The sequence below is a fragment of the Hydrotalea sandarakina genome (assembly GCF_003254115.1).
In the GTDB taxonomy this organism is placed as follows: Bacteria; Bacteroidota; Bacteroidia; order Chitinophagales; family Chitinophagaceae; genus Hydrotalea; species Hydrotalea sandarakina.
This window is the reverse complement of the sequence record NZ_QKZV01000002.1, coordinates 57,672-288,357: the sequence shown is the minus strand read 5'-3', so window position 1 is coordinate 288,357 and position 230,686 is coordinate 57,672. Positions and strand designations below refer to the sequence as shown.

The following is a 230,686-nucleotide window of genomic DNA, read 5'->3' as shown; positions in this document are numbered from 1 at the left end:
AAAACCTGCATTTAAAATTGAGTTAGCAAGGTATCGGTAACGAATGTCATAAATTTCATTAAACGCAAATTTGTTATCGGTACCATTGCCAAAGTTTTGCGGACTAAATACTACATCAGGCTGCTGTAAACGTAATGCCGGATTATCGATGGGTAAATAAATAGCAAAGGGACGTGAATCGAATAAGCGATCTTTTACCTGAAAGAAATATCCTGCTTTAATAGTTTGCAATTGATTTTTTACACGATACGACTTGGTAATATTTCCCCCGGTTGTATATATATAATCATTTAAAAAACCATAGTAACGGCTACCGCTGCGTTGCGAAGTTTTTGAAGCACTAATTAATAATTCATAAGGTGATGTGGGTACCAAAGGATCTTCCTGATTGTATTGAATACGTCTTTGATCTGGAATATATTGATCAAGAATGGCAAAACTGGCAAACCAATCTAACTTAATTTGAAATGGTCGAATAAAATGCTCACCTGAAAGATTGGTATTATAATAAGTATTGGCCTTAAAGGCTAATTCTGTGGCACGTATATTATCACCGGTGGTTGAATTGGTTTCAAAATCTTTACCGGTTCGCTCCGTAGTGTAGTCTGATGTATTTACATTAAAAATATTTTTCCACGACAATTTATTGTAGTTACCTAACTGTAGGGTTAATGAACCCAAGGCACCCCATAAAACATCATTAGCATATTTGTTATTGGTATAATCGAAATTAATGCTGGCCTGGCTGTTTGAGAAAGAGTATATTCTGTTTTCAAAGAAAGTGCGGCGAGGCGATAAATTATAATTCAATGCAAATACACCACCCAACTTATTACGTACCCCCATTGTTGTATTAAAGCCTCCGGCTATTCTAAAATTTTTTGAAATCAGGGCTAAGTTGTTATTCTGTGCATTGGCCGACCATATATTCTCAAAACGTTTACCCCAATTGGTTTTTTCTTCAGGCGATAAATCGTTAAACACTGATTTGGTAGGAATACCGGCGGGCAAAGCTCTGGTACCGTCATCAAAACCTAAGAAATCTAATTTGCCGCCTTTATAATTGTAAAAGTCATGCCCAATGGTTTGCGTATTTATTCCAGTACCCACTTGCACTTCCATAAATTTTTTTAAGGGCACATCATTGGTTGTAATTTGTACAAGCCCCCCAGCCCATTCGCCGGAATATTCCGGTAAAAATGTTTTATTGATGATAATGTTATCAATAATGTTAGAAGGGAAAATATCGAAAGCAAATGTTTTTCTATCCGGCTCAGTTGTACTCAACAAAATTCCATTCAACATGGCTTGGTTATATCTATCGGCCAATCCTCGTACAACCAAATAACGACCATCAATTACTGAAAGGCCCGGAATACGCTTTAATACCTCACCGGTATTTCTATCGGGTGTTCGCTTAATGGCTTCAGCAGATAATACTTGTGCAACAACGGCAGTATTTTTTTGGTACTGAATAGCACTATTAATGGTTTCAACTTTTGCTTGTGTTCGTGCGGCAGACTTAACCGTAACATCGCCTAAATTGTTACCTGCATCTTCCATATGTATCGCCAATGGCTCACCGTTAGTTTCAGCCGTTACATCGGTTATTGTTTTTGTTTGGTAACCAACATAGCTTATTTGCAAAGTATATTTTTGGCCAACAATGGCTTTAAATGAAAAAAAACCATCTACATTGGATTTTATTACCTGTGTTGTATTTGCCCCGCTAATGGTAATGGTAGCACCTGCCAAAGGTTCATTTTTACTGCCATTTACTTTTCCTTGCACTGTAACCATTTGTGCATAAACAAGGGTATAACTTAAAAAACAGCTTAATAACAAAATAACTTTCTTCACAAACTTTAGCTTTGTTTGCGGCAAAAGTAAAAGGGTGTTTTACCATTTAAGCGAAACTTAAATTAAGCAATTATTAAGTTTTTTAAGCAGCAATTAAAATATTGAAACTCAATAATAACGGGCATTACAGAGATAAAAAGCAGAAAAATTAATAAAAAGTTAATACAGAAAATTTGCGCCAGTAGTTGTAAAAAATTATGCAGAGGGGAAGGGATTCGAACCCTCGATACGGTTTCCCGTATACACACTTTCCAGGCGTGCTCCTTCAACCACTCGGACACCCCTCTGTTTGTTTTGCTGCTGTTGTTGTTGCAGATGAACGGATTGCGACGCAACAGGTGTTAAATCGGCGTTACAGCAGCCGGTATCAAAAATAAAAAATTGGGCAGCAAAAATAGGGTTTACCTACTATATTGGGAATATTTTTTGTGCATTAGCTGTTGTAATAGCCGCCAACTCCTCTAAACTTACGCGTTTAACTACAGCTAAATGTTCGGCAATGTATTGCAAATAGGCAGTTTCATTGCGTTTTCCGCGATAAGGCACCGGCGTTAAATAAGGCGCATCGGTTTCCAATACCAGGTGTTGCAAAGGAATTTTCTCTAACACTGCCGGCAGGCCGGCGTTTTTATAAGTTAGTACTCCGCCAATTCCTAATTGAAAATTCATGTCAATAATTTGTACCGCACTTTCGTAACTGCCACTAAAACAATGAAAAATTCCTGTTAACCCTTTTTGTGCAAATGGTTTTACCCTGTTAATGGTTTCTTGCATGGCATTACGCGTATGAATTACTATAGGCAATTTATATTCTAACGCCCATTGCATTTGCGTATCAAAAGCTTCATATTGTTGCCGGGTAAAGGTTTTATCCCAATAAAAATCTAAACCAATTTCACCTACTGCTGCAAAGCTTCGTTGTTGTAAATATTGATGTACCAGTTGTAAAGCATCATTTACTTTTTCGTTCACGGAACAGGGATGCAAGCCCATCATAGCAAAACAATTTTGCGGATATTGTTTTTCTAATTGAAGCATTGCATCATAAGTGTCTGCATCAATGGCAGGCAAATACATTTTAGTAATGCCTGCAGCTAAAGCGCGCTGTATTACTGCATCGCGATCATTATTAAATTCTTCAACATACAAATGGGTGTGCGTATCAATGAATTGCATAAAATATTTTTTATTACCCTATTCACAATAAAAAAAACCAAGTATCGTTTAATAGGTTACAATTACAAAATTGTTAGAAAGTATAAAACAAATTCAACTTTGTTTTCATAGGGTACGGAATAAACAGGGCCGGAGTATTTACTCTGGCCATTTTTATGTAATAGCTTTAAATGCATAGCCTTGACGTTTAAAATGTTCTAACACTTTAGGCAATACATATTGCAAATGATTGAATGCTTTTACACTATCGTGAAAAACAACAATAGAGCCGGGCTGTGCAAAACCAACTACATGTGCCAAGCATTCAACAGAACTAATTGAGGTATCAAAATCACCACTCAATACATCCCACATTATTATTTTGAAAGGCTGCTGCATATTATTGGAAGCCGGAGTTTGCAATACCTTTGCCTGAAAACGGGTAATACGGCCATAAGGCGGCCTAAACAAAGTTGAATCAATGTATTTTTTTGCATGAAATATATCTTCAATATATTCCTGATTGGGTGTTTTCCATCCGTTCACATGTTGAAAACTATGGTTACCAACTGCATGCCCTTCATTTAAAATTCGTTCATAAATATTCCCTAATTGCGCTACATTTTTTCCCAAACAAAAAAAGGTTGCTTTTGCCTCATATTCCTTCAACACATCTAATACAAATGGCGTAGCTGTTTTTTCAGGACCATCATCAAATGTTAAAAAAAGTGTTTTTTCTTTAACCGGTATGCGCCAGGTTAATGTAGGATACAATGCCCTTAACCACCACGGTGTTTTAACGAAATACATACTACAAAGATATTTGTAATTGCAATAAAGCAGTTTGCCGTATTATATTTGCAGCATGGAAAATAAACCAGTTAGGGTGCGCTTTGCCCCTTCGCCTACAGGCGGATTGCATTTAGGTGGTGTACGCACCGTTTTATTCAATTATTTATTTGCCAAACAACATGGCGGCACCTTTATTGTGCGTATTGAGGATACCGACCAAACTCGTTTTGTTGAAGGTGCTGAACAGTATATTTTTGATTGTTTACAATGGTGTGGATTAACACCTGATGAGAGCCCTGTTAACGGTGGCCCATTTGCGCCATACCGCCAAAGTGAACGTAAAGCCATTTACAAACAATATGCATTGCAATTGATTGAAAAGGGCTATGCCTACTACGCTTTTGATACCCCGGAAGAACTGGAAGCCAAAAGAAAGCAATTCCCTAACTTTCAATATAACCACCAAACCCGCTATCAGTGCAGTAATTCACTCACCTTAGCGCCTGAGCAAGTATTAGAAAAATTAGCCAATAACACACCCTATGTTATACGCATTAAAATGCCCGAAAATGAAACCGTTACTTGCAACGACCTCATTAGGGGAAAAGTAGAGTTTAATACAGGCCTGAGTGATGATAAAGTGCTTTTAAAAGCAGATGGCATGCCTACTTATCATTTGGCCGTAGTGGTTGATGATTATTTAATGCAAATTACTCATGCTTTTAGAGGGGAAGAATGGTTACCCAGTGCACCTATTCATATTTTATTATGGCAATATTTATTTGGGTTAAATAACATGCCGCAATGGGCACACCTTCCCTTAATTTTAAAGCCCGATGGCAACGGCAAACTAAGCAAACGCGATGGGGAACGTTTGGGCTTTCCTGTATTTGCCATGGACTGGACCGACCCTGCTACGGGTAATACCACTAAAGGGTTTAAAGAACGTGGTTTTTTACCCGAAGCATTTGTGAATATGCTGGCTATGCTAGGTTGGAATGATGGCAGTGGTCAGGAAATATTTTCGATTGATGCTTTAATAGAAAAATTCTCTATTGAACGCATACACAAAGGCGGTGCCCGTTTTGATTATGAAAAAGCCAAATGGTTTAACCATAGCTGGATACAGCAATTGCCGGTACAACACTATGCAGCTGAAGTAAAAAAATATTTTAGTGCTGCAGGCATTACCATTACCCATAACGATTATTTATACCGTGTAATGGAATTGGTTAAAGAACGTTGCCATTTACTACCCGATTTTGTAGAACAAGCCGGTTTCTTTTTTCAACATCCTACTAACGTTGATACCAATGCCATTGCAGCTAAATGGAATGAAGCTAAACAACAGTTTTTTGCAGAGTTAATGCGCAACCTTGAATTAATGTCGATTTGGAATGCCGAAAGTTTAGAAAACGATTTTAAAGAAATGGCTGCAGCGCATCAATTAAAGCCCGGCGAACTTATGTTGCCGTTTAGAATTATGCTGGTGGGTGGAAAATTTGGTCCGCATGTTTTTGATATCGCTGCTTTAATTGGTAAGGAAGCAACTATACAGCGCATTAAACACACGTTACAATTATTGACAGCATAATTAGATCTGCACAATAAAATGTATTACCTTACTGCTATTCAATGAAGCGGTTAAATACTTTATTATTCCTTTTAGCCGGCGTGCAGTTTGTATTGCCTTTTCTTTTACAAAATGGCAGATACGAACCACACCGCGATGAATTCTTATACTTAGCCGAGTCACGCCATTTGGCCTGGGGCTATATGGAGGCCCCGCCATTACTTTCGCTGTTAGGATGGATAACCAACCATTTAGGTACTCAGTTATTTTGGATTAAAATGTGGCCGGCACTATTTGGTTGTGGCACTTTTTTACTTGCAGGTACCATTACCCTAAAATTAGGAGGAAAAGTATTGGCACTGCTTTTTACCTGGTTCCCATTTGTGTTTGGGGCCTATTTGCGTTTATTCTTTTTATTCCAGCCTAACTTTTTAGAAGTATTTTTTTATACAGCTATTGCCTTTTGTTGGTTTCAATGGGTATTAACACAAAACAGCAAATGGATATACGTTAGTGGCATTGCATTGGGTATTGGTTTGCTAAGCAAAGCTTCCGTTTCATTTTATGCTGTAGGATTATTGACAGGTTTATTATTAACCCCACAACGTAAAGTATTTACGCAAATCGCTATTTACATTGCAGCATTGATTGCCGTTGCTATTTTTCTACCGCATTTCATTTGGCAATACCGGCACCATTTCCCAGTATTACACCACATGGAACTTTTACAAAAAACACAGTTGGTACATATTGCTTATACCGATTTTATTAAAGGGCAGTTATTGTTGAATGTATCGTGCATCTACATTTGGTTAGTGGGTTTATATTGGTTACTTTTCTCGAAAATGGGAAAGCCATTTAGACTGTTTGGATGGGCTTACTTAACCGTTATTGTTCTTTTGCTGGTACTGCATGGCAAAGACTATTACGCACTGGGACTATATCCTATTTTATTTGCTTTTGGCGGTTTTCAAATTGAACAATTTACACAAATCCATGCGCGTTGGTTATTATATCCCGCATTTGTTTTTACTATTTTGATAGGTCTTTTGTTATGGCCATTGTTACTACCTGTTACATCGCCACAACAATTAGCAGCCTACTATTCCGCCACACATTTAAAGAAAAGCGGTTTATTAACTTGGGAAGATCAGCAACAACATAGTTTGCCGCAAGATTTTGCCGATATGATTGGCTGGAAATCAACCACCCAAGCACTGGCAAATTTTTATAACCATTTACCTGCTGATGAGCAACAACATACCATTATATTTTGCAGAAATTATGGATGGGCCGGCGCAGTTAATTTTTATGGGAAACAGTATCATTTACCGGAAGCGTATAGCGATGAGGCATCCTTTTTATTATGGCTGCCTCAACAAAATAATGCATCTGTAAACAACATTATTTTATTAGCCAAACACTTACCTGATGCGAATGATACTGCCTTCCATTTTTTTGAAAAATATTCAGTAATTGATTCACTTAATAATGCATTTGCCCGAGAGAATGGAACAAAAATTATATTTTTTCAAAAAGCCAACCCCGGATTTGGCTATTGGCTAAGCAGCAAAATCAACAGTTTGCAAGCCCCATTCAATTCACCTGCTGCAAAATAACCATGCTTTACTTACTTTTGTCGGCACCAATAAGGCAGTATGACCAATGCATTAAACAGGCCCATTAGGGTGTTAATTGCCAAAGTAGGTTTAGATGGGCACGACAGAGGAGCCAAAATAATTGCTACCGCCCTGCGCGATGCCGGAATGGAAGTGATTTATACCGGGTTGCGCCAAACACCCGAAATGGTGGTAAATGCCGCATTGCAAGAAGATGTGGATGCCATTGGTATCAGCATTTTAAGTGGTGCACACATGACTGTGTTTCCACATATACTTGCTTTAATGAAAGAAAAACAAATGGACGACGTTTTATTAACCGGTGGCGGCATTATTCCGGAAGAAGATATTGAAACATTGCAGCAAATGGGGGTTGGCAAATTATTTACACCGGGCACACCGGTTACTGAAATTGCTGATTATATTCAACAATGGACATTAGAACACAGAAAATTTTAAACTATGTATAGCACTATTTTAACTGAATTAAAGAACAACATATTTACCATTACCATTAACAGACCTGACAAGCTGAACGCATTAAACAAAGCAGTGTTTGAAGATTTAAACAAAGCTTTAGATGAAGTATATACAAATGAAGAAATTCTTTCGGCTGTAATTACCGGAGCAGGCAATAAAGCTTTTGTTGCAGGCGCTGATATAACTGAATTCAAAGGCCTTACCGTTGAGCAAGGAAAAGAACTGGCCAAAGCCGGACAAGATACTTTTTTTAGAATTGAAAACTGTCCTAAACCAATTATAGCTGCCGTCAATGGGTTTGCGTTAGGTGGTGGTTGCGAACTGGCTATGAGTTGCCATTTTAGGGTGGCAGCCAACAATGCTAAATTTGGACAACCCGAAGTAAACTTGGGCTTAATACCCGGCTATGGTGGTACACAACGCTTGGCACAATTAATTGGCAAAGGCCGTGCTATGGAATTATTAATTAGTGCCAACATGATTGATGCTGCTACTGCTTTACAATATGGCTTAGTAAATCATGTATTTGAACCCGAACAACTATTAGCCGAAACCTATAAAATCTTAGCCAATATTAACAGCAAAGCACCTTTGGCTATTGGCGCTTGTATTAGTGCATTAAATGCCGGTTATGATGAAGCCCGCGATGGCTATGCAGTAGAGATAGACGCTTTTGGCTTTTGCTTTGCTACTGATGATATGCAAGAAGGGACTCAAGCATTTATTGAAAAAAGAAAAGCTGTGTTTAGCGGTAAGTAAACCCACTATAACACAGCTTGTAATAATTTTTCGGGAAGTTGGTAAGCAGCAATTTGTTTTAAATAAGGCAAATTTTTTGCACCACTCACTACAACAGATAACTCTGTTGCTTTACAAGTTGGGAAAAACACCATGCGTTGATGCCCAACAGTTGTAATGGGTATTGTTTGCTGCACTTCACCATTAATACTAATGCTAATATTTACGCTGCTAATGGCCTGCCCCTTCGTTAGGTCTTCTTCCAGCACCACACAATTCATTGATACCGATTCTTTAAAAATGTAGTGATAGGCCGGATATCTTCTTTTCACATCTTTTCGGTTGGTATGGTTGGTTGTAACCATTGCGCCCCGTTGCAATAAATTTTTGGCAAAAGCCTCTTCACGTAATTGCTTAAATTGCATTAACGCCAATGAATCTTCACTATTAAAAAGGCCTTTACGGTTAGGTGGAACATTTAATAATAAATTGGCACCACGCCCTACACTTTTAGTGTAAATATTCCACAACTGCAAGGGTGTTTTTACCAAACTATCCTCGTTGCTATGGTAAAACCATCCGGGCCTAATACTTACATCGCATTCAGCAGGGATATAACAACAACCATTATAATTGCCCGTTTGCAAAGTATCGGCTGGTGGTGCACCAATGCCGGGGGAAAATGTAGCAGTATCTAACGTATTCCAGTTGGTTGTACCGGCTATCCCTTTTTCATTACCCACCCAACGTATATCAGGGCCAACATCACTGAAAATAAGTGTTTGGGGCGATAGCTTTCGAACGGTTTGTATAAACAAAGGCCAATCATAAATCTGCTTTTTGCCATTTGGGCCTTCGCCATTGGCACCATCCCACCACAGTTCGGTAATAGGCCCATAGTTGGTAAAAATTTCTTTCAACATATTCACAAATACAGCATTATAGCCAGGTGTGCCATATTGCGGATGATTCCTATCCCAAGGCGATAAATACACACCAAATGACAAACCATATTTTTTACAGGCTACTTCACAAGCTTTCAACACATCGCCTTTGCCGTTTAGCCATTTGCTTTGAGCTACCGTATGAGTACTGTATTTACTGGGCCATAAACAAAAACCATCATGGTGTTTAGCAGTTATAATCAATCCTTTTGCACCGGCCGCTTTTGCAATTCGTGCCCATTGTTCACAGTTCAAAGCAGAGGGATTAAAAACATTTTCGGGTTCATTACCTAATCCCCACTCTTTATCGGTAAAAGTATTCGGGCCAAAATGCACAAATAAATACAAATGCTGATTTTGCCAGGCCAATTGGGCTTGTGTGGGCTTGGGCAATACGGCTAATCCGTTAGCATCGGTTTGTGCCTTTCCCATCATTACCATCCATAAAAAGCATATGCCTAAAGTAATTCTATACAACATGGGCAGATAATTGGTATTATGTGCTCAATATTAGTCATTCTTTTCTTAACGAAACAAAAACCACAATTTTAATGGCAAACAAAACTTAGTCATAACTTTGCGGCCACATAGGCAAAAAATCTTTTTACATTAAAAATAAACCATATGGAATACAGAATTGAAAAAGATACCATGGGCGAGGTAAAAGTTCCGGCACATGTTTATTGGGGCGCACAAACAGAGAGAAGTGTAGAGAATTTTAAAATTGCCAGAGATATTAATCAAATGCCCAAACCCATTATTCAGGCATTTGCGTATTTAAAAAAAGCGGCAGCCTTAGCCAATTTTGAATTGGGAGTTTTACCCGAAGAAAAATGCAAAGCCATTACAACTGTATGTGATGAAATTTTAGCCGGCCAATTAGACGACCAATTCCCTTTGGTAGTTTGGCAAACCGGAAGCGGCACACAAAGCAATATGAATGTAAATGAAGTAATTGCCTATCGTGCTCACGTATTAAAAGGCGGAAAATTAACCGATAAAGAAAAGTTTTTACACCCCAATGATGATGTGAATAAATCACAATCCTCAAACGACACTTTTCCAACGGCCATGCATATTGCAGCTTATAAAATGTTAATAGAAACAACTATTCCCGGTATTACGCAACTACGAGATACCTTGGCCGAAAAAAGCAAAGCATTTATGCATGTGGTAAAAATTGGTCGTACCCACTTTATGGATGCTACCCCATTAACCTTAGGCCAGGAATTTAGCGGTTATGTTGCCCAATTAAACCATGGCTTAAAAGCTATACAAAACAGTTTAGCCCATTTAAGTGAATTAGCGCTGGGAGGCACTGCTGTTGGTACCGGTATTAATACGCCGAAAGGATATGATGTATTGGTGGCCAAAAAAATTGCTGAATTAACCGGATTACCTTTTGTTACTGCAGCCAATAAATTTGAAGCTTTAGCTGCACACGATGCTATTGTTGAAGCACATGGTGCACTTAAAACAGTAGCTGTGAGTTTAATGAAGATTGCCAACGATATTCGCATGTTATCATCAGGCCCACGGAGTGGCATTGGCGAAATACATATTCCGGATAATGAACCCGGTTCTTCTATTATGCCCGGTAAAGTAAACCCTACACAATGTGAAGCATTAACCATGATAGCCGCTCAGGTATTGGGTAATGATGTAGCCATTAACGTTGGTGGTGCTACCGGCCATTTTGAGTTGAATGTATTTAAGCCTATGATGATTTATAACTTTTTACACAGTGCCCGTTTAATTGGCGAAGGCTGTGTAAGCTTTAATGAAAAATGTGCAGTAGGCATTGAACCCATTGAAGCTAATATTAAGAAGCATGTTGACAATTCACTTATGTTGGTAACAGCTTTAAATACCAAAATTGGTTATTATAAAGCCGCTGAAATTGCGCAAAAAGCCCATAAAGAAGGTACTACATTAAAAGAAATGGCAGTTAAATTAGGGTATGTAACACCTGAACAATTTGACGAATGGGTGGTACCGGCCAACATGGTAGGTTTGTAATATTGAAGAAAAAGTTTCTGACAAATAACACAACGGGCATGGCATTATTCACACCCGTTGTGTTATGTTAACACTAATTTATCAAAGAAATTATTGGCAGTTAAAAAAATTAATGCGTATGATGAGAATAAAAAGTTAAACCCACAGATATATTAAAAATATTCAACTTAATTTATACATTTACAAATGTTTTTGGAAAGAGAATTTATCTTCAATTTTATTACTCTGTCCTTTTTTATTTTATTACAGTATTAGTATCATATACTGCAATTACATATTTTGGATTTGGAGTGCCTGATAAATCTGAGTAATAAAAGCCTTTATTTAATTTTCCATCACTTAAATTAAATCTAGATTCAATTCTGAAATCATGGGCATTAATATTTATACTGCTGAATGGAATGATAATTATCGAGTGTTTACTTGCTTCTATTTTATCAACTTTAAATGTTTTATCTTGAACGTTTAGAATCAAAGAATTTATTGTTTCATCGCTCTTATTTTCAATAATGATTTTAAAATCTTTCTTGTTGCAATAAATCAAGAGGCTAGAAAATAGCAATACGATAAAAAATATATGTTTCATTAATTATTGATTTGTCGGTGTAAGTTGAGTCGAGTTTGTAATTCCATGTGTTGCAGTTAATGGATTGTTTACTCCGTTAGCTCCCCAAAAATTCGGGTCTTGTGATGGAGAAAGAACAGGTTTTAAATATCTTAATTCTCCATTTGTAAGTTTAGTTAGTACATCATCACCATTTGCAGCTGAAAAGCCGGTAATAATACCTGTATTTTCGTTATAATACAATTTGTTATTACTACTGCATCCTTTACTTGTTAAATTAGTTGCATTGTCATAAAATGTTAAATACTTTCCCTGACTATCCTGACCAGTGCCATCTATAGTAATAAAGTGGTCAGTTTTGCCATCTGCATTTTTTGAACTTGGAGTTCCAGGTCTATTGTCTACTCCAACAATAACGGGCTTACTGTAGATGAAAAGAATTACAAATGCCGACTGATTGTTCGTCAGCCGGCATTTTAGCAATGCAATGTTGTAGGCAGTGCTTTGCGTTAATAGTAAAACACTCATAAGTTCTAATCTCTTGAAGTTTTATTTTTATTCTGTCTTCGAAAGAAGGAAACTGCAATCTGGTCTAATTCTTTACTGTTTCTATAACTTAAGCAAACATTTAGGGTGACTTTCCTATTTTCAATAGACCAATTTGCCTCGTTTCTTTTTGTAAAGGATTCTGCTAGGCTATCTACTAATTGTTGTAATTGAGGATCATAGTTTAATTGATCAATATTAGCACTCTGAGATGCGTCTAAGGAATCAAGCATTAAGCTAAATTTTTCTGGGTACAATTTTTTTAGACAATTAATAAAAACTTCATTTTTGAAATTAGTGTACCCTTTACCCTCGTGTAAAGTAATTGTGTTTTTATTCGGATTACCGCCTTGTGACTCCAAAGTATGGCTGCACGATAAAGCTGTGAAAGCCCACAATGCAATCGAAATAATTGTTTTCATATACATTTTATTGTAGTTTCCAAACATCTATGTAACGAATTGGGCCATCAAAATGGCAGCCGCCATTAGGATCGCATGTTGCATTTGGGAAAAGAATATCGGCGTGCCCGGTAGCCCAATTATAATTACTGGAAACCATTGAATAAATACCTTTGATACCTGTTAGCAGAGATGGAAGGTTTGCGCCTTTTGTACCTGCCTGACTTGCGTTGTAATGAACGCTATTTGCGTTGTAGTATTCGCCAATAGCAGTATTTGGATTTGCACACCCAAAAGTTTTTCGCATCCATCGATTTAGATTCTCTGCGCCTAAAAAATAATACTTTCCATCACTACCTTGATATGTTTGATTTGGTATATGTGGGATATTGACACCAGAATAATTTAAAGCTTTGGAAACTCTTGCAGCGCAAGTGTTTGCCGTACTATTAGGGCCAACTTTTGTTAGCACAGCGCCGCCTATTGAAGCATATAATTTTGCGGGAGAGTCATATAGAGGATCAGATCGTTTTGGATAGGCTGATTCAAAAGAACTCCATGCCGGGAGGTTTTGTGGCGGGAACGTATTATTCGGAACATCCCAAAAAGATAAATCAGAAGATTCGTCAAGGCCCTCGTCAGGTGATAAAAACTGATTGTAAAAGTCTTGGAAATTTACACTAGGGTTATTGCTTAAGTAATCTATTGCCCATCTAACAAAATCTTGCTCTTCAAGCGAATAGTTGGATTGGTTAAGGCGATTAGTAAGCGTACTAACTATGAAGAAATTATTTGGGTCGTTCCAAAAGTATGTTTGAGACGGTGACAACGTTGTCACGAAATTTTGTAGAGGTGTGGCTCCGCCCCCTCCACCGCCAAAGCCCGTCCACCACCAACTCCAATCGGGTTCATAAGGACCACTTCCTCCACTGATACCGCTAGGATTCCAGGGAAAATAAGGATAACCGGTGCCATAATCCCACCAATTACCATTCGTATTCCCGTTGCCACCAACACCATCTATAATGTTATCTCTGGGTGTTGCACAACTACAACTTCCACCACCTGTACAATCAATGATAATAGTTAAAGTTACAGAGTAACTTTCTGTAAAGTATACAGTATTCCCATCAAGGGTAACTTCGAATGAATATGAAATCGTAACTTCTATGCTCATTTCACAACCACCAGCCACCATTGTTCCTTTTGATGATTGTGTGCTTTTGGTGTTGGTTTGCTTTGACGCATTAAATACAACGGCCACATCCCTTATTTTTCCCTCTATCGGCGTTTTAACTTCTAATACCTTCTGATTATTAATTTCCTTTTCAAAATACCCAAACATTGCCTGCGTATTTAATAAGTTATTTTTAGCCTCTACCGTTTTAGGTTGAATTGCATTTAATGAATCCCGATTATACAACCGGTAAGTATATAAATTATCATTGTGTTTATAAGCCACTATGTACGACTGTATGGTATTAGCATTTTGCGCTTGCAATGGTATAAAAAATATACCCTGACTGCCTTCATTTGTACTACTTTGGCTATGTTTTGTGAGGCTGCCTGCTGCATTAACCCCATAAGTAGATAATTGATTACCTGAGTTAGAATGATTGCTGCTGTATATTACTTTGTCCCATCTCGGTATCCCATTTTTGGTTATAAAATCAGGTAAAAAATGAAACATACTGTCCTGCCTTCTAATATCGGCAGCCAATTTTTTTATGACAGTATCATTTGTTGTGTTGGTATTAAAAAACTGTTGTTGTAATTGCGCATAATTGGGGCTTTTAATATTGGGCAAACTGTCGTATTTGCGGCAACCAAACAAAAAACCAACCATACTAAAAAGAATATAAAAGCAAATAATTTTTACCGCATTTGTTTCGCGTATACTGCGGGGGGGGGGGGTGATAAATGATGATAATTTTTTCATAGTAAATTGATTTTAGTGATGATAAAAATAATTAAAAATATATTAAATTCAAATTTATTTTTACCTTTTTTTAATTAATTATTTCGCCATTTTTTACGGCTTCCCTAACAACTTCCACCCTTTTCCCATACATCTACCTATCAACAGCGTTGCGCAACGCTGTTGACTCGAAGCAGTCTCGAAGCAGGGTCAAAGCAACTAGCAATCAACCCCCATTCAGCAAAGGTTAGTTGGCACCCCGTTGAATAATTGCAGTCCTACTGCACCAAGGGTAATTCCTTCCAACGGGCGGTATAACGGGGGCTGCGCAGTTCCTGACGCATTTTCCAGTTGCGGCCGGTTCCACCGGCCGCAAAATGCAATACATCATTCCGCATGCTTCCATTAATATTATCCATTACTTCCATTAATTTACCGTTGGCATTACCGGATGGCGGCACAAATAAATTGCCGGGCGGCGCTTCAGCAGGTATAATACCACTTAACAGCACCCCTGCTTTCTTGTATATTTTGCCGGGTGCATACAGCTGCTCGGCTAATTGCAAAGCCGGCTTTATCAGCTCATTGGTATTAGCAGTGGCATTAGGCAATATTACTGAAGCACTTACCGAAGGACCATGCCTGAAATGCCCACCCGGTAACTGCTCGGCTTTATATACCATAAATACCGTAATAACCGATGCTACACTTTTTTGCCTACGCAACTTTTCGGCAGCACGGGCTATATAAGTTGCTACCGCCTCTTTTACCTGCTGCAATTCCGTAACGGGTACACCAAACATGCGGGTAGTGGCAATCATTTTTTTGGTAACCAATTCATCGCCCAGCCCAATAGCCGGTTCGCCATTTAGCTCTTTTAACAATCGGGCACCCACAACCCCGCCCAACTGTTTGCGTACCCAATTTTCGGGCATAAGACTTAACTGCAGTGCATCATAAATACCAAAGTTGTTCAACTTTTCGGCATAACGGCGGCCAATGCCCCAAATATCGCCTACCGGTGTTCGTGCTAATGCCTGCTGTATTACTTCAGGCGTATCTAACACATATACGCATTGCGTGGCTTGTTTATTTTTTTTAGCTATATGGTTGGCCATTTTACTCAGCACTTTAGTAGGGGCAATGCCCACCGATACTGAAATACCCGTCCACCGCTCTACCGTTTTGCGTATGTGCAAAGCCAATGCTTTATAGTCGGCAACCTTCCAACCCGACAAGGCTAAAAAAGCCTCATCAACCGAATACACTTCCGTGTTTTGTTCGCCCACCAAAAAGCGCAAAGTATCCATTACTCGCTTGCTCATGTCGCCATATAAATTGTAGTTAGAGGAAAACGTAGTTACGCCATATTGTTCAATAAACGGTTTGGCTTTAAAATAAGGACCGGCCATTTCAATCCCCAATCGCTTAGCCTCATCGGTTCGGCTAATAATACAACCGTCGTTATTGCTAAGCACCACTACCGGCCGGTTCCATAAATCGGGTCTAAACAAACGCTCACAACTACAATAAAAACTATTACAATCAACAATAGCATACCATATATCCTTATTTTTATCGGCATTGGCAGCCGTTGTTGCAGGCAGTGCCGTATTAACTTGTTGTGTATTCATACCACACTAAAAACAAACGAAATATTTGAATAAACGAATAACTGATGCCCATTGTCCGGAACGATGAAGTGATTGCGACGCAACCGGCGATGCTACAAGGTACTACAGCCGGTATTACACCTTACAACAAATGAAATTTACATAACGGTACCTCATTGCTGTAATTATTTTTACATTTTAACAATACCCATTCCGTTGCCATAAAAGAAGCATAAAACACCTGCTGTGCATAGTGGCTAACAGCTTTTCGGTACACATTAGGCGGCAATGCTGCAGCAAGGGGTATATGGGCACGTTGCATTGTTTGTAAATGCGGAAAACCATTGTCACTAATATAATTATCAATGGGTTGTAATGCCTGTATCCATTGCTGAAAACAAACAGGTTGTTGCACACGTACATATATGGTATGTTCGGGTACACTGCTGTAATTGTTTAATGTTACCGATAATGCATGTTGCATACCGGCAATGCGTTGCAAGTAACGCAACAAAGTATCTTCCATGGCTTCGTGGGCAGTAAAATGGGCTATGCACAACCTAGGCGCACCACACACATACCCATATTGTGCCGTAAAAAATGCCTGTTGTTGCCGCAGCATTTGCTGTACAAAATGGGGCAAGGCTACCACTAAACTGTATGAATAGGCTGTTTGTTGAAGCTTGTCTGCCCCCGTTGCTGTTAATGATACTGTGTGCATAAACATTTTTTTGATTGTCAACAAATTTAGCATAAAATTGCTAAATAATTTAGTAAACAGCAAAATATTTTTTTATGATAGATAATATTGCCTACACGCCTGCCTACCGTGGCAGTAAAGATTTTACCCAACACCACATTCCCACCGCCAATGCCAATGGTTTTGGTGCTGCCGCCGACGATTATATGGAACGGGGTATTGACCTGAATGAACAACTGATTATGAACAAGCCGGCTACCTTCTTCTTCCGTATGAACGGTGATGCCATGACGGAGGCCGGCATTCATAGCGGCGACGTGTTAATTGTTGACAGAAGTGTACCCATAGCATCGGGCAAAATTATTGTGGCGGCTATTAACGGTGAGCTATTGGTGCGGCGGTTGCAAACGCATTTTAATCGCGCTACCCTATTGGCCGAAAACAGCCGTTATGCCCCTATTGAAATTACCGAATTTAGCGAGCAGTACATATGGGGTGTAGTTACCTGCGTTATTCATATTTTAGAAAAGGGATTATTATCGGGCGGAACGATTAACAAACCCAATAGCAACAACAAAAAAGGCATTCATTATTAGTGTGTCACCGGCTTTTGTAGTGCTATGCGGCACCGCTTGCGTCGCACACTTGTACTGCAACAATACGGGGCAGCATTTACTGCTACTAACGAACAGGCATTTGTGTAAAAAAAGTATTACACATTTATTGTACACAACCACCAACACCATGAACAGCAATCCCAATCAACAACCCTTACCTGCCCAAAAAGAAGCAGCACTGCAATACCTGAAAGGCAGAGGGGCACAAATAAACACCCCCAATCATTTTTTACAAAACCATACCGAAAAATGGCATATTGAAGCCATAGATGATTGGGAAAACACCAACTGTCCTACACAATATATTTTTACCAAAGCAACAAGCATTGTAAACAAAGTAGATAGCCCCGATGTAGGCATGCTATACAGCATGAACCCATACCAAGGCTGCGAACATGGCTGCATTTACTGCTATGCCCGGAATGTACACGAATATTGGGGCTATAGCGCCGGCACCGATTTTGAAAGTAAAATATTGGTAAAACAAAATGCACCGGAATTGCTGCGCCATTTTTTAATGAAACCAAGCTGGCAATGCCAACCTATTGTATTAAGCGGCAATACCGACTGCTACCAACCTGCCGAACGAAAGTTTAAACTTACCCGGCAATTATTACAGGTGTGCCAAAGTTTTAATCAGCCGGTGGGCATTATTACTAAAAATGCAGCCGTATTACGCGATGCAGATATACTGCAAGCCATGGCGGCCAAAAACCTGGTAAGCGTATTGGTAAGCATTACCTCACTAAACGAACCCCTGCGCAGTGTAATGGAACCGCGCACTACCACCGCTACCCAACGCTTACGCATTATTGAAACTTTAAGCAAAATGGGGGTACGCACCGGAGTAATGTTAGGCCCTATGATTCCCGGCTTAAACGAACACGAAATGCAACCCATTATGGAAAAAGCTGCCGCTGCAGGCGCACGCTTTTCAGCCTATACCTTTATTCGGCTAAATGGCGCCATTGGCAGTTTGTTTAAAGACTGGCTGTTTAAAAATTTTCCCGACAGGGCTAATAAAGTGTGGCATTTAATTGAACAAGCCCATGGCGGGCAGGTAAACGATAGCCGCTGGGGGGTTAGAATGCGCGGCGAAGGCCCCATTGCGGCATTGGTACAACAACAATTTAAAACCTATAATCGCAAATACCAACTAAATGCCGAACATTGGCAATTAAATACGCAGCAATTTATGCGGCCGGGTACACAGGGTACACTTTTTTAATAAAAAACAAGTAGCACTAAAAAAACAGTTATTAATGAAACTGTGCATTATAAATTTTGGCATTATTTTTTATGCGTAAATACATGTAATCAAAATACTTGATAATTTTTTTTAACATCCAATAAAAAATTTCGTCACATAAACAGCGTTATTATTACAAACACTATCATTACATTAACATTTACCATTAATTTTACCGCATGAAGGCAATTTTTAAATATGGCATTGTTGCATTAACCATTGTATTTCTTTTTCAGGCATGTAGTAAAGAATATAGTTACGAAACCGGAAAGGGCTATAGCGGTGTTGCCATTGGCACTTTACAAGACAGTACCGGAAATTGCCAAAATGTATTTGTGAATGGTAATTATACAGTTGATAGTGTATTAAATGACAGTAATTATATTGTAGTAACTGTTAATATCATTTCCCCGGGCAAATATTACATTTATACTGATACGGCAAACGGTTTTTGGTTTGCCGATTCTTCCATTGTTTTATCAACCGGCACCCAAAACATTAAATTAAAAGGCTATGGCAAACCTATTTTACCGGTTGATGCCAACTTTGTTATTACTTTCGGCAGCTCGGCATGCCAGTTTACCATACCATACAACACAGCAGTAATTGGCAATTATTTTCCCACTACTGCAGGCAGTTATTGGACTTACAACGATAGTCAGTTAAATGACACTATTACTACCCGTGCTTTATCGGTACTCGCAAATGTTGCCAACACGGGACAAACCTATGCAGTATTTATAGATAGATTAGGCGATACTTCGTTATACAGAAGAAGTGGTAACACCTATTATACCTATGGCAGTCTTTATCCAGACCCGTCGGTAAAACCTGTGGAATATGCCTTTTTAAAAGCCGGTGTACCGGCAGGTACTAGTTGGGATTCTCCCATTGTTTCAGTAGTGGTATCCAATCAAAATGTAAAAGTAAAATACCATTTTACCCTTTTGGGCAGTGGCCTTACGGCTAGTTATAATGGCAACAATTTCACCAACGTTATTAAAGTTCAACTCGATATTCAGGCTTTGGTACCTCCCGCTATTAATTATGCTACGGCTCAAACATCGTATTTCTATTATGCAGAGGGAATTGGTTTAATTGCTATTGAAGTACCGGGTAGTACCACAGTAATGCCTTATAACTCTACCCTTACACAATGGCATGTTAATTAATAAACCGGACATTAATTCAACATTGTAAAGAATGGCAGCTACAATTGTAGTATGGCATATGCCTAAAATAAACATGTAAATCTGTTCCGTGAAACATGTATTAATATGGATGTTATTGAGTTTTGCAAGTTATGCTTGTCATAAAAGCAATACCGTTACTTCCGGTTGTGACATACTAAATACCTACGCCCAAAATGCACAAAAGGTAACTATTACAAAAGGGGTATGGGGTACTGTATCATTAATGGAAGGCAATTGCATGCCCATGGTACCGCCGGCCACCAATACCTGTAAGCATTGCCCTGTGCAGCGTACAATAAAAGTTTACCCTTATACGTTACAGCAAAATGCAACATTGGTACCCAATACCGCTAGTTTTTACGAAAGCTTCAATGTACCGGCGGTGGCAGAAATTACAGCAGATGCTAATGGCTTTTACGAAATTAATTTACCCGATGGGCAATATTCCTTAGCCATTGTTGAAAATGGAAAACTTTATGCTTCCGGATTGGATGAACAGGGTGGACTAAATCCGGTTACTATTAACGGCGGTGTACAAAAAGTAAACCTCATTATGACTTACAAAGCAGTTTTTTAAAAGGATATCAACTGCACCTTTATTGTAGGTAATTTGCGTGTTCACTGCTATACTTTATTGGTAAACCCACAATAATAATTGTGTATTAATCAATAGAATAATCCTGTTCCCATAATGAATGTTAGGAATTGCTACAATCTATGCCATATTTGAAAAGCCCAACAATTAAGAAACTTTAGCCTCCTTTGCAGCAGTTTCTTTTTCGGCTTCTGCATGTTTTTTCCCGAAAAATTTATTTTGAAATAACAGTAAGACAATTACGCCTACTGAAATAGAAGCATCAGCAATATTGAATACGGGCTCAAAAAATTCAAAACGTTCACCACCCCATACCGGAAACCATTTAGGATAATAAGTATCGATAATCGGGAAATAAAGCATATCAACCACCCTGCCATGTAAAAAGTTGGCATAGCCACTGCCAAAGGGTACCAGTTTAGCTACATTTTGAGCAAACACATCACTATTCTCAAATATTAACCCATAAAACATACTATCAATTAAATTACCCAATGCACCTGCATAAATTAGTGATGCACAAATAATAAAACCGGTGTGGTATTTTTTTCTGATAAAATCGCGCAATAAAAACGTACCCCAAATAACGGCTACCAATCTAAATAAGGTTAAAATAATTTTTCCGAAACCACCCCCAAACTTCCAACCCCAAGCCATTCCTTCATTTTCAACAAAATGTAGCCGAAACCAATTGCCAATTACATTGTGTTCTTCCCCGGCGTAATAGTGCAGCTTTATATAAAACTTTAGTGCCTGATCGGCCAGTATAATAGCAGCTATCAGAATAATAACGTGTTTCGCTTTCACTGAATGTTTTTTAAAGCGGCAAAGATATATGAATTGCTGCTGTGTTTACCAATACCTTAATTAGGCCAGGTATTTTCCTACAAATGGCAGCTTTTGCATTTCCTTTCGCTCAATTTTTAACAAAAACCCTATAAACAATAACAGCAATAGTGTGGCTAAAATATAACTAAAGGCATAATGTGTAATATAGGCTGTTATGGTATGGTGTATAAAAAATAACAAAAATGCTATAACCATATAAGCTATTAGTTTTTTCCAGGCATAAGGTATGCGGTAAACTTTTTGCCCCCATACATAACTAATTACCATCATACTGCCATAACAGGTAAACGTTGCCCATGCGCAGGCCATGAAACTAAAGTATGGAATAAATACATAATTAATGATAATGGTAATGGCGGCTCCGGCTAAAGTAACCCAGGCACCTGCCATGGTTTTATTGGTAATTTTATACCAAATGCTCAGATTATAATAAATACCCAAAAACATATTGGCAAATAATAAAATGGGTACAACTTTTAACCCCGACCAATACTTGGGACCAATAAAATGTTTCCATACCGGCAAATACAGGGCAACCACCAAAAACATAATAGAAATAATCATCACAAAAAACTTCATTACCCTTGCATATACTTTTTGTGGATTATTGCTTTCGGCTTGCTTAAAAAAGAAAGGCTCGGCACCCATTCTAAATGCCTGTATAAATAATGTAATTAAAATAGAAAGTTTGTAACAAGCATTGTAAATGCCTACTTGTTCTTCTCTAAATGTTTCAGTTCCGGGCAACCACCATCGCAACATTAAACGGTCAAAGGTTTCATTAATCATACCGCCCATGCCCGCAATAACCAAGGGTAAAGAATAAATCATCATTTGCTTCCACAAACGTGCATTAAACTTTAATTGTATTTTGGCTATTTCCTTCCACAACAATAATAAGGTTACCGCCGATTGCACCACATTCGCAAAAACTACATACACTATTGGATTGGTTTCAGTATTAAAAACCAATACTACCCAACTGCCTTTGGGCTGTTGCATTTGCTTGGGACAATACACAATGAAAAACCAGGTAATAAATATGTTTAATAAAATACCTGCAATTTTTACAAAAGCAAATTTCAATGGGCGTTCTTCTTGCCGCAACTTGGCAAAAGGAATGGTGGATAAAGCGTCTAAACTAATTACAATAATACTTAATCGGATAATTTCGGGAAAATTGGTTAAGCCGGTAAATGCTCCAAATGCGGACTGATTTAGCCACAAAATAATTGAAAAAACAATGGTAGAAAAAAAAAGCGATAAGGCTGCCGTATCGTATATAATATTTTTATTTTCTTCTTTGGATGAAAACCTGAAGTAAGCCGTTTCAAAACCATATGTAAACAATACATTCAATATGGGTATAGCAGCATAAATTAAGCCCATTTTACCATAGTCGCTGGTTTTTGCCAGGCCATAGGTAAGCAATGGAGTAAGCAAATAATTAATGAAACGGGCAGCAATGGAGCTGGCTCCATACCACATGGTTTGTCCGGCTAATTTCTTTATACTACTCAATCGTTGAATCTTTATAAGGCGCTAAAATAACAAATAGGTTACAGTTAGTGCTGTTATTGAGCAAATACTTTAACAGTTTCATTTAATGCACATGTTCGGCAGGTGGCTGATTATTGAAGTTAGGCGGCGCAAATCGTGGATTTTTTAAGAATGTAGTATCAGTTAACGTATATAAAAAAGCTGTTAATTGTCCTATTTCATAATTAGAAAGCGGAAGTTTGTTTTTCAGCAAACTGTCGGTAGTTGGCCCTACTACCATGTTTTTTCTGTAATGGTCAAATACATTAATCAGAAAAAAGAAACGACCATCGTGTCCGTAAGGTTCAGTAACGGCTACATTTCGCAAACTGGGCACTTTAAATTTTAACGAGTCCGACGGATTACCCGTTATTTTCATACGTCCTTCATCTTTTAACACAGCATCCATGGGCATACCGTTGTTTCGGTAACTGAAATCGGTAAAAAAGGGTTCGGCATGGCATGAGGCACATTTTTGTTTAAAAATGGCATAACCTAAACTTTCCGGTAAATTAAATTGTGCTTCGCCCCGCATTACTTTATCATACTTACTGTTACTGCTTACCAACATTACTTCAAACTGACTTAAAGCTTGCATAATACGTTGCGTTGTAATTTGCGGACTACCAAAAGCAGCTTTAAACATAGCTCTGTATTCCGCATCAGCACTTAATTTTTTAATAATATTTTCAACCGTCTCAGCCATTTCATTGGGTGCGGTAATGGGTGCTAAAGGCTGTGCATCTAAATGGTTAATGCCCCCATCCCACATAAAAGCTTTTTGCCAAGCTAAATTTTGTAAAGCAGGCGCATTGCGGGTAGTGAATGAATTATCATACCCATGACTTAAATTATGATCATAAGTAGCAAAAGCAGCAAATTGCTGGTGGCAACTGGCACAAGGAAAATTTCCATCTTTACTTAATCTGCCATCATAAAATAATTTTCTGCCTAATTCAAAGCCCTGCAAGGTTACCGGATTTTGTTTAAAATCATACACAGGTTGCGGCCAGCCGGGTGGCACTTTAAACACTAACGGTGTAGGCTTGCTGCCATTATTGGTAAAAGCAGTAGCTATTACTAAAAAAATAAGAATGCCTGCTATGGTAATTTGCCACTTCATATACTTAATACACAATATCGCCTTTATTGAACTTTTAATAGTTGAAACATATTGCTGTAATTATCTGCTATTTGCATAGCCAATTTACCCGGTGAATGACATAACGGATGGGCTTTTATGCTCAACGCATTAACACCATTAAACCAGCTTAATACATTTGCACCAATTGTAATGGTTGTCACTTTATGGGAACTGTTAATGGGTATATATATGGTTCTTGCGGCATTCTCATTATGCTTATAACCACCCACATGATAACTGAATGTTTGTTGTGGAAGCGGCGAAGCAGTTGAATTACCTTCTAACTTAGCGAAAATGTAACCGGTATTCCATGTCCAGAACATACCCAACATAGGATCTAAAGCACCCGTTTGAATACCGCTAACATTTTTTATACTATCAACCCCAATGGTAAAAGATACTGCACTAAGCATTTGTGGTTGAATAGGCAATGCAATGTTCCAGGTGGCAGTATCGCTTGCAGAAAATAAATAATAATTATTTTTTACCGGAATAGTTTTACCATGAACATCTTTTACCTGAATATGGCTTACATAAAATAAAAATTTTCGAACTGTTATTGGTTCACCGGCTTTTGTTTGATAAATACTGTCATCCAGCACCAACGAAGTATTTCCCGCAAGGGGAATAAATTTTAATTGCAGGTTTTGGGCAAATGAGCCAATTACCACCAACATACCCAACATCATCATATACAATTGTTTCATGGCAATTTCCTTTTAATCGTTATGGGTTTTCCAATTTTTATTCCGCAATTGTTTAATAGCCGAGCGGTTTTGTTTATCCATTTGTTTTTTCAGTTTAGAGGCAGCAGTAGGTTGGGTAGCTATGCGTGCTTTTTTAGGTTTTAATGCCGCATTTACCCATTCATTCATTTTAGCAATTACCAAAGCTTTATTGTCTAACTGCGTTCTTGCCACTTGCGATTTTACCAGTAAAAAACCATCTTTGGTAATTTTGTGCCGTAAATGTGTGTTAATTTGTTGCTTTTGTTCTTCACTCACCAAATTCGATTGCATAATGGGCCAACGCCCCTCAACCATGGTTTCCACTTTATTTACATGTTGCCCACCCTTGCCACCACTGCGGGCAGTTGAAAAAATAATTTCATCCTGAATATTTATCTTCATACTTCTGTAAAGTTAAACCATTCATTGCAACGCATATGCGAGTAGTTATACAAAGAGTAACAGAAGCATCAGTAAAAGTAAACGAACAAACAGTAGGTGCCATTCAACAAGGTTTATTGATTTTGGCCGGTATTGAAGCAGCCGATACTGATGAGGATATTGAGTGGTTAAGCCATAAAATTGTACAACTACGCATTTTTAATGATGCACAAGGACTTATGAATGTTAGCTTGAAAGAAATAGATGGCAACATTTTATTAATAAGTCAGTTTACCCTACATGCAGCAACCAAAAAAGGGAATCGCCCCTCATTCATTAAAGCAGCCAAACCGGAAATAGCTATTCCCATTTATGAAAAGCTAATTGCAAGTTTAGAAAATGCCTTAGGCAAAAAAATTGAAAAAGGCATTTTTGGTGCTGATATGAAAGTAGCTTTGCTAAATGATGGACCTGTTACCATTTTCATTGACTCGAAAAATAGAGAGTAGCAGTTGTTACCAATTGTTATGACAGCAAAAAACGATATTACCAATAAGGATGATTTATTAGCATTAATGGAAGCATTTTATGCTAAAGCATTAAAAGATGAATTAATACAACATTTCTTTAATGAAGTTGCGCATTTAAATTTACAAACACACTTACCCATCATTGTAAATTTTTGGGAATCAGTGTTGTTTGATACTGCAACCTATAAAGGTAATGCAATGGCTGTACATCAACACTTGCATCAACTTTCGCCTTTTAACCGGGCGCATTTTAATCGTTGGGTAAGTTTATTTCAACAAACAGTGGATGAATTGTTTGCCGGAGAAAATGCCGAAAAAATAAAACAACGTGCCCAATCTATTGCAACTATTATGGCATTAAAAACCATTTATAAAAACGCATAAATAAAAAATATATGACTATTGCGGAAGCACAACAACAGGTGGATGAATGGATTAAAACCATTGGTGTTCGCTATTTTAATGAATTAACCAATTTGGGAATTTTAATGGAAGAAGTGGGTGAGTTAAGTAGAATAATGGTGAGAAAATATGGCGAACAATCATTTAAAGCTGGCGAAAATGCCGATGCGTTGGCCGATGAAATGGCTGATGTGCTTTGGGTACTAATTTGCTTAGCCAATCAAACGGGTGTTAATCTTACAGAGGCATTGCAAAAAAATATGATTAAAAAAACCAATCGTGATGGCAATAGGCATCAATTAAACCAAAAGCTGCAATAAACAAACAATTGTTTGTATAAAAAATACAAAAGCAGCTGCATTAAACATTTTCAGACAAGTATATTTGCACATTATGAGTACGCAACAAGACAATAATTTTCAGGCCATTATAGCCCATGCCAAAGAGTATGGCTTTGTTTTTCCCAGTAGCGAAATTTATGATGGATTAAGTGCAGTATACGACTATGGTCCGTATGGCAGTGAATTGAAAAAAAATATTAAAGATTATTGGTGGAAGAGCATGACGCAACTGCATGAAAACATTGTAGGTATTGATGCCGCTATTTTCATGCACCCTACTACCTGGAAGGCTAGTGGACACGTGGATAATTTTAACGACCCAATGATTGATAATAAAGACAGCAAAAAGCGATATAGGGTTGACCATTTAATTGAAGCACATGCAGCCATTTTAGAAGATCAAGGCAAACAGCAAGAAGCAGATGCACTGTTACAGGAAATGGATGCTTTATTAGCGAAAGATGATTTTGCAGGATTAAAAAAATTAATAGAAGATCATAAAATTGTTTGCACTATCAGTGGTACTTGTAACTGGACCGACATTCGTCAGTTCAACTTAATGTTTGAAACACAATTGGGTTCTGTTACCGATGAAGCCAGTACCATTTACTTACGCCCCGAAACTGCACAAGGTATATTTGTAAACTTTTTGAATGTGCAAAAAACAGCCCGCATGAAAGTGCCATTCGGTATTGCACAAATTGGAAAAGCTTTTAGAAATGAAATTGTTGCCAGACAATTCATTTTTAGAATGCGTGAGTTTGAACAAATGGAAATGCAATTTTTTGTACGGCCCGGTACCGAAGGCGAATGGTATAAATATTGGAAACAAGTGCGCCTGCAATGGCATTTAAGTTTAGGATTACCGGCAGAGAAATATAGATATCATGATCATAGCAAATTAGCGCACTATGCAAAAGAGGCTTGTGATATAGAATTTGAATTTCCTTTTGGCTTTAAAGAAGTGGAAGGCATCCATTCGCGCAGTGATTTTGATTTAAGCCAGCATCAAACCTACAGCAAGAAAAAAATGCAATATTTTGATGCAGATATTGATCCTGCTACCAACAAACCTTATGGTAATTATGTACCTTATGTTATTGAAACATCTATTGGCTTAGATAGAATGGTATTACTTATACTTTCGCATGCTTATGAGGAAGAAACCATTCAAAAGGAAGACGGCACTACCGATAGCAGGGTAGTGATGCATATTCCCGAAAAAATTGCTCCGATTAAATTAGCAGTTTTACCCCTTACCAAAAAAGATGGTTTACCGGAAATAGCACGCGATTTAATGGATGAGTGCAAAAATTATTTCAGGTGTTTTTATGAAGAAAAAGATGCCATTGGTAAACGCTATCGTCGTCAAGATGCGATTGGAACACCATTCTGCGTTACCATTGACCATCAAACAAAAGAGGATAATACGGTTACCATTCGTTACCGTGACTCTATGAAACAAGAAAGAATTTTAATGAGTCAGGTAAAAGATGTAGTAATGAATGCAATAGCATAAACAACTCCAACTAAAAAGGCTGTAAACTTAAACTTTACAGCCTTTTTTATTAATTCAACACTTCAGGATTGTCGTTGTCTAACTGCCCCGGTTCAGCTTCAGGCTCGGGATCATGCTCACCGGCTCGTTCCACTTCATCGCCTGCATATTTTAAATCATCTTCCCTGTTTTCATTCCATTCTAAAATAAAGTTGTTTCTTCCTTCACCAACCATAATTTTCATAAACTTTTGTTGTACTAATTCCAATATGGAAAGAAACAGGAATATGGCGTGAATACGGTTTTCACATATTTCAAATATGTTTTCAAAAGTTACCGATTTTTCTTTTGCCATAAATTCCAACATATAATCGCGGCTACCTTCAATAGTATAATTATAACGGACTACCGTATGCGTAGGTCGTTTTTGTTTGTCTTGCATACGCTGCATTACCCTTTCAAATGTTTTCATTAATTTAAAAAGGGTAATGGTTTGTATTTCAGTTCCTTCACCGGCTTCTTCGGTAATTTTCGCCATTTCAGCTTGTAAGTTACCCCGCTTGGCTAATAACTGACGATTGGCTTCCATTTCAGCCAATTGAGCTGCAGCCTCTTTGAAACGCTTATATTCTAAAATTTTATCAACCAATTCCTGGCGTGGGTCAATTTCGTTACCTTGTGCATCAACCTCTTTACGTGGCAAAAGCAGTCGGGCTTTAATACGCATAAGCGTAGATACAAACAGAATAAATTCACTGCTCAACTCAATATTTAAGCGCTCCTGCGCATGTATGAAATCGAGAAAATCATTAATTATTTTGCTGATAGGTATATTATAAATATCTAGCTCATCGCGTTCAATGAAGAACAGCAATAAGTCGAATGGGCCTTCAAAATGCTCAAGTTTAATTTGGTAGGTTTCCTGATTCACATTTACAACTTTAATTATTGCAAATAAAGGAAAAGCAGTGGTATTTTCCCTACTATCTATCCTTTATTTATCCACCAAAAAACAACCGCCCGAAGGTATTCGGGCGGAAGGCATAACGCTTGATTATTTTTTTAATGCATCGCGAATTTCCATTAACAATTGCTCGGTAGGTGTTGGTCCGGGCGGAGGCGGTGGTGGCGGTGCTTCGGTTTTGCGTTTTAATCGGTTCATGGCTTTTACCAGTAAAAAAATAACAAAAGCCAGAATTAAGAAATTAATAACCGCAGTTACAAAGCTACCCCAAGCAAATACTGGTCCTAATTTTTTTGCTTCGGCAAGGGTTAAACCCATGGTTACTTTTGAAGAAAGAGGCAGGTACAAATTGGTAAAATCTGCTTTGAATAAAATGCCTACTACGGGCATTATTAAATCATTTACTACCGAATCAACAATTTTTCCAAAGGCAGCACCTATAATAACACCGACTGCCAGGTCCATTACGTTGCCTTTCGTGGCAAATTCGCGGAATTCTTTAAAAAATGACATATTTTATGCAAGGTTTGGTTGAATTAAAAATATGTGTATTTCACTATATCTTCAAATTATTTTTTTAGTCCGGGGTATTGCATCTTTAATCCGCTCAATAATTCATATAAATTTTTTGCAATAATATATTCTTTATACCAATGAGCATCTGAAGGGGTAATAATCCAAGGCACTTCATTACAATTATTTAAGCAATCTTCGTACACTTCCATATACTCGGGCCATAATTTAGATTCCTCAAAATCTTTTTCATTGTATTTCCATTGTTTTTGAGGGTCTTTTATGCGTTCATCCAATCGTTTTAATTGTTCTTTATGTGAAATATGCAAATAAAATTTTAAGATATGAGTGTGATTATGTTCAACCAACAAACGCTCAAAATCATTAATGGCATCCATTCTTTTAAAAGCTAATTTATTGTTGATGAGCTTGTGAACCCTGGTAACCAATACATCTTCATAATGGCTTCTATTAAATATATGTATCATGCCCCGAGCCGGCGTGTGCTGATGAATGCGCCACAAAAAATCATGTGAAAGTTCTAATGCGGTAGGCTCTTTAAAGGAAGTAACCTGTACACCCTGTGGATTCAGTTTTCCAAACACATGCCGTATGGCCCCATCTTTACCTGCTGCATCCATACCTTGTATTACAATTAATATGGCATACTTAGACTGTGCATAAAGTAAATTTTGCAACTCATCTAACTGTACTATTAATTTTTCTGTAGCAGCAATAATTTTATTTTTATCCGTTTTTTTAGGCGGAAGTGTACTTATATCGGCTAATCGAATTTTGGCCATGGTTAACGTTTTTTTTAAATATACCACTATTTTGCAACAAAAAATTAGGTTTGCAAAAATTTTAGAATGCGAAAGCCTTTTTTCAGTTGGTTTTTATTTATAATACTTTCTTTTATTTGGGGCAGTTCATTTATTTTAATGAAGGAAGGTTTGAAAGCATTAACACCTTATCAAGTTGCAACCCTACGCATTTTAAGTGCAGGTGTAATTTTAGCGCCATTTGGAATAAGTGCTTATAAAAAAATTCCAAAAACAAAGCACTGGCCTGTGTTGGTTTCCGGATTATTGGGAAGTTTTTTTCCGGCCTATTTATTTTGTTTGGCAGAAACAGAACTTAATAGTGCATTAGCCGGAATTTTAAATGCGCTTACACCACTTTTTACCATTGCAACAGGCATTATGTTTTTTCAACAAAAAACCAAAACGCAACAAACAGTTGGTGTTATTGTTGGCTTTGCCGGTCTTATATTGTTATTTTACCATAAAGGAGAATTCAGCTTTGCACATATAGGATATGCTGCCTATATTTTACTTGCCACTTTTTTGTATGGATTAAATGTGAACTATGTTCGCAAACACTTGCAGGGCATTGGTTCATTACATATTGCCAGTGTTGCTTTTGGGTTATTGGTAATACCCTGTTTAATAATATTAGCCTTTACAGGCTATTTTTCCCAAACATTTAGCACGGCTTTTATACATGCCAGTTTATTCAGCGCTTTATTGGGAATAATGGGAACGGCAGTGGCCACTATTTTGTTTTATGTTTTGTTGAAAGAATCGGGCGCATTGTTTGCATCGATGGTTACTTATGGTATTCCTTTTGTGGCAGTAGGTTGGGGATTATTGGCAGGTGAAGCATTTGGTTGGAATCAGTTAATCAGCTTATTAATTATTTTAAGTGGCGTTTATTTAACCAATAAATTCAAATAAAAAGGCAAATACGGTTTTGTATTTGCCTAGTAATTTTTTTAAAAATTGTTGACTAGTTAAACAGTCATTATTTCCTTTTCTTTTACGGACAAATGTTTTTCAACCAAGCTTATATACTTATCCGTAATTTCCTGAATGGCTTTTTCAGCGTCTTTGCTTGCATCTTCACTTAACCCATCTTTCTGCAATTTCTTAACTTGTTCAATACCATCTCTTCTAATATTTCTAATGGCAACTTTGGTTTGTTCGCCTTCAGCAGCTGCCTTTTTAACCATTTCTTTTCTACGTTCTTCGGTAAGCGGTGGCATAAATAAACGAATTTGATTGCCATCGTTTTGAGGTGTAATGCCAATATTGGCTTGCATAATAGCCTTTTCAATAGCAGCCAACATTTTCTTTTCCCAGGGCTGTATGCTAATAGTTCTTGCATCTAAAACACTAACATTGGCTACCTGTTGTATAGGTGTAGGTGCGCCATAGTAATCAACCATAATACCCTCAAGCATAGCCGGATTTGCTTTACCGGCTCTAACTTTCGTTAATTCAACTTCTAAATGAACAATGGCTTTTTTCATGCCACTTTCAACATCATCTATTATCAGGTTCAGTTCTTCAGTCATATTTTTAAAAAGGTTAAGTGGCGCAAATCTAATAAAGAATATAACATAATAAGAGTATGAACCTATAATTCATAGCCAAAATAGCAAGAACAAGTACCCATAAGATTATTTTTCTGCAACAGCAGCCACGGAAGTTGTATTATTTGTGTTAATAGTAACGTAAGTATTGGGCTCAGCCTCATTAATAAGCAGCTGTTTGTTTTTTTGTTGGCGAATTTTGTCTAAATGCAACAATAAGATGGCCGTAAAAAAAACAAAAATTTGTGCCATTATCACTTTTGTGGTGCCCATGGGCAAAGCAAAATAGCTGAGTATAATAAATAGAATGGCGGACACAGATAAACAGATGGTTATTTTTTTGTGAGAATAACCACGATCTAATAACAAGTGATGCAAATGATTCCTGTCTGCCGAAAAAGGAGAACGTTTATGAAATATACGAATGGCAAATACACGAAGTGTATCTAATAACGGCAATAAAAGAATGCCAAAACCCATGGCAGGTGCGGCAAAAACGGGCAGTATATGAGAACCTTCTGCCGTTTTTATAAAATGAATAACCAATATAGCATTGACTAATCCTAACAACATGGCCCCGGTATCGCCCATAAATATTTTAGCAGGCGATAAATTAAAACGTAAAAAAGCAACTAATGCACCTGACATGCATATTCCCATTAATGCGTATAACCAGTCATTGTTCAAATAAAAGAATATTGAAAAAATGGTGCATGTAATTAAACCAATAGATGCAGCTAAACCATCAACCCCATCAATTAAGTTAAATGAATTCATTACTACAATAATGGTGAACATGGTTAATGGGTAACTAAAAACAGGTGGTATAATACCAATATTTAAAAAGCCGTGCATATCATCAATCAGCAATTTGCTTTTGTACATTAAGATGATGGCTACAGCTAATTGACCTAAAAACTTTTTTAATGGCGTAATAACCAAAATATCATCTTTTACGCCAAAAAAGAATACAACGACAAAAGCAGCAATATAATAAGGGAAACTATGACCACGCGGGGCTACATCGCTCAGTAACAAAAAAGCAATTAAAAATCCTGCAAAAATACCTACCCCCCCCAATGACGGAATAGGCGAAGCGTGCACCTTTCTATCGTCGGGTACATCGTATAATTTTTTCATCTTTGCAATTTGTATAATCGCAGGGATTGCAAGTAGTGTAATAACAAACGCCAATATTCCCCCTATAAATATTTTCTCCATGTAGGATTTTTTTCGAATGAGTAATCAAGTTTGAGGGGTAGAATTACGAAGGCAATATAAACGTTTTTTTTAAATCTTTAACATTTATCGATAAAAAGCCTAAAAAAATCAATTTCTCATAACATTAGCGGCTGTAATGCTAATAGTATTTAAATATCAATTATCTTGCCAATTCAAAATTTTAGACTATGGAAGATGTAGCTACTTTAGAAAAAACAGCCTCACAAGTAAGAAGAGATATATTACGCATGGTTCATGCGGTACAAAGCGGGCACCCCGGAGGTTCTTTAGGATGTGCTGATTTTATGACTGCACTTTACTTCAACATTATGGATGTACGCATCCCTTTTAATATGGACGGTATTGGAGAAGATGTTTTCTTTTTATCGAATGGACACATATCACCTGTATTTTACAGCGTTTTAGCCCGTAAGGGTTATTTTGATTTAAAAGAATTAAATACATTCAGAAAAATCAATTCACGCCTGCAAGGGCACCCTACTACGCACGAACATTTACCGGGTGTAAGGGTTGCCAGTGGTTCATTGGGACAAGGAATGAGTGTAGCCATTGGTGCAGCACTTTCTAAAAAATTAAACGGTGACAAACATTTGGTATTTTCATTACATGGCGACGGTGAATTAGAAGAAGGCCAAAATTGGGAGGCAATTATGTTTGCAGCCCATCATAAAGTAGATAATTTAATTGCTACCGTTGATTATAATGGCCAACAAATTGATGGACCTACCAGTGTAGTAATGAATTTAGAAAGCTTAAAAGCTAAATTTGAAGCTTTTAACTGGCATGTATTAGAAATGAATGGTAATGATATGGATGAAGTAGTAGCAGTTTTGAATAAAGCCAAACAATTAACCGGCCAAGGGAAACCCATTTGTATTTTGATGAAAACAGTTATGGGTAAAGGGGTAAACTTTATGGAAGGACACCATGAATGGCACGGCATAGCACCTAGTGATGCACAATTAGCAGATGCTTTAAACCAATTGCCTGAAACATTGGGTGATTATTAATTTTAGGAATATATTTTTGGGTGAAGCCGGATTGAATGTCCGGCTTTTTTATTATTCGGAAATAGTTTAGCTTCTTAATGATAATTTTTCTTTTCCTGCTTTGAACGCCGGGAACCAGGCTGCCAGTAAAGCAATAACAAATACGGTTGCTATAACCAACACAAAATCGCCTAAAGCTAATTTAACCGGGTAATAATCAATGATAAATGTTCCGCCTCCCAAGCTAACCAAATGAAACTTTATTTGAATATAACAAATAATTAATGCCAATATCATTCCTGCCCCACCCCCAACAGCAGCCAATAAAAAACCTTCCGTTAAAAATATTTTTTGAATTAAGCCATCTGAAGCTCCCAATGCTTTTAAAACGGTAATGTCTTTTTGTTTTTCAAGTACCAACATAGTTAATGCACCAATCATGTTAAATGCTGCTATGATAAGAATGATGGATAAAATTCCATAAATAACCCACTTCTCCACCTCCATTACAGTGTACAAACTTTCATTTTGTTGATAACGTGTTTGTACCTTAAAACTGTTTCCCAGCAAATGCTGTAATTCAGTTTGAACTTGTTGCGTATTAGCATTTTTGGTTAACTTAATTTCAACGGCACTAAAAGTATTTGCATCCATATTCAACATATACTTTACAAAAGCCAAATTGGTAAATACATATTTGTTATCAAAATCTTCCTGAATCATAAAGGTACCGGCGGGCATTGCATTGTATGAGTATAACCCCTCTGCAGAAAGCATATTAGCAGATTGCCTGTTGGGCATGTACAAGGTTACCGGGTATAAACTTTTTTCTACATCTAAGCCCAAAGCATTTTCAATACCCGCACCTACTACTAACTGTGGCTTTTGTAAGGTACCTAAATTAAAACTGCCACGTATTAAATGTGTTTGTACCGGATTAACATGCGTAAAACTGCTATCAACGCCTTTTACAAATACAATAGATTGATTATCACCATTTACCAATAAAGCTTTTTCTTCAGCAGTTAAGCTATAAAATGCAACACCACCGGTATTTTGTATTTGCTGAATTTGTTTAGGTGTTAACACAAAGGTTTTACCCACTTGCGGTGTTATGCGTAAGTCGGCATAAAAATCGGCATATAAACCCTTTACTAAATCTTCAAAGCCATTAAATACACTTAATACAATAATTAATGCAGCTGTACCCACCATTATTGCAGATATACTAATCCAAGCAATAAGGGTAATGGCATTAGTAGATTTTTTTGAAGTAAAATAGCGCCGAGCAAATAAAAAATTCAAGTGTTACAATTTTCAAAGTTGGGCAATAGCAGTAGGCTATGAACCGGAATCAGGTTTTTTAGCAGCATTTATTTGTTTAAAAATTTCTTCCATTTTAAAAACATGATCTAAAGTATCATCTAAATAAAAATGCAATACAGGTATTCGCCTTAGCTGATGTTTTACCTTTTCGGCCAAATGCTTTTTAATTTCCCAAGCCCGGTCTTCAATACGTTTCATGGCAGCTGCGGGTTGGTCAATTTTAAATAAGCTAATATAAATCCTGGCTTCTAACAAATCGGGCGTAACCTTTACATTTGAAATAGAAACCATTCCCCCCTCAATCATATTTAGGCCTAAATGCATAAAAATATCGTTGAGTGTTTCTTGCAATACTGCTGCAACCTGTTTCTGACGTTTTCCTTCCTGCATAATCTTTAAGGTTTATTTGGAGGTAAATTTAGTTACTTTGCGGCTTTGTTATTGTAATTTATATATGAAGCGATTTTCCCGAATTTTATTTTACCTGAAATCACAGAAACAAAACATTGTTTTATATGTTATTTTTAACCTTCTATCCATTGTATTCTCGCTGGTTTCACTAGCCATGTTAGCCCCTTTTTTGCAACTGTTGTTTGGAAAAGAAAAATTAATTGACTTAAAACCCAATTTTTCTTTTAGTGCCAGTGGCATTTTAGAATATTTAAAATACATATTAAGCCAATTGATTAAGACGCACAGCGAAATGTATGCTCTGGCTTTTATTTGCCTGGTGGTAATTGTTTCAATTTTTTTAAAAAATCTGTTCATTTATTTATCATACCGCTCATTAACGCCCATGCGTAATTATGTAATGACGAAATTAAGAGCTGATTTATTTTCAAAAATTCTGATTTTACCCATTGGTTATTTTACAGAACAACGCAAGGGCGATATTATAAGCCGTATGAGCAACGATGCCAATGAAATTGAATGGAGCATTATTGGCACGTTAGAGGGTTTGGTAAAAGACCCTTTAAATATTATTATTATTTTAGTTACACTTATTTTTTTAAGCCCTGCATTATCATTGTTTTTATTGGTTTTGTTGCCTTTAACGGGGTTTATCATTGGCCGAGTAAGCCGAAGCTTAAAGAAACAGTCAACCCACTCACAGGAAATACAAGGCTCACTGATGAGCATTTTGGATGAAACACTGGGCGGTTTAAGAATTATTAAAGCATTTAATGCTGAGAAAATTATTGGCAACAAATTTTTTAGCACCAATAACAAATTAAATGAAATAAGAAATAAAATGAATTTTCGACGTGATTTAGCCTCACCCATGTCGGAATTTTTAGGTGTAATTGTATTGTGTTGCATTTTATGGTTTGGCGGCCGCCTTGTATTGGGCAGCAAAACCTTCTTACAACCCGACGCATTTATTACTTACATATTATTTTTTACACAAATTATTAATCCTGCAAAATCATTATCTACTGCATTCTATAATGCGCAGCGCGGAAGTTCTGCCATACAAAGAATTGAAGAAATTTTAAAAGCACCCGTAACCATAAGTGAACCGGATAATGCTGTTGTATTTAATGAGTTTAAACAAGCTATTGAATTTAAAAATGTTAGCTTTAGTTATGATGAATATTCAACCCTGCGGAATATTAATTTAACAATACGCAAAGGGAGTACCGTTGCCATAGTTGGAAGTAGCGGCGCAGGAAAAAGTACATTTGCTGACTTAATACCTCGCTTTTTAGATGTAAATGATGGCGAACTTTTAATTGATGGCATTAATATTAAAAATTACGATTTAACAAGTCTTCGAAATCATATTGGCATTGTAACGCAAGAGCCTATTTTATTCAATGATACCATTGCCAATAATATAGCTTTAGGAAGTGAAAACGCCACCCGAGAACAAATTATTCAGGCAGCTAAAATTGCCAACGCACATGATTTTATTTTACAAAAAGAAAATGGTTATGATACCAATGTGGGCGATAGAGGCAATAAACTGAGCGGTGGCGAAAAACAACGAATTACCATTGCTCGTGCTATTTTAAGAAACCCACCTATTCTTATTTTAGATGAGGCCACTTCTTCGCTTGATACTGAAAGTGAGCGTTTAGTGCAGGATGCCATTAACCACATGATGCAAAACAGAACCAGTATTGTTATTGCACACCGCTTATCGACCGTTAAACATGCGGATGAAATTATAGTGTTAGACAAGGGCGTAATTATAGAGCGGGGTACGCATCACCAACTAATTGATTTAGAAGGAACTTATAAAAGATTGGTAACCATGCAGGAAGTGCATTAAATGAGATAGTGTTTGGCATCACTGCAAAAAAATACCAATTTCAATCTTCTTTATAAGTAGCATAAAAATACAGGCTACCTTTTTCAAAGTAGCCTGTAAAAAAATATGCGAAGATTACGCTGTGTTATTCATTACTTCCACCAGTATCGGGACCTTTTACCAAACCCAATTTTGCTTCTAAACTAAGTGTAGCATGAGGTACTGCGCGTAAACGAGCTTTATCAATTAACTTACCGGTTACACGACAAATGCCATAGGTTTTGTTTTCAATCCGCATTAAAGCTTTTTCCAAATGGTCAATATAAGTAATTTGGCGACTAGCCATTTGGCTTAATTGTTCGCGTTCCATACTCATACCCCCATCTTCCATGGTCATGTAACGGCCTTCGCTTTCATCGCCACCCAGTTCATCTTTGCGAGTGATTAATCCTTGCAAATAAGCCAACTCGCGTTTAGCGCTGTCTAACTTTTTGTTAATGAGCTCTTTAAACTCATTTAAATCCGCATCAGAGTAACGAACTATTGACTCTGCGGGTTTAGGCGCTTCAACTCTTTTTTCCAATGGTGTATAACCCGGGTTATAGGGAATACTACTTTTGGTACTGGTTTTTGGAACTTTTACTTCCTTTATAGGTTCAGCTTGTTTTTTCTTTGGCATGGGAACTGTTGCAGTTTTTGCTGTCTGCACGTGTTTAACAGGTTCTGAATAATTGTTTTCTTGCTTGGATTTTGCAGTAGCTACCACTTCCTTTTTTGCCGATTGTGCTTTTTGAGGAACTGCTGCCTTTTTTTCCGGTGCAGTTGGCTTTTTAGCTGCAGCAACAGCTTTTTTAGCCGGTGCTGCTTTTTTAGCAACAGCAGCCTTTTTGGCAGGTGCAGAGGCCTTTTTAGCCGGTGCTGCTTTTTTAGCCGGTGCTGCTTTTTTTGTTACTACACTGGCTTTTTTGGCCGGAGCCGCCTTTTTTACCGCCTTTGCGGCAGGTTTTGCTGTTTTTTTAGGCGCAGTTTTTTTGGTAGCCATACTTTTTATCCTTTTTTGGTTACTGCCAGTTTTAGCATTTCACCATTAATTTCAACTGATACCCCATCTTGCAAATCGGATACCCATTGAATGGAATCTGCCAAAATTTCGCGGCAAATATAATCGTTAAATTGAATTATGGAAGGCTTTAATGAGGCATTTTCCATAATGTGTACGAATATACGGTCTGTTAATTCAAATTCATTGTCTTTTCTTAAATTTTGAATACGATTTACCAATTCACGGGCATTTCCTTCTTTTTCCAACTCGGGGGTAACCGTAATATCTAAGGCTACGGTGAGGGTTCCTTTAGAAGCTACACTCCAACCGGGTATATCCTCTGCCAAAATTTCAACTTCAGATAAAGAAACCGGCACCTCTTCCTCATCTATTTGTATGTTAATGGCGCCATTTTGCTCCAGTAAACTAATTTGATGTTGATTTAATTGACTAATTATTGCAGCAGCCTGTTTCATTTTGCTGCCCATTTTAGCACCTAGCGCTTTAAAATTAGGTTTTACCTTTTTCTTAATTATTCCTTCCGTATCCGTTAAAAACTCAATTTCCTTAACATTCACTTCCGCTTTGATTAAATCCGTCATTTTTGCCAACTGCGTTTGCATGTTTGCATTTAATACAGGGATCATTACTTTTTGCAATGGCTGCCTTACTTTAATGTTTACCTTTTTACGGATAGATAGCACCAATGAACTTACATCTTGCGCCAATTGCATTCTTTCCTCCAATAAGGCATCAATGCACGCTGAATTGGGTTTAGGAAAATTGGTATGATGTACAGACTGTACATTATATCTTTTGGTAACAGCATTCAGATTACAGAAAATTGCATCACTGAAGAAGGGTGATATAGGTGCCATTAACTGCACAATTGTTTCCAAACATTCATACAAAGTTTGGTAAGCGCTTATTTTATCTGTTTCATATTCTCCTTTCCAAAATCTTCTTCTGCACAAACGCACATACCAATTACTTAGCTGTTCATTTACAAAATCTTCAATAGCTCGACCGGCAATAGTGGGTTCAAAATCGTTAAACGCATCCGTAACCTTTTGAATAAGGGAATGCAAAGAAGATAAAATCCATCTGTCAATTTCAGGCCTATCAGCCACCGGAATATAAGCTTCCTGAAAAGCAAATCCATCTACATTGGCATATAGTACAAAGAACTGATAAGTATTATATAAGGTTCCAAAGAATTTACGCTGAACTTCTTTAATACCTTCCAAATCAAATTTCAAATTATCCCAAGGTGAGGCATTGGTAATTAAATACCAGCGGGTAGCGTCGGCACCAAATTGTTCAATGGTATCAAAAGGATTCACCACATTACCCAAGCGCTTACTCATTTTATTGCCATTCTTATCTAATACCAACCCATTGGATACTACGTTTTTATAAGCAACACTATCGAACAGCATTACCGCTAATGCATGTAAGGTATAAAACCATCCACGGGTTTGGTCAACTCCTTCGGCAATAAAATCGGCGGGAAAGGCACTGCCTTTATCAATAAAATCTTTGTTTTCGAAAGGATAATGCCATTGTGCATAGGGCATGGCACCACTATCAAACCAAACATCCACCAAATCGGGCACCCTTTTCATGGGCTTTCCCGAAGGGCTTACCAAAACAATTTCATCTACATAAGGCTTATGTAAATCTAAAATACCCTGGTGTAGGTAATGTTGGTTAATATTTCCACCTAAAACCTCATTGGCTTTTTTAATAGCGTTGTTTAATTCTTCAACAGAACCAATGCAAATTTCTTCGCTACCATCTTCAGTTCGCCAAATGGGCAAAGGGGTACCCCAATAGCGGCTGCGGCTTAAGTTCCAGTCAACCATATTTTCTAACCAGTTACCAAAACGACCTTCTCCTGTGCTTTTGGGTTTCCAGTTAATGGTTTTATTTAATTCAACCATTCTATCTTTTAATGCAGTGGTTTTAATAAACCAGGCATCTAAAGGATAATAAAGAATGGGTTTATCGGTGCGCCAACAGTGGGGATAGCTATGTTCATATTTTTCAACCTTAAAGGCTCGATTTTCTTTTTTCAGTTTAACACATATATCCACATTTACGTCTTGGTAATTGGGATCATCGGTATAATTTTTTACATAACGACCACTAAATTCGCCTAACCCATCTACAAATTTGCCCTGTTTGTCAACCAAGGTTAATATACCTATGCCATATTTCTTACCCACTTTAAAGTCGTCGGCGCCAAAAGCAGGGGCAATATGCACAATGCCGGTACCGTCATCGGTAGTAACAAAATCGCCCAGCATTACCCTAAATGGATTTCCACCGGATAAGGCAGGTTGATTGGCCTCATAAGGCATTAATTGTTCATAACGGCAATTCTCCAATTGGCTGCCTTTAAATTGCGCCAATTGCTGCCAGGGAATCATTTTATCGTTAGGCGTATAAGCGGCAAAATCGCCGTTTTCGGCTTCAGGTTTAAAATATTTGTGCACTAAATCTTTGGCCAATACCACGTTAATGGGCAAATGGGTATAGGGATTAAAGGTTTTAATAAGTACATAATCTACATTGGCTGCAACAGCCAAACCCAGGTTGGATGGTAATGTCCAAGGTGTGGTTGTCCATGCTAAAAAGAAAAACTCATCGCCATGTAAAAGTTGATGAATAAAAGCAGATTGTTCATCTTGTACGGCTCTAAACATGGCCACACAACTGGTATCTTTTACATCTTTATAAGTACCCGGCTGATTCAATTCATGTGAACTAAGGCCTGTACCAGCCGCCGGTGAATAGGGTTGAATGCTTACACTTTGGTATAGTAAGCCTTTTTTATACAATTGCGCCAATAACCACCAAAGGGTTTCTACGTACTTATTATCGAAAGTAATGTAGGGGTCGTTCAAATCAACCCAATAGCCCATTTTAGTGGTAATTTCATCCCATTTATCTTTATAGCGTAAAACCGCTTCACGGCATTTTTGGTTATAGTCTTCAATTGAAATTTTCTTACCAATATCCTCTTTAGTAATACCTAATTCTTTTTCTACACCCAATTCAACAGGAAGCCCATGCGTATCCCAGCCTCCTTTGCGTTTAACTTGAAAGCCCTGCATGGTTTTGTAACGACAAACCAAATCTTTTAATGTACGCGAAATAACATGGTGAATACCCGGCATTCCGTTTGCACTGGGTGGCCCCTCATAAAACACAAAGGGCTGTGCCCCTTCCCGTAAGGTTACGCTTTTTTCAAATGCTTGTTCCTGTTGCCAACGCAGCAAAATTTCTTTTTCAATAGAGGGTAAATGCAATGTCTGAAATTCGCGATAGGTATTGCTCATAAATTTGAAAACTAAGAATACGGTTTTAAAAGTTGCGAAGGTAAGGAATAAGCGCCTGAGTTAGGCCTTCCCTTTACATTCATTTGAATAGAAATGACATTCGCCAAACAACGTTATTTTGAGTAAACTTTTTCGCCGGAAATGAAAGTTTGCAACACTTTTGTTTGCAATACTTGCTGCCAGGGAATTTGCATTAAATCTTTGTCAAGCACTATAAAGTCGGCTTTTTTACCCGGTTCTAAACTTCCGGTTTCATTCTCTAAAAAACCGGCTTTAGCAGCCCAAATAGTCATTCCTCTTATAGCTTCTTGGCGCGTAAGTGCATTTTGTGGTTGAAAACCACCTGCAGGGAATCCGGTACTATCAACCCTAAATACCGCAGCTAAAAAGGTTTTAAACGGCGATATATCTTCCACCGGAAAATCGGTACCTAAAGGCAACCATCCGTTTTGTTCTAAAAGGGCTTTATTGGCATAAGCTGAATTTATTCGCTGTTTACCCAAACGGCTTTCCGCCCAATACATATCGCTGGTGGCATGTGTAGGCTGTACGGAAGGCACAATAGAGGCCTGACCAAACCATGCTATGTCATTAGGATTTACGATTTGTGCATGTTCAATACGCCAACGTTTATCGTTTTTACCCTGCAAATATTTATTATAGATTTTCAGCATTACGCGGTTGGCAGAATCGCCAATAGCATGGGTACACATTTGAAAATTAGTTTTGCTAAGTATAGCTGCCATTGAATCAAAATGTTGCTGACTGCTTAACAAAAAGCCATACCAACCTGGCTTATCGGAATAAGGTTGTAAAAGACAGGCACCGCGACTTCCTAAGGCTCCATCTGCATAAAATTTAAATCCATTTACGAATAAGCGATCCGTTTTGTAGGGGCCTTTGGGTAAAAAGTAATCATAATTTTCTTTTTTATCGCTAAGCATAACGTATAGCTGCATTTTGAGTACGCCGGCTTTTTGCAAACTATCAATTCGTAACACATCTTTATAGCTAAGTCCACAGTCGGTAACGGTAGTTAAGCCTTGTGCAAAACAGTTTTTTTGCGCAGCTTGCAGACGTGCAGAAAAATCTTGAGCAGATAGTGGTGGCATTACCGCTAAAACCGGCTTTTGAGCATTATCAATTAATACCCCGGTAAGTTTACCGTTAAACATTTCAAAACTTCCACCTTCAATTTTTTGGCCCGGTTTTAATTGGGCTAACTGCATTGCTTTTTCATTAATAATAGCCGCATGCCCATCAACCCTTGTTAAAAAAACAGGTGTATTTGGAAACAGTTGATTGAGTTTTTCTACTGAATTGGGAAATGCCTTTCCGGGCCATTTATTTTGGTCCCAACCCCTGCCTAAAATCCAAGGTTCATTGGGATGCAAGGCAGCAAAACTTTTTAAACGCTCCAATACTTCTTCAAAACTAGTGGTATTGCGTAAATCGGCAGTAAATAGTTCTTGGCCATAACCTACAAAATGTGCATGTGCATCAATGAAACCGGGAAAAATAGTATTGCCATTTTCATTCAACATTTCCTTTGCATTGTAATGTTGCAAAATGGAATCATTGGTTCCTATGGCCACAATTTTACCTTGTTGAATAGCCATGGCTTGGGCAGTATCAAATTGTGTATTTACCGTATAGATGTGGGCATTGTAAACAATGGTATCAACCTGCTTTTTAGACTGACAGGCCAAAAACAAACAGGTGGCAGGCAATATTTTAAACAAATGTCGCATAGCAATTAGTTGATTGAATGAACATTGAAGTTAAAAATTTATTGCAAGATGCTGACAGCTATTTTAACCAAATGCATGAAGGTTATGATTTTAATCATTTTACAGGCGATGACTGCATTTTAGCTTTGTGAAAATTTATTACTATGCAGGTAAATCAACATTTATTGGAAAAGTACAATGTACCTGTGCCCCGTTACACCAGCTACCCGACTATTCCATTTTGGAACGAAACCATTGAAGTAAAGCAATGGGAAAATTTGGTGCGTAACAAATTTTCAAATGAAACTAACGGTATTAGTTTATACATTCATTTACCCTTTTGCGAATCATTATGCACGTATTGCGGATGCAATAAAAAAATTACAACTAACCATCAGGTTGAAGGTGAATATTTAGCAGCGGTTTTAAAAGAATGGCAATTGTATTTAAACTTAATGGAAGAAAGACCTGTTTTACGTGAACTGCATTTAGGAGGCGGTACCCCAACATTTTTCTCACCGGAAAATTTGTATCGACTCATTCATTCCATATTACAAACAGTGAAGGTGCACCCCGATCACGAATTTGGATTTGAGGGACATCCCAACAACACAACATTTGAACATTTAAAAACCTTATTTGAATTAGGTTTTAGGCGTGTTAGTTATGGCATTCAAGATCACAACCCAAAAGTACAAGCTATTATTAACCGCATACAACCCATTGAAAATGTAAAGAAAGCTGTTGAAATGGCCCGCAGCATTGGTTACAACTCAGTAAACTTCGATTTAATTTATGGTTTACCGCTTCAAACTGTTGAAAGCATGCGTACAACCATTGAGCAAACAATAGCTTTACAACCCGACCGTATTGCATTTTACAGCTATGCACATGTTCCATGGACCAGTAAAGGCCAACGACTATTTGACGAACACGATTTACCAAATGCTGCTACTAAAATGCAACTGTATCAATTAGGGAAAGAAATGTTTAGTAAGGCGGGGTATATTGATATTGGAATGGACCACTTTGCTTTACCCACCGATTCATTATACCAGGCACAATTAAACAAAAAATTGCATAGAAACTTTATGGGCTACACCACCCAACAAACGCAATCTATGATTGGATTGGGTGTATCAGCCATTAGTGATATTGGGGATGCTTTTGCACAAAATGAAAAAACATTACACAATTACTATGAAGCAGTATGCAATAGTACTTTAGCCGTAAGTAAAGGCATTGTATTAACCAATGAAGACATGCACTTTAAAAAATACATTTTGGATATCAGTTGTAATGGCCAAACTATTTTAAATGAAAAAGATGAGGGTATTATCAGCAAATTTGTATTGCCGGAATTAGAAAAATTGGAATTAGACAATTTAATTGAACTAGATGAAAATGTTTTAACGGTAACGCCTTTAGGTAAACATTTTATTAGAAATATTTGTAGCGCTTTTGATATTCGTTTAGCCCGCAACCATATACACAATAATCAACAACATGCACAGTTCAGCAAAGCTATATAACTAAAAGGTTTTAGGCACTGAAGGATTGGTAATAATAACAAAGTCGGCTAAATTTTGGAATTGTTTCCAATCAGGATGTTCAAATTGCGCATCACTAAAACAGCTGATATTCATCATTTTCAGTTTGGGGGCCAAGGCCTGCAAACGTGCATAAGTACCTAATTTATCGTCACTATGAAAGCGGCCATTTACTTGAAAAATGGTGAATGATTTGTGCTTCTTCCAAAACCGATAAATGCTGTTTGCCATGGTTGCATCCCACAAATTTTGAGCATCAAACATATTTTGATTAAACTGTTCATGTCCACCCATAATCTTTTCGAATTTTTGTTGATAAGCTTGTTGAGCTTCCGTAAAAGGCAGAGGCGGCAAATAAGATTTTGAAAGTTTATCTAATTGCATTAATGATGCCACACCGTTTTGATGCACCATATTTACATACCTACGGGGTGCATTGGCTGCAATTACCGGCAAATGATACAGTTTTGCCGTTTCAATCATCGGTCTATAATCTGCATAATTATTCCAAGGTCGGGCACTGGCCAAAAATTGTTTTTCGCTAATGTAGCCGGCAACATATTCATTTAAAGGAGCTTGACAATCGGTTTCAAACATTTCTAATGAAAGCGCTACAGGCTTATTGCTTTGCACTAAAGCTTTCAGTAAAGTATCTTCTAAATAATGTGCTACTGCATCATTATGGTCTTCACCAAAAAAAACTACTTGCGCTTTTTGCAAATGACTTATTAACTCAGATAATTGAATGGTTTTATGTTGCGCAGCATCATATATCATGTAATGATTAGTCATATTACTTTGTGCCAATAACATTGTTTGAAATAGCAGACATAATGTGAATAATGCAATTAATTTTTTTAGCATAAAATTTAATTTTTACGCAATAGTTTATAAATTTTAATTGCAGTCAACAACACTATCAACAAGGCTATCAATGCAACAAAACCCCACAATAAACTAATGCTTTGTTTTACGGTTGCCAAAAAAACTATGGCAAACAAAAAAAGAGTGGCCACTTCATTCCAAATTCGCAATTGCTGCGAAGTGTATGCATAAATACCTTTTAATTCCTGATTAACAATTTTTTGTAATGAAAAATGATAAGCATACAATAAAACAACAAAAATTAATTTAATAAGCAGCCATCTTCCTTCGGGTAAAAAAATTACACTGTAATAGTTACTTGAAATTAATACACTAATGCCTAATATTAAGGTTATTATGGCAGATGGCCAGGTAATTCCATACCACAATCGGCGCATCATTATTTCAAATTGTTTGCGCAAAATAATACGTTCCATTTCAGGTTTTTCACCGGCTTCAGTGGCATATATAAATAACCTGGGCATATAAAAAAGACCGGCAAACCAGGTAACCACAAAAATAATATGAGCAGCTTTTAAGTATAAATACATGGAATTAAAGATACGTTTTAATGCAACAACATTTCAGTATCGCCTTGGTTAAATTGGTTAATCCATTTACTTATAACAGATACCCACATTGGGTGAACATTTAAGCAAGGAATAGTGGTGTAACTTTCACCACCCGCTTGTAAAAATGTTTCTTTGCCCCGCTCTGCAATTTCCTCTAATGTTTCTAAACAATCACTTACAAATGCAGGACATAATACCAGCAACTTTTTAATTCCCCTTTTAGGAAAAACTTCTAACTGTTTATCCGTAAAAGGCTGCAACCATCCTTTTCCCAGACGCGACTGAAAAGCAACGCTATATTTATTTTCAGGTATTTGCAAAGCCTTTGTTACCAATCGGGTAGTTTCAAAAACCTGATGCCGATAGCATGTTTTATGTGCTTCAGAAGGCACATTACAACAATTATCTACTTTCAGGCAATGGCATCCCGTTGTATCGCTTTTACGAATATGTCTTTCCGGAACACCATGATAGCTAAAAAGTATATGATCATAGTCTAATTGTAAATAGGGTTGAATGCTGGAAGCTAATGCCTGAATGTATTCGGGATGATTATAATAAGGTTGAATGGTTTGTAATTGAAATGTATAGCCATTTTTCCGATGTACTTCCTTCATATATTCTACCGCAGTTTCATAACTACTCATGGCGTAATGCGGGTATAAAGGAAATAAAAGTACCTCTTCAATATCGGGGCTTTGTTGCAATAAAGCCTGATATGCCGCTTCGGGTGTTGGATTCCCGTAACGCATGGCAATGGTTACCGGCACATGTACAGTTTGCTGAACAGCCTGTTGTAATTGATGGGTTAAAACAATGAGTGGTGAGCCTTCTTTAGTCCAAATAGTTTTATAAGCCTCAGCCGACTTGGGTGCACGAAAAGGAACTATAATTCCGTTAATTAATAAAAATCGAGATAAATAGGGCATATCAATCACCCTTTCATCCATTAAAAATTCTTTCAAATATTTCTTAACATCGCTTACTGAAGTTGAATCGGGCGAACCCAAATTCATTAATATAACACCTCTTTTTTTTGCTTCCATACTATTTTAATATTGGCAAATGTATTATTTCAAAAATTGTTTTCAACTATAGAACCCAATAACATTTAGGGCAATCAACAAAACATTTTTTATTTGGTTTGAAAAAACCTTAAAAAGGGGCAGTAAAACCTGAAATGAGGAAAGAAACAAGTAAAATGACAATTAAATGACAAAGACATGACTTAAGTCATACATTTCTGCCATCTATCCGAGATACTTTTGCGTAAGTATTTAGACCAATATTTAAGAACAACAGATGATGAATCTTTCCAACTTTTTTGCAATAGGCATTAACTACAAAAAAAATGATGCTTCCGTTAGAGGGCAGTTTGCCATTAGCACAGAACAATATGCCGCTATTTTGCAAAAAGCAGTTGATTACGCTATAAAAGAACTGGTAATTTTAAGCACTTGCAATCGTACAGAAATATACGGCATAGCTCAACAACCGGAAGACTTAATTCACTTGCTTTGTAGTGAAACCATTGGCAGTGAAGCCCTTTTTATGGAACGCTGCTACATCAAACAAGGTAAAGAAGCTATTCACCACATTTTTACAGTGAGCGCCGGGTTAGACTCTCAAATTTTAGGCGACTATGAAATTGTTGGCCAAATGAAACTGGCTGTAAAATTTGCCAAAGAAAAAGGCTTTGTAGGTTCATTTTTAGAAAGACTTTTCAATACGGTATTACAATCATCCAAAACCATTAAAAATCAAACGGCATTAAGTGGCGGAACTGTATCTGTTTCATTTGCTGCTATACAATATTTAAAAGAGCACCTTCAAGATATTCCCAATAAAAATATTTTGTTGATTGGTACAGGAAAAATTGGCAAAAACACTTGTAAAAATTTAATTGATTATTTAAATACTACCAATATTACCCTCATCAATCGTACCAATGAAAAAGCCATTGAGTTAGCAAATGAGTTAGGTATTGGTACTGCCAACTTTCATCACCTTCCTTCTTTAGTTGACAAAGCCGATGTTATTATTGTGGCTACTAATTCAGAAACACCCATTCTTTATAAAGAAAACTTTGAACACTCAGGCAAAAAAATTCTGATTGACTTATCTATTCCAAACAATATTGATCCTAATACTGCTCAGTTATCGCATATAGCATTAGTAAACGTTGATGATCTTGCTAAAATTAATGATGCAACTTTACAAATGCGCCAAGCTGAAGTGCCCAAAGCACTTGCCATAATTCAGGAATTTGAGGCAGAGTTTATGGAATGGTTAGATAGTAGAAAATTTGTACCGGTAATTAAAGCCGTAAAGAAGAAATTAGAGGACATGAACAACTGCGAAATGTTTCATGCAGTGTATGCAACAAAACAACATCAAACTTCTACGGATGAAGCAGTACAAAAAGCAGTAAAGAATATGGCAGTAAAATTGCGAACCCAGTATCAACCGGGCTGCAATTTTATAGAAGCCATCAATGATTTTATTACCATTAGCAGTAATTGATTTTATTTACATCATGGCAATTATTAAAATTGGAACCAGAGAAAGCCAATTAGCCGTATGGCAAGCTACACTGGTTCAAACATTATTGGCACAACACCAGGTTAAAAGTGAATTACATTATATTAAAAGCGATGGCGATATTGATTTAGTTACACCACTGTATGCACTTGGTGTACAGGGTGTTTTTACAAAAACTTTAGATGCAGCATTATTAAGTAAAAAAATTGACATTGCTGTTCATTCTATGAAAGATGTACCTACGCAATTAGCAAAAGGTATTGTACAAGCCGCCGTATTACCCCGTGCTTCTTTTAATGATATTCTCGTTTATAAAAATGATACAAATTTTTTAGAAAACACACAATCATCCGCAGTTATAGCTACCAGCAGCATACGCCGAAAAGCACAATGGCTGCACCGTTACCCAAACCATACTATTGAAAATTTAAGAGGTAATGTAAATACACGTTTACAAAAAGTGGCTAACAGTGAATGGCATGGCGCCATATTTGCGGCTGCAGGCTTGGAAAGAATTAATTTAAGGCCCGAAAAATCCATAGACTTAACCTGGATGCTACCTGCTCCGGCTCAAGGTGCAATTGTGGTTGTTTGCAGGGAAGAAGATATTGCTACCTACCAAATGATTCATGCAATTAATGATGCACCTACTGAACTTTGCACAAAAATTGAACGCGATTTTTTACAAACATTAATGGGTGGATGTTCCACACCTATTAGTGCTTTAGCAACATGTACAGACAAGGAAGTGATTTTTAAAGGAAATATTACCGGTACCGATGGTAAACTTCAATACAACATTGAAAAACGTGCAGCAATTAATTTGGCAAAAAATTTAGGGGTTGAGGCTGCCAATGAATTATTACTAACCGATGCTAAAATGTTGATAGAATCTATTAAAAATGCAAAATAATAATACGATACAGGTTTTATGTACGCGGCCATTAGACACACTTTTGGTTACGAATGCATTTAACAGAGGTATAAGCATTGATACTATACCTTTTATTGAAACCATCCCCTTAGCCGATGAGGACATTTCAAATACCATTAACGACCTGGCACAAAAAAAAATTACGGCCATTTTTACTAGCATGAATGCAGTTGATGCAGTTACGGCTCGCTTAAATCATGTGCCCAAATGGGATATTTTTTGTTTAGGTGGAGTTACAAAAGAGAAAGTGTTACAATTTTTTGGCGAAAAACATTTTAAAGCAAGTGCAAAAAGTGCAGGGTTACTTGCAGAAAAAATTATTGAACACAAACCGGAAAATCAGCTAGTATTTTTTTGTGGCGATCAACGCATGGATGAACTGCCTGAAACCTTAGCCGTTAATGGCTTTCCAACGCAACAAGTGGTGGTATATAAAACCATTCAAACACCGGTTGAAACCTCAAAAAATTATCAAGGCATTGTATTTTTTAGCCCCAGTGCAGTACATAGTTTCTTCTCCGTAAATACCATACCGTTATCAACGGTTTTATTTGCTATTGGAAAAACTACCGCTGCCACCATTCAAACCTATGTTCAAAATAAAATTATTACCAGCGAATGGCCCGGTAAAGAACAAATGATTGATGTGGTATTAAACTATTTTAAACCTATTAACATTAATACATGAGTGTAATAAAAAACGATTTAATTCTAAGAACATTACGAGGTGAAAAAACTGAAAGAGTGCCTGTTTGGATGATGCGACAAGCAGGTAGATATTTACCTGAATACATGGAATTGCGAAGAAAGTACGGTTTTTTTGAACGCTGCCAAACACCGGAATTAGCTTGTGAAATTACTTTACAACCTGTTGATATTATTGGCGTTGATGCGGCTATTTTATTCTCGGATATTTTAGTTGTACCACAAGCAATGGGACTTGAAGTACAATTAATTGAAAGCAAAGGACCTATATTACCCAACCCCATTCAAACTAGTAATGATTTACAAAGAATACATATACCCGATGTACATGAATCATTAGGCTATGTATTTAAAGCCATTGAGTTAATTAAGAAAGAACTTAATGGACGAGTACCTTTAATTGGTTTTGCCGGAGCGCCCTGGACATTGTTGTGCTATATGGTACAAGGAAAAGGTTCAAAAACATTTGATGAAGCAAAAGCCTTTTGCTACCAACAACCACAACTGGCACACCAACTTTTACAAATGATTACCGATACCACCATTGCCTACTTACAACAACAAATTGCAGCCGGTGCCGATACGGTTCAAGTATTTGATAGCTGGGGCGGATTATTAAGCAAAGCTGATTTCGAAACCTACTCACTACCCTATTTGGAACAAATTGTAAAAGCCATACAACCCATTGCACCCGTTATTTTATTTGCAAAAGGTGCATGGTATAGCTTAACTGAAATGGCAAACACCGGTGCTGCAGCTTTGGGTATTGATTGGTGTACGCCACCCAACATGGCAAGAAAATTAGCAGGAGAAAAAATTACCCTTCAAGGCAATTTCGATCCCGCAAAACTTTTATCACCTATTCCGGAAATAAAGAAAGAAGTGAAGAATATGTTACAAGCATTTGGTGGCCAACATCATATTGCCAACTTAGGACATGGCATTTTACCGAATGTACCGGTTGACCATGCCAAAGCTTTTGTTGATACCGTAAAAGAATGGCAGCCTAATTAATGTTTAATGCTTTGCACATGAGTAGCAATAACAATTTTAAAAATGAGTGGATTGATTTTATTCACAATTTGCAAGACACTATTTGCCGTGCATTAGAGTTAGCTGACGGCAAAGCTAAATTCATGCAAGATGAATGGCAGCGCAAACCCGATGGAACAGGCGGTGGTGGAAAAACAAGAATAATTGCCAATGGAAATGTGTTTGAAAAAGGTGGTGTAAACACTTCTGTAGTTTATGGTAACATAACCGATGCTATGCGCAAACAATTACAAATGGATGGTGATGAATGGTTTGCTTGCGGTTTAAGTTTGGTTATTCATCCATTTAATCCATTTGTTCCTACAATACACTGTAATTATCGCTATTTTGAATTATACAAAAACAACAGCGTAGTAGATAGATGGTTTGGCGGGGGCACAGATCTTACACCCTACTACTTATTTCCAGAGGATGCAATACATTTTCATAACACTCATAAAACCGCATGTGACCAGTTTGATGATTCCTTTTATCAATCATTCAAAATAAATTGCGATAACTATTTTGTAAACACACATCGGCAAAATGAACGGAGGGGTATTGGCGGAATTTTTTATGACCACCAACGCCCCACTGAAGAAAAAAATGAACAATTTTGGTTAAACTTTGCCAAAGCTTGTGGTGAAGCCTTTATAAAAGCGTACATACCAATAGTAGAAAAAAGAAAAAACACCCACTTTTCTCCTGAACATAAGTATTGGCAAGAAATAAGACGTGGTCGCTATGTTGAATTTAATTTGTTACATGACCGCGGCACCATATTTGGATTAAAAACCAACGGAAGAACTGAAAGTATTTTAATGAGCCTGCCGCCTACCGTTAGGTTTGATTACAACTATCAACCCCAACCCGGCTCTGCCGAAGCAAATTTATTAGCGGTATGCTTACAGCCAATTGATTGGCTCAACATACAACAACCCACTTCCGTTAGTGAAGAAGAATGGGCAAAGAAAACGAACCAATGTTAACCTTTAAATACGATTTTATGTATTTACAAAAACGAAACAGAATTTTACGGAAATCAGCTGCAATTAGAAGTTTGGTAGCCGAAACCGTTTTAACACCCAATGATTTTATTGCTCCTTTATTTATACAAGAAGGCCACAATGAAAAAACCCCCATTCCTTCCATGCCCGGGTATTTTAGGAATAGTCTCGATATTACCGTTAATGAGGTAAAAGAACTCTATAATCTGGGCATTAAAAGTGTACTGCTTTTTGTGAAAGCATTAGATGAAACAAAGGATAATGAGGGTAAAGAAGCCTGGAACCCAAATGGTTTAATGCAAAGAAGCATAAAAGCCATAAAGGAATCGGTACCGGAAATGTTTGTAATGACAGATGTTGCTCTCGATCCTTATTCCATTTATGGCCATGATGGTATTGTTAAAGATGGGGAAATTGTAAACGATGAAACAGTTGATGCATTAATTAAAATGAGTGTAAGCCATGCAGTTGCAGGTGCCGATATGGTTGCACCAAGCGATATGATGGATGGAAGAATTGGTGCAATAAGAGAAGCTTTGGAAGAAAGCGGCTTTACCAAAACAGGCATTATGAGCTACAGCGCAAAATATGCTTCCTGTTTTTATGGACCATTTAGAGATGCATTAGACAGTGCTCCGGGCTTTGGCGATAAAAAAACCTATCAAATGAATTATGCCAACCGTATAGAAGCAATTAATGAAACACTACAAGATGTGGAAGAAGGAGCAGACATTGTTATGGTTAAACCTGCCATGGCTTATTTAGATATTATTCGTGAAGTAAAAAATGCAGTAACAGTTCCCGTTAGTGCCTACCATGTAAGTGGTGAATATGCCATGATTAAAGCGGCAGCAGAACGTGGTTGGCTTGACGAAAATAAAGCTATTATTGAAAGTTTAACTTCCATTAAACGTGCGGGCGCCGATTTAATTGCTACCTATTTTGCTAAACAAGCAGTTTTATTATTAAATCAATAATTCATAAAGCCATGTTTATCATTAATATAACCTACAAAGCACCTGTACAAGCAATTGACAATCACATGGAAGCACATGTGGCATTTTTGGAAAAGTATTATCAATTAGGAAAATTCATTGCTTCAGGAAGAAAAGAGCCAAGAACCGGCGGAATTATTTTGGCAATGGCTGAAAGTAAAAAAGAAATAGAAACCATTATGGCAGAAGACCCTTTCTTTACCAACAACTTGTCAGAATTCAGCATTATTGAATTTAAACCTACCAAAGCCGTGAAAGCTTTTACTGCAATGTTAGATAACTACCACTCATAAATTTTATCATATGCATATTAAGAATAGTGAGCAATTATTTCAACGCGCACAAAAAAGTATTCCGGGTGGTGTTAACTCACCTGTTCGTGCATTTAAAAGTGTGGGCGGCAATCCCATTTTCATTCAAAAAGCCAAAGGGGCATATTTGTATGATGAAGATGGAAATGCCTACATAGATTACATTGCGTCATGGGGGCCCATGATTCTTGGTCATGCCTATGAACCGGTAATAAAAGCTATTCAGGAGAAAGCTGCTTTTTCAACTTCATTCGGTGCACCTACACAACTTGAAATTGAAATGGCAGAATTAATTATCAGCATGGTACCTAATGTTGATTTAATAAGAATGGTGAGCAGTGGAACCGAGGCTTGTATGAGCGCATTACGATTAGCAAGAGGCTATACCGGCAAAAACAAATTCATAAAATTTGAAGGTTGTTATCATGGACATGCCGATGCATTTTTGGTAAAAGCAGGCAGTGGCGTAGCAACATTCAACATTCAAACCGTGCCGGGAATACCAGCTGCTGTGAGTGATGATACATTGACTTGTGCTTACAACGACTTAAATGCTGTTGAAAAATTAGTAGCCGCTCATCCCAATGAAATTGCAGCTATCATAGTTGAACCGGTTGCCGGGAATATGGGCTGCATTTTGCCGGAACAAGGATTTTTAGAAGGGCTACGTAAAATTTGTACACAGCATAACATTGTTTTAATTTTTGACGAGGTAATGACCGGTTTTAGATTAGCCGCCGGTGGAGCACAGCAACGTTTATCAATTGACGCAGATTTAATTACCTATGGTAAAGTTATTGGTGCAGGTATGCCTGTTGGTGCGTTTGGCGGCAAAAAAGAAATCATGCAACATATTGCGCCATTAGGTAATGTTTATCAGGCCGGCACTTTGAGCGGTAACCCCATTGCCATGATTGCAGGATTTACCTTATTAACTGAATTAAAAAATAACCCTGCCATATATAAAGAGCTGGATGATAAGACTACTTATTTACACAAAGGATTGGATGAAGTATTTGCAGCATCAAAAACCCCATATACCATTAACCGATTGGGTTCTATGATTAGTGTACATTTTAGCAATAAACCTGTAACTAATTTTGAAACTGCTGCCGCTGCCAATAACGATTTATTTAAAAAATATTTTCATGCCATGTTGAAGCGCGGTATTTATTTACCCCCATCACCATTTGAAAGTTGGTTTTTGAATAATGCACTTACCTATGCCGATTTAGACAAAACAATAGCAGCAAGTAAAGAAAGTTTGCAAGAGATTTTATAAAGCATTTACATACTACAACGAAAAGGCAACTACGTTAGTGACAGTTGCCTTTTTATTAAGTGTTAAAATATTTTAGGAATTATTTCAACAAATCGCAAGGTTTTAAACCGGTATGTTTTTTAAATGCAGCAGAAAAATGCGATATGGAAGAATATCCCAACAATGCTGAAACATCGGTAACGCTCAGCCCTTTTTCATACAACAAATACTTGGCATGTTCCATGCGTTGTTGTTGGTAAAAATCGAAAATGGTAGTACCAAACACCTCTTTAAAACCTTTTTTCAAGTAGCATTCATTCATGGCTACTTTTCGGCTTAATTCTTTAATAGTAATAGGTTCGCCAATGTGTTGCAGCAATAAATCGCGGGCTTTATAAATTTGTTCCTTGCCCCTATCATCTGCTAAAAATTTACAAACAAATCCTTCCTCTTTTTCTTCTACCAAACAATCTAAACTAAATAACAATAACTCATGAATCTTTGCATTCACAAAAATATTCTCCAAAACACCATTGTAAGAATGGTTTAATAAGCTGTTTAAAATACTACGCTTCTTCGGGCAAATTGGGAATACTTTAGTAAATGGTTGTGGGTGTTTAAATGCCAATACCTCATCTTTTTTATTACTTAATTTTACATTATGTGTAAATTGATGCAAGAAAGTAGATGAAAAATGGAAATTAAACACATCGAGTGTATGAATATTCCCATCACAATTTTCAGTAGGTAATTGTTGGCAATTGGCACAACTTTTTTCAGAACAGTAACGGTTACCAACGGTACAAAAACGCAATTCTAAATACTGTTTTTCCGGGCTGGAAGCATCATAATGATAAACCAACATCCCGGTGTCTTCCGTGGCTAAACTTTGCTGCGCATTATATCTTCGAATAATATATTGAATAGAATCAGGAATGTGCTGCGATTTCTGATACAGCAAATTCATACCGGGTTCAATACCATTTTTGTGTGCTTCTTTTAAAATTTCTAATGCCTGTATCATATTAAGGCAAAATTAAGTTGAAGCCTAAAAAATTAAGTCACAATACTGTAAAACACCATATTTCAAAATTGGCTGAAAAGCTGTTAAAATGGCACTTTTAAAGGGTTAAAAAGTGCATGAAAATAGTGGATAAATACCTGTAAAATATGCAATTTTAGGCATCAAATTCATTATCTTCGCCGACTATCGTATAGTTGAAAAATTATAAAAACTATTCTTAATTTATGAGTGAAACACAGCAAAGTTTAGCAGAAGCCCAAAATAAAAATTACGGAGCAGATAGTATTCAGGTATTAGAAGGTTTAGAAGCCGTAAGGAAAAGACCCGCCATGTATATTGGCGATATTGGCATTAAAGGCTTACACCATCTTGTTTATGAAGTTGTAGATAACTCAATTGACGAAGCATTAGCCGGTTATTGCAAAAATATAGAAGTAACTATTCATGAAGATAATTCTATAAGTGTTAAAGATGATGGTCGCGGAATTCCCACTGCCATGCACAGCAAAGAAAAACGCAGTGCGTTAGAGGTAGTAATGACGGTACTGCATGCCGGTGGTAAATTTGATAAAAATACATATAAAGTATCCGGTGGTTTACATGGTGTAGGGGTAAGTTGTGTAAATGCACTCAGTTCAAAATTAATTGTTACTGTACAGCGCGAAGGAAAAATATTTGAACAAGAATATAAAATTGGGGTTCCCCAATATGCTGTAAGAGAAATTGGCGTAAGTGACAAAACAGGTACTTTAATTCATTTTTGGCCTGATAACACCATTTTTCAGGAAACAGTTTATAGACGTGAAATTTTAGAAAGCCGCTTGCGTGAATTAGCTTTTTTGAATAAAAAAATACATATTACATTAAATGATTTACGTGAGAAAAATGAAGACGGAACTACTTATAGCAAAACATTTTACAGCGAAGGTGGCATAGTTGAATTTGTTGAAATGTTAGACGAAATTGGCAAAAGAACTCCACTAATTGCCAAAACCCTTTATTTTGAAGGCCACGACGAAGCTACTAACATTGCCGTTGAAGTAGCAATGACCTATAACAATGATTTCAAAGAACATATTTTTTCGTATGTAAACAATATTAATACAATTGAAGGTGGTACACATGTTACCGGATTTAGACAAGCACTAACCCGAGTATTTAAGAGTTATGGAGATAAAGAGGGGTTGTTTGAAAAAGCAAAAGTTGAAGTTGAAGGCGATGATTTTAGAGAAGGATTAAGTGCCATTGTTTCCGTTAAAATTCCTGACCCACAATTTGAAGGCCAAACAAAAACAAAATTAGGAAACACAGAGGCCTCAGGTATTGTACAAACCACTGTTTCTAAAGCTTTACAAGCCTACCTGGAAGAAAATCCAAAAGAAGCCAAAAACGTTATTTCAAAAATAATTTTAGCCGCACAAGCAAGGGTGGCAGCTAAAAAAGCACGAGATTTAGTTCAACGCAAAACTGTTTTAAGTGGCGGTGGGCTTCCGGGTAAATTAGCAGATTGTTCAGAAAGAGATCCGGAAAAGTGTGAACTTTTTTTGGTTGAGGGCGATTCAGCCGGAGGAACTGCCAAACAAGGCCGCGATAGAAGTTACCAGGCTATTTTACCATTAAGGGGTAAAATTTTGAATGTGGAAAAAGCCATGGAACACAAAATTTATGAAAATGAAGAGATAAGAAATATGTACACGGCTTTGGGTGTTACCGTTGGCACTCCCGATGATCCAAAACAATTAAACTTATCGAAACTGCGGTATCATAAATTAATCATCATGACGGATGCTGACGTAGATGGTTCACACATTGCTACCCTTATTCTAACTTTTGTGTACCGTTACATGAAAGAATTAGTAGAACATGGTTATGTTTATATTGCACAACCCCCTTTATACCTTGTTAAAAAAGGGAAAGAACAAGCTTATGCTTATACAGAAGAACAACGCAAAGCATTAATTGAAAAATTGGGAGCCGGAAAAGAGGACAGTGTTACTATTCAACGTTACAAAGGTTTAGGTGAAATGAATGCAGAACAACTTTGGGAAACCACTATGGACCCCAGTCGTCGTACATTAAAAAAAGTAACAATTGAAAGTGCAGCGGAGGCTGATAGAATATTTAGCATGTTAATGGGCGATGAAGTAGCACCGAGAAGAGAATTTATTGAAACGCATGCACGTTATGCCCGCATTGATGCTTAACAATAAATACCAAATTTTAAACTATATTGCAAACCGGTAGCTTTTCATTGAATGAATTGTTACTTGCAATAATGAAAAAATATTCATTCATTCATTCTCTTAACAGAGAATACAAAAACACAAAACAATGGACACATCAAAAATGATTAAAGCATATTGCTTAAAAACAAAAGAAAAAAATGTTCCAATGCACGATGCCGTTATTACCAAAACAGCCAAAGGTGGTTATATGGCCAGTGGGCACGATGGTAAAGGCAACAAAATGGCTGCAATTTTAAGTGAAGCAAAGGCATTACAAGCCATAGCCGATGGCGTAGCCAAAAAAGGTTTTTAAACAGTATTTCAAATTTTACAATAGAGCAGCCTTTTTAAAAAAAGGCTGCTTTTTTTAACCTTTCAAAACTAAAACGGAAAACGTTTGCCCATTTTACGGGTAATTTTATACATTACATCAGTTCCTGAAATATGCCAATTGGTAGGCTTTTGATAACTTGCAGACCATAAGGTTTCACCACCTTTCACCAATACACAATTAGCATACACATCAGCAGTTTTATTGCTTACACTTGCTCTAACCACAGGGTCCATATTAGTACCCCAAAAAATTAGATTCCGAACGGTACCTATACCCATAGAAGCTAAATCACTCATAATTCTATTACTGGTTACATTCATTTTAATTACAGCATCAACACCCAGTATTTTGCACAACATATCCGGATCTGCATTAAATGCAGCTGCAGCAGAAATTCCGGCACTATTTAATAATCCATTCGTTTTATCCGGACTTTGTATTTGCGCTACAGTAATTTTCTTTTTGGGTCGGCTATATCGTTGCAAATTAGCCAACAAAATTTGTTGATATGTGTAACCCGTTTTTACGGCTGCAGAATCTAATTGTGCTTGTGTTACATTACGCGGCATATTTCCGGTATATTGAACAAGCACAGGTAATATAGCCATTGTTTTAACTTTTGTATTGATAGCATTGGCACTTAAAACGGGCTTATTGGTGCTACAACTTATGCAAAACAACATGAGTAAAGCACTAAGCAGTGTAAATTTTATTTTCATGCAGAATTAATTTATTGTAAAAATGTAGAGGCCTATTGAAATAAAAAGCAACTAAAAGGATGGATGGAAGCCTTTATATATAAATGGAGTTAATAAATTGATAATACAACAAACAATTAATATGCAATTACACAACAGCAGTAACGGTAGCAGCTTGCATTTTTTGCAGAAAATGAAGCATTGCCTGCATAGAAGGTATATCATCAACAACCAATAAAAAGTTTTTACCTGCTTGTTTTAGTTTGGCTTTATTAGTGGCAGTTTGTATATAGTTTAAAATATTTTTAAATAAATCAGATTCAAAATATGGCGAATCAGGCTTATTAATAAAATAACAACGAAGTATATTTTCTTTTAAAGTCATTTTTTCGAAACCCAAGGCAACACCTGCCCAACGAGCCCTAACCGTATCAAACAAATCAACAACCGGTGATGGTAAAGGGCCAAAACGATCTTCCATTTCTTGTTTAAAGGTGATTAATTCTGTTTCGTTTTCACAATTATCCAGACGAGTATATAATGAAAGACGTTCGGTAATATTAGCAACATAATCATCAGGAATTAGAATTTCTAAATCTGTATCAATGGTACAGTCGCTTACAAAATCATCTTGTTGTGAAATCTCTTCCTGAAATAATTCTTTGAAACTACTGCGTTTTAATTCACGCATGGCTTCATCTAAAATTTTCTGATACATTTCAAAACCAATTTCGGCCATAAAGCCGCTTTGCTCTCCACCCAACATATTACCTGCTCCACGAATATCTAAATCGCGCATAGCAATTTGGAAGCCGCTACCTAAATCGCTGAATTGTTCTAAGGTTTGTAAGCGTTTTCGCGAATCGGTAGGTAAAGTAGCCATGGGCGGTGCTAATAAATAGCAAAATGCTTTTTTATTACTTCTGCCAACACGTCCACGCAATTGGTGCAAATCACTCAATCCAAAATGATGCGCATTATTAACGATAATGGTATTGACGTTAGGAATATCTACCCCGCTTTCTACTATGTTGGTACAAACTAAAACATCATATTTTTTATCTATAAAATCCAATATTCGTTTTTCCAATTCGTGTCCTTCTAATTGGCCATGTGCATATCCAATACTTAAATCGGGACAAGATGCCTGTATTAGTGCCGCCATTTCAGCTAAGCCTTGCACACGATTATGTATAAAAAATACCTGACCGCCACGCTCGGTTTCAAAATAAATAGCATCGCGAATAAAATCTTCATTAAATACGTGCACTTCTGTTTGAATAGGTTGACGATTAGGCGGTGGTGTATTGATGATACTTAAATCTCTGGCCCCCATTAATGAAAACTGAAGTGTACGTGGTATTGGCGTTGCCGTTAGTGTTAAGCAGTCAACATTTGATTTTAGTGTTTTTAATTTTTCTTTATGTCCTACGCCAAATTTTTGTTCTTCGTCAATAATCATTAATCCCAAATCCTTAAACTTAACATCCTTACCTAAAATAGCATGTGTACCAATTATTATATCAACTTTCCCTTCAGCAACGCGTTGTAAAGTTTCTTTTTTCTCTTTAGCTGATTTGAATCGATTTACAAAATCGATAGTAACCGGAAAATCTTTTAAACGTTCTTTAAATGTTTTATAATGTTGAAATGCTAAAATTGTAGTGGGCACCAACACGGCAGCTTGTTTTCCATCAACACAACATTTAAATGCAGCACGTATAGCCACCTCCGTTTTACCAAAGCCTACATCGCCACAAATAAGCCTATCCATTGGGCTGGGACTTTCCATGTCTTTTTTAACTTCCATGGTAGCTTTGCTTTGATCAGGAGTATCTTCATAAATAAAGGAAGCTTCTAACTCTGTGTTCATGTAGTTATCCGGCGAGAATTGAAATCCTTGTCTGGCCTTTCGTTCAGCATACAAACTAATTAAATCAAACGCCAGTTCTTTTACCTTTGTTTTTGTTTTTTCTTTTAGTTTATTCCAAACATCACTACCCAGTTTATTGATTTTAGGAACGGAACCTTCTTTACCTGTGAATTTAGATATTTTGTGTAACGAGTTAATGTTTACGTACAAAATATCATTGTCTTTGTAAATAATTCTAACCGCCTCTTGCCATTTACCATTTACTTCAATTTTTTGTAAACCGCTGAAAGTGCCAACACCATGATCGATATGTGTAACAAAATCGCCCGGTTGCAATTCACGTAAAGTTTTAATAGTTAGCGCTTTACTTTTACTGTACGCTTGTTTTATTTTGTATTTATGATAACGCTGAAAAATTTGGTGATCAGTGTAACAAACCACTTTTTGTTCGTGATCTATAAATCCTTTATGAATACTGATTGGAACCGGAACAAATTTAATTTCGGCAGATAAATCTGTAAAAATACTATGTAACCTTTCAAGTTGTTTGCTTTGATCAGAGAAAATGTAAATGGCATATCCGTTAGCTTCGTAGCTACTTAAATTTTGCATTAACAGTGGAAACTGTCTGTTAAAAGAAGGTTGTTCTTCTGTTTGAAAAGCAATAGTAGTTTTTCCAAAATAAGGTGCATAGCCAAATTCAATAATGTTGTGTTGTTGAATTTGTCGTGTTATGGTAGCAGAAGGTGTAAAGTCATTTAATCCAACCGATTTTAAAATTTTGGTTTCGTCTTCATCAGATTCTAACAGCAAGGCATCATCGTAATTTTTTTCTAAAAACTGTCCCAGCTCTTCTTCTTGCACTTCCAGTTTATTCAAAATAACATCCCAATCGCTTAACCATATTAATGTATTACTACTTAAAAAGTCAAACAATGAAATTTTTTCACCTTCACTAAAGTTGGTTTCAACATTTGGAATAATGCTTACTTGCAATATTTTCCGTTCACTCAATTGGGTTTCCGGATCAAAAATTCGAATACTGTCCACTTCATTCCCAAATAATTCTATGCGATAAGGTTTTTCATTACCGAAAGAGTAAATATCTAAAATACCGCCACGAAGCGCAAACTGGCCGGGTTCATAAACAAAATCGTTTCGCTCAAAACCATAGCTCACCAAGGTTTCCATTAATGTATCGGTGGCAATGGTATCATTGGTTTTAATTAAAATGGTGTTTTGATTAAGTGTTTTAGATTGAACTACCTTTTCGGCTAAAGCTTCAGGATAGGTTACAATTATTTTTTTATTTCCTCCGGCAGACAGGCGTGTAAGCATTTCAGTTCGAAGCATTACATGCGAAGTATTTAACAGCTTAAAATTTTTACGCAATTTGAATGATGAGGGAAAATAAAATACATCTAATGCATTGGTCAAACTTTCAATAGCATTATAAAAGTAGGCTGCATCTTCTGCATCGTTTAATATTATTAGATGGTTGTATTGATCAAATTGCGGATGCTGATACAAAGCAGCAATGAAACATTCGGGGCTGCTTCCTTTTAAGCCTGATAAATAAATTTTATGTTTGGGATAATCGGAACTGGCAATAGAGAGCTTTTCCACCAGCAATTTAGCCTGGGGGGTATTGATAAAACTATTCAGTAGCACACCTATGTTCATACAACAGGGTGCAAATTTACAATTAAATGAAGGGAATTAAAAAAAACAAGTATGAATCAATTAATACACTGCATTATTACTGATTTGAATGGTAATTTGAGCAACTGAGTCCTTTTGTACATTTACAGGCTGAATATTATTTTTGTCATCATAGGCATTTGCATAAAACATTCCGTTTACTTTAGTGAATAATGAATAATTCCCCACAGGTAGTGCTTTATAAAAGAAACCCTCTTTATTGCTAATTACAGAATCAACAAATGAAGTAAAAATTTGTCGGTAAACAGGTGCTTCATTTACCCTAACCACCTGCGACAGGTTAGTTAATTTATAAATGTATATTGTAGTTGAAATGGGCTTAGGCTGAGGTTTTGGAGCATTGGGGGCAGGCATTTGATTGCCGGCAACTAAAAAAACTTTTCCGGCAACACCTTGTTTAATATTTTTTGTAGATATTGCTTTTTTTTGGAACAAACAGCTTGAGGAAATTAAAAGTAGAGAAAATAACACAAAAAGATTTTTAATCATAAAGCATTTTGAATGTTTAAAGTATCTAATTTAGTAAAATTAAGCTGTTCACATACAATACTGTACTATGTTTAAAAAATTACACCTTGCTTATTTTTTATTTTTATTGTTGTGTAGTGGAAGTGTATTGGCGCAAAATGTTCGCTCCAATCAGGAATATCAAAAACTTTCAGAAGCTATACGCACAATGGAAAATTCTAATTTTCAAAAGGCCTTGCAAATGGCTAGGCAGGAAGGTTGGTTCATCAGAAGAGTTACCCCTACGGGCCGGGTAATTTCATTGGCGGGAGTTGATGAAAAGGGCAATCCACTATATTTAAGCACATTTAATAATACTACCGCTGCGTCAACCACCAACACAAATCAGCTTTGGCCGGGCGGAAGTTCTAATTTGAATCTTTCAGGTTCTTCAAATAGCATAGTTGGTAAACTAGCTATGTGGGATGGTGGAACTCCTTTACCCAATCATGTGGAATTAATTGGTAGAATTGTTAATCCTGATTCAGCAGCTGTAAGCGACCATGCTACACATGTGGCAGGTACATTAATTGCCACCGGTATTAACCCCATTGCAAAAGGTATGGCTTTCAATGCACAAAAACTAATTGCTTACGATTATAACAATGACCAATCAGAAATGATGGCAGCTTCGCCCAACTTATTATTGTCTAACCACTCTTATGGATATTTAGCAGGATGGAACTATGACGGTACCAACTGGAGTTGGTATGGCGATACAACTATCAGTACCAGTAAATCATATGGTTTTGGTTATTATGACCAAAGTGCACAAATGTTCGACTCAATTGCTTACAATGCACCTTACTACCTTATTAGCATGTCGGCAGGTAATTCCAGAAATTCAAATGGCCCGGCAGTAGGTAGCAAATATTTATACAATGGCAATAGTAACAAATCAATTTACCGAACTACGTCCATACCCAATAACCCGGATTATGGCTCAATTGCTTATACGCAAGATGCAAAAAACATTTTAGCAGTGGGTGCCGTTAATGGTATTCCATTGGGCTATAATTATCCAAGCGATGTAGTAATGAGCAGCTTTAGTTCATGGGGACCTACAAGTGACGGACGTATTAAGCCGGATGTGGTAGCAGATGGTGTAAATGTTACTTCAACTTGGAGTACTTCTACTACCGCTTATCAAACGGAAAGTGGTACATCTATGGCAGCACCCAATGCTACTGGATCGTTGTATCTGCTTCAGGAGTATTACAATAAATTACACCCGGGCAGCTTTATGCGCTCAGCTACTTTGAAAGGCTTGGCAATTCACACTGCTAATCAAGCAGGAACTGCTGCCGGTCCCAGTTATCAATTTGGATGGGGATTGTTGAATGTTTTAAAAGCTTCATCCGTAATTACATCCTCATACAATCAACAATCAGATACAATTATAGAAAGAACTTTATCGAACACAGTACCTTACACAATGAATGTTGTTGCATCCGGAAAAGGGCCGTTAGTAGCAACATTAACCTGGTTAGATCCACCTATTACGCCTTTATCAGCTTCCAATTCTGTTAATAATACAACTCCTCGCTTAGTAAACGATTTAGACATGCGTATTACTAATGGCAGTAACACATACAAACCATGGATCTTAAATCCTGCCAATCCTAGTGCCGCTGCAACAAAGGGAGATAATTATTTAGATAATGTTGAAAAAATATCAGTTGATAGTGCTGTTCCGGGTCAAACTTATACTTTAACAATTACAAATAAAGGTAACTTGCAAAGAGGAACACAAGCATTTTCATTAATTGTTAGTGGCATTGGCGGTAATGCCTATTGTGCATCAGGTGCAACCAACAATACCGGAACCCGTATTGATAGTGTTTCATTTGCCGGCATTAACAACAAAAACACTGCTACTAATACTACTTATAGCAACTTTACCAATTTAACCGGTAAAATTCAACCCAACCAAACATTGCCATTTACCATTGTATTGAACAGCTCTGATGCTACCAATAACCCTAAAGTGGTGAAAATTTATATTGATTACAATAACAATGGCAGTTTTGCAGATTCCGGCGAGTTGGTCGGTACTATTATTGCACCTAATAATGGCACCTATAATACCAACATTACTACACCGGGTAACCTTCCTTTAAATAATCTAACACTAATGCGTATAGTAGCTGTAGAAACTACTGACCCCTCTACAGTTAATTCCTGTGGCAACTATGGTTATGGTGAAACACAAGATTATAGAATTCAATTTATTGCACCCTCTAACAACTTAACATTAGCCGGCATTATTTCGCCAACTGCAGGAAACTGTGCCGCCAATAACCAATACTTAACAGTTCAAATTTTAAACAAGGGTACTGTAAGTGCAAGCAATTTTACATTAAATGCTACTGTTAGTAATGGCAGCACAGTAGTTGCTAACTTAAGTGGATTATATACTTTAACTTTAGCTGCAGGCGCTTCAGATACTTATGTATTTCAAACACCATTTACCACTGTTGCAGGCAATACCTATACTATTAGTGCTAAAGTAAATTATGTTGCTGATCAAGATACCACTGACAATACTAAAACATCCATACTCGCTATTTCAAATGCACCGGCTGCCCCACAAGGTACTGCTACCATATGTGGCTCAAGTACTGCATATTTAAAAGCAAACAATGTAAATAGTAATAGTACATATTTGTGGTTTAGTTCAGATACTGCTACTTCACCCATTGCTGTGGGGGCTAACACTTCTACCACAACTATACCCAGTAACAATACCTATTATTTACAAACAGGCAGTAAAGCAACCATTGGCCCCGCCAATAAAGCGGTTTATGGAACAGGTGCCTACAATGCGTTTGCAGGAAACTATGTTACTTTCCACGCTTATGCACCCATTACCATTGAAACTGCAAAAATGTACATTGGCAACCCCGGTACCATACAAATTACATTGGCTTCCAATCTTACGGTTAGCAGTGATGGTTCTAGCTATTCTTATATTCCTGTGCAAAGTGTAAGCTTTAATGTTGCCGCCACTAATCCAAATCCCCCAAGTACTTTGCCGGGAAGTGATAACCCTGCCGATACAGGTGCAATATTTAATTTAAATTTACAAGTACCTGCAGCAGGCGATTATGCCTTGATTATGCAATGCAGCAACGGTGCTAGCATATTTAGAAATAGTGGCATAACAGGTACCACGTATCCATTGGGGATAAACGGATTATTTATGATTACCGGCAATAGTGTTCCATCATCATCTAATCCGCAATCATATTACTATTTCTTTTACAACATAAGGGTAAGCACACCTGATTGTATGAGTGCTCGTACTGCCATTACAGCCACAAGTTTACCTACCCCAACAATTACACAAGTAGGCGATAGCTTAGTAAGCAGTAGTAATACCGGCAATCAATGGTACTTCAATAATAATCCAATTGGTGGTGCAACCAATCGCTCTATTAAGCCAACACAATCCGGCGGATATGCTGTAATAGTAACCGATTCATCCGGTTGTCAACGAGGTTCGGCTACCTTTAATTATGTATTTACAGCTGTACAAAACGTAAATCCATCTGCCATTGGCTTACAGGTAACTCCTAATCCGGCCAATAGTAACTTTACTATTAGATTTACTATGAACAATGCAGGACCATTAAATATTGCTTTATTTAATGATGTTGGCCAGTTAATGATGCAGGAACAATACAGCAACTTTAACGGCACTTTCAATAAACAATACAACTCCGCAGGTTATGCACCCGGAACCTATATTTTACAGGTAAAACAAAAAGACAAGGTATATAATCAAAAAATTCTGATAATTCACTAAACCAATTTTTCACCATTATCATTACAATACCCCGAAAATTCGGGGTATTTTTTTTCAAAAACAGCATTCATTTAAACACTAAATTTTAAATTTAGAAAAAAATAAGCAAATGAAAGATTGGCAAAAGGGCATTATAGTAGCAATTGAAAAGGAAACATCACAAACTAAAAAGTTTTTTATTCAAGTTCCGGAAATAGAAAAATTTGATTTCATTCCCGGTCAGTTTGTAACTTTAGATTTACCCATTCATGAACAAAAAAATAAAAGATGGCGCAGTTATTCAATTGCATCAGCACCGAATGGCACAAATATTTTTGAATTGATTATTGTTTATTTAGAAGGTGGTGCCGGCACCAATTATTTATTTAATGAAGCCGGCATTGGTACTGAATTTTTATTAAGAGGTCCTTTAGGTAAATTTATATTACCCGAAAAAATTGAAAAAAATATTTTCTTAATTTGTACGGGCACCGGTATTGCCCCCTTTCGTTCAATGGTGCGGTATATACATGAACACAAAATTCCACACCACCAAATACATTTAATATTTGGGTGCAGAAAATTTACGGACGGTTTATACCTTAATGAATTGAGAGAATTGACTAAAGTTGAACCCAATTTTCATTTCCACGTTTGTTTTTCCAGAGAGCACGAAGTTCATGAACCGGGGCATTATACCGGATATGTTCATCAAGTTTATGAACAACTTTTACAAACCAATAAAACCGCAGCTTCATTTTATTTATGTGGTTGGAAGAACATGATTGATGAAGCGAAAGAAAGAATATTAGCTTTAGGATATGATAGAAAGGATATTCATTTAGAGTTATACGGATAATTTTATATAAATTGAAAAAACATTTCAACCAATTGCCAATTTTCGCTTCTCAAAATAATTGCTCATTTACTGTTTGCTAAGCTTTTGATTACACCTAAGGTGAATAAAAAAAAGGTTGCCTGCAGAATGAAGCAACCTTTTATATAATAATAGTGATTTAAAAAACTATTAATGATGGTGGTGATGCAGTTTTTCAGCAAACTCTTCCGCGCTAATGGCTTCCTCAGTTTTATTTACTTTTTCAGCTACTGCAGTAAACATTTTTTCGGTAGCAATACGGTGATAACTATCTTCCACAAATTTCTTATCCTGCATCATACGAGTAGCATAATCTTCAATCCATTGTTCATTATCGGCCAAATTCAATTGACCACCAAGGTATTGTAGCAATTGTTGTTTAGCCAAATTGCGAATATCATCCGGAAGTACTTCTACTTTAAAATCAGCTGTTAATTGATTATTAATAAGTGTCCACTTTAATTGTTCCTTAAACGTAGGGAACTCGGCTTCAACTTCTTCAGTTGTTTTAGCTTTTTCACCGCTTACCTGCAACCAACGCTTTAAAAATGCTTCAGGGAATGAGAAATGGGTATGTTCTAATAATTGGTGATAAATTTGGTCGTGCACTTGATTAAGCGCCTGGGCCTCATAGTATCCTTCAATTTCTTTTTTTACAGCCGCTTTAAATTCATCAATTGTTTTGATGTTTTTACCCGGATAAACGGTTTCGAAAAATGCTTCATTTAATTCAGGACGTTCAACCAAACCTACTTTGGTAATGTATAAGTTAAAGTAACGGTTTTCGTCTTCCTTTTTACCTTTTTCCAATCCTAAATCTGACAAAATAAATTCTAATTCTTTATCGTCAAAAGCTTTCTTCAGTTGCAAATGAATCGTATCATTGGCTTTTTTGCCCATTAAATTCTTTCTGAATTTTTCGGCAAAATATTTAACCAATAAAGAATTTTCTTTGGTAATTCCACCTTCCACTTCGTTACCTTCTTTATCAGTTTCAACAAATTTTACGTTTAAAACATTATCATCACCGGTAACGGTTTCAGGTTCAGTCATTTTACCATTGCGAACTTGCAAGCGGTCTATTTCCTGATCAACCATCTCATCCGTAACATTCACTTTATATTGCTTTACTTGCAGTTTTGTAACGTCTATAGCCACGTTTGGTTTCAACCCAATTTCAAAAGCAAAAGAATAATCAGATGGATTATTCATATCCAAAGCAGGGGTAGTTTGTTCAACAGGCAAGGGTTGAGCAAAAATATCAAGCTTTTCATTTTGCAAATAGTCAAACAGTGATTTTTCAACCTGGCGCATTATTTCTTCACTAAAAACACTTTGGCCATACATTTTTTTTATAAGGCCAACCGGAATCATCCCTTTACGGAAACCGGGAATATTGGCTGTTTTAGCGTATTTTTTTAAACTTTTTTCAAAATCGGGAAGATAGTCCTCTTTAGAAAGGGTAACTATAATTTTATCGTTTAATTCGCCCAGGTTCTCACGGGTTACATTTGCCATAATGCTTGTTATTTTCCTATTAAAAAAATCCACTTAAAAAAGCGGAATATTGGTAAATTTTGTGCGGATGGAGGGGGTCGAACCCACATGCCTTGCGGCGCTAGATCCTAAGTCTAGTGCGTCTGCCAATTTCGCCACATCCGCATTCGGGGACGCAAAAGTAAGGTTTTTAACCAAATAAATATAAGTTTCCTGCTTAAACCTGTTTTTTTATCAAAAATCCAGTACATCAATAGGGTTAAGTGGCTGAATATTTAAATAAATGTTATAACCTGCATTTTTCTTGTCATGCCATGTTATTTCTGTATCCTTTTATAGTCATATATCCGAACAACAAAAATTTGAAGATTATGAAAAAATTATTAATAGCTGCATTTGCTCTGATGATTGTTACCGGAGCTTCAGCAACAGTAAAACCTCATTTTAGTAACGGCACTTTTCAAAGAGGATTTGGTGGTGGCGGTTTAAAAGGAGGAAGAACAACAGTGGTAGTGGGAGGTTATGCTCCTTATTATGCACCTTATTATAGTCCTTATGTAGGCTTGGGCTTAGGTTTTGGTTTTGGTTACCCTTGGTATGGATATTATCCTTATCCATATTACGATTATGGTTATGGTTATAATCCAAGGCCTTCAAGATTGGACCGCGAAATAATGGCCATACAACATGATTATGACCAAAAAATCAGGTCTGCCCGCGAAGATGATAGTATGACCGGAAAAGAAAGAAGAGCTACCATTAGAGAATTGAAACAAGAAAGAGATCAAGCCATCAGTAATGCCAGAAAGAATTATTATAAACAGGGTTCTACCTACTATAACAATAATAATAGTAATAAGCCTACTTACTATAATGGATATGATGGAACTCCTTCTGACAATTAATTAAAAACCGGCAGTGGGCATACAGGAAATGATTTGAGGTATAATGTAGCCGGTTTTTTAAATACATTGTGTTCTATGATTACCTTACAAAGCATTGCTTCTTGAATGAAGCGATGCTTTTTTTTATTCATTTAGGTATACCCTTTTAACCCTTTGACTTATACCGGTTAAAATTTCATAAGGTATGGTTGAGCACCATTTTGCTACTTCTTCAACACTAATATTTTTTCCAAAAATTTCTACACTATCACCTTCTTTTACATTGGGTATGTGTGAAATATTGATCATAGTCATATCCATACATACGCTTCCAATTACAGGTGCACGATATCCGTTTATAAACACAAACCCTATACCGTTACTTAAACGTTTACTAAACCCATCAGCATACCCAATCCGAATGGTAGCAATGGTTGTGGGCGCTTGAACAATTGCTGTTCGATTATAACCTACACTATCGCCGGGCTTTAAATGTTTGATTTGAGCAATGGTTGTTTTTAATGATGCAACAGGCTGTAAATGCAAATTGGTTTCAGCTGCACTATTAACACCATACAAACCAATACCTAAACGTACCATATCGTATTGCAAGTTTTTATGCCGAACAATAGCTGCGGAATTAGCAATGTGGCGTAAAAATTGATAATTTAAAATGGATTGCAAAACTGAACTGAAATAAATAAATGCATCATTTTGTTGTTTCGTAAAATCATCATGCAAAGCATTTTCCGCAGAAGCTAAGTGAGAAAAAACTGATTTAACGCGCATAGTATGATTGGCAATCAGCAAATTCCCTAAGGCATTGGCTTCATTTGGATTGAAGCCTAAGCGATGCATACCGGTATCAACTTTAATATGCACCGGAAAATTTTCAATACCTTGTTCCAACAAAAACTTATGTAATTGATGATACAGTTGAAAAGAAAAAATTTCAGGCTCTAATCCGTATTCTACCATGGCATTAAAACCACTCTCCTCAATATTCATTACCATAATTGGCAAAGCAATACCTGCTTTTCGTAAACTTACCCCCTCATCAATGTAAGCTACAGCCAAATAATCTGTGTGGTAAAATTGTAAAACCTTTGCTACTTCAATACTCCCGCTGCCATAGCCAAATGCTTTTACCATAGCCATTGTTCTTACAGTGGGTGCTAATAGTTGTCTATATGTTCGTAAATTATTTGCCAGTGCGGTTAAATTCACCTCCAAAATTGTTTCATGTACCTGTAGTTCTAAAATAGCGGCGATTCTTTCAAATGCATACTTGCGTGCACCTTTTAGTAAAATATATTCCGACTGAAAAGAAAAACGAAACCACTCATTTAGAAAATGTGTTGTATCTATGAAAAAGTATGCTTCTTCAACTGCTGCCGCAATAGCATGTTGATAATGGCCTATATTATTGCCAATAGCAATGCAACGATTCACTTTCTTTTGCTTTAATAACTGCGCCACATTTTCATACAGCTGTTGGGTAGGTATTCCTGATTCTAAAAAATCAGAAACAATTACTGTTGTTCTGTTTCCGGCTGCTTGCTGTTGTAAATAGTCTAAAGCAATTCCAAAGGAATCAATATCATTGCTATAGCTATCGTTAATAATAACACAATCTTGTATTCCTTTTTTTAATTGCATTCGCATATCTATAGGTTGTAAAAGCTGAATGCGTTGCTGAATTACAGCTTCATTAACCTTCAAATACAGTAAACAACAAAAACAGGTTAAAACATTGTGTATAGATGCTTTATCGGTAAACGGTATTTCTAACGTTTCGGCATTTCCGTTATGCTTGTAATGTACAATTGTTTTATTGAGTTGATAATTATAGTCAATAATTTGGAGTTTAGCAGTTGCACTACTTCCCCAAGAGAAAGTGGTAACATTGGGCAAAATTGTTTCTTCAGGAAGATCATCCGTACAATATATAAAACAATCTACTTCTTGAAACAACAATAACTTTTCCTGAATTTTTTGCTGCAAATTTTGAAATCCTTCATTATGAGCATCACCAATGGAAGTAAGTATTCCTATGGTTGGTTGAATAACTTTTTGCAATGCCTGCATTTCATTGGGTAAAGAAATACCTGCTTCAAAAATACCCAACTGATGATATGCTGCAATGTGCCAAACGCTTAGTGGAACACCAATTTGTGAGTTGTAACTGCGCGGGCTGCGAACTATTTTATAATCTGCATTAAGCAATTGAAACAACCATTCTTTTACAATTGTTTTTCCGTTACTGCCGGTTATACCAATTACGGGTAAATTAAATTGTGACCGATGAAAAGCTGCTAATTGCTGCAAAGCCAACAATGGTTGATGCACTTTAAAAAAATTGGCATCAGGGTACGGAGAATCGTCAAAATCAAATTGAACCACGAAATTTTTTATGCCGGTATTATAAGCAATGGGGATATAATGATGACCATTTCGAGTGGGATGAGTACCTAAAGCAAAAAACAAACTACTATCCGCATCAATTACTTGCCGAGTATCTGTTAATAAATAATTGATATGGCATGGATAATTAATCTTTGCAGATGCATGAATAATATGGGCAATTTGTTGAACTGAATAACTCACAACAATTTATTTTTTTTCCGTTGTTGATTAACATAAAAAATAGAATACAATACCGACCCACCTATACAAACTATAATTAAGAGTAATGAAACAAACACCTGTTCATTTTTGGTTAAAATTAAATCTATCCAATGCTCACCGACCATTTTTAACCCGATTAATATTAGCACAATAGCAATACCCTGTTGAAGGTATATAAATTTGTTTACGGCACCCCGCAGTAAAAAAAACAAACTACGAAGCCCCAATATGGCAAATATGTTGGACGTATAAATAATCAGTCGATCTTGAGAAATACCCATTACAGCAGGAATTGAGTCGAGTGCAAATACCAAATCAACCGTAGCTAAAATTACCACTGTTACAAACAGAATAGTGTATTGGGGTTTATTGTTTACTCGAATAATGAATCGGCCATTCCCATCAGAAGCAGTTAATGGTAAAAATTTTTGCAGAAAAAGATACACCCTGCTTTCCTTAGGATTAAATTCTTTCTCATCATCAGCTTTAAACATTTTAAAACCGGTATATAACAGGAATATGCCAAACAAATACAATACCCAATGAAAACGTTCAACCAAGCCTACCCCTATTGAAATAAAAATTACACGTAAAATTATTGCCATTAAAATTCCTATCAGCAATACCCTCGAATAAAATATTTCTTTTATTTTAAATGCATTAAAAATGAGGATAAAAACAAAAATGTTATCTATACTCAAACTCCATTCCATTAAATAAGCACTAATATATTCTATGGCTCTTTTATGTCCTTCTTCAATCCACATAAACACAAAAAAAGCCATTGCTAATGCAACCCAAAAAATGGTAAGGTACACTGCAGATTTCATGTTTATGGCTTTCCCTTTCTTGCTCATCAATCCTAAATCAGCAGATAAAGCAATTAATAACACAACACCAAAAACAAGGTAAACTATTTGATTAGCTGACATTCAATTAAATATTTGTATATGTTTTCTTTCTATACCATTGTAAAATTATACCAAGCAGTAATATAATAACGATGGGTACAACAATATTAATAAACTGCCAAAAAGTTTTATTATCTTTTACTTTCGCTTTGTCCAGCAACCGAAGCGTAAATTCTTTATTTCTGGTTTCAATGATTCCGCGATTACCGACTAAATAGTCTAAACAATTCAATAAGAATTCTTTATTGGCAAACTGATAATTTTCAAACTGTTGTGTACCCATGGGTAATGGACCATTAGACTGTGTAACAACGTTTGTAACAATATCCGCATCGCTGGCAACAATTTGCCTGGCTACTTTTTCACCTTGCGACATAAATGGCACTCCCGTTAGTTTTTCAACTGAATCTTGCATGGCTTTATCAAACCGATTGGCATAAAGCGATTTGAATTTCCCTTCTAATAAAACCACTACAGGTACTTTACTATCTGTAAATGTTTGCAAATCACCTTCGCTTCGTATGCTTCTTAAACTAACAATAGCAGGCGTTCCCAATTTTCTACTGCTTGTATCGGTTGCCAATAACACGGTTTTTTTAATACCTTTTGCCTCAACGGTATCAATTGATGATGGGAATATGCTCAACACTTGATCTAAATTTCGAGAAATGGGATGATTTTCCGGTGCTGTTAATAGTGGGTAATATGGAAATGGTATGCGTTGTATTTGCGGTTGCCCCCCCATATTGCCAACTACCAAAGGTTGTTTAGCTGAATTTAAATCCTGCAATAAATCGGGATTAATTCTTACGCCATATTTAAACAACTGGTCATCAATATTCAATCCTTTATCAAAAGCTACAAAATCACTTTTAGCTCTAAGTAAACTATCGAACTCAGCATATAATCTATCAATAAACCAAAGTACATTTCCGCCCTGCATAATGTATTGGTCAATTTTAATTTTTTCATCTTCAGTAAACGCTGTTTGTGGCTTTACAATCATTAATGCTTTGATGGTATCGGCATTTAAAATACCATTTTTCAAATCGAATATGCCAAAACGATAATTGTTGCTTAAGGTCGTAAACAAATCATTTACTGTTGGATTTAAGGGCTCACCATTTCCAACAGCATAGGCAACAACGGGAAATTGTTTGGTAGTTAATTTTTGAATAGCATCATCAAATTTAAATTCCAACAAAGCCTCTGAATAATTCAAAGTACTTTCTTCATCCATGCCACTTTTACCACTCATTAAATCAACAGGAATTAACTTTCCATTGTACTCAACAATAGCGGCGGGAAAAATAATTCTTTCGGTTTGCGCATCATCACTTTCTTGCAATTGATTATTAAAAGGCTTGATACCCATGTGCACTAAACTATCGTACAACTGCAATTTGAGAGAATCGGATAAACCCTCACCGGGATTTATGAATGTGAAATGAAGATGCCCATTAGAATAAGATCGAAAATTTTCTAATAATTCCGAAGTACTGTTTTTTAGTTTCCTGAAGCCTGCACTTAATTTTCCACTCAATAATACTTTTATTTCTACATCACCTTCTAATTGGTTCAGCAATTGTTTTGTTGAAGTGCTTAATGAATAACGTTTCTCTTTTGTAAGGTCAATGCGTGTATGTAATTGTGCCGATAGTAAAATGAGCAATGCGAATAATATGAGAAGTACAATCCATCCATATTTCTTTTGCAGTATTTTTTGTGGGTTCATGAGATGCAAATTTTCTACCGACTATTTATTTATTTCAAATTAATGGCTGATATAAAAAATTATCGTTGAATAATGTTTTTTTGAGTAATGAATAAGAAAAAGAAAATAATCACAAAAAAATAAACAAGGTCACGGGTGTCAATTACTCCACGACTTACACTTTGATAATGAAAATTGATTCCCAACATTTCAATATAATAATCAAGCGTTCCACTAAAAATGGGCAGTTTACTTAGGGCATCAAAGCCAATATACAGCATAAAACAAACAAACGCACCTGCAATAAAAGCTACAACAGTGTTATTAGTAAAACTACTTGCCGCTAAGCCAATGGAAATAAAAGCGCCGCTTAATAGAAGCAATCCAATATAACTGCCTATGGTTGCACCAATATCTAACCCCCCACTACTGCTTAAATGTTGCAAAGAAAATGCGTACACCAATGTAGGAATTAAGGCTGCAATAATGATTAAAAAAGCACCTAAAAACTTTCCAAAAACCAAGGCAGCCGGTTTTATTGGCCAGGTTTTTAATAATTCAAAAGTTCCTGATTTATATTCATCGGCCAAACTGCGCATCGTAATGGTTGGAATTAAAAAAAGCAATACCCAAGGTACAAAATCGAAAAATGGGGTTAAAGTGGCATAGCCGAAATTGAGCATACTTGAATCGGGGAAAACAAATAAAAACAAGCCATTCAGCAATAAAAAAATTATTAGCGCTACATATGCTGTAATGCTGCTGAAAAACTGGTTCCATTCTTTTTTACAAATCATCCACATAACTCTTCAAAACTAAGCGATAAGTTAGTTCTACAACAAGGTTTTAAAAAAATTATATGTTTATTTATAAAAAAAGCTGCAATCTTAACAATTGCAGCCTTGTATATTGGTTATCACTCAATTTAAACAGCAAAACTTTCACCGCATGCACAAGTACGGCTGGCATTGGGATTATTAAACTGAAAACCTTTACCATTTAAGCCATCTGAATATTCTAAAACGGTATTTACTAAATACAGTAAGCTTTTAATATCAGTTACTATTTTCAATCCATTGTCGTCAAAAACCTGATCACCGGCTTTTAATTCATTATCAAAATCCATTTTATAACTTAATCCGGAACAGCCGCCACCTACAACACCTACGCGAAGAAAATATGTAGCAGCATCTTTGCCTTCCTCTTTCATTAGCTCATATACTTTTTCACGAGCCTTATCGCTAATGTGTATTGCATTATCCATTGCTACCATAATAATTGAATTTAAATTATAAATACAAAGTTATTAAAACTTTATTGAACCGCACTGATTTGCGATTTAATAGCCAAAAGGCTAAAACAAAAGTTACATTAGTTTAACAAAAGCTTACCGGTTCGGTTTAAATAGTTGGCATTTGCTGCAAGGTTTTTTCTATAAGCTGAATGGCTGTATCTACCTCTGTTTCAGTGGTAAACCTACCCAAACTAAATCGCACTGAACTAAGCGCCAAATCATCCGGCACGCCAATAGCTTTTAACACATGGCTGGGTTGTAAAGTAGCTGAAGTACAGGCCGAACCCGAACTAACGGCTATATGCTTATTAAAAGCCCTTAATAAGGCATCCCCATCCCTATTTTGGAAAGACACATTGCTAACATGTGGCAAACGATGTTCAACACTTCCATTAATAATGGTTCCTTTTAGTTGTAATAAAGCAGCTTCTAACTTATTACGCAAGTAAGCAGTGTTGGCAGCATCTTGTTCCATTTGTTGTTGACAAATTTCAGCTGCTTTTCCAAAACCCACTATGCCCGGCACATTTAAGGTACCGCTGCGCATACCTTTTTCATGACCGCCACCATCCATTTGAGACATTAATTTTACTCTTGGATTTTTTCTGCGTACATATAATGCACCTACCCCTTTTGGACCGTATATTTTATGTGCACTAAATGCCATTACATCTATGCCATCTTGCAATACATTAACAGGAATTTTGCCTACTGCTTGTGTGGCATCGGAAAAAAACAATACATTATGTTGTTTAGCTATGGCAGATATTGCCGCAATATTTTGTATAACGCCAATTTCGTTATTGGCATACATTACAGCAATTAAAATTGTATTAGGTTGAATTGCTGCCTCTAAATCACTCAAATTCACCAAACCATTTAATTGTACCGGCAAATAAGTAACGGCAATGCCTTTCTGTTCTAAACGTTTACAGGTATCTAATACCGCCTTGTGTTCAGTGGTTAATGTAATAATATGATTACCTTTTAATGCATAGCTTTCAGCTATTCCTTTTAAAGCAAGGTTTACACTTTCCGTTGCACCTGAGGTGAAAATAATTTCATTTGCATTTGCATGAATTAATGCGGCAATTTGTTCACGGGCTATAGTTACAGCTTCATCGGCCTGCCATCCAAACACATGATTTTTACTGGCAGCATTACCAAAATGAACAGTGTAAAAAGGCAGCATTGCTTCCAATACCCTTGGGTCAACCGGTGTGGTAGCATTATAATCAAAATAAATAGGCAATTGCATCATACATCAAACACTTTAAACCCACAAATTACACGAATGTAGTATATTCGGATATATGATGGAATATTGAAAAACAACACCACTGTATTCTTAAACATTACTTCAACACTTTTTTATGCAAAAACTTGAACATATTGGCATAGCAGTAAAAAGTTTAACACAATCAGTTGCTTTATTCGAAGCTTTGTTAAATACCCACTGTTACAAAACTGAAATGGTTGAAACTGAAAAAGTAAACACCGCATTTTTAAAAATAGGAGATACAAAAGTTGAGTTATTGGAAAGTTTGCAGCCGGAAGGAGTCATTTCCAAATTTATTGAGCACCGTGGTGAAGGCATTCACCATATTGCCTTTGAAGTGGCAGATATATTTGAAGAAGTGAAGCGACTGGAAAACGAAGGATTCAGTTTCATTAATACTACACCGCACCGGGGTGCCGATAATAAATTAGTTTGTTTTTTAATGCCTAAAACAACAAATGGTGTATTGGTTGAATTGTGTCAGGAAATTCAATCATAATAATTAAAAGTTACAAAATTCAATGTTTACATGGCTTCCCACTGCAACATGATGATTGGGATGATTCACCAATACTGTTCCTGCAAAAGTTGTTTCAATTACCAGCAAATAAAAATTTCCATAAAACAATACTTCTTTTACCCGGCCTTGTAACGAAGTTGGGATATTGGAATTACTTATTTGTAGTTGATGCGGCCTAATGATACAGCTATTGCTGTGTTTACGATTTTCGGGCATGAGTTGAGCTGGCACTATATCGGAAGGAAGCACATTGTAATATCCAAAAAGGGCAGCAGTATATTCATTGATGGGATAATAGTAAACTTCATGTGGTGTTGCCTGCTGAATTAAAGTTCCTTTTTGTAAAACCAACACGCTGTCGGCCCAAGGTAAAACATCATTTGCATCGTGAGAGGCCAACAAGAAATTTATTTTTTCGTATTGTTCAATATCCGATAAAATTGCTTTTAGAATTTGTTTATGTTCATAATCCAAGTTAGAAAAAGGTTCATCTAATACCAGTAGTTGAGGTTTTGTAATTAGTAACCTTGCTAAAGCAACGCGTTGGCGTTCACCGCCTGAAAGTTGATTGGTTTTTCTTTTCAACAAATGTTCAATTCTACAAATTTGGAATAGTTCACTCGATTCTTTATCGGAAAGTTGTGTATTATAATGCAAAATCTCATGAATGGTATAATTATTCCATAACTCAAAATGCTGCGAAAGATATGCAATGCCTTTATGCCCGGGTAACAACTGTTCTTCAGGGCCTTTCACTTTTTCACCTTTAAACATCACCATTCCCGAATCAGGCTGTTCCCAACCGGCAATAATTTTTAACAGCGTTGTTTTTCCGGCACCTGAGGATCCTGTTACCGCAATTTTTTGTCCTTCATTTTGTTGAAATGAAATATTATTGAGCACTAATGAAGAAGAGGCAGGGGAATATTTTTTTTGAATTTGAGATACTTCTAATAGCATGTTACTTTAATTCGCTGTATAAAAATTGCGAATGCAAGTTAATTACATGTATTAAATAAGTGGCTAATCAATTTTAAAGCCCTAATTTTTCAATGGCTAATTGTGCTGCAGCCTGGCTGGCATCTTTTTTATTAAAACCTTTACCAACGGATAACACTTCACCATCTAAAACCGCATTAATCGTAAATACACGTCTGCTGCCTTCCAACTTTTCATCTACCAATTCAAAGTTTAATAATTTACCATTTCGGTTGGCCCAGCCAATCAATTTATTTTTCAGGTTAATATCAATTAATTCCAAATCTTCAATAAACATGTGTGGAATTAATATTTGCTTAATTACCCATTTTCGAGCTTTTTCATAGCCTTTATCTAAGTAGATAGCGCCGGTAATTGCTTCCAACGTATTACCAAAAATTTGGCTGCTTTTTAGTGAGCCATCAAACTTATTAAAGCGTGTTATTTTTTTTAAACCCATTTTCACAGCAATATCGTTTAATTGCTGTCTATTCACCATTTTGCTGCGCATTTCGGTTAAAAAACCTTCGCCCTTGGCAGGATAACGTTTAAATAAATAATCGGCAACTACCGCACTTAAAACGGCATCACCCAAGTATTCTAAACGCTCATTATTTTCTTCAGGAGTATCTTTTACCGAACGATGACTTAAAGCTATTTTATACAATAAAATTTTACCCGGTTTAATACCCAGTACGTTTTTCAATTCTTTTACCAAAGCTGTATCTGATGACCTAAAAATATTCGGTAGCATTTGCACAGCGTTAAGCTACAAATTTTTTTACAATTATACAGGCATTATGTCCGCCAAAACCAAAAGTATTGCTAAGAGCAGCATTGATGGTTTTGGATTGGGCTTTATTAAAAGTAAAATTGAGTTTGGGATCTAATTCAGGATCGTCGGTAAAGTGATTAATGGTGGGGGGAACAATATTATGCACCACACTTTGAATACAGGCAATAGCTTCAATAACCCCTGCTGCACCTAAGCAGTGCCCGGTCATTGATTTGGTTGCGCTGATATTCAATTTATAGGCATGTTCTTTAAAAACATTGACAATTGCCTTCACCTCGGCTATATCACCTAATGGGGTTGATGTGCCATGGGTATTAATGTAATCAATTTCTTCAGGCTGCATGCCTGCATCTTCCAAAGCTGCTTTCATTACATTCTGAGCACCTAAACCATCGGGATGGGGTGCAGTAATGTGATAGGCATCGGCAGTTGCGCCACCACCGGCTATTTCACAATAAATTTTTGCGCCACGAGCCAAAGCATGTTCTAAAGTTTCCATTACTACAACTCCGGCTGCTTCGCCCATTACAAAACCGTCGCGATCTTTATCATAAGGACGGCTGGCCGTAGTGGGGTCATCATTGCGCTCACTCATCGCTTTCATGGCATTAAAGCCACCTACACCTGCTTCACTAATTACGGCTTCGCTTCCGCCGGTAAGTATTATATCGGCTTTACCTAAGCGCAGTAAGTTATATGCCTCAATCATTGCATTGGTACTACTGGCACATGCACTTACTACAGCGAAATTGGGTCCACGTAAATTATGACGCATTGATATTTGCCCTGCGGCAATATCTAAAATCATTTTAGGTATGAAGAATGGGTTAAAACGAGGTGTTCCATCGCCTTTTGCAAAATCCATTACTTCTTGTTGAAAAGTAATTAAACCACCAATTCCACTGGCAAATACAACGCCTACTCTATCGGGATTAATATTTTCTTTATTTAATCCGGCATCGGCCATGGCTTGGTCGCTGGCAACTAAAGCAAATTGTGTAAAGCGGTCAATTTTCCTTGCCTCTTTTTTGTCTAAATACTGAACAGGATCAAATCCTTTTACCTCGCAGGCAAACTGCGTTCTAAATTTGGAGGCATCGAATTGAGTAATAGGTGCAGCGCCGGAAACACCTTTTACAAGATTTTCCCAGTAATCAGCTACCGTATTACCTAAGGGAGTAAGCGCCCCTAAGCCGGTTACGACAACGCGTTTTAATTGCATAGTTTTAGTACCTGTTTTTAAGAGATAATCCGCCCATCTTTAGCATGTAGCCTTAGAAAGGCGGATTCATTATTCCATCAATGGAGTAAAAGCTTATTTGGCATGTTCTTCCAGATAAGTAATTGCTTGGCCAACGGTGGTAATGGTTTCAGCCTGCTCATCAGGAATAGAAATGTTGAATTCTTTTTCAAATTCCATGATTAACTCCACGGTATCCAAAGAATCGGCACCGAGATCGTTAGTAAATGAAGCTTCATTGGTTACTTCTGCTTCATCAACACCTAACTTGTCGACAATGATTTTCTTTACTCTTGTTGCGATGTCTGACATTGTAAAAAGTTTTGTTACAGGCGCAAAAATATGTTTTTTGCCAAAACTCCAATAAATTATGCCAATTTTGTTTTAACAAGTTTTTTGAACAGTTTAATAACATTTTTTGATTTGCACATTTTTCGGCAATTTTAGAAATGATTTTTATCTTGTAAAAAATTAGGAAAGAATGGCAATTAAGATTATTGATTACGGCACTGAGGAATATCGCCAAATGGTAGAATTACGTTACCAAATTTTACGCAAGCCATTGGGTTTGTTTTTTAACGAAAAGGAATTGGAAAAAGAAAAAAATGATATTTTAATAGGATGTTTTGAAGAAGATAAATTGGAAGGTTGCTGTATTTTAACCCCCATAGACAAACAAAAAATTCGATTACGCCAAATGGCTGTTATTGATGGATTACAAGGCCGAGGTATAGGGCGATCTTTAATGAGCTATGCAGAAAACTTTGCAAAAGACATGGGCTATACCACATTATGTATGCATGCAAGAAAATCTGCCGTTGGTTTTTATGAAAAACTAGGCTACCATATAGCTTCAGAGGAATTTACGGAAGTTAACATTCCACATTACATGATGGAAAAAATGCTAATTTAATTTCCGGCATGAATGTGCAGTTGAAATAACTGCCTAAGCGCATGTTTATTTGTATCGTCTAAACCTTCTTTAGGCACTAGAAAAAAAGATTTCGGATTAAAATACAGGTGAAAAAAATGTGGGCTTTCCATATATTTTGAAAAATCAGCCCATTGCCAATGCGCTTCTCCCCTTTCATTTTCCAATAAAATTTGTTCATCGGTAAATTGTATGATAAACTTATCGGTAAAAGTTTTAATGCTACGTTTATAAATGGTGTAGGGCAAAATATACCAAACGGCCAACAACATTAATATCCAAATAAACGAACCCAATATAAATGGTTCGGGTCTAATTTTTTTAAAGAAGAATAACACAGCCGCCAATATTGCATATAAGTTCACTATAATAATCATGAATTTTATTTCCTGGCGAGCATAAAAGTGGTAACGAAGTGCCTGTATTACCTTCTTTTTGTTGTAAGAAAAGCTGAATTGCATCATAGTAAAATGTAAAAGTAATGGTTTAGGCCCTATTCAGGTACAAATAAAAACAACCTGCTTCATAAATTGAAACAGGTTGTTATAAAAAATGATTAATGAATATTTTAACTGCAACCCATGCTATTGCCACAATTTAAACATTTGTAGCAAGTACCACTTCTTACAGTTATATGCCCGCAGGTATTACAAGCAGGTGCATCGCTTTGCATATTTTTGGCTGCCGCATTTACCATGTCTAAATCGCTACTATTTACTGCTTTTGAAACAGCAGTAGCATTTTTGCTCACTGCAGTTGATGCAGGTGAACTACCAGCAGGTGCTACAACTCGCATGTTACTTAATTCCGGCTTGCCTAAGTAAGACAGTTCAGATGATTCATCATCTGTATTTCCTACTTCGGGTTTGTTTAAAACATGAACCAAATCTGTTCTTCCCAAATAATCGAAGGCCAATGCTCTAAATACAAAATCTACCAACGAAGTGGTTGTTTTAATATTAGGATGATCTACCATTCCGGCCGGTTCAAATTTTGTGAAGACAAATTTTTCAACAAATTCTTCTAATGGAACACCGTATTGCAAGCCTACCGAAACAGCAATGGCAAAACAGTTCATTAAGCTGCGTAATGTAGAACCTTCTTTGGCTAAATCAATAAATATTTCGCCTAAAGTGCCATCGGAATATTCACCGGTACGCAAAAAGATGACTTGCCCACCTACTTTTGCCTTTTGTGTATATCCTCTACGTTTTGCCGGCAAGGCTTTTCTTTCAACGATTCTTGATAAAGCCCGTTTCAATTTGGTGTCTGTAGAGGCATTCATGCGTTTGGTTACTTCCTCTAACAACTCATCAACCGTAAGCTGGCTTAAATCGACAATTTTACTACTTTCAACAGGTAATTTTACTGCTTCGGTAGTGGCTTCTTTTGCTGTTGATGCTGTTTCGTCGCTTTTTTTCTTTTTGTCTGATTTGTTGCTTAACGGTTGAGAGAGTTTAGAGCCATCCCTATATAAAGCACACGCTTTTAAACCTAATTTCCAGCTTAAATAATAAGCTTCTTCAATTTCCTGAACGGTAGCCTCGTGAGGTAAATTAATGGTTTTAGAAATTGCCCCACTTAAGAAAGGTTGACAAGCTGCCATCATTTTAATATGCCCATGTGCATGGATGTAACGCTGACCACGTTTTCCGCATTTATTGGCACAATCAAACACCGGCAAATGCTCAGGCTTTAAATGAGGCGCACCTTCTACCGTCATAGTGCCGCAAACATAATCGTTCGCTGCATCAATTTCTTCTTCCGTAAAACCTAATGCTTCTAACATATTAAAATTCCAATCGCTGTATTCCTCTTCTTTAAATCCTAATCTTTGCATGCAGGCATCGCCCAAAGCATATCTATTAAAGAGGAAACTAATTTCAAAGGCTGATTTAGCTGCTTGATTTATTTTGGCAATCTCTTCTTGCAAAAATCCTTTAGCAGCCAAAGTAGTATTGTTAATGAATGGAGCACCTTCAAAACTAGCGGTACCCACTGCATAGTTTACAATATCTTTTATTTGCGCTTCTGTATAACCCAAAGTTTTTAAAGCATTAGGAACAGCTTGGTTAATAATTTTGAAATAGCCACCACCACTTAATTTTTTAAATTTCACTAAAGCAAAATCGGGTTCAACACCGGTGGTATCGCAATCCATAATTAAACCAATTGTTCCGGTTGGTGCAATAACAGTGGTTTGTGCATTTCTATAGCCATATTTTTCACCCAACTGCACTGCATCATCCCAGGCTTTTGTAGCAGCTTTAAGTAAATAATCAGGACAATATTTTGCCTTTATGCCGGCAGGTTTAATTTCTAAACCTACATATGCTTCTTCCGCATCATAAGCTGCGGCTCTGTGGTTACGCATAACGCGCAGCATATCTTCTTTATTCTCTTCGTATTTTTTAAAGGGGCCTAAGAATGCAGCCATTTCAGCTGAAGTTTTATAAGCTGTACCCGTCATTATTGCCGTAATTGCACCGGCAATACCGCGAGCTTCTTCACTGTCGTAAGGTATTCCGCTTAGCATTAGAATGGTACCCAAATTGGCAAATCCCAATCCTAAAGTGCGATAATCGTAGGAAAGTTGAGCTACTTCTTTTGAAGGGAATTGGGCCATCAAAACAGAAATTTCTAAAACAACAGTCCATAACCGACTGATGTATTCAATTCCTTCAACATCTACTGAACAATTCTCTTCATTAAAAAATTTACGTAGGTTGATTGAAGCCAGGTTGCAAGCAGTATTGTCTAAAAACATATACTCGCTACAAGGATTAGATGCATTGATGCGACCACCTTTGGGGCAAGTATGCCATTCATTAATGGTTGTATCGTATTGTGTACCGGGGTCGGCGCAACGCCAGGCTGCATAGGAAATATTATCCCACACTTCACGAGCCGGAATTGTTTTCATTACCCTGCCATCGGTGCGAGCTTTTAATTCCCAGTTTTCATTTTTTTCTAATTTCTCAAAAAATGAGTTGGGAATACGTACGGAATTATTGGAATTTTGACCTGAAACAGTTGCATAAGCTTCGCCTTCGTAGCTGGAATCGTAACCTGCGGCAATTAAAGCAGCCACTTTATTTTCTTCTTCTACTTTCCAGTTAATAAATTTCATTATTTCAGGGTGATCTAAATCCAAGCAAACCATTTTAGCCGCACGGCGAGTAGTTCCACCTGATTTTATTGCTCCTGCTGCTCTGTCACCAATTTTTAAGAAGCTCATCAATCCGCTTGAAGTACCTCCACCACTCAATTTTTCACCTTCTCCCCTTATTTGTGAAAAATTGGTGCCAACACCACTGCCGTATTTAAAAATACGGGCTTCGCGTACCCATAAATCCATAATGCCGCCTTCATTTACCAAATCATCATTTACTGATAAAATAAAGCAAGCATGCGGTTGAGGCCGTTCATAGGCATTTTCAGATTTTTTTAGCACCTCATCTACCGGGTCAACATAATAATGGCCTTGTGGCTTTCCGGTAATTCCATAGCTTTCGTATAAGCCGGTATTGAACCATTGAGGTGAATTTGGAACGCATGATTGGTTTAATATGCTAAACACCAATTCATCATAAAAAATTTGAGCATCTTGCTCTGATGCAAAATAATGAAAACGCTGCCCCCACACCTTCCAACAATTGGCCATTCTGTGGGCAACTTGTTTAACGGAAGTTTCCCTTCCGGTTGTTCCATCGGCTTGAGGAACGCCGGCTTTTCTAAAATATTTTTGAGCTAATATATCTGTGGCAATTTGGCTCCAATGTTTCGGCACTTCAACATTATTCATCTCAAATACCACTTTACCGCTAGGGTCTTTAATGATACTGGTACGATAGTCGTATTCAAACAAATCAAATACACTTATACCTTCCCGGGTATAACGGCGTTTAAATTGTAGTGCTTTTTGTTTAGATGCAGGTGCCATAGCCATTAGTTTAGAATTGCAAAATGTTTTTTAAAGGATATCCTTTTATTGGGATAGCTTCTTACGAAAATATCTTTTAGCAACTAAAAAACAACATCCTAAATATTAACAGATTGTGGAAAAATGTTGTGGAAAATTTGCTAACTCAAACCCCTATTGCATTTCAAAAAATATTAACACATGTAGATAATATTTTTTGAAAAATTGCTTGCTATTTCGTTGATTTTTGCTATATGTAAAACATTTCTTTGATAATGTTTATCTAATTGTTGATTACATGCTTATTGAAATTTTCTAACACAGATTATTGCTGTTATTCAATAAAACACACTTAGAACGTTTTTTTCTGAAAATTAATAAAAAAGCAGCTGAATGCACAATTAGTTGGTCTAAAATAAATGCCAAATTTTTTTTATTAAATTCAAATTATGGTCAATAATTTGTAGTGAATATTTTGAACTAAGAAGTATTTTGTCAGGAAAACAAAGATTTTCAGCGGTTTGTAACAGATACTTCTTAATTTAAGCTATTAAAACAAAAAATTTTTGCATTTTTGCAATAAGTCAGTCACTTACAATTTTTTGCATGAAGCAATCTTTGTACCATCAACTTACGGAAAAAAAGCAGGCAGGAAAAAAGTCATTTGCTGTTTTAATTGATCCTGATAAGGTTAATGAAACCTCTATTGAAGCATTAGTGCAATTATCTGTACCGGCGAAAGTGGACTATTTTTTTGTAGGTGGTAGCTTGGTTATTTCCAATCATTTAGACGAATGTATTCGGCAAATTAAAAAAGCCTGTAATATACCGGTGGTTTTATTTCCCGGTTCCCCATCACAAGTTAGTCGGTATGCCGATGCTTTACTGTACCTTTCATTGATTTCCGGCCGTAATCCCGAGTTATTAATCGGCCAACATGTTGTGAGTGCCCCTTTTGTTAAAAAAAGTGGATTAGAAATAATGCCTACGGGTTATATGGTTATTGATGGTGGTGCCCCTACCACTGTGTCATATATTTCCAATGCCACGCCCATTCCCAGCGATAAAAACGACATAGCCATGTGTACTGCTATGGCAGGTGAAATGTTGGGTATGAAACTAATTTATATGGATGCCGGCAGTGGTGCTAAACGCCCCATAACAGAAGATATGATAAAATCGGTAGCACAACATATTGAAGTGCCTTTAATTATTGGCGGTGGCATTACTGATGCCGAAAAAGCTTACTTGAATTGCAAAGCCGGCGCCGATATTATTGTTGTAGGTAATGCTATTGAAAAAGATGCATCGCTCATTAAGGAAATAAGCGATGCAATTCATTCAGTTCCAGTAAAGATTTAAAGTTTAACGCAATTGTGTAGTATCCACCCTTGATGGAGTATCTTTTCCATTAACTATACTTTGTGCACTTAAAGCAATGGCTTTAATGATGGCTGTCATGTTTTGTAAGTTTAATGTGCTTACTTCATCACTGGGTTTGTGATAATTGGGTTCATTATCCATTTTGGAAGTTGAAATAGTATGCGCCGGTACCCCTTTTTTTGCTAAAGTTGCATTATCGGAACGATAAAATAAGTTTTGCTCGGTATAGGGGTCGGGATAAAATGTAAAGGGTGTGCCTTTTAAATTTTTTTGCATTATCTCGCCCATATTGGTTTTATCGTAACCGGTAATATAGGCACTATTTGTGCCCCATTTACTTTCTGTACCAATCATTTCTATATTAAACATGGCCTTTACTTTTTCCGGATTAAATTGTTCAGAAAAATATGCTGAGCCATATTCTCCAATTTCTTCAGCAGTAAACGCAGCAAAAACTAGCGTACGAGCATTATTGTGTAATGCTGCATAATATTTCGCTAACATAATTACAGCTGTAGTTCCTGCGGCATCATCATTGGCACCATTGTAAATTGAATCGCCATTAACCGGTTTGCCTATTCCTAAATGATCATAGTGACCGGAAAAAATAACGTATTCATTAGGCAAACTTTTACCGGGTAAAATGCCCACAATATTGCTTAGTGGCATTTCTTTAAAACTTTGTTGCGCCTTTATTTCAAAGCTTTGAGGATTTGTTTGTGAAGTAAGAACAAAGATGAAACTGGCAGAATTTTGTAAAAACTGACGCGAAAAATAACTTAATCGTTGAAAGTTTTTTGCAAATGAAGTATCAACAAATACTACTTGATTTTCATGCGATTGCAGTAAAGGTGCAATATGAGAAAAGAAGTCAGTACCTGCTGCAATTGAGGTTAAATGATAACCCGAATGTTCATTGATGGTAAGCATTTTTTCGGGCGAACGAACAATGCAATTATTTTGGGGAATCTGCATGCCATTAATGCTGGCATTTACAGTAACCTGATCGGGCTTTAACAACATAAAATTTTGCCTGTAACTACCATTGTTGTCGAAGGGTTTCAACCCTGCTTGTTTAAATTCATTAATAATGAAATTGGCAGCTTTTTCAACACCCGGCGTAAAAACTCGCCTTCCCTGCATATCATCTGCAGCTAAAATATTTTCAATATTGGTTACTGCTTTTTCATTAATTACTTTATCAAGTAACCCTTGTGCATTTGATTCGTAAACAAAAAATAAAGCAATGATTAAAAACACATTTTTAGTGTAGCGCATAAATTAGATTTAACATTAAAAAAAATGTGCTGCAAAAAGCAACACACAAAAAAAGTTGCAGAATATAAAAGAAGTTATAAACTCATCATTTCTTTAAACTTAACAGTTTGTCTGCGACTTACCTCTACTTTTTCTCCTCCTTTTAAATCAATAAGCAGGCCTCCGTTAAAGTAAGGTTCAATTTTTTCAATCCAACGAAGATTGATGATATGTTTACGATTGGCTCTAAAAAACATTTTATCATCCAAGCGATCTTCTAAAGCATTTAATGATTTTAGAATTAATGGCTTGTTATTGCCAAAATATACTTTAGCGTAGTTACCAACGCTTTCAAATAATCGTATTTCGCCCAATTTTACAAACCAACACCGCTCGCCATCTTTTACAAAAACCTGATCGTTTTCGGTAAGTGGCCCACGATTAGGCTGCCCATTTAAACCTAATTTTTCTTTAAATAATTCATCTTGCAATTTAGCTACTGCATCAGCAAGACGTTTGGGTTCAATGGGTTTTAATAAATAATCCAAAGCATTTACTTCAAATGCTTTAATGGCATATTCATCATAAGCCGTAGTAAAAATTACTTTAGGTGTTTTTTCAACTTGCTCTAACAAATCAAAACCGGTTTTGCCGGGCATTTGAATGTCAAGGAAAATTAATTCAGGTTGATACATTTCAATTTTTTCAATCCCTTCATCTACATTGGCAGCTTCTTCAATTACTTCAATATCGTTGTGGTTTTGTAATAGTTTTTTTAGCTCATTTCTGGCTAATCGTTCATCATCAATAATAATAGCTTTGATAGGCATGTTTTATTCTATTTAAAAATATTTTTTTCAACTTGAACCGGTAGTCTTACTTTGGCTTGTACGGTATGTTCATCAATTGCTTTCAACTCAAATTTAGCATCTTTGCCGTACAATAAATTTAAACGGGTTTGCGTACTGGTAATTCCAAAGCCTTCCGTATTGTTTTCAATTTTTAAAGTTCCTGAATTTTGCACAATTAATTCGTGATAATTTTCATTAAAATCGGAAACAATTTTAATAGTACCGCCATTCATTTGCTGCCCAATACCATGTTTAATGGCATTTTCAACCAAAGTTTGCAACATCATTGGTGGAATGGGTTGGTCTAAAGTATCTTCATCAATGTCATATTCTACCTGTAATCTTTCCTCAAAACGAATATGTTCCAGCGCTAAATAATCTTTTACAATATTTAATTCCCGTTCAAAAGGTGCCAATTCCAGTTTTTCGGAATGCATACTACTTCTCAAAATATTACTTAATTCGGTAATTGCCGTTCTGGCTCGTTGAGGATTTTCATCAACCAAAGCCCTAATACTATTCAAAGCATTAAAAATAAAATGTGGATTAATATGCGATTTAATGGTTTTCAATTCCAATTCCTTCACAAGGCTTTGTAAGCGAATTTTATCAAGTTCATCTCTCCTGCCTTTTTGAATATAATGGTAGGTGAAGTAAATAAAATTCCAAATAATGTAAAAAAGCGAGGTGGTTAAAAGCGACCTTACTACCCTGTTTAAATAACTAAACTGCTTTAACTGAGGTAATTCCCAGTTAAAAAAGTTAATAATGGATACAAACACCAATGAGTCAATGAATGCAAATACCAACGCGGTAAGCAGCAAAAGGGAAATTTGTTTCTGCAAATCAAATCGCATTATATTAAAACCCTTAATAACCGTACGCATTATGTGGGTAATAATTAAGCCTAAAATAGCATCGGTAAATAAACTTTGGAAAAAGTATGGTTGTGGCTTAGAACGTATGGCAAAATAGAAAAAAGTCCAAACTAATGTATATGCTCCCCAACCCAAAATCTGGCACCACCAGTATGTTGATATTTTGTTTCTCATGCAGTATGAAAATAGGGCGAAATTATTTGCCGAATATAAGTATTTTGATTAAAGGCAAAATTTCAGTGATTTTTGGTTGAAGCAGCTTCTATAGAAACTGAACCAAACCAATTTTGCCGTGTTTATTTAAGTTGACTTGAATTTATTATTTTTACATTTTAATTTTTTTCAAATGAATATACAGCCCGGCGAATTATTGAAATCAATTGATTCACCTAACGACTTAAAGAAATTAAGCCGTACTCAACTACATCAGGTTTGTGATGAATTAAGGCAATACATTATTGATGTGGTAAGTGTTTATGGTGGGCATTTTGCTGCCAGCTTGGGCGTGGTTGAACTTACTGTTGCATTACATTACGTTTATAATACACCATACGACCAACTGGTCTGGGATGTAGGCCATCAGGCCTATGGCCATAAAATTTTAACCGGCAGAAGAGACAACTTTATCACCAATCGCAAATACAAAGGGCTGAGCGGTTTTCCTAAAAGGTCAGAAAGTGAGTATGATACTTTTGGTGTCGGGCACTCTTCTACATCTATTTCTGCAGCATTAGGCATGTCTATTGCAGCAAAATATAAAGGCGAAAACAGAAAAAGTGTTGCCATTATTGGCGATGGCAGCATGACAGCCGGAATGGCTTTTGAAGCCATGAACCATGCAGGTGTTGCTGATAGTGACTTGTTGATTATATTGAATGACAACTGCATGAGTATTGACCCCAACGTGGGTGCTTTAAAAGAATATTTAACGGATATTACCACTTCGCACACCTACAATAAAATGCGCGATGAAATTTGGAATATCCTGGGAAAATTACCCGCCGGAAAAAATTTCAGTAGAGATATTGCCAGTAAAGTAGAAGCCGGATTGAAGGGAATGGTAAGTAAAAGCAGCAATTTATTTGAATCTTTAAAAATTCGCTATTTCGGCCCAATTGATGGACATAATATTACCAAACTGGTTGATACTTTAAAGGACATGCGTGATATTCCCGGGCCTAAACTACTGCATGTTATTACTGTGAAAGGAAAAGGTTATGCCTTGGCTGAACAAGATCAAACCAAATGGCATGCACCCGGACTATTTGATAAGGTTACCGGTAAAATTTATAAAAAACATTACGATACACCTCAACCTCCTAAATATCAGGATGTATTTGGCCATACAATAATAGAATTAGCCGAAAAAAATAAAACCATTATGGGTGTAACCCCGGCTATGCCCAGTGGTTCTTCCTTAAAATTTATGATGGAAAAAATGCCCGATCGTGCTTTTGATGTGGGCATTTGCGAACAACATGCCGCTACTTTAAGTGCAGGTTTGGCTACACAAGGTATGCGGGTGTATTGTAACATCTATTCTTCCTTCATGCAAAGGGCTTACGATCAGGTAGTTCATGATATTGCCATTCAAAAATTACCGGTTGTACTTTGTTTAGATCGTGCAGGGTTGGTGGGCGAAGATGGCCCAACACACCATGGATGCTATGATATTCCTTATTTCCGCTGTATTCCCAACATGATTATTAGTGCCCCCATGAATGAACAGGAATTGCGGAACTTGATGTACACAGCACAATTGCCTTCTACCCAAATGCCATTTGTAATTCGTTATCCACGAGGCGAAGGTGTTATGCCGAATTGGAAAACACCTTTCGAGGAACTTGAAATTGGAAAAGGTAGAAAACTAAAAGATGGTAAAGATTTAGCAATACTCTCTATTGGTCATCCGGGTAATTTTGTTCAAGCTGCCATACGCCAATTAAGAACAGAAGGTATTGATCCTGCTCACTACGACATGCGTTTTGTTAAACCTATTGATGAGGCCTTATTGCACGAAGTATTTAAAAATTATTCCAAAATAATTACGGTAGAAGATGGTGCCATTACCGGCGGCTTTGGTAGTGCTGTTTTAGAATTTATGGCTGAACACCAATACCAGGCAACAGTAGTTCGTTTAGGAATACCCGATAGGTTGGTTGAACATGGCACGCTGAAAGAATTACACAAGGAATGCGGTTATGATGCCGATGGCATTGCCTCCACAGCCCGTAATTTATTAAGCGAAAAAGTAGCTATTCAATTTGCTTAGAAGTAAATAATGGATGGAATTAAACACGCATTATTCCCCAAAATATTCAACATATATTCTGGCAGTTTCATATAGCTTAATGCAATGAAGTTGAACATTTTCGGGCAAGTGTGGTTGTAATTGCTCCCAAATGGCAATAGCCAAATTTTCCGTGCTGCACATTTTGCCCAGCATAAAATCAACGTCCAGATTTAAGTTCTTATGGTCTAATTTGTCAATTACTTTTGTTTTAATTAATTGACTCAATTTTTTCACATCATATAGAAAACCTGTTTCCGGATCTGGATTGCCTTTAATGGTTACAAATAAATCATAATTATGGCCATGCCAATTTTCGTTAGCACAAACGCCGAAAACTGCCTCATTTTTTTCTTTACTCCAATTGGGATTGTATAATTTATGCGCAGCGTTAAAATGTTCCTGACGGGTTAAATACACCATTCTACACTAATATTTGCCGCAAAGGTAGCATTTGCACCAAATAATTACAAGGGCCTATGAAATTCTCATTTATTTAGCCGATGTTGTATTAGAAGCTGTGTACCAGGTATTTACGCAATTATGTGCACCTTGAATAACCAATTTTAAAACCGCCGTTTGCTCTTTTGGTAAGGGCATTTCAAAGCTTTGTTGTTGATTGGGAACAGTTGCAATTAAAGTGTAATGATCAGTTCCGCCTGTTTTAAATTGATTGGTGGTAGCTGCATAAATTTTTACCGTACCGGTATCTTCTAATGCCTGCCATTTTAGTTGAAGAGAATTGCTTTTTAAAACCACCCAAGGTTTTGCTACCGATACCGCACCTATTAATGGAACACCATCTAATTCATACTGCAATAAAGTTGGAATACTTACATGCATGAACCGGGCAATAGTGGGATAAATATCTACCACTGCCGGCTCATCTTTATGGGCATAATTATTTAAATTTTTAGTATTTAAAATCATCCAGGTCGTTCTTTCCCGTTCCGATTGCCCACCATGATTACGACCGGTTTGTGCATCACGACCATGGTCAGTGGTAATAACTACTAACCATTTTTCGTTAAAATTTTTTTCTCTATACTGCACTGCCTGCCATATTTTGTTCATTTGTGCATCAAAATAAGTAAGTGCATTGTGGTAATCTGTACTATTAGTACCATGCATATGTCCCATATCATCCGTATACTCCAAATAAATCCATGAGGCATCAGGACCATTCTTCTTAATAACGCTATCGGCTTTATGTATTACCATTTCATCAATGCGATGCATGTAGCTGTGTGCAGCATCGTGTGGAAAATGTAAAGTATCTAATTCAAAGCCATCAAAATAAAAATCAGTAGTATAATCACCGGCCTGTGGTAATCCATCACCTAATAATTTGGTTCTGTTATCTAACCAACTGGAAAAAACAGCCACTTTTTTTTGCGGATATTGCTCTTTCAGCAAACGAAGTATGTGCTTGTAATGATAGTTGGGATTTTGAACATTATTTGAAAACACATTATGCTTATATGCCCATGTACCGGTTAATAAATTATTATAACCCGGTGCAGAAATAGTTGGCATTTGCGAATAAGTTTGCAGTATTCCACCGGTAAATGAACGCAAATAAGTGCCCGAATCAATAATTTTCTGCAAAGCAGGTTTGTTCATATTTTCAATCATATCTGCAGGAATACCGTCTGCAATTACAAACAATACTTTGTGTTGAGGTTGTGCATCAGCAGCCTGAAAACCCCAAAAACAAAACATTATGCAGCAAAAAAAAGCCTTGTATATTTTCATTTCAACTAATTGAAATGTAAAATTGACGATTTAACTTTTTTGTGCTCATTATTTTATTGTAAACAAAATGAGTACAAGCCATTTACAACAATTAATTTTACAAATTGAATTTTTAAAAACTATAGCTGTAATCAAGGCTACAACATTAGGTATGAATATTTGGATAATAGCTGCAACTGATTTTGAAATACAGGCCGCCAAAAAGGTTTTATTAAATGAAACTTTTGAAAACTGCAGTGTACATTTTTTAACTACCGGTGTAGGCATGTTATTGTCAGCAGTAAAACTTACACAATTATGCCTTGAACAAAAGCCCGATTTGTTATTACAAGCAGGTGTTGCAGGCAGTTTTACGAACAATTTTCCACTTAATAGTTTAACCATTGTTGAACAAGAAGCATTTGGCGATTTAGGCGTAGTGGAAGATACAGTTTGGAAAGATTTGTTCGATTTGAAATTGCTATCGAAAAATGAAGTTCCATTTAAAGATGGTTTTATTATAAACCAACATATTGCAAAATGGAATGTTACAAATTTGCCGAAAGCTAATGCAGTAACAGTTAATACCATTACAACTGAACCGCATCGCATAGATTTACTTCAAAAAAAATATGCTGCACACATTGAAACGATGGAAGGCATTGTATTACATTATGTAGGTGCCTATTTTCAAATTCCCTATTTGCAAATAAGGGCTATTTCCAATTTTGTGGGTGAACGCAATAAACAAAACTGGACCCTGCAAGCGGCCATTGAGCAATTAAATAAACACTTGGTGGCATATGTTCATGCAATTAATAAAAACAGATAATTAGTTAATAAAATTGAGCGGTATGAAATACACATTGGGTTTTTCGCCTTGTCCTAATGACACCTTTATTTTCGATGCATTAGTCAATCATAAAATTGATACAAAGGGAATTGAATTTGAAGTAATGTTGGAAGATGTAGAAACTTTAAACCAATGGGCCATTCAGCAAAAGCTCGACTTTTCAAAAATCAGTTATGGCGTATTACCCATTGTTGCCCGCAATTACCTGCTATTACAAAGCGGAGGTGCATTGGGGAAAGGTGTAGGCCCACTGTTAATTAGTTTACCCAACAATCCTTTATTTCTAAAGCATCCCGAAAAGGCAACTGTAGCTATTCCCGGTGAAAATACCACAGCACATTTGTTGTTTTCAATGACATACCCAATGGTAAAAAACAAGAAAATGATGGTGTTTAACGAAATTGAAAATGCTGTGCTTAGTGGCGATGTGGATGCCGGTGTAATTATACACGAAAACCGTTTTACCTATTTGCAAAAGGGATTAATGAAACTGAAAGATTTAGGTGAATATTGGGAACAGACTACTCATGCACCCATTCCTTTAGGTGGTATTGTTGCCAAACGTAACATACCCTTACCGATTATTCAACAAGTTGATGCTTTAATTAAAGAAAGTGTAACATATGCTTACAATAAACACTATAATGTACCCGCAGATTTTGTGCAAGCACATGCGCAGGAAATGGACCCGATGGTAATGCGTCAGCACATTGATTTGTATGTAAATGATTATTCAAAAGCATTGGGTGAATCGGGTAAAAAAGCGGTAATGACTTTATTGAATACCTACCGGCAAATGCACAATAACGCTAACCCATTGCCGAAGGATATATTTGCTGATTAATACACCAACTAAGCATTAAATTTTATTTTTTAATACTTTACCATACACTTCCAATGCTCTTTTACGGGCAATTTCATGTTGAATGATGGGAGCAGGATAGTCAAAACTATCTAATTCCGGCACCCATTTCCGAACGTATTGTAAGTTTTTATCGAATTTTTCTGTTTGCAGAGCAGGATTAAAAATTCGAAAGTAAGGTGCCGCATCGCAGCCGCTGCCTGCTGCCCATTGCCAACCGCCGTTATTTGCTGCAAAATCAAAGTCTAACAATTTTTCAGCAAAATAGGCTTCACCCCAACGCCAATCAATTAATAAATGCTTGGTTAAAAAAGAAGCTACAATCATTCGTACTCTGTTATGCATGAATCCGGTAGTATTCAATTCACGCATACCTGCATCAACAATAGGATAACCGGTTTTACCCATACACCATTTTTCAAAAGCTGTTTCATCATTTAACCATTCAATTTGGTCATAAATTAACTTAAACGATTTTCCGGCACGCACATGTGGAAAATGATAGAGAATAGCATGATAAAAATCACGCCAAATTAATTCATTCAAAAAAGTATCATTTAATTGTTGTGCTTTAGCAGCTAATTGTCGAATACTAATGGTACCAAAACGCAAATGCAATCCTAACCTTGATGTACCCTGAACAGCCGGGAAGTTTCGTTGTGCATCATAATGCCGAATTAATACTTCATCAACCTTTTGTGGTGGAATTGCCATATTACTTGGCAAAAAACCTAATGATGCTAATGTGGGAATAGTTGTATTATGCAAATGCACAAGTTGTGTTGATTGCAATTTTATGGGATACGATTTTATGTAAAATGAACGCAGCAAAGCTTTCCATTTTCTACTATATGGGGTGAAGACGGTATAAGGCGCGCCATCATCTTTTAACACCTCGCTACCATCAAATATAACATGGTCTTTATAGCTATGGAACCCTGCACCCAGCTGAGTTACATAATCAGCAATAATTTTATCGCGTTCGTAAGCATATTGTTCATAATCGCTGTTAGTAAATACATTTTTAATGGTATATTTTTCAGCAAGTTGTTGAAAAGCCTGCAACGGAGTACCATGATGAATGTACATACCACTGTTATACTTTTTAAGATGCACATGCATATCTGCTATGGTGTCATAAATAAAATTTACACGTGCATCATGTTGATTACTAAGCTTATTTAAAATATTTGTATCAAATACAAAGAGTGGTATAACGGGATATGGTTGACGTAAGGCATGGTATAGTGCTGCATTATCATGCAATCGCAAGTCGCGCCTAAACCACATAACGGTAACTTCAGGTTTCATGTTCCAATCAAATTGCTTCCCTAACAAATAATAAGCCTGAATTGTTTACTGATTCCATAGGGGAGCAATAAATTTTTCATACAATAATGGAGCAGTTTGGGTTTTGTAATGTACATCATTCACTTCTTTAACCCACTTTATACCAAAAATGGTATTGGTAAAAAAAACTTCAGATGCATTTAATACATCATCCGGCGAAATGGTAGTTTCTTCAACCGGAATGTTTTCCTCTCTTAAACACTTTAATAAATATTTACGCATAATTCCGCCCACACAACCTTCGGTAAGTGCAGGAGTTTTAATTACACCATTTTGAACAATAAACACATTCGCAATTGTAGTATCGGCAACATTGCCTTGTGCATTTAACACCAAAGCATCATTTAGCTTATTTTCTTTAGCCCAATAGGCAGCCATGGCATAACACAAATAATTGTTGCTTTTTATATGCGAAAATGCATCATTTATTTTTCGGGCATCAGTATGTATACCCACTACCAGCCCATTTTCGTTTAGCCGGTTATTGGCACTGTTTAAATCCCATGTTTGAATAACATAATTGGGAAAATCGTTTTCGGGATCATACAATCCACCATCACCACGAGCAATAGTGATACGTACACGGGCTGCTTTTTTATGATGATTTTTCTTGGCCACTTCCAAAACCTGCTCTTGAAAAGCATCGGTAATAAAGTAGTTGGGGCGGTTAAAATGCAGTTGTTGTAATGAAACAAATAATCTTTCTAAATGCATGGTATGCAAACAAATTTTACCATTCAGCATTTTTAAGGTTTCAAAACACCCATCGCCATAACGGAAGGAACGATTGCTGACAGAAATTACCGACTTTTCATTTTTATACAATTTGCCGTTGTAATTGAAGTAGCCATCAGGTTGCATAGCTGAAAATTAATTAGTTTTATTTTGCAGTTATATTTTACAGTATATGAAAATAGGAGAAATTACCCAAACGCTAAGCAATTTTGCACCAACGGCTTATCAGGAAAGCTATGATAATGTTGGCCTGCTGGTTGGCAATGCCAATAACACCTGTTTAGGTATTATTTGCACACTTGATGTTACAGAAGCAGTTGTAAAAGAAGCTTTAGAAAAAAATTGCAATTTAATTGTTGCGCATCATCCCATTATTTTTAAAGGGTTAAAAAGAATTAATGGCTATACCGACGCTGAAAAAGCCATTATTTTAGCCATTCAGCACAACATTGCTATTTATGCCATACATACCAATTTAGATAATGTATTACCTGGAGTAAATAGTAAACTGGCGCAAAAATTAGGTTTATTACATACGCAAATACTATTGCCCAAAACAAATGGGCTTTGTAAGTTATACACTTTTGTACCCATTGCTTATGCCGAAAAGGTAAGAAATGCTTTATTTGAAGCCGGAGCCGGAAAAATTGGCGCTTATAGCGAATGTAGTTTTTCAGTGCCCGGCAATGGAACATTTAAGGCCGGCGAAGGCACCAATCCCTTTGTTGGAAAAATTTTGGAAAGACATTTGGAAAAAGAGGAAAAAGTAGAAGTAATTTTTCCGGCAGTGCTACAAAATGCCATTATTAATGCTTTAATACAAGCCCACCCTTATGAGGAGGTGGCTTATGATATTGTGGCCCTTGAAAATGAATTTAGCCGGGTTGGCAGTGGCATTATTGGACATTTAGCCGAACCTAAAGATGCCGCCAAATTTCTATCGGACTTAAAAGCCATAGTTGGGGTTGCTGTTATCAAACACTCACCCATTTTGGAAAAACCCATTCAAAAAATAGCCATTTGTGGCGGGGCCGGCAGTTTTTTAATAAGCCAAGCCATTCAGGCAGGGGCTGACATTTTTATTACTGCCGATTTGAAATACCACGAGTTTTTTGAGGCCAACAATAAGTTAATTTTGGCCGATATTGGCCATTGGGAAAGTGAGCAATTTACCATTGATTTATTGGCAGAGGTTTTACAAACCAAATTCCCTACCTTTGCCGTCCTTAAAAGTGCGGTAAGCACTAACCCGGTTCATTACTTTTTATAAAAAAGCTACTGATGCCAAGCCAACCGAACGATGAACGGATTGCGACGCAACAGAAGCCCGATAAGGATTAATGCAGCCGGTAACCAAAAAAAGTAAACACAAAAACACAATATACAATATGGCAACAGCGAAAGAATTTTCTGTAGAAGAAAAACTGGTAGGCCTTATTAAGCTGCAAAAAATTGACAGCCAATTAGATGAATTTAGAATTTTAAAAGGCGAATTACCGATTGAGGTGAGCGATTTAGAAGATGAAATTGCCGGCATTTTAAGCAGAAAAAACCGCATTGAAGAAGAAATTAATGGTATTTCGGAGTTTATAGATCAAAAAAAACAAGCCATTGCCGAGAGCGAGGCTTTAATTAAGAAATACGAAAAACAAAGCGACAACGTAAAAAACAGTCGTGAGTTTGAAGCTATTTCCAAAGAAATTGAAATGCAACAATTGGAAATTAAATTGTGCGAAAAAAATATTAGAGATGCTAATGAAGAATTGGCCGGAAAAGTTAAACAATTAGAGGCTGCGAAAAAACAAATTGCTACCAAAGAGAGCATTTTGACCGTGAAGAAAAGTGAATTGGAAAAAATTATTGCCGAAACCGAAAAAGAAGAACAACACTTTAAACATTTAAGTGATGAGGCGCGTAAAGGTATTGATGAGCGCTTATTATACAGCTACGACCGCATTAGAAACAGCTACCGCAATGGTTTAGCGGTTGTGCCTATTGAAAGAGATGCTTGTGGTGGATGTTACAATGCCATTCCGCCCCAACGCCAAAGCGAAATTAGAATGCATAAAAAAGTTATTGTATGCGAAAACTGTGGTCGTATTTTGGTTGATGCCGACTTGAATGATTCAGTTACCGTAAAATAATTTTGATATTAACTTTTTTATAATTGAGCAGGGGCTTTGAACAAAAGCTCCTGTTTTATTTTGCAGCATTATTTAAACTGTACTTATTATTGGCATGAAAAATATCGGCCTTGTCATTTTTGCAATTTTATTATTTACAAGCAATTGCTTTGCTCAATACAGCTTTGACTTTAGCCCTGATTGCAGGCAAGCCTATAACGAAATAATGCAACTGCAAATTGGCAAAGGTTATCGTTACATAGAAAGTGCACAAAAAAACAACCCGCAAAATTTAATTCCTGCATATTTATCAAGCTATATTGATTTTTTTATCCTTTTTTTAAATGAAAACCCACAGGAATACGCTCAAAAAAAAGATGTATTTGACGAAAGAGCTGCATTAATGCAAAAGGGAAACAAAAACTCGCCTTGGTACTTGTACACACAAAGTGTTTTATACCTTCAAAAAGCAGCGGTAGCCATTAAATTCGGTGAAACATGGACAGGAGGTTGGGCTTTCAGAAAATCGTTTTTATTGGTAAAAGAAAATCAAAAAAAGTTTCCCGATTTTTTACCTAACCAATTAATTTATGGGGCATTAGAAGCCGCTGTTGGCACAATTCCCAAAAATTATAAATGGTTAGCATCATTATTAGGCATGCGGGGCTCGGTTAACGAAGGCATGCAAAAAGTTACCAACTTTGTTTACAGCAATAACGAGTGGGCACAACTAATGCAAATTGAAGGTGCTTTTATTTATGGATATTTAAATTTTTACTTAGAAAATAAAAAAACTGAAACCGTTAATTTTTTAAAATCGGGGAAGTTTGATTTGGTGCACAACCATTTAATGGCCTATATGGCTGCTAATTTGGGGAAAAATGATAAGCAAACCGAATTTGCCAAGCGTGTTATTTTAAACCGTAGCATGGCTTCGGGATATTTAGAAACACCGGTATGGCATTTAGAAATGGGCTACAATTTGCTGAACCACTTACAATATGCCGATGCGGCAAGGGAGTTTAACGCCTTTGTGCAAAATTTTAAAGGAAAATTTTATGTAAAAGACACCTACCGACGTTTAAGTTGGTGTTATTTTTTAATGGGCAATATGCCTGCTGCCGAAAACGCCCGCAAACAAATATTGAAATTTGGCAGTACCATGGCCGATGCCGATAAAGAAGCACAAAAAGAAGCACAAACAAATAAATGGCCCAATGCTACTTTGCTGAAAGCTCGGTTATTGGATGATGGCGGCTACAGAGAAGAAGCACTTCAAATGCTTAATCAAGTTTCCATTAACAGCTTTTCTGATATTGCCGACCAATTAGAATATACCTATCGCATGGGCAGAATTTATGATGGCTTAAATAATTACAATAAAGCTGTTGAATATTATAATCAGGCCTACAATATGGGCAAATTAAGAACCGAATATTACGCGGCCAGAGCAGCATTACAAGCCGGAATGATTTATGAAAAAAACAACAATAAAAAAGAAGCCATTCGTTACTACCAATTATGCCTCGACTTGGGTGAGCATGATTACAAAAGTTCGTTAGACCAACGCGCCAAAAGTGGTATTGCCCGTTGCACAGGTCAGTAAATATTATTTACCCGTTTAATTCACTTAATTTGCATTTTGTTGATTAGTAGTAATTTTTTATTGTGCTGAACATGCTGCAAAAATTATTCATACAAAACTATGTGTTGATTGATTCGGTAACCATTGAACCGAATGCACATTTAAATATTATTACCGGTGAAACCGGAGCCGGAAAAAGTATTTTAATGGGTGCCTTAAACTTAATTTTAGGCGAAAGAGTAGATAGTAATGTGCTGATTAATCCTGATAAAAAATGCGTAATAGAAGGTAGTTTTATAACTGAAAACAATGCAGCTGTTAGCAATTTTTTAAAAGAAAATGAGCTGGATATTGATACCATTTTACTGCTACGCAGAGAAATAGCACCCAACGGAAAGTCGAGAGCATTTATTAATGATACACCGGTTAGCCTGCAGCAACTAAAAGCATTGGGCAATTTATTGGTTGATTTACACCAACAGTTCGACACATTGGATTTAGCTAAAGCCGACTTCCAACGGCAGGTCATTGACGCATTAGCGCAGTTAAACGACACTTTAAAGCAATATCAATCTATTTATAAAAGCTGGCAAAGCAATTCACAACAATTACAGCAATTACAAAATCAAAAAGAACAATTTGAAAAAGAAGCCGACTATAATCGTTTTTTGCTTGAAGAATTAACCGCGCTGCAATTAATACCCAATGAATTAGAAAATTTAGATCAGGAATTAAAATTATTGAGCAACAGTGAAGGCATTAAAGCAGCTTTAAATGGTATTGTTGAGCTTTTAATGGAAAGTGAGCAACCTATTATACAACAACTAAAACAAATGATGCAGCAACTACAAGCATATCAAAATATGCACACGGATTTGCCAAGCATCATTGAACGACTTACAGCTGCTCACATTGAATTAAAAGATATTGCCAATGAAGTAAACAGACTCAATGATCATATTTCATTTGACGTAAATAGAATTGCAGAAATTGAAGAAAGATTGGCAGCCGGATATAAATTATTAAAAAAACATAATGTTTCAAATACCAATGCTTTATTGGAATTACAAGAGCAACTAACCCATCGTTTAAATGAGGTGTTGGCAATAGATGATAATATTATAGCCTTGCAACAGAAAGTGCATGCCCAAAAAAATGAAGTAATTGCTTTAGCTGAAAAAATTTCTGCAGCAAGGAAGAAAGCAATTCCACCTTTCCAACAACAAGTAAACAATTTATTAAAACAGGTTGGCATGCCCAATGCCCGCATACTCGTACAACTTCAACCCATGCAACCGGGAGAATTTGGGGCAGATGAAATAGAGTTTTTATTTGATGCGAACAATACCAACAAATTCGAATCATTAAAAAAAGTGGCAAGTGGTGGTGAGCTAAGCCGATTAATGCTTTGCATAAAATCATTAGTAGCACAATACATTGATTTACCTACTTTAATTTTCGACGAAATTGATACCGGTATCAGTGGCGAAGCTGCCAAACAGGTGGGCATTATAATGAAGCAATTAGCCGGTAAACGACAAATCATTTGCATTACCCATCAACCACAAATGGCAGGCAAGGCAGACGCACATTTCTTTGTGTATAAGGAAACAGATAAAGCTACAACAAAAACACAAATACGCTTATTAAATAAAGAGGAAAGAATAATGGCCATTGCACAAATGTTGGGTGGTGAACAACCCGGTGCAGCCGCTGTACAAACTGCCAAAGAAATGATGCAAGTTTAATTTGCCCGTTGGCTTTTGAACAAAATTGAAAGCACATTGAAATTTGTAGTATTAAATCTTTATGTTTGGGCTTTTAATTCATATACCATTCACGAAAAATACAAACTATGGCATACAACTTATTAAAAGGGAAAAGAGGGATAATTACCGGAGCTTTAGATGAAAACTCTATTGCATGGAAAGTGGCTGAAAAAGCGCATGAAGAAGGCGCCACTTTTGTATTAACCAATGCACCCATTGCTATGCGTATGGGCCAAATTAATGCATTAGCCGAAAAAACAGGTTCAACCATTATTCCTGCCGATGCTACCAATGTTGATGAACTAACTAATTTATTTTCGAAAAGCCAAGAAGTATTGGGTGGTAAAATTGATTTTGTGTTACACTCCATTGGCATGAGCGTGAATATTCGTAAAAACATTCCTTATACAGCCCTCAACTACGACTATTTTTTAAAAGGAATTGATGTGTCAGCTTTATCACTGCATAAAATGCTGGCTGTAGCTAAAAAGTTAGATGCCATTAATGAATGGGGAAGTGTGGTGGCTTTAACTTATGCAGCTGCCCAACGCACTTATCCTTTTTATACGGATATGGCTGATATAAAAGCTATGTTAGAATCAATTGCCAGAAGCTTTGGCTACCACTATGGTGTTGAGAAAAAAGTACGTATTAACACAGTATCACAATCACCCACCAAAACCACTGCAGGAACAGGTATTAAAGGCTTTGGCGATTTCTTTGATTATGCAAACGCTATTGCGCCATTAGGCAATGCTTCTGCAGAAGATTGCGCCAATTTTTGTATTACCTTATTCTCTGACCTAACCCGCATGGTTACTATGCAAAACATTTTCCACGATGGCGGCTACTCTTCAACCGGCGTAAGCAATGCAATTATGGAAAAAATGGGTTTAGAGTAAATAAAAAATAAAAAGCATACTTGAAAGGTTCAATGCGCACCATGTGCTTGAACCTTTTTAGTTAAAAAAGTGAACTAACGAACGTTCTTTATTCATAAAAAAACCACCTGTTCAGGTGGTTTTATGTATTTAAAATGAGGTAGGTTGTGTTTTAGTATTCATCTTCATTAAACATGAAATCTTCCTGACTTGGGTAATCGGGCCAAATGTCTTCAATACTTTCATAAATTTCTCCTTCGTCATCTAATTCCTGCAAATTTTCAACCACCTCTATAGGTGCACCACTGCGGATAGAGTAATCAATCAACTCATCTTTAGTAGCAGGCCATGGTGCCTCTTCCAGATAACTTGCCAGTTCTAATGTCCAGAACATATTTAAAAATTTTGTGCAAAAGTAACCGTATCTGCGAAACTACCAAAATGGGTTTACACGTATTTTTGAAATGTTTAAAAAAAATGATAAAATGATAAAATTTAACCGATGTTTACACGGTTATTTGTCAGAAGCCTATGTTAGTTGCAAAAAATATTATTAAAAACTACGACCAATTGAAGGTATTAAAGGGGGTTAATTTAGAGATAAAACAGGGTGAAATTGTGTCGATTGTTGGCTCATCCGGTGCCGGCAAAAGCACTTTATTGCACATTTTAGGCACCTTAGATGCTTTGGACGAAGGTGAAATTTGGTTAAACAATCAACCATTACACCTATTAAAAGGGAAAAAATTAGCCGCTTATCGCAATCAACATATTGGCTTTGTTTTTCAATTTCACCACCTATTACCCGAATTTTCCGCACTGGAGAATGTTTGTGTGCCCGGCTGGATTTTAAAACGCAGTAATAAAGAATTGCAAACCCATGCTACCGAACTACTCACTTTATTGGGATTAGCAAATAGGTTACACAATAAACCGGGCGAGTTAAGCGGCGGCGAGCAACAACGCGTTGCAGTAGCCAGGGCTTTAATTAACAGGCCCGATATTGTATTTGCCGATGAGCCCACTGGTAACTTAGATAGTGCCAATGCAAAAGATTTACACGACTTGTTTTTACGCCTGCAACAAGAACTGGGTCATACTTTTTTAATAGTTACACACAATGAAGAATTAGCAGCACTAAGCAACCGCGTATTACATATGAAAGATGGCCTAATAGTTTCTTAACAATATTTGTTGATTTAAGAAATCCTGGGCTTCCACGCCACTTCGGGAACATGCAAGCTGTGACCAATATAACGTGCTAACACAAACAAATAATCGCTTAAACGATTGAGATATTGAAGAACCAATGGCGGCATAAACAAGTTTTGCAATTGCATGGCCACACATAAACGTTCTGCCCTGCGACAAACACAGCGAGCAATATGTGCCGTAGATACAGCAACATGTCCCCCGGGCAAAATAAAATGCTTCATTTCGGGTAATTCACGCTGCATATCATCTATGCGTTGTTCTAACCAATGCACATCATTTTCAGTTAAATCGGGCAACTTCATGCGGGTTTCTTTATCAGGATCGCAGGCTAATGCCGAGCCAATAGTAAATAACCGATCTTGAATTTCTTTCAAATCAATATTTAATGGTTTTAATGCATCAAAGGTTAAAAGGTGATCATTCAATAATCCTATAAATGAATTCAATTCATCAATAGTACCATAGCTTTCAATTCGCAAATGACTTTTAGGAACCTTAGTTCCACCAATTAAGCTGGTATTACCTGCATCACCGGTTTTTGTATAAATTTTAATTGACATATTTTTATGGAATATACATGCGTATGTTCAATACAAATGTATTCTTTAAAAAGTTTGAAAACACAGAAAATAAATTTGAAGAAAAGATTTTAAATGAAGGCCGGATGGGCATCGGGCTGCTTATTATCGCTTTCAATTAAACCATCGCGTAAGCGTATAATTCGCTTGGCATAATGCGCAATATCTTCTTCATGCGTAACCAGCACAACAGTGTTTCCTGCTTCCTGAATTTTTCCAAAAATTTCCATTACTTCAACCGAGGTTTTAGAATCGAGATTTCCGGTAGGTTCATCAGCTAATAAAATAGAGGGGTTATTAACAATAGCACGGGCTATGGCTACTCTTTGTATTTGTCCACCACTTAATTCATTTGATTTATGATGGCTACGTTCACCTAAACCTACTTTTTGCAGGGCTTCAATAGCGCGTTCCATTCTTTCTTTTTTTCCAACACCTGCATAAATTAAAGGTAAAGCCACATTTTCCGCAGCAGTTAATCTGGGTAACAAATTAAATTGCTGAAATACAAAGCCAATTTCTTTATTACGAACATCTGCCAGCTTATCATCGGGCATTTTACTTACATCTTGCCCATTAAGTATATAGTGGCCTGAAGTTGGGGAATCTAAGCAGCCCAAAATGTTCATTAACGTACTTTTTCCACTACCCGATGGTCCCATTAATGCAACATATTCATTTTTTTGTATGGAAAGGCTAATACCCTTCAGCACTTTAATTACCTGGTTACCCATGTAATAATTTTTTTCAATATTTTGAAGCTGAATAACAGTTTCCATACAAATAATATTTTCTTTATTTTTTTATAACAGTGGGCACTTCAAAAAATTCATCGGTATGTAATGGTGCATTCTTTAAAGCCTGCTGTTGGGTTATTTCATCATTCACTTCATCTTCCCGAAACACATTCATGGCCTGCCCCACATACATGAGCGGCTGCACATCTGATGTATCAATAGCTTGCAATTGCTCCACAAAACCAATCATATTTTCTAAATCGTTAATCACTTCAGGCATCTCATTTTCTGCAATGGTTAAGCGCGACAAATGCGCCAATTTTTCCACCAAATTTTTATTTACTTCCATAATGAAGAATATTTTAAATAGTTGCAACCAAGCCGAATGCTTCAAAAATAAACGAAAACCTTTAAAAACCTTTTACAGCTTTATATTAACGGTAAATTTAGCTGATTAATACAACAATAAACGGGTGAGACAGATTTTCCTTAACTACTTTTGAGTTTTGGCTAATGCTGCATTGGCAAACTTTAAAAATGCTTTAGGGCCCATGTAGCCCATGGTATATAACACCGGCTTTCCCGAGGCATCAGTAAATACCAAAGTGGGATAAGCCGTTACACCAAAATAACGAGCCACTTGTGGGCCAATTGTTTTTTCGGCATCAATAGATAGATTAATAAAATGAGTATTTAAAAACTCGGCCACTTTTGCATTGGTAAAGGTTTTTTGTTGTAGCATTTTACAAGGCCCACACCAAGTTGCATAAACATCAACAAATATTAGTTTATTAGCCTCCTTGGCTTGCTGCTTGGCCAAATTCCAATCTTGTTCAATAAATGCAACTTTATGTTCGTTGGCATTTTGTGTAATAACACCATTAGAAGCATGGTGATTAAAAGTGAAAAAAGAAAAATTTAGAATTAAAAATATTTTCAATAAATAGATGTTCATGCAAAAACGTATTCAGTCGAAATTAAACAAATTGCATTATTAAGTGGGCATATTTAATGGAAAAAGAATAATCCGACAATTAAATTTAACGATACAACTATAACGATTTGCTAAATGATTTAAAATAGCAAGTGAAGCATTTATTGATTATTTTTGTAACTAATTTCAAACCGTAACTATGAAGCTTTTTATTGGTGGCCTGCCAGGCGATATTGATGAAACCGATTTGAGGGAAATGTTTGAATTGTATGGTGACGTTAGATCGGCCATAGTTGTAAAAGACAAACAAACCGGCAAAAGCAAAGGATTTGGTTTTGTAGAAATGCCTAACGAACATGAAGCAAAAGAAACCATTGAATTATTGAATGGCGTAAAAATGCTCGGTAAAAAAATTTCTGTAACGCAAGCCGAAGAAAATAATAGAAACAGTAGCAGTAATAATCGTTTCCAACAAAATCGGCCTATGAATAACAACAGGCCGAATAAAAGAAACTATTAAGTAAATAACAGTACACAATTTCACGCAAAAAAATTTAGTGTATTACTTTTGCTAAAACGCTTCAGCTAAATTTACATAAAAGTTAGTAGCACCGCCGCTTCTAGCCACATCAATACGAATATTTATTTTATTATTTTTCGTAATTCTTCGCCTAAACCCTATTCCATAGCTTGAATGTACATTGTCCAAATCCAATTCATTCATGGTATTAGCCACTTTTCCTAATGCAGCAAATGTTGTGAAGCCCCATTTTTTACTGAATTGATAGCGCCATTCGGATTGTGCGGCTAAAAGATAATTATCGCGATACCTACCTGCATACAAACCACGCATCATATTACTACCCCCTAAAGCAGCAGTTTGCCAAAAAGGTACATTGCCTGAATTACCCTGATACAATAATTGACCCGCCAATACAGTTTTACTATTGGTGCGAAAATAGTAGCGAGCATCAACATTTGATTTGACAAAATTATAAGCACTGCCAAATTGTTGATTAAAGCTTACAACATTTGCACATAAATACCATCCCTTTGTTGCATTAAAAGCATTATCACGGTTATCGTGTAAAATACTTGCACCGAGTCCTAATGTGTAACCACCACTGTTCCCCAATTCCGGCAAGGGAATTTTATTAGGATCATTCGCATGAATACTAAAATAATCAAGCATATTAATAACTCCACCCACATACCAATAAGGTTTAATTTGTTGATACCATTCAATGTTAACACGCAATGAATGCGTTGAAATAAGTTGTGATAAGGAATCGGGTGTCGTATTGCCCAATCCATAAAAATATTCCGGAAAATTTTTATACACTGTATTGGCTAACAATAAGTTTTTATTGTTATGAAAATAATGTCGCAATGCAGCATCCAAAATAGTTTGCTGATTGAAGGTATAAATAGCGGTTAATTGCAAGTAAGAAGTATCTGACGAAGGTTTTTGATAACTGCATATTCCGCTAATACCCAAAGCAACATTCGTTTCCGGTGCATATGTAATTACCGGTACAAAAAAGATACGAGATTTGGGTAAAGTATCATTTATAGTACCATTATGATAAATAATACTATTGCTGCAGAGTTGAATAGTGGCCATGGCTGAGTTATTGAAAGACAAATACCAGACAAAAAAGAGAAAATAAATTTTTTTCATATAAAATTATTTAACTTGAGTTAACAGATATTGAATTGCTGCGTTTAACACCTCATCTTTACCGGAACGAATTCCGGCAAGTGTAGCACTTACCTGAACATCGGGAATAACACCTACACCAACAAATTCAGTTCCATTCGCCATTACATCACGCTTGGTGCAAATAAAACCCAAACCGCCGCCCGGTAAGTTATATCCCAAAGGTTGACCGGTACTTCCCCCTGTGGGAGATCCAAATATTTTTCCGCGTTGCATTTGTTTATAGGCAACAGTAAAATCTTCAGCGGCAGAATAAGTTGCAGCAGAAGTTAATACTGCCACAGGATTACTATACAAAACTTTTTTGTAAGGTTTCCAATCATCCGTTTCTAATTGTAAAGCAACAGCACCATCACCCCATGCCCTTTGCGAAGGACGATACGTATGCAAAACATTTAACGAAGTAAGAAAAGGCTTATCGGTTAAGCATCCTAAAACTTCATAGCCAATATTACTATTACCCCCACCATTTAAGCGCACATCAATAATTAAAGCTTTTGATTTTTGAATAGCAGGAAAAAGACTATCAAAACTTTTCACAATATCATCGCTTTCAAAGCTATTAACAATTAAATAGCCAATATTATTGGGCAATACAGAATATATAATTTTAGGTAAAAAGAAATTAGAAGAGCGAGTAAAAGTTTTAGTAACGATACGATTGTTAACATCTTGAAATGTTAGCTGCACTTTACTACCCCGTAACCCTTTAAACAATTCGTAAGTGTATATTCTGCTAATACTATCCTGCGGTGTTGAAAAATGAATGTAAGGGCTTATGTTTTCTTTAATATATTGCTGAATGGGAATGTTATCAATTGCAGTAATGATGGTACCCGGCGTTACAGATTGATACGCAGTATCATTACTCAAATTTTTTATAACTACTACTTTATTATCTATATTTCCGCAAATGAAAGGTAGTTTATCATTTTCTTTTAAAAAATAATACAATGGCTCAATGATACGTGAATGGCCATCGCGCAACAGTTGATTCATTTGCTGTAATACTCTGTACGATTCCTTAATGTTTTTAGTTGCCAGCATCTTTGGCAGAAATGCCTTATACACACTATCCCAATTTAAATAAGGTACTTTATCAAAATTGGCAAAGTTGAATTTAGCCTCATACCAAACTTTACTAATTGCTTCAATCTTTTCTTCATCACTCAATGAGGTAACATGCGTAGAAGAATCAATAGTCATTGACGGAAATAGTTTATTATAATATTGATTATAAGTTGCGGAATCAAACTTTGCTTGTGCACTTAATTGCAAAGCAAAAAAAAGCATGAAACCAAATAAGCTAAAATACTTTTTCATATTGATATATTTAGTGATGACAGAAATTTGAAAGTGCGAAATAAAATATTGGATTGAAGATGTCGAAGTATAAACGGAAGAATGCCTCAAAAAACAGGAGCAATGACAGATTTACGCGTTTAGAAGTAATTTATATCTGTATTTACCGTTAAAGTACTCTTTCATTTTTATTACGTTATGGGTTTTAACATCTACCCACCAAATACTATAATTATGAGAATTGGGATAATTAATTCTTATTTGGTAGCAAGGAATAGATTTTTGCGCATAACGAGATATTGTAGTCATCCCTTCAACGGTGTACAAATAATAAAACGGAAGTATAGTAGAACCTGGATGATAGAAATTGATGACGAAGGATTTTCCTATCTGTAAAGGCAAAATGGAAAAAGTTTCCAAATCTAACTCCCAGTTAAATATGGGATGCGCTACTGCCAACTTAAATTTTTTATTACTAATTAAAGAATCTGTATAAATTAATTGCGGAGTAAACAAATAATGTTCTGTATGTTGTGGCCTACCAATTGCAGAAAGAATGGTATGGTGTAATGTGGGCAAAAATGTGTGCGCATCTACTTCAGAATGAATAGTTCTAACAAAAAGCTGGCTGTCTAAACTGAACCATTTTTGATCAATTACAATAGGCTCATTGGAATGATGTGGCAAAGCAATATTTCTTTCCCATATATACACACCTGATTTTTTTTGCGTAGCTGAATCCTCACTGTAAACTAAATATTTTCGTTGACCGGAATGTAAATTTTTCAGATGGAAATGTTTGTAATGGAAATCAACGGTATCAACACTTTGGGCGGTTGAAATGTAGAAGCTACTTAAACAAATAAAAACAATAAGATTTTTGAGTACCATATTTTTTTAACAAATATGGAAACAGCTACTTAAAGAAAGTATTTAAATCCGGACGAATAACAGATTTGCCTTGACGAAGGGTAAAAAACTATGGAATTAAAATTATTTTTTCAGATGTTGCAAAAATTGAAATAATACAACTGCCTGATTATGTTCTACATCTTTTGCACCAAACAATAAAGTGCATTTTTGCTTAGAAGCAATTTCTATTAATGTATGTACTGCATCATTATTTTGTTTCAATTCAGTTTGATATTTTTCAACAAAAGCGGGCCACTTACTAATATCATGCGCAAACCATTTACGTAATGCAGTAGAAGGTGCAATATTTTTTAGCCAAACATCAACTTTAGCTTTTTCTTTAGTAAGGCCTCTGGGCCAAACTCTATCTACTAATATTCGTAAACCATCATTATCAGAAGGTGGATCGTAAACACGTTTTAAAACAATATTTTTTTTCATAAAATAAATTTTAAAAACGCCCATACACAATGGTGTAGGGCGTTTTTAGAAAGAGGATATGCTTTGAAAATTAAATGATTTATTGCTTTAAAAACTGACGCAAAACATATTGAAGAATACCTCCATGCTTGTAATATTCCACTTCAATATCAGAATCTAAGCGGGCAACAACTTTAAACTGAATAGTTTTACCCGCATCGTTAGTGGCGGTAACATCTAATTGCTTTAAGGGCTTTAAATTTTCGGCAATACCGGTAATTGAAAAAGTTTCTTTACCGGTTAGGCCCAGTGTTTCAGCATTTTCACCGTTTAAATATTGCAATGGCAATACACCCATACCTACTAAATTACTACGGTGTATTCTTTCATAACTCTCCGCAATTACAGCTTTAATTCCTAACAAAAAAGTACCTTTCGCAGCCCAATCTCTGGAAGAGCCACTACCATACTCCTTCCCAGCCAAAACTATTAAAGGTGTATGTTGTGCTTTGTATTTCATGGCCACTTCATATACGGTCATTTCTTCGTTTGTAGGCAAATAAACCGAGTAGCCTCCTTCTTTAGTAGCAATTTTGTTTTTTATACGAACGTTAGCAAATGTACCCCGCACCATTACTTCATCATGTCCGCGACGTGAGCCATAAGAGTTAAACTCTGCTTTTGGAACCCCCCTGCTAATTAAATATTTTCCTGCAGCAGAATTTTCGGAAAATGAACCGGCAGGTGAAATATGGTCGGTGGTAATACTATCACCTAACATAAGCAGCACTCTGGCTTTTTCAATATTTTGGAATGGAGCAGGCTCATTGGGCATATCCTGGAAAAAGGGTGCTTGCTTAATGTATGTTGATTCGGGATTCCATTGATATACCTTATCATTTGAAATAGATAAATTTTGCCAAATAGCATTACCATCAAAAATAGTTTTGTAATTATTTTCAAAATCTTTTGGTGAAAGCACTTTTTGCATAATGGCATTGATTTCATCATTGCTTGGCCATATATCTTTCAAGTAAACAGGATGCATGTTTTTATCATAACTAATCGGCTCATTCATCAAATCGATATCAACCCTTCCTGCTAAAGCATAAACTACTACCAACATGGGCGACATCAGGAAATTCATTTTTACTTGCGGATGAATTCTTGCTTCAAAATTTCTATTCCCTGATAATACTGAGGCTACTACCAAATCATTATCCTCAATGGCCTTTGCAATATGAAAAGGTAACGGACCGGAATTACCGATGCAAGAAGTACAACCATATCCTACTACATGAAATTGTAATGCTTCTAAATCAGTAAGCAAATCCGCTTTCTTCAAGTAATCAGTTACTACTTTGGAACCCGGTGCGAGAGATGTTTTAACCCAAGGTTTAACATCAATACCCATTGCACGTGCCTTGCGTGCAACCAATCCGGCACCCAACATTACATAAGGGTTGGAAGTATTGGTGCAAGAAGTAATTGCGGCAATAACCACAGCACCATCATTTAACATAAATTGTTCTTCACCCAAGCTTACCCAAACTTTTTTCATTCCATTTTCCACTTCTACATCAACCACATTTGCCGGTTCATTATCCTGTACATACATGGGCTGACTACCGCCCTCGCCTTTCCATTTTTCAAGAATGGTATCATTAGTTGCAATATATTCCCGTCCAAATCCGGATTTTAATAATTGAACGAAAGTTGGTTTAAAATCTTTTAATAAAATTTTGTCTTGCGGACGTTTAGGGCCGGATACTGTTGGCGAAACAGTTGATAAATCAAGTGTCAGAACATCTGTGTAATGAATATCTTCATTGCCGGTTCGCCACAACATATTGGCTTTGCAGTAATCTTCTACTAATGCCAATTGCTCAGCAGAACGATTACTTAAACGCATATATTCTATAGTTTTATCGTCAATAGGAAAGTAAGTAATGGTACAACCAAATTCTGGTGACATATTACCGATTGTTGCTCTATCAGGAACCGTTAAGCTGTCCAATCCATCGCCAAATACTTCTACAAATTTTCCTACAACACCATATTTGCGCAATAATGCTGCAATAGTTAATACCATATCTGTTGCAGTAGTACCTACCGGTAGTTTTCCTGTTAATTTTAAACCTATTACCTCGGGCATAATAAAATATACCGGTTGTCCTAACAAAGCAGCTTCTGCTTCAATACCACCCACACCCCAAGCTACCACGCCAATACCATTTACCATGGGTGTATGGCTATCGGTTCCAACTAAAGTATCAGGGAATACTAATCCATCTCTATCTATTACACCTTTGGATAAATATTCCAAATTCACCTGATGACAAATGCCCATTCCCGGGGGTACTACACTGAAATTATTAAATGACTTTTGTGCCCATTTTAAAAATTTGTAACGCTCCTCATTACGCGTATATTCCTCTTCCATGTTTTTATTGTAGGCATATTCTGTTCCAAAATAATCAACCTGAACAGAGTGATCTATTACAAGGTCAACGGGAATAAGTGGATTGATAATATCAGGATTTTTACCTTTTTCAGCAATGGCTGTCCGTAAGGAAGCAATATCTACTACGGCAGGTACGCCTGTAAAATCTTGCATTAAAACTCTTGCAGGTTTAAAGGGAATATCTTTATCTGAAGCCTTTGGTTGCCAGTTTAAAAGTGTTGCCACATTTTCTTTAGTAATAGCAAAATCATCAAAATTTCTTAACACGTTTTCTAAAAGAATGCGAATTGAAAATGGCATTTTTTCAATATTGTAACCCTGTTTTTGTAATTCAGGGAGACTATAGTAGGTGAAACTCCCTTTTGCCGTATTTAATTGTCGGGTAATTTTCAAATAATCATTTTGCATAACTGAACATTTATGAATTTTATAATTTCTAACTAGAGAAGACAAAGAACTTGCGTAAAAAAAACATCATAAATTTACTTCATTTACCGGAAATATAGAAGTAAAAATGATAAACTAATTTTAAAACGTTTATAGTAATTATTTTACTGCTTGTTGCAAAAGCATTAAATATTTTTCAATATAGCTTTGCTTTTCAGCATGTTTGTATTGCATTATAAAACGTGGATGCTCTAAGGGAATTACTTCTTTAAACAACCTGAATTCCTCATTTAGCTGCTTCAAATAAGCATAGTTTTTACCGCTGCCCAAACAAAAAACAATATGGGTATGCAAGCCAAATTTTAATTGCTTTCTAATACTTTGCACAATAAATGGCTTTAAGGTATTTTTTAAATCAACATGATCATAGTAGTTATAGTTCAACCATTTATTATTCAATGATAGTTTGGCAAAGCCTAATGGCACAATGGAATTAATATAAAAATGCTTATAAAATGTTTCAACTCCCCCAAATGCCTTAATTACATCATATACAAACACGGAAGATGGCTCATGTGTTATTTTGCCTTTAAATTCAATTCCACAATCAGCAATTAATCTTTTTGAATCAGTAAAAGGAATACCTGTAACCGCTGCGCCGAAACGCCCGGGATTAATACCTATTATAAAAAAGCGCTGAAAATTATCGCTATAAAATTTTCGATAGAATTGTTCCATGGCCGTTAATGCATTCTTATCATTTTTAAATGGATTAAAGGCCATTATATTTTGAGGTAAGCTAAATGGAATATGCAGCTGCCGATTAAACCGAATAATTTTTTCAGAAAAAAGCATATATGGCTTATGATGTAGTTAAAGTTACAGCACAAACCATATTTAAATCATAAAATATCAATTGCGCAAATAATTTAGGTACTAATTTTATGCATATCTTTTGGGCGCATTATAAACCATTTATCCCTTATCCAGTAGGCTACATTAACCAACACAATTAAAGCGGGCACTTCAACCAAAGGGCCGATTACACCGGCAAATGCTTCTCCACTGGCAATTCCGAAAACTCCTATTGCCACTGCTATTGCTAATTCAAAATTATTGCCTGCCGCTGTAAATGCTATAGAGGTATTTACGGAGTAATCAACACCCATTTTTCTGCCAATTAAAAAGCTAATTATAAACATAATGGCAAAATAAATTACCAATGGTATTGCAACTCGAACAACATCAAAGGGTATTTGTACAATAAGTTCGCCTTTTAAACTAAACATTACAACTATCGTAAACAATAAAGCAATTAAGGTTATTGGCGATACAAATGGAATAAATTTTTTCTGATACCATGCTTCACCTTTCAATTGCAGTAAAAAATATCTTGTAAAAAATCCTGCAACAAAAGGAATACCTAAATATATAGCAACACTTTTAGCAATTTGAACAATGGTAATATGTACGGCAGTGGCTTTATATCCAAAAATCGGTGGAAGCACTGTAATAAATAAGTAAGCATATATACTATAAAAAAATACCTGAAATAAACTATTCAGTGCTACCAATCCGGCTGCATATTCGCGATTTCCTTCTGCTAATTCATTCCAAACAATTACCATAGCTATACAACGAGCTAACCCAATTAATATTAATCCTGTCATATATGCAGGATATCCATGCAGAAATATAATGGCAAGTATGAACATTAATATGGGACCAATTATCCAATTGAGCAGTAACGAAATACCCAGCACTTTTACATTTACAAAAACTTGGCGCAGTTGATTGTATTTAACTTTTGTAAAAGGGGGATACATCATTAAAATTAAACCAATGGCCAAAGGGATATTCGTTGTTCCTGATGACATACTATTGATATATGTTGCAGTTTTAGGATATAAATACCCAATTAAAATGCCTAATAACATTGCTAAGAAAATCCAAAGCGTTAAATAACGATCCAAAAAACTTAGCTTCTTTCTTTCGTGTGCCGGTGTACATGTATTGGTGGCCATAGAAATTTTTTTATTAATCGCAATATTACGATAAAAATATAAAGAAGTATTCACACCCTGTTATTATTTAATGAACTAAATGTCACCGCTATAAGCAACATAAGCCATACCGAATATGCATTAAAAGGTTAAAATATTTAACTGAAAGGGAGTAAATTATTTTCCGATACAAAATTTACTAAAAATAGCTCCTAAAATATCACGATCCGTTTCAATTTTACCTGTTATTGTACCTAAGAAATAAAGACAATGATTAATATCGATGGTGAGCAAATCGCCCGGTAAGTTTTGTTGTAATCCATTTTGAACTTCAACTAATGCATTTTTTAATTCAATTAGTGCATGATAGTGTCTAATATTCGTTATAATAGCTTGCTCAAAGTTTAGTTGACCACCAACAACCATATTATACAACAAATTTTTAATTGCATCGATGCCATTTTTTTGAAGCGCAGAAATAAAAATTTTTTGTTGAATAGGAAGATCAGCAAAATGATGCTGCATATATGCAAGGTTATTATCCAACAAATCGCATTTGTTACCAACGGCAATGCATTTGTATTGAAGTAAATTCCATTCATTAATTTGTTGCATTACAGTATCTAATGAATCATTTACATCAAACAAAAAAATTACAACATCAGTTTTTTCTAATGCTTTTTTACTTCTGGCAATGCCTATAGCTTCAATCTCATCTACTGTGTGGTTGCGGATACCGGCAGTATCAATTAATTTAAAAATAATTCCATTGATATTAATAGACTCTTCAACAGTATCACGGGTAGTTCCGGGTATGGCACTAACAATTGCACGTTCTTCATTTAATAAAGCATTTAAAAGTGTGCTTTTACCGGCATTTGGTTTTCCAACAATGGCAACATTTACTCCATTTTTTATGGCATTACCCAATGCAAATGATTGGATTAGATTGTTGGTTTGATTGTACAGTTGATTCAGTAATGCAACCAATTGAGACCTATCGGCAAAAGTTACATCTTCATCACTAAAATCAAGTTCTAATTGAATGAGGGCGGTAAAATGTATAAGTTGTTCGCGCATCTCATCTAAAACATGCTTAAAGCCACCCTTTAAGTTATGCATTGCCGCCCTGTGTGCAGCAGCTGCATTACTGGCAATTAAATCTGCTACAGCTTCTGCTTGGGTCAAATCCATTTTCCCGTTTAAAAAAGCACGTTGTGTAAATTCCCCGGGCATTGCCAATTGGGCACCGTGTTCAATGCACAATTGAATAATTTTTTCAATGATGTATGCTGATGCATGACAACTTATCTCAACCACATCTTCACCCGTATAACTTTTAGGCGCTTTGAACAAAGCAACTAACACTTCATCAATAACTTCATCATTATTTACAATTTCGCCAAAATGAAGGGTGTACCCTGCTTCACCAATCAGATTTTTGCCTTTAAAAAATGTAGAAACAATTGAAATAGCATCTTTACCACTTAACCGTATAACGGCAATGGCACCTTGTCCGTTACCCGTAGCTAATGCTACAATGGTTGTTGAAGGAGAAATGAGTTGCATGATTTTGAATAGATTAATGGCAGCAAAATAAGGAAATAAATAAGGTAAAAATGATTTATGCTCGGCACAAAAAAGCCTGTATTTAATACAGGCTTTTAATTATTGCATTAGTTGAATATCTATTCATCAGCTACCTGGAAGGTAATGCTTTGACGCTGACGATAAATTACATTTCTACCGTTTTGAACAGCCGGCTTCCAGTTAGGGCTTTTTTTCAATACACGAATAGCTTCTTCCTTAGTACCATATCCCGGGTCATTTTCAGCTTTGATATCACTGATGGCACCGGTTTTATCAACTATAAAGCTTAATACTACAGTGTATTTGCCGGGAGGTGCACCATTGTCAACAGGAACACTGGCATTCAAGTTTCTTTCCAAAAACTTTTGCCAAGCTGCCATACCGCCGGGAAATTCGGCTTGTATTTGCACAACGGTAAAGATTTTATCATAATCTTCTTGTTGTTTGGGTGCTTCCACAACACCGGTTCCTTTGTTTTCAACAACAGGAGCAACGATACCCATATCTTTCGCACCTTCCTGATTAATGGTACCAATTTTAGTATCTTCCAATTTGGCAACTTCCGGAGGTGGTTCTTTTACTTCCTGGTCTTTTACAATTTTAGGAGGAGTAAATTTGGTAATCTCCACTTTTGGGGGTTCCACCTTTGGTGGTGGTGGTGGTGGCGGTGGTGGTGGTTCTTTAGGTTTTTCGGTAACATTAGCCAAAGAAACATCTTGCACAAATATTTGTGCTTTTGCTTTTTTGGTTGAATTCCCCAACACGGTAAGCAGTAAGAAAAGCGCAGTAAAAATAAGCATAACAATTATACCTGTAATTATTCGCTTATTATAGGTTTTGCGCAATTCATATGCTCCATATTCTTTGTTCCTGCCTTCAAACAGGATGTCAAGGAAATCAGCATTTAAAATTTGTTTTGCGTCCATGATAATTTACTTTAAAATGAGATGCGGTTAATAATTATTTTCACATCTTTTTTTTACTTACTTTGTGCTGCAGCCGCGGCCACTGATTTTTCAACCAGTTGTTCTTCTACCGGTGAAATATCAACTAAGGCATAACGTTTAATTACATTAATCGACATTTCATCTAAAACATCTACAACATTTTTGTAAGTACATTGGGGTGAAGGTTTAATTACAACCATTAAATCTTTTTCAGGTGTACTTGCTTTCTTTCTTAAAATTACTGCTCTTATACCATCATCACCATTACTATAATTAGCCGATTTAAAATTAGCTCCATTCGGTGCTAATTCGCCCTCATAATAAAAAACAGTATTGTCACCGCCTAATAATATGGTTAAGGCACCCGATTCTTTAATTTTATTTTGCTCATCCGGCTTATCGGCATCTTTAGGTAAAAAGAGCTTCATAGCCGTGGGTTGGCTCATAGTAGTAGTAAAAATGAAGAAAGTAATTAATAGAAACCCTAAGTCTACCATTGGCGTCAAGTCTACACGGGTAGACATTTTTTTCCCTTTTTTGACGCCCGGGCCTTTCTTATGTCCCCCGCCAGAGGACGAGGTATCCATTTCTGCCATATCAGGATAATTTTAATGTGTAAAAATTGGGTTTTCTTATTCTTCTGTTCTTTGTCCTTTTTGTGCTAATTTCCACAATTCACTACCTGTTGGTACTGCTTCCGGATTTGTAACCATTTCAAATTTCAACTGATCTGTTTTTTTGAAAGCATTAATTACGCCTTCAATAGAAGGATATTTTGCTTTATTATCCCCCTTCAACAACAGATTCATTTTTTTGCCTTGGTAAGCACTAACTGTGTAACGCATCCAATCTATCATTTCATTGGGGCCCTTTGTTGTATCAACAGGAATTCCGGGTAATAAATTGGCTTTTCTTTCTGCTTCCGGCATTGCCAAGAATGATTTTAGCTGACTAAAAGGAACACCGATAAATGGAGCATTTACGAATGCATTTACATCTATCCCTAAGTTTTTAGTAGTATTAATTTCGTTGGCAATTTCTTTTTTAATATCGGCATCTTCTACCGAGAAGAAAACTTTGCCATCTCTATCTACACTTACTAAAACTACATCTTTAGTTGGGGCAACTTTTGAAGCTACAGATTTTGGAGTTATAATTTCAATAGCTTCCGGTGGCTTAAATTTTGTTGCTAATATAAAGAATGTTAGCAGCAAAAAGGCCACATCGCACATTGCAGTCATGTCTACATTCGTGCTTTTTCGTGGTAATTTTGGTCTTGCCATTTTTCTAATTTTACATTATTTCACTAATGAGATACTGATTTCGAGTTTTTCCACAAACTTTTTTTTATTTATAGTTTGCAGCAAAACTTTGAGTTAACGTAAAACCAGATTCGTCAATACCATAAGTAATGCCGTCAATTTTGGTAGTGAAAATGTTATAGAAAATAATTGAGATTGCTGAAGTACCGATACCTAAAGCGGTATTAAACAAGGCCTCGGAAATACCTACTGAAAGCTCACGAGCAGCATCGCCACCGGCACCTTCTTCACCCAATGATGAGAACGCTTTAATCATACCTAATACAGTACCTAACAAACCTAACAAAGTTGCAACCGATGCAATTGTTGAAAGGAATACCAGGTTCTTTTCCAACATAGGTAATTCAAGAGCTGTAGCTTCTTCAATTTCTTTTTGTATGTTAAGAATTTTTTGTTCAGTATCTAATTCAGTGTTGGTAATCATTTCTTTATACCTGCGTAATCCGGCTTTCATTACATTACCAACTGATCCTTTTTGTTTATCGCATTCAGCTAATGCTTTATCAACATCTTTATTAGCTAAATGAAATTGTACTTTACGAATAAATTCAGGTACACTACCTGTTCCGGTTGACTTGGTAACAGTCAAAAATCTTTCAACCACAAAAGTTAATACGGTTAAAAAAGTACCAATTAATAAAGGTACAATAATTCCACCTTCATACATTTTAGCAATTGGTACAGTTGATTTGGGTCCTTTATGATTAGGCCAAAACCAGTGACTTGCATCGGGATCAGGTTGAGAAAAATGTTCGGGGGCACCTAAATAGAATCGCCAAAATAAATATCCAACAATTACACAAACTACAGGTGCAATCCATGAAATAGCATTTCCTTTTCTTTTAGGATGTTGAGCTGATGATGCTGGTTTAGCAGCAGTTGTTGAAGCTGTGGGTTTAATGTCCGCCATGGTTCAATTGTTTTTTGGTTTTTAAATTACAGTGTTAAAAAGATTTCACAATTCTACTGAAAATTATTTTGAAAAAACAAAACAATGTTTCAATTTTTTTTTTACGGGGCTGTAAAATAATTATTTTCATTAAAGTTGCAAATTAGTTTTTTTATAACATTTTACTTATGCCATTAAAAACGGCATTTTGCCCGATATTAGTGATGGTTTGGTCTATAAAATTACTCTTTTAAGCCGCTCATCAAAAATTATCAAAAAGCAATTTTTTTTCAATTGCTCTCTTTATCTTCATCCATTAAAATTTTAAATAACACTATATGAAGAAAACGTTAACCTTTTCCCTTATTCTATTGAGTGGAACTTGGTTGTTTGCCCAACAAAGGCCCGACACATCAAGTTTTCCCATGCTAAACGGAAGAGCAGGCATGCCTAACATGGCTGCAAAACCTGCTACAGGTCCTAAACCCTATAAAGAAGTTATTACCAACAAAGCTATTACACACAAAGGCTTATTTACCGTACATCAAGTAGAAGATAAATATTATTTTGAAATACCGGATTCTATTTTAGGACGTGAAATTTTAGCTGTTACGCGTTACAGTAAAACACCCGGTGGTGGAAGAAATTATGGTGGCGAATTGGTAAATCAACAAACCGTTGAATTTGATAAAGGCCCCGAACATAAAATATTTATGAAGGTTATTACCTTAATTAACTATGCCGATTCAACCAATGAAATATCAAAAGCAGTTAAAAATTCGAACCTTAACCCCATTGCAGCTGCTTTTCCCATTGCTGCATTCGGAAAAGATTCAACCTCTTCTGTAATTGATGTTACCGATTTCTTTAAAGGCGATAATCAGGCTGTAAGTTTAACTCCGGCAATTAAACGCAGGCTCAATCTTTCTATGTTAGCGGCCGATCGTTCTTATATTGAAAGCATCCACACTTATCCCATTAATACTGAAATACGAACTGTAAAAACTTACAGCTCAACACCTTCAGCAGCCGGTAATCCCTTTGGTGGTGCACCATCGCCAATGCCACAAAGTGAACCATTACCCGCAGCAATGGATGCAGGTGCAGTTACGATTGAATTAAATACTTCAATGCTATTGCTACCTAAAGTGCCAATGCATAAAAGATTATTTGATCCGCGTGTTGGTTTCTTTGCCGATGATTACACTGTTTATAGCGATAACCAACAGAAAGTTGATAACCAAGTGTTTGCTGTTCGCTGGCGTTTAGAACCTAAACCGGAAGACATGGAAAAATACAAACGTGGTGAACTGGTTGAACCTGCTAAACAAATTGTTTACTACATTGACCCGGCAACACCCAAACAATGGCGCCCTTACTTAATTGCAGGTGTAAACGATTGGCAAAAAGCCTTTGAAAAAGCAGGTTTTAAAAATGCTATTGTTGCCAAAGAATGGCCGGAAAACGATAGTACTATGAGTTTGGAAGATGCTCGCTATTCTGTTATCCGCTACTTTGCTTCTGATATTGAAAATGCTTATGGCCCAAATGTTCATGACCCTCGTAGCGGTGAAATTTTAGAAAGCCACATTGGATGGTATCACAATGTTATGAAATTGGTTCACGACTGGTACATGATTCAAACTGCAGCGGTAGATCCTAAAGCCAGAAAAATGAAATTTGATGATTCATTAATGGGCGAATTAATTCGTTTTGTTTCATCACACGAAGTTGGTCACACATTAGGCTTACGCCATAACATGGGTAGCAGCAGCAAAACGCCTGTTGAATTATTGCGTAACAAAGCATGGGTTGAAGCCAATGGCCATACTGCTTCAATTATGGACTATGCGCGCTTTAACTATGTTGCACAACCCGAAGATAATATCAGCGAAGCAGGATTATTCCCCCGCATTGGCGACTACGATAAATGGGCTATTCAATGGGGATATACTTATACAGGCATTAGTGACCCCAAAAAAGATGAACTGGTTACGAACAAATGGGCAGTAGATAGTCTTAAAAATCCTCGTTTATGGTTTGGTGGAGAAGGACGCAATGTTGACCCCCGTGCACAAACCGAAGATTTGGGCGATGACGCCGTTAAAGCCAGCAACTATGGCATTATGAACTTAAAAAGAATATTGGTACAATTACCGGTTTGGACTAAAGAAGAAGCCGATAAATACCAAAATTTAAGCGACATGTACCAACAATTGGTTGGTCAATTTGCTCGCTACATGGGGCATGTAACCAAAAATGTAGGTGGTATTGAAGAAACCTTTAAAAGTGTAGAACAAAAAGGCGATGTATATGCACCTACCCCTAAAGAAAAGCAGAAAGCAGCAGTTGCATTTTTAAATGCACAATTGTTCCAAACACCAACTTGGTTATTGGACAAAGAAATTTTAAATAAAATTTCTTACCCCACTGCCAATGAAGCAATACAAAACCTGCAAGTAAGCACTTTAAATAGTTTGTTAGATGCAGGTCGTTTATACCGCTTACAAACCAGTCGTAACCGCTTTGGCAACGGCACCTATGGTTTAGATGAAATGATGGATGATGTACAAAAAGGTATTTTCAGTGAAATATACAGCAATAAGCCCATTGATGCTTATCGCAGAAATCTGCAAAAAGCTTATGTTGCTAAATTAATTGAATTAATTGACCCCACTAAATCAAATGCTGCAAGTCTTACACCAACAGCACGTGGCTTCAATCTTTCAATTATCAATACAGCCAACACAGATGTACCATCTGTTGCCAGAGGTGAATTAAAATCTTTATTAGTAGCCGTTAATGCTGCAATACCGGCAACAAGCGATAAGTTAAGTAAGTACCACTTGCAGGACTTATCTGAAAGAATTAAAAAAGCTTTAGATCCTAAAAGCTAGTTTAGTTAGTTTAGTTTCATTGACAAAAAGAGTTGCCAAAAGCAACTCTTTTTTTATTTTTCTATACTCAGTAAAATAATTACATAGTACAATACCTTTGTAAACAACAATTAAGCCTCATGAAAAAAAACTTCTTATTAGTTTTATTAGCCATGCTTGTGCTGCAAAATTTAAACGCACAAAATTTTAAAGCAATCCTCAAAGACAGCCTGACTAAAGAGCCTGTGTACTTTGCCAGCATTACTAATTTAAACAATAAAAAAACAGTGCTATCAAATCAAAATGGCACCTTTTCTATTCCGGCAAAGCCGGGCGATATTCTTTCTATCGCTTCCATTAGTTATTCATTTGATACCATTAAAGTAACACCTGCACTATTACAGCAATCCGAATACGTTATTCACTTACATCCACTTTCTAACTTGCTTAATGAAGTAACCGTAAAAGCACATCCGGGTTACTCAGCTTACCAGATAGATAGCATTCGGCGAAGAAAAGATTTCTTTTCCACCACTACCGATTACACCATACCAACCGTATCAAATGGTAATTCAGGCGTAGGAATGGGGATTAATATTGATCACTTTTTTGGTCCCGACAAACGTAAACGTGAAGCAATTAAATTATTCAATCGTATGGAAGAGGAACATTACATTAACTACCGCTTTAACCCCACCGTTTTAAAACAATATGTAACGCTTCCGCCCGACTCACTTTTATTATTCATGGAAACCTATCGTCCAAGCTATAAATGGCTTAGACAACACCCATCGCGAGAAGATTTAATTTATTACATTAATGATAAACTAAAATTATTCTTGAAGCAATAATTAAAAAGCAAATACACTACCGTTATTCATAACGTAAGGCTACAATTGGATTTAAACGTGCTGCTTTAATAGCCGGATAAAGGCCTGCCGCAAATCCAACTAATGAACATATAATAATACCAATACTTACCCATATCCACGGTACAACAAATCCGGTTTTCAGGAAAATAGAAAATATATTCCCCACCAAAACACCTAAAATAATTCCAAACAATGCCCCCAATAAGCTTATAATCATGCTTTCAAATAAAAACTGTTGACGCACATTCTTACTTTTACCTCCAATTGCTTTTATAAGTCCCACTTCCCTGGTACGTTCATTCACTGATACCAGCATAATATTCATTAATCCAATAGCAGCACCAATTAACGTAATCATGCCAATAGCCGCCGCAGCTGCAGTAATGCTACTTAAAAAAGTAATAAACAATTCAGCAAACTTATCACTCTTTTCAATGGAAAAATTATCAGCATCCGTAGGTAATAATTTTCTAATACCTCTAAATTGCGCAGTTGCTTCGCCAATTGCAGGATCTAACATTGCAACATTATCAACCTTCACACCAATAAAATATGACGGTGATGCATTGGCTAACCTACGTGCACTGTTGTAGGAAGTAACCACAATATCATCTTGCCTTAATAAACCACTCGAACCTTTACTTTTTAAAACTCCTATCACTCTATAAGGAATGCCGCCTACTTTAATAATATGATCTAATGCTGTTTCAATATGGTCGCCAAATAATTTACTGGCCACATTGCTGCCTAAAATGCAAACATTGCGCCCACTTTGCACATCAAGACTGTTTAAATTCCTGCCTGCTTGCAGTGTAAAACCATTTACCATTAAATAATTTTCGTCGCCACCCCAAACCGTAACAACAGGATTGGTTTTTTTATTACCATAATAACACTCCACATTACCCGGACCACGCATATAAACACTTACTAATGATGGATAATGATATGTATTTTTAAAATAAACAGCATCCTCGCGTCGAATGGTTTTATCCAAGTTCGATATTTTAGTTTTAGCGCCACGAGCAGTTTTCTTTACACTTTCGCCCCTTCCAAAACTTATTCTCGATTCCTTATATTTAATAACAAATGCATTGGCACCCATTAACGAAAAACTTTCACGCAAGCTTTGGTTCATAGCCTGAATGGCCGTAATAATACCAATCAATGCCATAATGCCAAAAGCAATAATGGCAATGGTTATGCCTGAGCGAAGCTTATTGCCGCTTACATTTTTATAAGCTAAAGTAAATGAGTCGGTAATGGTCATGCTATATTTTTAAGCAAAAAATCTTTCTAAAGATAAGGGGGAAAGCATAACCATAAAGCACAAAAGGATAAACGCAGCAAAACATAAACAGGCGGCAGCAAAAGCAACCCCATTCATTTACTTTTTAACCTTTATTATGTTATCAGCTGCATCACATTGGGCATCGCCGGTTGTGTCACTCACTTGTACGTTCCGTTTTCATGGCAACACAAATAACGGCTGTACAAACAAATGCTTCAATACTAAAAGTAAAACCAGTTTAAAATAATGGTTGGGAAAATACCAATTAAAATAGTAATGGCTGCTAAAATAACCAGCATAAAACAAAAGCCCTTATTATAACTGCGTACTTCCGGATTACCTGTTTTAAAATACATAGCCTGAATAACCCTGAAATAGTAATACGCACTAATAGCAGCAAAAATTACCGCAACAATTACCAACCAAGTAACAGTACTACCGCCGTACTTAATTACCGATAACAGCATATAATACTTAGCAAAGAAACCGGCAGTAAGCGGTATACCCGTTAATGATAATAAGAAAATAGTATTGGTAGCCGCTAATAAAGGATGCTTTTTGGCCAAGCCATTATAACCGGCCAATGAAATATCTTCCATTTTCTCTAATACGGCAAAAATGCCAATAGTAGCAACTGAATATGCAACCGTATATATTAAAATACCTTCTTTTGCCATATCATTTTCAGCAAAAACGGCAAACAGCATAAAGCCGGCTTGCGCAATACTTGAATAAGCCATCATGCGTTTAACACTTTGCTGAAAAATAGCCGTAATGTTTCCTACTAATAAAGTAGCTATTATAACCAAAGGCAAAATAATTCTCCACGATAGTCCTAATTCAACATATTTATTATCAAACAAACGAATAAAAGCAATGAAACCCGCTGCTTTAATTATGGTTGCCATGAATGATGTGAACACACTGGGTGAGCCATCATAAACATCCGGTGTCCAAAAATGAAAAGGTGCTGCTGAAACTTTAAAAGCAATGGCAATGAACACCAATACCAAACCCAAAGGATCTAAAATTCCATACTCGTTTGATACTGCCGAAGGTTTCATGGCACTAATTTCAAAACCACCATGCGCACCATACATTAATGCAATACCCATTAATAAAATGCCGGTAGAAAAAGAACCCATTAAGAAATACTTTAATGAGGCTTCATTACTTTTTAAATTTCTTTTATCACCACCGGTAAGTATATACAGCGGAATAGACATAATTTCTATTCCTAAAAAAAGCAATAACAGTGAGTTATATGAAGTAATAATGGCAATTCCGGACAATGAGAAGAAAATTAGAGCAAAAAATTCTGCAGCATGTTTCCCTTCACCAATTTGTGTTACATCGGCGCCGCTTATAAGTATAAACAACAAAGTAGCAGCATAGGCCAGTGTATTAAAATAAAGCCCAAATTTTTGAAAGTTCAACATGCCATGTGTACCAATGTGAATACTTAAAATGCCGTACGTATCAAAAATATTGGCTAATAAAAGTATTATCAATGCAATGATAGCCACATTTCTAATGGCTTTTTTTTGCTGGGTAATAATGCCGGTAAACATCATTACAACACCACCTATAACCGAAAATATTATTGCGTTCATATCTTAAAATATAGTTATTCGCCCTTTTAATTAATTCCTTAATGTATTATTTATGTTATACAATTTTCAATTCAAAACACATACATGCACTATTCCAATCTGTATTGCCATTTTTTATTTAGCCAACAATGCATTAACAGTATCGTTGGTAAGGTGTATCATAGGTTCAGGATAAATACCAAAGAAGAAAATGACAATCACCAAAACCCATAATATTAAACGCACATTCAAACCGGCATCAATTGCATTATTAGTGGTGCTTACCAATTCTCCATAAAAAATTTTTTGCACTGTATTAAGTGTATAAACAGCAGTTAATATAATGGTAATTAAAGCAAAAATGGCAATAACAATATTGTATTGAAACAAGCCATTAAACATTAAAAACTCGCCTATAAAGCTATTGGTTAAGGGTAATGCAACATTAGCTAAAGCCATTATAACAAACAACAATGCCAATTCAGGTGCTTTTTGTGCCATACCCCCCATTTCACTTAATTTACGGGTACCAATTTGTTGTTCAATAGCATCGGCTACAATCCACAAGCCCAGCACAACAATACCGTGGTTAAACATTTGTACCATTACCCCATTCCATCCTGCCTGCTTTTGAGCAAAAATAGCAGCACACATTAAACCTATGTGGGCAATGGAAGAATAGGCAATTACGCGTTTAACATCATCTTGCCGTATTGCAATTAAGGAAGTGTACAACATGCCTATTACGGAAAGAATGATAATAAGCATTGAAAAATAATTTGTTGCTTGTGGAAATACCGGAACCAACCAACGTATGGTAGCGTACACACCCATTTTCACCATTAAAGCACTCAACAACATGGTAACGCCTGTTGACGCTTGTTCATAAGCGTCGGGTTGCCAGGTATGGAAAGGAAATATGGGCATTTTAATAGCAAATGCTATAAAAAATAACCAGAAAAAGAAATATTGTTGACTGGTTTTAAGATGCAAATGATAAAATGCATCGATTGAAAAAGAATGATTACCAGGTGTTTGAAAGTATAAGTAAAATATACCTATTAACATGAGTAAAGAACCTACGAAAGTGTACACAAAAAACTTAAACGTAGCTGCTACACGTTTTTCACCACCCCAATTAGAAGCCAAGAAATAAGCAGGTATTAAAGCTAATTCCCAGAAAAAGTAAAATACTAAAGCATCTGCTGCAACAAATACGCCCATCATGCCTGCCTGTGTTAGTAACATACCCGCATAAAAATTACCGGGCTTTGCATAATTGTTTTTATAAATAGCAACAAAAATTACAGGCAATCCAATAGCAGTTAATAAAGTAAGCATACTGCTCATGCCATCCATGTGTAAATTGAAGCTTGTACCTAAAGCAGGCATCCAAGGCCAATCTAAGGTTAAGGCATCGGCGTTGTTAAAAAAATAAATACCACTTAAAGAAATGGCTAATGTAATTAATGCAATTAATAACGACCAACTTTTGGCAGCTCTGTCTTCTTTTAATAAGAATGAAATTAGACCGCCAATTAATGGAACTAGTATTAGTAAAAAAGGAATCATAGCTAAATTTTGCCTGTGGCTTTTTTAAAATATTTTACTTAAATAGGTATAAATATATCCGTCGTTTATCCAAATTAAAACCAATACAATTATGGCCAACACCATAAACAAAATGTAACTACCCACTTGGCCACTTTGAACTAACCGTACCTGCCTTGATGAATATAAAATGAAACGGCCAACACCATTCACAATTCCATCAATACCGCTTTTTTCTATAATATTTTTAAAGAAACCGGCTAAAGCATTTAGTGGATTTACAATAACAGCATCATACAACTCATCAATATACCATTTATGTGCTAAAAAGCCGCCCAAACCCTGTGGTTCATTTAATTCGGGACGTTTGGTGAACTTACCTAAGGCAATTAAAATAGCTATTACAGCCACAGCCACAGAAACGACCATTAACAACCATTCAGTTGCATGAGGCATTTCAGCAATGGCTTCGGTAGTAATAACAGGTTGTAAAAAATGATGAAAAGCATTGGCATCGGGTATCATAACTGCAGGTATGCCAATCCATCCGCCAATTACACTTAAAATGGCTAATGCAATTAAAGGCAATGTAATAGCCGCAGGGCTTTCATGCAAATGATGTTCTTGATCATGTGTTCCTCTGAATGAACCTAAAAAAGTTGTAGCATACAGGCGGAACATATAAAATGCAGTTAATGCTGCACCTGCCACACCCAATACCCATAAAACAGGATTTTTAGCATAAGCTGCAGCCAAAATTTCATCTTTTGAAAAGAAACCACTGAAGGGTGGAATTCCCGAAATAGCTAAACAACCCAATAAAAAAGTGATGTGTGTAACGGGCATGTATTTGCGTAAGCCACCCATTTTACGGATATCTTGCTCATTACCCATGGCATGAATTACAGAACCTGCGCCTAAGAATAAAAGTGCTTTAAAGAAGGCATGTGTCATTACATGGAATACTGCGCCGTTGTATGCACCTACTCCTAAACCCAAAAACATATAACCTAACTGGCTAACAGTTGAATAAGCCAGAACTTTCTTAATATCGTTTTGTTTAATAGCTATAGTAGCCGCCAATAATACGGTTGCTATACCAATTATAGCAATTACATTTTCTGTAACTGCACTCATGCTGTATAATATGTTACTGCGAGCAATCATGTAAACACCGGCAGTTACCATGGTTGCAGCATGTATTAAAGCCGATACCGGGGTAGGACCAGCCATGGCATCGGGCAACCAAGTATATAAAGGTATTTGGGCACTTTTACCGGTAGCACCGATGAATAATAAAATGGTAATTCCGGTTACATCTACTGCACTTAAATTACCGGCCGCAGCAAATACGTTACCATAAGTTAAAGTACCTAATTTAGCTACCAACCAAAATATGCCTAATAAAAATCCAACATCGCCAATACGGTTCATAATAAAGGCTTTCTTGGCAGCATAGTTGTAATCAGTATTCTTAAACCAATACCCAATTAGTAAGTAAGAGCATAAACCTACACCTTCCCAACCTAAAAATAAAATAAGGTAGTTACCGCCCATTACCAATAAAAGCATGGAGAATACGAATAGGTTTAGGAAAGAAAAATAACGAGCAAAATGCGGAGTGCTTTCTTCATGCATGTAAGAAGTTGAATACACATGTATAAGAAAGCCAACACCTGTAATAATGAGCATGAATAAAACAGAAAGCGCATCCACCTGAAATGAAAACGGAATATTCAACCCTTTAATATCAATAAAGTTAAAATAGGTTTGAATAATTGGGCCATTGGCTTTCACTTGAAAAAACAATCCCAAACTAATTAAAAAAGCAATGAGAATAACCCCACAGCCTATTATACTAACTGCCTGTTTTGATAATGATTTGCGTAGCAGGCCATTGATTAAAAATCCGGCCAGTGGCAGTAATGGTACTAAGTAAACTAATTGGCTCATAATATTTATTTAAAGCATGGCTTACAACAAGGGTATAGCGTTGTGCTTATATTTGAATATTCTAATTTTTCAATCTGTTTAAAAAATTCACATCTACCGAATGTGCATTTCTATACATCATAACAATAATAGCCAACCCCACACTTACTTCTGCCGCAGCCACTACCATTACAAAAAATACAAAAATTTGACCATCCGTTCCTACGTTATTTACTTTATCAACAGCTGTTGCAACTGCATGGTGCATTTTTGAAAAAGCTACTAAAAGCAGATTTACTGCATTCAACATTAACTCTACACTCATGAAAATGATAATAGCATTTCGGCGAGTTAATACACCGGCAATACCAATGCAAAACAGTGCAAGACTTAAATAAATGTAATACTGTATGGGCATAACCTTTGTTGGTTGTTTAAATATAAAACTAAATACTAATCTTTTTTTCCTATTACTACCGCACCTACCATTGCACTTAAAAACAATATGCTGCTAATTTCAAATGGCACTACATAAGTATTGAATAATGCTTTTCCAAGGTTAGCAATTAAACCAATACCTCCTTCATTCATCATTGCTGTTTTAGCTTGCAATTCCGGTGCTTGTTTTATTAATGAAACTAAAATCATTAATAAGCATCCGGCTGAAATGGCACCGGCTAATTTCATCCAAATGTTCTTCTGTGGTTCAGTGTCTTTATTCAAATTCATTAACATAATTACAAATAGAAACAGAACCATGATGGCACCGGCATAAACAATTAAATTAACAATGGCAATGAATTGTGCATTCAATAAAATGTAATGACCTGAAATGGCAAAAAACACGGCCACCAACCAAAGCACACTATGCACAGGATTTTTGCTCAATAAAACCATTAAGGCACTTACCAATGCCATGGCACTTAAAATCCAGAATAATACTTGTATAACATTCATTGTGTTGGTTTTATTTTAAAGCGATAACATTTTTAAAGCTGACTACTAATTGGTAATGCAGCTTAGTTTAAACCTTTTGCTTTGGCATAAGCTTCGGGTTCAGTTACCGGATTGGGTATTAATAAATCTTTTTTACTGTATATGAAAGTACTTCTATTAAAATTAGCCGGAGCAAAAGTTTCGCTTAAATAGATTGCATCTTTGGGACAAGCTTCTTCACATAAGCCACAGAAAATACAACGCAACATATTTATTTCGTAACGAGCTGCATATTTTTCTTCGCGGTATAAATTTTCTTCGCCGGGTAGCCGTTCAGCTGCTTCCATGGTAATAGCTTCAGCAGGACAAGCCACTGCACATAAGCCACAGGCAGTACAACGTTCTCTTCCCTGCTCATCTCTGTTTAAAACATGTAATCCTCTGAATACCGGACTGAAGGGACGCTTTTGTTCGGGATATTGTATGGTTGGTTTTTTCTTAAAAATATGACTGAAAGTGATTAACATTCCCTTGAAAATATTTACTAGGTATATTCTTTCCCAGAATGTCATCGGTGCTCTGTTAACCGCTTGTGCTCTATTGGTGAGTGCTTGCATGATTTTACCGATGTTTAAAGTTTTGCAAAATTATTTTTATTGTTAGTAGTATCCAAGTTTATCATTAGTTATTCAGGCTTTATAGCCAATTTTATACCGGCTTATTTTCCAAACCACAATATGAACAATCCCGTAATAATCATATTAAACAATGCCAAGGGTACCAGTGATTTCCAACCCAAGTTCATTAACTGATCATACCTAAACCGTGGAATTGTCCAGCGTACCCACATGAAGAAGAAAATGAAAATGACTACTTTAATTAATAGTGCAATAATTCCTACAATAGCTGCAACATTGGGTGATAAAAGACTTTCATTTAAAAAAGGAACATCATAACCGCCAAAATAAAGTGTTGCCATTACCACACTGCTGATAAACATGTTTACATACTCTGAAAACAGGTAAAAACCTAATTTCATGGATGAGTACTCCTGGTGATAACCGAAGTTTAATTCATTTTCAGCTTCTGCTAAATCAAAAGGTGTTCTGTTACATTCTGCAAAAGCACAAATTAAAAATATAAGAAAGCCGAGTGGTTGATATACAATATTCCACCAATGACCCGGTGCCATTTGCTGTTTTACAATTTCACCTAATTGCAAAGTGCCTGTAGTCATTAATAATGCTATTAAACTTAACCCCATGGCCAATTCATAACTAATGGCTTGTGATGCACCACGTAATGCAGCCATTAATGAGAACTTGTTATTAGAAGCCCAACCACCAATCATTATTCCATATACGCCTAAGCTTACAACGGCAAAAATGTACAAAATACCAATGTTTACATCGGCAATTTGTAAAGGAATTACACGCCCAAACAAATGCACATCGCTACTCCAAGGTATTACTGCACTGGTCATTAATGCAGCAGTCATTGCAAGGAAGGGGCCTAAAATGAACAATATTTTGTTGGATGTATTCGGTATTATTTCTTCCTTCATAATTAATTTCAAACCATCGGCAAAGGGTTGAAATAAACCGAATGGACCTGCCCGATTGGGACCTGGTCTGTCTTGTAAAGCAGCTGCCACTTTTCTTTCTGCAAAGGTGGTGTACAATGCTATTCCCAAACTTGCAAAAATTACAATAGCAATTAGAATCAGTTTTTCCAAAAATAATATCCAGTCTATACTTAATAACATATAAAAGATGATTGAAGTGTTATTGGTTAAAATCGGTTGAATGCGCCGGCCGTTCTAACTGGCTTAAATGTATGTTGGGTTTGTTTACTTCACTCACCGAATGAATATCCATTAATAATTTTGGATTTCTTCCTTTCATGATTTTTGGGAATGTTTCGGTAGGTTTCACTAATCCAACATATTTATTTTGTGAAATAACGGAATGGCGATTTACGTTGGTAGGCCCTTCAATAATCCAGTCAGCTAAATTTTTCTTTTCAAAACGGCATTCATTACAAATCCATCCGGTTTTACCATTAGAGGCTTCTTTAATTTCGCCCCATTCATCTTTACGAGCGGTAACTCTGAATACTTCATCACCTCTTAACCAAAGTTGTACTTCACCACAACATTTATCGCAATGACGATGTGCATTTACGGGCTTTGTAAACCATACCCTGTTTTTAAAACGAAATGTTTTATCGGTTAATGCACCAACCGGGCAAACATCAATAACGTTACCGATAAATTCGTTGTGTAAGTTTTTTTGAATGAATGTAGCAATTTGTGCATGATCGCCACGGTCTAATACCCCATGCTCTCTTTTTGGGGAAAGCTGATCGGCAGTAAATACGCAGCGATAACACAAAATACAACGCGTCATGTGCAATTGAATATAATCACCTAAATCAACCTTCTTAAAAGTTCTTTTTTGGAACTCGTAACGACTGCCTTGTTTACCGTGTTCATAGCTTAGGTCTTGCAAATGACATTCACCTGCCTGGTCGCAAATAGGGCAATCTAAAGGATGATTCAATAATAAAAATTCTACTACCCCGGCTCTTGCTTCCAACACACGTGGTGATGTAATGTTTTTTACTTCCATACCATCCATAACCGTAGTACGGCAAGAGGCTACCAATTTAGGCATTGGTCGGGGATCTTTTTCAGACCCTTTACTTACTTCTACTAAACAAGTACGGCATTTACCGCCACTACCTTGTAATTTACTGTAGTAACACATGGCTGGTGGTGTAACATCACCGCCAATTTTACGGGCTGCCTGCAAAATGGTGGTTCCGGCCGGCACTTCTACCGTAATATTATCAATTGTTACTTTTAATAGAATTTCGTCTGACATATTTAAAATTTCAAATATTCAATATTTATTTCCTGTTTGCATTAAGCACCGGCAGGTACTTGAAGTGGATCGGCATAGTGGGCCAATCCAAAATTTCGTACCTGAGCTTCGTGCGGGTGCAACACGTGCCATTCAAACTCATCGCGGAAATGACGTATTGCAGCAGCTACGGGCCAAGCAGCAGCATCACCTAAGGGGCAAATGGTGTTACCTTCAATTTTGCTTTGGATTTCCCACAACAAATCAATGTCACTCATTTTCCCTTCCCCTTTATCTAAGCGCAACAACAGTTTTTCCATCCAACCGGTTCCTTCGCGGCAAGGTGAACATTGTCCGCAACTTTCATGGCGATAAAAGCGAGCTAAGGTATAAGTATGTTTTACAATGCACTGATCTTCATCTAACACAATAAAACCGCCGCTTCCCATCATACTTCCGGTTGCAAAACCGCCATCACTTAAACTTTCGTAGTTCATGTAACGGGTTTCACCTTTAGCCGTTTTCAATAACAAATTGGCAGGCAAAATAGGTACAGAAGAACCACCGGGAATACAAGCTTTTAAGCGTTTCCCATTTTTAATACCACCGCAATATTCATCGCTGTATATGAATTCTTCAACACTAATAGTCATATCTATTTCATATACACCCGGTTTATTAATGTTGCCGCAGGCAGAAATTAGTTTGGTACCGGTGGAACGACCAACCCCAATTTTGGCATATTCTTCGCCGCCCATATTGATAATGGGCACTACGGCTGCTAATGATTCTACATTATTCACAACCGTTGGCCTTTCCCACAAACCTTTTACGGCAGGAAAAGGAGGCTTAATTCGAGGGTTGCCTCGCTTGCCTTCCAGCGATTCCAATAATGCGGTTTCTTCACCACATATGTAAGCACCGGCTCCTCTTTGAACGTGTATATTACAATCAAAACCTGAACCTAAAATATTTTTTCCTAACCAACCATTTTGATGGGCTTCAGCAATTGCTTTTTCTAAAATATCTACAATCCAAGCATATTCACCCCGAATATAGATATAGGTATCGTTGGAACCCAATGCGTATGATGAAACAATTAAGCCTTCAATTAAAAGGTGTGGAATGTGTTCCATTAAGTAGCGGTCTTTAAATGTACCGGGTTCACTTTCATCGGCATTACAAACCAAATGGCGAGGTACGCCTTCCGGTTTAGCAATAAAGCTCCATTTCATACCGGTAGGAAAACCGGCACCGCCACGTCCCCTTAAACCGCTTTTTTTTACTTCCTCAACAACAGCTTCGGGAGTCATGGTTTTCAGTGCTTTTTCAACTGATTGATAACCACCTTCGCGTCTGTAAACATCATAGTTTTTGATGCCTTCAACATGCGCTTTTGCTAATAATAATTTTACGCCCATTGGTAATTACTAATAATGTGAATGAATGATTCCATTAATTGTTTCGTGCAGCATTGTTTCTGCATTCTTCAATAATGGCATCTACTTTTTCTTTGGTTAAATGTTCGCGATAATGTTTACCCAGCTGCATCATAGGGGCATAACCACATGCACCCAAGCACTCAACTGTTTTTAAAGTAAACATCCCATCAGGTGTGGTTTCGCCTACATTAATGCCTAACTTTTCTTTTATATATGCTATAATATCATCGCTACCATTTAACATACACGGCCCGGTTTGGCAAACCTCAAACATATACTTTCCTACCGGTTGCGTATTAAACATGCTGTAAAAAGTAGCTACTTCATAAACTTCAATAGGTTCTAAGTGTAGCAAGTTTGCAACATAATCCATCGTTTCAACACTTAGCCAACCACCGAAACTTTCCTGCGCCAAATGCAACACCGGTAACAGTGCACTTTTTTGTTTTCCTTCCGGATAACGTTTTACCAGTCGGTTAAATTCTTGCATTTGCTGTTCTGAAAATTGTACCACTACGATATAATTTTATGGTTAAAATTTATGCGTCTAATTCGCCTGCAATCAGGTTTAAACTACTCATGGTTATAATAGCATCACTTAACATGCTACCTTTTGTAAGTTCGCTGTAAGCCTGATAATAAATGAAGCTTGGGCGCCTAAAATGTAGGCGATATGGTGTTCTTCCTCCATCGCTAATTAAATAAAACCCTAATTCACCGTTCGCTCCTTCTACACTATGATATACCTCGCCTTTAGGAATTTCAGTTTCGCCCATAATTATTTTGAAATGCCATATTAATTGCTCCATTTTGGTGTACACATCTTTTTTCTCGGGCAAATAATAAGCAGGTGCGTCAGCATGGTAAACTTCTGCTTCAGCGCCTTTAAATTCCTGTACTTTTCTATAGGCTTGCTCAATTAAACTTAAGCTTTGCCACATTTCCGCATTTCGAACCAAAAAGCGGTCATAATTGTCGCCGGTACTGCCTACCGGTACCGTAAATTCAAAATCTTCGTAACTGCTATATGGATTGTGCACCCGCACATCGTAATCAACCCCGGCTGCACGCAAATTAGGACCGGTAAATCCATAATTCAAAGCACGTTCAGCACTAATACCGCCGGTATTTTTTAAGCGATCCATGAAAATGCGGTTGCGTGTAAACAAGTTTTCAAATTCTTTTAAAACCTTAGGATATTCACGCAAAAATTTTTCTAGTTTTTGAAAAGCGGTATCGGAAAAATTACGTTCAAAGCCACCAATACGACCAATGTTAGTAGTTAGCCGCGAACCACAAACTTCTTCATAAATTTCATAAATCAGTTCACGATATTGCATTACATATAAGAAACCGGTGTAAGCACCACTATCAACCCCAACAATAGAATTACAAATTAAGTGGTCAGAAATACGCGCCAATTCCATGATGATAATGCGTAAATAATCAACCCTTTTGGGAGTTTTTACCCCCAATAATTTTTCACAGGTCATATGCCAACCCATATTATTGAGTGGGCTGCTGCAATAATTTAACCTATCGGTAATAGGGGTAATTTGGTAAAGCGGTCTGCGTTCTGCTAATTTTTCGAAAGCACGATGAATATAACCTACTGTTTGTTCGGCAGAAACAATTCTTTCACCGTCTAACTCAAGAATATTTTGAAACACACCATGCGTTGCGGGGTGAGTAGGCCCCAAATTAAGAGTGGTGGTTAATTTTTCAATGGAACCATCGGGTAATTTAACGTGATGTGGTTGCATTTCTTTTGTTTCCAACATAATATATCAATTAAATTGAAGAAGCAATTTTTTCAAACTGCATTTTCAATTGGATTTAAAATATTGAACCTCCGCGGCCAAACATAGCATCATCTTTATCAATACGCGTTTGGTCTTCTAATGGATATTCTTTTCTTAATGGGAAATAATCCATTTCATCGGCATTTAAAACACGTTTTAAATTTGGGTGGCCAATAAAGTTTACACCAAAAAAATCATAAGTTTCTCTTTCCATCCAATTGGCCGCTTCAAACAATTTGGTTGCCGTAAAAATATCGGGTTGTTGTATGTCGGTAAAAATTTTATAACGAACCCTAATGTTTTCGCGTAAATTATGCAACAAGTAAACGACTGCCAATTCCTGACCTTTATTGTCGGGATAATGTACTGCACATAAATCGGTTAAAAAAGTAAACTGCAAGTTTTCATTTTCATACAAAAACTGCAGTACTTTTAAATTCATTTCTTTTGGCGATTGAAAAGTCAGCAACCCAAAAGGCGATTCAAAATTATATACCTGGTCGCCGAACTTTTCGGTTAATTGCTGTTGAATTATTTCGTTGGTTAATGCCATAATTAATTGTTTCTTTTACTAACGTGCCGTGCAATAATGAATGGAATATTATTGAATACCGTAACTTTCTAATAAAGCTGCATATTGAGGGCTATTACGGCGACGAATGCTTTCTTTTCCCACCAACTCTTGTATTTTCATGAACCCATCTAATATAGCTTCCGGGCGAGGAGGGCAACCCGGAACATATACATCAACCGGAATAATTTGATCGATACCCTGCAAAACACTATAGGTATCAAAAATACCCCCACTGCTGGCACAAGCACCAACGCTCAAAACCCAGCGAGGCTCGGCCATTTGCAAATAAACCTGCTTAACAACAGGTGCCATTTTCTTGGCAATGGTTCCCATTACCATTAATAAATCGCATTGACGAGGCGAGAAACCCACACGTTCGGCACCGAAACGGGCTAAATCGTAATGGGCACCCATTGTAGCCATAAATTCAATACCACAACAAGAAGTTGCAAAGGGCAAAGGCCATATGGAATTTTTGCGTGCTAACCCTACAACATCACTTAATTTGGTTGTGAAGAAGCCTTGTCCACTATAGCCTTCCGGCGCTTCAGTCATTAAAATAGATTTGTTGGGCTCACCTTGTTTTGGATGAATATTAAAACGTACCGGACGCATACCTAAAAAATTAAATTATTAACTAAATAAAGACGAAAACATTGGGTTTTTCGTCATTTTGTCGAAACTCGAGATATTCTCAAATTCCATTAATATAACATTTCAACTTGTGTTCAGTTGAAACAGCCATTATAATTAATCCTCCCACTGAAGGGCACCTTTTTTTATAATGTAAATAAAGCCGATTAAGAACAAAACCACAAATAGCACTATTTCCCAAAAACCTGCCCAGCCTAAAAATTTAAAGTTTACAGCATAAGGATAGAAAAAAATAACCTCTACATCGAACAAAACGAATAAAATGGCAATTAAAAAATATTTAACAGCCATGGGTTGACGGGCATTGCCATGACTGGCTATACCACTGGAAAAGTTTTCTAACTTATCACTTGTTTTACGTTTAGGGCCTACCAAAGCACTCAAACCTATCATGGTAGCTACAAAACCAATAGCAAAAATAATTTGAACACCTATGGGAAAGTAGTTTTCAGCTGTATTGTTGAGCTGATTAATTTGGAGAAGCGTGTATAAACCTGTCATAACCTTCTAAAATGTGGTGCAAAAATACGATAGTCTATTTAATACCTTCATTATTCTTTTGCAGTTTTTATAATATTCAGCTATTTATAAGCTTAGCATTAGAAAGAAAGGGCAAATGTTGGTAGGAAACTTATTTTGCCAACATTTGCCCTGAATGCAGGTACACTGAAACGGAAAAGAATTGCATTATAAAAGCAACACCTTAATTTCAATAACGGCCAAAACTTAGCTTTGGATATTAAAGTGTTGCTTTCATCGGTGAAGCACCCATTACTTGAACAATTTTTGAGCAAACACCAGCAAATAATCACGCCAATTGGTCCATGTATGGCCACCGCTACTTTCCATATACTCATATTTCATACCCATGCCATCAAGTTTTTTCCGGTATTCTTCCACATTTTTATATAAGAAATCATCTTTACCAATAGCAATCCAGTATAATTTATACCCATTGTGCATTTGTTGCTGCAATTTTTGATCTATATCTTGATATACCGGGGTAACTGCTGCTTGCTCAGACTTTACATTTAACGCGGGTGAGAATAACCCAATATAGTCAAAAGTATTGGGATAGTAGCGAGAAATAAAAGCAGTATGGAAACCGCCCATTGACAATCCTGCTATTGCCCTGTTTTCTTTATTTGCCTTTACCCTATAATTACTTTCAACAAATTTCATGATATCGGGAAAGGTCTCCTCAAATTTTCCATCCATAGTATGCGGCAACATAAAAGAAGGTTTTACCATGCCTTCACTTCCTTCGCCGGGAGCAGCTTCCTGAGAAACATTTCCATTGGGCATTACAACAATCATTGGTACTGCTTTTTTCTGCGCTATTAGGTTGTCCATAATTTCTGCAGTTCTTCCTAAGCCACCCCAAGCATCTTCATCACCACCAATACCATGTAATAAATACAAAACAGGGTATTTTTCATTACTGTTTTCATACCCGGGGGGAGTATATATGGTTATTCTTCGTGTCATTTTATTTCCGGGCGATGGGTACCAAGGATGGCTAACAGTTCCATGCGGTACTTCATTTACCATAAAATCATTGCCTTTTCCGCCGCCTACAATAAAAAAGCTGAAAATATTGGCTACATCACGCAAAACATAGGCATTGTTAGGATCAATACATCTTACACCATCAACACTAAAGGTGTAACTATATAAATCAGATGGCAGAACAGGCGAAGTATATGTCCACATTCCGCTATCACCTTTTACCAAAGGCGCCGGGGTTCGCATATAACCTTGCATAGGAAGCCAATCGCCTGTAATTGTAATTGTTTTTGCCTCAGGTGCTAATAGGCGAAAAGTAACTGTATGATTAGCATTCATTTCCGGAGAAATAATGTTGGAAGTGCGAAAAATATTTTGTTGTGACCAACTTGCCTCAATTGTTAAAATGAAAAGTGCAGTAAACAATAAGTATTTTTTCATATAAAAAATATTAATACAATAAATGTACACGATTTTTATAAGGTTCATGCCACTTGATATTTTTTTTAATTTATATCAAAAAAACAAGGAAGGTTCATAAACTTTTCATGTACACTGGTGTAAGTTTACTTTAATTTTCGGTAACATGAGAAGCGGAAAAACTTTTGATTTAATTAACTAAGTAATTTCCGTAAAAGAGTTTTACACTTGCGTGAAAAAAAATAAGGGACAGATAAACTGTCCCTTACCTTCCCAACATAAATTTTATAAATACTAATTTTTAGTTCCACCGGCGCCGGCAGCGGCTTTTGTGCCCGTACTGTCAGAAGCCGATTTTTGGAATTTCAAATTATCCTTCATATTCTTTTCAATCACTGATCTAATTTTAAGCATTTCCGGATCATTTGGAATTAAGGCCAAAATTTTATCGCATATATCTAAAGCCTTGGCATAATCTTTAGCACGGTCATTATAATAACCCATCATGTAATAATAGTCAATTACAATGAAGCGTTGATTTTTTACGCTATCCTTCATTAAATAATCAATTTGTTGTTGTAATGCCGGGATAGCAATACCGGGGTTGGTAGTTGTATCTAAAGCTTTAGCAGCCATTACATTGAAATAATAACCTTGTGGTTTATCGGGGAATGCTTTAATGTAATTAGCGGCAACTTCCATTACTTTAGGATAATCAGCAGCCTGATATGCTACATTCGATATGTTATAATAATCATATTCACTCCAAGTACCTTTTAAAGCTTGCGCCTTCAAAAGCCAATCTAATTCAGCTTTATAATTTTTTGCTTTTGCCATTAAATCGGCAGCCTGCGTCATATAATTAATTTTATTCACTTTTGAGGTATCGGTTTGAATGGCAGCATCAATGTATTTCACTGCATCATTGGCACTTTCCGGAAACTTAGAATAAATTTTAACTGCTAATTCATAATCGGCAGGTTTAATTTTATCAGTAGGTTCTAATTTAAAATATTTTTCAATATTTTGTTTAGCTTGGATAGAATCACCCAATTTGTAGTAGTTGTATGCATACAACAAATTTAATCCGGGTAATTGATCGGTACTGCCGCCAATTGATTGTTGAATTTCTTTTTCTTTAGCCAATGACTCTTGATACTTACCTGCTTGATACAAATAGTCAGCTAAATAAAAATCATTTTGTGGATCTTTATCAGCATACTTAATAAACTTGTCTAAGTTTGTTTTGGCCATATCCACATTCCTGTTCTTATAGTATTCAAATAAAGCCAAATATGTATCAGGGAAAGTTGGGTCAACATCAATGGCTTTTCCAAATGCAGGCATGAAGGCATCTTCATTATTCTGACTTAAATAAACCATTCCAATTCTATAATAAGCCAAAACGTTTTTAGGATCAATATTCGTAGCTTGTTCAAATGCTTTTACGGCTTCACCACCATTTTCACCACCTAATTTCAAATAGCAAATGCCCATGTAAACATATACCATTGAATTTTTAGGATCGAGAGCTGCTGCTTGTTTTAATTTTTCAATGCCATATTGGGGGTCACCAATTTTACTGCCACCATCGGCATTAGCACGTCCAATGGCTTCTAAAATTTCAACACTTGGTTCGCCTTTGTGTTTACCTTTTGTTGGGGTTGTAGCTGTAATGGCTTGCTCAAATTTTTGTTTAGCAGCATTAATATCGCCACCTTCCAGCAAATCAATGTGTGCAACACCCACCCAAATAAGTGGTTCATTAACGCCGTCTGTTAAGGCTTTTTGGTAAACTGCTTTTGCAGCTTCCATTTGTGTTTTACTTACTTCATTTCCGCCAATTAAAGCCTGTCCGTACCAATATATGGCTTGTGGATCTTTAGGTTTACTGTCGTAAATTTTCTTTAAAATATCAATAGCGGATTGTACTTTAAACGATGAGTTTAAATCATTAATTCCATCGGCCATTGATTGGGCCACCAGGCCGTTTACAACCAAAAAGGCTGCTACTAGCAAAGTAATTGTTTTCTTCATCATGCTTTAAGTTTATTGTGGTTGTGTTTACTCTTCAATTTGACTTTTTCGGTTTACCAAATCCATTTTTGCGGGTGCTAAACCACCGCTTCTAAAAATTAATTGGCCACGTTCTAAAGTCATAAAATTTTTAAATCCTGTACCTAATGCTACTGCATTTTCTTTTAAAATATAGTATATAGGTCGGGTTAACGGATACTGCCCGTAAGTAATACTTGCTTGCGATGGTTTAACAAATACATCTTTTTCACCACAAGCTGTGCATTCAACCAAACCTAATCTAATTTTTTTCAAGTTGGCCACTTGTTTGGGTTCGTTAGGGTTACCCACCCAACTAATTCCAACAAAACCAATTGCATCATTTCTTTGCTTAATTACCGATACCACTGAATCGCTTCCATTTGTCGCCATTACATTTTTACCAAAAGGTGCTCCATGTAATATGGTATCTTGCAAATAGCGAACGGTACTTGTTGCATTGGTACCATCCATTACTACCGGAATATTTTTTTGACCCGAAAGAATGGCTTTTAAATCCTTTAAAGTGAAAACACTGTCCGGATTATTTTGATTTACAATAATGGCAACACCATCAAAAGCCATAATACCAAATAATGGTTTAAAGCCTAATTTATTTAAATAAAAAGAATCTTCTTGCTTATTTAAACCACGTGCCACAATAATCATGCGCGTACTATCGCTCATTAAATCTTTAAAACAATCTACTTCGGGTTCGTATTTTGCTATAATGTGTGCATTAGGGTAAGATGATTCGTACACTTTAATTTGTTGCTCAATAACGGGTTCAAAACTTTCATCTACACTAATATGTATAGTTCCGCTGGATGGAGTATCGGTAATAACATGTTCATTTTGCGGCTGCTGACAAGCACCCCATAACAAACTTAAACCTAACAAACCGCAAACAATCCTATTCATGAACATCTACTTAATACATTTTCTTAATGCCTCTATACATTCTAAAGCCACCATACAATAAACATACCGAACCTAAAAAATAGCAAAACACATCGCCTAAAGCTATAATTTGGGGTATTTCCCAATGTTTACCTCCAAACAAAATTATTGCCATTCCTATGTACAATAAAGCCATAAAAATATCGCGAACCGAACTTAATATGATAAAGTTTTTTCTACGCTTTTCTCGAACAGGTTGCTCCATTAAATGACTTTTATTATTATATGGGATGGGCAATTTATAGAATAATTCCTTTTAGAGGCATTAAAAACCTATAAGAATTTTCTAAGAAAATTTTAAGAAAGGGTTTTAATGTCCATAAAATGCCCGATTTTACTTGTATAAGAAGCTATTAAACATAAATTCCATAAAATATATTTTGTTAAAAATAACTTTACATGGATTGGACTTTTTTGTTGGAATTACACTCCAAAACCTTATTCCGGGTATGCATATATCCAATTGTTTAAAACTCAAAAACAGGCAGGGCATGTATATTTGCACCCATGAAAATACTGATGGTTTGTTTGGGAAATATTTGTAGAAGTCCATTAGCAGAAGGAATTTTGCAACACAAGGCTAAAGCAGCCGGTTTAAATTGGGAAGTGAATAGTGCCGGAACAGGAAATTATCATATTGGTGAAGCACCGCATATACTTTCGCAAAAAGTGGCTTTAATGCATGGAATTGATATAAGCCAACATAAAGCTCGACAGTTCGTGGCAAATGATATGTTGATATATGATTTGATTTATGTAATGGATAATGATAATTACAAAGCAGTAGCACAAATAAGTAAAAAGCATTTTGATGCCCACAAAACAGATTTAATTATGAATGTGTTATTCCCTAACACCAACACAGAAGTTCCGGACCCCTGGTTCGGCACTGAGCCTGATTTCTTAAAAGTTTATCAAATGTTAGATGCGGCTACAGATGCCATTATTGAAAAATACAGCAACAAATAATTATAAATAATTTATATGAATAAACCCACCCTGCCACAAGGCACCCGCGATTTTAACGCTTCCACTATATATAAACGCAACTATATTTTCAATACCATTCGCAAAGCTTTTCAACTTTATGGTTTTGAGCCGCTTGAAACACCTGCTATGGAAAACATTGATACCTTAATGGGCAAATATGGTGAAGAAGGCGACAAATTAATTTTCAAAATTTTAAATAATGGATTAGATAATCCCGCAAAAAAAACAGAAATAACAGAGGCTTTTAATAAAGTTTTAAACGGAAAATTAACCAAACAAATTACAGAAAGGGCTCTACGTTATGACCTTACTATTCCCTTTGCCCGCTATGTTGCCATGAACCATGGACAACTAACATTTCCCTTTAAACGATACCAAATGCAGCCGGTATGGCGTGCAGACAGGCCCCAAAAAGGCAGATACAGAGAATTTTATCAATGCGATGCCGATATTGTTGGAAGCACTTCTTTACTAAATGAAGTTGAATTGGCGCATTTGTATGCGCATGTTTTTAGATTGTTGAACTTACCCGTTACCATAAAAATAAACAACAGAAAAATTTTAGCCGCCCTTGCAGAATTATGCGGCGGTGCAGAAAAACTTATTGATATTACAGTTGCTATTGATAAGCTGGATAAAATTGGTATAGAAAAAGTAAAAGAAGAATTACAACAAAGGCAATTAACTGCAGCTCAAATTGAAATAATTGCAAAGTTCTTATCCATACAAGGTAGTAACCAAGAAAAAATACAAGCATTGCATAACACAATTGCACATATACCTTTGGGAAAACAAGGCATTGAAGAACTGGAATATATTTTAGCACATCAACAAAGCAATAACCCACTACCGTTAGAAATAGATGTTACTTTAGCAAGGGGCTTAAATTATTATACAGGCACCATCTTTGAAGTAAAAGCCAATGAATTTGCCATAGGAAGCATTGGCGGCGGCGGACGTTACGATAATTTAACAGAATTATTTGGTGTTGCCAATATGCCCGGCGTAGGTATTTCATTTGGGGTAGATAGAATTTATGATGTATTGGAGGGCTGCAATCTTTTCCCCCCACAAATTAGTAGCGGCAGCATGGTTTTGTTTTTTAATTTGGGACCTACAGAAAGCAATCGTGCTTTTGAACTGTTGCAAAATTTACGTGAGCAAGACATTAGCGGCGAAATCTATCATGAACCAAGTAAATTAGATAAACAGTTTAAATATGCTGAAAGAAAAGGCATACCCATTGTTATAATAATAGGCAGCAAAGAATTAGCAGAAGACACCTGCACCATTAAACAATTAAAATCGGGGCATCAAACTACCATTGCCCAAAAAGAATTACTTAATTACTTAAGTAACTTAATTACAAGTTTATAATAAACAACCACAATGTAAAAAAGCGACTTTCATTTTAATAAGTCGCTTTTTTCTTATAATAATGTTTAAGAAATAAAATCGTAATAGGCACTATGCACTGGGGTTAGAAACAGCAGTAACTTCTTCTTTCTTTCCCTCTAAATGATAACCCATAGCATCAATAATAACCGCTTTTATTTTATTTTTTTCATCGCGTTTAAATACAACAATGCCTTGAAATGAAACTAATGCAAACGAATCTTTACCTAACTGTTGTAATACGGAAGTACCCACGTCGGAAGTCATGCTTAACCCTGTACTGTCTAATATTACCTCAACTTGTTCCACAACACTTCCATCAGGAAAGGTGTATTTGCCAATTAATTCTTTAAATACTGTATCCGTAGTTACAGGTAACTGTTGGCTTTGTGCTTTTGATACAAAAAATGTAGCCCCAACAAATAGCAGAATGAATAGAGATGCTTTCATTTTTTTAGCGGTAAATTACGATTTTATCCAATAAGTTAAAACTTACCATAGAAATTAATTTTAAAACAAGCAATAAGCATCTAAATTTTAAGCTACTGATTTTCTATTATGGCATGATTTTTTAAAGTAGTAACAAAAATTAACTATGAAAGCTGCTCGAATATTGGGTTTTATATTACTGCTCTACTGGTTGCAAAGCTGTTCGCATACAGTTCATCCTGCCAAAAACATTCCTTCAGCACCTCACCCCGCTCCGGTTGCTTTTATTGTTGTGGATGGTATGGGCAACATTCGTACCCCCAAAAACCAATTACCTATAACCGTGGCACAAAAAGCAAATTATACTGCAATAGCCCGTGCATTTACCCCCAATCAACGCAAAAACCTGCTTTATAGGTTTAATACCATTCCGCCAAGAGTTATTTATGTATCCCCGGCTTACACACGCCAATCATTAAAAGGAACATACTGCATTTACAAGAAAAAATTCTGGTATTGGCAACACGCAGATGGGCTATTTTACCTTGACGAAACCTATTACCAATAACCCCCAAATGGGAACCCCTAAAATGTGAAAAATTTTAACAGCATTTATATTTCAACAAACTAAATAATTGATTAATTTTAATCTATTCATTCATGATTGATAACGGGAATAAGATCAACTTTTGCACTTACGATAAATTTTTAATTGTATGAGAGGCGTTAATAGAGTAATGCTCATTGGCAATTTGGGGAAAGACCCGGATTTACAAGTGTTAGATGGAAACATAGGTGTAGCAAAGTTTCCCTTGGCCACTACCGAAACTTATAAAGATCGGAATGGTAAATTAGTATCGCAAACGGAATGGCACACTGTTGTATTATGGCGTGGCCTGGCAGACTTAGCTCAAAAATACTTGCACAAAGGCAGTCTTATTTATGTAGAAGGCCGTTTAAGAACCCGCAGTTGGGAAGATAAAGAAGGTAATAAAAAATTCGCTACCGAAGTAGTTGGCGATAATTTAATCATGCTGGATAAACGCGCCGAGGGTCATAATACCCACAATTCAGATAATACCGATGGTTTTAATGGTGATGATATGCCACCCATGATGGATTCGGGTGAAAATATGCCCTATTAATTTTTACAAACCGAAAAACAATACTTTTGTAAAAAAGGAAGTTATGTTTATTTTTAAAAATAAGTGCTTCCTCATTATTCATTAAAACAAATTATTTTGGACCATCACCCGGTATTTCTTTTATTTCCTTTACTAAACGCCGCAATTCCGCAAGGCAGTATAGCATTGCTGATTTTACTGTTCATTTTATTAATCATATCATTTTTTGTAAGCGGTGCCGAAGCGGCTTTTTTTTCTTTGAAACAAAAAGATATTAATCTGCTTAAAACAAAACAAACTCCTTCTTACAAACGCATTATTCATTTATTAAGCGAACCTAAAAAACTATTGGCATCATTATTAATTGCCAATAGCTTCATCAATATTGCCATCATTATCATTTTTAACATTGGTATTGACCAGTGGATAACCACCTACCAACCCAATTTTTTTATTGCCAATGCATGGATTGAATTTATTATTAAAGTAGTAATTGTTACAGCCGTATTACTATTGTTTGGTGAAATAATGCCGAAAATTTTAGCTACACAAAACAATATTCGGTTTGCTAAAGAAGTAGCCCCATTTATTGAATTTGTGCATTACATCTGTAAACGCTTAAGCAATGTTTTAGTAAAGTATTCAGATGTTATTGAAAAAAAACTCAGTAATAAAAGCGGTAGCATAACCAGCGATGAATTATATCAAGCTATTGAAATTACCAAATCGGGTACCAGCGAAAATGAAAAAAACATTTTAAAAGGCATTATTAAATTTGGCAACATTACAGTAAAACAAATAATGAAAGCCAGATTAGAAGTGCATGGCGTTGACTACAACATGGACTTTCATTCCTTATTACAATCTGTTGCCGATAATAACTATAGTCGTGTGCCTGTTTATAAAGAAGATTTAGATGAAGTAGTAGGCATTTTACGCACCAAAGATTTATTACCCTATTTAAATGAAAACGAAAATTTTGAATGGCATAAATTAATATCGCCGCCTTATTTTGTACACGAACACAAAATGATTGAAGATTTATTGCACGAATTTCAAGCTAAACGCATTCACTTTGCCATAGTTGTTGATGAATTTGGCGGCACCAGTGGCATTGTTACTTTAGAAGATATTTTAGAAGAAATAATTGGTGATATTAAAGATGAATTTGATGAAGAAGAATATGGATACAAAAAATTAGATGAAAACAATTACATATTTGAAGGTAAAATAATGATTAACGATGTTTGCAAAATTATGCAACTACCCGTTGATACTTTTGATACTTTAAAAGGTGAAAGCGACTCATTAGCAGGGTTAATTTTGGAAATTGCCGGTGATATTCCTAAAAAAGGTCAAGTAGTGAGTATTCCCGGTTTCGACTTTATGATACTAGAAGTTGAAAAAACCAGAATTAATAAAATAAAAGTTACCATTACTAAAGTAAAAGAAGATGAGATAATTTAATTAATTACCCCATTTACCCCAACAAAATGCTTTCAAAAAAACTACATTCATTTATCCTGTTTATAATAATATGCACCATTGCCGTTTCTCATTTCAGCTGCAACAGTCCCTTTGTACCAAAACCCAGAGGCTACTTTAAAATTCATTTTCCTAAACATCAGTATCAACTATTTAATCAACCCGGATATCCCTACACATTTGAATATCCCGTGTATGCTAAAGTGGTGAAAGACTCTACTTTTTTTGGCGAGAAAACAGAAAATCCCTGGTGGATAAATATTGACTTCCCTCAATTCAATGGCCGTATTTATGTTAGTTACAAAACCATAGGACCCAATAATTTTCAAAAACTGGTTAACGATGCATTTACATTAACCAATAAACATAGCGAAAAAGCCTATTCTATTGATGATTCATTAATGGTAACACCCAATGGTGTACATGGTATGTTTTTTAAAGTGGGAGGAAATGTAGCAACAGCCAATCAATTTTTTTTAACTGATTCTACACATCATTTTCTACGCGGGGCATTATATTTTGATGCTACACCAAATCAAGATTCATTGGCTCCCGTTAATCGTTTTTTAGTGGAAGACATGAAACATTTAATCAACACCTTTAAGTGGAAGTAGCAACAGTCATTTATTTTCTTAAATAGTTTGTGTAACATGATAAGAAAATGAAGTATTGATTATTTACCCAGTTTTTCTAATTCTACATTTAACATCCTTAAATCTTGTTTCATTAAATTAATGTACGATTCTAACTGATCATACATATTGGCACGATTAGACAATTGTTCGGCCGTATAGGTACCACCGTTACCGAAATATAAAGCATACACCTTTTCTTTTTGCTGTGGTTTCTTTACAGCAATTTGGCCAAAACTTACCCATTTATTCACTAACTGCTCTCTCAATGAAATTTCATTTTTGCCGGGTTGTTTGTAGTTTAAAAAATACCAAACAGACGAAGGAAAAATAGTAGAAACGGCTGGCCCATTCCAAATATCACGCAGTGCATTACGCGGATGATAAAATTTTACTTTTTTATTTTTAGTTAAAATAAGCACACCCAATGTTGCTTCAGCTAATCCTGTACCAATTCCAATGAATTCGGTTGCATTTCCTGAATGTCCATTAATCAACAATATGCCGGCACTTATAGCCCCTAATGCATCAAAAGCAATAGTACCAACGGTTAGTTTTGTTTTGGCATCATCTATTTTCCCCATTAAATAATTGCCTACCTGATCAGCTCGTTCCTCCTCACAGTCCATTTCACTGGCAGTTGAAGCTACTTCTAAAGAAGCTATATTAATACGTTGCTGAATTTGTTGTTCCAGGCTAAGTATATTCAATTGTTGCTCAGTAGTATAATTGCTTTTTTGTTGCATTTTCAGTTGAAACAATTCTTCCAACTTGGGTAAAATACCTATTGCATTAGCCGCATTTAATGAAGGGAGCGTAAATCTTTTTAAAATTGCTGAATCTAATTGCAGCATATATAAAGGCTTCGGCATTTCATTTTCAGTATAACTATAAGGTGCCTCATGATTGCAATTACTTGTTGTAGTTAAACTATTGAAATGCGTTTTGGTATAAACCGTACAACTTACCAACAGAAAGGATAAGCAAATGGAGAATAAATTTTTTTTGAAAAAATGAAAAAAGAAGGAATGCATACCATACTCATTTAAAACTTTACTGTAATGCCCAATCAACCGTTAACCTAACGGTAACCCAAGTAAATAAAGTACAAAGATAAAAACTATTTTTAATATAAGACTTGCCATTGTAAACAAACTTCAAAACATGAATGCGTGAAATTATACCGGCCAAATTGATTTGAAATACCAATAAAAATTTTACTTTCAAGTAACCTAACAACAAGGAAGATTCAGCAAAATTAAAAAATGATTTAAACATTAATTGTGTAGCAATGCAAAAGATAATTTTAATAAACATTTTATTTCTAACATCCATGTTTGTAAATGCACAACAACTTACAGTTTTAACTTATAATGTTCGGTTAGATTTGGCTTCAGACGGTATAAATGCATGGAGTAATCGTAAGGATTTTTTTGCCGGTCAATTACGATTCTATGAGCCCGATATATTTGGCGTGCAAGAAGCTTTACCCAATCAGGTGAAAGATATTGCAAAAGCCCTGCCGCAATACGAATATGTTGGTGTTGGACGCGATGGAAACAATACCGGAGAAGCTAGTAATATTTTCTTTAAAAAAGATCGCTTTAAAAAATTACAATCAGGAACATTCTGGTTATCGGAAACACCCAATAAAGTATCGAAGGGTTGGGATGCAGCCTATAACCGCATTTGCACCTACGCATTATTAATTGACCAATTCAATCAAAAACAGTTTTGGGTATTTAATACTCATTTAGATAATGAAGGTGTTGTGGCTCGTGAAAAAGGCATTGAATTAATAGTTAGAAAAATAAATGAGCTGAACAATAAACACCTGCCCGTTATTTTAACCGGCGATTTAAATTCTGTACCTACGGACTCTGTAATTACATTCTTAAATACAAAATTTATCAATACACGTAACGCATCACAACAACCTCCTTTTGGGCCTGAAGGCAGCTTCAATAACTTTCAATACAACCAACCTGCCACTCAATTAATTGATTACATTTTTATTTCTAAGAATAGCCCTTTCAACGTAAACAAATATGCCATTTTTAGCGACGCAAAAAAATTACATTATCCGTCTGATCATTTCCCGGTATGGGTACAATTACAATATAAAAAATAAAATAATTATTTATAACAGCTATAGTTTATAAAATTATTCCTGCGAAGCATTCCTAGTTTGTAACCACTTACGCACAGGCTCGTCGTAACATTTTAGAGCAACAAAAGCAATAGTAAGTGCAATAAAAAAAACTATTATACCCATTCCTAATGATTGTAAATTAGAAACTTTATGGTCGTGTACCCAAGCTGTGTACCAATAAATAAGGGGATAGTGTGTAATATACAAGGGATAAGAAATATTTCCTAACCATTGACTTAATTGAAGTGTTCTTTTATTTTGAATACTCCCGCCGGCTCCCAAAAACACAATGAAGGGGAATAAAAATACAATAGTGAGAGATTCATACAAACCATTTTCCCAAACATGTAAAGTACCGCCAATTCTTGGAATGCTTAACAGAATGATTAATAATACACTACACCAAAAAAAGGCATTTTTTATAAAAACTAATGTAGAGGTTCGATATAATAATAAGCCGGCAAAAAATGGATACATCACTCTTGTAAAGCCAATTCTTAATTGTTCCGGCTCTAACGACCATCCTCCAATCAAATCCCCCGAATGATTCGTTATAGAAAAATGAATTAAAGCAATTCCGGATACTAACACAAGCACACTTAACCAAAATTTTGAAAACCTTCTAACAAGCAAACCATAAAATATATTTACTATGTACTCATAAAACAACGACCATGCCGGCCCATTTAATGGATAGGTTTCAGACCAACCACGTATGTCCATTGACGGCGGTATCGGTATCATGAAAAAACCAATAACCATTACTAGCATTACTTTCCAAAAAGGCAGTGTGGCAATTCCGGGCCATAAATTAGATGCTTGAAAATAAAAGAAAACAGCACCAATAAACATACCCATAACAACCATTGGCTGTAACCGTTGTAATCTTTTTCGAAAAAAACCTGCTATGGTTAATTTTTCCCATCTATCGTCGTAAGCATATCCTATTACAAACCCGGAAAGCAAAAAGAAAAAATCAACTGCTAAATATCCATGATTAATGATTTGAGTAAGGGGAGAAACAGCATTTGCTTCAAACAAATGAAATATTACTACCATGCATGCGGCTACGCCGCGCAAACCATCTAAAATGGTAAAATGTGTTTTGGTTACCATTTAATAAAACTAATTGAAACATGGCAATAATTCAAAAAAGGAAATATACTCCTTGCAAACAATTAAACAGCAAAACAAAGTCAGTAACGGAGTGAATTAAGGAAAATACCTACATTTAAACAATGAAAAAATTTTTGTTCGAATCTATACAGCACTTTAAAAGTGAAAATTGAATAGCAGATGAAAATATTAATTATAGAAGACGAACAGGAACTTGCCAATAATATTGCCACTTATTTAAAAGAGCAAAATTATCAATGTGAATTAGCATTGAATTATCATGAAGCAGTTTTGAAAATTGAAATTTATGAATATGACTGCATCTTACTCGATTTAATGTTACCCGATGGTGAAGGTTTGCAATTATTAGAAATTTTAAGAAACCAATCCAAACAACATGGCATTATTATTATTTCGGCAAAAAATACAGTGGAAGCAAAAATAACAGGCTTACAACTGGGCGCGGATGATTACCTGGCTAAACCTTTTCATTTATCGGAATTAGGAGCAAGAATATTCTCAGTTATTCGCAGAAATCATTTTGGAAGTTCTAACCATATTCATTTGAATGAGTTGGAAATTGATTTATTAGCTAAAACAGCCAAGGTTAAAGAACATACGGTACCATTAACCAAAAAAGAGTTTGATTTATTACTTTTTTTAATTGGCAATAAAAATAAAACTATTTCTAAAGCAGCATTAGCAGAGCATTTAAGTGGCGATATGGCGGATATGCTGGATAATTATGATTTTGTTTATTCACACATCAAAAATTTAAAAAAGAAATTGGCCGAAGCAGGATGCAATGATTACATTAAAACAACCTATGGTATGGGTTATAAATGGGAGTCATGAATAGATTATTGAATAAAACATTGGTTTATTATTCATTTTCAGCTATCATTATTTTATTGCTAAGTGCACCCTTTATATACTACACATTAGAAAAACTATATAAAGATGATGTAGATGAGGCTATTTTATTGCGAAGTGATGAATTTACAAGAAACAATGAACCTACGCTTAAAATTACTGACATACCCACATGGAACAGGTTTAACAGAGATACACGCATACTACCCGATACAGTGAAAAGCAAACCCAAAAACAATATTATTCAACAAGTATTTTTAGACACATTGGTACCCGAATGGGAGCCCTACAGAGTGCTATACAAAGACGTGAGCATACAAGGCAAACCATTTGTATTAATGATACGCTTGAACTTAGTAGAGTCAGAAGATTTAATACGTACCATTGTTTGGATTTATTTGGGCATTTTATTTGTTTTATTATTGGTTATATTTTTTATTACCCTGTTTATTTCTAACAAACTATGGTATCCTTTTCACGACACCTTGAAAAAAATTGAACAGTTTAGTATTGAAAGCAATCAAATGCCCGCTTTCAAGAAAACGGGAATTAAAGAATTTAATCAGCTCAATAAAAGTTTAACCAAACTTATTCAACAAACCTTACAATCATTTGACTTACAAAAGGTATTTATACAAAATGCATCGCATGAATTACAAACGCCATTGGCTATTTTTCAATCGAAGTTAGATTTATTAATGCAGGACAGTCATTTACAAGAACAACAACTAAATATTGTACACTCGTTATATGAATCTGTTTCCAAATTAAAAAGAATTAATAAGAATTTATTGTTATTAGCCAAAATTGAAAATAACCAATTTATAGAAACATCTTCCATCAGTATTAAAGAAATCATTGAAGAGGTTATACCCTATTTTAGTGAGCAAGCCATTGGCAAAAACATTACAATACATACCGAACTTAAAAATAACTTAACCATTCAATGTAACAAAACCCTTATTGAAATATTAATTCACAATTTATTTTTAAATGCGGTGAGACATAATATTTTAAATGGCAGCATATATATAAACACAGAGAACAATCGATTTACGATTATTAATTCCGGAATAAACGCGCCGCTTGATACCAGTATAATTTTTGAACGTTTTAAAAAAGGTTCAAAAAACCCAAAAAGTACAGGCTTGGGCCTTGCCATTGTAAAAGAGATTTGTATAAGAAATGGCTGGCAAATAGATTATAAGTTTAAAAATGGCATGCACTGTTTTATACTGGTATTTTAAAATTCAGAAAATCTCCAAATTCTATCTTGTAACTTAGCCCACTTAGAGTAGCATTTTAAGTCCAGGTTCAATTAATTTATTTAGCTGAAAAAATCTATGGCAGATTTATGTTTTTTAAAATGCATTCATAATGATTTATTGATTGTTGAAATCTGTTTAGTGGATCAATAAAAAGGCATTAATTTAACCAAAATTTAAAATTGCAACTCAGTATATTATCAGTGCTATCATTTTATACATCAAAAAACGGATAGCAAATTAATGAATAGGCCATGAAAAAGATTGTTGTACTCAGTTCTTTTGTATTTATTTTTATTAGCAATATTGTTTACGGGCAAGAAAATTTATCGCACTTTATTGAAGTAGCCTTACAAAATTCACCATTAATAAAAACCAATGGCCTGCAAACACAAGCCAATCAATTAGAGGCTAATAAAATAGTGGCATCCTTACAAAAGCCAATTATTGGCACTTCTTATAACTATTTGTTTGCACCCATGTATGCCAATGACCCCTCTAATACAGGTTTGAAATTAAATCCACCCAAAACCATTAACGACTATTATGGCTATGATTTATCGGCTACTAATGGAGGACTGTATCAAGCTTTACTCACCATTCAACAACCGCTTTTTAATAAACAAAGAGTTCAGGCGGTAAATAATCAGTTAGCTATACAAAATCAAATCGTCAATAACAGTTCTGTTTTAAGCAATCATGATTTAGAAAAATTTGTAACAGACCAATACATTATTTGCCTACAGGATATTGAACAACAAAAAGCCATTCAAAACATTCAATCTGTTATTCAAAAACAAATACAAATTACCCAAAAACTTTCTGCTGGCGGTTTAGCAAGGCAGGGTGATTATAAAGTTTTAGAAATAGAATTAGAACAACAAAATACCAATTTGCAGGCTTTAAAAAACAGTTATAAGGCACATTTATTGCAATTGTATAGCATTTGCGGAATTAATGATAGCACTATTGTTGAGCTTGCACCCTTAAACCTTCAAATCTCCTCTGCACTAGACAGTTATCAATCCGGTTTCATTAAGCAATTTCAATTAGACAGTTTAAATTTAACAGCAGCACAAAATATTTTTAATACACAGTACAGGCCTATTGTAAGTTTATATTCCTCTGCCGGCTTAAATGCCGTGTATTTGCCCACAATATATAAACGTTTAGGATGGGAAGTTGGCATTATGGTTACACAAAGAATATTCGATGGGCATCAACGAAAAATGAATGATGAAAAAACCAAAATATTACAGCAAAGCACTGCCATAAATAGCCAATTTTTTGTTCAAAAAAATGAAAGTCAAAAAAAATCATTTCTCCAAGTTATACACTCTGCTGATGAACAAATAGAAGCAGTGCAAAAGCAAATAAAAGATTATGATAACCTAATAAATTATTATCAAAATCAAATCATTAACGGACAAGGTTCTGTAATTGATTATATTACTATTTTACGCAGTAGTGCAGCTTTACAATTAAACATTGCAACCCTGCAAACCAACAGACTACTTGCTATTAATAATTATAATTACTGGAACTGGTAATTTTTTAAAATTAAACTCTTTCATAGCAATGAAACATGCTATTATCGCTGCAACGTTTTTAAGTTTTATTGCATTGGCCTGTAACCATACACAAGTCAATGATGAAACCATCACTCCTCGTTCAACTGTAACTACTACAACTATTAAAAACGGTATTATGGTCCAAACCGATCGTTTATCGGCAACAGCAATGTATTTGCGAAGAAATACCGTAGCGGCTCCTGTGGCAGGTTATGTATATAGTACCCACGTTAACTTTAACGACCATGTAAAAAAAGGCCAACTGCTGTATATACTCGAAACCAAAGAAAGATTTGTTTTGGGTAATTCCGTAAATAATGATATTAAAGATAAAAATTACGGACTAATTAAAGTATATGCACCCATAAGTGGCGTAATATCAACCATTCCACAATCACAAACAGGCGTATTTGTAATGGAAGGCAGTGCACTTTGTAATATTGTTGATCCAACTAGCCTTTATTTCCAAGTGAACATTCCTTACGAAGATGAAAAATTTATACAAGACAACTTCAACTGCGATGTAATTCTACCCGACAAAACCGTTATTCATACACACCTTGAAAAACCAATCATTCAGGCAAATACCGGGCTACAAACCATTCCTTATATGGCTAAGCCTATCACAAATAAATACATACCCGAAGGTATTATTGCAACAGTTCATTTAGTAACCTACAAGAATAATAATGCCACCATGTTACCCAAACCTGCTGTTTTAAGTGATGAACGTATGTTAAACTTTTGGGTAATGAAATTATTAAATGATTCCATAGCGGTAAAAGTTCCTGTAATGATTGGTGCACAAAATGATAGCCTGATAGAAATTAAACAACCTCATTTTACACAACAAGAAAAAATTCTGGTTTCAGGTAATTACGGATTAAGCGATACGGCATTGGTAAAAATATTACAATAAGCCAATTTCTTGTATTTAAACACCACAAGGCTTTATGGAACAATCTAACTATTTTAAAAAATATCGGAAACCATTTTTATTCATTGCATTATTGCTTATTGCTTTAGGCTTATTTACTTTCAGTAAAATGCAAACAGCATTATTTCCCGAAGTAATGTTTCCTAAAGTAAAACTAATTGCCGATGTTGGTTCTACACCCATTGATAGAATGATGATTACGGTAACTAAACCATTGGAAAGTGCCGTTAAACGTGTTAAAGGGGTTACCGTTGTTAAAAGTGTTACAAGCCGGGGAAGTTCCGATATTCAAATTTATTTTAACTGGGGAATTGATGTTGACGATGCACGTTTGCAAATTGAAAGTCGCATTAATGAAATTAAAAACCTATTACCGGCAGGCACCAATATTGCCATTGAAGGTTATAACCAGTCATTGTTTCCGGTATATGGTTTTACATTAGAAAGTAAAAATGAAAGTGTAGGATTAATTGGCTTACGCGATTTAGCAATGAATACCGTACGGCCACTCTTTTCTCAAATTGATGGCATTTCAACCGTTATTTTACGTGGTGGAAAAGCCAAAGAATTTGAAATTATTCCCAATGTAATTAAAATGTCGGCGTTAGGTGTTACGCCCGATACTTTAATTCAACTTTTTCAACAAAACAATTACGTTTTATCGAATGGAAAAATTTCTGACTTCAGGCGTTTGTATTTAACCCTTACTGACAATAGAATTAACAGTACAGAAGATTTACTAAATGTTGTAATAAAAAATACTCCGCAGCGAATTGTAAGGCTACGCGACTTTGCTACGGTAGAGCTGCAAGAGCAAACCGAATTCAACATTATTAATACCAATGGCCACCAAGGTGTAATTGTTGATTTAGTAAAACAACCCGGCGTTAATCTTATTCAGTTTGCTAAAAATGCCGATGCAAAAGCTGCAGAAATCAATGCTTTATTACCTAAAGGCATTTCATTACGCCCATACTACAATCAATCTGCTTTTGTAAGTGATAGCATTAACAGTGTTATTCATACCATTTTAGAAGGTTTGTTATTGGCTATATTAGTAGTCATTATTTTCTTACGATCATGGCGTGCAAGCACCGTAGTAATACTTACACTACCTGTTACATTAGGCTTCACATTAATTGCATTGGGCCTAGCCGGCATTACCATTAACATTATGTCGTTAGGTGGAATTGCCGCTGCAGTAGGCTTGTTTATAGATGATATTATTGTAATTATTGAACAAATTTATCGGGTACATGAGGACAATCCTAAGAAAGACAAATTTGAAGTGGTGAAGGAAGCTATAAAGGATTTGTTTCCTGCCATGGTGGGTTCCTCATTGAGTACTATTGTTATTTTCTTACCATTTGTATTAATGGGCGGATTAGCCGGTGCTTTCTTTAAAGAATTAGCCAAAACCATGGAACTAACTTTGGTATGTTCCTTCTTTGTTACATGGATTGTTACTCCGGTTTTACATTTATTAATTGGTTATCGTCCACACAAAGGCAGCCACGTTCATACCGAACAGGAAAGTTTAAATCAATACAAATGGTTAACCCAATTATACACCAAACCTTGGCTCGCTATTCTATTTCTATCCATACTTTTATTCGGCGGATGGTATGCTTCCGGAAAATTACAAACCGGTTTTTTACCGGAATTAGATGAAGGCACAATTGTATTAGACTATTTTTCACCCAGTGGAACTGCATTGGAAGAAACAGATAAGCTTTGCCAAAAAATGGAAAAAATTATTCTGGCCAATCCCAATGTGGCCAGTTATTCAAGGCGTACCGGATTACGTCTTGATTTTAGAAATGTGGCGCCGAATTACGGTGATTACTTAATACAATTAAAAAAAGATAGAAACAAGAAAACTACCGAAGTAATAGATGAATTACGAAAAAGCATTGCCTCCTCTGTTCCGGTAATGCATATTGAATTTGGGCAACGCATACAAGATTTGTTGGGAAATTTAATGAGTACACCCAGCCCAATAGAAGTAAAGATTTTTGGAGACAATCAAAAAGAATTAGAATACCTCGGACGTAAAGCCGATACCATTATGCAGCATACGCAAGGCTTAGTTGATGTATCCAATGGAATGATTTCAGCAGGCCCTACCGTAATTATTTATCCAAATGATGTGAAATTGGCACAATATGGTATATCACTGGCTAGCTTTCAAAAACAACTCACCATGTACACGGAAGGCATTGTATTAGGCGATAATGCCAATGTAACAGAACCTTCACCTGTACAAGCATCTATGCTGGGTAATCTGCAAGTAGGGCAAATACAAGATGGAGAACAAATGCGAAAAATTCGCTTACGCGTTACCAACTATGCTGATAATGATATTGATAAAATAAGAAAGCAACTTATTTTTTTACCGGATGGCACTTTAAAACCACTGTCATTTTTTTGTACCGTACAAACCGAAAAAGGCGAGATTGATTATAAGCGCGAAGATTTAAAATCATGTGTGGTACTTACCTCACGCTTATCCAATCGCGATTTGGGAAGTGCTGTGAACGAGCTGCAAAAAAAGTTCGCACAACAACTCAATCTACCCCCCGGTTACTATGTAAACTTTGGAGGCGCCTATGCTGAACAACAACAATCATTTAAAGAGTTACTGACCATTTTAGTAGCAGCCTGTTTATTGGTATTTACGGTATTATTGTTTTTATTTAGAGAATGGATACTATCATTCCTTATTTTATTCATATCCATACTTAGTATTCCGGGTTGTTTATTTGCATTGTATGTTACACATACTCCTTTAAATGTGAGTAGTTATACCGGAATAATTATGATAGTAGGTATAATTGCTGAAAATGCCATTTTTACCGTCAATCAGTTTTTCTTCAACATGAAAGATTCTAATGGCAATGTAGATGAATCGGTAAATTATGCATTAGCATTAAGAATAAGGCCTAAATTAATGACCGCTATAGGAGCCATATTAGCATTAATGCCATTGGCATTAGGTATTGGCATGGGTGCACAAATGCAACAAGCCCTGGCCATTGCCGTAATTGGCGGTTTCATAACGGGGATACCTTTACTGTTATTTGTATTCCCAACTTTTTTACGGCTACTGTATAATTTTTATGCAAGAAGAGAGATGAAATAAAAATTGGGATTATCGGCGAATTGATGAAAGGCTTAAATTCAATTAGCTTTTTAATATGAATTATTGAAAATGCTAACCGGCATATTTAATCATTTTGTTATTGGTTAATTAAGATAATAAATAGCTTACCAATTTGAATGAATGAGGGTATTTATTTGTACCGTTGAAAAATATTTCTCTGTAAACTTTCCTTAATCTCACTTTGCTTTCAGTACGCTGGAATCATTTGTTGTTTTGTATCCATGAAAGGATTGATTTTTAGTCAACCTATTTTAAGGAGAAACCATAAAATTTTTCAGACAGCTTGTTTAGCAAATATTACAATCTGACCCAAATGATAAGCATCATGTTGAATAATACCATGTATAAGTTCGTAGTAAGTCATATTACCGGGCGTATATACAGTGTCAAAATCTTCTTGCCGAAAATTATTCAAAAAAGAAATCCATTCATTCTGTGAATCTTCAAGTCGTTGTAAGGTCTCATTCCATGCTCGTTCTGAGGTATCAGTAACCGGAACAATATAATTATTGGCAGGCGTTGCTATGTTCACACCTCTCATTTTATCCATAACAGCATATCGCCAAGAAATGATATGATTAACAATTTCCCAAATTGTATTGCAATTTGCTAAAAAACGTGTAGATGCTTGTGTTGGGCTGATATTTTGTAATGTTGATTTCAAATTGATTCCCAACCAAGGCTCTCCATCGTAAAGTTGTTGATAAAGATGTATTATTCTTTCTTTTTCATGCATCATATCCGGATTGTATTTCATCATTAAAGATATATTTAAAACATGTTCAGGTAACTCATTGTAAAAAAATACTTTGAAGGCTTCTATTGAAACGTTCAAAGTATGCTTTTTTTTCCTTTCTTCTCTCCGAAATGACGCAATAGGAAATTATTGAAAAAATTGAATAGCGTTACCCAAATTTAAGCCTAACATATTATTTATTTCCCAAGATATTGATTTAGGGCAACAGACGCACACATCTTTCTTAATAACACTTAAAAGAATCGGCAGCTATAAAAATTGTCGAATTATTGGTTGATTCAATAATAAAATGACAAGTTCTGAGCAGTATCTATCTGATACGACTTTAATTGCTCCAAGCTAAAAGTCTTTGTAGTAAAATTGGTTCCTGAAATAACAATAAAGCCATCACTTGTAACCGTCAATGAAGTGCCACCCGATGAGATTATGCTATTGCTCGATTGATTGAATACAAAAATGGTGGCAAAAGTGTAAGGCTTGTTGGGTGATATGCCCAAATCCTTTTCTAATCGCAAAGCGGTAAGCTGTGCTTGAGTTAAATTCGTGGTTGATTTTGTACAAGAAAAAAGAAATAAAGACATGGACAAAGCCAATAGTAAAGTCATTTTTTTCATAATATATCAATTTTAAATTTTTCTATTCTTTGGAATACAAGTATAACTAAATTATTCCAATTATATACATTTCTAATAAGATTATTTTTTTAATATTTTATTAATTAGACTTTTTAAAAGGAAAATCATGATTTGACACCAAAGATTAAATATCAGATATTCAAATCTTTATAGCCTATTTTATTATCATTCCCCACACTCTATTGAACTTTAAATAGTATGATTATTCACAATTTGGGAATAAGGAAAAAAGCATTATTAATTTATAGGCTTACATAAGCTGCAAATTCCGCTAATTTACAACCTCATTGTTGACAATAAACATTTTAATTATTGTGCTTTTATACCGAATTATTATAATTGACCAGATTGCAAGCGCTTAGCTTCAGCTAAATCGATTCTGGCTTTTTGTCCATGTTTTTCTAAGAGGAAAAGCAAATTATTTCCATTTAGTAGTGTCAATGGTTTATTCTTTGCAAACTCATATGCATCAGGTCCATAATCTGCAGTTGTTACAAGTATGCCCTTTGTTGCACCTTCATTCATTACAGTACCATATAAATCTCTGACCGCAGCAACACCAACGGTATTAGTATATCGTTTGGCCTGAATAACAATTTTACCCCCACGAATTGGATCAGGGTCAAACGCAACCGCATCTACGCCACCATCACGACTTGCCTGTGTTACCTTAACTTCACCGCCATTGCTACTAAATTCTTTTTCAAAAAGTTCTCTCAGTAGATGCTCAAAGTCTTCCCAATCCATCATAGCAAGATTATAGCCTTCTTCTAATTTATTAGAAACTTCATATGACGTAACAAATCTTTTATCCGCTTTATTTATTTGCATCAATGGTTGTATAGCTGTTATTCCACTTAATTTACTACTACCAACACCTTTTAAGTTTTTAAAGCAAGATTTCGGATCAACATTTCCAAGTTCAATTTCCATGAACTCTTCTTTCCTTGTTTGAATAGATATGATACAATTATTAGTTTTCTTTCCTGTTGCTTTATTAATTGTTTCCACCCATCCGTTGAACACCAAAATATCAATTGCATTAGCCTTGTCGGCTTCAAACAATTCATGAAGTGTCCTGAGACAGATATTATAAATCGCGGTGTCATACATCTTCGAAAATTGAGTATCTGAAATGTATGATTCTTTCAATTCGTTTTTTGCTGCTAAATATTTCACTTCTAATAGTCTCGGAAAATGTTCTGGAGCCGGCAAAGTATATTCAACAATGAGCATTCGATTTTCTCCATTGTATTCTAGCTCAAAATCCTTAGGAAACGAATCTGGATATTCGGAATTATTTAAGACCAATTCACAATATTCAAGAACCGCATTAGTATCACATTTAAAATAAAGTTCTTTTAAGTTTTCAACTTTTTGATTGTGTATTTCTTGATTTTTATAGTATTCTTCTTTTTGCCTTTGCCACTCTTTTTCTAATTGATCATATTTTTGAGCAATTTCATTCTTTTGTTTTTCTATTTCAAAAAGAATAGCATTGTATTCGTCATCAATTTTTTTGTTAAATTCTTCTGTTTGATTAACAAGTTGTTCCCATTCGCTAATTGCGTTTTTATACATCATACTAGCCTCATAAAGTTTCTTTTCCCTTCTTGATTTAATTAATTTGTCAATAAAAGAGAGTTGTGGTTGAAAATGCTTTTCATCTGGTTTATTCGGAATACTTTTATGAGGCGGTTTTTGTGGTAAGGGAATTTTCTTAATTTCCTTATCAAGTTGATTTTTGGGATTGGGAATTTTAAATTTCTTTTTGTCTTTTAAAGAATCCCAATCTACGGTGTCGTCAATGCCAAGTGTATGTTTTAAAATGTTATCTATTTTTTCTAATTTCTCATGAGCATCATTTGTCAATTCTTCGGCAATTTTTTGATTCGCTTCTTTGGCCGCTAGAGCCTCTTGTTTATCCAGTCTTTTTGACCATTGCTCGTCCCACTTAGTAAATTGAGCTTCAACTTTCTTTTTTAAAATCCAACTGTCCTTGTCTTTTAGAATGCGATATGTATCTAACCCAATGTGCCGGATTTCAGCAACATATCTTACATCGTAGCTTTTTGTGTACTCTTTAGAGATGTTAATCTCGTGTAAGTCGTCAAAATTTTTCGCCATATGAGTTTAATTTTTTTCTATTACCATTATTAACGTCTCATAAACCTACCCAACATTACAAGTTGTAATTTTCTAGGTTAAAAAATATTGGTAATTACATTATCAATTAGCTAGGCCGGTTTTGCGAAGCTCTTATACGTTTTTACAAGCTATCATTAAGCAATCGCGAATACAAAAACACACTTACATCATTTTAATCAAGCCTATACAGCTTTACAAGGCCAATTTACAATCCCTTCAACTTAGATTAACCGCAACCTATATTAAAATAAAAATATACATTTCACTTTCACCATCCAAAAATTTTTTATATCATCTCCCTGCCCTAACTTATTTTTCTACTACCCTTCTCCTACCCTGCTTCGGGTCAACAGCGTTGCGCAACGCTGTTGAGTGGGACTTGTCTCGAATTTGCCTGCTTTCAGTTACTAATAAAATTGGCTGACTACCGAAAAAAATGGCTGTTTAACACAATAAAAAACGGCCTTCCATTGTTTAATTAGGCATATACCCTGCCCATGTGCCTATTGAACAATTTCATGGTTTCATTCTGCCCGCCTATGGGTACAAAAGCACCCTGCCTCAAACAAACCGTTTATCTTTGCCATCTATACCCTTTTTAAACCTAAATGTAGCATGATAGCCATTGACAATGTTTTAATCAGTGATTCTGTTGTGGAGGAACAATTTGTATGCGATTTGCACAAATGTAAAGGTGCTTGCTGTGAAGATGGCGATGCCGGTGCCCCCTTGGAAGTTAATGAACTACAACTATTGAAAGATAGCTTGGAAGCAGCTAAACCTTTTATGAGTGCCGAAGGATTAGCCGAACTGCAAAAACAAGGCGACTCGGTTTATGATAAAGAATTTGGATGGGTTACCCCTACCATTGGCAGTGGTATTTGCATTTATGGCAAGCGTGATGAAAAGGGAGTAATTCTTTGTGCTTTTGAACAAGCACACCGGCAAGGTTTAACCCAATGGAAAAAACCCATTAGCTGCCACTTATACCCCATTCGTATTTCAGAAAGTAAAAAGCATACGGATGTAGAATACGTAAATTATGAACCTCGCGAAAGTTTATGTAAACCGGCTTGCAGCCTGGGTAAAAAATTAAAAATGCCAGTATATATTTTCCTAAAAGATGCTTTAATTCGCAAATACGGACCTGATTTTTATGAAGCATTGGCGGCTACCGCTGAAAATATGCGCTTAACCCAAAAATAAATTTGCGTAGCTTACATTGTTTATCGGTTTTAAAATTTGGTTGTTATGAATAAAAATGCTGCAGCCTTTCTGGCGAAAAGTACTATTAAAGCACAAGACCTTGATCATAGAAGAAAAATTAATTTCAACATTGGAAAATACAATGCTGCAGTACCCAAAGGTCAACACCAATTTCCCGATTTAATGTCGGTTCGCGAAAAAGCAAAGAATATAAAATGGCGTGCTATTGAACATTTAGATACGTTATTGGAACAATTTGAAAAACAAATTACTGCACGTGGCGCACAGGTTATTTGGGCTGAAAATGCAGACGATGCACTTGCTGCTATTGAACAAATTTGCAAGGCTAAAAATTGTACTTCGGTAGTAAAAAGTAAAAGCATGGTTACCGAAGAAATTCATTTGAATCATTTTTTAGAATCGAAGGGTATTGAAAGTGTGGAAACCGATTTGGGCGAATACATTCAACAATTGGATGGCGAACCGCCCTACCATATTGTTACCCCTGCCATGCATAAAAGCAAAGAAGATGTGGCCAAATTATTTGCCAATAAACTAGGGGTACCAAGTGGATTAACCCCTGCTGAAATAACACAAATTGCCCGTGCTAAATTGCGAAAAAAATATACCGCAGCCCAAATTGGTATTACCGGTGCTAATTTTATATTGGCTGATATAGGTGGCATTGCTTTAACGGAAAATGAAGGCAATGCTCGATTAACCACCGCTTGGCCAAAAACGCATATTGCGATTGTTGGCATTGAAAAAGTTTTACCCAGCGTAAATGACCTTCCGTTATTTTGGCCTTTATTGGCTTCCTACGGCACAGGACAACAAGTTACTGTTTATAACTCTATCATTACCGGGCCTAAACAACCGCATGAAGCCAATGGACCGGAAGAAATGTATGTTATTTTATTAGACAATGGCCGTACGCATTTACTGGCCAATAGCAAGGCTCGTGAGGCTTTGTATTGCATTCGTTGCGGTGCTTGCTTAAATGCTTGTCCCGTTTACAAAAACATAGGCGGACATAGCTACAACACCACTTACAGTGGCCCAATTGGCAGTGTTATTACCCCGCATTTAAAAGGCATGACGGAATACCAGCATTTAAGTTTTGCTTCTTCATTGTGTGGCAATTGCACTCAGGTTTGTCCTGTGCGTATTAATTTGCATGAGTTGTTGTTAGAAAATCGCTATGAATCAGTATTGGAAGGCAACAGCAGCTTAACCGAACGTTTGGCCTGGAAAGCCTGGAAAACCGCCAGCTTACACCGTAAAATGATGAATACAGGCAATGGTGCTTTGAAGAATAAAATAGTTAACCAACTATTTAAAAAGTGGAGCCAACACAGAAGTCCTTTGCAATTTGCAGATAAAACATTCAATGAATTATGGCAACAGCAAACGCCACAAACCCCTTCTTAAAGGTTATGTGTATTTATGCCTAACACCCATTTATTATTTACCCATCAACCTAGTAACAGGCTTTCGTACATAGTAAAAACTTTGTTCGGCGAGCAATTTGTTATTACTACGGATACTGTGGCCTTTGAAAATACCAATGCCATTAAAATTAATTACTCTAATCATTCCTTCCAATGCACCTGCCTTACCATTGCACCGCATACACTATTGTTTGAAAAAAACATACAACCACAACGGATTAGCATTGACGAAAAATGGGATTTGCCAATTTTCTTTGCCAATGACAGTGTATTAGGCTTTGATGTTTTAGCTGCTGCATTTTACTTAATTAGCCGCTATGAGGAATATTTGCCCTATAGCAGCGATGTGTATGGTCGTTACCCGGCTACGGAAAGCCTGGCGTATCGTTCCGGTTTTTTACAAATGCCTTTAGTTGATTATTGGTTGTTGCAGGTAGAAAAATTATTACAAGCCTATTTTCCGTTGTACCAACTACCAAAAAACAACTATGCTTTTATACCTACTTTTGATATTGATAGAATACTAAAGTATGTTGACAGAGGTTTTTTGAATAACTTAAAAACTTTTTTCAAATTTATTCTTCAGCAGAATTTTCAGGAATTTAATGAAATGATGAAAGTAGTAAGTGGGCAACAACGCGACCCATTTGACGTATTTGAACTGCTCATTTCCTTATGTAATCACCAAAAATTAGCACCTGTTTTTTTTATTTTATTGTCTAACCGAAACCATCCATTAGACAATAATATTGCTGCACACAAAAAAAGTATGCAGTATATTATTCAGCAAATTCAACAATATTTTACTACGGGCATTCATTTATCGGTTGAAAGCAGTATGGCCAATAATACCAACATAGCCATGAATGAGCTGCAACAATTAGCAGCGTTCAACCCACAAAAACCCATACACAACAACCGTTTTCATTATTTGCATTTTCAGTTACCGAATAGTTATGAACGATTATTGCAATTGAATATAAAAGCCGACTATTCAATGGGCTACAGCACCATTAACGGATTTAGGGCAGCTTATTCCAAACCCTTTCAATGGTATCACTTAACTCAAGAAACCGGAACCGATTTAACGGTGTACCCTTTTTGTTGGATGGATACTGCTTGTATTTTTCATGAAAAATTAAGTGTGGAAGCCGCATATCAACAGCTCACCGATTTTGATACCGGGATTAAAAAGGTAAATGGATATTGCGTTCCGGTTTGGCACAATCACTGTTTAAGTAATGAAACTACGATGCTACCCTGGCAAAAAGCCTTTGTGGAATGGATACAAAACAGGTAGTACAGCTTTTTCTTACATGGCATCTGCGTCAGCAATCATCGTTTTTTTAAATCGAACACTTTTATTCACCAAATAAACACCCACCAGTGTTATAATGGAACCTACCATATTTAGCACCGTTAATTTTTCACTGAGTGCCACTGCACCAATTAATAGTGCAACAATGGGATTAATATACGCATACAATGCCGCCACAGAAGGGGTTAAATGTTTCATGGTGTATAAAAAAGCAATGTAGGCAATAATAGAACCAACCGCTATTAGATACACCAATGCCAACCATGAAAACAATGGAATTTGTTGCAATGGAATATGCTGTCCCGTTAGTAACGAAAGCAGACCGATTAATACAGAGGCAGTCAACATTTGCCAGCCCAATCCAAATTGCGGTTGCACTTTTACCACATTCTTAGAAAGCAACACGGTACCAATACTCCATCCAATAGTAGCCATTAAACAAAGTAAAATACCCGTAACATAATTGCCGGCATGGTGGTGCGATGCATCTTCATAAAACACCAACACAATACCTGAAATACCTAAAAATAAACCCACAAAGGTTAATGCATTGGGTTTATTTTTCTTGGTGATAAACAATTCTAATAACACCACAAATAACGGGTATAATGCAGCAATTAACGCAGCTAACCCACTTGAAATATAAGCAACACTCCAGGTACTTAATCCGTTTGAAAGGAAAAAAGTAAAAAAGCCAACACCGGTTAATTGCAACACTTGTTTAGCAGATGGCATGGGCTGCTTACGCAGTAAAAAGAAAGCAACAATTAACGACCCTGCAATGAATTGCCGAATAGCAGAAAGCTGCAAACCCGGCAATCCCTTTACGCCCACTTTACTCATTACCCAAGTAGAACCCCATAAAATACTGGTAGCTGCAAAGGCAATATAGGCTTTGGTTTTAACTTGCATGGTTTGATAATACGCCTCAATAACTTGAGGATGATTAACAGGGTTACGTAATAAAAATTATTAGTGTTTAAAATGGCGCATATTGGTAAACACCATAGCCAATTGATGCTCCACACAATAGTCAATGCTATCCTTATCGCGAATAGAACCGCCCGGTTGTATAAAACATTCAATACCTGCAGCATGGGCAATTTGCACACAATCATTAAAAGGGAAAAACGCATCACTGGCTAATACTGCACCTTCTAAATTAAATTGAAACTGTTGCGCTTTTTCAATTGCATGGCGCAAAGCATCAATTCTTGATGTTTGTCCGCAACCCTTTCCCACCAATTGTTTGTTCTTCACCAAGGCAATAGCGTTACTCTTTAAATGTTTACAAACCAAATTTGCAAACAACAGGTTTTCTTTTTCAGCATCAGTGGTAGGTCGTCCGCCTACTTCTTTGTATTCCGCAATATTGCCTTCATCGGTGGTTTGTTGCAATACCCCATTCAATAATGATTTGTACTGTTGTTTTTCCAACACAATATCAGGTTGCAACTGCAATAGTATTCTGTTTTTCTTTCCTTTTAAAATAGTTAAAGCCTCTTCACTAAAAGAAGGTGCAATTAACACTTCAAAAAATATTTCCTGAATAGCGGAAGCCGTTGCTGCATCTACTTCCACGTTGGTTATTAATATACCACCAAAAGCACTTTCCGGATCGCCGGCCAATGCAGCTTCCCAACTTTCTTTTAATGAAGCACGTTCAGCAATACCACATACGTTGGTATGTTTAAAAATAGCAAATACACATGCTTTCGCAACAGTTTTTATATCTAACAACAATTGTATGGCCGCTTCAACATCTACTAAATTATTGTACGACAAGTCTTTTCCATGCAACTGCACAAACAACTTTTGCAAATTACCCTTAAATGAAGCTTTTTGATGCGGATTTTCGCCGTAACGCATTACTTGTTCGCTTACAGTTGCAGGTGCATTAAAATAGTTGTGAATGGCTACATCATAATGCATTACCACTTCAAAAGCCTTAGCAGCAAAGGCACGCCGTTGTTCAATAGTTGTTGCACCTTTTTGTTCGGTTAATATTTTTAATAATGCGCTGTAATCTTCCTTAGCAGCCACAACCATTACATCTTTAAAATTTTTAGCAGCAGCACGAATCATGGAAGGGCCCCCAATATCAATTTTTTCTATAATTTTTGCTTCTTCGTTGGTAGCAGCTACTGTTTCTTCAAAAGGATATAAATCTACAATTACCAAATCAATTTCAGGAATGGCATATTGTTGCATTTCAGCAACATCCTGTGCTTCTGCCCTACGCCCCAAAATACCACCAAATACAGCAGGATGCAAGGTTTTAACCCTTCCACCTAAAATACTGGGATAATGCGTTAAGGTTTCAACCCCAACACATGGCACGCCGGCTTCTTTTTCTAAAAATTGTTGCGTACCGCCGGTGGAATAAATAGTGATACCCAATGCATGTAATTGTTGGGCAATAGGGGCTAAGCCGTCTTTATAAAAAACGGAAATAAGGGCACTTTTCATTTGCTTTTGCATGGTATGTTACATTGGTTGTTTGCAGATAGAATATTCGATGGCTATAAGTTCATCACAAAAGCCCCCGAATCAGGTACCGAATGAAGGCGCAAATGTAACGCCTCTGCTTCTTTTTTCCATTCATTGATTTTCCACAAAGCATTACTTCCATCTGCCACAAAAAAACTGGTGGGCCATAACTTTCCTAATTCTGCAAGTGAATAAGCCACATTCTGCGATAAAATAACCACTGAAGGCGGGGTTGTAAACGAAAATTGTTGTACTGCCCGAGGTTGGTTTAACCATACAATTTGATGTTTTTGAAAATGTAGGTTTACCGAGGTTTGTAATGTAGTATCTAACACATCAATGGTGTGTACACGATGGACAATTCGGCTTGGTTGCAAATGAAAATTGCGCAAGAAACCATCAGAAAAATACGCTGCATTTCCAAAAAACTTACAATTGGCCCCTGTAATGAAATCTATCGCCGTAGCTTGTGGCACCTGGTACACGATTAGTTTATTTTGTTTGTTTTTTTGCCAATAGTCAATAGTGCGCATGCCTACAAACAACCCTATTGCCACAAAAGACAGGTAAATGGGATTTTTTTTATGAAAGGAAACTGCATAAATCCATAATAACAATGCCAGTAATAACAAAACTGTTTGACCTGAAGTAAGGTAAATGTTTTTCCAAACAGCGTGTGGCCAAGCATTGATGGCTAGTACACCTGCATTCAATGCACCAATACCCTTCGAGGCCATGCTACCCCACCATACAGCCAAAGCAGGCCAAATACTTAGGGGCAACAGTAGCAGTAAAGCATATAATAAAACAGCCGTAAAAGGCACTACCCAAATATTGGCTATTAAAAAATAGACGGGAAACTGATGAAAATGATAAGCACTAATAGGCATGGTAAATATTTGTGCAGCAAGGGTAACACTGATAATCTGCACCAATGGTTTAAATGGCAGCCATTGCAACAACCATTGTTGTAGTATGGGTTGAAAAACAACAATACTCAATACCGCAGCATAACTTAATTGAAACCCTACTTCCCACAAATTATAGGGATTGTAGAGTAATAATAACATTGCCGATGCCGCCAGATTATTGTATATAGAGGCTTCTTTCTGCTGCCATTGCCCTAAAACAATAAACGAAAACATCACAGCACTTCTACTAACCGAAGGTGCGCCGCCTGCAATCAACGCAAAACTCCAGATACCCAATAATAAACCTATGTATTTCAATGCCCTCCATTGTTTTCGGTTTTCTAAGGGGCTCAATAAAAAAAGCAGCAATCCATATACCATGCCCATGTGCAACCCACTTATGGCAATAATATGCACCACACCCACATTACTATATGCTTGCACCAGTTCCCGGTCTAAATCATTTCTATAACCCATTAACAATGCCGATGCAATGCTTTGCGACTGTTTATCGGGAATGTAACGGTACAGCAAATACAAAACCTTCAATCGGATAGTCCACAACATTTGCTGTAAGCCAAATGCAGTGGGTTGCTTTATTTGGCGGATAGCCTTTCCATTTAAAAAAGCCTGATAATAAATGCCTTTTTGATGACACCAGGCTTCATAATCAAAAGCACCCGGATTACCCGAATTGCGAATGGGTTGCAGGTTACACTGCACTACGCATTGTGTACCGGCATTTAATTGGGGCAATAAACGCAACAGAGTGCTATCTTTTTTAAAATACAAAATCATTTGCCCGCCGGCTTCAACTACTTTACCCTGTAATTCAGCAGTTTGTATATGAGCAACGGATTTATACGTTTGATTGCGTTCTGTTAAAGGTTCATGAAGTTGTATTACCAAATTTTGAACACCGGTTGGCAGTAAAACAGCAGGTTGCAGTTGGTGTTGTTGATACCCCAGTACAAACATGCCCAATAACAAAAAAAATAAGTTTACCATAATACCCTTTAGCAAAAACCGGTGCAATTGCCAATAGTGGGGTGCCAATAGAAATATTATTAGTAAAAGCAAAACCGCAATACCTGCAAAAGCCGTAAACATAAAAGCAACACCAACAATAGTTTGCAGTAACAGTCCGGCCACAAAGGGTAGCAACAAACGCAGGAAAGGCGCTTTTTGCCACCAGTTAGTAGGCGTAGTGAAATACCATTGTTGGGATGAAAGGTGCATAACAAAAAGAAAAATACAAAAGAATGCACAATTGTGCAAAAGCTTTCTGCGTTTTTGCAGGATTAAAAATGGGCAAAAAAAATCCCCAAAAAAATTGGGGAAATTTTCGGGCTAAGCCTTAGGATATTGGATTTATAAAAACGGTTGGCGTTCAACCCATTGCTAATTTCTAAACTTATTTTGAAATTGATGAATTATTGTTAAAAAAAATAAAACGGTATTTTTTACCGTTACATTACGGTGTTTTTTTTGCGCATTTATACAGTTTTTTATACCCGTGTTTTTACGGTTTTTTACCCCGTGTTTTTACGGTTTTTTTTGCGGGTTTGTACATAAAAAGGGTTAGGGGTGAATTGTTTATGGATGAAATTAATCTGTAATTAATTGATAAACAATATGTTTTGAATATAATTCAAAACAACTGTTAAATAGTTTTACAGTGTTATTCAAAAAAACAAATTTTCCAAACATCTAAAAAACCTACAGCTATGCAAACTATTGAAAAAAAATCCTTAAAGGTTGGTAAGTATGTAAATACTGCTCATGTTGATAAAGTGATCCGCAATTATAAACAAGAACGTTGGGTTCACAATAGTGAAAGAATTGGTAAAGAAGACTCTTTAAGTGGCTGGTGGAGTATTGAAGAGATGGAAGAATTTATTGCTAAGGCTAAAAGCCATGGTGCAGATGGAATTAAATTTTATTTTGGTGCATATGATGCCGACTATGCAGAAAGACCTGAATATGCCGGCCGCCAAACTTTGGTAATGGTAGGTACCAAACACAATGATAGCGGTGTTGGTATGCTGAATAGAGATATTTATTATACTGATGAGAATGGACAAACCAATATATTGGCATATAATGCCATGAGCCTTTGCCCACCATTTTGCATAGGCACATTAGGTAAACTTGGAATTGATGATAACGAATTGGGTGTAACGCTTGTTGATAAGGGTGATGATGGAATGATAATAATTTAAATTATTTATTTTTTAAAAGTAAAAAAGAATCAAACTTTATTAGTTTGATTCTTTTTTTTATTTTCACGTATGCATAGTTTCGCTTTACTTGTATTACTAATTAGCTTACTTGGGTCTTTATTGTATAACTTTAAAGCTTCAAAAAATAATAGGATAATATTTTTTAGTGTTTTTTTATTCTTAAGCTTCATTGTAGAAATAATTGGTGTATATTTAAGTACTAAAGTTATATCGACTATCCCCCTTTACAATTTCTTTACAGCTTTCGAATTTATATTTTATGTCTTTATCATACATCAATTCATTCACCAACCCATTGCCAAAAAAATTTTCATTGGCTTGATGATTGCCTATTTTGTGGCAGCTATGGTGAATATTTTCTTTGTACAAGGCATTAACGCTTTTCATTCTGTTACCTATGCAGCCGGATGTTTATTAATAGTATTTTGTTGTGCATACTACTTTATTGAAACTCTATTAAAACCTACCCCTGTTACTTTGGTACGCATGCCCGATTTTTGGATTTGCAGTGGCCTATTGTTTTACTATGCCGTTAGCTTTCCTATTTACGGCTTTGTGAATTTTGTTTATAGCCTACCTAGTGCAATTCTTAGAAATTTTAATCTTTTTATCCAGATTTTGAATATAATATTGTACACAATGTTTAGTATTGCATTCTTATGCCGATTCAAGGTAACGAAATCTCCTCTATCATTATACTTGGAACCATACTAGGTTTTAGTTTGGTGGGCTTTGTGGTAGGTATGGTAATGCTGTACCAACGTCGCCAGCATAATTTTTTACGTGAAATGACGCTGTTGAAAGAACGCCATGAACAACAAATTTTACGAGAAAGAATTGTAGTGCAGGAACGCACCATGAGCCAAATTGCAGAAGAATTACACGATAGTATTAGCCAACAGTTACAAGTTACCAAACTAACCATTGCCACTGCCCGTAATTTGCTGCAAAAGCCTGAAGCAAAAGATATGTTGATGGAAGCCTCACAAAGTTTAAGCGGTACCATCATGGAAATTTCTAATTTAACCAAAACCCTTCATACCAAAAAAGCCGAAAAATTAGATCTGGAATTTTCCATCCAAAATGAAATAGAACGTTTACGTACCAGTGGTAAGTTTAAGGTGAATTTGGAATATCCCACTTCTAAATACCAAGTAAAATTTAATGAAGAAACCAATATATTTCTGTTCCGTATGTTTCAGGAAACCATCAATAACATTATAAAACATGCTCATGCTAAAAATATTGATGTGCTGTTTCATTTTCCTGAAGAAAATAAATTTGTTTTGCGCATTAAAGATGATGGTATTGGTTTTTCCGTTAAAGATAAATTAGCGGAAGAATCAAAAAATACAGGATTGGGATTAAGCAATTTAAAAAATAGAGCCAAAATGATTGGTGCAGATATTGAAATAAACAGTATCTTAGACCACGGAACAGAAATTAAAATAATTTTACCTATAAGAAATACCTATATTTTACAACAAAACGCTGACTTATGATTGGCAATGCCAATACACCTTCATACAAAGTAGCCGTAGTTGATGACCATGTTTTATTGCGGAGTGCCTTAGCCAAACTAATAAGTAGTTACGAAAATTATACTGTTGCTTTTGAAGCCAGTAATGGCAAAGAATTTATTGAAAAATTAAGCAAACAGGTTTTACCCGATATTGTTTTATTGGACATTAATATGCCGGAAATGGATGGGTATGAAACTGCCAGTTGGATAACGAAGCACCATCCACACATAAAAATTCTGGCACTTTCCATGGAAAGTGATGATACCAACATTATTCAAATGATTAAACTGGGTGCGAAAGGTTTTTTAATGAAAAACGTAGAACCGGAAGAATTGAATGATGCATTAGACTCGGTTTTATCAAAAGACTTTTATTTATCCGATACTATTTCAGGAAAGATAATTAGTGGTTTGCAAAGCGGTTCCCAAAAAGCTGCGGCAGAACCGGAAGCACTTACCGAAAAAGAAAAAGAATTTTTACGTTTAATTTGTACTGAACTTACTTATAAAGACATTGCTGAACGGCTTTACATTAGCCCCCGCACTTTAGACGATTATCGCAATGCCCTTTTTGAAAAATTGAATGTGCATAGCCGTATGGGCTTGGCCATTTATGCACTTAAAAATAAAATGGTAGATATTAATCAACTTTAATTTATACTTTGCCATAAACAAAAGCCTTCCACTATTTTAAGGGAAGGCTTTTATTTTAAAAAAATGCATCGCTTATTTACTTAAGTTCATGCTGCGTTCTTTATATAAAGTTCTAAAATAAGGGTCACGCAAGTCTTTAATAAACCGAATGGCTTCACCGGTGCTTTTCATTTCAGGTCCTAATTCTTTACTTACACCCGGAAACTTTTCAAAGCTAAATACGGGTTCTTTAATGGCATAGCCTTCCAGCTTTTTCTCAATGTTAAAGTCGGTTAGTTTAGCAGCACCCAACATTATTTTAGTTGCAATATTTAAATAAGGTACCTGATAGGCTTTGGCAATAAATGGGGTGGTTCTACTAGCCCTTGGGTTGGCCTCAATTACATACACTGTATTGTCTTTAATGGCAAACTGAATATTGATTAAGCCTTTTATTTTTAAAGCCCGCGCAATTTTTTCGCTGTAATACTCCATGGTTTCAACAACCATGGGGCTTAGATTAAATGCCGGCAAAACTGCATTGCTATCGCCACTGTGAATACCTGCCGGTTCAATATGCTCCATTACCCCCATTACATGAAAGTTTTCACCATCGAAAATGGCGTCAACTTCAGCTTCCTGGCAGCGGTCTAAGAAATGGTCAATTAAAATTTTATTATTGGGAATATGTTTTAATAAACTTACTACTGCTTTTTCTACTTCTTCATCATTAATAACAATACGCATACGCTGGCCACCTAACACATAACTGGGGCGAACCAAAACCGGGTAGCCTACGCGATTGGCCACTTCAATGGCTTCATCGGCAGTGTATGCGGTTCCATATTCAGGATAAGGGATATCAAGCTGTTTCAACAAATCGCTAAAACGGCCTCTATCTTCGGCAATATCCATGTCATCGAAAGAGGTACCAATAATTTTAATCCCTTTTTCGTGTAAGCGCTTGGATAGTTTTAAGGCAGTTTGCCCTCCTAATTGAACAATAACACCTTCCGGCTGCTCTAACTCAATAATTTCCCATAAATGCTCCCAAAATACGGGCTCGAAATAAAGCTTATCGGCTACATCGAAATCGGTTGAAACGGTTTCGGGATTACAGTTTACCATTATGGCTTCATAGCCACATTCTTTAATGGCTAAAAGTCCGTGCACACAACAATAATCAAACTCAATGCCCTGACCAATTCTGTTAGGACCACTTCCTAAAACAATAATTTTTTTTCTTTTTGAAGGGATGGATTCGTTGTGAAGAAGGTGATTGCTCATGACTGTGAAATTGTGCAAATGTAATACCCTCTGCCTGTTTTCAAGCATATTTTTTTGAATTTAATGTGAATAGGGGAAAAAGGTAGAAATACCATTCTTATGAACTGCACAATTACAGCTTAAACCCACTTTCGCAATTGTTGTAGGGTAGCACGCAAATCTTTAGGTAAGGGTGCTGCTAAATGAATGTCTTGATCCTGCCATTCAAAAGACAATTCGCTAGCATGTAAAGCCAACCGGTTTAACAAAGGTCTTTCTTCCTCGGCTGTTTTGGATATTTTAAAATTGCGTTTAATGGATGAAAGTAATAAAGGCTGTGCATCGCCATACAAGGCATCGCAAACAATGCTATGGCCAATGTATTTCATATGCACCCTAATTTGGTGCGTACGCCCGGTATGTATTTCAAACTGCATCCAGGCATATTTACCCAATTGCTCTACAACAACATAATCGGTAATAGCAGGTTTACCTTTTTTACCGGTAGTCATTATGCCGGCTTTTCCGGGATGAGGGATAATAGGAACATCAACGGTACCGGATTGGTGTACCGGAACTCCGTAAATTAACCCATTGTATATTTTTTTTACCCGGCGTTCTTCAAACATTAATGAAAGCTGACGATGCGTATCTTCATCTTTTGCAAATACAATTACACCGCTGGTATCTTTATCAAGGCGATGCACTGTATAAATTTGTTGGTATTTTTCTATTAAAATATCTTTTAAACTTTGTTCCTTCCCCATACGGTCAGGAATACTGAGTAAGCCAGAGGGTTTATGTACAGCAACAAAAAATTCGTTTTCAAAAATTATTTCCGGTTTCATGCAATTACAAAGCTTATACGTCAATACTATTTGGTTTGGGAAGCCCCATTCAGGTATTTTAAGTTTCTTATTTCCTTCTCATTGAGGTATCGCCAAGTTCCACGATCAACATTTTTCTTAGTTAATCCGGCAAATAATACGCGGTCTAATGCTTTTACTTCGTATCCCAAATGCTCAAACATACGGCGAACAATGCGGTTTCTACCGCTATGCACTTCAATACCAATAACCGATTTATCTTTTGTATCGGCATAAGCAGCACTATCGGCTTTAATAAAGCCATCTTCTAACTGAAAACCGGTTAATAGTGCTTCCATATCGGCTTTGGCCAATGGCTTGTTTAATTTAGCTTCATACACTTTCTTTACCTGAAAAGATGGATGTGTTAATTTCTGCGCCAATGCCCCATCGTTAGTAAGCAATAAAACACCGGTAGTATTTCTATCTAACCGCCCTACAGGATACACACGTTGCTGTGCAGCATCTTTTATTAAATCTAACACTGTTTTACGCCCCTCAGGATCTTTAGAAGTAGTAATATAATCCTTGGGTTTATTCAGCAATATGTACACTAAATTTTTTTGAATAAAAATGCGTTTGCCTTTCCATTTAACATCTTCATTACCCAACACCTTAAAGCCGGGTTCAAAAATAATATCACCATTTACTGTAACCTGCCCTTGTTTGATTAATTCAGCAGCTTCCCTTCGGCCACAAATGCCTGCATGTGCCAAAAATTTATTCAATGGCATTGGTGTTTGCGGGTTGGCTAATTCATGCGCAATATCAGGCTTAGAAGGAACTTTGTTAGACAGTTTTTTTGGGCCTGTATCCTTTGCTGCTTTTACATTTTTTGGATATGCCGACTTGTTTTTGGAAGGATGTGCGGGTTTAGTAGATTCAGGCAGAATGCCATGCTTTTTTTCCCACTGTTTTTTTCTAATGGCTTCACCTTCAGCTCTGGCTGCGGCTTTTGCCTTGCGTTTTTCTTGGCGAATAGCTTCTTTTTTCTTGGCCCCCTTAAGTTGGCCATTCATAAACTTTTCAAACGGTTTCGACATATACTTCTGTTTACTGTTTTGCAACAGGAAAGGCAAAAGTACGCAAAAAAGCGGGGTTCCCTCGATTTAATTCAAATGAAAGGAAATGCTACATCCTCTTTTTATAGTGTTTAATGTGCTTATGCCACGCATGGCGATGCTTGCTTTTTCCTTTATAAGTATTGGGTTGGGCCATAGCTGTACTGCTCACCAACACCAATACAGCCAAAACACTGCATAGTTTTTTCATAGTTCTAGGTTTATGTTTAAAAGTAACCATTTTTTTGAAATAAAATACAAATGCATAAAATGAATGAACCATGAAAATAACAAATAAAGCAATGCCCAACAGGTACATTGCTTATATTAACGAAACGGTAATAACAAAATGCTAAATTATTTGCCTTTATTGGCTAATTGACCACAGGCTGCATCAATATCTTTACCCCTGCTTCTACGTAAACGGGCATTCACTTTATGTTTTTCTAAATATTGCATAAAGCGTTCCATAGCCGGCTCATCGGGTTTTTGAAAAGTAGCAATATCAATAGGATTGTATTCAATAATATTAACCAAATCGGCCGGAACCTGACGGTAAATTTTAATTAACTCATCGGCATCTTTCAATGAGTCGTTAAAGTTTTTGAACAAGATATATTCAAAAGTTATTTCATTTTTAGTTTTGGCATAAAAGTAATTGAGGGCTTCTATCAATACCTTTAAATTATTGGTTTCATTAATGGGCATTATTTCATTACGCTTAGCATCGTTAGGTGCATGTAAGGATAAGGCCAGTTTAAACTTCACACCATCATCGCCTAACTTTTTAATTTGTTTGGCTACACCCGCTGTTGAAACGGTAATACGCCTGGGGCTCATGTGCAAGCCATCTTCAGCAGTAATGCGTTCAATGGCAGCCAACACATTATTGTAGTTGAGCAATGGCTCACCCATACCCATAAAAACAATATTGGTTAGTTTCTTCTCGAAGAGTGATTCACTTTGTTGATTGATGAGCGCAACCTGATCATATATTTCATCGAAAGTTAAATTGCGTTTTCTATCCATATAACCGGTAGCACAAAATTTGCAACTTAAACTACAACCAATTTGAGAAGACACACATGCGGTCCTTCTTTCATCAGTAGGAATTAACACACCTTCAACTTTGTATCCTTCGTGTGTATTAAAGCGGGTTTTAACGGTACCATCAGCACTATACTGAGTGGTATCAATGGTAAGCGCCGGAAGTGAAAAATGTTCAGATAATTGCTGCCTTAACGATTTACTTAAATTCGTCATATCGTCAAAAGAAGCAGCATGCTTTTGCCATAACCACTCTTTTATTTGTTGCAAACGAAATTTCTTTTCGCCGATACTTTCCAAAAATGTCAACAACTGCTCATTGCTCAATGCACGTATATTCGGTAATTGATTCATGCGGCAAAGATACAACACAAAGCCCATCAGCTTTATTTTGCTAAATTGTGCTATTTGTTTTCCTTTGCGGCAACGTTCTTTTTACAATTATTAAAATACTATATATGAAAGCAGTTTATGTAATTGATGCAGTGCGTACACCTATTGGTCGTTATGGCGGAAAATTAAGCACCATACGCCCCGATGATTTATTGGCATTGATGATTACTGCCTTATTGCAACGCAATCCCGGTATTGATGCAGCTATGATAGAAGATGTGATTGCAGGTGCAGCCAACCAGGCGGGTGAAGACAATAGAAATGTAGCCCGTATGGCAGCTTTATTAGCCGGTTTACCCGTAACTGTTGGAGGAAATACCGTGAACCGTTTATGCGCCAGTGGTTTACAAGCCATTATGGATGCCAGCCGCGCCATAGCTTGTGGCGATGGCATGTTGTATATTGCCGGTGGTGTTGAAAGCATGACCCGTGCCCCTTTTGTAACTGCGAAAAGTGATGGTGCCTGGAGCCGTAAAACAGAAACTTATGATACCACCATTGGCTGGAGGTTTACCAATAAAAAATTAGCTGCCATGTATCATCCTTACAGCATGGGTGAAACTGCTGAAAATGTGGCGCAACAATGGAAAATTTCAAGGGAAGAACAAGATGCTTTTGCTTTAGCATCGCAACAAAAATATGCTGCAGCTTTAGCAGCCGGCAAATGGCAAGATGAAATTATTCCCGTTGAAATTACCGAAAATAAAACACCAACTATTTTTGCTGAGGATGAGCATCCAAGACCTACAACTTTAGAAAAGTTAGCAGGACTAAAGCCTGCCTTTACTAAAGATGGTTCTGTTACAGCCGGCAACTCAAGTGGTATTAATGATGGAGCCTCCGCATTGTTATTAGCCAGCGAAGAAGCTATTCAACTATTTAATTTAAAACCCATTGCCCGGGTGGTAAGTATGGCTACTGCAGGCGTTGACCCTTCTATAATGGGTATTGGCCCTGTACCGGCCAGTCGTAAAGCCATGCACCGTGCCGGTTTGCAAGCAAGTGATTTATCTATAATTGAATTAAATGAAGCATTTGCCAGCCAAAGTATTGCTTGTATGCGCGATTTAGATTTAGATCCTACAAAAATAAATATCAATGGCGGTGCCATAGCATTAGGACATCCCTTGGGCTGCAGTGGTGCCCGCATATCCACCACCCTTTTACATGAAATGAAACGTAAAAAAGCCAAATATGGCTTAGCCACCATGTGTGTGGGTGTGGGTCAAGGCGCCGCCATTATTTATGAAGGCATACAATAATACTTATTGAACTAAATTATAAAGCCGAAGCCGCAAAATGTAAAAATTCAGCTTTTAGTTGTTGGTATAATTCATGAAAAGCTTTCATTTTTTCAATCATATCATTATGATTTTGAAACAGATGATGATCAACTGCTACAGGATGATCTTCCGCAAAATGCGCTATTTCTTCCTCGTGTTTTTCAATATGGTGGAGCAAATCATCTATTTGTTCCCGCTGAATAATAAATTGATTTTGAAAATGCTCAACTTTTGTGCTTGTATCCGCGTCGGTATTTTTACCGGCAATTTCTTCTAACCTTTTTTCAAAAAAGTTAAGCTCATCGCGTGTAAACAACAATTCTTCTTTCCAATCTACATGCTGTTGATGCAATGCACCAATATGTGTTTTTTCCTGTATCATAAATAAATTTTTTGAGATAATATAATAGCAATTCCTACTATAAATTTAAATAAGATACTCGGGATAAAAATGTAAAATTTAAAATGTTGATGTTAATAGTAAATGTTGCATACAAAAAACATACATAAGTATTAGATGACACATTGAAATACAATGCATAAGTTAACTAACAACGATAATTACCTTAAATAGTGAATTGAGCTTATGTTTATTGTTGAATTAGCCCACGCAATTCATTTATGGTTTTAGCACTTCTAATTCTCATATTTCGTTGAGCCTCTATTTTTGTTTGTTGTTCTAGAAAAGCGTGTCGGGTAAGTGCATTATTTTCATTACAAGGCTTGGCATCTACCCAATTTTTGGCAGGCCATTCCAAATAAGTCATAACAACCTGCGCATTGGTGGTTAAATTGTTCAATTTTACCAAAAGCCCCGGTAAGCCTCTGAGTTGCAGCGGTGCTACAGCAACAGGTATAGAAGGGGCAAACCAGGCTTCATATTGCATACCCATATATAATCCCGTTGCTTTTCTGCAAAGCAAGCCATTAATAGTTAATGTATCTGCTAAAACTTTCCATTGCACAAAAGTTAAAGTGTCAACAACGCAAACGGGTTGCAAATTGGCATTTAACTCATTTTGCAAAGTAAAATTTGTGTGTAAGTTGCCAAATATGTATCTGGGTGGCAGTGCTTGATTTTTCTTGTTAATGGTATCAATCACCTTTTCAAAATTGAGCGAATCTTGTTTCGACAATGTTTTAATTCTATTTTTATAATCATTACTTTCCCTGAAATCTTTTTGTCTGACATTGTATATATAGGTATCAGCAGTAAACCAAAAATCAATGGTTTCTTGATCTTGCGCATTAGCATATTGATACACTGCATATCCATTGGAATTTTGTTGCGCAATTACCGGGAACATGATAATTAGCGTTATTGCTACTAAAAATAATCTTTTCATAATCATACTAATATAGATTTATATTAATGTTTTTGTACCATTATATGAAGTGTTATACTTTACAACTTTGTGCTAATATAATCACTAATATAGAAAAAAAACAAATACATCGATGCTTTTTTCAGTTACTTAGCCGTTTAAAGGCTATTGCATCAATGAAAAAATACAGATTTTGACTGCTAAACTTAACTGAAAGACATATTTGGGAACAAATTCCATGTTTTTCATCACGTTATTTTACCGTTCATCCAAATTTCTAAAATCAGGAAAAATTGAAATTCCTGCATAATTAAATGATATTCAATTCATTATATCATTTTGATAATTCCTTAGTCGGCATATTACTAAAATAAACTTGGTACTATGTGTTGCATAGTACCAAATAATGTTGCATCTTTGTGTTGTCAATGAGACAAAACAACTTAAAAACATAAAAAAATGAAAACACAACAACCATTGTTCGCTACCCTAACCAAAGCACAAGTAGCACAATTAACCACCGAAACAAAAGAAACCATTGCCAATGCAACCGAGTTAGCCACTGTTAAACCGGTATTAAGTGCCGCTAATTTGTGGAACATTCACAGAATGAGAAAAGTAAGGGTACAAAGAAGGTATTTAGCTTTATAGTATTTTAGCTGCCTTGCATTGAAATTGTTTTTTAAAAATCGCTTATAAAAGCAAACAAAAACTCCGAAAAGTATGGACATTCAAAACACACAAAGCCAGATGCGTAAAGGGGTATTGGAGTTTTGCATCTTATCGGTAATTCGCCAGGGCGAAGTATATCCGAGCGATATTGTTGAACAAATGAAATCCGCCAACTTAAACATTTTAGAAGGAACTTTATATCCGTTACTTACCCGTTTAAAAAATGCAGGCCTGCTTAGTTATAGATGGGTAGAAAGTAGCAGTGGCCCCCCCAGGAAATATTTTCAGATGACAGACAAAGGGTTGGCATTTTATGAAGAATTAAAAACAACCTGGAACGAATTGGCCGATGCCGTTCAAGCCTTAACACAACCTAAAAACCAAAACAACGGAACCGACCAACCTTAACCAACTATCTGTATAAAACCTGTAACCTAGGGTATCTATTGCCCTATAGGCAGGTTATGTGCAGCCATTTAAAACATTAAACCATGAAAAAGGTAATCAACATTAATTTTCAGGGAAGAATTATTCCCATTGAAGAATCGGCTTACGATACCTTACAGCAATATATAGACAGCCTGCGTTTGTATTTTGCACACGAAGAAGGGCGCGATGAAATAATTAATGATATTGAAGGAAGAATTGCCGAATTGTTTGCCGAATTATTGCAAAAAGGCAACACCTGCATAACCGACGAGGCCGTTGAAGGTGTTATAAGCAGCATGGGAAGGCCACAGGATTTTGATGCAGAAGGGATAAACAGCGGTGAACAAACTGCTTCCGACAACACAGCCATTCCAAATGCGGAACACACCAGTGGCAACCGCCTGTTTCGTGATGAAAACAATAAAATTATTGGCGGAGTTTGTAGTGGCGTAGCCAATTATTTAAATATTGACCCCCTTATTATCCGCATTCTTGCCGCTGTATTTATTGGGGTAACTTTTATTCCGTATTTAATTTTATGGATTGCAGTACCCAGCTCCGCATCGAAAACCATTGGTGCCACCCGAAAAAAATTGTACCGTGACCCTGATGACAAAATAATTGCAGGTGTATGCAGCGGTTTAGCCAAATATTTCGGCATCAATGTTTGGATTCCAAGGGTATTGTTTATTCTGCCTTTTATATCATTTGCCTTTCGCCACTGGCATTGGGGATTGTTCGACTTTCCTTCTTTCATCAATATTTCTTTTAGTCCGGGTGCACTGGTAATTTATATCATACTATGGATAGTGTTACCTGAAGCTACTACTGCCGCAGAAAAATTAGAATTACGAGGCGAAAAGGTAGATGTTGAAAGCATAAAAAATACCATAAAAAGCGACTTAGAGGGGTTTAAAGATCGTGCACAAAAGATGAAGAGTGACATTAAAAGTCGTGCCGAGGAAATTGGAAAAAATGTGAGCGATAAAGGCCAGGAAATTGGAAAAGATGTAGGGAATATTGCCCGTAAATCAGGCAAAGGTTTGGGTGATGTGATTGTACTACTGTTTAAAATTTTTGCTTACTTTATTATTGGTGTAGTAGTTTTTGCCATAGTGGTTACACTGTTTGCATTAGGCATTGCTTTCACCGGATTAATGCCGATAAAAGACTACATTTTAGAAAGTGGTTGGCAAAACCTATTTGCATGGGGTACCTTGTTATTCTTTATTTGGGTGCCGGTAATAGGCATAGTAACTTATGTTATTCGCAAAATTGCCAACATTAAAGGCAATAAAAACATCATCCGGTACAGCTTCATTGCATTATGGATAATAGGTTGGGTTTGTTTTATGGGATTAATTGTATCACTTCGCAATGATTTCAAGTATAGAAACAATCCAATTGAGCAATCGGTAAACATTGCACAACCCAAGAACGGATATTTAGAAATAGTACGTGGCAGCGAAACCAAGTTTTACAATAATCGTCATTGGTTCAATCTCGATCCCTTTAATGGTGTAGATGCGGATAGTGTGTTTGTAAAAAATGTAAACATTCGTATTATACAAGCTACTAATGATAGTTTTTATGCAACAGTTGTAAAATTGGCTAATGGGTCAAGTAAAATAAATGCCAACATCAATGCCGATGCCATTCCTTTTCAAATAAACCAAAATGGTTCTACCCTTCAATTTAATAATGGTATTGCCATTAACCCCAATAACAAATTCAGGAACCAACATTTAATTGTAACCATTGCCGTACCTGTAGGTAAAAAAATAAAAATTACTGCCAAAAACAGGTATTTTGATGGTGCGGATAATGTGTACATTGGCTTTGATGACAATTGGAACTGGCAATGGAATGATGACGCCGCCTACAGCTGGAATTATAATACGACTTATTTAATGACAAAAGACGGTTTAAAAGCACTTGATAATGATGATGCAACAGAGAATGACCAACCCAATCAAAGTCAACCACAACCCTCTTTAAAGCAACAACAAAAAACAAATGATTCTTTAAATAATTCCAATAAAAAAGATAGTGGCCATTACCACTATACACCCGAAACACCACAAAAGTCAAAGGTTACAGCAACATCAAACGACTCGTCCGACATGCTGCAACCCAATGTAACAGATTTATTGCGTACACGCTTTGCAATATAAAACAGGTTGAAGTTGGGAAATACCCCTGTGCCCGCTGCTGTTCACAGCAGGGGCACTTTTTTTTAATAAGAAGGCGATGTAATTATTTTTTTCACCATGCCTACAACACTTACTTTTGTTGCCAACAAAAATGCAACATGAAGAATACACCTTTTACACAATTTCACATAGCACTGGGTGCAAAAATGGCCGAATTTGCAGGTTACAATATGCCCATTAGCTACAGCGGCATTAATGATGAACACCAAACAGTTAGAACCAATGCCGGTATATTTGATGTTAGCCACATGGGCGAATTCATTATTAAAGGACCGCAAGCCTTACCCCTTATACAACAAGTTACAACAAATGATGCTTCTAAGTTAACGAAGGGAAAAGCACAGTATAGTTGTTTAACCAATGAACAAGGCGGTATTGTTGATGATTTAATTGTGTATTGTTTAGAAGAAAATAAAGCTTACATGTTGGTGGTAAATGCTGCCAACATTGAAAAAGATTGGAACTGGATTGCCAATTTTAATAAAGACTTTGGTGCTGAAATGCACAACATTAGCGATAAAACCTGTTTGTTAGCCATTCAAGGACCCAATGCTACCAAAATTTTACAACCACTTGCCGGTGCCGATATTTTAAATTTACCTTACTATAGTTTTATTAAAACAACTTTTGCAGGCATTGACAATGTTTTAATTAGTGCAACCGGCTATACCGGTGCAGGCGGTATTGAAATTTATTTTGAAGATAGTAATGATGCCGCTACTACTATTTGGAATGCCATTTTACAAACAGGTACCCCACAAGGCTTAAAACCCATTGGGCTTGGTGCTCGTGATACTTTGCGTTTAGAAATGGGTTATTGCTTATATGGTAATGATATAGATGACACAACTAGCCCTTTAGAGGCAGGCTTGGGATGGATTACAAAATTTACAAAAGAATTTACCGCCAAATCTATTTTGCATGAACAAAAACAGAATGGCATTCAAAAAAAATTAGTAGGCTTTGAAATGATTGACCGTGGAATACCACGACACAATTATTTAATTAAAAATGAAGCAGGTGAAACCATTGGTCATGTTACCAGTGGCACACAATCACCGTCCTTAAACAAAGGCATTGGCATGGGTTATGTTCAAATTCAACATGCCACATTAGGCAATAACATTTTTATTGAAATAAGGAATAGTTTGGTAAAAGCACAAATTGTAAAAATGCCATTTTTATCCTAAAAAGCATTTAAACATTTTTATTTGAATAGGCAACAAAAGTAATGTTGCCTATTATTTTAATATATTGCCAACAAAAAAAATAATAATGCTAGTATCTGTTAAAAAACCTCACTTCACAAGCAAAGTATTACATAAGTATTTTTTCGTATTTTTAATACTGCTGGCTGCCGCCTGTCATCGCAAAACCATACCGGATAATGCATTAACCGGAAGTGGTCGCATACACACGGAATATGGCTATGCCTCGTATTATGGCGATAAATTTGAAGGAAGAAGAACCGCCAGTGGCGAAGCTTTTCATCAATCATTACTTACTGCTGCACATAAACAGTTGCCTTTTGGAACAAAAGTGCGTGTTACGAATTTAAGCAACCATAAATCTGTAATTGTACGAGTAAATGACAGAGGCCCATTTGTTAGGGGTAGAATTATTGATTTAAGTAAATCGGCTGCAAAAAATATAGACATGATAAATGCCGGTGTTGTTAAAGTAAAAATTGAATATAGAAAATAGTATAATACAACTACCACAAACATTTGCAATTATATTTGCATTTCTTTTTTTCACAACTGCAGTTCAAAGAAGTTGAAAGAAGAGATAGTAGTTAACCAAGTGAAATATTATGAAACTTCCCGCTTTACACACCGTTTTGTCGCCTGCATTATTACATTTATATGATTTGAATAATACGATTGTTGTAATTATTGATGTTTTCAGAGCTACATCAACCATAGCAACCGCTTTGTACAATGGCGCAGAAAAAGTAATTCCGGTTGATAGTGTTGCGCAATGCATAGCCATTGGCAATGCAACCCCTAACAGTATTACCGCCGGCGAACGCGATGGGAAAGTAATTGAAGGATTACAATATGGCAATTCACCCGGCGATTATCCTGCTTCTTTCATAAAAGGAAAAACACTGGTATTAACCACTACCAATGGCACTAAAATGCTACACATGGCCTTAAACAATGGTGCCGCTGAAATTATAACCGGTTCCTTTCCCAATTTATCGGCAGTAGCCAATTATCTTATTCAACAAAAAAAGCAGGTAATATTAGGTTGTTCCGCCTGGAAAGATAAATTTAATTTAGAAGACACTTTGTTTGCAGGAGCCGTTATACAACAAATAGCGCCTCATTTTCATATTCATTGCGATTCCTCATTAATGGCTGCAGAAATGTACGCCATGCATCAAAACAATATGCATCAGTTTATTAGAAAAACCACGCATTGGCATCGCTTGGCAGCTTATGGACTTGAAAAGGATTTGGAATATTGTGTAACACCCGATGTTGCCAACATATTGCCGATCTATAAAAATGGAGCGTTACAAATAGGATAATTTAAGCTTTCTATATTTTCCTTAACAAACATTTCATATTCAGCATTTATTTTTTACCGCAGCCTACGCCATAAATACTTAATTTTGCAAATTGCCCTTTTCGGGAACATCCTGAAAAATCATTTTATCATTTTAGTAGTGTTTGTGTATTTATGGCATTACCGTATTTAATAAAACATATTTACAATAATGGCGCAGAAGAAGTTATTCGTCGTGGGAAAAAAATTCATACTACGGGTAACTTGGAATTAATTGAGCACGATGCATTAATGAATAGCGTTGTATTTAGAGTAAAAGATGACTCGTACGGTACATTTTATAAAGTTTACATACAACATTATAAAGATCCGCAAACACTTTCACTCCGATGCACATGCCCTTACAATCTAACTGAAATTTGCAGGCATAAAGCTGCTGCTTTATTTCAGTTACAGGAAATGATTGACAAAAATATTTTGGGCGAAAAAGAAGTGCATTATAACCAAAAGCATACGGTTGTAAAAATGAAAGCATTAGATATAAAACTAATTAAAATGCTTTCAGGTAATGAAAACTTTTCTTTAGCAGAAGGATTTACACGCTACAACACTGCCAATATTATTGAAGCCAAAGATGAAAAAGTGTTGGCCGAGGTGATAATGGAAGGTGAAAAAATGAATGTGATTCTGCAAAAAAATGAAGAAAGAAATTTTGATACAAGTTGTAATTGTAATAGCGACATGCATCACCCCCTATGCGTGCATAAAACCATTGTATTTTTACAATTACTAAACAATTATGGGCCTAATTATTTTGATACTATTCGAAATTGGGATAAGGAGAAAAATAAATTATTGTCAATCTACGGTTACTCGCTATCAGATGATTTAACCGATAAATTTGAATTTACCTACACCAATGGTAAACCGTTTTTAAAAGTATTAGACCCTTCCATAAAACGCATTAATACAAACATTTCAACTGAAAAACAAGAGGCATTAAACTATAGCACCGAACGTAATTCAGAAAAAGTTGTAGTGGCTGAATCCGATATACCACCCATTACAACCACAATTGAAAAAGCACAACTGAAGTTGGGAACGGTACTTATTTTTAACCAACCACAATATCCCTACTTACAAATAGAAGCCATACAAGGTGAAATTGATGAGCACTTTACTAAGTTTATTAATAAGGTAGAAAAGCTTGACTTAAATAAGTTCGTCAATACAGAACCGTTTTCAGAAGATGACAAAATTTTACTTCAACAACTACGGAAAGTATTACCTGCTGAAGTAAATAAATATTTAACCCGCAATTCACCATTCAGTGGTATATGGGATAATATTATTCAACAACATGGCGACGATTTACCGGAAGAAACCAAACAACTAATCAACGAATATCTTCACCCCAAATACAAAAAGTTATTTGTTGAATTAGCAGAAAGTAATTTCTGCTTTTATCTTCCTTCAGGAAAAACATTTACCACGGCGAATATTGAGCCAACACAATTGGCACAACAAACCTTAATTCCTGAATTTTTTATTCAACAAACTCCCAATGAATACATAGTTGAGTGCTATGCTAAACTGCCAATTGGTCGTGTAGCTATTCAAGAAAATGAAATTAATTCACCTTTTTTATTTGCGCACAATGGCGTGTTTTATAATTGGGATAAACCTGAGGACATTTTATTAATTGAAAAATTTTTACCCGAAGGAAAAATTACAATATCACCTGATAACTGGCAGCAACAGTTAACCCAGTTCATATTGCCATTATCCAAACAATACAATATTCAATTTGGCAATATTCAAAAGAAAGAAATAAGAGATAGTAAACCCGACTGTGCCATTTTATTAAAAGAAAAAGGTGATTATTTATTATTTCAACCCATTTTCACATATCAGGGTTATGAAGTTAAACAAGGCGATAATGATAAAATCATTATTCCAAAAGGCGACAGTATTGTAGTAATTCATAGAAACAAAGAAGCTGAGCATCAATTCATTGAATCTATCCAAAAACTATATTCCCACTTTTTACAATCAGAAAACGGCAATACATTGGCGTTAAAAGGTGCCGATGTATTGAAAAACAATTGGTTCTTTTTATTTATCGATTCACTAAAAGATCGTTCAACCCCAATTTTTGGTTTTGATACACTTAAAAAATTTAGATTTAATACGGCGAAACCTTCTACCAAAATTTACATAAGTTCACACACCGACTGGTTTGATGCAAAAGTTGAAATACAGTTTGGAGAACAAAAAATTACGGTTGCCGATGTAAAAAAAGCATTAGCCAATAAGCAACAATTTGTACAATTAAGCGATGGCACATTGGGTATATTACCTGAAGAATGGCTTAAGAAATATGCTTTATTGTTCAGAATTGGCGAAGGAAAAACCACGAATATAAAACTAAGCAAGTATCATTTTAGTGTAATTGAAGAATTGTATGAACAACGTAATGAAGCCGAATTAACCATACAATTGGAAGAAAAATTTGAAAAATTAAAAGAAAACTTTAGCATACAGCCAATTGCAGCACCGGCTCCTTTACAAAAAATACTGCGCCCCTATCAAGAAAGCGGTTTTCAATGGCTAAATTATTTACACGAAGTTGAATGGGGTGGAATTTTAGCAGATGATATGGGTTTAGGTAAAACCATTCAAGCACTTACGTTTATTTACCATTTAAAACAACAACAAGGTCATTTAAAGGCTTTGGTTATTTGTCCTACTACACTAATGTATAACTGGCAAAATGAAATAAAAAAATTCACACCGGAACTTACTTATTATATTCATCATGGTGGTGCCAGAGATAAAGATTTGTTAGCGGATAACAAATATGATATTATTATAACAACGTATGGCACTTTACGTAGCGACATAAAGCAATTTGTTGACATTAATTTTGATTATGTAATATTAGATGAAAGCCAGGCCATTAAAAACCCAGCGAGTAAAATAACAAAAGCTGCCGGTTTACTGAAGGCTAAAAACAAGCTCTGTTTAAGTGGTACCCCTTTGCAAAACAACACTTTTGACATCTTTGCGCAAATGAACTTTTTGAACCCTGGCATGTTGGGCAGTATAGAATTTTTTAAGCAGGAATTTGCGATTCCCATTGATAAATTCAATGAAAAAGAACAAAAGGAGCATTTACGAAAATTATTATATCCATTTATACTAAGAAGAACAAAGGAGCAAGTAGCAGAAGACTTGCCCGAAAAACAAGAAATTGTTTTATTCTGTGAAATGGGAAGTGAACAACGCAAAATATATGATGCTTACCGCAATGATTACCGTGAAAAAATATTAGGCACTGTTGATGCACAAGGCGTACAAAAATCGCAACTCACCATTTTGCAAGGTTTAATGAAGCTGCGCCAAATTTGTGATAGTCCGGCCATTATAAAAGATGATGAAAAATTCCCCAATGTTTCTGTAAAGTTGGAAGAATTGGGTCGTGAAATTTCAGAAAACATCAGCAATCATAAAGCTTTGGTATTTTCACAGTTTATAGGTATGCTTTCATTGATAAAAGAAAAGCTGAATGAACTGGGAATAGATTATGAATATTTTGATGGAAGCACTTCAGCAGAAGGAAGACAAAAAGCTATTGAGCGTTTTCAAAATGATGAAAATTGCAGGGTGTTCTTAATATCATTAAAAGCAGGTGGTGTGGGTTTAAATTTAACCGCTGCCGATTATGTATATATTGTTGATCCCTGGTGGAATCCGGCCGTTGAACAACAAGCTATTGACAGAACCCACCGCATTGGCCAAACCAAAAACATTTTTGCTTACAGAATGATTTGTACCGATACGGTTGAAGATAAAATATTAACCTTGCAGGAAAGGAAAAGAGCCTTAGCCCGTGATTTGATTACCGATGATGAAAGCTTCGTAAAATCATTAAGCAGAGAAGATCTGGAATACCTATTTAGTTAATGACTCAATCAAGAAAAACAAATCGCTTTAAAATAATCATTTCATTCCATAAAAAAAGCCTGTTCAATTTAGGAACAGGCTTTTTACATTTTTTTGGGTTACTACAGTTGGTTAATTTTTACATCATCTACTAAACGGGTGCGAATAGAAATATCAAATTTCTTTACATCATTGCCGTTTGCGTTGCTTACTACAGCTGTTAATTTTTGATAAGCATTTTTAGGAACACTAAAACGTTTTACAAAATTTTTGTCTTTAAACGAATCGGAATAAATAACATTGCCATTTTCGTCGTAGAAAGTTAAATCAAATCTGCTACCGGTAGGGTTTGCATAGGTTACAGTAAAGTTTACAAAATCTTCACTGCTACCGGTATATTTAATTTGCACTTTGTTATTGTCATTCTCGGTGCTAACGGTGCGAGCATTGGTATTAACCGATAAGAATAAGGCTGCAGCTAATAAGCTACCTGCAAAAAAATTACGTGCTACTTTGTTTAAATTAATTCTTTTCATGTTTTTTGGTTTTAAATGAAACAATAATTTACCGCTGATGCTTTCACATCATTTTTTGTTGTTAAAAAATTGATTTCATTGGACAACCAATCATCTATTGTATTTCATAGTAGGCAAGCGAAGAACGTTGAAGAAAGAATTTAGTAAGGCCTACTGCATTCATTGATTAATACAAAAATACAAAAAAGGTAACCCATGATGCAAAATTTTGGAATATTAATAAAATATTACCAACAAAATGACGAACGTTTGTTTGTTTTTAAAAGAAAAAGCCTAGAAAACTACGTATGAAATAAATTATAATAAATAACGTAATACCCTTTACGCTGAAACAGGTTTATTCAATAATTGCCATAAAGCATCTTTTAACGCCATTAACCCTTCGCCCGTAACAGATGAAATGAAGAGATGTGGAATATTTTTGGGAAGGTGGTTAGCAATTTCTGCTTTCAACTCTTCATCCAGCATATCAGCTTTGCTGATTGCAATCATAAAATCTTTCTGTAACATTTCCGGATTGTAAGCAGAAAGTTCATTCAATAAAATTTGAAATTCGGCGGCATGATCATTACTATCGGCAGGAATAAGAAATAGTAAAACAGCATTTCGTTCAATATGACGTAAAAATCGATGACCTAATCCCTTACCTTCAGCAGCACCTTCAATAATTCCGGGTAAATCGGCAATACAAAAACTTTTACCATCGCGGTAAGCCACCATACCTAACTGTGGCACAAGTGTCGTAAACGCATAATCAGCAATTTTTGGCTTAGCCGCAGTAATAACACTTAATAAAGTAGATTTTCCGGCATTGGGGAAACCTACTAATCCTACATCGGCTAGTACCTTCAATTCAAGGTACTTCCAGCCTTCAGTTCCCGGTTCACCGGGTTGTGCATATTCAGGTGCTTGATTGGTGGGTGTTGCAAAATTGGCATTGCCCAAACCACCACGGCCGCCCCGCAACCAAATAATTTCTTGTTTATCTTCTAATATTTCAGCTTCAATTGCACCTGTAGCTTCATCTTTTGCAATGGTTCCAAGTGGCACTTCAATAATAATATCTTCCCCATCGTGTCCGGTGCAATTATTTTTTGAACCCGGCTCACCATTTTGTGCCAATACATTTTTGTAGTAACGCAAATGCAGTAACGTCCATAAGTTGGCATTTCCGCGTAAAATGATATGACCGCCACGCCCCCCATTACCCCCATCAGGCCCTCCTTTTGCAGTTAATTTATTGCGCATAAAATGGCTGGCACCGGCACCACCGTGGCCACTTCTACAAAAAATACGTATATAGTCTATGAAATTATTATCAGGCACAATTCATTATTAAGTTCAGCGCACAAAGGTAACACAAAGCAGTTATTTACGCGGCTTTGTTTCATTCCATGTTTTATATGCTTGCTCAATGTCATTTATATCGAGTTCTCCTGGCATTTCAGTTAAAGGGTTACAAGGTTCCCAGTACAAGCGCATTTGTTCCGGTAATGCTTGGTATAATGCAGTACCCTCAGTTTTCCACTGAATCATTTCATCACTAACTTCTTTTATTTTTTTGGCGGGATTTCCAACAATCAAACTTCTTGCTTCAAAAATGGTATCCGCTTTAATAAACGTTAAAGCTCCAACAATGCATTCATTGCCTAAAACTACATTATCCATAATAACGGCATTCATGCCAATTAAACAATTTTCGCCAATGGTAGCACCATGAATAATTGCACCATGTCCAATATGAGCATTTTGTTTTAAAGTTACCGTTATACCGGGAAACATATGTATGGTACAATTTTCCTGCACATTGCAACCATCTTCTATCACAATCTTGCCCCAATCACCCCGTATGGCAGCGCCCGGACCAATGTAAACATCTTTACCAATAATAACATTTCCGGTAACAGTAGCCTGCGGATGTACAAATGCCGATGGATGAATAACGGGAATGTATTGCCGAAACTTATAAATCATACCACAACAGGTTTTGTAGTTCTAAAACAAGTGCCCTTAAACAAGGCAATTAAATGATTGTGCTGGTTATAAATTTTAACCAGATACAAGCCTGTGCTTTTACCATTGTGTAACTCGCCTGCCTCAGCAACCAATTGATCGCCTACATGAACCGGTTTTAAAAATTGTATGGAAGTATCTAATGCCAGCGATAGTTGATTTCTGTTATTACAAGCAAATGCAAAGGCACTATCGGCAAAAGAAAATGCTACACCACCATGTACTACGCCTAATCCATTCATCATTTCGGGTCTTACTTTCATGGTTATTTTACTATATCCTTCTTTAATGGCAAGTACCTGAATACCTAACCATTTTGAAAAGGCATCGTTATTAACCATTGCTTGTACAACTGTTTCGGGCGATATATCAGACATAGTATTTGTTTTAATTGCCGGTAAAAATGGGTGTACGTTTTTGTATGAAAGCATTTACCCCCTCTTTAAAATCATTAGTAGCAGCTGCTTTTTGTTGCAATACATCTTCTAGTTCCAATTGCTGATTTAAATTTTGGTGCATGGAAGCTTGTAAAGCCTGTTTTATGTAAGCCAATGCTTGGGTAGGCATGTTAGCTAATTGCTGAACGAATTGTTTAGCAGCATTCTCAAAATCACCTGTTGGAAAAGCTTTATAAATCATGCCCATATTAACAGCTTCTGTTGCTGATACTTTATCACCTAACATCATTAATGCCATTGCTTTTTGGTATCCAATTAGTCGCGGCAAAAAATAAGTGCCACCGCTATCAGGAATTAAACCAATTTTTGAAAATGCTTGTATGAAGGATGCCTGTTCATTTGCAACTACTATATCACAAGCCAAAGCAATATTAGCACCGGCACCTGCGGCAACACCATTTACTGCGGCTACTACAGGTTTTTCCAATTGTTGTATAAGTGTAATGATGGGGTTGAACTGTTCTTTTAAAATTCTATTCATGCCCGGCCCATTGTGGTCAAGCACCTCTTCTAAATCTTGCCCGGCACAGAACCCTTTACCCGCACCGGTAATATATACACAACGAATGTCACTGTTATTGCAGGCATGTAACTTTTCTTGCATTAGCAGTGCCATTGAGCGATTGAAAGCATTTAATTTATCAGGACGATTCAGGGTGATAAATGCAATACCGTTATTTACTTCAAATAAAATTTCGGCCATAAAAGCAAATTAATGACATTTAAAATAATCAAATGGTTCCTTACAATCCTGGCATTGATACAAAGCTTTACAAGCCGTACTGCCAAATCGTGAAATTAAACGTGTATGATAAGATAAACAATGCGGACACTGAATTGCTTCTTCTTCCTGAAACTCATCGGGTTTACAAACCGTTTGCTTTGGTAACGGGGGTGCAATGCCGTAAGCTTTTAGCTTTTCTTTCCCCGATTCACTCATCCAATCGGTTGTCCATGCAGGTGAAAGTACTTTTTCAACTTTTACTTCTTTAAAACCGTATTCCAGCAATACCAATCGAATTTGCATACTAATTACATCCATAGCAGGGCATCCGCTATAAGTAGGTGTTATGGTTACTGTAATACTTTCTGCATTATGAACACTTACATTTCTGACAATACCCAAATCAACAATTGATAAAACCGGGACTTCGGGATCATTGACCGTACTTAACAATTGCCAAACTTGTGATTCGGTATGTTCAATAGTATTTACCATTCTGCATTAGGATATGTACGTGGTAAGAATTGCATTTCAGCCAAAATATAACCGAGATGTTCCGTATGAATGCCCAATTTACCGCCCGACTGATACCATTTTCCAAATGTTTGTTCCGGTAAGGTAGCCAACTGAAATGTGTGATTGATTGTATTTAACCAAGTTTGTTTCAAAAGATCAATAGATGTATCGTCTAATTCAAATGCAGTTTTTTCGTATTCGGTACAATTAAAAAACTCCCCTACATAAGGCCACAAATAATCTATTGCTTTAAGCATGCGTTCCCGGCTTTCATCTGTTCCATCGCCCAAGCGCATTACCCATTCCCCGCTCCACTTTACATGGTATTGAATTTCTTTTAATGATTTTTCGGCAATGGCCGCCAATTGTGTATCACTATTTTTCAACAATTGCTGAAACAGTATTTGCCGATAATTGCTAAAAAAGAAAATCTTTAAAATGGTTTGAGCCCAATCGCCATTAGGCAACTCTACCAACAAATGGTTTTTATATGCATTGGCATTTCTTAAGTATGCCAGACTATCTTCAGTAATAGAAGCCGGCGTTATGTCAAAATCAGCCAACGCCAATGCCATATCGTTAGGAAGTTGTTGTAATAATGCTGCGGCGTGTTGATAAAAATTTCTTGCCTGTCCTACAAAGTCTAATGCAATATTTGTTAAAGCAATATCTTGTTCCAGTATAGGACCATGGCCACACCATTCACTGCATCGGTGCCCCATTATTAAACTGTCGTCGGCCAAATGAAGTAAAGCATCTATTTTAGCTTTTTGGGCATTTTCTTTTTCGGCCGGCATAGTTTGTTCTTGCATAATTATCATATAATTGGGCAATGAAAGTTTTACATATATTTTAATTCATCAGGCAACTGATAAAAGGTAGGATGACGATAAATTTTATCATTTGCAGGATCATACAATGCCCCTGCTTCAGTGGGATTGGAAGCATGAATGTATTTGCTTTCAACCACCCAAATACTTACCCCTTCCATACGACGGGTATAAACATCGCGGGCATTTTCAATGGCCATGGCAGCATCGGCTGCATGTAAGCTACCCACATGTTTGTGATCTAACCCTTGTTTACTTCTTATGAAAACTTCCCACAAGGGCCATTCACGATTGTTAACGGGTGCGGGTGCACCACCTTCTATTTCGCCATAATCGCCATAAAAAAACTTAGTGATATGTATATTCATTTTTGCTATAATTTGTTTTTATTGAAATGCAGGTGCATTTTCGGTTGACTTTGCAGTATTTTGAAAAGCATATTTTCGTGCAGATTTTTTTTCTTCATATGCTAAGGCTGCTTCACGTACCCATGCACCATCTTCCCAGGCTTGAACCCGTGTTGCCAATCGCTCTTTATTGCAAGGACCGTTACCTTTTACTACATTCCAAAATTCTTCCCAGTTAATGGGCCCAAAGTCGTAGTGCTTTCTTTCTTCATTCCATTTTAAATCTTTATCCGGTAAAGTCATGCCTAAAAACTTCACTTGTTCAGCACATACATCTACAAACTTTTGTCTTAGCTCATCATTAGTAAAACGTTTTATTTTCCATTTCATACTTTGTGCAGTATGTGGGGAATCATTATCGGTTGGGCCAAACATCATTAAAGAAGGCCACCACCAACGATTAATGGCATCCTGACACATTTTGCGTTGTGCAGCATTCCCTTTTGACAAGGTTAATAAAATTTCAAAACCCTGCCGTTGATGAAAACTTTCTTCCTTACAAATACGGACCATGGCTCTTGCATAAGGTCCATAAGAACAACGTGATAAAGGCACCTGATTCATAATGGCAGCACCATCAACCAACCAACCAATGGCACCCATATCGGCCCAGGTTAAAGTGGGATAATTAAATATGGAAGAATACTTTGCTTTTCCGCTATGCAGTTGATAATACATTTCATCACGCGTAATGCCTAAAGTTTCCGCAGCAGAATATAAGTACAATCCATGGCCGGCCTCGTCTTGAACTTTGGCTAATAAAATAGCTTTACGCCTTAACGAGGGGGCACGGGTAATCCAGTTGCCTTCAGGTAACATTCCTACAATTTCACTATGGGCATGTTGTGATATTTGACGAATAAGGGTTTTACGGTATTCATCGGGCATCCAATCCTGCGGTTCAATTTTTATATCCGCATCAATTTTTTGTTGAAATTGTTCGGCTAATTTATTTGCATCCATAACCCAAATTTTAGCTTTCAAATTTACGGAAATAAGTAGCATTTGCTAACAATTGTTAGCTTATTTAACATCATAATCAACAGAAACCTCATCAGAAACAGGGTGACTTTGGCAAGTTAGAATAAATCCGGCCTCCACTTCATCGGGCTCAAGGGCAAAATTGGCATCCATATTTACCTTTCCCTTCAGCAGTTTGGCGCGGCAGGTTGAACAAACACCCCCTTTACAAGCATAAGGTGCATTGATGCCTTGTTGCAAAGCAGCATCTAATATACTGGTACCATTTCCACTCATGGAAAAATGGAAGACATGACCATCAAGCTGTAAAGTAATGGCATGATTATCCGTTGCAGAGGTAGCTACCTGCGTTGCTGCAGTTCGAGGTTGGGCATTAATGGAAGTGAACAACTCAAAATGAATACGTGACTCAGGTATTTGCTGTTCAAGCAAAAAATCTTTCACCTCAGTAATCATATCCGATGGGCCGCAAATAAAATATTCATCGGCATTTAACGGTACAACTTGTTTAGATAAGGCAGCACATTTTGATGCATTAATTCTACCTTCATTCAAAGGCATTTCAACTTTTTCGCGGCTAAATAAAGGAATAAGCATAAACCTTTGCATATAGCAATTTTTCAAGGCTTCCAGCTCTTCCTTAAACATCATATCGGCCTTGGTTTTATTACCATATACTAAAGTAAAAGTGCTGGCCGGTTCAATGTATAAAGTTTCTGTTATAATTGCCAAAATGGGTGTAATGCCACTGCCTGCAGCAAAGGCTATATAATGTTTTTTTTGCTGTGGATTTAGCGGTGAAAAAAACTTTCCCATTGGCGGCATTACATCTAATGTATCGCCGGGTTTTAGTTGATGAAAAGCATAATTCGAGAATACTCCATCAGGCAACACTTTTACACCAATGCGCCACCGTTGATCCTTCGGTGCCGAACACAATGAATAAGTCCTTCGCACTTCCTCACCATTAATCCATGTGCGTATATTAATGTACTGTCCGGCATGATATGCGAATTCATTTCTTAATTCAATAGGTACATCAAAACCAATCACTACAGCCGAATCGGTGTCGTGATATACTTCATTTACCTGAAGCGGATAAAATTGTGCCACACAAAAAAATTTAATGCTTTGAAATAAAAACTATGCTGCTATTCGTTTTTTAAGCCGCCCACCAAAATGGTAATCATGTTTTCTTCAAGTAAATTACCACTAATACGTTGCTTACTGCGATGCCAGCTTTCAATACCGCTAATGGCATGCAGCATAATGAGCACGGCGGTGGTGGCATCAATGGGTTTAATTTCTTTTTTTTGAATACCCTCCTCAATAATGGCGGCAAAACGCTTGCGGTAGGTACGACGTTGATTTTGAAAATTAGACAGGTAGGGATCTTCCAAATATTTCCATTCACGATCGCTTACATACACTTCATTAAAATGTTCAATCATTCCATGAATATGAAAGCGCAATATTTTTTCAATTTTAGCCAAACTACTAATTTGTTCCTGCTCAACCGATTCCATAAATTGGCCATATCGGTTCGCTACACTAAAACAAATTTCGTGCAGTAGTTCACTTTTACTTTTAATGTGGTTATACAAACTAGCGGCTTCAACACCTACTACATCTGCCAGTTCACGCATACTGGCGGCTTTATATCCTTTTTCTTTAAATAATGCAGCGGCTTTGGCTACAATTACTTCTTTACGTGAATTGTTGGTATCGGTTTTTATTCTTCCCATACCACAAAAATACACTAACTAACGTTAGCGACAAACTATACTTGTAATTGTTAGTTTAAGAGGCATACCACTCATTATCCATAAAAACAGCCAAACGAAAGGAGTGGCTAATAATAATGAATCAAACCGATCTAAAAATCCGCCATGTCCGGGCATAATTTGGCCACTATCTTTTACGCCGGCCATACGTTTTAATTTACTTTCCCACAAATCGCCCAGGGTACCCATTACCGCAGCAATAATAGTTATGCCGAATGCAATAAATAAAGTCATTCCGGTAATTTTAACGGCCAATAATGCTGCCAATACAATGGCAATAACGGCTCCACCTAAGGTTCCTTCCCAGGTTTTTTTGGGTGAAATTGCCGATAGTGGCGTTTTGCCAATGAATGAACCCACCAAGTAGGCCATGGTATCATTAATCCAAATGGTGGCAATTAATAATAACACAACTACTAAACCTGGTTCGGTACTAATCGTTAATGTATTTAACACCGGCCAATAATCAAATCGCAAATTCATCATCAAACCCCAACTGAGTGATATATATAAAAGACCCAATACAGAATAGCCCACTGTTTTTAAATCAATGTCTTTTTTAAACACAATTTCTTTCGCCATTAAAAAAACAGCTAATAATAAAAACAGGTACCAACCTAATCCATATAAAGTAACTTGGCCAATTGGGTAAGGATTATGAAAACGCCAAAGTACAAAACACCAACCTAATACCATTACTCCATATTCGTGTATCAACCCACGACCAACATAAGGAGGATAAATTTTATTAACTAATTGGCGGTATTCATGCCAACAACCAAAGTGAATAATACTGAATAAAACAAAAAAACTCCAGTTATTAATCAGCAAGCCGGCCAACATTATTATAACAAACAAAATGGCGGTTCCGGTTCGGGTTTTAAAGGTTTGCAAGTTAAAAGCCATGTTAATGTATTCAAATTAATTTAAAAGCGATTTTTCTAATAATTCTTTAGCAATTTCTTTTAGGTGCAAGGGTACATAAATTTCTATTGCACCAAAGGTTAAGTAACTGCTGTCCAATTTATTTAACACTTGCACAGGAATACTATTTTCTTCTAACACACCTTTTATTATACTGGCATGTGGTACATTTTTGGTGCTGTACAGTAAAAACCAGGCAGACTTTTCCATTGCTTTCCCTTAAATTATGAAGTTTGTATGGGTGTTGCTTTTTTAAAATATTTAAAAAGTATTACCAGCGCTATAATTGCTACTATTCCAATGTACCATGGAAAGGTAGTATCATCCATGGCATCATCTTTCAATGCACCGTTTTTGGTAGCAAAATATAACATAGTAACGGCAAAACCGTTGTTTAAAAAATGCAACAAAATATTTAACCAAATATTTTTCCCGTAATAATAAATGTATCCCAAAATAATACCTAAGCCAAAACGTGGCAAAAAGCCATAATAGCTGGTGTGCGCAGCACTAAAAATAATGCTGGTAATAATGATGCCAGCTGCTGCACTTTTTGTCCATTGCACCAAAATGTTTTGCATACCGCCTCTAAAAAAAGTTTCCTCAAAAATGGCGGGCGCAATTGCAATAACTAATAAAGTTGACAAATAATCACCAAAATTTTTCATAACGGCCATGCCTTTAACACCATCAGTGTAAGCCTTTTCCATAGCTTTAAAACTTACCTCCCATTTTTTGGGAATGGGTATAATTTGATTAAGCTCAGTTAAAGCGCCACTCAAAAACAATCCAACAAACACCATTGCAATAACCAAATACACCTGTTTCAAATTAATGGAACGATTGTAATGCATGTAATACAATGGCTTTTTGCTAATTAATAATGCCAAGAAAAAAGCCGGTAAAAAAAACATACAAAACGACATTACCAATTGAATAACCTTGGCCGTATTAGCATAAGCCGGCAGCAAAATATTGGTAGTCATTGTATCCAACGACTGATGCGTCATTAACATCCAAATTACAACAGCCAACATGCTACTAATAACAATACCTACACCGGCAAAGCCAATTAAAATAGCCATTTGTCCTAAATAAGATATACGGCTGCTGCGCATTACCGGGTCGGGAGTAGTAAATGCCTCAAAACTATTCTCTTCTGTATTGTAATTTTCAAACATAGTTACACTTTATTACTAAGGTTGTAAATTTGCACTTTGGTTGTTAAACAACCAATTAATTTTTAATGGAATGGTAAAAATAGGCAATATCAACTTACCCGAGTTTCCTTTGTTATTAGCACCCATGGAAGATGTCAGCGATCCTCCATTTAGAGCTGTATGCAAGGAAAACGGTGCTGATTTAATGTACACGGAATTTATTTCCAGTGAAGGTTTAATTCGCGATGCTATTAAAAGCAGAAGAAAATTAGACATTTTTGACTATGAGCGCCCCATAGGTATTCAAATTTTTGGTGGCGATGAAGAAGCATTGGCCTTAAGTGCAAAGATTGTTGAAGCCGTACAACCCGATTTAGTTGATATTAACTTTGGTTGCCCCGTTAAAAAAGTGGTAAGCAAGGGTGCCGGTGCCGGCGTATTAAAAGATATTGATTTGATGGTTCGTTTAACCGAATCAGTAGTTAAATCAACCCATTTACCCGTTACCGTAAAAACCCGTTTAGGTTGGGATGATCATTCAAAAAACATTGAAGAGGTAGCCGAGCGCTTACAAGATGTGGGCATTAAAGCACTTTCGATACACGGACGCACCAGAGCACAAATGTACAAAGGCGAGGCTGACTGGACATTGATTGCCAAAGTAAAAAACAATCCACGCATCCAAATTCCCATTTTTGGTAATGGCGATATTGACTCGCCTGAAAAAGCTTGGGAATACAAAAACAAATATGGTGTTGATGGCATTATGATTGGCCGTGCTGCTATTGGTTATCCTTGGATTTTTAGAGAGATTAAACATTATTTTACAACAAAAACCTTACTTCCTTCACCAACTATACGTGAACGGGTTGACGTATGTAAAAAACACCTGCTAAAATCCATTGAATGGAAAGGACCTATAGTTGGCATCAATGAAATGCGTCGTCATTATACCAATTATTTAAAAGGGTTACCCGGCATTAAAGAGTACCGCAACAAATTGGTTACTTTAAAAGAAACGGAAGAAATTCTTCAGGTACTTACAGAAATTGAACACCGTTATGAGGGTTATAATTTTGAACGCACCCCCATTGAATTAATGAACTACCACGAAAAGTGCCCCTTATAGTTTTCTTATGTAATCGACTGCAGCTACTTTGTGCAACTTTCGTTGCGTCGCACACTTGTACGTTCGGTACATTATGCAGCTGTATTTATTACAATGAAATAGCTGTTTTCATGGCATTGGACAATGGCGAAACAAACGATGAAAAATAATGCGTTAAAACACCCTTTTCATTCACCAAATATTTATTAAAATTCCAAACAGGTGGTTGTTGGTTCCATCCATTTTGTTGGGGTTGTGTTAACCATTGATAAACCGGATGTTGCATGGCCGAAGGCACAACAACTGTTTTTTGCATTAAAGGAAAATCAACACCATAATTAATGGAACAAAATGTTGCAATAGTGGCATTATCATCAGGTTCCTGCTCTTTAAAATCATTGGCAGGAAAAGCCAATATTTCCAATTCGGAATGATATAAGCTATATAATTTTTCTAATTCAGCATATTGTGCCGTAAACCCACAAAAGCTTGCCGTATTTACAATCAACACCTTTCTACCTTGCAATTGTTGAAACGAAAAATCGTTACCATTAAAAAGTGTAGCACTTAATTTATAAAAACTGACATAAGGTTCAACCAAACCTTGATTATAGATAATATTTTTTTTGTTGGGAAGTATTTTCCCCGTTTGCATAATAATGGGGTAAAACCACTTCAATATTGTTTGTCGCGTTTGCATAACGGCATTTTGAACAAATAACAAAACAATGGGTAATATGTTGCATCATCCAAAATGCTAATTAACGAATTAACCATTTAAACAGTTTTAACTTGCCGGTAAATGGTGGATATTTTATAGCAGGATCGAACCAAGCCGGTGTTTTAAAAACTGCTTTCGGATGTGTAAAAGTTTCAAAAGAATATTGACCATGGTACTGTCCAATGCCACTATTACCTCTACCACCAAAAGGTAAATTTGGATTGGTTAAATGCCAACTACAATTATTAATACATGCCCCACCCGAAGACACTTCAGCTAACCATGCTTCGGCCAGGTCATTACTTTGCGTAAAAACATAAAATGCTAACGGATTTGGATTGACGGAAATAATCTGTTTGGCATCCTCTTTATTTTCATAGGGCAAAATAGGCAATACAGGACCAAAAATTTCTTCATGCATAACAGGAACATTGGTATCATTAATACCTAATAAAGTAGGTGCAATAAACAAATGTTCTTTATTTGCACTTCCGCCAAATAAAACTGTTCCTTGCTGCAAATACCCTACCACTCTATTCCATTGCTTTTCATTAATCATTTTACCATAATTGTCGCTTTGAGAAGCATCTTCACCAAAAAAACGCACTAACACCTGCTTCATCTCTTCTACAAATTCATGATAAACAGAACGATGCACCAAAACATAATCGGGTGTTACGCACATTTGCCCACAATTTGAAAACTTGGTAACGGCAATACGCTTTGCAGCAACGGGTATATTAGCATCGGCAGCTATTACACAGGGGCTTTTACCACCCAGCTCTAACGTAACAGGAATTAATTTTTCGGCAGCCTGCCGGTAAATAATTTTCCCCACAGCCGTACTTCCGGTATAAAACACATAATCAAAAGTAAATTGTTGCATTAATGCAGTAACTACTTCAGCACCATTTCCCTGTACACAATAAACATAATTGGCGGGAAATGTTTCTTCTATCATTTTTTGAATAACCTGCGCAGTTGCATCAGCAAATTCACTAGGTTTTACCACACAAACATTTCCGGCAGCAATAGCGCCAACCAAAGGACTCAATAATAATTGTACAGGATAATTCCATGGCGCAATAATGAAAACAACGCCCCAAGGCTCTGCATACACTTTGCTTACCGAAGGCATATTCGCTAAGTTGGTTGCTTTTTTTTGTGGTTGCATCCACTTTTTCAGGTGCTTGAGTGTATGATTAATTTCTGCTACTACCATTCCCATTTCAGTTACCCACGATTCTTCTTTACTTTTTTTCAAATCAACAGCAAGCGCTTCATACAAAGCTTGTTCATATTTTAAAATTGCAGCCTTTAAATGCTGCAATTGTTGCACTCTAAAAGCATAACCCCGTGTAATACCGCTTTCATAATTTATTTTTAATTGTTGCAGCATCGGTAAATATTCAGATTGCATACAAATAATTTTTGGAAAAAGATAAGCAAAATTTATTAATCAATCACTTCACTAATATCAACAAAAAAGGCCGCCGCAAAATGCAGCAGGCCCTATCTAACAAAACGACTGCCAGAAAAAAAGTTATTGTTTATACACAAACGAAGCAGTATTTACCTCATCACTATTGGTTCCAATCATTACCAAAAATTGGCCCGGTTCAGCCACTAATTTCAATTGATTGTTGTAAAACTTCAGCATTTCTGCATCAATAGTAAAATCTACTGTTTTCGATTCTCCTTTTTTCAAAAATATTTTTTGAAAACCCTTTAACATTTTCACAGGGCGACTAATAGAAGCAACTTCATCGCGCAAGTATAACTGCACAACTTCTTCCCCATCATAATTGCCGGTATTTGTTACCTTAACAGTGGCATGAATAGATTTACCGTTGGTTAAAATGGTATCAGATAACTGAACGGGGGAATAATTAAAGCTTGTATAACTTAATCCAAATCCAAATGGGAAAAGAGGCGCGTTAGGAATATCTAAATAATCAGACTTAAATTTAGTTGGTCCACCCAACACATAAGGTCTTCCTGTATTCAAATGGTTATAATACACGGGAATTTGCCCAACACTATATGGGAAAGATGCAGTTAACTTACCGGAAGGATTTTCATTACCAAATAATACATCTGCAATACCATTTCCCGCTTCTGTACCACCAAACCAAACATCTAATATGGCAGTAGCCATTGCACGCTCTTTTACTAACGTTAAGGGCCTGCCGTTGAATAAAACAATTACAACCGGCTTGCCTGTTTTAACCAACGCAGCCAAAAGCCGTTGTTGACTTTCAGGCAAACCAATGTCGGCCCTACTGGATGATTCACCACTCATATCGGCTGCTTCACCCAAAGCAGCTACAATTACATCGGCATTTTGAGCAGTTGCAATTGCCTCTTGCAACATCTCATCAGGCGATTGAGGACCCATATCTATTTCCGTACCAAAAACATTTACTTTTTTATTAAATACCGTATCATCAGAAATATTAGCGCCTTTTGCATATACAATCTTTACCGAATTTCCCGCTACTGCTTCAATACCTTCTTTTAAGGTAACAGCCTTCTGCCAATCGCCGGCAACACTCCATGTTCCCAACATATTACGACGACTATCCGCTAATGGACCAATCAGTGCAATGGTTCCTTTTCTTTGTAACGGTAATACATTGTTGTTATTCTTTAATAACACGCATGCCTTTGCAGCAGCTTTACGTGATAGAGCTAAGTTATCCGGTGATAAAATTACGGACGCTCTTGATGCCGAAACATTCCGATAAGGATTACTAAATAATCCTAATTTATATTTTGCTTCCAAAACACGTCGGCAAGCATTATTAATATCATTTAGTGTTATTTTTCCTTCTTGCAACGATTTTTTTAATGTAGTTAAAAAACCTTCGCCTACCATATCCATATCTAATCCTGCTTTTAAGGCCAATGCAGATACTTGTTGCAAATCGCCTAATCCATGCTCTTGCATTTCATTAACAGAGGTATAATCGCTTACAACAAAACCATTAAACTTCCATTGATTACGCAATAAATCTGTTAATAACCAATGGTTACCCGTTGCCGGAATATCATCAACCACATTAAAAGAACTCATTACACTGCCCACGCCGGCATCTACTGCTGCTTTATAAGGTGGTAAATATTCATTGTACATTCTAATTTTACTCATGTCCACCGTGTTGTAATCGCGGCCACCTTCTGCAGCCCCATACAACGCAAAGTGTTTTACACAAGCCATAACGGTATTGTCTTTACGAAGATCATTCATTTGATATCCACGCACCATGGCACCGGCAATGGCACTACCTAAAAATGGATCTTCACCTGCGCCTTCAGCTATGCGCCCCCATCTGGGATCGCGACAGATATCTACCATAGGTGAAAAAGCCCAACTTAATCCATCGGCAGTGGCTTCTTCCGCTGCTGCACGAGCCGTTTGTTTAATTAAAGCAGTATCCCAACTGCAAGCTAACCCCAAAGGAATAGGGAAAGTAGTTTTATGACCATGAATGACATCTGACCCAAAAATTAAAGGAATGTGTAAACGAGAATGTTCAACGGCCAACTTTTGAGCTTGTAATACTTTGTCTGCACCAATTACACCAAACAAGCCGCCCACCTGACCATTTTTAATTTTAGCCTCAACATCTGTACTTACTACTGCACCGGTAGGAATTCCTCCACCCGGGGTTAATAAATTCAATTGTCCAATTTTTTCGTCTAACGTCATTTTCTGCATTAAACCATCAATGAATTGTTTCATGGCATTATTGGCACCCGTTTGTGCTTCAGCAGTAAAATGAAGTAGCAATGCGGCCAGTAAAATGAAATGTAATTTTTTCATACTGATTATTTATAGGGGTTTAAAATTATTCGACCAATGTTGGTGTTGTGCGCTTTGAAATTCCATTTTCATTAATGGCTTCAATAGCAAAATAATAAGGCTTTTCTTTATCCATTCCCTTATACCAATATTCATTTTGGTTATAAACCATTATGCTATTGTATAATTTATCGGGTGCTGTACCAAAGTAAATATTGTAAGCAAATGCATTGTCAACCACTTGCCATTTCAACCAAGCACTTCGTTTATCTTTCTCTGTTCGCAAAACCAAAAAATTTTTTACGGTATCGGGCAATGAAGCATTCCCTTTTCCAAACACCCTTAACCCACTTATAGCAAATTTTCCTGTAGGCATGTGAATGTTTTCTAACTTAATATAACGGGTAACAATTGGCGTTGACAGTTCAACATATTCATGTGGAATATCGGTTTTGTTATTTGATTTATCAATGAGGACACGCCAGTTTTTCCCATCGGTTGACTCATACAGCTTGTATTGATGGTAAGTGCCCAATTGTTTACCTAAGAATGAACTATCAACATCTTGATCGGCATAATTAATTTGAATGGCATGTACGGTATCAAGGCCACCTAAATCGGTTTGAATCCATTCGCCTTTATTACCGGTTAAAGCACTCCAATATGTTTTTATATTTTCATCTACTGCATTATTGGGTTCAAAACCACCAAGCGTTGATGATACTTGTACGGGCTTATTATAATTCAAGAGCATCCAACCCACAAATCCGCTACCGTTAAGTGTTGCATGATTATTCGTTTTTAAATATTGTGGTAAATAATGCGGATAATCGCCATATGAAGTATTGCAGTACATTACATTATCGGCATCGAAACCGGCAGGCCATATTCCTAATCTTCTTTCAAAATTGTTTTTTACACTAATAACCATGGTGGAAATATGCCACCAATTATTCCATGCATCCTGAAATGTACTGCCATGACCGGCACCACGAGCAAAACCTCCCGGTTTAAATGATAGTGGATCTGATTGCGGGGTAAAAGGCCCTAATGGGTTTTCGCCCACCACTACTCCATCGGCATAGCCACTCATTTCAGTTCCCGGTGCACCATATTGCAAATAGTACTTATTGTTATGCTTTGTCATCCAGGCCCCTTCAATAAAAGGATCTAAAAAGGTGTTGTCCATGTATTCGCCGAAACGTTGCCAGCCGTAACGCCAGGGTTCTAATAAATACATTTCTTTACGAGTGCCGATAGGCTGTAAGGTTTTTCTATTAAGCTCAATGCCATATAACGGATAGCGATTGCTGCTACCGTTATACATATATAATTTCCCGTCGGTATCTAAAAAAAAGTCAGGATCCCAACCACCTATTGCAAAAGAATCTACCCAAGGTTTCCATTCGTTTGCTTTAGGATTTGTGCTCATCCAAACGGTAAAATTTGTTGTGTAAGTAGAACCAAAAACAATCATTGTATCACTTAATACGGCAACAGCAGGGGCACATAATTCATCATATCCGGCATTCCATGGACGTAAAAATTTACGAGATACAAAGTTCCAATGTAACATATCATTACTCCACCAATAGCCCCATTGATTGGTTGAAAACAAATAATAATCATTTTTGTAACGAACCATTACAGGATCGGCTGTTGCTCTATGTCGCCCGGCTTCACTAAAATTGGGAATGGGGGTATAACCATAATCAATATTAATGGGATTGCAATAAGTTTTTTGTTGGGCGTAAACAGAGATAGTAGAGCCAATGGTTACCATAGCAAAGAATAATAGCATTCTCCGTTTCATGTTAATCATTTTTTTTGTTAAACCATGGACTTTCAAAGCCAAGCTTTTGCAAGCCATTTTGAACTTCTTTGCAACTCATGAATAATTTCCAAAGCAATCCGGTTCTATAATTTTCAATCATTACAACAATGGGTCCTTCATCTATGGCTAAGTAGGAAGAGGCATACCAATTTTTACTTAAATTAAATGCATCTTTAAAACCGTATGGCCCCCATAATTTGTTACCAAGACTATCATAAAAGAAACGTAAAGCCTTCATTGAATATTCCGGCGTATATGGAAAGGCCGATAATGCAGCAGTGGGGGCTATTGTACCATTATCATTGGTAGGCGAAAAGGCATTATAACCGTCATACGTATCACAAGCTGTTAAACCCCAACAATTAGGTCCATAACCTTTATACTGCTTGGGATTTTGCACGCAATATGCATGATTAATAAGTGTATGATTTTGATTCTGTTCCCAATAATTTGCATAACGATCTTTTAATCCACGAGGATCAAGGCCAAGAAAAGAATATTGAGAAAAAAACAAGGGACCTCCGCCATCAAATCCCAACGGCAAGGTAATACCGTAGAACTGTTTACCATTTTTAAAAAAGTCGCTTTGTACCCATCCTTGGTGGTAAACATCTGCAGAAACCGGATAACGTGTACCCGATGCTGCTAATACATAAGTAATCAGGCATTCATTAAATCCACGAATAGGGAAATTCATAGCCCATCCATTATTTGGACTCCAATGCCAGTATAAAATAGTTTGTCCATCTTTTGTGAACCAATTCCATTCAATGTCATTCCATAACCAATTTATTCTGTTCCTGATTTCTGTTTCAACTTTATTGGGCGCATTAAAATATTGTCGGGCACATAATAAGCCTTGAAATAAGTATGATGTTTCTACTAAATCGGCACCATCATCTTTTCTACTGAAAGGAATAGTAACACCGGTACTTCCGTTTAACCAATGCGGGAATACACCATGATAAGAATTAGCCTTGGATAAAAAACGGACCATTTTTAATAATCGGGCAGCAATTGTATCACGAGGCAACCATTTTCTATCTGCTGCTACAATCATAGCCATAATGCCAAAACCCGTTCCACCGGTAGTTACTACTTCATCACCATAATCATATGCTACATTGCTGCGTTCACGGGCCATGCCGCTTACGGGATGCGCAAAATCCCAGAAATACTGAAAAGTTTGTCGTTGTACCATTTCCACCAAAGCACTATCTGATAATTTAGGTAAGTTGTTCAACTTTTGTGTAAATGCATTGACCGTTAGCAAACAAACAGCTGATAATATCAATAATTGTTTTTTCATATTAAAATAATGTTTTTATAAATAAGGAGCTGTAAATCCTAAATTGCGCATGCCCTGTTGAACTTCAGGACAAGAAGTAAACAAGTTCCATAATAAACCGGAACGATAATTTTCAATCATAACAATTTCCGGACCTTGATCTATTGCCAAATAACTGGTTGCAAACCAAATATTGGTTAAATTAAAAGCATCGGTAAAACCATATTGCCCCCAAATTTTATCACCCAGCTTATAATAAAAGAATCGGATAGCATTCATTGATTCCGTAGGTGTGTAAGGCAAAGAAGCAATAGCAGCTGTAGGACTAATTACACCTAAATCGTTGGTAGGTGAATGAGCTGAATACCCGGAAATATTATCATCGCTGGCGGTAAGCCCCCAACAAGCTGAGCTATATCCATTATATCCACCCGGATTCGCAACACAATATGCATAATTGATTTTAGCGTGGGCTGTATTTTGTGTTAAATAGTTGGCATAAGCATCGCTTAAACCATTTGGATTGATTCCCAAGAAAGAATAATGTGCAAAGAACAAAGGCCCGCCTAATGTAGGACCTAACGGTAGCACATTGCCGTAATAGGTATTCCCATTTTTCATTCCCCCGTTTGAAGCCCATCCGTTTGAATAAACAGATTGATTAATAGGATAAGTGGCAGATGAAGCAGCCAAAACATAAGTTATCAATGCTTCATCCCAACCTTTAATAGGCATATTAATGGCCCAATTGTAATTGGGACTCCAATGCCAATACAACACTTGCTGATTATTTTGTGTAAACCAAGTCCATTCTACACCATTCCATAATGTGTTGATATTATTTCTGAGTGTAACCTCAGCTGAAGTTGTTCCATTAAAATATTGGCGAGCACACAATAAGCCTTGCATTAAAAAAGATGTTTCTACTAAATCCGCCCCATTATCCTGTGTACTAAATGGAACGGTAGCACCGGTAGTACCATTTATCCAATGTGAAAAAGCGCCATGATATCGGGTGCAATTATTGGTAAGAAAATTAACAATTGTATTAATTCTGTTTAATCCATCGGTACGCGAAATAAATCCTCTGTTAATACCTACCAATATGCTCATTATACCAAAACCCGTTCCACCGGTGGTAACCACATCGCCCGATGTATTTCTTTCACGAGCCATACCACTTACCGGATGACCAAAATCCCAAAAATATTTGAAGGTTTGCTGCTGTATTAGTGTTAACAAGGCTGTATCAGAAATTTGAGGAAATTTATCGGTTGAATCAATACTGGTTGTTAATTTAATTGCAATTGCAGATTGTAAGTTTCCGCCGGCTTTTGATTGCAATGCGGTAGAAACATTTAGTGTGTATAACGTTATGGGATTGATGTTATTGACAGGTTGAATTAAAACAGCACTATCATTGTTTTGTAATGATGTATTGATGGGTATTACTACACCACTGCTACCAATTAATTGAATACTATTACTCAATGAACCGGCATTTAAAGATGTAGTAAAAGTTAAAAGAATATTTGGCTTAAAATTTACATTATAGTAAGTAAATCCGTTGTACGTTCCATTTACTTTTAAACTATTTAAGCTAAAAGAAGGTGCCGTTGGTGGTGTAGGCGGCGGCGGGGGTGCACTATTTTTTTTACAAGCAAATGTAATTGCCAATAAAAAGAACAGGCATAAATTGAACATTTTACGCATATAACCAAATTTTGAGAATTTGGAAAAAGTGCACCCTTCTGCCAGTTCAACTGACTTAAGGATGCACTTGTGTATGATTTAAGAGCTACAATCCTACTTTCCAAGATTCTGTAACTGATATAAAGCCTTTACATCTGCCGCAGCGAGTGGTGCATTGTAAATACGCACTTCATCCATGGCACCGGGCATATAACTGGCCCAACTTTGAGGACCACCTGCAGTACCTAATGAAGGTGTTGTATTGAACTGCATGGTTCCAAAAATTAAAGCAGAGGCATTTTGAAAAGTTAAAGGACCATTTCCTGCCTTCACAGTAGTATTAATAGAACTTCCGTTTACATAAGTAACAAAAGTAGAAGTAGTTGCATCATAGGTTAAAACTATGTGCGTCCATTTATTCCAAACATTACCAATGGCAAAACTGCCCAACCATTGATCATTATCAGTTGTAGATGTTATCCAGTTTTCAATATGCGCTTTTAAATTAGCGTTTGTTGAGGTACTGCCATTTTCAAAGAAAATATCCAAGTTCCCCCAAAAATCTTGTGTATTCGACAAACAAACCAAACCAAAAGTACCATTGGTGTTTTGTGGGGAATTTACCCAAAATGAAATGGTAAAACTTTTTAGTCCTACTACTGCACTACTTGGTGTGGTTATGAAATAACCATTATTAGCACCTTGCAATGCATTACCTTTTATACCGGTAGTAAACGAGGTTCCAACACCCGTTCCGTTGGTACTTGAAACACTGTCAATAAGTGAATTTTCAAAGCCCCAATAACCTACCAAATTACTTGCAGCAATATCGCGTGAAGATGCATAGCCGCCAAATGTTTGAGCGGGTGCATAGCTGGCAGGATTGAATGATTTTTGACATGAAGTGAATCCAAATGCCAAAACAACCAATGCAGCTATATATGTTGAAATGCTGTATTTTTTATGAAGTTTCATAACATTTTTTTTAAGAATGATAAAAATTAGTATCCTGGATTTTGAACCAATACACCACCACTAATATCAATTTGATTTTGTGGAATAGGCCAAACTTCATTTTTACCGGCTTTCCAGCCCAAAGGTCCAAAAACAGTTGCAGCGCGGCCTTGACGAATTACATCGAAATAACGATCAAATTCCATAGCTAATTCAACCCTTCTTTCATGCCAAATTGCATTTCTTAAAGCATTTTGGTCAGTTGTAGTAACGGGTGGCAAATCAATGGAAGGATTAGCACTTTGTGCTCTTGCACGTGCACGTACCTGTTCTAATGAAGCCAAAGCAGCTGAGGTATTGCCTAATTCATTATTTGCTTCTGCATTCATTAATAAAACTTCTGCATAACGAATTACGCGAACGTTTTGATCTGCTCCCTGATTATCAACCAAAGCCAAAGCAAATGGCACATAAGCTTTCATGTTATACATGGAAGGTGCACCTGCTTGCGGCAAGGGAACTACGTCACCATCAGGAGTAGTAGTGCCTGCAAACATGATTGTAGCATTCAAACGTGGATCGCCCGGTTCAAATTCATTAACCAAACTTTGTGTTGGCACATTAAATCCCCATCCTGCATTGGCATCTCTATTCCCTTGAACTTGTGAATACTGACTATTGGAAAGACCTCCATTGCCGGCCACATAATTACACTGAATTTCAAAAATTGATTCAGAACAATTTTCATTGGGAATTCTAAACATTTGATAATAATTGGGGAAAAGAGAATAAACACCGGAAGCTATTATCTGATCTGTGTATGTTTTTACATCACTCCATTTTTTCTGATACATTGCCACTTTTGCATGTAAGGCCAAAGCTGCGCCTTTTGTTGCCCTACCAATATCTGCAGGACCATAAGTTGCGGGCAAAACATTGGCAGCATCAGTTAAATCTTGTTCAATAGCTGCATATACATCGGCCGGTTTACTTTGCACCGGGTTTAATTGAGCAGCAGTTGTGGGCACATGTAACACTAATGGAATATTACCAAAAGCGCGTACTAACCTAAAATAAGAGTAAGCTCTTACAAATTTTGCTTCAGCTAAATAGCGCGCTTTCAATGAAGCATCCATATTAATGTTGGGCACATTATCCAATACCTGATTACATAAATTAATGTTTTGGTATTGTCCGGTCCAAAAACCATCTAATTGTCCATCAGTTGCAGTTACAGTAAAATTATCGTAAGCATTGATAAAAGTTGCATCACTGGGTACACTTCCCTTAACTGCATCATCTGACCCCACACTTTCAATGCAAATGGGTGCAAATGCCACGTTATTCCAACTACGTAAATTGGCATAAATTGCATTAACTGCATTGGTTGCATCGGTTGAAGTTTTCCAAATTTGTGTGGCCGGCTGCTGCCCTTGTACAGGCACATCTAAAAATGATTTAGAACAACCGGAAGCAATAATTACTACCGACAAACCCATTACAGATGGTTTAATTATCCGATTGAACCAATTTATTTTGAATATATTTTTCATAACACTTTGCTTTAATGAGTTTAGAATGAAAGATTAACACCAAAATTGTAAATGGCAGATAACGGATAGGTATTGTTGTCGATACCAATATTGCCCGGACTACCACCCACTTCAGGAGAAAATCCTTTGTACTTAAAGAAGTTAAATGCATTTTGTGCATTTAAGTAAAGCCGCAAAGATTGAATACCCATGTGTTGTAAACGAGCATTAGGTAATGTATAACCTAACTGCATATTTCTAATTCTGAAATAACTTCCGCTTTCCACGTACCATGAGTTAGGCCAATAATTAGTTCCACCGCCAATATTTACAGAAGGATAAGTATTAGAAGTGCCTGCACCATGCCAACGATTGTTGTAAAAATCTAAAGTCCAGTTTTCAGCACCATAACGTAATCCTTTATTAGCATTGTAAACATCTACACCGGCTACACCTTGAAAGTCTAGAGACAAATCAAATTGCTTATAAGAAAAATAGGTACTGATTCCATAAATATATTTTGGGTTGGGGTTTCCTAATACAACCCTGTCATTAGCTGAAATAGGACCTACTCCTGTAGTGCTGGCATATTTAAAATCACCGGGCTGTGCATTCGGTTGGAATAAATTGCCTGATTTATCTTTATAATTGGCAACATCAGCAGCAGATTGGAATATGCCAATTACTTTATATCCATAAAAAACACCAATGGGTTGTCCTACTGTAGTTAAAGTAGTGAATTGCCCACCGGTAGCACCGGAACCGCCATCGTAAATTTTCTGTCCACCGGCACTATTGCTAAGGAACTCATTTTGGTTATAAGAAATATTTCCGCTGATAGAATAACTGAAATCTTTACTAATATTATCATGCCAGTTCAATGATAATTCAAAACCTCTGTTTTGAGCATCACCTACATTAGTGGTAATGAACTGATTAGCCAAACCTGCAGAACCCGGCAGGTAAACATTCATAATAATATCCTGCGTTTTTTTGTTATACAAGTCTCCTTCAATAGTTAATTTGCTGTTTAACACTGTAGCCTCAAAACCAATGTCTGTGCCTACGCTTTTTTCCCATTTCAATGGTGGTGGGGGTATTGATGCAACACTTACACCTTGAGATACAATACCTGTATTGCCATAAATTACACTATATGCTCCACCTGATACTGTTTGTTGTGTGCTAACAAATGTGGGCACACCGGCATTACCAACCTTACCCCAGCTACCTCTAATTTTCAATGAATTAAAAATATGCTGATTGCGCATAAAGTTTTCTTGTGTAACAACCCAAGCAGCACCTACAGATGGGAAATACCCCCATCTATCGCTTCCGGTAAATTTAGAAGAACCATCTGCACGCATGGTGGCATTCAACATATACTTATTTTTGAAAGAATAGTTAATACGACCAAAATAAGAAGAGATGGTTGACTGCAACGGGTATTGCTGATTGTAACTGTTATCAACATCATTTACGTAAGGATTATTTCCTAAACCTAAAAACCAGTTGCCGGTAGTTACATTTGGAACGTTTTGTGCTGATGCAGAAATGAAATTATAATTATTCCATTCAGCATGTTGACCGGCCAAAATGGTTACTCGGTGATTGGTAGCAAAAGTGTTGGTATAAGTAAGGGTATTTTCTGCAATCCATGAACGATTTTCACCACGAGAAATACTAAGACTACTTACTGCATTTTGCTGAGTAGAAGTTGCTTTATATACAGGAACATAATTTTTAGATTCTGATTCACCATACACACCACTAATAGTAGTTTTAAAATCAAAGTGTCTTAAAAAGCGAACATCTACATATGCATTACCTGTAAAATTATAACCACGACTCATGGAATTATTATAATCTAAAGTAGCTTGTGGATTGCTAACTGCTGAACCTAAACCATAATAACCCGGATCGCCGTAAGTAACACCATCAGCAAATTTTACGGGTAATACGGGAGGGGCCGCATATAAAGCATGCCAAATACCGCCGGGCGCATTATGTGAATTGTTGAAATTACCAATTACAGTATAGCCTGCCTTAATGTTTTTATTAATCTGCATATCGTTACTTAAGTTAGCAGTGTAACGAGTGTAATCGTTAGTTTTTAAAATACCCTGCTGTGATAAGTAACCCAATGAAAAATTATAAGTATTTTTTTCTGAACCACCTGTAACAGATACCTGATGGTTTGTAATAATGGCATTACGTAATACTTGATCGAACCAATTGGTACCTGTACCGAATTTTGAAGAATCTAAAAAGTTTGTTCCACCGGTCATTCTGGCTAACTCATTAAATAAAACTGCATATTGATATGCATTAGCCATGGGTACCTGGTTGGTTGCTTTTTGATAACCAACATAACCATTATAATTGACTACTGTTTTCCTGTCGGCTGCACCCTTTTTAGTAGTAATTATTACCACACCATTAGCCCCTTTAATACCATAAATTGCTTCACTTGATGCATCTTTTAAAATGCTAATACTTTGAATATCGGCAGGATTTAAAAAGTTAACATCATTTAACCATACACCATCTACAACATATAATGGACCAGTGTTTGACCAATAGGTACCCAACCCGCGTATATTGATTTGAGGTGCAGAACCGGGAGTACCATTATTGGTAATTTGTACCCCTGCAACTTTACCTTGTAAAGCACTAATAGGATTTACTGAAGCTTGCTTTGATATTTCAGAACCCTTAATGGTTGCAATGGCACCCGTAACATCTTGCTTTCTTTGTGTACCATAACCAATTACAACCACCTGATCTAATTGTTTTTCAGATGATTGAAGTGTTACATTAATTACGTTTTGGTTATTTACATGTACTTCTTGTGTAGTATGTCCAACAAATGAAATAACCAATACAGCATTAGGTGAAACATTCAATGAATAGTTACCATCATTATCGGTAACAGTACCACGAGAAGTACCTTTAATGGCAATACTTACACCGCTTAACGGTTCCCCCTTTTCGTTTACTATTTTCCCTGTAATTCTAATATCCTGTTCTTCCGGATTAACAGAACGAATAGCAATTAAATTATCACTTAAAATTTTGTAGGTTAAACTGGTACCTGCAAAAAGTTGATTTAAAACAGTTTCAATGTTAGCATTGGTTACATCAACATTTACCTTTTCTTTTAAATCTTTAAGGCGGCTATTGAATAAAAACCTAAATGAACCTTGTTGTTCAATATTACCCAACACTTTGGCTATTTCTGTTTTAGACATTTTTACAGAAACAGTTTGTGCATGTGTACCTGCTGTTGCATTAAAAATGCATAAAATACTAAGTAGTAGTGTTAGTTTCATATAGATTAATGGCTTTAAGGGAATATGCAATTTCCCTGTAAGAGCAATCGATTTTTTCATACATTAGTGTTTGAATAGTGAATAATGCTGAGATTTCTGCCATTCAAAGCAGTTTTCTAGTGTTTTCCGGCGGGGAATGTTGCAGCATTTCCCGCTTTTTTTTATGATGGTATTTATTTATCCTGAATTAAAGCATTGCATAGACAGTCGTTTTAAGTTTGAATTAATAAATGGTTACCGTTTTATCTTTTATATCGTAATGAAAATTGGTAGAAAACTTTAAGGCATCCAATGCTTGAGTAAGTGTTTCATTCACAAATGACCCATTCAAGCGAATATCTTTATATTTATTATTTTTAAATACAATTTGTACATCATACCAGCGTTCTAACTGATGGGCAACTTCTTCAAAATTTTCATCGGTAAAACATAGCCTGTTTTTTGTCCAGGCAGTTTCAATTTTTATGGAATCATTTGATTGAAGGGGGGTTAGATTCTTAATAGCAACAATATTATCATCTAAATTTTTTGAAATTGCAGGTACTTGCTTCTGAACATTTAATGAATCAATCGTATTGGTATTTAAAACAACTAATTTTTCATTGGGCTTTAAAAAATATTTTTCGTCGGGTCGGCTATGCAGCGTAACCTGCACCAAGCCACGTACCAAGCTTGTTTCAATTGTTTTATCATTAGGATAAGAACGCACATTGAACTGCGTTCCCAATACTTTAATATCAAGTAATTTGGTATGAATAACAAAGGGCTTTGCAGGGTTTTTTGTAACGTCAAAAAAAGCTTCACCATTCAAATACACTTCCCGCAGGGTATTCCCAAAACTTTTGTAATACCATAATTTGGTATCTGCATTTAACCAAACCACGGAACCATCGGGCAATACAATTTTTGTTTTTGAAGCATTTTTGGTAACAATTTCATTGGGTAATTCAACTGCTTTTACCAAATTACCAGACACCTGATTGGTTTTTGATAGGGGGGTATGTAAAAAAAACCAACTAAGCAATATTATTATAGCAACTAAAGGCAAAGCGGTCGCAAACAATAGTTTTTTGATTTTTTTGGTATGAACTTTACCTGTGTTATCTGGCACTTCCAAAAAAAGATCTGGCTGATGTGGAGTACCCATTATTAAGCCTTGTTCTTGCATGCGCTTCAAATGCAATAAATACGTAGCATCTAAAAACTCAATATCAATATCGGGATTGGTATTCCAATGTTCTTCAATAGTGTGGGCAATTGAAGCGGTAGCCTCATCATTTTTTAATAATGCGCTCAATTCATCTAACTCGGCCTGGGTAGCTTCATTAGATAATTTTCGAGCCAACAATTGCCATATGCGGTCATTTTTCAACATAGCAAGCTATAACATTAACAATAAGAGTTGTTAAAAAGAAAAATCCCCTAAAGTGGTTGCAATTATTTTTTTTGTTTGCGAGGAAGTGATAATTTCTCGGCCAATTTTTTTAGTGCAATGGCCAGCTGATTGTCAATAGTTTTTACACTAATTTGTAAAAGAGAAGCAATATCCCGATACTTTAATCGGTCTTCTTTGGCCAACTTATAAATTAATTTACACTGTGGTGGTAATTGCTGAACCGCCTCATTAATTTGGCGAGATGTTTCACTGAGTTGTATGGTTTCATCGGGCTGCAAATAATCAGAAATGAGTTCAATTTGCAGATCTTGAATGGATGCGTTTTTATTGGTTTTCTTTTCCTGCTGTAATTTTTTTAAAGCGCCATTTCTTACGCTTACAAATAAATACAATTTTAAATTCTCAATCTCCATTAAAGTGGCTCGCTTTTTCCAAACTTCAATTAACACATCCGAAACAACTTCTTCAGCCAATTGCCGCGAATGTAATATGGCAAAAGCATGGTTTTGTAAGGAAGGGAAAACGCAATAAAACAATTTTTTATAAGCTACTTCATCCTCATACGAAGCAATTTGATACTGCAATTCTGCAATATTACAATTTAGTATATGAGCATCGTTAGCCAACTTTCAGCAGATTTACTATTCAAAGTTAATTCGTGCAAAATGAAATTTACAACATTTTGCACGAATTTATTTTTTAGAAATTTTCTCTCTTGTTTTATTGAATAGTATAAACGTTGTTAGTTCTGTTTAAATCAGGCAACCAATTTTTAGGATCGATAGTAACTTTTTTAACGGGTGCATTCGTAGCCAAATGAATAGTATGAACATTCCCCTGCAACCAAGTTTCAACCGGAAGTTGTAGTTGCATGGTTGTTCCATTAGCGTATGTTACTTCAATAGGAATAGGCATTACCATGGGTTGTAAATTTTCTAAAGTAACATCAATACCATTCATAGGGTTTTGGTGGGTATATTCTACTTTTTGAATAGACTGATCGAGCGGCTTGTTTTCAAAAAACCATTCGCGCCAAAACCACCATAAATCTTCGCCGGCTTGGTTATCAATGGTATTAAAGAAGTCGAATGTTGCGGGATGTTTATATGCCCATTGATGTATATAATATTTAAATGCCGCATCAAAACGTTCATGACCTAAAATTACTTCACGAAGCAACACCAGTCCGTACGCGGGTTTGAAATAAACCATGGGATGACGGTACTTCTCAGGAAAACCATCTGCACGGGTCATAATTACAGGTGCGTGAGGATCTGATAAATAAGGAACCATTTCATCAGCAGGATTACCACCACCGGGTGCATATTCCCCATCACGTTTTGGTGCATATTCTCCATTATTAAACACATCGCTTGCATACACATCAATAAAGGTGTTGAATCCTTCATCCATCCATGCATATCTACGTTCATCAGAACCTACAATCATTGGAAACCAGTTATGACCAATTTCATGTGCGGTTACCCAGTATAGTTCCTTGCCTTTATCGGTAATACCATCAAACACAATGCCCGGATATTCCATTCCTCCGGCAATACCAGCCTCGTTGATTGCCACCGGATAAGGATATTCAAACCACTTTTCAGAAAAATATTCAATAGATTTTTTTAAATATTCGGTAGCACGTCCCCAAGCACTATCACCCATGCTTTCTACCGGATAAACAGACATGGCCATACATTTTTTGCCACTGGGCAAATTAACTTTTGCGGCATCCCACAAATAAGCCTTCGATGCGCCAAAAGCTACATCGCGGGTATTCATCATTTTAAAATGCCATGTTTTAGTTCCTTGTAATGGTTTTTGTTGTTGCACTTCAGCTAAAGTTCTAATCCAAACAGTTGTATTGCTTTTAGCAGCTTCAGCAAGGCGATTCCGTTGTTGTGCTGTTAATACTTCGTCAGGATTTTGCAGTTCTCCACTTCCGGCCACAATCATACCGGCAGGTACGGTTATGCTATAATCATAATCACCATAATCACAATAAAATTCGCCACTACCTAAAAAAGGTAATGTACTCCATCCTTCTAAATCGTCGTACACACACATGCGGGGGTACCATTGTGCTATTTCAAAAATTTTACCGTAGTTGGTCTTTACATAATCTGTTCTTCCACCAAATTCACCCGGCACCTGGTAATGATATTGAATGTGAATGTTTATTTTATCGCCTTTAGCTTTTAAGGCCTCAGGTAGTTGAATTTGCATACGTGTATCATTAATAAGATATTTGGCAGGCAACAACTTGCCATTTACTTCAATTTGAACAGAGGCTAATTGGAAGCCTTGGGTAGATTGATTACGATAACGGTTGGTATAGTATTGCGAACGAGCAGTTGGTAAATAAGTGTTTTGATCCATTTGCAGCCAGAGTACATTTAATGCATCGGGACTATTGTTAGTGTATGTAATTACTTCATTTGCAGTTAGGACGTTTTTGATGGTATCGAGAGTTGCATTAATTACATAATCGCTTTTGTTTTGCCAATAATTAGCCGCCGGCGAACCGTTGGCAGAACGATACACACTTCCATTTCCTTGATAGTTAAAAGGTGCAAAAGCAGGCCAATTACCATTTTGAGCATTGGTTTGCGCATTGGCTAAGCACAAAAAAAACATTCCTACAATCTGTACAAAGTAATTTTTTTTCATATGATTTTTAAAAACTTTATGGAAATATCAACGATAAAGGGGTTAAAATTAATTAGATTAGCTTGAACTGTTTACTTAAAAAGTTATGAATGGCAGGCTTCAGCTGCTTAATACGAATCAAAATTGAGCTTACGTTTTTCTTGTATTGATTTATTCCCCTGTAAGGCTTACCTTTGCCCGATAACCATTTTGCATGACTATACACCACGAAGGTTACAGAACCATAGGAATAGCCAGTTTATTATTCGGTTTAATTAACATTTTATCATTCACCTTTTTAAGTGGCCATGTTTTATGGCTTTCGATTGTTATTTTTATTATAACACTTGCATTACTATTATTCATAATATCATTTTTCAGAGTTCCCAACCGCATATTAACCATAAAAGAAAATGCTGTTATTTGTCCTGCCGATGGAAAAGTGGTAGTTATTGAAGATATTGTGGAAACAGAATTTTTTAAAGACAAGCGTACACAAATCAGTATTTTCATGAGCCCTGCCAATGTGCATATCAATCGCAATCCAATTGGGGGGAAAGTAATTTACAACCAATACCACAAGGGAAAATATTTGGTAGCATGGCATCCCAAAAGCTCAACAGAAAATGAAAGATGGACTGTTGTGGTTGAAAATGATTACGGCAAAATACTTTACAAGCAAATTGCTGGTGCTTTAGCCAAACGAATTTGCAATTACACCAAAGTAGGTGACACCGTTGAACAAAGTGCAGAGTATGGCTTTATTAAATTTGGCAGCCGCGTAGATGTAATTGTTCCCACCTATATGAACATAAAAGTAGAACTGAATCAACAAGTTAAGGGTGGGGTTACGGTGTTAGCCACCTTCCCATACAACTTGCAAAAGTAAAAAAACTTGCACCGTATTAAAATATCCTTAATTTTATAAAAATTAAAATATTGCACATGAAAAAAATAATGGTACCTGCAGCCGCTCTTTTCATTATGGCATCTTCTGTATTTGCACAAGACAATGGTCAAAAAAAATGCAACAAAAAAGACTGTAAAGATTGTTCAAAGAAAGAATGTAAAAAAACCTGCAAAAAGGATTGTTGCAAAAAATCGGCTAATACAGTTGCACTTTATTAATAATTGATTTGACTTCTAATGAAAACGGCTACACACTAAAATGTAGCCGTTTTACATTATAAAATATCTTCTAATTGCCGCAAATGCTGTACCGTGTAAGTAGCTTGAATATGTGGAGTAACCCCAATGTGATTAACAAAAACAGTATCTATACCTACATTTGCGGCACCCATTATATCAGCTTCTAAATTATCGCCAATCATTATACTGTTTTCTACCGAAGCACCTGTTTGCTGCAAGGCATATAAAAAAATTTCCTTATTAGGCTTTAAGCTATTAGAGGTTTCAGAAGTAATTAGCTTTTGAAAAAAGGAATCAAGGTTTGCATTATGAATTTTCTTTTGTTGAACAGCTTCAAAACCATTGGTAATTAAATGCAAATGGTAATTTTTTGCTGTTAAGTATTGCAAAATTTCCTGTGTGTAAGGAAATACGGCTTTCTTTAAAGGAAGTCTTTCCAAGAAATCAATGGCCATTTGACGAGAAAGTGCTTCATCAGCAATTTTAAAATCGAGCAGTGACAACCACATTCTTTTCCAACGCAGTTCATCTTGCTTAATAAACCCTTTGGTATATCTTTCCCACAATCTTTCATTATGATAGCTGTACCGTTCAAAAAATAGCGGAAAAGATTCAATGCCTTTTTGATTCAATTGATGCAATTCAAACAAGTCGAATAATGTATTTCGGGCATTGGTTTCAAAATCCCATAAAGTATGATCCAAATCAAAAAATATATGTTGATATTTCTTCGTGGGCATTTCCAAAAATGAGTATGATATTTGATAAACAAATGTAACTGAATTTATCACCAATTGTGAAATTAAATGAATGTAATTATTACCGGTGCGTCAAAAGGAATAGGTAAAGCGATAGCTGAAACATTTGCCTCAAAGGGCCATACCTTATTATTATGCGCCCGAAATATTGCAACTTTAGAAGAAACTGCTAAAGCAATACAACTTCGATACCCGCAAGCTTCTGTAAAGTATATGCAGGCCGATTTGGCAGATTATCAACAAGTTAAAGCTTTTTCCAATTGGTGCTTAAACGTAGGAACTCCCGATGTACTTGTTAATAACACGGGTCAATACTTACCGGGTTCAGTTTTAACAGAACCTGATGGTACACTTCAAAATTTACTGAACATTAACTTAATGAGTGCTTATCATTTAACAAGACTGATAGCACCGAAAATGATTGAACAAAAAAAAGGACATATTTTCAATATATGTTCTATTGCATCAGTTCAAGCATACACTAACGGAGGTGCATATAGCATTAGCAAATTTGCATTATTGGGTTTCAGTAAAAATTTGCGGGAAGAATTAAAGTCATACGGCGTAAAAGTAACAGCCGTTATTCCGGGCGCAGTTTATACCGATAGTTGGGTAGGAAGTGGAGTTTCACCTGAACGCATAATGGAGGCGAATGATTTGGCAAGTATGATTGAATGTATGGCCAACTTATCGCCGCAAGCTTGCGTTGAGGAAATTGTTGTACGACCTCAGTTAGGTGATTTATAAAAAATAGCCGGAGCTATTCACTACTCCGGCTAAGTATGCCTATATAAATAGGATAGCTATTCTAAATTAATATCAAAATGAACTAATTGAACAAATTCCTCAATACGTTCGGTTATATCAGCAGGTTTAATCTCGCGTAAACGAGTAGTACCGAATTTTTCAACACAAAAACTGGCCAAAGCCGAACCAATGATGATGGCCGTTTTCATATTTTCAAAAGATATATCTTTTGTTTTAGCCAAGTGCCCAATAAATCCACCTGCAAAGGTATCGCCGGCACCGGTAGGATCGAATACTTCCTCTAAAGGTAATGCAGGTGCAAAGAAAACTTGTTTACCATGAAACAGTAAAGCACCATGTTCACCTTTTTTAATTACCAAATACTTAGGCCCCATTTGCAGAATCACCTCTGCAGCTTTCACTAATGAATATTGTCCGCTCAACTGTCTTGCCTCACTGTCATTAACCATTAATACGTCAACCATTTTAATGGTTTTATGTAATTCATCCGGCATGGTATCCATCCAAAAATTCATGGTATCCATTACAATTAATTTAGGCCTGTTACGCAGTTGTTCAATTACACTGCGTTGTACAGAGGGCACTAAATTTCCCAACATTAAAAAATCACAATCCTGATAGCTTTCAGGCACTTTAGGTTCAAAATTGGCTAATACATTTAATTCGGTTACCAAAGTATCGCGGCTGTTCATATCCATATGATAGCGGCCACTCCAGAAAAAAGATTTTTCTTCTTTTTTTATTTGTACACCTTCTAAGTTAACACCTCGTGCCTCCAATGCTTTTAATTCTTCGGCAGGGAAATCGCCGCCTACTACCGAAATTTGTTTTACAGGTGTAAAATTGGTGGCACACCAAGCAATATAAGTAGCAGCACCTCCAACAATCTTATCGCTTTTTCCAAAAGGCGTTTCAATGGCATCAAAAGCCATGGAACCGACAACAACTAATGACATAATTAAAAAATTTGTTTATCGGGGAGCGAAACTATACAAAATGCGGCAGATATAGGCATTTTTTTATTGCACGGAAATTATATGAAACTTTTATTGAATAACTAAATGACATTATTCTAACACAGGGCTTAACCATTTTTCAGCTTCATCTAAACTCCAGTTTTTGCGTTGGGCATAATCTTCCAGTTGGTCACGTTGAATTTTTCCCACACCAAAATATTGGCTTTGCGGATGGGCAAAGTACCAACCACAAACAGCTGCACCGGGATACATGGCCAATGACTCGGTTAATTGAATTCCTGTAGTTTCGGTAGCATTCAGCAACTCAAATAATTTATATTTTTCAGTATGATCGGGGCAAGCCGGATAACCGGGTGCCGGACGAATACCTTGGTATTGCTCATGAATTAATTCTGCATTACTAAACTGCTCATCAGGTGCATATCCCCAAAATTCTTTTCTTACCCGGG

209 protein-coding genes and 2 tRNA genes (2 of these 211 only partly in view) are annotated in these 230,686 nt (G+C 36.3%); 75 read left to right on the top strand and 136 right to left on the bottom strand.

Features of this window, described 5'->3' with window-relative positions:
- The 4 genes from LX80_RS04200 to LX80_RS04185 form a co-directional block, all read right to left on the bottom strand.
- A protein-coding gene (locus tag LX80_RS04200; protein ID WP_111293797.1) for a TonB-dependent receptor crosses the window boundary here: on the bottom strand, window positions 1–1,860 show its 5' portion. 951 nt of this gene lie to the left of the window's left edge; the window shows 1,860 of its 2,811 coding nt (coding positions 1–1,860); the start codon lies at window positions 1,858–1,860; its stop codon lies off the left edge, out of view.
- Window positions 1,861–2,060: 200 nt separating this feature from the next.
- Window positions 2,061–2,147 (bottom strand) — tRNA-Ser (locus LX80_RS04195).
- Between the two features lie 121 nt (window positions 2,148–2,268).
- A complete protein-coding gene (locus LX80_RS04190; RefSeq protein WP_111293796.1) occupies window positions 2,269–3,036 on the bottom strand; it encodes a TatD family hydrolase in 768 nt (255 codons plus the stop codon).
- Between the two features lie 153 nt (window positions 3,037–3,189).
- Window positions 3,190–3,825, bottom strand: a complete 636-nt coding sequence (locus tag LX80_RS04185) for a polysaccharide deacetylase family protein (protein ID WP_111293795.1) — start codon at window positions 3,823–3,825, stop codon at window positions 3,190–3,192.
- A gap of 55 nt (window positions 3,826–3,880) precedes the next feature.
- Between LX80_RS04185 and gltX the strand changes: the two genes are divergently transcribed.
- Genes gltX through LX80_RS04165 form a run of 4 tightly spaced genes read left to right on the top strand, consistent with a single transcriptional unit; the run spans window position 3,881 to window position 8,238 of the window.
- Window positions 3,881–5,401: a glutamate--tRNA ligase gene (gene gltX / locus LX80_RS04180; RefSeq protein ID WP_111293794.1), complete on the top strand. Its 1,521-nt coding sequence runs from the start codon at window positions 3,881–3,883 to the stop codon at window positions 5,399–5,401.
- Window positions 5,402–5,442: 41 nt separating this feature from the next.
- On the top strand, window positions 5,443–6,999 hold the full coding sequence (locus tag LX80_RS04175) for an ArnT family glycosyltransferase (RefSeq protein WP_111293793.1): 1,557 nt from the start codon (window positions 5,443–5,445) through the stop codon (window positions 6,997–6,999).
- Between the two features lie 39 nt (window positions 7,000–7,038).
- Window positions 7,039–7,458, top strand: a complete 420-nt coding sequence (locus LX80_RS04170) for a cobalamin B12-binding domain-containing protein (protein ID WP_111293792.1) — start codon at window positions 7,039–7,041, stop codon at window positions 7,456–7,458.
- A gap of 3 nt (window positions 7,459–7,461) precedes the next feature.
- Entirely contained in the window at window positions 7,462–8,238 is a 777-nt protein-coding gene (locus tag LX80_RS04165) for an enoyl-CoA hydratase/isomerase family protein (protein ID WP_111293791.1), read from the top strand.
- Window positions 8,239–8,243: 5 nt separating this feature from the next.
- On the opposite strand, the gene LX80_RS04160 is transcribed toward LX80_RS04165, so the two are convergent.
- A complete protein-coding gene (locus tag LX80_RS04160; RefSeq protein ID WP_245897963.1) occupies window positions 8,244–9,641 on the bottom strand; it encodes an alpha-L-fucosidase in 1,398 nt (465 codons plus the stop codon).
- A gap of 144 nt (window positions 9,642–9,785) precedes the next feature.
- Between LX80_RS04160 and fumC the strand changes: the two genes are divergently transcribed.
- Window positions 9,786–11,180 (top strand): class II fumarate hydratase, encoded by a 1,395-nt coding sequence (fumC, locus tag LX80_RS04155; RefSeq protein WP_111293789.1) that lies wholly within the window; start codon window positions 9,786–9,788, stop codon window positions 11,178–11,180.
- Window positions 11,181–11,415: 235 nt separating this feature from the next.
- On the opposite strand, the gene LX80_RS04150 is transcribed toward fumC, so the two are convergent.
- The 6 genes from LX80_RS04150 to LX80_RS04125 all read right to left on the bottom strand — a co-directional run bounded on the left by LX80_RS04150 (window position 11,416) and on the right by LX80_RS04125 (window position 16,944).
- Entirely contained in the window at window positions 11,416–11,766 is a 351-nt protein-coding gene (locus tag LX80_RS04150; RefSeq protein ID WP_146250371.1) for a hypothetical protein, read from the bottom strand.
- A 3-nt stretch (window positions 11,767–11,769) separates the two neighbouring features.
- Complete coding sequence (locus tag LX80_RS04145) at window positions 11,770–12,273, bottom strand: hypothetical protein (protein ID WP_111293787.1); 504 nt, start codon at window positions 12,271–12,273, stop codon at window positions 11,770–11,772.
- A gap of 5 nt (window positions 12,274–12,278) precedes the next feature.
- On the bottom strand, window positions 12,279–12,713 hold the full coding sequence (locus LX80_RS04140; protein WP_146250370.1) for a hypothetical protein: 435 nt from the start codon (window positions 12,711–12,713) through the stop codon (window positions 12,279–12,281).
- A gap of 7 nt (window positions 12,714–12,720) precedes the next feature.
- Entirely contained in the window at window positions 12,721–14,631 is a 1,911-nt protein-coding gene (locus tag LX80_RS04135; RefSeq protein WP_111293785.1) for a T6SS effector amidase Tae4 family protein, read from the bottom strand.
- Window positions 14,632–14,888: 257 nt separating this feature from the next.
- Window positions 14,889–16,244, bottom strand: coding sequence for a Y-family DNA polymerase (locus LX80_RS04130; protein WP_111293784.1), 1,356 nt, complete (start codon window positions 16,242–16,244; stop codon window positions 14,889–14,891).
- Window positions 16,245–16,365: 121 nt separating this feature from the next.
- The gene (locus LX80_RS04125) at window positions 16,366–16,944 is read right to left on the bottom strand and encodes a hypothetical protein (protein ID WP_146250369.1); all 579 of its coding nucleotides are present in this window, start codon (window positions 16,942–16,944) and stop codon (window positions 16,366–16,368) included.
- Between the two features lie 74 nt (window positions 16,945–17,018).
- On the opposite strand from LX80_RS04125, the gene LX80_RS04120 reads away from it, so the two are divergent.
- The 4 genes from LX80_RS04120 (at window position 17,019) to LX80_RS04105 (ending at window position 20,559) form a co-directional block, all read left to right on the top strand.
- A complete protein-coding gene (locus LX80_RS04120; RefSeq protein ID WP_111293782.1) occupies window positions 17,019–17,519 on the top strand; it encodes a LexA family protein in 501 nt (166 codons plus the stop codon).
- A 148-nt stretch (window positions 17,520–17,667) separates the two neighbouring features.
- Window positions 17,668–18,768, top strand: coding sequence for a PA0069 family radical SAM protein (locus LX80_RS04115; protein ID WP_111293996.1), 1,101 nt, complete (start codon window positions 17,668–17,670; stop codon window positions 18,766–18,768).
- A 200-nt stretch (window positions 18,769–18,968) separates the two neighbouring features.
- Window positions 18,969–19,961, top strand: coding sequence for a hypothetical protein (locus tag LX80_RS04110; RefSeq protein ID WP_111293781.1), 993 nt, complete (start codon window positions 18,969–18,971; stop codon window positions 19,959–19,961).
- A gap of 88 nt (window positions 19,962–20,049) precedes the next feature.
- A complete protein-coding gene (locus LX80_RS04105) occupies window positions 20,050–20,559 on the top strand; it encodes a hypothetical protein (RefSeq protein WP_146250368.1) in 510 nt (169 codons plus the stop codon).
- A gap of 165 nt (window positions 20,560–20,724) precedes the next feature.
- Here LX80_RS04105 and LX80_RS04100 read toward each other — a convergent pair whose 3' ends face one another.
- The 5 genes from LX80_RS04100 to arfB all read right to left on the bottom strand — a co-directional run bounded on the left by LX80_RS04100 (window position 20,725) and on the right by arfB (window position 25,239).
- Complete coding sequence (locus tag LX80_RS04100) at window positions 20,725–21,384, bottom strand: lipoprotein signal peptidase (RefSeq protein ID WP_211307695.1); 660 nt, start codon at window positions 21,382–21,384, stop codon at window positions 20,725–20,727.
- A gap of 60 nt (window positions 21,385–21,444) precedes the next feature.
- Window positions 21,445–22,947, bottom strand: coding sequence for a lipopolysaccharide biosynthesis protein (locus LX80_RS04095; RefSeq protein WP_245897961.1), 1,503 nt, complete (start codon window positions 22,945–22,947; stop codon window positions 21,445–21,447).
- 82 nt (window positions 22,948–23,029) lie between these two features.
- The gene (locus tag LX80_RS04090; protein WP_111293778.1) at window positions 23,030–24,088 is read right to left on the bottom strand and encodes a cytochrome-c peroxidase; all 1,059 of its coding nucleotides are present in this window, start codon (window positions 24,086–24,088) and stop codon (window positions 23,030–23,032) included.
- 23 nt (window positions 24,089–24,111) lie between these two features.
- Window positions 24,112–24,816: an MbnP family protein gene (locus tag LX80_RS04085; protein WP_146250367.1), complete on the bottom strand. Its 705-nt coding sequence runs from the start codon at window positions 24,814–24,816 to the stop codon at window positions 24,112–24,114.
- 12 nt (window positions 24,817–24,828) lie between these two features.
- Window positions 24,829–25,239, bottom strand: coding sequence for an alternative ribosome rescue aminoacyl-tRNA hydrolase ArfB (gene arfB, locus LX80_RS04080; protein WP_111293776.1), 411 nt, complete (start codon window positions 25,237–25,239; stop codon window positions 24,829–24,831).
- A 35-nt stretch (window positions 25,240–25,274) separates the two neighbouring features.
- On the opposite strand from arfB, the gene dtd reads away from it, so the two are divergent.
- The 4 genes from dtd to LX80_RS04060 all read left to right on the top strand — a co-directional run bounded on the left by dtd (window position 25,275) and on the right by LX80_RS04060 (window position 28,010).
- Window positions 25,275–25,727: a D-aminoacyl-tRNA deacylase gene (gene dtd, locus LX80_RS04075; protein ID WP_111293775.1), complete on the top strand. Its 453-nt coding sequence runs from the start codon at window positions 25,275–25,277 to the stop codon at window positions 25,725–25,727.
- A gap of 18 nt (window positions 25,728–25,745) precedes the next feature.
- Complete coding sequence (locus tag LX80_RS04070; RefSeq protein ID WP_111293774.1) at window positions 25,746–26,132, top strand: group III truncated hemoglobin; 387 nt, start codon at window positions 25,746–25,748, stop codon at window positions 26,130–26,132.
- Window positions 26,133–26,143: 11 nt separating this feature from the next.
- Window positions 26,144–26,470, top strand: coding sequence for a nucleotide pyrophosphohydrolase (locus LX80_RS04065; protein ID WP_111293773.1), 327 nt, complete (start codon window positions 26,144–26,146; stop codon window positions 26,468–26,470).
- A 73-nt stretch (window positions 26,471–26,543) separates the two neighbouring features.
- Window positions 26,544–28,010, top strand: a complete 1,467-nt coding sequence (locus LX80_RS04060) for a glycine--tRNA ligase (protein WP_111293772.1) — start codon at window positions 26,544–26,546, stop codon at window positions 28,008–28,010.
- A gap of 49 nt (window positions 28,011–28,059) precedes the next feature.
- Here LX80_RS04060 and LX80_RS04055 read toward each other — a convergent pair whose 3' ends face one another.
- The 3 genes from LX80_RS04055 to LX80_RS04045 form a co-directional block, all read right to left on the bottom strand.
- Window positions 28,060–28,920: a segregation and condensation protein A gene (locus LX80_RS04055; protein ID WP_111293771.1), complete on the bottom strand. Its 861-nt coding sequence runs from the start codon at window positions 28,918–28,920 to the stop codon at window positions 28,060–28,062.
- Window positions 28,921–29,043: 123 nt separating this feature from the next.
- A complete protein-coding gene (gene mscL, locus LX80_RS04050) occupies window positions 29,044–29,466 on the bottom strand; it encodes a large conductance mechanosensitive channel protein MscL (RefSeq protein ID WP_111293770.1) in 423 nt (140 codons plus the stop codon).
- A 56-nt stretch (window positions 29,467–29,522) separates the two neighbouring features.
- Entirely contained in the window at window positions 29,523–30,269 is a 747-nt protein-coding gene (locus LX80_RS04045; protein ID WP_111293994.1) for a PPK2 family polyphosphate kinase, read from the bottom strand.
- A 66-nt stretch (window positions 30,270–30,335) separates the two neighbouring features.
- On the opposite strand from LX80_RS04045, the gene LX80_RS04040 reads away from it, so the two are divergent.
- Window positions 30,336–31,202, top strand: coding sequence for a DMT family transporter (locus tag LX80_RS04040; protein WP_111293769.1), 867 nt, complete (start codon window positions 30,336–30,338; stop codon window positions 31,200–31,202).
- Window positions 31,203–31,258: 56 nt separating this feature from the next.
- Here the strand turns inward: LX80_RS04040 and frr are convergent, their stop codons facing one another.
- Together frr and LX80_RS04030 are read right to left on the bottom strand one after the other, a co-directional pair.
- The gene (gene frr / locus LX80_RS04035) at window positions 31,259–31,822 is read right to left on the bottom strand and encodes a ribosome recycling factor (protein ID WP_111293768.1); all 564 of its coding nucleotides are present in this window, start codon (window positions 31,820–31,822) and stop codon (window positions 31,259–31,261) included.
- Between the two features lie 105 nt (window positions 31,823–31,927).
- Complete coding sequence (locus LX80_RS04030; protein WP_170120370.1) at window positions 31,928–32,980, bottom strand: MraY family glycosyltransferase; 1,053 nt, start codon at window positions 32,978–32,980, stop codon at window positions 31,928–31,930.
- A gap of 269 nt (window positions 32,981–33,249) precedes the next feature.
- Between LX80_RS04030 and LX80_RS04025 the strand changes: the two genes are divergently transcribed.
- Window positions 33,250–34,092 (top strand): transketolase, encoded by an 843-nt coding sequence (locus tag LX80_RS04025; RefSeq protein WP_111293766.1) that lies wholly within the window; start codon window positions 33,250–33,252, stop codon window positions 34,090–34,092.
- 66 nt (window positions 34,093–34,158) lie between these two features.
- Here the strand turns inward: LX80_RS04025 and LX80_RS04020 are convergent, their stop codons facing one another.
- Both LX80_RS04020 and rbfA read right to left on the bottom strand, forming a co-directional pair.
- On the bottom strand, window positions 34,159–35,376 hold the full coding sequence (locus LX80_RS04020) for an ABC transporter permease (RefSeq protein WP_111293765.1): 1,218 nt from the start codon (window positions 35,374–35,376) through the stop codon (window positions 34,159–34,161).
- A gap of 36 nt (window positions 35,377–35,412) precedes the next feature.
- Window positions 35,413–35,787, bottom strand: a complete 375-nt coding sequence (gene rbfA, locus LX80_RS04015) for a 30S ribosome-binding factor RbfA (RefSeq protein WP_111293764.1) — start codon at window positions 35,785–35,787, stop codon at window positions 35,413–35,415.
- 64 nt (window positions 35,788–35,851) lie between these two features.
- Between rbfA and LX80_RS04010 the strand changes: the two genes are divergently transcribed.
- Complete coding sequence (locus tag LX80_RS04010) at window positions 35,852–37,672, top strand: ABC transporter ATP-binding protein (protein ID WP_111293763.1); 1,821 nt, start codon at window positions 35,852–35,854, stop codon at window positions 37,670–37,672.
- Between the two features lie 124 nt (window positions 37,673–37,796).
- On the opposite strand, the gene LX80_RS14570 is transcribed toward LX80_RS04010, so the two are convergent.
- The 3 genes from LX80_RS14570 to LX80_RS03995 all read right to left on the bottom strand — a co-directional run bounded on the left by LX80_RS14570 (window position 37,797) and on the right by LX80_RS03995 (window position 43,788).
- Window positions 37,797–38,693, bottom strand: a complete 897-nt coding sequence (locus LX80_RS14570) for a TraR/DksA family transcriptional regulator (protein WP_111293762.1) — start codon at window positions 38,691–38,693, stop codon at window positions 37,797–37,799.
- A 5-nt stretch (window positions 38,694–38,698) separates the two neighbouring features.
- Window positions 38,699–42,037: an isoleucine--tRNA ligase gene (gene ileS, locus LX80_RS04000; protein ID WP_111293761.1), complete on the bottom strand. Its 3,339-nt coding sequence runs from the start codon at window positions 42,035–42,037 to the stop codon at window positions 38,699–38,701.
- 113 nt (window positions 42,038–42,150) lie between these two features.
- Window positions 42,151–43,788, bottom strand: a complete 1,638-nt coding sequence (locus tag LX80_RS03995; protein WP_111293760.1) for an amidohydrolase — start codon at window positions 43,786–43,788, stop codon at window positions 42,151–42,153.
- Between the two features lie 143 nt (window positions 43,789–43,931).
- Here LX80_RS03995 and hemN point away from each other — a divergent pair, with 143 nt between their 5' ends.
- On the top strand, window positions 43,932–45,299 hold the full coding sequence (gene hemN / locus LX80_RS03990) for an oxygen-independent coproporphyrinogen III oxidase (protein WP_111293759.1): 1,368 nt from the start codon (window positions 43,932–43,934) through the stop codon (window positions 45,297–45,299).
- On the opposite strand, the gene LX80_RS03985 is transcribed toward hemN, so the two are convergent.
- From LX80_RS03985 to hemH, 3 genes are read right to left on the bottom strand one after another with little or no spacing between them, the layout of a single operon-like run.
- Window positions 45,300–46,181: a ChaN family lipoprotein gene (locus LX80_RS03985; protein ID WP_111293758.1), complete on the bottom strand. Its 882-nt coding sequence runs from the start codon at window positions 46,179–46,181 to the stop codon at window positions 45,300–45,302.
- Between the two features lie 5 nt (window positions 46,182–46,186).
- Window positions 46,187–46,732 carry a CopD family protein gene (locus LX80_RS03980; protein ID WP_111293757.1) on the bottom strand — a complete coding sequence of 182 codons (546 nt, stop codon included), beginning with the start codon at window positions 46,730–46,732 and terminating at the stop codon, window positions 46,187–46,189.
- A 17-nt stretch (window positions 46,733–46,749) separates the two neighbouring features.
- Window positions 46,750–47,799: a ferrochelatase gene (hemH, locus tag LX80_RS03975; protein WP_111293756.1), complete on the bottom strand. Its 1,050-nt coding sequence runs from the start codon at window positions 47,797–47,799 to the stop codon at window positions 46,750–46,752.
- A gap of 256 nt (window positions 47,800–48,055) precedes the next feature.
- Between hemH and hemA the strand changes: the two genes are divergently transcribed.
- Genes hemA through hemL form a run of 8 tightly spaced genes read left to right on the top strand, consistent with a single transcriptional unit; the run spans window position 48,056 to window position 55,560 of the window.
- Window positions 48,056–49,276 (top strand): glutamyl-tRNA reductase, encoded by a 1,221-nt coding sequence (gene hemA / locus LX80_RS03970; RefSeq protein ID WP_111293755.1) that lies wholly within the window; start codon window positions 48,056–48,058, stop codon window positions 49,274–49,276.
- 13 nt (window positions 49,277–49,289) lie between these two features.
- On the top strand, window positions 49,290–50,207 hold the full coding sequence (hemC, locus tag LX80_RS03965; RefSeq protein ID WP_245897958.1) for a hydroxymethylbilane synthase: 918 nt from the start codon (window positions 49,290–49,292) through the stop codon (window positions 50,205–50,207).
- Window positions 50,197–50,916: a uroporphyrinogen-III synthase gene (locus LX80_RS03960; RefSeq protein ID WP_111293753.1), complete on the top strand. Its 720-nt coding sequence runs from the start codon at window positions 50,197–50,199 to the stop codon at window positions 50,914–50,916. The genes hemC and LX80_RS03960 overlap by 11 nt, the downstream gene beginning before the upstream one ends.
- Complete coding sequence (hemE, locus tag LX80_RS03955) at window positions 50,913–51,947, top strand: uroporphyrinogen decarboxylase (protein WP_111293752.1); 1,035 nt, start codon at window positions 50,913–50,915, stop codon at window positions 51,945–51,947. The genes LX80_RS03960 and hemE overlap by 4 nt, the downstream gene beginning before the upstream one ends.
- Window positions 51,948–51,964: 17 nt before the next feature.
- Entirely contained in the window at window positions 51,965–52,954 is a 990-nt protein-coding gene (hemF, locus tag LX80_RS03950) for an oxygen-dependent coproporphyrinogen oxidase (protein ID WP_111293993.1), read from the top strand.
- A 17-nt stretch (window positions 52,955–52,971) separates the two neighbouring features.
- Entirely contained in the window at window positions 52,972–53,949 is a 978-nt protein-coding gene (hemB, locus tag LX80_RS03945; protein ID WP_111293992.1) for a porphobilinogen synthase, read from the top strand.
- 11 nt (window positions 53,950–53,960) lie between these two features.
- On the top strand, window positions 53,961–54,260 hold the full coding sequence (locus tag LX80_RS03940) for a YciI family protein (RefSeq protein ID WP_111293751.1): 300 nt from the start codon (window positions 53,961–53,963) through the stop codon (window positions 54,258–54,260).
- 10 nt (window positions 54,261–54,270) lie between these two features.
- Window positions 54,271–55,560: a glutamate-1-semialdehyde 2,1-aminomutase gene (gene hemL / locus LX80_RS03935; RefSeq protein ID WP_111293750.1), complete on the top strand. Its 1,290-nt coding sequence runs from the start codon at window positions 54,271–54,273 to the stop codon at window positions 55,558–55,560.
- A 79-nt stretch (window positions 55,561–55,639) separates the two neighbouring features.
- Here the strand turns inward: hemL and LX80_RS03930 are convergent, their stop codons facing one another.
- A complete protein-coding gene (locus LX80_RS03930) occupies window positions 55,640–56,563 on the bottom strand; it encodes a helix-turn-helix domain-containing protein (protein WP_111293749.1) in 924 nt (307 codons plus the stop codon).
- A gap of 224 nt (window positions 56,564–56,787) precedes the next feature.
- On the opposite strand from LX80_RS03930, the gene gyrB reads away from it, so the two are divergent.
- Window positions 56,788–58,767 carry a DNA topoisomerase (ATP-hydrolyzing) subunit B gene (gene gyrB / locus LX80_RS03925; RefSeq protein WP_111293748.1) on the top strand — a complete coding sequence of 660 codons (1,980 nt, stop codon included), beginning with the start codon at window positions 56,788–56,790 and terminating at the stop codon, window positions 58,765–58,767.
- 127 nt (window positions 58,768–58,894) lie between these two features.
- Window positions 58,895–59,101, top strand: coding sequence for a hypothetical protein (locus LX80_RS03920; RefSeq protein WP_111293747.1), 207 nt, complete (start codon window positions 58,895–58,897; stop codon window positions 59,099–59,101).
- Between the two features lie 68 nt (window positions 59,102–59,169).
- Here the strand turns inward: LX80_RS03920 and LX80_RS03915 are convergent, their stop codons facing one another.
- The 3 genes from LX80_RS03915 to LX80_RS03905 all read right to left on the bottom strand — a co-directional run bounded on the left by LX80_RS03915 (window position 59,170) and on the right by LX80_RS03905 (window position 63,904).
- Window positions 59,170–59,841: a hypothetical protein gene (locus tag LX80_RS03915; RefSeq protein ID WP_111293746.1), complete on the bottom strand. Its 672-nt coding sequence runs from the start codon at window positions 59,839–59,841 to the stop codon at window positions 59,170–59,172.
- 127 nt (window positions 59,842–59,968) lie between these two features.
- The gene (gene mfd, locus LX80_RS03910) at window positions 59,969–63,376 is read right to left on the bottom strand and encodes a transcription-repair coupling factor (protein ID WP_111293745.1); all 3,408 of its coding nucleotides are present in this window, start codon (window positions 63,374–63,376) and stop codon (window positions 59,969–59,971) included.
- A gap of 60 nt (window positions 63,377–63,436) precedes the next feature.
- Window positions 63,437–63,904, bottom strand: coding sequence for a hypothetical protein (locus LX80_RS03905; RefSeq protein WP_146250366.1), 468 nt, complete (start codon window positions 63,902–63,904; stop codon window positions 63,437–63,439).
- A gap of 67 nt (window positions 63,905–63,971) precedes the next feature.
- On the opposite strand from LX80_RS03905, the gene LX80_RS03900 reads away from it, so the two are divergent.
- Entirely contained in the window at window positions 63,972–67,730 is a 3,759-nt protein-coding gene (locus tag LX80_RS03900; protein ID WP_111293743.1) for a S8 family serine peptidase, read from the top strand.
- Window positions 67,731–67,839: 109 nt separating this feature from the next.
- Complete coding sequence (locus LX80_RS03895) at window positions 67,840–68,568, top strand: ferredoxin--NADP reductase (RefSeq protein ID WP_111293742.1); 729 nt, start codon at window positions 67,840–67,842, stop codon at window positions 68,566–68,568.
- A 168-nt stretch (window positions 68,569–68,736) separates the two neighbouring features.
- On the opposite strand, the gene tig is transcribed toward LX80_RS03895, so the two are convergent.
- Window positions 68,737–70,104, bottom strand: a complete 1,368-nt coding sequence (gene tig / locus LX80_RS03890) for a trigger factor (RefSeq protein ID WP_111293741.1) — start codon at window positions 70,102–70,104, stop codon at window positions 68,737–68,739.
- Between the two features lie 62 nt (window positions 70,105–70,166).
- Window positions 70,167–70,248 (bottom strand) — tRNA-Leu (locus LX80_RS03885).
- 206 nt (window positions 70,249–70,454) lie between these two features.
- Here LX80_RS03885 and LX80_RS03880 point away from each other — a divergent pair.
- Window positions 70,455–70,988, top strand: coding sequence for a hypothetical protein (locus tag LX80_RS03880; protein ID WP_111293740.1), 534 nt, complete (start codon window positions 70,455–70,457; stop codon window positions 70,986–70,988).
- A 123-nt stretch (window positions 70,989–71,111) separates the two neighbouring features.
- Here LX80_RS03880 and LX80_RS03875 read toward each other — a convergent pair whose 3' ends face one another.
- The 6 genes from LX80_RS03875 to LX80_RS03850 form a co-directional block, all read right to left on the bottom strand.
- Window positions 71,112–73,574: a bifunctional UDP-N-acetylmuramoyl-tripeptide:D-alanyl-D-alanine ligase/alanine racemase gene (locus LX80_RS03875; RefSeq protein WP_111293739.1), complete on the bottom strand. Its 2,463-nt coding sequence runs from the start codon at window positions 73,572–73,574 to the stop codon at window positions 71,112–71,114.
- Window positions 73,571–74,527, bottom strand: coding sequence for a TerC/Alx family metal homeostasis membrane protein (locus tag LX80_RS03870; protein WP_111293738.1), 957 nt, complete (start codon window positions 74,525–74,527; stop codon window positions 73,571–73,573). Before LX80_RS03870 ends, LX80_RS03875 begins: the two co-directional genes overlap by 4 nt.
- Window positions 74,528–74,531: 4 nt before the next feature.
- Window positions 74,532–76,241, bottom strand: coding sequence for a gliding motility-associated ABC transporter substrate-binding protein GldG (gene gldG / locus LX80_RS03865; protein ID WP_111293737.1), 1,710 nt, complete (start codon window positions 76,239–76,241; stop codon window positions 74,532–74,534).
- Window positions 76,242–76,300: 59 nt separating this feature from the next.
- Window positions 76,301–77,023 carry an ABC transporter permease subunit gene (locus LX80_RS03860; protein ID WP_111293736.1) on the bottom strand — a complete coding sequence of 241 codons (723 nt, stop codon included), beginning with the start codon at window positions 77,021–77,023 and terminating at the stop codon, window positions 76,301–76,303.
- Window positions 77,024–77,145: 122 nt separating this feature from the next.
- Window positions 77,146–77,484, bottom strand: coding sequence for a HesB/IscA family protein (locus LX80_RS03855; protein WP_111293991.1), 339 nt, complete (start codon window positions 77,482–77,484; stop codon window positions 77,146–77,148).
- A 136-nt stretch (window positions 77,485–77,620) separates the two neighbouring features.
- Window positions 77,621–78,775 carry an IscS subfamily cysteine desulfurase gene (locus tag LX80_RS03850; protein ID WP_211307693.1) on the bottom strand — a complete coding sequence of 385 codons (1,155 nt, stop codon included), beginning with the start codon at window positions 78,773–78,775 and terminating at the stop codon, window positions 77,621–77,623.
- A gap of 112 nt (window positions 78,776–78,887) precedes the next feature.
- Here LX80_RS03850 and mce point away from each other — a divergent pair, with 112 nt between their 5' ends.
- Window positions 78,888–79,292 carry a methylmalonyl-CoA epimerase gene (gene mce, locus LX80_RS03845; RefSeq protein ID WP_111293735.1) on the top strand — a complete coding sequence of 135 codons (405 nt, stop codon included), beginning with the start codon at window positions 78,888–78,890 and terminating at the stop codon, window positions 79,290–79,292.
- Window positions 79,293–79,295: 3 nt separating this feature from the next.
- On the opposite strand, the gene LX80_RS03840 is transcribed toward mce, so the two are convergent.
- The 4 genes from LX80_RS03840 to LX80_RS03825 all read right to left on the bottom strand — a co-directional run bounded on the left by LX80_RS03840 (window position 79,296) and on the right by LX80_RS03825 (window position 82,639).
- Window positions 79,296–80,273: an ABC transporter ATP-binding protein gene (locus LX80_RS03840; protein ID WP_111293734.1), complete on the bottom strand. Its 978-nt coding sequence runs from the start codon at window positions 80,271–80,273 to the stop codon at window positions 79,296–79,298.
- Window positions 80,274–80,346: 73 nt separating this feature from the next.
- A complete protein-coding gene (gene rnc / locus LX80_RS03835; protein WP_111293733.1) occupies window positions 80,347–81,045 on the bottom strand; it encodes a ribonuclease III in 699 nt (232 codons plus the stop codon).
- 10 nt (window positions 81,046–81,055) lie between these two features.
- Window positions 81,056–82,309, bottom strand: a complete 1,254-nt coding sequence (gene fabF, locus LX80_RS03830; RefSeq protein WP_111293732.1) for a beta-ketoacyl-ACP synthase II — start codon at window positions 82,307–82,309, stop codon at window positions 81,056–81,058.
- A 93-nt stretch (window positions 82,310–82,402) separates the two neighbouring features.
- Window positions 82,403–82,639: an acyl carrier protein gene (locus tag LX80_RS03825; RefSeq protein ID WP_068244159.1), complete on the bottom strand. Its 237-nt coding sequence runs from the start codon at window positions 82,637–82,639 to the stop codon at window positions 82,403–82,405.
- Between the two features lie 169 nt (window positions 82,640–82,808).
- Here LX80_RS03825 and LX80_RS03820 point away from each other — a divergent pair, with 169 nt between their 5' ends.
- A complete protein-coding gene (locus tag LX80_RS03820) occupies window positions 82,809–83,240 on the top strand; it encodes a GNAT family N-acetyltransferase (RefSeq protein WP_111293731.1) in 432 nt (143 codons plus the stop codon).
- On the opposite strand, the gene LX80_RS03815 is transcribed toward LX80_RS03820, so the two are convergent.
- Both LX80_RS03815 and LX80_RS03810 read right to left on the bottom strand, forming a co-directional pair.
- Window positions 83,237–83,722 carry a YcxB family protein gene (locus LX80_RS03815; RefSeq protein WP_245897956.1) on the bottom strand — a complete coding sequence of 162 codons (486 nt, stop codon included), beginning with the start codon at window positions 83,720–83,722 and terminating at the stop codon, window positions 83,237–83,239. The two genes, LX80_RS03820 and LX80_RS03815, sit on opposite strands and share 4 nt — an antisense overlap.
- Window positions 83,723–83,826: 104 nt before the next feature.
- Window positions 83,827–87,201, bottom strand: coding sequence for a vitamin B12-dependent ribonucleotide reductase (locus tag LX80_RS03810; protein WP_111293988.1), 3,375 nt, complete (start codon window positions 87,199–87,201; stop codon window positions 83,827–83,829).
- 585 nt (window positions 87,202–87,786) lie between these two features.
- On the opposite strand from LX80_RS03810, the gene LX80_RS03805 reads away from it, so the two are divergent.
- Entirely contained in the window at window positions 87,787–88,542 is a 756-nt protein-coding gene (locus LX80_RS03805) for a geranylgeranylglyceryl/heptaprenylglyceryl phosphate synthase (RefSeq protein WP_111293730.1), read from the top strand.
- 3 nt (window positions 88,543–88,545) lie between these two features.
- On the opposite strand, the gene LX80_RS03800 is transcribed toward LX80_RS03805, so the two are convergent.
- From LX80_RS03800 to LX80_RS03790, 3 genes are all read right to left on the bottom strand, one after another.
- On the bottom strand, window positions 88,546–89,841 hold the full coding sequence (locus tag LX80_RS03800; protein ID WP_111293729.1) for a M28 family peptidase: 1,296 nt from the start codon (window positions 89,839–89,841) through the stop codon (window positions 88,546–88,548).
- Window positions 89,842–89,915: 74 nt separating this feature from the next.
- Window positions 89,916–90,650 (bottom strand): LytR/AlgR family response regulator transcription factor, encoded by a 735-nt coding sequence (locus LX80_RS03795; protein ID WP_111293728.1) that lies wholly within the window; start codon window positions 90,648–90,650, stop codon window positions 89,916–89,918.
- A gap of 8 nt (window positions 90,651–90,658) precedes the next feature.
- Window positions 90,659–91,723, bottom strand: a complete 1,065-nt coding sequence (locus LX80_RS03790) for a sensor histidine kinase (RefSeq protein WP_111293727.1) — start codon at window positions 91,721–91,723, stop codon at window positions 90,659–90,661.
- A gap of 172 nt (window positions 91,724–91,895) precedes the next feature.
- On the opposite strand from LX80_RS03790, the gene dxs reads away from it, so the two are divergent.
- Entirely contained in the window at window positions 91,896–93,821 is a 1,926-nt protein-coding gene (gene dxs / locus LX80_RS03785; protein WP_111293987.1) for a 1-deoxy-D-xylulose-5-phosphate synthase, read from the top strand.
- A gap of 30 nt (window positions 93,822–93,851) precedes the next feature.
- Here dxs and LX80_RS03780 read toward each other — a convergent pair whose 3' ends face one another.
- Both LX80_RS03780 and LX80_RS03775 read right to left on the bottom strand, forming a co-directional pair.
- Window positions 93,852–94,262, bottom strand: coding sequence for a 6-pyruvoyl trahydropterin synthase family protein (locus LX80_RS03780; RefSeq protein WP_111293726.1), 411 nt, complete (start codon window positions 94,260–94,262; stop codon window positions 93,852–93,854).
- A 69-nt stretch (window positions 94,263–94,331) separates the two neighbouring features.
- Complete coding sequence (locus tag LX80_RS03775) at window positions 94,332–95,594, bottom strand: alkaline phosphatase family protein (protein ID WP_111293725.1); 1,263 nt, start codon at window positions 95,592–95,594, stop codon at window positions 94,332–94,334.
- A gap of 67 nt (window positions 95,595–95,661) precedes the next feature.
- Here LX80_RS03775 and mqnB point away from each other — a divergent pair, with 67 nt between their 5' ends.
- Both mqnB and LX80_RS03765 read left to right on the top strand, forming a co-directional pair.
- Window positions 95,662–96,405, top strand: coding sequence for a futalosine hydrolase (gene mqnB / locus LX80_RS03770; protein WP_111293724.1), 744 nt, complete (start codon window positions 95,662–95,664; stop codon window positions 96,403–96,405).
- A gap of 22 nt (window positions 96,406–96,427) precedes the next feature.
- The gene (locus LX80_RS03765; protein WP_111293723.1) at window positions 96,428–97,270 is read left to right on the top strand and encodes a 1,4-dihydroxy-6-naphthoate synthase; all 843 of its coding nucleotides are present in this window, start codon (window positions 96,428–96,430) and stop codon (window positions 97,268–97,270) included.
- 15 nt (window positions 97,271–97,285) lie between these two features.
- Here the strand turns inward: LX80_RS03765 and LX80_RS03760 are convergent, their stop codons facing one another.
- The gene (locus LX80_RS03760) at window positions 97,286–98,599 is read right to left on the bottom strand and encodes a cryptochrome/photolyase family protein (RefSeq protein ID WP_111293722.1); all 1,314 of its coding nucleotides are present in this window, start codon (window positions 98,597–98,599) and stop codon (window positions 97,286–97,288) included.
- A 45-nt stretch (window positions 98,600–98,644) separates the two neighbouring features.
- Window positions 98,645–99,499: an aminotransferase class IV gene (locus LX80_RS03755; protein WP_111293721.1), complete on the bottom strand. Its 855-nt coding sequence runs from the start codon at window positions 99,497–99,499 to the stop codon at window positions 98,645–98,647.
- Window positions 99,500–99,545: 46 nt separating this feature from the next.
- Between LX80_RS03755 and LX80_RS03750 the strand changes: the two genes are divergently transcribed.
- The 5 genes from LX80_RS03750 to LX80_RS03730 all read left to right on the top strand — a co-directional run bounded on the left by LX80_RS03750 (window position 99,546) and on the right by LX80_RS03730 (window position 105,752).
- Window positions 99,546–100,643: a Nif3-like dinuclear metal center hexameric protein gene (locus tag LX80_RS03750; protein WP_111293720.1), complete on the top strand. Its 1,098-nt coding sequence runs from the start codon at window positions 99,546–99,548 to the stop codon at window positions 100,641–100,643.
- 118 nt (window positions 100,644–100,761) lie between these two features.
- Window positions 100,762–101,517 (top strand): zinc ribbon domain-containing protein, encoded by a 756-nt coding sequence (locus tag LX80_RS03745; protein ID WP_111293986.1) that lies wholly within the window; start codon window positions 100,762–100,764, stop codon window positions 101,515–101,517.
- Between the two features lie 205 nt (window positions 101,518–101,722).
- Window positions 101,723–103,102 carry a tetratricopeptide repeat protein gene (locus LX80_RS03740; protein ID WP_170120369.1) on the top strand — a complete coding sequence of 460 codons (1,380 nt, stop codon included), beginning with the start codon at window positions 101,723–101,725 and terminating at the stop codon, window positions 103,100–103,102.
- 71 nt (window positions 103,103–103,173) lie between these two features.
- A complete protein-coding gene (gene recN / locus LX80_RS03735; RefSeq protein WP_111293718.1) occupies window positions 103,174–104,829 on the top strand; it encodes a DNA repair protein RecN in 1,656 nt (551 codons plus the stop codon).
- Between the two features lie 107 nt (window positions 104,830–104,936).
- A complete protein-coding gene (locus LX80_RS03730; RefSeq protein WP_111293717.1) occupies window positions 104,937–105,752 on the top strand; it encodes an enoyl-ACP reductase FabI in 816 nt (271 codons plus the stop codon).
- 151 nt (window positions 105,753–105,903) lie between these two features.
- On the opposite strand, the gene LX80_RS03725 is transcribed toward LX80_RS03730, so the two are convergent.
- A complete protein-coding gene (locus LX80_RS03725; protein WP_111293716.1) occupies window positions 105,904–106,125 on the bottom strand; it encodes a DUF2795 domain-containing protein in 222 nt (73 codons plus the stop codon).
- Window positions 106,126–106,262: 137 nt separating this feature from the next.
- On the opposite strand from LX80_RS03725, the gene LX80_RS03720 reads away from it, so the two are divergent.
- The gene (locus LX80_RS03720; RefSeq protein ID WP_111293715.1) at window positions 106,263–106,916 is read left to right on the top strand and encodes an ABC transporter ATP-binding protein; all 654 of its coding nucleotides are present in this window, start codon (window positions 106,263–106,265) and stop codon (window positions 106,914–106,916) included.
- 14 nt (window positions 106,917–106,930) lie between these two features.
- Here the strand turns inward: LX80_RS03720 and LX80_RS03715 are convergent, their stop codons facing one another.
- The 4 genes from LX80_RS03715 to LX80_RS03700 form a co-directional block, all read right to left on the bottom strand.
- A complete protein-coding gene (locus LX80_RS03715; RefSeq protein ID WP_211307692.1) occupies window positions 106,931–107,506 on the bottom strand; it encodes a cob(I)yrinic acid a,c-diamide adenosyltransferase in 576 nt (191 codons plus the stop codon).
- A gap of 89 nt (window positions 107,507–107,595) precedes the next feature.
- Window positions 107,596–108,303 (bottom strand): ABC transporter ATP-binding protein, encoded by a 708-nt coding sequence (locus tag LX80_RS03710; RefSeq protein WP_111293714.1) that lies wholly within the window; start codon window positions 108,301–108,303, stop codon window positions 107,596–107,598.
- A gap of 16 nt (window positions 108,304–108,319) precedes the next feature.
- Entirely contained in the window at window positions 108,320–108,610 is a 291-nt protein-coding gene (gatC, locus tag LX80_RS03705; protein ID WP_111293713.1) for an Asp-tRNA(Asn)/Glu-tRNA(Gln) amidotransferase subunit GatC, read from the bottom strand.
- Window positions 108,611–108,754: 144 nt separating this feature from the next.
- On the bottom strand, window positions 108,755–109,216 hold the full coding sequence (locus LX80_RS03700) for a thioredoxin family protein (RefSeq protein ID WP_111293712.1): 462 nt from the start codon (window positions 109,214–109,216) through the stop codon (window positions 108,755–108,757).
- A gap of 178 nt (window positions 109,217–109,394) precedes the next feature.
- Between LX80_RS03700 and LX80_RS03695 the strand changes: the two genes are divergently transcribed.
- Window positions 109,395–109,715, top strand: a complete 321-nt coding sequence (locus LX80_RS03695; protein ID WP_111293711.1) for an RNA recognition motif domain-containing protein — start codon at window positions 109,395–109,397, stop codon at window positions 109,713–109,715.
- A 51-nt stretch (window positions 109,716–109,766) separates the two neighbouring features.
- On the opposite strand, the gene LX80_RS03690 is transcribed toward LX80_RS03695, so the two are convergent.
- From LX80_RS03690 to LX80_RS03635, 12 genes are all read right to left on the bottom strand, one after another.
- A complete protein-coding gene (locus tag LX80_RS03690; protein WP_111293710.1) occupies window positions 109,767–110,876 on the bottom strand; it encodes a BamA/TamA family outer membrane protein in 1,110 nt (369 codons plus the stop codon).
- 6 nt (window positions 110,877–110,882) lie between these two features.
- Window positions 110,883–112,238: a S41 family peptidase gene (locus LX80_RS03685; protein WP_111293709.1), complete on the bottom strand. Its 1,356-nt coding sequence runs from the start codon at window positions 112,236–112,238 to the stop codon at window positions 110,883–110,885.
- A 111-nt stretch (window positions 112,239–112,349) separates the two neighbouring features.
- The gene (locus LX80_RS03680) at window positions 112,350–113,108 is read right to left on the bottom strand and encodes a hypothetical protein (protein WP_111293708.1); all 759 of its coding nucleotides are present in this window, start codon (window positions 113,106–113,108) and stop codon (window positions 112,350–112,352) included.
- 102 nt (window positions 113,109–113,210) lie between these two features.
- Window positions 113,211–113,570: a DUF488 domain-containing protein gene (locus tag LX80_RS03675; RefSeq protein WP_111293984.1), complete on the bottom strand. Its 360-nt coding sequence runs from the start codon at window positions 113,568–113,570 to the stop codon at window positions 113,211–113,213.
- Between the two features lie 79 nt (window positions 113,571–113,649).
- On the bottom strand, window positions 113,650–116,421 hold the full coding sequence (gene acnA / locus LX80_RS03670) for an aconitate hydratase AcnA (RefSeq protein WP_111293707.1): 2,772 nt from the start codon (window positions 116,419–116,421) through the stop codon (window positions 113,650–113,652).
- Window positions 116,422–116,559: 138 nt separating this feature from the next.
- Window positions 116,560–117,255 carry a uracil-DNA glycosylase family protein gene (locus tag LX80_RS03665; protein WP_111293706.1) on the bottom strand — a complete coding sequence of 232 codons (696 nt, stop codon included), beginning with the start codon at window positions 117,253–117,255 and terminating at the stop codon, window positions 116,560–116,562.
- A gap of 74 nt (window positions 117,256–117,329) precedes the next feature.
- Window positions 117,330–118,424 (bottom strand): ACR3 family arsenite efflux transporter, encoded by a 1,095-nt coding sequence (gene arsB / locus LX80_RS03660; RefSeq protein ID WP_111293705.1) that lies wholly within the window; start codon window positions 118,422–118,424, stop codon window positions 117,330–117,332.
- A 156-nt stretch (window positions 118,425–118,580) separates the two neighbouring features.
- A complete protein-coding gene (mnmE, locus tag LX80_RS03655) occupies window positions 118,581–119,972 on the bottom strand; it encodes a tRNA uridine-5-carboxymethylaminomethyl(34) synthesis GTPase MnmE (protein WP_111293704.1) in 1,392 nt (463 codons plus the stop codon).
- A 119-nt stretch (window positions 119,973–120,091) separates the two neighbouring features.
- The gene (locus LX80_RS03650) at window positions 120,092–120,919 is read right to left on the bottom strand and encodes an energy transducer TonB (protein ID WP_111293703.1); all 828 of its coding nucleotides are present in this window, start codon (window positions 120,917–120,919) and stop codon (window positions 120,092–120,094) included.
- A gap of 53 nt (window positions 120,920–120,972) precedes the next feature.
- On the bottom strand, window positions 120,973–121,536 hold the full coding sequence (locus LX80_RS03645; protein WP_111293702.1) for an ExbD/TolR family protein: 564 nt from the start codon (window positions 121,534–121,536) through the stop codon (window positions 120,973–120,975).
- A 36-nt stretch (window positions 121,537–121,572) separates the two neighbouring features.
- Window positions 121,573–122,223 carry an ExbD/TolR family protein gene (locus LX80_RS03640; protein WP_111293701.1) on the bottom strand — a complete coding sequence of 217 codons (651 nt, stop codon included), beginning with the start codon at window positions 122,221–122,223 and terminating at the stop codon, window positions 121,573–121,575.
- A 64-nt stretch (window positions 122,224–122,287) separates the two neighbouring features.
- The gene (locus tag LX80_RS03635) at window positions 122,288–123,172 is read right to left on the bottom strand and encodes a MotA/TolQ/ExbB proton channel family protein (RefSeq protein WP_111293700.1); all 885 of its coding nucleotides are present in this window, start codon (window positions 123,170–123,172) and stop codon (window positions 122,288–122,290) included.
- 317 nt (window positions 123,173–123,489) lie between these two features.
- On the opposite strand from LX80_RS03635, the gene LX80_RS03630 reads away from it, so the two are divergent.
- Both LX80_RS03630 and LX80_RS03625 read left to right on the top strand, forming a co-directional pair.
- Entirely contained in the window at window positions 123,490–126,048 is a 2,559-nt protein-coding gene (locus LX80_RS03630; protein ID WP_111293699.1) for a zinc-dependent metalloprotease, read from the top strand.
- Window positions 126,049–126,167: 119 nt separating this feature from the next.
- Window positions 126,168–126,878, top strand: coding sequence for a peptidase associated/transthyretin-like domain-containing protein (locus LX80_RS03625; protein WP_111293698.1), 711 nt, complete (start codon window positions 126,168–126,170; stop codon window positions 126,876–126,878).
- A gap of 22 nt (window positions 126,879–126,900) precedes the next feature.
- On the opposite strand, the gene LX80_RS03620 is transcribed toward LX80_RS03625, so the two are convergent.
- The 19 genes from LX80_RS03620 to LX80_RS03530 all read right to left on the bottom strand — a co-directional run bounded on the left by LX80_RS03620 (window position 126,901) and on the right by LX80_RS03530 (window position 146,683).
- Window positions 126,901–128,169 carry an ABC transporter permease gene (locus tag LX80_RS03620; protein WP_111293697.1) on the bottom strand — a complete coding sequence of 423 codons (1,269 nt, stop codon included), beginning with the start codon at window positions 128,167–128,169 and terminating at the stop codon, window positions 126,901–126,903.
- 242 nt (window positions 128,170–128,411) lie between these two features.
- Entirely contained in the window at window positions 128,412–129,803 is a 1,392-nt protein-coding gene (locus LX80_RS03615) for an NADH-quinone oxidoreductase subunit N (RefSeq protein ID WP_111293696.1), read from the bottom strand.
- Between the two features lie 114 nt (window positions 129,804–129,917).
- Window positions 129,918–131,354 carry a complex I subunit 4 family protein gene (locus LX80_RS03610; RefSeq protein ID WP_111293695.1) on the bottom strand — a complete coding sequence of 479 codons (1,437 nt, stop codon included), beginning with the start codon at window positions 131,352–131,354 and terminating at the stop codon, window positions 129,918–129,920.
- 24 nt (window positions 131,355–131,378) lie between these two features.
- Window positions 131,379–133,286: an NADH-quinone oxidoreductase subunit L gene (gene nuoL / locus LX80_RS03605; protein ID WP_111293694.1), complete on the bottom strand. Its 1,908-nt coding sequence runs from the start codon at window positions 133,284–133,286 to the stop codon at window positions 131,379–131,381.
- Between the two features lie 61 nt (window positions 133,287–133,347).
- Window positions 133,348–133,683, bottom strand: a complete 336-nt coding sequence (nuoK, locus tag LX80_RS03600; protein ID WP_111293693.1) for an NADH-quinone oxidoreductase subunit NuoK — start codon at window positions 133,681–133,683, stop codon at window positions 133,348–133,350.
- A 35-nt stretch (window positions 133,684–133,718) separates the two neighbouring features.
- Window positions 133,719–134,222, bottom strand: a complete 504-nt coding sequence (locus tag LX80_RS03595) for an NADH-quinone oxidoreductase subunit J family protein (protein ID WP_111293692.1) — start codon at window positions 134,220–134,222, stop codon at window positions 133,719–133,721.
- Window positions 134,223–134,284: 62 nt separating this feature from the next.
- Complete coding sequence (gene nuoI, locus LX80_RS03590) at window positions 134,285–134,818, bottom strand: NADH-quinone oxidoreductase subunit NuoI (protein WP_111293691.1); 534 nt, start codon at window positions 134,816–134,818, stop codon at window positions 134,285–134,287.
- Window positions 134,819–134,919: 101 nt separating this feature from the next.
- The gene (nuoH, locus tag LX80_RS03585; protein ID WP_111293690.1) at window positions 134,920–135,966 is read right to left on the bottom strand and encodes an NADH-quinone oxidoreductase subunit NuoH; all 1,047 of its coding nucleotides are present in this window, start codon (window positions 135,964–135,966) and stop codon (window positions 134,920–134,922) included.
- A gap of 19 nt (window positions 135,967–135,985) precedes the next feature.
- A complete protein-coding gene (locus LX80_RS03580; protein WP_111293689.1) occupies window positions 135,986–137,086 on the bottom strand; it encodes a 2Fe-2S iron-sulfur cluster-binding protein in 1,101 nt (366 codons plus the stop codon).
- Between the two features lie 41 nt (window positions 137,087–137,127).
- Window positions 137,128–138,486, bottom strand: coding sequence for an NADH-quinone oxidoreductase subunit NuoF (gene nuoF / locus LX80_RS03575; RefSeq protein ID WP_111293688.1), 1,359 nt, complete (start codon window positions 138,484–138,486; stop codon window positions 137,128–137,130).
- Between the two features lie 34 nt (window positions 138,487–138,520).
- The gene (locus LX80_RS03570) at window positions 138,521–139,021 is read right to left on the bottom strand and encodes an NADH-quinone oxidoreductase subunit NuoE family protein (RefSeq protein ID WP_211307691.1); all 501 of its coding nucleotides are present in this window, start codon (window positions 139,019–139,021) and stop codon (window positions 138,521–138,523) included.
- Window positions 139,022–139,046: 25 nt separating this feature from the next.
- Window positions 139,047–140,288, bottom strand: coding sequence for an NADH-quinone oxidoreductase subunit D (locus tag LX80_RS03565; protein ID WP_111293687.1), 1,242 nt, complete (start codon window positions 140,286–140,288; stop codon window positions 139,047–139,049).
- 55 nt (window positions 140,289–140,343) lie between these two features.
- The gene (locus LX80_RS03560; protein WP_111293686.1) at window positions 140,344–140,862 is read right to left on the bottom strand and encodes an NADH-quinone oxidoreductase subunit C; all 519 of its coding nucleotides are present in this window, start codon (window positions 140,860–140,862) and stop codon (window positions 140,344–140,346) included.
- A gap of 48 nt (window positions 140,863–140,910) precedes the next feature.
- Window positions 140,911–141,498 (bottom strand): NADH-quinone oxidoreductase subunit B, encoded by a 588-nt coding sequence (locus LX80_RS03555; RefSeq protein WP_111293685.1) that lies wholly within the window; start codon window positions 141,496–141,498, stop codon window positions 140,911–140,913.
- Between the two features lie 135 nt (window positions 141,499–141,633).
- On the bottom strand, window positions 141,634–142,038 hold the full coding sequence (locus LX80_RS03550) for an NADH-quinone oxidoreductase subunit A (protein WP_111293684.1): 405 nt from the start codon (window positions 142,036–142,038) through the stop codon (window positions 141,634–141,636).
- A 270-nt stretch (window positions 142,039–142,308) separates the two neighbouring features.
- Window positions 142,309–143,484 carry an esterase gene (locus tag LX80_RS03545; protein ID WP_111293683.1) on the bottom strand — a complete coding sequence of 392 codons (1,176 nt, stop codon included), beginning with the start codon at window positions 143,482–143,484 and terminating at the stop codon, window positions 142,309–142,311.
- Window positions 143,485–143,757: 273 nt separating this feature from the next.
- Window positions 143,758–145,503, bottom strand: a complete 1,746-nt coding sequence (locus tag LX80_RS03540; RefSeq protein WP_111293682.1) for a tetratricopeptide repeat protein — start codon at window positions 145,501–145,503, stop codon at window positions 143,758–143,760.
- Window positions 145,504–145,527: 24 nt separating this feature from the next.
- Complete coding sequence (locus tag LX80_RS03535; protein WP_170120368.1) at window positions 145,528–146,439, bottom strand: PstS family phosphate ABC transporter substrate-binding protein; 912 nt, start codon at window positions 146,437–146,439, stop codon at window positions 145,528–145,530.
- A 10-nt stretch (window positions 146,440–146,449) separates the two neighbouring features.
- Entirely contained in the window at window positions 146,450–146,683 is a 234-nt protein-coding gene (locus tag LX80_RS03530) for a hypothetical protein (protein ID WP_111293680.1), read from the bottom strand.
- Window positions 146,684–146,985: 302 nt separating this feature from the next.
- Between LX80_RS03530 and LX80_RS03525 the strand changes: the two genes are divergently transcribed.
- Together LX80_RS03525 and hisS are read left to right on the top strand one after the other, a co-directional pair.
- Entirely contained in the window at window positions 146,986–147,447 is a 462-nt protein-coding gene (locus LX80_RS03525; protein WP_111293679.1) for a low molecular weight protein-tyrosine-phosphatase, read from the top strand.
- 15 nt (window positions 147,448–147,462) lie between these two features.
- Window positions 147,463–148,845, top strand: coding sequence for a histidine--tRNA ligase (gene hisS, locus LX80_RS03520; RefSeq protein WP_111293678.1), 1,383 nt, complete (start codon window positions 147,463–147,465; stop codon window positions 148,843–148,845).
- Window positions 148,846–148,935: 90 nt separating this feature from the next.
- Here hisS and LX80_RS03515 read toward each other — a convergent pair whose 3' ends face one another.
- Window positions 148,936–149,313 carry a hypothetical protein gene (locus LX80_RS03515; protein ID WP_111293677.1) on the bottom strand — a complete coding sequence of 126 codons (378 nt, stop codon included), beginning with the start codon at window positions 149,311–149,313 and terminating at the stop codon, window positions 148,936–148,938.
- A gap of 145 nt (window positions 149,314–149,458) precedes the next feature.
- On the opposite strand from LX80_RS03515, the gene LX80_RS03510 reads away from it, so the two are divergent.
- The 4 genes from LX80_RS03510 to gldD all read left to right on the top strand — a co-directional run bounded on the left by LX80_RS03510 (window position 149,459) and on the right by gldD (window position 152,515).
- Window positions 149,459–149,860 (top strand): hypothetical protein, encoded by a 402-nt coding sequence (locus tag LX80_RS03510; protein WP_111293676.1) that lies wholly within the window; start codon window positions 149,459–149,461, stop codon window positions 149,858–149,860.
- A gap of 148 nt (window positions 149,861–150,008) precedes the next feature.
- Window positions 150,009–150,437 carry a single-stranded DNA-binding protein gene (locus LX80_RS03505; RefSeq protein WP_111293675.1) on the top strand — a complete coding sequence of 143 codons (429 nt, stop codon included), beginning with the start codon at window positions 150,009–150,011 and terminating at the stop codon, window positions 150,435–150,437.
- Window positions 150,438–150,533: 96 nt separating this feature from the next.
- Window positions 150,534–151,883, top strand: a complete 1,350-nt coding sequence (gene gldE, locus LX80_RS03500) for a gliding motility-associated protein GldE (RefSeq protein WP_245897954.1) — start codon at window positions 150,534–150,536, stop codon at window positions 151,881–151,883.
- Between the two features lie 26 nt (window positions 151,884–151,909).
- Window positions 151,910–152,515 (top strand): gliding motility lipoprotein GldD, encoded by a 606-nt coding sequence (gene gldD, locus LX80_RS03495; protein WP_111293674.1) that lies wholly within the window; start codon window positions 151,910–151,912, stop codon window positions 152,513–152,515.
- Window positions 152,516–152,574: 59 nt separating this feature from the next.
- On the opposite strand, the gene LX80_RS03490 is transcribed toward gldD, so the two are convergent.
- Complete coding sequence (locus LX80_RS03490) at window positions 152,575–153,387, bottom strand: hypothetical protein (RefSeq protein ID WP_170120367.1); 813 nt, start codon at window positions 153,385–153,387, stop codon at window positions 152,575–152,577.
- A 437-nt stretch (window positions 153,388–153,824) separates the two neighbouring features.
- On the opposite strand from LX80_RS03490, the gene LX80_RS03480 reads away from it, so the two are divergent.
- Window positions 153,825–154,664, top strand: a complete 840-nt coding sequence (locus tag LX80_RS03480; protein WP_111293671.1) for an endonuclease/exonuclease/phosphatase family protein — start codon at window positions 153,825–153,827, stop codon at window positions 154,662–154,664.
- Between the two features lie 33 nt (window positions 154,665–154,697).
- Here LX80_RS03480 and LX80_RS03475 read toward each other — a convergent pair whose 3' ends face one another.
- Window positions 154,698–155,801 (bottom strand): acyltransferase family protein, encoded by a 1,104-nt coding sequence (locus tag LX80_RS03475; protein ID WP_111293670.1) that lies wholly within the window; start codon window positions 155,799–155,801, stop codon window positions 154,698–154,700.
- A gap of 180 nt (window positions 155,802–155,981) precedes the next feature.
- Here LX80_RS03475 and LX80_RS03470 point away from each other — a divergent pair, with 180 nt between their 5' ends.
- The 5 genes from LX80_RS03470 (at window position 155,982) to LX80_RS03450 (ending at window position 163,589) form a co-directional block, all read left to right on the top strand.
- Window positions 155,982–156,656 (top strand): response regulator transcription factor, encoded by a 675-nt coding sequence (locus LX80_RS03470; RefSeq protein ID WP_111293669.1) that lies wholly within the window; start codon window positions 155,982–155,984, stop codon window positions 156,654–156,656.
- Window positions 156,653–157,921 carry a sensor histidine kinase gene (locus LX80_RS03465; RefSeq protein WP_170120366.1) on the top strand — a complete coding sequence of 423 codons (1,269 nt, stop codon included), beginning with the start codon at window positions 156,653–156,655 and terminating at the stop codon, window positions 157,919–157,921. The genes LX80_RS03470 and LX80_RS03465 overlap by 4 nt, the downstream gene beginning before the upstream one ends.
- Window positions 157,922–158,193: 272 nt before the next feature.
- Window positions 158,194–159,489, top strand: coding sequence for a TolC family protein (locus LX80_RS03460; protein ID WP_111293667.1), 1,296 nt, complete (start codon window positions 158,194–158,196; stop codon window positions 159,487–159,489).
- Between the two features lie 28 nt (window positions 159,490–159,517).
- Window positions 159,518–160,429, top strand: a complete 912-nt coding sequence (locus LX80_RS03455; RefSeq protein ID WP_146250364.1) for an efflux RND transporter periplasmic adaptor subunit — start codon at window positions 159,518–159,520, stop codon at window positions 160,427–160,429.
- 34 nt (window positions 160,430–160,463) lie between these two features.
- Entirely contained in the window at window positions 160,464–163,589 is a 3,126-nt protein-coding gene (locus tag LX80_RS03450) for an efflux RND transporter permease subunit (RefSeq protein WP_111293665.1), read from the top strand.
- Between the two features lie 295 nt (window positions 163,590–163,884).
- On the opposite strand, the gene LX80_RS03445 is transcribed toward LX80_RS03450, so the two are convergent.
- The 3 genes from LX80_RS03445 to LX80_RS03435 all read right to left on the bottom strand — a co-directional run bounded on the left by LX80_RS03445 (window position 163,885) and on the right by LX80_RS03435 (window position 167,129).
- Window positions 163,885–164,445: a DinB family protein gene (locus tag LX80_RS03445; RefSeq protein WP_211307690.1), complete on the bottom strand. Its 561-nt coding sequence runs from the start codon at window positions 164,443–164,445 to the stop codon at window positions 163,885–163,887.
- A gap of 200 nt (window positions 164,446–164,645) precedes the next feature.
- Window positions 164,646–164,981, bottom strand: coding sequence for a hypothetical protein (locus LX80_RS03440; RefSeq protein ID WP_146250363.1), 336 nt, complete (start codon window positions 164,979–164,981; stop codon window positions 164,646–164,648).
- Between the two features lie 354 nt (window positions 164,982–165,335).
- Window positions 165,336–167,129 carry a restriction endonuclease gene (locus LX80_RS03435; protein WP_111293663.1) on the bottom strand — a complete coding sequence of 598 codons (1,794 nt, stop codon included), beginning with the start codon at window positions 167,127–167,129 and terminating at the stop codon, window positions 165,336–165,338.
- 636 nt (window positions 167,130–167,765) lie between these two features.
- Between LX80_RS03435 and LX80_RS03430 the strand changes: the two genes are divergently transcribed.
- The 3 genes from LX80_RS03430 to LX80_RS03420 are packed head-to-tail and all read left to right on the top strand — an operon-like array spanning window position 167,766 to window position 171,107.
- Window positions 167,766–168,356, top strand: a complete 591-nt coding sequence (locus LX80_RS03430; protein ID WP_111293662.1) for a DUF3109 family protein — start codon at window positions 167,766–167,768, stop codon at window positions 168,354–168,356.
- A gap of 45 nt (window positions 168,357–168,401) precedes the next feature.
- On the top strand, window positions 168,402–169,787 hold the full coding sequence (locus tag LX80_RS03425; protein WP_111293661.1) for a LutB/LldF family L-lactate oxidation iron-sulfur protein: 1,386 nt from the start codon (window positions 168,402–168,404) through the stop codon (window positions 169,785–169,787).
- Between the two features lie 15 nt (window positions 169,788–169,802).
- The gene (locus LX80_RS03420) at window positions 169,803–171,107 is read left to right on the top strand and encodes a DUF7033 domain-containing protein (RefSeq protein ID WP_111293660.1); all 1,305 of its coding nucleotides are present in this window, start codon (window positions 169,803–169,805) and stop codon (window positions 171,105–171,107) included.
- A gap of 12 nt (window positions 171,108–171,119) precedes the next feature.
- On the opposite strand, the gene LX80_RS03415 is transcribed toward LX80_RS03420, so the two are convergent.
- From LX80_RS03415 to LX80_RS03405, 3 genes are read right to left on the bottom strand one after another with little or no spacing between them, the layout of a single operon-like run.
- Window positions 171,120–172,037 (bottom strand): EamA family transporter, encoded by a 918-nt coding sequence (locus tag LX80_RS03415; protein WP_111293659.1) that lies wholly within the window; start codon window positions 172,035–172,037, stop codon window positions 171,120–171,122.
- A 60-nt stretch (window positions 172,038–172,097) separates the two neighbouring features.
- Window positions 172,098–173,606: a bifunctional phosphoribosylaminoimidazolecarboxamide formyltransferase/IMP cyclohydrolase gene (gene purH / locus LX80_RS03410; RefSeq protein ID WP_111293658.1), complete on the bottom strand. Its 1,509-nt coding sequence runs from the start codon at window positions 173,604–173,606 to the stop codon at window positions 172,098–172,100.
- Window positions 173,607–173,647: 41 nt separating this feature from the next.
- On the bottom strand, window positions 173,648–175,765 hold the full coding sequence (locus LX80_RS03405) for a ComEC/Rec2 family competence protein (RefSeq protein ID WP_111293657.1): 2,118 nt from the start codon (window positions 175,763–175,765) through the stop codon (window positions 173,648–173,650).
- A 488-nt stretch (window positions 175,766–176,253) separates the two neighbouring features.
- On the opposite strand from LX80_RS03405, the gene LX80_RS03395 reads away from it, so the two are divergent.
- Window positions 176,254–176,748, top strand: coding sequence for a hypothetical protein (locus LX80_RS03395; protein ID WP_111293655.1), 495 nt, complete (start codon window positions 176,254–176,256; stop codon window positions 176,746–176,748).
- A 213-nt stretch (window positions 176,749–176,961) separates the two neighbouring features.
- Here the strand turns inward: LX80_RS03395 and LX80_RS03390 are convergent, their stop codons facing one another.
- Window positions 176,962–177,156, bottom strand: a complete 195-nt coding sequence (locus LX80_RS03390; RefSeq protein WP_111293654.1) for a hypothetical protein — start codon at window positions 177,154–177,156, stop codon at window positions 176,962–176,964.
- 272 nt (window positions 177,157–177,428) lie between these two features.
- On the opposite strand from LX80_RS03390, the gene LX80_RS03385 reads away from it, so the two are divergent.
- Window positions 177,429–178,271 carry a sensor histidine kinase gene (locus tag LX80_RS03385; protein ID WP_111293653.1) on the top strand — a complete coding sequence of 281 codons (843 nt, stop codon included), beginning with the start codon at window positions 177,429–177,431 and terminating at the stop codon, window positions 178,269–178,271.
- The gene (locus tag LX80_RS03380) at window positions 178,268–178,945 is read left to right on the top strand and encodes a response regulator transcription factor (RefSeq protein WP_111293652.1); all 678 of its coding nucleotides are present in this window, start codon (window positions 178,268–178,270) and stop codon (window positions 178,943–178,945) included. Before LX80_RS03385 ends, LX80_RS03380 begins: the two co-directional genes overlap by 4 nt.
- A 72-nt stretch (window positions 178,946–179,017) precedes the next feature.
- Here the strand turns inward: LX80_RS03380 and LX80_RS03375 are convergent, their stop codons facing one another.
- The 5 genes from LX80_RS03375 to rlmN all read right to left on the bottom strand — a co-directional run bounded on the left by LX80_RS03375 (window position 179,018) and on the right by rlmN (window position 183,518).
- Window positions 179,018–180,211, bottom strand: a complete 1,194-nt coding sequence (locus LX80_RS03375) for a carbamoyl phosphate synthase preATP-grasp domain-containing protein (RefSeq protein WP_111293651.1) — start codon at window positions 180,209–180,211, stop codon at window positions 179,018–179,020.
- A gap of 119 nt (window positions 180,212–180,330) precedes the next feature.
- The gene (locus tag LX80_RS03370; RefSeq protein WP_111293650.1) at window positions 180,331–181,038 is read right to left on the bottom strand and encodes an RluA family pseudouridine synthase; all 708 of its coding nucleotides are present in this window, start codon (window positions 181,036–181,038) and stop codon (window positions 180,331–180,333) included.
- Window positions 181,039–181,064: 26 nt separating this feature from the next.
- Window positions 181,065–182,099: a pseudouridine synthase gene (locus LX80_RS03365; RefSeq protein ID WP_111293649.1), complete on the bottom strand. Its 1,035-nt coding sequence runs from the start codon at window positions 182,097–182,099 to the stop codon at window positions 181,065–181,067.
- An 88-nt stretch (window positions 182,100–182,187) separates the two neighbouring features.
- Window positions 182,188–182,328 carry a hypothetical protein gene (locus LX80_RS14425; protein WP_170120365.1) on the bottom strand — a complete coding sequence of 47 codons (141 nt, stop codon included), beginning with the start codon at window positions 182,326–182,328 and terminating at the stop codon, window positions 182,188–182,190.
- 146 nt (window positions 182,329–182,474) lie between these two features.
- A complete protein-coding gene (rlmN, locus tag LX80_RS03355; RefSeq protein WP_111293647.1) occupies window positions 182,475–183,518 on the bottom strand; it encodes a 23S rRNA (adenine(2503)-C(2))-methyltransferase RlmN in 1,044 nt (347 codons plus the stop codon).
- 104 nt (window positions 183,519–183,622) lie between these two features.
- Between rlmN and LX80_RS03350 the strand changes: the two genes are divergently transcribed.
- Window positions 183,623–184,819 carry an acetyl-CoA C-acyltransferase gene (locus LX80_RS03350; protein ID WP_111293646.1) on the top strand — a complete coding sequence of 399 codons (1,197 nt, stop codon included), beginning with the start codon at window positions 183,623–183,625 and terminating at the stop codon, window positions 184,817–184,819.
- A 16-nt stretch (window positions 184,820–184,835) separates the two neighbouring features.
- On the opposite strand, the gene LX80_RS03345 is transcribed toward LX80_RS03350, so the two are convergent.
- Complete coding sequence (locus tag LX80_RS03345; protein ID WP_111293645.1) at window positions 184,836–185,222, bottom strand: hypothetical protein; 387 nt, start codon at window positions 185,220–185,222, stop codon at window positions 184,836–184,838.
- Window positions 185,223–185,430: 208 nt separating this feature from the next.
- Window positions 185,431–186,186 carry a GLPGLI family protein gene (locus LX80_RS03340; RefSeq protein WP_170120364.1) on the bottom strand — a complete coding sequence of 252 codons (756 nt, stop codon included), beginning with the start codon at window positions 186,184–186,186 and terminating at the stop codon, window positions 185,431–185,433.
- Between the two features lie 438 nt (window positions 186,187–186,624).
- On the opposite strand from LX80_RS03340, the gene LX80_RS03335 reads away from it, so the two are divergent.
- The 7 genes from LX80_RS03335 (at window position 186,625) to LX80_RS03305 (ending at window position 195,959) form a co-directional block, all read left to right on the top strand.
- Complete coding sequence (locus LX80_RS03335) at window positions 186,625–186,816, top strand: hypothetical protein (protein WP_111293643.1); 192 nt, start codon at window positions 186,625–186,627, stop codon at window positions 186,814–186,816.
- A 72-nt stretch (window positions 186,817–186,888) separates the two neighbouring features.
- Window positions 186,889–187,245 (top strand): PadR family transcriptional regulator, encoded by a 357-nt coding sequence (locus tag LX80_RS03330; RefSeq protein ID WP_111293642.1) that lies wholly within the window; start codon window positions 186,889–186,891, stop codon window positions 187,243–187,245.
- Window positions 187,246–187,328: 83 nt separating this feature from the next.
- Window positions 187,329–189,440 carry a PspC domain-containing protein gene (locus tag LX80_RS03325; protein ID WP_111293641.1) on the top strand — a complete coding sequence of 704 codons (2,112 nt, stop codon included), beginning with the start codon at window positions 187,329–187,331 and terminating at the stop codon, window positions 189,438–189,440.
- A 137-nt stretch (window positions 189,441–189,577) separates the two neighbouring features.
- Window positions 189,578–190,669 carry a glycine cleavage system aminomethyltransferase GcvT gene (gene gcvT, locus LX80_RS03320; protein ID WP_111293640.1) on the top strand — a complete coding sequence of 364 codons (1,092 nt, stop codon included), beginning with the start codon at window positions 189,578–189,580 and terminating at the stop codon, window positions 190,667–190,669.
- An 85-nt stretch (window positions 190,670–190,754) separates the two neighbouring features.
- Window positions 190,755–191,183 (top strand): septal ring lytic transglycosylase RlpA family protein, encoded by a 429-nt coding sequence (locus LX80_RS14610; RefSeq protein WP_111293639.1) that lies wholly within the window; start codon window positions 190,755–190,757, stop codon window positions 191,181–191,183.
- Between the two features lie 109 nt (window positions 191,184–191,292).
- A complete protein-coding gene (locus LX80_RS03310; protein ID WP_111293638.1) occupies window positions 191,293–192,015 on the top strand; it encodes a 2-phosphosulfolactate phosphatase in 723 nt (240 codons plus the stop codon).
- Between the two features lie 152 nt (window positions 192,016–192,167).
- Window positions 192,168–195,959 carry a DEAD/DEAH box helicase gene (locus LX80_RS03305; RefSeq protein WP_111293637.1) on the top strand — a complete coding sequence of 1,264 codons (3,792 nt, stop codon included), beginning with the start codon at window positions 192,168–192,170 and terminating at the stop codon, window positions 195,957–195,959.
- A gap of 101 nt (window positions 195,960–196,060) precedes the next feature.
- On the opposite strand, the gene LX80_RS03300 is transcribed toward LX80_RS03305, so the two are convergent.
- From LX80_RS03300 to LX80_RS03235, 14 genes are all read right to left on the bottom strand, one after another.
- Window positions 196,061–196,474: a hypothetical protein gene (locus LX80_RS03300; protein WP_111293636.1), complete on the bottom strand. Its 414-nt coding sequence runs from the start codon at window positions 196,472–196,474 to the stop codon at window positions 196,061–196,063.
- A 321-nt stretch (window positions 196,475–196,795) separates the two neighbouring features.
- The gene (gene obgE, locus LX80_RS03295) at window positions 196,796–197,800 is read right to left on the bottom strand and encodes a GTPase ObgE (protein ID WP_111293635.1); all 1,005 of its coding nucleotides are present in this window, start codon (window positions 197,798–197,800) and stop codon (window positions 196,796–196,798) included.
- A 42-nt stretch (window positions 197,801–197,842) separates the two neighbouring features.
- Window positions 197,843–198,448 (bottom strand): acyltransferase, encoded by a 606-nt coding sequence (locus LX80_RS03290; RefSeq protein WP_111293634.1) that lies wholly within the window; start codon window positions 198,446–198,448, stop codon window positions 197,843–197,845.
- On the bottom strand, window positions 198,445–198,864 hold the full coding sequence (gene paaI, locus LX80_RS03285; RefSeq protein ID WP_111293633.1) for a hydroxyphenylacetyl-CoA thioesterase PaaI: 420 nt from the start codon (window positions 198,862–198,864) through the stop codon (window positions 198,445–198,447). The genes LX80_RS03290 and paaI overlap by 4 nt, the downstream gene beginning before the upstream one ends.
- Window positions 198,865–198,874: 10 nt before the next feature.
- The gene (locus tag LX80_RS03280) at window positions 198,875–199,648 is read right to left on the bottom strand and encodes an enoyl-CoA hydratase-related protein (protein ID WP_111293632.1); all 774 of its coding nucleotides are present in this window, start codon (window positions 199,646–199,648) and stop codon (window positions 198,875–198,877) included.
- Window positions 199,649–199,657: 9 nt separating this feature from the next.
- Complete coding sequence (paaD, locus tag LX80_RS03275) at window positions 199,658–200,164, bottom strand: 1,2-phenylacetyl-CoA epoxidase subunit PaaD (protein ID WP_111293631.1); 507 nt, start codon at window positions 200,162–200,164, stop codon at window positions 199,658–199,660.
- Window positions 200,158–200,997 carry a 1,2-phenylacetyl-CoA epoxidase subunit PaaC gene (paaC, locus tag LX80_RS03270; protein ID WP_245897952.1) on the bottom strand — a complete coding sequence of 280 codons (840 nt, stop codon included), beginning with the start codon at window positions 200,995–200,997 and terminating at the stop codon, window positions 200,158–200,160. The genes paaD and paaC overlap by 7 nt, the downstream gene beginning before the upstream one ends.
- A 29-nt stretch (window positions 200,998–201,026) precedes the next feature.
- A complete protein-coding gene (paaB, locus tag LX80_RS03265) occupies window positions 201,027–201,383 on the bottom strand; it encodes a 1,2-phenylacetyl-CoA epoxidase subunit PaaB (protein ID WP_111293630.1) in 357 nt (118 codons plus the stop codon).
- Between the two features lie 18 nt (window positions 201,384–201,401).
- Complete coding sequence (gene paaA / locus LX80_RS03260) at window positions 201,402–202,385, bottom strand: 1,2-phenylacetyl-CoA epoxidase subunit PaaA (protein WP_111293979.1); 984 nt, start codon at window positions 202,383–202,385, stop codon at window positions 201,402–201,404.
- 60 nt (window positions 202,386–202,445) lie between these two features.
- A complete protein-coding gene (gene paaE / locus LX80_RS03255) occupies window positions 202,446–203,516 on the bottom strand; it encodes a 1,2-phenylacetyl-CoA epoxidase subunit PaaE (RefSeq protein WP_170120363.1) in 1,071 nt (356 codons plus the stop codon).
- Between the two features lie 38 nt (window positions 203,517–203,554).
- Window positions 203,555–204,148: a TetR/AcrR family transcriptional regulator gene (locus tag LX80_RS03250; RefSeq protein WP_111293628.1), complete on the bottom strand. Its 594-nt coding sequence runs from the start codon at window positions 204,146–204,148 to the stop codon at window positions 203,555–203,557.
- A 24-nt stretch (window positions 204,149–204,172) separates the two neighbouring features.
- Entirely contained in the window at window positions 204,173–205,093 is a 921-nt protein-coding gene (locus tag LX80_RS03245) for a phosphatidate cytidylyltransferase (RefSeq protein ID WP_111293627.1), read from the bottom strand.
- A 15-nt stretch (window positions 205,094–205,108) separates the two neighbouring features.
- Complete coding sequence (locus LX80_RS03240; RefSeq protein ID WP_111293626.1) at window positions 205,109–205,321, bottom strand: putative signal transducing protein; 213 nt, start codon at window positions 205,319–205,321, stop codon at window positions 205,109–205,111.
- A 14-nt stretch (window positions 205,322–205,335) separates the two neighbouring features.
- On the bottom strand, window positions 205,336–206,292 hold the full coding sequence (locus LX80_RS03235; protein WP_111293625.1) for a CPBP family intramembrane glutamic endopeptidase: 957 nt from the start codon (window positions 206,290–206,292) through the stop codon (window positions 205,336–205,338).
- Between the two features lie 70 nt (window positions 206,293–206,362).
- Here LX80_RS03235 and dusB point away from each other — a divergent pair, with 70 nt between their 5' ends.
- Complete coding sequence (gene dusB, locus LX80_RS03230; RefSeq protein ID WP_111293978.1) at window positions 206,363–207,400, top strand: tRNA dihydrouridine synthase DusB; 1,038 nt, start codon at window positions 206,363–206,365, stop codon at window positions 207,398–207,400.
- An 88-nt stretch (window positions 207,401–207,488) separates the two neighbouring features.
- On the opposite strand, the gene LX80_RS03225 is transcribed toward dusB, so the two are convergent.
- The 12 genes from LX80_RS03225 to LX80_RS03170 form a co-directional block, all read right to left on the bottom strand.
- On the bottom strand, window positions 207,489–208,079 hold the full coding sequence (locus LX80_RS03225) for a glutathione peroxidase (RefSeq protein ID WP_111293977.1): 591 nt from the start codon (window positions 208,077–208,079) through the stop codon (window positions 207,489–207,491).
- A 61-nt stretch (window positions 208,080–208,140) separates the two neighbouring features.
- The gene (locus LX80_RS03220) at window positions 208,141–209,520 is read right to left on the bottom strand and encodes an aldehyde dehydrogenase (protein WP_111293624.1); all 1,380 of its coding nucleotides are present in this window, start codon (window positions 209,518–209,520) and stop codon (window positions 208,141–208,143) included.
- 123 nt (window positions 209,521–209,643) lie between these two features.
- The gene (gene bglX / locus LX80_RS03215) at window positions 209,644–211,926 is read right to left on the bottom strand and encodes a beta-glucosidase BglX (protein WP_111293623.1); all 2,283 of its coding nucleotides are present in this window, start codon (window positions 211,924–211,926) and stop codon (window positions 209,644–209,646) included.
- A gap of 25 nt (window positions 211,927–211,951) precedes the next feature.
- Window positions 211,952–213,718 (bottom strand): family 43 glycosylhydrolase, encoded by a 1,767-nt coding sequence (locus LX80_RS03210; RefSeq protein WP_111293976.1) that lies wholly within the window; start codon window positions 213,716–213,718, stop codon window positions 211,952–211,954.
- A 1-nt stretch (window position 213,719) separates the two neighbouring features.
- Entirely contained in the window at window positions 213,720–215,048 is a 1,329-nt protein-coding gene (locus tag LX80_RS03205) for a glucoamylase family protein (RefSeq protein ID WP_111293622.1), read from the bottom strand.
- A gap of 15 nt (window positions 215,049–215,063) precedes the next feature.
- Window positions 215,064–216,740, bottom strand: a complete 1,677-nt coding sequence (locus tag LX80_RS03200; protein ID WP_245897950.1) for a glucoamylase family protein — start codon at window positions 216,738–216,740, stop codon at window positions 215,064–215,066.
- A gap of 93 nt (window positions 216,741–216,833) precedes the next feature.
- The gene (locus tag LX80_RS03195) at window positions 216,834–217,694 is read right to left on the bottom strand and encodes a LamG domain-containing protein (RefSeq protein WP_111293621.1); all 861 of its coding nucleotides are present in this window, start codon (window positions 217,692–217,694) and stop codon (window positions 216,834–216,836) included.
- 26 nt (window positions 217,695–217,720) lie between these two features.
- Complete coding sequence (locus LX80_RS03190) at window positions 217,721–219,226, bottom strand: RagB/SusD family nutrient uptake outer membrane protein (protein WP_211307688.1); 1,506 nt, start codon at window positions 219,224–219,226, stop codon at window positions 217,721–217,723.
- Window positions 219,227–219,246: 20 nt separating this feature from the next.
- On the bottom strand, window positions 219,247–222,597 hold the full coding sequence (locus tag LX80_RS03185) for a TonB-dependent receptor (RefSeq protein WP_111293620.1): 3,351 nt from the start codon (window positions 222,595–222,597) through the stop codon (window positions 219,247–219,249).
- A 163-nt stretch (window positions 222,598–222,760) separates the two neighbouring features.
- Window positions 222,761–223,912, bottom strand: coding sequence for a FecR family protein (locus LX80_RS03180; protein WP_111293619.1), 1,152 nt, complete (start codon window positions 223,910–223,912; stop codon window positions 222,761–222,763).
- A 62-nt stretch (window positions 223,913–223,974) separates the two neighbouring features.
- Window positions 223,975–224,517: an RNA polymerase sigma-70 factor gene (locus tag LX80_RS03175; protein WP_170120362.1), complete on the bottom strand. Its 543-nt coding sequence runs from the start codon at window positions 224,515–224,517 to the stop codon at window positions 223,975–223,977.
- A gap of 136 nt (window positions 224,518–224,653) precedes the next feature.
- A complete protein-coding gene (locus LX80_RS03170) occupies window positions 224,654–226,606 on the bottom strand; it encodes a M1 family metallopeptidase (RefSeq protein WP_245897948.1) in 1,953 nt (650 codons plus the stop codon).
- Between the two features lie 193 nt (window positions 226,607–226,799).
- Here LX80_RS03170 and LX80_RS03165 point away from each other — a divergent pair, with 193 nt between their 5' ends.
- Window positions 226,800–227,474 carry a phosphatidylserine decarboxylase family protein gene (locus LX80_RS03165; protein ID WP_111293617.1) on the top strand — a complete coding sequence of 225 codons (675 nt, stop codon included), beginning with the start codon at window positions 226,800–226,802 and terminating at the stop codon, window positions 227,472–227,474.
- 56 nt (window positions 227,475–227,530) lie between these two features.
- Window positions 227,531–227,713: a hypothetical protein gene (locus LX80_RS03160; protein ID WP_111293616.1), complete on the top strand. Its 183-nt coding sequence runs from the start codon at window positions 227,531–227,533 to the stop codon at window positions 227,711–227,713.
- Window positions 227,714–227,769: 56 nt separating this feature from the next.
- Here the strand turns inward: LX80_RS03160 and LX80_RS03155 are convergent, their stop codons facing one another.
- A complete protein-coding gene (locus tag LX80_RS03155) occupies window positions 227,770–228,474 on the bottom strand; it encodes a YjjG family noncanonical pyrimidine nucleotidase (RefSeq protein WP_111293615.1) in 705 nt (234 codons plus the stop codon).
- A 66-nt stretch (window positions 228,475–228,540) separates the two neighbouring features.
- On the opposite strand from LX80_RS03155, the gene LX80_RS03150 reads away from it, so the two are divergent.
- Window positions 228,541–229,239, top strand: a complete 699-nt coding sequence (locus LX80_RS03150; RefSeq protein ID WP_111293614.1) for an SDR family oxidoreductase — start codon at window positions 228,541–228,543, stop codon at window positions 229,237–229,239.
- Between the two features lie 56 nt (window positions 229,240–229,295).
- Here LX80_RS03150 and LX80_RS03145 read toward each other — a convergent pair whose 3' ends face one another.
- Both LX80_RS03145 and metH read right to left on the bottom strand, forming a co-directional pair.
- Window positions 229,296–230,216: a PfkB family carbohydrate kinase gene (locus LX80_RS03145; RefSeq protein ID WP_111293613.1), complete on the bottom strand. Its 921-nt coding sequence runs from the start codon at window positions 230,214–230,216 to the stop codon at window positions 229,296–229,298.
- Window positions 230,217–230,327: 111 nt separating this feature from the next.
- Window positions 230,328–230,686, bottom strand: partial view of a methionine synthase gene (metH, locus tag LX80_RS03140; RefSeq protein WP_111293612.1) — the 3' end only. 2,365 nt of this gene lie beyond the right edge of the window; 359 of the gene's 2,724 nt are visible here — the last part of the coding sequence; its start codon lies beyond the right edge, outside the window — the gene reads right to left on this strand; the stop codon is at window positions 230,328–230,330.

Excerpts from the sequence above, each read along its gene's own strand:
- LX80_RS03805 (WP_111293730.1), top strand. The coding sequence starts at position 87,787 with ATGAAGCAATCTTTGTACCATCAACTTACGGAAAAAAAGCAGGCAGGA.
- LX80_RS03850 (WP_211307693.1), bottom strand. The coding sequence starts at position 78,775 with ATGATGCAATTGCCTATTTATTTTGATTATAATGCTACCACACCGGTT.
- LX80_RS03330 (WP_111293642.1), top strand. The coding sequence starts at position 186,889 with ATGGACATTCAAAACACACAAAGCCAGATGCGTAAAGGGGTATTGGAG.
- mscL (WP_111293770.1), bottom strand. The coding sequence starts at position 29,466 with ATGTCATTTTTTAAAGAATTCCGCGAATTTGCCACGAAAGGCAACGTA.
- nuoF (WP_111293688.1), bottom strand. The coding sequence starts at position 138,486 with ATGGGCGTAAAATTATTATTAGCAAAAGCGCATGTTGAAGGCATCAAA.
- LX80_RS03540 (WP_111293682.1), bottom strand. The coding sequence starts at position 145,503 with ATGATGAAGAAAACAATTACTTTGCTAGTAGCAGCCTTTTTGGTTGTA.
- LX80_RS03550 (WP_111293684.1), bottom strand. The coding sequence starts at position 142,038 with ATGACAGGTTTATACACGCTTCTCCAAATTAATCAGCTCAACAATACA.
- LX80_RS03895 (WP_111293742.1), top strand. The coding sequence starts at position 67,840 with ATGAAAGATTGGCAAAAGGGCATTATAGTAGCAATTGAAAAGGAAACA.
- LX80_RS03665 (WP_111293706.1), bottom strand. The coding sequence starts at position 117,255 with ATGCTTTTTTCTGAAAAAATTATTCGGTTTAATCGGCAGCTGCATATT.
- LX80_RS03420 (WP_111293660.1), top strand. The coding sequence starts at position 169,803 with ATGCCTAACACCCATTTATTATTTACCCATCAACCTAGTAACAGGCTT.
- LX80_RS04160 (WP_245897963.1), bottom strand. The coding sequence starts at position 9,641 with ATGTTGTATAGAATTACTTTAGGCATATGCTTTTTATGGATGGTAATG.
- LX80_RS04130 (WP_111293784.1), bottom strand. The coding sequence starts at position 16,244 with ATGAATACACAACAAGTTAATACGGCACTGCCTGCAACAACGGCTGCC.
- LX80_RS03690 (WP_111293710.1), bottom strand. The coding sequence starts at position 110,876 with ATGAAAAAAATTTATTTTCTCTTTTTTGTCTGGTATTTGTCTTTCAAT.
- LX80_RS03820 (WP_111293731.1), top strand. The coding sequence starts at position 82,809 with ATGGCAATTAAGATTATTGATTACGGCACTGAGGAATATCGCCAAATG.
- LX80_RS03190 (WP_211307688.1), bottom strand. The coding sequence starts at position 219,226 with ATGAAAAATATATTCAAAATAAATTGGTTCAATCGGATAATTAAACCA.
- LX80_RS04125 (WP_146250369.1), bottom strand. The coding sequence starts at position 16,944 with ATGCACACAGTATCATTAACAGCAACGGGGGCAGACAAGCTTCAACAA.
- LX80_RS14425 (WP_170120365.1), bottom strand. The coding sequence starts at position 182,328 with ATGAAAAAACTATGCAGTGTTTTGGCTGTATTGGTGTTGGTGAGCAGT.
- mqnB (WP_111293724.1), top strand. The coding sequence starts at position 95,662 with ATGAGTACAAGCCATTTACAACAATTAATTTTACAAATTGAATTTTTA.
- paaC (WP_245897952.1), bottom strand. The coding sequence starts at position 200,997 with ATGCAAGAACAAACTATGCCGGCCGAAAAAGAAAATGCCCAAAAAGCT.
- LX80_RS03625 (WP_111293698.1), top strand. The coding sequence starts at position 126,168 with ATGAAAAAAAACTTCTTATTAGTTTTATTAGCCATGCTTGTGCTGCAA.
- LX80_RS03880 (WP_111293740.1), top strand. The coding sequence starts at position 70,455 with ATGAAAAAATTATTAATAGCTGCATTTGCTCTGATGATTGTTACCGGA.
- LX80_RS04185 (WP_111293795.1), bottom strand. The coding sequence starts at position 3,825 with ATGTATTTCGTTAAAACACCGTGGTGGTTAAGGGCATTGTATCCTACA.
- rnc (WP_111293733.1), bottom strand. The coding sequence starts at position 81,045 with ATGCTACCGAATATTTTTAGGTCATCAGATACAGCTTTGGTAAAAGAA.
- LX80_RS03870 (WP_111293738.1), bottom strand. The coding sequence starts at position 74,527 with ATGTCAGCTAATCAAATAGTTTACCTTGTTTTTGGTGTTGTGTTATTA.
- LX80_RS04120 (WP_111293782.1), top strand. The coding sequence starts at position 17,019 with ATGATAGATAATATTGCCTACACGCCTGCCTACCGTGGCAGTAAAGAT.
- LX80_RS03455 (WP_146250364.1), top strand. The coding sequence starts at position 159,518 with ATGAAACATGCTATTATCGCTGCAACGTTTTTAAGTTTTATTGCATTG.
- LX80_RS03235 (WP_111293625.1), bottom strand. The coding sequence starts at position 206,292 with ATGTTTGAAAATTACAATACAGAAGAGAATAGTTTTGAGGCATTTACT.
- LX80_RS03405 (WP_111293657.1), bottom strand. The coding sequence starts at position 175,765 with ATGCACCTTTCATCCCAACAATGGTATTTCACTACGCCTACTAACTGG.
- LX80_RS03205 (WP_111293622.1), bottom strand. The coding sequence starts at position 215,048 with ATGAAAAAACAATTATTGATATTATCAGCTGTTTGTTTGCTAACGGTC.
- LX80_RS03760 (WP_111293722.1), bottom strand. The coding sequence starts at position 98,599 with ATGAAACCTGAAGTTACCGTTATGTGGTTTAGGCGCGACTTGCGATTG.
- LX80_RS03795 (WP_111293728.1), bottom strand. The coding sequence starts at position 90,650 with ATGCCTATCAAAGCTATTATTATTGATGATGAACGATTAGCCAGAAAT.
- LX80_RS03700 (WP_111293712.1), bottom strand. The coding sequence starts at position 109,216 with ATGAACATCTATTTATTGAAAATATTTTTAATTCTAAATTTTTCTTTT.
- LX80_RS03200 (WP_245897950.1), bottom strand. The coding sequence starts at position 216,740 with ATGCGTAAAATGTTCAATTTATGCCTGTTCTTTTTATTGGCAATTACA.
- LX80_RS04110 (WP_111293781.1), top strand. The coding sequence starts at position 18,969 with ATGAAGGCAATTTTTAAATATGGCATTGTTGCATTAACCATTGTATTT.
- LX80_RS03440 (WP_146250363.1), bottom strand. The coding sequence starts at position 164,981 with ATGAAAAAAATGACTTTACTATTGGCTTTGTCCATGTCTTTATTTCTT.
- LX80_RS03350 (WP_111293646.1), top strand. The coding sequence starts at position 183,623 with ATGAAAGCAGTTTATGTAATTGATGCAGTGCGTACACCTATTGGTCGT.
- LX80_RS03765 (WP_111293723.1), top strand. The coding sequence starts at position 96,428 with ATGAAATACACATTGGGTTTTTCGCCTTGTCCTAATGACACCTTTATT.
- hemF (WP_111293993.1), top strand. The coding sequence starts at position 51,965 with ATGAGTAGCAATAACAATTTTAAAAATGAGTGGATTGATTTTATTCAC.
- LX80_RS04145 (WP_111293787.1), bottom strand. The coding sequence starts at position 12,273 with ATGAGTGTTTTACTATTAACGCAAAGCACTGCCTACAACATTGCATTG.
- LX80_RS03290 (WP_111293634.1), bottom strand. The coding sequence starts at position 198,448 with ATGATTTATAAGTTTCGGCAATACATTCCCGTTATTCATCCATCGGCA.
- LX80_RS03155 (WP_111293615.1), bottom strand. The coding sequence starts at position 228,474 with ATGCCCACGAAGAAATATCAACATATATTTTTTGATTTGGATCATACT.
- hisS (WP_111293678.1), top strand. The coding sequence starts at position 147,463 with ATGAATAAACCCACCCTGCCACAAGGCACCCGCGATTTTAACGCTTCC.
- LX80_RS04060 (WP_111293772.1), top strand. The coding sequence starts at position 26,544 with ATGAGTACGCAACAAGACAATAATTTTCAGGCCATTATAGCCCATGCC.
- gyrB (WP_111293748.1), top strand. The coding sequence starts at position 56,788 with ATGAGTGAAACACAGCAAAGTTTAGCAGAAGCCCAAAATAAAAATTAC.
- rlmN (WP_111293647.1), bottom strand. The coding sequence starts at position 183,518 with ATGAATCAATTACCGAATATACGTGCATTGAGCAATGAGCAGTTGTTG.
- LX80_RS03595 (WP_111293692.1), bottom strand. The coding sequence starts at position 134,222 with ATGAATGTTATACAAGTATTATTCTGGATTTTAAGTGCCATGGCATTG.
- LX80_RS03250 (WP_111293628.1), bottom strand. The coding sequence starts at position 204,148 with ATGGGAAGAATAAAAACCGATACCAACAATTCACGTAAAGAAGTAATT.
- fumC (WP_111293789.1), top strand. The coding sequence starts at position 9,786 with ATGGAATACAGAATTGAAAAAGATACCATGGGCGAGGTAAAAGTTCCG.
- LX80_RS03510 (WP_111293676.1), top strand. The coding sequence starts at position 149,459 with ATGAAAGCTGCTCGAATATTGGGTTTTATATTACTGCTCTACTGGTTG.
- LX80_RS03915 (WP_111293746.1), bottom strand. The coding sequence starts at position 59,841 with ATGAAAATAAAATTTACACTGCTTAGTGCTTTACTCATGTTGTTTTGC.
- LX80_RS03980 (WP_111293757.1), bottom strand. The coding sequence starts at position 46,732 with ATGTATTTATACTTAAAAGCTGCTCATATTATTTTTGTGGTTACCTGG.
- arfB (WP_111293776.1), bottom strand. The coding sequence starts at position 25,239 with ATGAAGATAAATATTCAGGATGAAATTATTTTTTCAACTGCCCGCAGT.
- LX80_RS03825 (WP_068244159.1), bottom strand. The coding sequence starts at position 82,639 with ATGTCAGACATCGCAACAAGAGTAAAGAAAATCATTGTCGACAAGTTA.
- paaD (WP_111293631.1), bottom strand. The coding sequence starts at position 200,164 with ATGGTAAATACTATTGAACATACCGAATCACAAGTTTGGCAATTGTTA.
- LX80_RS04115 (WP_111293996.1), top strand. The coding sequence starts at position 17,668 with ATGAACAGCAATCCCAATCAACAACCCTTACCTGCCCAAAAAGAAGCA.
- LX80_RS03545 (WP_111293683.1), bottom strand. The coding sequence starts at position 143,484 with ATGAAAAAATACTTATTGTTTACTGCACTTTTCATTTTAACAATTGAG.
- LX80_RS03245 (WP_111293627.1), bottom strand. The coding sequence starts at position 205,093 with ATGGCTTTTAACTTGCAAACCTTTAAAACCCGAACCGGAACCGCCATT.
- LX80_RS03815 (WP_245897956.1), bottom strand. The coding sequence starts at position 83,722 with ATGATGCAATTCAGCTTTTCTTACAACAAAAAGAAGGTAATACAGGCA.
- purH (WP_111293658.1), bottom strand. The coding sequence starts at position 173,606 with ATGCAAAAGCAAATGAAAAGTGCCCTTATTTCCGTTTTTTATAAAGAC.
- arsB (WP_111293705.1), bottom strand. The coding sequence starts at position 118,424 with ATGGCCACCAATACATGTACACCGGCACACGAAAGAAAGAAGCTAAGT.
- gldD (WP_111293674.1), top strand. The coding sequence starts at position 151,910 with ATGCTTTCAAAAAAACTACATTCATTTATCCTGTTTATAATAATATGC.
- dusB (WP_111293978.1), top strand. The coding sequence starts at position 206,363 with ATGGTAAAAATAGGCAATATCAACTTACCCGAGTTTCCTTTGTTATTA.
- LX80_RS03505 (WP_111293675.1), top strand. The coding sequence starts at position 150,009 with ATGAGAGGCGTTAATAGAGTAATGCTCATTGGCAATTTGGGGAAAGAC.
- LX80_RS04165 (WP_111293791.1), top strand. The coding sequence starts at position 7,462 with ATGTATAGCACTATTTTAACTGAATTAAAGAACAACATATTTACCATT.
- LX80_RS03490 (WP_170120367.1), bottom strand. The coding sequence starts at position 153,387 with ATGCTGCAATTAGATTCAGCAATTTTAAAAAGATTTACGCTCCCTTCA.
- LX80_RS04065 (WP_111293773.1), top strand. The coding sequence starts at position 26,144 with ATGACTATTGCGGAAGCACAACAACAGGTGGATGAATGGATTAAAACC.
- tig (WP_111293741.1), bottom strand. The coding sequence starts at position 70,104 with ATGGCAAATGTAACCCGTGAGAACCTGGGCGAATTAAACGATAAAATT.
- LX80_RS03635 (WP_111293700.1), bottom strand. The coding sequence starts at position 123,172 with ATGGCGGACATTAAACCCACAGCTTCAACAACTGCTGCTAAACCAGCA.
- LX80_RS03720 (WP_111293715.1), top strand. The coding sequence starts at position 106,263 with ATGTTAGTTGCAAAAAATATTATTAAAAACTACGACCAATTGAAGGTA.
- LX80_RS03390 (WP_111293654.1), bottom strand. The coding sequence starts at position 177,156 with ATGAAAAGCGTTAATGCCTTGTACAAAGAAAATATTCACCATAGCTGC.
- LX80_RS03645 (WP_111293702.1), bottom strand. The coding sequence starts at position 121,536 with ATGGCAGAAATGGATACCTCGTCCTCTGGCGGGGGACATAAGAAAGGC.
- LX80_RS04090 (WP_111293778.1), bottom strand. The coding sequence starts at position 24,088 with ATGAAGTGGCAAATTACCATAGCAGGCATTCTTATTTTTTTAGTAATA.
- hemE (WP_111293752.1), top strand. The coding sequence starts at position 50,913 with ATGAGTGTAATAAAAAACGATTTAATTCTAAGAACATTACGAGGTGAA.
- LX80_RS03755 (WP_111293721.1), bottom strand. The coding sequence starts at position 99,499 with ATGCAACCTGATGGCTACTTCAATTACAACGGCAAATTGTATAAAAAT.
- LX80_RS03775 (WP_111293725.1), bottom strand. The coding sequence starts at position 95,594 with ATGAAAATATACAAGGCTTTTTTTTGCTGCATAATGTTTTGTTTTTGG.
- LX80_RS04085 (WP_146250367.1), bottom strand. The coding sequence starts at position 24,816 with ATGAAACAATTGTATATGATGATGTTGGGTATGTTGGTGGTAATTGGC.
- LX80_RS03280 (WP_111293632.1), bottom strand. The coding sequence starts at position 199,648 with ATGGCCGAAATTTTATTTGAAGTAAATAACGGTATTGCATTTATCACC.
- LX80_RS03940 (WP_111293751.1), top strand. The coding sequence starts at position 53,961 with ATGTTTATCATTAATATAACCTACAAAGCACCTGTACAAGCAATTGAC.
- hemN (WP_111293759.1), top strand. The coding sequence starts at position 43,932 with ATGCAGGTAAATCAACATTTATTGGAAAAGTACAATGTACCTGTGCCC.
- LX80_RS04030 (WP_170120370.1), bottom strand. The coding sequence starts at position 32,980 with ATGAAAAAATTATACGATGTACCCGACGATAGAAAGGTGCACGCTTCG.
- LX80_RS03300 (WP_111293636.1), bottom strand. The coding sequence starts at position 196,474 with ATGAAAAGAATTAATTTAAACAAAGTAGCACGTAATTTTTTTGCAGGT.
- LX80_RS04135 (WP_111293785.1), bottom strand. The coding sequence starts at position 14,631 with ATGAAAAAATTATCATCATTTATCACCCCCCCCCCCCGCAGTATACGC.
- nuoI (WP_111293691.1), bottom strand. The coding sequence starts at position 134,818 with ATGCAAGCACTCACCAATAGAGCACAAGCGGTTAACAGAGCACCGATG.
- LX80_RS03640 (WP_111293701.1), bottom strand. The coding sequence starts at position 122,223 with ATGGCAAGACCAAAATTACCACGAAAAAGCACGAATGTAGACATGACT.
- LX80_RS03920 (WP_111293747.1), top strand. The coding sequence starts at position 58,895 with ATGGACACATCAAAAATGATTAAAGCATATTGCTTAAAAACAAAAGAA.
- LX80_RS03565 (WP_111293687.1), bottom strand. The coding sequence starts at position 140,288 with ATGTTGGAAACAAAAGAAATGCAACCACATCACGTTAAATTACCCGAT.
- nuoK (WP_111293693.1), bottom strand. The coding sequence starts at position 133,683 with ATGCCCATACAGTATTACATTTATTTAAGTCTTGCACTGTTTTGCATT.
- LX80_RS03905 (WP_146250366.1), bottom strand. The coding sequence starts at position 63,904 with ATGATTAAAAATCTTTTTGTGTTATTTTCTCTACTTTTAATTTCCTCA.
- LX80_RS04175 (WP_111293793.1), top strand. The coding sequence starts at position 5,443 with ATGAAGCGGTTAAATACTTTATTATTCCTTTTAGCCGGCGTGCAGTTT.
- LX80_RS03930 (WP_111293749.1), bottom strand. The coding sequence starts at position 56,563 with ATGATACAGGCATTAGAAATTTTAAAAGAAGCACACAAAAATGGTATT.
- LX80_RS03745 (WP_111293986.1), top strand. The coding sequence starts at position 100,762 with ATGGCAACAGCGAAAGAATTTTCTGTAGAAGAAAAACTGGTAGGCCTT.
- LX80_RS04045 (WP_111293994.1), bottom strand. The coding sequence starts at position 30,269 with ATGGCCAAAATTCGATTAGCCGATATAAGTACACTTCCGCCTAAAAAA.
- recN (WP_111293718.1), top strand. The coding sequence starts at position 103,174 with ATGCTGCAAAAATTATTCATACAAAACTATGTGTTGATTGATTCGGTA.
- LX80_RS03995 (WP_111293760.1), bottom strand. The coding sequence starts at position 43,788 with ATGCGACATTTGTTTAAAATATTGCCTGCCACCTGTTTGTTTTTGGCC.
- LX80_RS03525 (WP_111293679.1), top strand. The coding sequence starts at position 146,986 with ATGAAAATACTGATGGTTTGTTTGGGAAATATTTGTAGAAGTCCATTA.
- LX80_RS03960 (WP_111293753.1), top strand. The coding sequence starts at position 50,197 with ATGCAAAATAATAATACGATACAGGTTTTATGTACGCGGCCATTAGAC.
- LX80_RS03325 (WP_111293641.1), top strand. The coding sequence starts at position 187,329 with ATGAAAAAGGTAATCAACATTAATTTTCAGGGAAGAATTATTCCCATT.
- LX80_RS04070 (WP_111293774.1), top strand. The coding sequence starts at position 25,746 with ATGACAGCAAAAAACGATATTACCAATAAGGATGATTTATTAGCATTA.
- mnmE (WP_111293704.1), bottom strand. The coding sequence starts at position 119,972 with ATGCAACTCATTTCTCCTTCAACAACCATTGTAGCATTAGCTACGGGT.
- LX80_RS03695 (WP_111293711.1), top strand. The coding sequence starts at position 109,395 with ATGAAGCTTTTTATTGGTGGCCTGCCAGGCGATATTGATGAAACCGAT.
- LX80_RS04150 (WP_146250371.1), bottom strand. The coding sequence starts at position 11,766 with ATGAAACATATATTTTTTATCGTATTGCTATTTTCTAGCCTCTTGATT.
- LX80_RS03740 (WP_170120369.1), top strand. The coding sequence starts at position 101,723 with ATGCAACTGCAAATTGGCAAAGGTTATCGTTACATAGAAAGTGCACAA.
- gldG (WP_111293737.1), bottom strand. The coding sequence starts at position 76,241 with ATGAACCCACAAAAAATACTGCAAAAGAAATATGGATGGATTGTACTT.
- paaA (WP_111293979.1), bottom strand. The coding sequence starts at position 202,385 with ATGGATGCAAATAAATTAGCCGAACAATTTCAACAAAAAATTGATGCG.
- LX80_RS03380 (WP_111293652.1), top strand. The coding sequence starts at position 178,268 with ATGATTGGCAATGCCAATACACCTTCATACAAAGTAGCCGTAGTTGAT.
- LX80_RS03680 (WP_111293708.1), bottom strand. The coding sequence starts at position 113,108 with ATGGTACTCAAAAATCTTATTGTTTTTATTTGTTTAAGTAGCTTCTAC.
- LX80_RS03195 (WP_111293621.1), bottom strand. The coding sequence starts at position 217,694 with ATGAAACTTCATAAAAAATACAGCATTTCAACATATATAGCTGCATTG.
- LX80_RS03335 (WP_111293643.1), top strand. The coding sequence starts at position 186,625 with ATGAAAACACAACAACCATTGTTCGCTACCCTAACCAAAGCACAAGTA.
- LX80_RS03860 (WP_111293736.1), bottom strand. The coding sequence starts at position 77,023 with ATGTGGATGATTTGTAAAAAAGAATGGAACCAGTTTTTCAGCAGCATT.
- LX80_RS03210 (WP_111293976.1), bottom strand. The coding sequence starts at position 213,718 with ATGAAACGGAGAATGCTATTATTCTTTGCTATGGTAACCATTGGCTCT.
- LX80_RS04040 (WP_111293769.1), top strand. The coding sequence starts at position 30,336 with ATGCGAAAGCCTTTTTTCAGTTGGTTTTTATTTATAATACTTTCTTTT.
- LX80_RS03685 (WP_111293709.1), bottom strand. The coding sequence starts at position 112,238 with ATGAAAAAGTATTTTAGCTTATTTGGTTTCATGCTTTTTTTTGCTTTG.
- LX80_RS04025 (WP_111293766.1), top strand. The coding sequence starts at position 33,250 with ATGGAAGATGTAGCTACTTTAGAAAAAACAGCCTCACAAGTAAGAAGA.
- nuoL (WP_111293694.1), bottom strand. The coding sequence starts at position 133,286 with ATGAGCCAATTAGTTTACTTAGTACCATTACTGCCACTGGCCGGATTT.
- LX80_RS03535 (WP_170120368.1), bottom strand. The coding sequence starts at position 146,439 with ATGAATAGGATTGTTTGCGGTTTGTTAGGTTTAAGTTTGTTATGGGGT.
- LX80_RS03435 (WP_111293663.1), bottom strand. The coding sequence starts at position 167,129 with ATGGCGAAAAATTTTGACGACTTACACGAGATTAACATCTCTAAAGAG.
- LX80_RS03305 (WP_111293637.1), top strand. The coding sequence starts at position 192,168 with ATGGCATTACCGTATTTAATAAAACATATTTACAATAATGGCGCAGAA.
- rbfA (WP_111293764.1), bottom strand. The coding sequence starts at position 35,787 with ATGCAGGAAGGAAAACGTCAGAAACAGGTTGCAGCAGTATTGCAAGAA.
- LX80_RS03790 (WP_111293727.1), bottom strand. The coding sequence starts at position 91,723 with ATGAGAAACAAAATATCAACATACTGGTGGTGCCAGATTTTGGGTTGG.
- LX80_RS03465 (WP_170120366.1), top strand. The coding sequence starts at position 156,653 with ATGAATAGATTATTGAATAAAACATTGGTTTATTATTCATTTTCAGCT.
- LX80_RS03530 (WP_111293680.1), bottom strand. The coding sequence starts at position 146,683 with ATGGAGCAACCTGTTCGAGAAAAGCGTAGAAAAAACTTTATCATATTA.
- LX80_RS03710 (WP_111293714.1), bottom strand. The coding sequence starts at position 108,303 with ATGGAAACTGTTATTCAGCTTCAAAATATTGAAAAAAATTATTACATG.
- hemB (WP_111293992.1), top strand. The coding sequence starts at position 52,972 with ATGTATTTACAAAAACGAAACAGAATTTTACGGAAATCAGCTGCAATT.
- bglX (WP_111293623.1), bottom strand. The coding sequence starts at position 211,926 with ATGAAAAAATTACATTTCATTTTACTGGCCGCATTGCTACTTCATTTT.
- LX80_RS04140 (WP_146250370.1), bottom strand. The coding sequence starts at position 12,713 with ATGAAAACAATTATTTCGATTGCATTGTGGGCTTTCACAGCTTTATCG.
- LX80_RS04190 (WP_111293796.1), bottom strand. The coding sequence starts at position 3,036 with ATGCAATTCATTGATACGCACACCCATTTGTATGTTGAAGAATTTAAT.
- LX80_RS03450 (WP_111293665.1), top strand. The coding sequence starts at position 160,464 with ATGGAACAATCTAACTATTTTAAAAAATATCGGAAACCATTTTTATTC.
- LX80_RS03345 (WP_111293645.1), bottom strand. The coding sequence starts at position 185,222 with ATGATACAGGAAAAAACACATATTGGTGCATTGCATCAACAGCATGTA.
- gcvT (WP_111293640.1), top strand. The coding sequence starts at position 189,578 with ATGAAGAATACACCTTTTACACAATTTCACATAGCACTGGGTGCAAAA.
- LX80_RS03220 (WP_111293624.1), bottom strand. The coding sequence starts at position 209,520 with ATGCAATCTGAATATTTACCGATGCTGCAACAATTAAAAATAAATTAT.
- LX80_RS03800 (WP_111293729.1), bottom strand. The coding sequence starts at position 89,841 with ATGCGCTACACTAAAAATGTGTTTTTAATCATTGCTTTATTTTTTGTT.
- LX80_RS03160 (WP_111293616.1), top strand. The coding sequence starts at position 227,531 with ATGAAAAAAATAATGGTACCTGCAGCCGCTCTTTTCATTATGGCATCT.
- LX80_RS03725 (WP_111293716.1), bottom strand. The coding sequence starts at position 106,125 with ATGTTCTGGACATTAGAACTGGCAAGTTATCTGGAAGAGGCACCATGG.
- LX80_RS03515 (WP_111293677.1), bottom strand. The coding sequence starts at position 149,313 with ATGAAAGCATCTCTATTCATTCTGCTATTTGTTGGGGCTACATTTTTT.
- LX80_RS14570 (WP_111293762.1), bottom strand. The coding sequence starts at position 38,693 with ATGGCTACCAAAAAAACTGCGCCTAAAAAAACAGCAAAACCTGCCGCA.
- LX80_RS03650 (WP_111293703.1), bottom strand. The coding sequence starts at position 120,919 with ATGGACGCAAAACAAATTTTAAATGCTGATTTCCTTGACATCCTGTTT.
- LX80_RS03620 (WP_111293697.1), bottom strand. The coding sequence starts at position 128,169 with ATGACCATTACCGACTCATTTACTTTAGCTTATAAAAATGTAAGCGGC.
- LX80_RS03460 (WP_111293667.1), top strand. The coding sequence starts at position 158,194 with ATGAAAAAGATTGTTGTACTCAGTTCTTTTGTATTTATTTTTATTAGC.
- LX80_RS03840 (WP_111293734.1), bottom strand. The coding sequence starts at position 80,273 with ATGCTATTAGAAGTATCTCAAATTCAAAAAAAATATTCCCCTGCCTCT.
- mfd (WP_111293745.1), bottom strand. The coding sequence starts at position 63,376 with ATGAACATAGGTGTGCTACTGAATAGTTTTATCAATACCCCCCAGGCT.
- LX80_RS03675 (WP_111293984.1), bottom strand. The coding sequence starts at position 113,570 with ATGAAAAAAAATATTGTTTTAAAACGTGTTTACGATCCACCTTCTGAT.
- LX80_RS03370 (WP_111293650.1), bottom strand. The coding sequence starts at position 181,038 with ATGAAACCGGAAATAATTTTTGAAAACGAATTTTTTGTTGCTGTACAT.
- LX80_RS03630 (WP_111293699.1), top strand. The coding sequence starts at position 123,490 with ATGAAGAAAACGTTAACCTTTTCCCTTATTCTATTGAGTGGAACTTGG.
- hemH (WP_111293756.1), bottom strand. The coding sequence starts at position 47,799 with ATGGAAGCAAAAAAAAGAGGTGTTATATTAATGAATTTGGGTTCGCCC.
- LX80_RS03415 (WP_111293659.1), bottom strand. The coding sequence starts at position 172,037 with ATGCAAGTTAAAACCAAAGCCTATATTGCCTTTGCAGCTACCAGTATT.
- nuoH (WP_111293690.1), bottom strand. The coding sequence starts at position 135,966 with ATGTTATTAAGTATAGACTGGATATTATTTTTGGAAAAACTGATTCTA.
- LX80_RS03750 (WP_111293720.1), top strand. The coding sequence starts at position 99,546 with ATGAAAATAGGAGAAATTACCCAAACGCTAAGCAATTTTGCACCAACG.
- ileS (WP_111293761.1), bottom strand. The coding sequence starts at position 42,037 with ATGAGCAATACCTATCGCGAATTTCAGACATTGCATTTACCCTCTATT.
- hemC (WP_245897958.1), top strand. The coding sequence starts at position 49,290 with ATGGCAATTATTAAAATTGGAACCAGAGAAAGCCAATTAGCCGTATGG.
- LX80_RS14610 (WP_111293639.1), top strand. The coding sequence starts at position 190,755 with ATGCTAGTATCTGTTAAAAAACCTCACTTCACAAGCAAAGTATTACAT.
- LX80_RS03395 (WP_111293655.1), top strand. The coding sequence starts at position 176,254 with ATGCAAACTATTGAAAAAAAATCCTTAAAGGTTGGTAAGTATGTAAAT.
- hemL (WP_111293750.1), top strand. The coding sequence starts at position 54,271 with ATGCATATTAAGAATAGTGAGCAATTATTTCAACGCGCACAAAAAAGT.
- paaI (WP_111293633.1), bottom strand. The coding sequence starts at position 198,864 with ATGTCTGATATATCGCCCGAAACAGTTGTACAAGCAATGGTTAATAAC.
- LX80_RS03340 (WP_170120364.1), bottom strand. The coding sequence starts at position 186,186 with ATGAAAAGATTATTTTTAGTAGCAATAACGCTAATTATCATGTTCCCG.
- LX80_RS03430 (WP_111293662.1), top strand. The coding sequence starts at position 167,766 with ATGATAGCCATTGACAATGTTTTAATCAGTGATTCTGTTGTGGAGGAA.
- gatC (WP_111293713.1), bottom strand. The coding sequence starts at position 108,610 with ATGGAAGTAAATAAAAATTTGGTGGAAAAATTGGCGCATTTGTCGCGC.
- LX80_RS03900 (WP_111293743.1), top strand. The coding sequence starts at position 63,972 with ATGTTTAAAAAATTACACCTTGCTTATTTTTTATTTTTATTGTTGTGT.
- LX80_RS03615 (WP_111293696.1), bottom strand. The coding sequence starts at position 129,803 with ATGAACGCAATAATATTTTCGGTTATAGGTGGTGTTGTAATGATGTTT.
- LX80_RS03810 (WP_111293988.1), bottom strand. The coding sequence starts at position 87,201 with ATGGCACCTGCATCTAAACAAAAAGCACTACAATTTAAACGCCGTTAT.
- dxs (WP_111293987.1), top strand. The coding sequence starts at position 91,896 with ATGAATATACAGCCCGGCGAATTATTGAAATCAATTGATTCACCTAAC.
- LX80_RS03730 (WP_111293717.1), top strand. The coding sequence starts at position 104,937 with ATGGCATACAACTTATTAAAAGGGAAAAGAGGGATAATTACCGGAGCT.
- LX80_RS03560 (WP_111293686.1), bottom strand. The coding sequence starts at position 140,862 with ATGGCATTAACCAACGAAATAATTCAACAGCAATTAACCGAAAAGTTC.
- fabF (WP_111293732.1), bottom strand. The coding sequence starts at position 82,309 with ATGCAATTAAAACGCGTTGTCGTAACCGGCTTAGGGGCGCTTACTCCC.
- LX80_RS03240 (WP_111293626.1), bottom strand. The coding sequence starts at position 205,321 with ATGGAAAAGTCTGCCTGGTTTTTACTGTACAGCACCAAAAATGTACCA.
- LX80_RS03425 (WP_111293661.1), top strand. The coding sequence starts at position 168,402 with ATGAATAAAAATGCTGCAGCCTTTCTGGCGAAAAGTACTATTAAAGCA.
- LX80_RS03985 (WP_111293758.1), bottom strand. The coding sequence starts at position 46,181 with ATGCTAAAAAAATTAATTGCATTATTCACATTATGTCTGCTATTTCAA.
- LX80_RS03225 (WP_111293977.1), bottom strand. The coding sequence starts at position 208,079 with ATGCAAACGCGACAAACAATATTGAAGTGGTTTTACCCCATTATTATG.
- LX80_RS03375 (WP_111293651.1), bottom strand. The coding sequence starts at position 180,211 with ATGAGCAATCACCTTCTTCACAACGAATCCATCCCTTCAAAAAGAAAA.
- LX80_RS03185 (WP_111293620.1), bottom strand. The coding sequence starts at position 222,597 with ATGAAAAAATCGATTGCTCTTACAGGGAAATTGCATATTCCCTTAAAG.
- LX80_RS03310 (WP_111293638.1), top strand. The coding sequence starts at position 191,293 with ATGAAACTTCCCGCTTTACACACCGTTTTGTCGCCTGCATTATTACAT.
- hemA (WP_111293755.1), top strand. The coding sequence starts at position 48,056 with ATGATGAATCTTTCCAACTTTTTTGCAATAGGCATTAACTACAAAAAA.
- LX80_RS03555 (WP_111293685.1), bottom strand. The coding sequence starts at position 141,498 with ATGCGTCCGGTACGTTTTAATATTCATCCAAAACAAGGTGAGCCCAAC.
- LX80_RS03385 (WP_111293653.1), top strand. The coding sequence starts at position 177,429 with ATGCCGATTCAAGGTAACGAAATCTCCTCTATCATTATACTTGGAACC.
- frr (WP_111293768.1), bottom strand. The coding sequence starts at position 31,822 with ATGACTGAAGAACTGAACCTGATAATAGATGATGTTGAAAGTGGCATG.
- LX80_RS03150 (WP_111293614.1), top strand. The coding sequence starts at position 228,541 with ATGAATGTAATTATTACCGGTGCGTCAAAAGGAATAGGTAAAGCGATA.
- LX80_RS03165 (WP_111293617.1), top strand. The coding sequence starts at position 226,800 with ATGACTATACACCACGAAGGTTACAGAACCATAGGAATAGCCAGTTTA.
- LX80_RS03145 (WP_111293613.1), bottom strand. The coding sequence starts at position 230,216 with ATGTCATTAGTTGTTGTCGGTTCCATGGCTTTTGATGCCATTGAAACG.
- gltX (WP_111293794.1), top strand. The coding sequence starts at position 3,881 with ATGGAAAATAAACCAGTTAGGGTGCGCTTTGCCCCTTCGCCTACAGGC.
- LX80_RS03580 (WP_111293689.1), bottom strand. The coding sequence starts at position 137,086 with ATGTCAGACGAAATTCTATTAAAAGTAACAATTGATAATATTACGGTA.
- LX80_RS03365 (WP_111293649.1), bottom strand. The coding sequence starts at position 182,099 with ATGTCGAAACCGTTTGAAAAGTTTATGAATGGCCAACTTAAGGGGGCC.
- mce (WP_111293735.1), top strand. The coding sequence starts at position 78,888 with ATGCAAAAACTTGAACATATTGGCATAGCAGTAAAAAGTTTAACACAA.
- LX80_RS03470 (WP_111293669.1), top strand. The coding sequence starts at position 155,982 with ATGAAAATATTAATTATAGAAGACGAACAGGAACTTGCCAATAATATT.
- LX80_RS03480 (WP_111293671.1), top strand. The coding sequence starts at position 153,825 with ATGCAAAAGATAATTTTAATAAACATTTTATTTCTAACATCCATGTTT.
- LX80_RS04010 (WP_111293763.1), top strand. The coding sequence starts at position 35,852 with ATGAAGCGATTTTCCCGAATTTTATTTTACCTGAAATCACAGAAACAA.
- LX80_RS03180 (WP_111293619.1), bottom strand. The coding sequence starts at position 223,912 with ATGTTGAAAAATGACCGCATATGGCAATTGTTGGCTCGAAAATTATCT.
- LX80_RS03715 (WP_211307692.1), bottom strand. The coding sequence starts at position 107,506 with ATGTCAATTAAAATTTATACAAAAACCGGTGATGCAGGTAATACCAGC.
- LX80_RS03780 (WP_111293726.1), bottom strand. The coding sequence starts at position 94,262 with ATGGTGTATTTAACCCGTCAGGAACATTTTAACGCTGCGCATAAATTA.
- LX80_RS04170 (WP_111293792.1), top strand. The coding sequence starts at position 7,039 with ATGACCAATGCATTAAACAGGCCCATTAGGGTGTTAATTGCCAAAGTA.
- paaB (WP_111293630.1), bottom strand. The coding sequence starts at position 201,383 with ATGAATATACATATCACTAAGTTTTTTTATGGCGATTATGGCGAAATA.
- LX80_RS03855 (WP_111293991.1), bottom strand. The coding sequence starts at position 77,484 with ATGGATAATGCAATACACATTAGCGATAAGGCTCGTGAAAAAGTATAT.
- LX80_RS03475 (WP_111293670.1), bottom strand. The coding sequence starts at position 155,801 with ATGGTAACCAAAACACATTTTACCATTTTAGATGGTTTGCGCGGCGTA.
- dtd (WP_111293775.1), top strand. The coding sequence starts at position 25,275 with ATGCGAGTAGTTATACAAAGAGTAACAGAAGCATCAGTAAAAGTAAAC.
- LX80_RS03170 (WP_245897948.1), bottom strand. The coding sequence starts at position 226,606 with ATGAAAAAAAATTACTTTGTACAGATTGTAGGAATGTTTTTTTTGTGC.
- LX80_RS03610 (WP_111293695.1), bottom strand. The coding sequence starts at position 131,354 with ATGATTCCTTTTTTACTAATACTAGTTCCATTAATTGGCGGTCTAATT.
- acnA (WP_111293707.1), bottom strand. The coding sequence starts at position 116,421 with ATGCAAAATGATTATTTGAAAATTACCCGACAATTAAATACGGCAAAA.